Source organism: Enterobacter sp. 3U4 (genome assembly GCF_057224565.1).
Genome location: NZ_CP136665.1, coordinates 3,887,629 through 4,115,631, shown reverse-complemented (window position 1 = coordinate 4,115,631; position 228,003 = coordinate 3,887,629). Strand labels below are relative to the sequence as shown.

The following is a 228,003-nucleotide window of genomic DNA, read 5'->3' as shown; positions in this document are numbered from 1 at the left end:
ATTGAGGTGGACCGGGCGCGGTTTGTTTTCGGGGAAGCGGATAACGTTGTCGCGGAGGTAATGGTGAAACTGCTGGCTCATGCCGTTCAGGCCCTGCGCGGAGTAGCTTGCATACAGGCGCGGCGTCCAGAGCGTGTCGCCCTCCTCAATCGCCATTTCGCCCGGCAGGTAGAGGGCTTCAGCCTGCAGATAGCGGCGGCCGTCGGTTTTGGCTTCCGCACGCAGGCGGTGGTTGCCGCTCCAGCCCAGATGCACGCCCCAGACGTCGCCGTGCATTTCGCTGAACGACGGCGTACCCGAAATCAACGCCGGGAAGTGTTCATGGGAGGTTTTACCCCGGCGGTTTTCAATCACAAAGCTGTCGTGCTCAAGCGTCACGCGGTGCGGCTGAAATTCCCGAATCCAGCGCCCATGGAAGGCCAGGACCTCCCGCGCGCGTTCGGCCACGGGTAGCGTTATGGCAAAACGGTCCACCTGCCACGCCTGCGCTTTCAGGTTGGTTAAGCCGTGACGCACCGCCAGCACGCCGCTGGCATCCAGCGTCAGCTCGCTGGTTAGCCGCAGGCCCGCATGTTCATCTTCTGCCGTAATCGTCAGGGTTTGCCCCTGCTGCTGGACGTCTGTGGTGCTAAAGACAGGCGAACCGTCCAGGCCCAGACGATGGCCTTCAATACCGGGCGACCCAAACAGACCGTGCCCCAGCTCGGCCATTAGCGTGACCGGAGAATCAACATCCAGCCTGCCGTTGGCAACTGGCCGGGAAAGGGTTTCAGTATTTTGCGGCGAAAAGTGCTGAAGATGCGGCCCCCAGTAAATAATTTCGGCGAACGGGTGCGTTTTTATCACCACATCCACCGCCGCGCTTTCGAGTCGTAAAATGGAATCTTGCATCAGACATCTCCTGTCATGGGATGCCTTGAGTTTTGATCCGAAACGTTTCGGATACAAACCAAAACGTTTCGGATTTGTGATCGGGTCTAGAAAATGGAGAGATTCAGGCCGTCTGGCCGGGAGAGAATTCGGGCTGCCAGAGCACCTGGAGCTGCTCGATCGCCTCGCCGTTGATCAGCTGGCGAACCATATCGGCAATCTGTTTCCCGACGCCCTGACGGGTGGACTGGATCACTGCCGCCACGTCAGCATCAACGATGCTGTCCTGCGGAAGCCCGTCATAAACCACCAGCGCAACGGCGTTCTCGCCGGTCAGTCGGCCCAGCTCCGCCAGCGCCATCGCCGCGCCGTCGCCGTGAGTGTTGCAGTCGGTAATGATGGCCGTTGGCGGCTGCGACAGCGAGAGAAGCTCTTTCGTGGTGGCATACCCCACACGGCGCGAAGGGGGCATGGTGCGCAGCCATTCGCTGGAAAGCCCGGCTTCACGCAACGCGTCCAGATAGCCCTGACGACGCTGGGTGATGAATGCCTGATTGTTGCTTTCGCCCAGCAGGGCAATGCGCTGATGGCCTTTTCCGATCAGCCAGCGGGTAGCATTGTACGTACCGGCATAGTTATCGAAGTCGAACCACGCGTACGGCTGCGGTAGCTGGCTGCGACCAAGCGCCAGAAAGGGGAATCCGGCGGCCTGCAGTTGCTCAAGTCGCGGATCGCGATCCAACGTGTGGGCCACAATCAGCGCATCCACGCGGCGGCTCTGCACCATCCGCATGTAGCTGTGTTTATCCGCCAGATCGTCGTCTGCGATGAGCAGCAGGTCGATTTCATGTCGTGCCAGCTCGTGGCTAATTTCACCCACCATGTCCATAAAAACGCTGTTATTGAGCGGAACAGGATGGACCGGGAACACCAGCCCCACGGCGTCGATTTTGCCCATCTTCAGACGACGGGCGAAGGTGTTAGGCCGATAGCCGCGTCGCTGGGCTTCCGCTTCTACGCGAGCGCGCGTCTCGTCAGAAACGTCGTCATATCCGTTAAGGGCGCGGCTGACGGTAGTAACAGAGAGCCCCAGTTCTTTGGCGATGGCTTTGAGCGACATGATTTTCCCTATCTTCGTTAGTTTTGTTCCGCCACCAGCAGCGCGTAAGTGTCTGGCTCCAGGGCTTTGAAGATATGCGGCTGGTCGGCGGGATAACAAATGTAATCCCCTGCGCCGAGCTCTTCCGCCGCGTCAAGCAGGCCAACCAGCGCCCGCCCTTGCGTCACGATAATATGTTCAACCGAGCCCGGCGGATGCGGCTGTGAAATACGGTCTGCACCCGGCTGGGTCATCAGAAGATAGACATCGCGGCGCGCGCCGGGGGGGCATGCAGCCAGTAAAATGGCTTCATAGTTAGCCTGTCCGGCGACCACTTTCGTCCCTTCACCGCGGCGGATCACCTGTGTGGCCGGCAACTGCGGTTCAAGCAGGCGGGCGAAAGGAATATCCAGCGCCACGCAGAGCGACCACAGCGTTTCCAGGCTAGGGTTACCGTTGCCGGACTCCAGCTGAGAAAGGGTGGATTTTGCGATCCCGGCTCGGCGGGCAATTTCCGCCAGTGAAAGCCCGGTTCGCAGGCGTTCCCGCACCAGACTTTTAGCGATCAGGCTGATTGGCTGCGTCATATAACGGCCCTTTGTTCTATAAATCGAACGAATCGTTCATCTTGAAAAACACTTCTGTTGCGTTCATTATAATGGATACACGTTCGATATGGCTAAAAATGTATGAAGCATCATCTCTCTTGCCTGAAAGGCGACACAATAAAAGCAATTATCCTGGTCTGCCTCGCGGTGGGTGTGGTCGGGATGTCCTACGGCTCGCTGGCGATGGCCTACGGTTTCCCGATCTGGGTACCGTTTGTGCTCTCCATTACCGTGCTGGCGGGCGCGTCTGAGTTTATGTTTATCGGCATCGTAGCGAGCGGCGGCAATCCGCTGGCGGCTGCGGCTGCTGGTTTGCTGGTCAACGCGCGGCATGTGCCGTTTGGCGTGACGGTGCGTGAGCTGGTGGGCAAACGTGGCCTGAGCCTTTTAGGCTGCCACATCATGAACGATGAAAGCGTGGTGTTTGGCCTGTCGCAAAAAACCGCCGAACAGCGTAAAGCGGCGTACTGGCTATGTGGTTTAGGCGTGGCGATTGTCTGGCCTCTGGGGACTCTGCTGGGCGCCATGGTCGGCAAACTGCTGCCGGATCCGGAAACAATCGGGCTGGACGCGGTATTTCCGGCCATTCTGCTGGCATTAGTGGTTCCTGCATTTAAAAACCGTACCACGCTGATCCGCGCCTGCAGCGGTGCCGCTCTGTCGCTGGCCGCCGTGCCGTTTGCTCCGGTGGGATTACCGGTGCTGCTCTCTTTACTGGGTCTCGCTACGAGGAAAAAATAATGGGAAATATGACGTTTTTTATTCTCGGCATCGCCATTTTGTCTGCGGGAACGTATCTGATGCGTCTTGGCGGGGCGAAACTGGGCAGCAGGCTGGCGTTGTCAGAACGTTCGCAGGCGCTGCTGTCAGATGCGGCAACGGTATTGTTGTTTTCCGTGGCGCTGGCGACCACGTTTTATGAAGGTGACCACTTTGCCGGTATGGCGCGCGTGCTGGGCGTGGCGTTTGCGGTATTTCTGGCCTGGCGGAAGATGCCGTTAATTGTGGTGATCGTGGCGGCGGCAGTGGTAACCGCGCTGCTGCGCGTGGCGGGCATAAACTAAAAAAGCGCCCCGGGGGCGCTCTTTCGACGGTGTGACAGCTTATTTAGTCAGTTCAGCAGTCATGTGTACGCGGTTACCTGAGAACGCCTGGGTAATTTTGTAAGATGATGCGCCGGCTTCCTGAGCCTGAGCCGCGATTTTCGCTTCTGCGCCGTCAATAGTTGACGCGGTTGCGGTCACGGTCTGAGCAGCGAAAGAACCGAAAGAAGTAGCCAGAGCGATTACAGCGACAAAAGTTTTGATGCTTTTCATGATATAAACCCTTTCATTAAGTTGTTTAGGTAAGGCGCCGTGCCTTGATGAGATAAATACTAGACCTCATCACGAACAACTAAAAGCGGAAGGATTTGCTAATATCATTCAAAATTACTGATCAACTATTAATCGCTGAGGATGGGTATAAATCGTCGCCCTTCCCGGCTTGCAGAAGCCCACCAGCGTCAGGTTGCAGCGCTCCGCCACCTCCACCGCCAGCGTGGTCGCCGCCGACACCGCGAACAAAATTTCCACACCGCACATGGCGGACTTTTGCACCATCTCGTAGCTGGCCCGGCTGGAAACGAGCGCCGCGCCCTGCTGCCAGACCTGACTTTCACGCGCACGACGGCCGAGCAGCTTATCCAGCGCCACGTGGCGGCCCACGTCTTCATGCCCACCGGCAATCTCTCCCGACGGCAATACCCACGCCGCGGCGTGCGTGCAGCCGCTCAGCTGGCCGATGGGCTGTACGTCGTTCAGGTGATTGAGCGCATGGTCGAGGTGCGCCAGATTGAAAGTCTGAGTAAACGGCAGTGGCGCAACGGGTTTACCAATATCGTTGAGCTGCTCAACGCCGCAGACGCCGCAGCCGGTACGCCCGGCCAGCGCGCGGCGGCGTTCCTTGAGCCCCATGAAGCGGCGGCTGGAGAGTTCGATTTGCACTTCAAGGCCGTTGCAGGCCTGCACCACGTCCATACCGTAGATCTCTTGCGGATGCTCAATGATGCCTTCCGAGAGGGAAAAACCGATGGCAAACAGCTCAAGATCTTTCGGAGATGCCATCATCACCACATGCGAGATGCCGTTGTAAACGAGCGCAACGGGCACTTCTTCCGCCAGAAAATCCGGCGTGGCATGGGTGATGTGCGGCGGTCTGTGAACCGACAGTTCCACAATGCCCGCAGGCAGTGGTGACGAGTGGGGAGCATGGTTTTGTTTAGACACAGCGGTATTCCTGAACAACCACGGAAGCGAGCGTGCTATTGCAGCATAAACCACAGGCTGTACGCATAGTATGGATCAACTTTTCGACAACCATTCTCCTACTCATTTAGCAGGGGTGCAACCCGCCACCCGCTACACCCCTTTAACAAGCGGAGCTGTAAGTGTGATCAATATCACACTTTATAATCAACATGGTGATAATACGTTCACTTTGTATTAACGCCATTAGAACAGCTGTACCGACATTGTGGTATTCTGATGATATCCCTCGTGGAATTGAGGGATTAACGCAAATTTTTTCCTTTGCGGTCATTCTTCAGCCGCGAAGTCAAAACTACATATGTAAGCAATGTCGAAACAAGGAGTGACCCATGCAGGTCAGCAGAAGGCAGTTCTTTAAGATCTGCGCTGGCGGTATGGCAGGCACCACGGCAGCGGCACTGGGCTTTGCGCCCGGCGTAGCGCTGGCGGAAACGCGGCAGTATAAACTGCTGCGCACCCGTGAAACCCGTAATACCTGTACGTACTGCTCTGTCGGTTGCGGGCTGTTGATGTATAGCCTCGGCGACGGTGCTAAAAACGCCAAAGCGTCTATTTTCCATATCGAAGGCGACCCGGATCATCCGGTCAACCGCGGCGCATTGTGCCCGAAAGGGGCCGGTCTGGTAGACTTTATCCACTCCGAAAGCCGCCTTAAATTCCCGGAATATCGCGCGCCTGGCTCCGACAAATGGCAGCAAATCAGCTGGGAAGAGGCGTTCGACCGCATCGCAAAACACATTAAAGAAGACCGCGATGCCAACTTTATTGAGAAGAACGCCGACGGCGTCACGGTCAACCGCTGGCTCTCCACCGGGATGCTGTGTGCCTCTGCTTCCAGCAACGAAACCGGTTATTTAACCCAGAAATTTACGCGCGCACTCGGTATGCTCGCGGTCGACAACCAGGCGCGTGTCTGACACGGACCAACGGTAGCAAGTCTTGCTCCAACATTTGGTCGCGGTGCGATGACCAACCACTGGGTCGACATCAAGAACGCCAACCTCATTGTGGTGATGGGCGGTAACGCCGCTGAAGCGCACCCTGTCGGGTTCCGCTGGGCGATGGAAGCCAAAATCCACAACGGTGCGAAACTGATTGTGATCGATCCCCGCTTTACGCGTACCGCGTCAGTGGCGGATTTCTACACCCCTATTCGTTCAGGTACTGACATCACTTTCCTGTCAGGCGTATTGCTGTACCTGATGACCAACGAAAAATATAACCGCGAATACACCGAAGCCTATACCAACGCCAGCCTGATCGTGCGTGAGGATTACCACTTCGAAGATGGCCTGTTCAGCGGGTACGACGCCGAAAAACGCAAATACGATAAAACCAGCTGGAACTACGAGCTGGATGAGAAAGGCTTTGCGAAGCGCGATACCACCCTGCAACACCCGCGCTGCGTGTGGAACCTGCTGAAAGAACACGTCTCCCGCTACACGCCGGAGGTTGTCGAAAACATCTGCGGTACGCCGAAGGCAGACTTCCTGAAAGTGTGCGAGCTTATTGCCGAAACCAGCGCGAAAGACAAAACCGCGTCGTTCCTGTACGCCCTCGGCTGGACGCAGCACTCCATCGGTGCGCAGAACATCCGTACCATGGCGATGGTTCAGCTCCTGCTCGGCAACATGGGGATGGCAGGCGGCGGCGTGAACGCCCTGCGCGGTCACTCCAACATTCAGGGTCTGACCGACCTCGGCCTGCTGTCTCAAAGCCTGCCGGGTTACATGAACCTGCCAAGCGAGAAACAGACGGACCTGCAAACCTACCTGACGGCCAGCACGCCTAAACCGCTGCTTGAAGGCCAGGTGAACTACTGGGGCAACTATCCGAAGTTCTTCGTCTCGATGATGAAAGCGTTCTTCGGTGATAAAGCGACGGCTGAAAACAGCTGGGGCTTTGACTGGCTGCCGAAGTGGGACAAAGGTTACGACGTTCTGCAGTATTTCGAGATGATGCACCAGGGCAAAGTGAACGGCTATCTGTGCCAGGGCTTTAACCCGGTGGCCTCGTTCCCTAACAAGAACAAGGTTGTTGAGTCGCTGTCGAAACTGAAGTTCCTGGTGACGATTGACCCGCTCAATACCGAGACCTCAACCTTCTGGCAGAACCACGGTGAATCGAACGACGTCGATCCGTCGAAGATTCAGACCGAAGTGTTCCGTCTGCCGTCTACCTGCTTCGCGGAAGAGAACGGTTCTATCGTCAACTCCGGACGCTGGCTGCAGTGGCACTGGAAAGGCGCGGACGCCCCGGGCATCGCCATGAACGACGGCGAGATCCTGGCCGGCATCTTCTTACGCCTGCGTAAGATGTATGCGGAAGAAGGCGGCGCGAACCCGGAACCGGTCCTGAACATGACCTGGAACTACTCGACGCCGGAAAATCCTGCGCCAGAAGAAGTGGCGATGGAGAGCAACGGTAAGGCGCTGGCGGACGTTATCGACCCGGCCACCGGCACCGTGCTGGCGAAGAAAGGCGATCAGCTCAGCACCTTCGCGCACCTGCGCGATGACGGTACTACCTCCAGCGGCTGCTGGATCTTTGCCGGTAGCTGGACGCCGAAGGGCAACCAGATGGCAAACCGCGATAACGCCGACCCTTCAGGCCTTGGCAATACGCTGGGCTGGGCATGGGCGTGGCCGCTCAACCGCCGCATCCTCTATAACCGCGCGTCCGCTGACCCGCAGGGCAACCCGTGGGATCCGAAGCGTCAGCTGCTGAAGTGGGACGGCGCGAAATGGGGCGGCGTGGATATTCCGGACTACAGCACTGCCGCACCGGGCAGCGACGTCGGGCCGTTTATCATGCAGCCTGAAGGGATGGGACGCCTGTTTGCTATCGATAAGATGGCGGAAGGTCCGTTCCCGGAACACTACGAGCCGTTTGAGACGCCGCTGGGCACCAACCCGCTGCACCCGAACGTGGTCTCTAACCCGGCAGCCCGTATCTTCAAGGGCGACTTTGAAGCTCTGGGTAAAAAGGACAAGTTCCCGTACGTGGGCACCACCTACCGTCTGACCGAGCACTTCCACTACTGGACCAAGCACGCGCTGCTTAACGCCATCGCGCAGCCGGAACAGTTTGTGGAGATCGGCGAGAAGCTGGCGGGCAAGCTCGGCATCGCCCATGGCGATACCGTGAAGGTCTCCTCTAACCGCGGCTATATTAAAGCCAAGGCGGTGGTGACCAAGCGTATCCGCACGCTGAACGTTCACGGTCAGCAGGTGGACACCATTGGTATTCCGATCCACTGGGGTTATGAAGGCGTGGCGAAGAAAGGGTTCATTGCGAATACCCTGACGCCGTTCGTCGGTGATGCGAACACGCAGACGCCGGAGTTTAAGGCCTTCCTCGTGAACGTGGAAAAGGTGTAACGGAGACGACTTATGGCTTATCAATCTCAAGACATTATCCGTCGTTCCGCGACTAACGGTTTCACGCCCGCGCCTCAGGCGCGGGACCACCAGCAGGAAGTGGCGAAGCTTATCGACGTGACCACCTGTATCGGCTGTAAAGCCTGTCAGGTGGCTTGTTCAGAGTGGAACGATCTGCGTGACGAAGTGGGTCACAACGTCGGGGTGTACGACAACCCGGCGGACCTGACCGCCAAGTCCTGGACGGTGATGCGTTTCTCGGAAGTGGAGCAGAACGACAAACTGGAATGGCTTATCCGCAAAGACGGCTGTATGCACTGTGCGGATCCGGGCTGCCTGAAGGCATGTCCGTCAGAAGGGGCTATCATTCAGTATGCTAACGGCATCGTCGACTTCCAGTCCGAACAGTGCATCGGCTGCGGCTACTGCATCGCGGGCTGTCCGTTCGACGTACCTCGCCTGAACCCGGAAGACAACCGCGTCTACAAATGCACCCTGTGCGTGGACCGCGTCACCGTCGGCCAGGAGCCAGCGTGCGTGAAGACCTGCCCAACCGGCGCTATCCACTTTGGCTCCAAAGAGGATATGAAAACGCTGGCAGCAGAGCGCGTGGGCGAGCTGAAAACCCGTGGTTACGACAACGCGGGCCTGTACGATCCGGCCGGGGTTGGCGGTACGCACGTGATGTATGTGCTGCACCACGCCGACAAGCCGAACCTGTACCACGGCCTGCCGGAGAACCCGGAAATCAGCGCCACCGTGAAGTTCTGGAAAGGCATCTGGAAACCGCTGGCAGCGGTGGGTTTTGCTGCCACCTTCGCAGCGAGCATCTTCCACTACGTCGGCGTTGGTCCGAACCGCGCGGAAGAGGAAGACGACAACCTGCATGAAGAGAAAGACGAGGTGCGCAAATGAGAAAACGTGACACCATCGTGCGCTACACCGCGCCGGAACGCATCAACCACTGGGTCACCGCCTTCTGCTTCATGCTGGCGGCGATAAGCGGGCTGGGGTTCTTCTTCCCGTCCTTCAACTGGCTGATGCAGATCATGGGGACACCACAGCTGGCGCGCATCCTGCACCCGTTTGTGGGCGTCATCATGTTCGCGTCGTTTATCATCATGTTTTTCCGCTACTGGCACCATAACCTAATCAATCGGGATGATATCTTTTGGGCGAAGAATATTCGTAAGATCGTCGTCAACGAGGAAGTAGGTGACACCGGGCGCTATAACTTCGGCCAGAAATGCGTATTCTGGGCGGCGATTATCTTCCTGGTCCTGTTGCTGGTGAGCGGCGTGATCATCTGGCGTCCGTACTTTGCGCCTGCTTTCTCAATCCCGGTGATCCGATTCGCGCTGATGCTGCATTCATTTGCCGCAGTGGCGTTAATTGTGGTTATCATGGTGCATATCTACGCCGCACTTTGGGTGAAAGGCACCATTACCGCGATGGTGGAAGGATGGGTAACCAGTACGTGGGCGAAGAAGCATCACCCGCGCTGGTACCGTGAAGTCCGCCAGAAACAGGAAAAGTCATCTGAATGAGTATTCGCATAATCCCGCAAGATGAGCTGGGTTCGAGCGAGAAACGCACGGCGGATTATATTCCGCCGTTGTTATTCCCCAGACTCAAGAACCTCTACAACCGCCGCGCAGAGCGTCTGCGCGAGCTGGCAGAGAACAACCCGCTGGGCGATTTTCTGCGTTTTGCCGCGCTGGTTGCCCACGCGCAGGAAGTGGTGCTGTATGACCACCCTCTGCAAATGGACCTGACCGCGCGGATCAAAGAAGCCAACGCGCAGGGCAAGCCGCCGCTGGACATTCACGTCCTGCCGCGCGACAAGCACTGGCAAAAGCTGCTGCATTCGCTGATTGCCGAGCTGAAGCCGGAAATGAGCGGCACCGCGCTGGCGGTCATTGAGAATCTGGAAAAAGCGTCCGAACAAGAGCTTGAAGAGATGGCGAGCGCGCTGTTTGCCTCTGACTTCTCTCTGGTCAGCAGCGATAAAGCGCCGTTTATCTGGGCTGCGCTGTCGCTCTACTGGGCGCAAATGGCAAGCCTGATTCCCGGTAAAGCCCGCGCCGAATACGGCGAAGCGCGCCAGTTCTGCCCGGTCTGCGGCTCAATGCCGGTTTCCAGCATGGTGCAAATCGGCACCACGCAGGGGCTGCGCTACCTGCACTGCAACCTGTGTGAAACCGAGTGGCACGTGGTGCGCATCAAGTGCAGCAACTGTGAACAGACCCGCGATCTGAACTACTGGTCGCTGGAAAATGAAGAAGCGGCAGTGAAAGCTGAAAGCTGCGGCGACTGCGGCACTTACCTGAAGATTCTGTATCAGGAAAAAGACCCGAAAGTCGAAGCGGTGGCCGACGATCTCGCCTCGCTGATTCTGGATGCGAAGATGGAGCAGGAGGGCTTTGCCCGCAGCTCGATCAACCCGTTCCTGTTCCCGGGTGAAGGGGAGTAATTCCCTGTAACAGTGCCGGGCGGCGCGTGCTTGCCCGGCCTTCAGTTCGACAGCAATACCCGCCGTCTTTCATGCCAGATACTCTTCATTTTCGTTGAAAGAGGCGTTATCGCCTTTGCGAGCTGCTTTCAAGATTCTTGCCCTCAACATTATTCTTGTTTTCTTTTGAATCAAACCAGGCTATAAAACTGTTCATCCATACAGTAAAAGGGAATTTTCATGGCGCTGGAACAGGGTATTGCACAGCTGGTTCAGGGGTTTATCGCTGCAGGTCGGCCCTCGTCACGTCGCCAGAGCATTGAGGTGCGACGAGCAGGCTATATTGCCAGCACGGGGCTTGCCGGGGAGACCGAAACGCGCGTACAGGTGGAGACGCTTGTTCTTGAGGGTCTAACCATTCGGGTATATTCACCTCTCAATGCGCCTGAACTATTGCCTGCAGCCATCTACTACCACGGCGGATGCTTTATCAGCGGCGGCTTTGATACCCATGACAATCAACTTCGTCAGTTAGCCTGCTACGGCAATTGCCGGGTGATTGCGATTCAGTACAGGCTGGCGCCGGAGCATATTTTCCCCGCCGCACATGACGATGCGGAAAGAGGTGCAGATCTGGTCTGGCAGTATGCGGACAAACTGGGCGTGGATAAAAACCGGATCACCCTTTGCGGAGACAGCGCGGGGGGACATCTTGCGCTGGTAACGGCGCTACGGCTTAAGCTGAAAGGGCTGTGGCAACCTGCGCAGCTTATTCTTATCTACCCCATGCTCGACGCCACCGCCAGTTTTGAAAGCTATGCCCTCAATGGCACGGATTACATTATCACCCGCGATACCCTGCTCAGCGGGTATGAAATGTATCTCGCAGACACCGACCGCCAGCACCCCGAAGCGAGTCCGCTGTGGCGCGATGATTTTTACGGTCTTCCGCCTGTGTACATTATTACCGCAGAGTACGATCCGCTTTGCGATGAGGGCGAAATGTTGTTCCAGCATCTGACGGAGCAGGGTGTGAAGTGTACCGCTCAGCGCTGGCTGGGCGTCATCCATGGCTTCTTTCAGCTTGGCGGCGTTAGCCAGTCAGCGCGAGACGTTATGCGGGATGTCGCCGGGCGGATTCAGCACGCCCGGGGAGCGTGAACAGGAGCTTATTCCTCCTCGTTCCCACCCTCTTCATACGCGCCAAAAGGCTTCGCCGGAAGAACGATATAGGTGCCTTCAAACACCGCGCCCGGTGTTTTATCGCCAAACAGTTCAACCTGCATTTGTACGCGGGCTTTGCGGCCGCGCGCCAGACGGTCCAGATCGCCGCCCAGTGACCCCAGATCGGCTACCGCGCTCGGCTTGCCGCTGATCGGTGCGCTATAGCGAATGTGGGCATCGGCGAGAATGATGGTGCCGCCCAGATGGCGCTCGCGAAGCATCAGCCAGATAAGCCCCCAGCCGGTGAGCGTGGCCAGAGAGAACAGGCTGCCGGCAAACAGCGTGTGGTTCGGGTTCTGATTGCCGGTTTCCGGCATGGTGGTAATAAATTTTTGTCCGGTGTACTGCTGAATGCGCACGCCCATTTTTTCACTGAGCGGAATGTGCTGATACCAGGCCTGCTGCAGCTGTCCACACCAGTCGGCGCGATGAAGAATATCGTCCAGGGTGGCGATGGGTTTGATCATCAAAAAATGACGAATCGGCGTGGTTTGCGGGGTCGTAATTTCCCCCTGATTCACAAAACCTAGCTTGGCGAAAAATTCTACGGCATCTTCGCGGGCGCTACAGGTGACGCGCTTAACGCCTTCCTGACGGGCGACGGACTCAAGGGTCATCGCCATGAGTGTCCCCAGGCCTTTGTCCTGCACGGAGGGATGAACCGCCATAAAGCGAATAGACGCTTCGTTATCGGCGTTGATATACAAACGCCCGACGGCCACGAGGTTGCCCTCTTCGTCCATCACCATCTGATGGTGGGCCATCGCGTCCCAGGCGTCGCGTTCAGATCCTTTTGGCTGATGCAGTGGCTTGCGCAGCATTTCCCAGCGAAACTGGTAATAAGCGTCTAACTCTTCTTCCGTTTGCGGTACTCGAAGGTGATACATAGCTGTACTCTCTCTTGTTACCCGCGGCCACGCCGCCAGTTGGCTCATACCTGGAGCCAGAATGTGACGGGGCCATCGTTCACCAGCGATACCTGCATATCTGCAGCGAATCGTCCGGTTTGCGTATTCATTTCCTGCTGGCGACAACGCTCAACAAAGTACTCGTAAAGTGCTTCTGCACGATCCGGCGCGGCCCCTTTAGAGAAGCTCGGGCGCATGCCGCGCTCGGTATCCGCTGCCAGCGTAAACTGGGAAACCACCAGCACGCTGCCGCCCGCCTGCTGGACGTTCAGGTTCATCTTGCCTTCCGCATCGCTGAAAATACGGTAGCCCAGCACGCGCTCGCACAAGCGGTTGGCCTTTTGTTCGTCATCATCCTTTTCGACACCTAACAACACCAAAAGTCCTGAGCCAATTTCACCCGTCACCTCTCCCTCCACGGTGACGCTGGCACGGGTTACGCGCTGTATCAATGCAATCATGGTTGGTCTGCTTCTTGTTGTTTTTCAGCTTCTGCTGCTTTTTTAAGTTCGCGGTACACACCGAGAGTGACAGTTATTTCGGCACCAAGCAAGACGATACACCAGGTCCAGTAGACCCAGACAAACAAAATGGGGATCACCGCCAGCACGCCGTAAATCAGCTGATAGGACGGAAACATGGTGATGTAGAGGGCAAAGCCTTTCTTACCGAGCTCAAAGAGCAACGCCGCCACCAGCGCCCCCACGACCGCATCGCGGTTAGGCACGCGCGTGGTCGGTACGACGCTATAGAGCAGCCAGAACGAGAGCCACGACAGGATCAACGGAAAGATGCGAAGCGCATTATCAATAGCGCCGTTTAAATCACTCGCCCAGCGCAAGGAAAGAAGATACGAACTGATCGCCAGGCTCGCCCCGGCCAGCAGCGGCCCCAGCGTGAGGATCATCCAGTACACGGCAAAGGAATACACTTTAGGCCGCGTTTTTTTACTCCGCCAGATCGTGTTCAGCGCGTTATCAATGGCGTACATCAACAGCAGCGCGGTGACGATAAGACCGCATGCTCCCACTGCCGTCATCTTGCTGGAATTGGCTACAAACTGCTCAATGTAGTTCTGGATGACATCCCCGGTTGCAGGAATGAAATTCGCGAAGACAAAATGACGAAGCTGCAGGCTGACGTCTGCAAACATCGGAAAGGCGGAAAACAGGGCAAAGATAACCGCCACCAGCGGTACTAAGGAGAGCAACGACACGTAGGCGAGGTTACCCGCCAGCGTGGTCATGTTGTCCTCATCAATACGGTGCCAGAGCAGCTTCAGCCAGGCCCTCAGCGGGCGAGTATGATGCGTGGCTTTCTGATGAACGGTTTTTAGCATAGCTGCTTCGCAAAGTAGTTTGGTATCGTCTCTTTTCCGGTCACCAGAATTGACGTTATACCCAACTGGTTAGCTCCCTCTATATTATCGGCGTTGTCGTCGAAAAAGACCGCATCGGCCGCGGTGAATCCCTCTGCCTGCAGAACAGCCTGATAAATTCGCGCTTCAGGCTTACGCATCCCCATCTCCTGCGAGAGATAGATCTTATCTGCCGCCGCCTTAACTTCAGGGTATTCCTCGGGCCAGAACGTCGTGTGCAGACGGTTAGTATTTGACAGTACAACGACCCGATGCCCCTGCTCGCGAAGCTTATGCATGATGTCGATCACCTCAGGCCGAATGGCCACAAATACCGCCTGCCAGCCGTGGGAAAACTGCTCGTAGCTTAACGGTAGATCCATCTCCTGACAGAAGCGTTCCGCAAATTCTTCATCACTGATCTCGCCGCGCTCATGCTGATGGAAGGTTTCGCCCATCGCGAAATTCTGCTTTAACGTTGCCAGCGGCACGCGGCTAAAGTCGCTCCATGCACCCAACACGCGATTAAAATCGATATCGACGATGACGTTTCCTAAATCAAAGATATAAAGCATGTTTATCTCCTGCTCGCCGTGGAGAGGTAACTGTAGCGGGAATAAAGAGATTTGACTATGCGTGCGGTCTAAGGTGTGCGATCGATTTTTACGGCGCGTTTTTACGACAGTAAAGTGAAGGGACGTTTGACGCGGCGAAAAGCCAGGCCCCGCGATACTCATCGATCATCAGGCTCAGCTCTCTTCCCGGCGTACGATAAAAACCCGGCAGCGTTGCGTTTATATCAGCCTCATCCGCATCATCGGCGAAGGTTTTAACAATCCGATCGTTATTTAATACGCGCGCGTTCTGATGATAGCTGTAGTGAAAATAGATGGTCCGGTTAACTTCAGAAACCCTCTGACCAAATAATTTACCGTTAATGACGGTAGACCCCTCACGATGCTGCATCCGCCAGGACACCGTACCCACAAATCGGTTTTTACCAATCGTCCATTCTACATCTCCCGTACAGCGTATCGGGGTACTCGAAAAATGCGAATACGCTAACCAACCGCTGGTGATAGCGGCCATCAGAAACGCCACCAGCAAAATAATACGGTTCCGGAGTGTCTTCATTGCTCATGTGCCCAAAAATAATGCGTGGTACATAATGCTGCCGCGTCCCGTCGCGCATCGTTATTACAGACAAACGCCGCCATTCGCTCCGTTTTACTATAGCCGATGAGAAAAACGTATCGTTTTTCGGCACACAGACCGGGATAGTTTTTTAACAGGGTCAAGTAATGATCCTGAACAGGTTCATTAGGTGCATAAAAAAGCTGGCAGGCGTTGGTCGTGCTGCCCGTTGAAAGTGGAATAAAGTTACTAAACGGCATGTTCTGGTGATGCTTATATAATATCACTCCATTGATAAACGCGATCAGCAAAAGCGTCGCGGTGATAATTATCAACCAGGCCGGCCTCTGCCTCGCGGTGCCATCGGCTATTGCCATGTCTTTATTGACGATGACCGTCTCAGCAGTTGGGGTAAATACTTCAACCTGAGTGGCTTCGGAAAGCATCAGCCCGCGGCGAGTAATCGTTTTTACCGTATCGCGCGGTAACCCCACCTCAGCCAGAGCATTGCGTAATGTCAAAATGGCCTGGTAAAAGGTATTCGGCGTGGTGACGTCATTGCGTTCCCCCCATCCCACCACCATTAACTGGTTTTGCGAAATAATTTCTCCCGGATGAGTGACGAGATAAAGAAAACAGAGGTTGGCAGGAAGCTGCAATTGTATCGAGCGCCCGGAAATATGATTTACCAGGGTTTTGTTTTCTGGATCATACTCGACCAATTTGTTAATGAGATACAATTTTCCTTTCCTCAACAATAACAATGCTTAATCATATACACCAAAAAGACATACGTATATTTAACAACAGTATAGGTCAGAAGAATCAGGACGCGATAACACCCCAACTAAGATTAAAATTAATGCATTGTTTTTCAATGAGTTAAACAGTCTTTTTCTTAGGTTTTTCTCATCTAAAACGACATAATAAGATTTCATTACACTTTGCCAGCGCAAATAATTATATTGAGCCGCAACCGGAGAAAAGAAGGTCGTTACGGCAGATTTACGAAACGAAATTTTAGCTATTAGTGCTATTTCATGAATCTTCTTCCGGGATTCTTTTTGTCGAATAATCTTAATAGACTGACGAATATTCTGAAAATACGTCGACCGAAGTATATCCTCTGGCCATAGCTACGGCCTGACAGAATAGACATCACCAGGAATTTATATTCTTTACCATTATTTTTCATAAACAAGAGAGGGTCACTGGATATGTTTCAAGATTGACACATTTGCATGGCAGTGAAATATTGACAGTGAAAATAAGACAGGAATGGACTGGATGATAACATCGTCGCATAAGGTTGTCCGCTGTATAAGCTGTGAATTGTCCTGTCAGTTATTTCCAGATAACGCAGTACGTTCACAATATTGCGGAAACGCCTCATTCGCAGTTTGGCCAGGTGGTAACCATTTCCTGCAGACTGCAGTAGAAAATAAAATATTGCGAGAAAACAAGAATCACTTATTACGCGGATTTATTTTTGTAGACTTTTCGATGTGCAACCTGCGCGTACTTGCCGATCCGCAATGGATTGAACGACTGGCGAGAACTAACATGAACATTGTGATTATCTCAGACCGCAAAATGGAAGCATTGGCCAATTACTTCTTCACTCATCGCAGTGAAATAAAGGGAGTTATTTATTCGAATGATAACGACAATATATTAAAGGAAAAAATTAGCCATCTATTCTCCGGAAGACGGGTGAATAGCAGACGTGGCAGCATGTTGAACACTGTCGAATTCACTCTACTTAACAGGTTTTTATCAGGAGCGTGCCTCCAGGAGATTATAAAAACAGACAGCATCGATGTTAAAAAAATTTATGTACATAAAATACGACTAGAGAGGAAGTTAGGTACCAGCATCCATAAAATCCTTGTTTCTATTTTGTAATTTCAACCTTTTTACATACCCACATCTAATGCTGTGGAGGATGTTCTACGCCTGAAAGAAAGGGGCTAGCTATGCCATATTTAATGAAACACTCACCAGTCGCCGCTGCTATTTCGCTGGCGTTATCGTCAGTACTATTTACCGTACATGCAGCGGCAATAGATTTTGCTAATTTACCCGCCTCCGGAGCAGTAACGGATTTGCCTGCAGAAATACAGGCGTTGATTCCTGGAACGGCAAACGCGAACTTTAGCAAAAATACCGGCGATCCTAACTATGTCTACCAGTACAGCGCAGGAAATATTCCGATCTATGGAGATGGGATCACCCTTGAAGGACCGGGGGCGGAAGCCTTTGAGCATTCAGTCACCGTTATTCAGAACTCCACGTCCGGCAGCCCGGGGGTGATATTTGGTGACGATCTCACTATTCGCACCCAGTCAAAAGTGGCCGCCAACAATGGTAAAGACGTCGACGGTATTCGTACCCATGGTATGAACACGCCGGACAACCCGGTATTTATCATTACCGGCGACCGTACCCATATTTACGTCAATGGCCTAAGCGGTGACGGTATTAATGCCGGATACAGCTCCTTCAGCCAGGGCTCTCTCGGCTCCGCCAATATTTATGTGGGTGACGATCTCTATATCGAAACAACTGGCAGTACCGGTCGGGGTATCAGCGCCTATGCGTTGAATGATGCGTCGAAGGCCAAAAATAACGTTATCGTCGGCGATCGTGCGCACATTGTTACGCGTGGGACTTCCGCCGAGGGGATTCGAACCAACCAGAGCGGCTCATACGTCCGTCTGGGGGATGAGGCCGCCATCGAAACCTACGGCACATCGTCCTACGGCCTGTATGCAGGTTCAGCGTCAAAAATTGAGCTGGGGAAAAACGCGACGATAACTACCGACGCGTCCAGCGCTTCCGGGGTTTATTCTACCGGCTCGTCAACCATCACCCTTGATGAAGGCGCGACCATCACCACCAACGGTGCCAGCGCGCATGGCGTCTATGCGTACACAGGCGCGGTGAATACTGGAGATAACGTCACCATTACGGTAAACAGCCGCGAGAAAATCAACAGTTCTGCGCAAGCGCCGCACGGGATGTATGCCTGGTCACGTGGCGTGATAACGCTCGGGGGTGGCGCAACCATTACCACCGCTGGCCAACGCGATAACGGCAGTTATGCCATGAACGTCGGCAATGGCGGGGTTATTGATGCGTCCGCGGGCGGAAAATTCGTCCTCACAGGCGATATCCTCTCCGCAGGCGGCGTCGCGGCCACCAGCACGCTTCCGGCTCAAAACAGTGCCATTACGCTGAATATGGATGATAACTCACTGTGGAACGGGGCGTCTTATATTGAGAGCAACGCCAACGGTACAGGGACTATCGCGCTTACGATGAATGATGCCGTGTGGAATATGCGCGACAGCTCCACGTTGACCAGCCTGACGCTGAATGCGGGCGGCACGATTAATTTCCAGCATTCTGAGGATGCAGCATGGCAAACCCTGACCATCAGTGATGATTTTATCGGCAACGGCGGCAAGCTGGTTTTCAATACCGTACTGTTTGACGATACCTCGGAAACGGACAAACTGATCGTTGAAGGCAACTCTTCCGGTCATACCGGCGTGGAAGTGAATAACATTGGCGGTGCTGGCGCGCAAACCGTAGAAGGGATTGAAATTGTCAGCGTTGGCGGCAACTCTGATGGGACGTTTGAGAAGGCCAGCCGTATCGTGGCGGGGGGCTATGACTATAACGTTGTGCAAAAAGGTAAAAACTGGTTTCTGACCAGCCTGGTTGAGCCCGTTGATCCACCGGTTGACCCGGTAGATCCGCCTGTTGACCCTGTTGACCCACCTGTCGACCCGGTAGATCCACCTGTTGACCCAGTGGACCCACCCGTCGACCCGGTGATTCCGCCGCAAGAGCCCGTCCCACAGCCTGCACCACCGAAAAGCGAGCATCAGTATCGTCCGGAATTTGGGAGCTATCTGGCAAACAGCTATGCGGCAAATACGCTGTTTATGACCCGCCTGCATGACCGTCTGGGTGAAACGCAGTACACCGACATGCTCACCGGCGAGCAGAAAGTAACGAGCTTGTGGATGCGTAACGTCGGCGGCCATACGCGTTTCAGAGACGGCAGCGGCCAGTTAAAAACGACCGCCAATCGATACGTGCTGCAGCTGGGTGGCGATGTTGCCCAGTGGAGCACCGACGGCCTGGACCGTTGGCATCTTGGTCTGATGGCGGGCTACGGCAACAGCCAGAGCCGGAGCGCCTCCAGCCTGACCGGCTATCACTCACGCGGTGAAGTGAATGGCTATAGCGTCGGTCTGTACGGGACCTGGTACGCAAACGACGTGGATAAAAGTGGTACCTACGTGGATAGCTGGATGCTGTATAACTGGTTCGACAATAAGGTGATGGGGCAGGATCAGGCCACTGAAAACTATCGCTCCAGCGGCGTGACCGCCTCTGTAGAAGCAGGCTATAGCGTTAAGGTGGGCGAAAGCGGTCGCAACAGCTACTGGATCCAACCGAAGGCGCAGGCCGTTTGGATGGACGTGCAGGCTGACGACCATCGCGAGCGCAACGGCACGCGGGTGAAAGACGAGACTCACGGGAACCTGATGACACGTCTCGGCGTGAAGGCCTATATCAGCGGACATAACGCGATTGACGACGATAAATCCCGTACCTTCCAGCCGTTTATCGAGGCGAACTGGATCCACAATACCCAGACCACGCGTATCCGCATGGATGACGTTAGCAATGAAATGCGCGGCACTCGCAATATCGGTGAACTCAAGACAGGCGTAGAGGGGCAGATTACGCCGCAGCTTAGCGTATGGGGCAATGTGGCTCAGCAGATAGGCGACAAAGGCTACAGCGATACCCAGGGGATGCTGGGGGTGAAATACAGCTTCAAATAACAACAAAAAAGCCGCTGAGAAATCAGCGGCTTTTTTTACTACGGATTTGACCGTATTAGTCTTCTTTCGCACCGCGCATAGCACGTTTACGATCGTTCTCGGTCAGGTGACGTTTACGGATACGAATTGACTGTGGAGTCACTTCAACCAGTTCGTCATCATCGATGAATTCCAGAGCCTGCTCCAGAGTCATCTTGATCGGTGGAACCAGAACCGTTGCTTCGTCAGTACCGGACGCACGCATGTTGGTCAGTTTCTTACCGGTCAGGCAGTTTACGGTCAGGTCGTTAGAGCGACTGTGAATACCGATGATCTGGCCTTCATAAACCTCAGCACCGTGACCCAGGAACAGCTTACCGCGATCCTGCAGACCGAACAGCGCAAACGCAACCGCTTTACCCTGACCGTTGGAGATCAGCACGCCGTTGTTACGCTGGCCCACTTCGCCCGGACGAACGTCGTCGTAGTGGCTGAAGGTGGAGTACAGCAGACCGGTACCGGAAGTCATGGTCATGAACTCTGAACGGAAGCCGATCAGGCCACGGCTTGGGATCACGTAGTCGAGACGTACGCGGCCTTTGCCATCTGGATTCATGTTTTTCAGGTCGCCTTTACGCTCACCCAGAGCCTGCATCACAGAACCCTGGTGCTGCTCTTCAACGTCCAGCGTCACGTTTTCGAACGGCTCTTGTTTACGGCCGTCGATTTCGCGGAAGATAACTTTCGGACGGGAAACCGCCATTTCGAAACCTTCACGACGCATGTTTTCGATCAGAACAGACAGGTGCAGCTCACCACGACCCGAAACGCGGAATGCATCAGCGTCTTCGGTTTCTTCAACGCGCAGCGCAACGTTGTGCACCAGCTCTTTGTTCAGGCGGTCAAGGATCTGACGAGAGGTAACGAACTTACCTTCTTTACCACAGAACGGAGAGGTGTTGACGTTGAAGAACATGGATACGGTTGGTTCATCAACGGACAGGGCTGGCAGCGCTTCGACGTTCTGCGGATCGCAGATGGTGTCGGAGATGTTCAGTTCACCCAGACCGGTGATAGCGATGATGTCGCCCGCTTCAGCGATGTCGCTCTCGATACGCTCAAGACCCAGGTGAGTCAGTACTTTACCAACTTTACCGTTACGGGTTTTGCCTTCGCTATCGATGATAGTGACCTGCTGGTTCGGCTTCACTTTACCGCGCTTGATGCGACCAATGCCGATTACGCCAACGTAGTTGTTGTAGTCGAGCTGAGAGATCTGCATCTGCAGGGTGCCGTCGAGATCGACGTTTGGCGCAGGAACACGGTCAACAATCGCCTGATACAGCGGGGTCATGTCTTCAGCCATGTCTTCGTGGTCCAGACCTGCGATACCGTTCAGCGCAGAAGCGTAAACGATAGGGAAGTCCAGCTGCTCGTCGGTCGCGTCGAGGTTAACGAACAGGTCGAAGACCTGGTCAACAACCCAGTCAGGACGCGCGCCAGGGCGGTCAACTTTGTTGATAACAACGATTGGCTTCAGACCATGGGCAAAAGCTTTTTTGGTCACGAAGCGCGTCTGTGGCATTGGGCCATCCATTGCGTCAACGACCAGCAGAACGGAGTCTACCATGGACATTACACGTTCAACTTCACCACCGAAGTCGGCGTGCCCTGGGGTATCAACGATGTTGATACGGTAGTCATTCCATTTAATCGCGGTGTTTTTCGCGAGGATGGTAATCCCACGCTCTTTCTCCAAATCGTTGGAGTCCATCACGCGTTCTTGGGTTTCGGCACGCGCATCAAACGTACCGGATTGCTGCAGCAGCTTGTCAACCAGGGTAGTTTTACCATGGTCTACGTGCGCGATGATGGCGATGTTACGCAAATTTTCGATCACAACTTTGCCTCAGGCATTTAGAAATAGCGCGTTATTGTACACGGATTAATCGCACTACAAAACAGGATCACAAACATCCCCCGCAAACAAGTATTGCAGAGATGCTTTGTGATCGCTTTCACGGAGCGGTAAAAGGGCACTTTAACGTAAATTGCACCAATATGGTGCTCAATGTTCACATTGAAGCACTATACTGGTGCAACAAATCCATTGTGGTGCAGCCCTTTTGCACTATGGTGCGCATGATAACGCCTTTTTGGGGTGTTTTAAAAGTTGGCACAGATTTCGCTTTATAAAAAATACATGGCAACAGCCAGTACAAACAGAAATTGAAGACCTCGTTACCACGACGACAATGACCAATCTGGAGAGTTAAGTATGTCCGCTGAACACGTTTTGACGATGCTGAACGAACATGAAGTGAAGTTTGTTGATCTGCGCTTCACCGATACCAAAGGTAAAGAACAGCACGTCACAATCCCTGCTCATCAGGTGAACGCCGAATTCTTCGAAGAAGGCAAAATGTTTGACGGCTCCTCCATTGGCGGCTGGAAAGGCATTAACGAATCCGACATGGTTCTGATGCCAGATGCGACCACTGCGGTCATTGATCCGTTCTTCGAAGAACCAACCCTGATCATCCGTTGCGACATCCTCGAGCCAGGCACGCTGCAGGGCTACGACCGCGACCCACGTTCTATCGCGAAACGCGCTGAAGAGTATCTGCGTTCTACCGGCATCGCAGACACCGTTCTGTTCGGGCCAGAGCCAGAGTTCTTCCTGTTCGATGACATCCGCTTCGGTGCCTCTATTTCTGGCTCCCACGTGGCTATCGACGACATCGAAGGCGCATGGAACTCCTCCACCAAATACGAAGGCGGTAACAAAGGTCACCGTCCTGGCGTGAAAGGCGGTTACTTCCCGGTTCCTCCGGTCGACTCTGCACAGGACATTCGTTCCACCATGTGTCTGGTGATGGAAGAGATGGGCCTGGTTGTTGAAGCGCACCACCACGAAGTGGCGACAGCGGGTCAGAACGAAGTGGCTACCCGCTTCAACACCATGACCAAAAAAGCGGACGAAATTCAGATCTACAAATACGTTGTGCACAACGTTGCGCACCGTTTCGGTAAAACCGCGACCTTCATGCCAAAACCAATGTTTGGCGATAACGGTTCCGGTATGCACTGCCACATGTCTCTGTCCAAGAACGGCACCAACCTGTTCTCTGGCGACAAATATGCCGGTCTGTCCGAGCAGGCGCTGTATTACATTGGCGGCGTAATCAAACACGCTAAAGCGATCAACGCCCTGGCGAACCCAACCACCAACTCCTACAAGCGTCTGGTCCCGGGCTACGAAGCGCCAGTGATGCTGGCCTACTCTGCGCGTAACCGTTCTGCTTCTATCCGTATTCCGGTGGTGGCATCTCCTAAAGCGCGTCGTATCGAAGTGCGCTTCCCGGATCCAGCGGCTAACCCATACCTGTGCTTCGCAGCACTGCTGATGGCCGGTCTGGACGGTATCAAGAACAAGATCCACCCGGGCGAAGCGATGGACAAAAACCTGTACGACCTGCCGCCAGAAGAAGCGAAAGAGATCCCACAGGTTGCAGGCTCTCTGGAAGAAGCCCTGCAGGCGCTGGACGCAGACCGCGAGTTCCTGACCGCAGGTGGCGTATTCACTGACGACGCTATCGATGCATACATCGCGCTGCGCACTGAAGAGAACGACCGCGTGCGTATGACTCCGCATCCGGTTGAGTTCGAACTGTACTACAGCGTTTAATTAAGTTGTTTTACCCGGCGTGACAAACGCCGGGAGTAGTTGCCGTGGAAACTTTTAGCCCATCTCCGGATGGGCTTTTTTCTCCACCAACAATCTGATCTCACGCGCTTTTGACGCCGAAAACGCTATACTGCACTAAATTAGTGCATACGACTCCAGGAGACTGCTGAATGGCAACTGGCACGCTGCCCGATGCTGGGCAGATCCTCAATTCTTTGATTAACAGCATATTGCTGGTCGATGACGAGCTGGCCGTTCATTACGCCAACCCTGCGGCACAGCAGCTGCTCGCCCAAAGCGCACGCAAACTGTTCGGCACCCCGCTTCCGGAACTCCTGAGCTATTTTTCGCTGAATATTGGCCTGATGCAGGAAAGTTTACAGGCAGGCCAGGGCTTCACCGATAACGAAGTGACGCTGGTGATCGACGGGCGTTCGCACATTCTGTCGCTGACCGCGCAACGTCTTCCTGAAGGCCTGATCCTGCTGGAAATGGCGCCGATGGATAATCAGCGGCGACTGAGCCAGGAACAGCTTCAGCATGCACAGCAAATTGCCGCCCGTGACCTGGTGCGCGGTCTGGCGCATGAAATCAAAAACCCGCTGGGTGGATTACGCGGTGCGGCGCAGCTTCTGACCAAGGCGCTGCCCGACCCTGCGCTGGCGGAGTACACCAACGTCATCATCGAGCAGGCGGACCGCCTGCGGAATCTGGTTGACCGTCTTCTCGGGCCACAGCAGCCGGGAATGCACGTCACAGAAAGCATCCATAAAGTGGCTGAACGGGTGGTGAAGCTCGTCTCGATGGAGCTGCCGGAGAACGTCACGCTGGTGCGCGATTACGACCCAAGCCTGCCGGAACTGGCTCATGACCCGGATCAGATTGAGCAGGTCCTGTTGAACATTGTGCGCAATGCCCTGCAGGCGCTGGGGCCTGAAGGGGGCGAGATTATTTTACGCACCCGTACCGCCTTCCAGCTCACGTTACACGGCGTGCGCTATCGGCTTGCGGCACGAATCGACGTCGAGGATAACGGGCCCGGCATTCCATCGCATCTGCAGGACACCCTGTTCTACCCGATGGTAAGCGGTCGCGAAGGCGGAACCGGCCTGGGCTTATCCATTGCCCGCAGTTTGATCGATCAACACTCTGGAAAAATTGAATTTACCAGTTGGCCGGGACATACCGAGTTTTCGGTTTTCCTGCCGATTAAAAAATAAAGGTGACGTTTATGCAACGAGGGATAGTCTGGGTAGTCGATGACGATAGCTCCATCCGTTGGGTGCTTGAACGCGCGCTCACGGGGGCGGGATTAAGCTGCACGACGTTTGAGAGCGGCAGCGAAGTGCTCGACGCACTCACCACCAAAACGCCCGATGTTCTGCTGTCGGATATTCGCATGCCGGGCATGGACGGGCTGGCGCTGTTAAAGCAGATCAAACAACGCCACCCTATGCTTCCGGTCATCATAATGACGGCCCACTCCGATCTGGATGCCGCGGTGAGCGCCTATCAGCAAGGGGCATTCGATTATCTGCCCAAACCGTTTGATATCGACGAAGCGGTGGCGCTGGTTGAGCGCGCGATTAGCCACTATCAGGAGCAGCAACAGCCGCGCCACGCGCCCGATTTTGGGCCAACGACAGACATTATCGGCGAAGCGCCGGCGATGCAGGACGTATTTCGCATTATTGGCCGTCTGTCCCGCTCGTCCATTAGCGTATTGATTAACGGTGAATCGGGAACCGGTAAAGAGCTTGTGGCGCATGCATTGCATCGCCATAGCCCACGGGCAAAAGCGCCGTTTATCGCCCTGAATATGGCGGCGATCCCGAAGGATTTGATTGAATCCGAACTGTTCGGGCACGAAAAAGGGGCGTTTACCGGCGCAAATACCATTCGCCAGGGACGCTTCGAACAGGCAGACGGCGGTACGCTGTTCCTGGATGAGATCGGTGATATGCCGCTGGACGTTCAGACCCGCCTGCTGCGCGTGCTGGCAGATGGGCAGTTTTACCGCGTTGGCGGCTACGCGCCGGTGAAGGTGGACGTGCGCATCATCGCCGCGACCCACCAGAATCTGGAGCAGCGCGTGCAGGAAGGCAAATTCCGTGAGGATTTATTCCATCGACTGAACGTCATTCGCGTTCATCTGCCGCCGCTGCGTGAACGCCGGGAAGATATTCCCCGCCTGGCGCGTCATTTCCTGCAGGTAGCCGCCCGCGAGCTGGGCGTGGAGGCCAAGCAGCTTCACCCGGAAACCGATGCCGCTCTGACGCGCCTGGCATGGCCGGGCAACGTGCGTCAGCTGGAAAACACCTGCCGCTGGTTAACCGTGATGGCTGCCGGGCAGGAAGTGCTGATTCAGGATTTACCGGCCGAGCTGTTTGAAGCGACCGCGCCTGAAAGCACCACCGGTCACGCGCTGCCGGACAGCTGGGCGACGCTGCTGGCGCAGTGGGCCGACCGTGCCCTGCGTTCCGGTCATCAAAACCTGCTGTCTGAAGCGCAGCCTGAGATGGAGCGTACGCTGTTAACTACCGCGCTTCGTCATACGCAGGGCCACAAGCAGGAAGCCGCTCGCCTGTTGGGATGGGGACGTAATACCCTGACGCGCAAGCTGAAAGAGCTGGGAATGGAGTAATATCCGCCCTTGTGTAAAGGTGATTAATTGAGCGCAAATTGCCGTTATTTTGCGCTTTACTGTTCCGATGAGTTTTGTATGATCGTGCCCGGAAATTGGGGGTGAACATCATGCTGGAAACATTCGTGAATATGCTCTCTAGCGGAGCCGCTGAAAGCCACACGCCACAAACCGCCGTTGCGGCGGTGCTGTGTGCGGCGCTGGTTGGGCTGTTTAGCTAACGAGCTGTCAATGAAAAGCCGGGTGGCGGCTTCGCCTTACCCGGCCTACAAACGCGTGAAATGTAGGCCGGGTAAGCGAAGCGCCACCCGACATTGCCGCTTAAATCACCCGCGAGAACTGCTGCATACGCGCTTTCTGACGCAGATACGCGTCAAAGCACATGCAGATATTACGGATCAACAGACGTCCTTTTGGCGTGACCTCAATCGCGCTGTCCGACACATCCACCAGCCCGTCTTTCGCCAGCGGCGCCAGCAGCTTCAGGTCTTCCGCAAAATAATCGATGAAGTTCAGTTCCCACTGCGCTTCCACCTCGCTGAAATCGAGACGGAAGTTGCAGATAAGCGCCTTAATCACATCGCGACGGATACAGTCGTCGCGCGTTAATGCGATGCCGCGCCACAGCGCGTTGCCCGTCTCATCAACCTGCTGGTAATACAGCTTCAGTTCTTTCTGGTTTTGCGCGTAGCAGTCGCCGATCATGCTGATGGCAGAGACGCCCATTCCCAGCAAATCGGTATCGCCCTGGGTCGTGTAGCCCTGGAAGTTACGGTGCAGGACCCCTTCACGCTGAGCAATCGCCAGCTCGTCATCCGGACGGGCGAAGTGATCCATCCCGATAAACTGATAGCCGGTGTCGGTCAGCGAGGTGATGGTTTCCTGCAGGATATCCAGCTTCTGCTGGGCAGAAGGAAGATCGGCATCTTTGATTTTGCGCTGGGCGGCAAACAACGTCGGCAGGTGCGCGTAGTTAAAGACGCTCAGGCGATCCGGGTTGAGTTCGGCCACGCGCTTCAGGGTGAAGGCGAAGCTTTCCGGCGTTTGCTTTGGCAGGCCGTAAATCAGGTCAATATTGGTCGAGGTGAAGCCAATCTCACGCGCGTGATTGAGTAAGGCAAAGATAAATTCTTCGTCCTGCTCGCGATTCACCAGACGCTGAACCTCTTTATTGAAATCCTGCACGCCCATGCTCAGGCGGTTGAAGCCTTCCGCGCGTAAGTGATCCAGTACATCCAGCTCAATTTCACGCGGATCGACTTCGATCGAGATTTCAGCGTCGGCGTTAAAACTGAAACTGCCGCGCAGAAGCTTCATCAGGCGACTTATTTGCGCTTTATTCAGATAGGTTGGCGTACCGCCGCCCCAATGAAGCTGGCTGACGTGACGGCCTTTAAACAGCGGCGCGCGATGCACAATTTCCTGTTCGAGCGCGTCAAGATACTGATCGGCTTTGTGCTGCTGCCGGGTCACGATTTTATTGCAGCCGCAGAAGTAGCAAAGCTTGTGGCAAAACGGAATATGGACGTAGAGCGACAACGGACGCTCAGGATAGCGTGCAACAGCCTGCTGAAAATCCCTCTCGCCGAAGGCATCGGAGAACTCCAGCGCGGTGGGGTATGACGTATAACGCGGCCCGGAATAGTTATATTTCTGGATTAGGGCCAAATCCCAGTCGATAGTTGGTGCTGACATGCTCACTCCTTCCGTTGGTGTCGCGTTCGTATACGGCGGCCCGTTCTGACCCCATTGCGGGCCATCATTCGGGTGCGCAGCCACTTCTGTCGCCGCGACAACCGCCGTAGTTTAACGAATAACCACACCAGATAACATATAACCGGAAGGGTTATAAGCAGGACTATCGCGCCTGCCGGGTGCAAATGTTAGTTTCCACCCTTCAGAAGACGCATCATATCTTCCTGCTTTTCGTCTTCTTCTTCGTCGTCTTCGTCATCATAAGACAGGCCCAGCTTCTGCATCAGCTCGTCGATGCGATCCAGTTTGGCATCCACCCATGACTGCTCTTCCGCGGTCAGGGTTTCACCCTCTTCAAGACGTTCCAGCAGCGCGTCCAGGCGCTCATCGTTCTCCAGCAAATCCAGCTCAGCCTGCGGTGAAAGCATAGGTTTCTCGCTCTTTGGTTTGTGCTGCTTAGTGACCGGGGTGTCTGTCACGCCCAGTGGAATGGGAGTTTTACTGCCGATACGAGGGTCTTTCTGCTGTTTGCCTTTTGCAGAAGCGCCCGCTGCACCACCACCGTTGGCACGGCTACCCGCAGCATGACCGCGATGTTTTTTGTCGCGTTTGCGGTCGCGCGCTTCCTGGTTCAGTTCTTCGCGCGTTTTGCGGCGTGCTTTTGCAGGGCGTTTCGCGCCCGCAGCGGAGGTTGGTTTTTTCATGATGTTTTATCTTTAAGTCGTTTTCTTCAGTATAGAATTGCGGCGAAATCTAGCAGAAAGCAAGCAAAGAAAAAAGGCGACAGAGCAATCTGTCGCCTTTTTTCCTGACTCACAACCCTTAGCGGGTCAGACATTCCATGTTTGCCAACAACAAACCCTGTTTATCCCTTGGCTAATACCGTCCGTGATACGGTTCCCTTTCCTGTTAAAACGCCTCCAGGCGCTGGTCATCCTGACAATCCTGCGTCTTCGCCTCCTGGCGCTCCTGACCCTAATCCTTAAGTCGATTTCCTGATGGCTTCCTCGCCCTGACGCACACTTTACATTGTTCGCATAAACTAACAAGCAACGAAACGGTACAAAAAGAGATTTTCAGACAATTACCCGAAAATAAGCTTATGATTTAAAACAGTTTGTCTTTTTTAAAGCCTGCGAATTCTCTGAAATCTCCCATAGCATCTCTGGCCGATCTCTCACACCGGTTAGGGCATTCGCCTACAGGGCATAGCAATCAGAAAAGCCTTTTGCCTGCATTCGGGTATAATCCCCCTCAGATTACGATTTTGGAGACGACCACGTGACTACCTGGAACTACCAACAGACGCATTTTGTCACCAGTGCGCCCGATATACGCCACCTTCCTTCTGATACCGGTATTGAAGTGGCATTTGCTGGCCGCTCCAATGCGGGGAAATCCAGCGCCCTGAATACGCTGACTAATCAGAAGAGCCTGGCGCGTACCTCAAAAACACCTGGCCGTACCCAGCTGATCAACCTGTTTGAAGTCGCAGAGGGCAAACGCCTGGTCGACTTACCGGGCTACGGTTACGCGCAGGTACCGGAAGAGATGAAAATCAAGTGGCAGCGTGCGCTGGGTGAATACCTGGAAAAACGTCTGTGCCTGAAAGGTCTGGTGGTGCTGATGGATATTCGCCATCCCCTGAAAGATCTGGATCAGCAGATGATCGACTGGGCTGTAGCAAGCGATATCGCCGTGCTGGTGCTGCTGACGAAAGCCGATAAGCTGGCAAGCGGCGCGCGCAAAGCGCAGGTGAATATGGTTCGCGAAGCGGTGCTGGCGTTCAATGGTGATGTGCAGGTTGAACCGTTCTCCTCGCTGAAAAAGCAGGGCGTGGACAAGCTGCGTCAGAAGCTCGACACCTGGTTTAGCGAGCTGGAACCCGCGACGGAAGCGGAAGAAGAGTAATACCGGGCGCGGCGATGGCCGCGCTTTTTTTGCCCGAAGATTTCTTTGCCGCAATAAAAAACGCCCCAGTCATTACTGACTGGGGCGGCTAAAATATTCAGCCAAATCCGATTACGTGAAGTAAAAGGTCTGAAAGATAGAACATCTTACCTCTGTACCCTACGCCGATAACTCTACCCCTTTTTGTGCTGCAGAAAAAGCACTTTTTGTAGTTTTTTTTCATTCTTTACATAGGGAATTCTAATGATCGTCACAAAACGCGCCTTCTTATGTTGCAAACTTACATAAATAGCGCGTTATGCGAAAAACCGTTAGTGAGCCTGATCCCAGTTTTCACCACTTCCTACTTCCACCAGCAACGGCACGTCCAGCGTCATGCTGCTTTCCATCAGTTCGTGGATCTTCTTCGACACGGCGTCCAGGTCGTCCTTGTGCACTTCAAATACCAGTTCATCGTGCACCTGCATGATCATTTTCACGCGGGGCTTCTCTGCTTCAAGCCAGGCATCAACGGCGATCATTGCACGTTTAATAATGTCCGCCGCAGTACCCTGCATCGGGGCGTTGATCGCCGCACGCTCAGCGCCAGCGCGGCGCGCGGCATTGCTGGATTTGATGTCCGGTAAGTAGAGACGGCGGCCATCCAGGGTTTCGACGTAACCTTTTTCCTTCGCCTGCGCGCGGGTGCGTTCCATATATTCCAGCACGCCCGGATAACGCTCGAAGTAGAGATCCATATACTTCTGCGACTCTTTACGCGGAATGTTGAGCTGGCGCGAAAGCCCAAATGCACTCATGCCATAAATCAGCCCGAAGTTGATCGCCTTAGCGCTGCGGCGCTGCTCGTTGGTCACGCTGTCCAGCGGCAAGCCGAAGACTTCCGCCGCGGTTGCCCGGTGGATATCCTTCCCTTCGGCAAACGCGGTAAGCAGGCCTTTGTCACGGGACAGGTGCGCCATAATGCGCAGTTCGATTTGCGAGTAGTCAGCAGAGACAATCAGATAATCCTCTGGGGCAATGAAAGCCTGGCGAATACGGCGGCCCTCTTCGTTACGTACCGGGATGTTCTGCAGGTTGGGATCGGTTGACGAGAGACGACCGGTCGCCGCGACGGCCTGATGATACGACGTATGCACACGACCCGTTTTCGGGTTGATCATCAGCGGGAGCTTATCAGTGTAGGTAGACTTCAGCTTCGCGAGCCCACGGTACTGCAGAATCACTTTTGGCAGCGGGTAATCCAGCGCCAGCTCTTCCAGCACCTCTTCAGAGGTTGAAGGCGCACCGCCAGGGGTTTTCTTCAGCGGCTTGATGCCCTGCTTTTCAAACAGAATGGTTTGCAGCTGCTTCGGTGAAGAGAGGTTAAACGGCTCGCCTGCAAGCTCATGCGCTTTCTGCTCCAGCTCGGTCAGGCGCTGCGCCAGTTCCCCGGAGTGGTTATGCAGCACCGTTGGATCGATTTTCACGCCGTTGCGTTCAATGCGCGACAGCACGGGCACCAGCGGCATCTCGATATGCTGGAACACGTTCAGCGGACCTTCGTGCTTCTGCAGTTTTGGCCACATTTTCAGGTGCAGCTGCAGCGTGACGTCAGCGTCTTCCGCCGCGTAGCGCCCCGCTTCTTCGAGAGCTATCTGGTTAAAGGTGAGCTGATTTTTCCCTTTACCGGCAATCTCTTCGAAGGTGATGGTTTTGTGCTTGAGCCAGCGGTCAGATAAGGAATCCATATCATGACGGCCCGCGACGCTGTCCAGAATGTAGGATTCAAGCATGGTGTCGAAGGCAATCCCACGCAGTTCAATGCCGTAGTTTTGCAGAATACCGCGGTCGTACTTGAGGTTTTGTCCAACCTTGAGCGCCTTTTCGTCTTCCAGGATCGGCTTCAGCAGCTCAAGCACGCGTTCACGGGAGATCTGCTCCGGCGCGTCCAGGTAATCGTGCGCCACGGGAACATAGGCCGCATGACCAGGCTCTGTCGCAAATGACAGGCCTACCATATTGGCAGAAATGTTATCGAGACTGTCAGTTTCGGTATCAAAGGCAAAGACCGGAGCCTTTTTCAGTTTCTCGATCCACGCAATCAGCTGTGACTCTTCAAGAATGGTTTCGTAGTTGTCGAAGGAAAGCGCCACGGCTTCTTCTTCCGCCTGCTCTTCTGCGTCAACGACGATCGTCTCCTTCGGCTTTGCAGCAGGTTTCGCCCCTTTTGCCTGCAGCCATTTACCGGCTTCCACGTCAGTGATCCAGCGCTTGAATTCGTATTTCTTAAACAGGCTCAGCAGATCGTCAGCGGAAGGCTGTTGCACTTCCAGCTGCTCACAGCCCAGCTCCAGTTCGACATCGGTTTTGATGGTTGCCAGCTTATAGGAGAGATAAGCCACCTCTTTGTTCTCTTCCAGTTTTCCGGCCATGGTTTTTGCACCACGGAAGGAGAGCCCGGCGATTTTGTCCGATTCCGCATAGAGCGTATCCAGCCCGCCCAGCCCCTGAAGCAGCGCCTGCGCGGTTTTCTCGCCGACGCCAGGGACACCCGGGATGTTATCTGAGGAGTCGCCCATCAACGCGAGGAAATCGATAATCAACTCTGGCGGCACGCCATACTTCGTGACCACTTCTTCTGGCCCCAGAATGGTGTTAGTCATGGTGTTAATCAGGGTAATACCTGGCGTCACCAGCTGCGCCATATCTTTATCACCGGTGCTGATCAGCACAGGACGGCCCATTTTTTCAGCTTCACGCGCCAGCGTGCCGATGACGTCATCGGCTTCAACGCCAGAGACCGCCAGCAGCGGCAACCCCATCGCTTTTACCATGGCGTGCAGCGGCTCAATCTGCGCACGCAGATCGTCAGGCATTGGCGGACGGTGGGATTTGTAATGCTCAAACAGCTCATCGCGGAAGGTTTTACCTTTCGCATCAAAGACGACAGCCGCATGGGTTGGCTGATACTGAAGGATCAGGCTGCGCAGCATGTTCAGCACGCCGTACATTGCGCCGGTAGGTTCCCCTGCGCTATTGGTCAGAGGAGGAAACGCATGGTACGCCCGATACAGGTAAGAAGAGCCATCGACGAGAATAAGAGGGTTTTCTGGGATCTGAACCATAATGTCCGTGCCTTTAATCAATTTATGGGTAAAGGATGCCACAGAAGGATGAAAACATCAGTTATTAGCGCCTGATACAGGAAAAGATTTTGCGATCGTGAGGATCGCTCGCAAAAATCAAACTGTGGATAAGTTTGTGCATATTTTCACTTCATATGAATAACAGACGCAAAAAATACATATGAGATGATTTTTAGATCTTATTTATCATGCTGTTATGGCATTAGATCTTATCTATATGGCCAACTGATGGCAATTTAGTCTATGTGGATATAAGGCCTGATAAGCGCGTAATGACAGAGAAATCTTCTGCGGCAGGGTAAAAGCGGCCAAATCATCACGTGAAAGCGCCGTTAAATTGTCTGTTTTCTGGTAAAATCAGCGCCCAGCGTCGACTAGCCGGTCGCTCACTCACAGCTAACTACCTGAAAAAGCTCATCATGTCGAGATTGCTCGCTGCAATAACATTACTGTTAAGCATCATTTTAACTATTCTGGTGACGATCGCCTGTTCCGTGCCGATCATTCTCGCCGGGATCATTAAACTGCTGCTGCCTGTCCCCGTGGTGTGGCGAGCCGTATCCGCATTTTGTAATTTCATGATGTACTGCTGGTGCGAAGGACTGGCGATCCTGCTGCGCCTGAACCCGCATCTGAAGTGGGATATAAAAGGGCTGGAGAGTCTTAACAAGAAGAACTGGTACCTGCTGATCTGCAATCACCACAGCTGGGCGGACATCGTGGTGTTATGCGTGCTTTTTCGCAAACACATCCCGATGAACAAATACTTTCTGAAACAGCAGCTCGCCTGGGTGCCTTTTATCGGGCTGGCCTGCTGGGCGCTCGATATGCCGTTTATGAAACGCTATTCGCGCAGCTATTTGATTCGTCATCCGGAACGTCGCGGTAAGGATGTGGAGACAACGCGCCGGTCCTGCGAAAAGTTTCGTGCGCATCCAACGACCATCGTGAACTTTGTGGAAGGCTCCCGGTTTACGGAAGAGAAGCGCCAGCAAACTCGCTCTCCTTACCAGCATCTGCTGCCGCCAAAGGCGGCAGGGATTGCGATGGCGCTTAACGTGCTGGGAGCACAGTTCGATAAACTCCTTAACGTCACGCTCTGCTATCCGGAAAACGACAGGACGCCATTCTTCGATATGCTCAGCGGCAAACTGACGCGCATTGTCGTGCACGTCGATCTGGTTCCGATTGACGCTGAACTGCACGGTGATTACGTAAACGATAAGAACTTCAAACGTCGTTTCCAGCAGTGGCTTAATACGCTCTGGAAAGAGAAAGACGAACAGATAGATAAGATAAAATCTTCATACAAAAACGCCGGTCAGTGACCGGCGTTTTTACATCAACGAAATTACTTCTTCTCAACCAGATATTTCACGGTATCTGCATACTGCTGTACGAAGATATCCATGCTGCTGGTATCCATGCCCTGCATGTTCAGCTGGTATTTGCCGTTAACAAACATCGCCGGAACGCCCTGAAGCTGGAGGTCAGCAGCCGCTTTTTCCTGCTGAGCTACCAGAGATTTCACCACAAAGCTGTTCCATGCTGCGTCATACTCTTCACCTTTCACGCCGGCATCAACGAATACTTTACGAATATCCGCAGTGGTTTGAACGGTCTGGGTTTTCTGTACGGCTTCAAACATTGGCGCAGTGATCTTATCTTCCACGCCCAATGCCATCGCAACCGCCCACGCCTGAGTCAGGTCTTTACCCAATGGGCCCAGGAACTCTACGTGGTACTTGGTCATTTTGGTGCCTTCTGGCAGCTTTTTCTTCACGTTGTCAGACACATGCAGCACCTGCTCGAACTGATAGCAGTGTGGGCAATAGAACGAGAAGAACTCCAGAACCTGTGGCTCGCCAGCGACCGGCTTTTCCAGCGTGGTGTACTGTTTGCCGTCGGTAAACTGCGCAGCAGAAGCGCTAAATGCCAGAATCATACCTGCCAGCGCCAGCCAAATTTTTTTCATGATTAACTCTCTCCTGGGTGTGTCCAATTAATACATCGGCGTTAATTGCAGTGGAGGTTCCTGAAGAACCTTGACCTGCTCAGTAAATGTAGATATCTGGCTACGCCAGTAATCCTCTCCGGTAAGCCACGGGAAATTCCGGGGAAATGCGGGATCGTCCCAACGCCTGATCAACCATGCGAGATAATAAACAAAACGCATCGCACGTAAAGGCTCAATCAGGGCAATTTCGTCTGAATTAAATGGGCTAAATTCTTCATAAGCTTCAATAATGGTTTCAAGCTGCATGCGTTGCTCGGCTTTGTCGCCATTGAGCAGCATCCACAGGTCCTGAACCGCTGGCCCCATACGTGCATCATCGAGATCGACAAACAGCGGGCCATCACGCCAGAGGATATTTCCTGCATGACAATCGCCATGCAGGCGCAGGACGGAAATATCGTCGCGCCAGCAGGTTTTAACAGCAGCAATGAGCTTATCGGTGGCGTTGAGGAAATCATCCTTTAACGCAGTGGGGATCATTGCAGACGTTTCAAATATTTCGCGCGGCTCAAGAAGGTATTCCTGAATCCCGATAATCGGACGGGCAATAAAGGCTTTTTTGCGTCCCGTCTGGTGTATGCGCCCAAGATAGCGGGCAACCCACTCCATCTGATCGATATTATCCGCTTCAAATTGACGTCCCCCCAGGCTTGGGAATACCGCGTAATAAAACCCTTCGTGCGTGAGGAGCGTTTGGTTATTGAATTTTAGCGGCGCGGCCACGGGAACATCGTCATCCAGCAGATCGTGAGCAAACTGATGCTCTTCCTGAATTTGTTCAGCGGACCAGCGTTCAGGACGATAGAATTTTACGACGTAGCGCTGACGATCCTCGTCCTGAAATTGATAGACGCGGTTTTCGTAGCTGTTTAACGGGGTTAGCCCGGAATCCACCCGAATACCCTGTTCAAACAGGGCATCCATAATGGTGTCCGGGTGTAATGTCTGGAAAGTAAAAGCCTGGTCGTTCATCCGATCATCCGGAAATTATACGAATGATTCAGGATATCATCTTGTGGCGATTTCGGTGCCGCCGCTTACAAGCTTTTACTCTTTAATTACGCCTCGGGCGCGCAGCAATGCGGTCTTAAAATCTTCCTCATAATCTTTCTGAATACCAGGAATAACAGCATCTTTTGCGGAGTCGCGCATTTTAAGGTGGTAGATCAGGATGTCGTCAGAAAGGTCTGCCAGATCGCCGTCAAAACCTGACTCTTTCGCCAGTTTCTGTAAAAATTGCATCAGATTTAGCTCTGGCTCTTTTTGCCAGGCCGGCTGGAGGAGTTCAATAACTTCATTCAGACGTTTACATTTCATGGTGGTGCTCCTTTCATTTAGAGTGACACGTTAGCAGGGTCAATCCCACAATAAAAGAGGCGATATTCGTGAATCTTAGCCAGGAAATCATCGGGGTCGTTCTGGCAGGCGGCAGAGCAACGCGAATGGGCGGAAAAGATAAGGGGCTTCAGCTTCTTAATGGCAAACCCTTGTGGCAGCATGTCGCTGATACGCTCGCAGACCAGGTGTCGACAATGGTCATCAGTGCTAACCGGCATATCGACACTTACCGGCGCAGCGGGTACGCCGTTTACCAGGATATCCTTGCAGATTTCCCGGGACCGCTGGCCGGTATGCTTTCTGCCATGCAACAGTCTCAAGGAGAGTGGTTTATCTTCTGTCCCTGCGATACCCCGTTTATTCCGTCCTGTCTTGTCGAGCGTTTGTTACAGCTTCGCGGTACGGCTCCTGTGGTTTGGGTACATGACGGCGAGCGTGACCATCCTGCTATCGCATTGATGCACCGATCGCTAGCGCCTGCTCTGCAGAGCTATCTGGCTGCGGGAGAGCGTAGGGTGATGGTCTTTATGCGTGAGTCTGGCGGCCATTCTGTTGATTTTAGCGATTTAAAATCAGCATTTGTGAACGTGAATACGCGCGAAGATTTGCAGATGATGCAGGAGAAAAAATGATACCTCTTTTAGCCATTTCCGCATGGAGTGGGACCGGAAAAACTACGCTGCTGAAAAAGCTGATACCAGCGCTGTGTGCCAGAGGCCTTCGTCCTGGATTGATTAAGCATAGTCATCACAACATAAATATCGATACGCCAGGAAAAGACAGCTATGAGCTGCGTAAGGCTGGAGCAGCACAAACGATGGTAGCAAGTCCTCAGCGCTGGGCATTAATGACAGAAACGCCGGATGAGGCGCCGCTGGATCTCGCTTATCTGGTCAGCCGGATGGATCATGCCACGCTGGATCTGGTGCTGATTGAGGGATTTAAGCATGAGGAAGTGCCTAAGATCCTGCTGTTCAGAAGCGATGCCGGGCATGATATGAGTGAGTTAACGCTTGATGAGCATGTCATTGCAGTGGCCAGTGATGTGGTATTGCCGCTTGAGGTTCCGGTGCTGGACTTAAATGATGTGGATGGGATTGCGGGATTTATTGTGGCGTGGGGTGCGGTCTGACTTTCCGGGTGGCGGCTTTGCCTTACCCTACCTACAAAATTCGGTAGTTCAGAAACGCAAAAAGGCCATCCTTTCGGATGGCCTCTTCACTTATTTGATGCCTGGCAGTTCCCTACTCTCACATGGGGAGACCCCACACTACCATCGGCGCTACGGCGTTTCACTTCTGAGTTCGGCATGGGGTCAGGTGGGACCACCGCGCTAAAGCCGCCAGGCAAATTCTGTTAAATCTGTATCAGAGCTGAAAATCGCGTCTCTCTTCGCCGAAACAGCTTCGGCGTTGTAAGGTTAAGCCTCACGGTTCATTAGTATCGGTTAGCTCAACGCATCGCTGCGCTTACACACCCGACCTATCAACGTCGTAGTCTTCAACGTTCCTTCAGGACCCTTAAAGGGTCAGGGAGAACTCATCTCGGGGCAAGTTTCGTGCTTAGATGCTTTCAGCACTTATCTTTTCCGCATTTAGCTACCGGGCAGTGCCATTGGCATGACAACCCGAACACCAGTGATGCGTCCACTCCGGTCCTCTCGTACTAGGAGCAGCCCCCCTCAATTCTCCAGCGCCCACGGCAGATAGGGACCGAACTGTCTCACGACGTTCTAAACCCAGCTCGCGTACCACTTTAAATGGCGAACAGCCATACCCTTGGGACCTACTTCAGCCCCAGGATGTGATGAGCCGACATCGAGGTGCCAAACACCGCCGTCGATATGAACTCTTGGGCGGTATCAGCCTGTTATCCCCGGAGTACCTTTTATCCGTTGAGCGATGGCCCTTCCATTCAGAACCACCGGATCACTATGACCTGCTTTCGCACCTGCTCGAGCCGTCACTCTCGCAGTCAAGCTAGCTTATGCCATTGCACTAACCTCCTGATGTCCGACCAGGATTAGCTAACCTTCGTGCTCCTCCGTTACTCTTTGGGAGGAGACCGCCCCAGTCAAACTACCCACCAGACACTGTCCGCAACCCGGATTACGGGTCTACGTTAGAACACCAGCCATTAAAGGGTGGTATTTCAAGGTCGGCTCCACGCAGACTGGCGTCCACGCTTCAAAGCCTCCCACCTATCCTACACATCAAGGACCAGTGTTCAGTGTCAAGCTATAGTAAAGGTTCACGGGGTCTTTCCGTCTTGCCGCGGGTACACTGCATCTTCACAGCGAGTTCAATTTCACTGAGTCTCGGGTGGAGACAGCCTGGCCATCATTACGCCATTCGTGCAGGTCGGAACTTACCCGACAAGGAATTTCGCTACCTTAGGACCGTTATAGTTACGGCCGCCGTTTACCGGGGCTTCGATCAAGAGCTTCGCGTTGCCGCTAACCCCATCAATTAACCTTCCGGCACCGGGCAGGCGTCACACCGTATACGTCCACTTTCGTGTTTGCACAGTGCTGTGTTTTTAATAAACAGTTGCAGCCAGCTGGTATCTTCGACTGATTTCAGCTCCACCCGCAGGGGCTTCACCTACATATCAGCGTGCCTTCTCCCGAAGTTACGGCACCATTTTGCCTAGTTCCTTCACCCGAGTTCTCTCAAGCGCCTTGGTATTCTCTACCTGACCACCTGTGTCGGTTTGGGGTACGATTTGATGTTACCTGATGCTTAGAGGCTTTTCCTGGAAGCAGGGCATTTGTTACTTCAGCACCGTAGTGCCTCGTCATCACACCTCAGCGTTAAAAGGTACCGGATTTACCTGGAACCTCCGCCTACATGCTTAAACCGGGACAACCGTCGCCCGGCTAACATAGCCTTCTCCGTCCCCCCTTCGCAGTAACACCAAGTACAGGAATATTAACCTGTTTCCCATCGACTACGCCTTTCGGCCTCGCCTTAGGGGTCGACTCACCCTGCCCCGATTAACGTTGGACAGGAACCCTTGGTCTTCCGGCGAGCGGGCTTTTCACCCGCTTTATCGTTACTTATGTCAGCATTCGCACTTCTGATACCTCCAGCATGCCTCACAGCACACCTTCAACGGCTTACAGAACGCTCCCCTACCCAACAACACATAGTGTCGCTGCCGCAGCTTCGGTGCATGGTTTAGCCCCGTTACATCTTCCGCGCAGGCCGACTCGACCAGTGAGCTATTACGCTTTCTTTAAATGATGGCTGCTTCTAAGCCAACATCCTGGCTGTCTGTGCCTTCCCACATCGTTTCCCACTTAACCATGACTTTGGGACCTTAGCTGGCGGTCTGGGTTGTTTCCCTCTTCACGACGGACGTTAGCACCCGCCGTGTGTCTCCCGTGATAACATTCTTCGGTATTCGTAGTTTGCATCGGGTTGGTAAGCCGGGATGGCCCCCTAGCCGAAACAGTGCTCTACCCCCGAAGATGAGTTCACGAGGCGCTACCTAAATAGCTTTCGGGGAGAACCAGCTATCTCCCGGTTTGATTGGCCTTTCACCCCCAGCCACAAGTCATCCGCTAATTTTTCAACATTAGTCGGTTCGGTCCTCCAGTTAGTGTTACCCAACCTTCAACCTGCCCATGGCTAGATCACCGGGTTTCGGGTCTATACCCTGCAACTTAACGCCCAGTTAAGACTCGGTTTCCCTTCGGCTCCCCTATACGGTTAACCTTGCTACAGAATATAAGTCGCTGACCCATTATACAAAAGGTACGCAGTCACACCACGAAGGTGCTCCCACTGCTTGTACGTACACGGTTTCAGGTTCTTTTTCACTCCCCTCGCCGGGGTTCTTTTCGCCTTTCCCTCACGGTACTGGTTCACTATCGGTCAGTCAGGAGTATTTAGCCTTGGAGGATGGTCCCCCCATATTCAGACAGGATACCACGTGTCCCGCCCTACTCTTCGAGTTCACAGCCTGTGTGCTTTCGTGTACGGGACTGTCACCCTGTACCGTGCGACTTTCCAGACGCTTCCACTAACACACAAGCTGATTCAGACTCTGGGCTGCTCCCCGTTCGCTCGCCGCTACTGGGGGAATCTCGGTTGATTTCTTTTCCTCGGGGTACTTAGATGTTTCAGTTCCCCCGGTTCGCCTCGTTAACCTATGTATTCAGTTAACGATAGTGCAACGAATTGCACTGGGTTTCCCCATTCGGACATCGCCGGGTCAAAGGTTCATATCACCTCGCCGGCGCTTTTCGCAGATTAGCACGTCCTTCATCGCCTCTGACTGCCAGGGCATCCACCGTGTACGCTTAGTCGCTTAACCTCACAACCCGAAGATGTTTCACTTCTGATTGCGAAAATTTGAGAGACTCGAACACACCTTAAAGATGTGTCGTTTCAATTTTCAGCTTGATCCAGATTTTTAAAGAGCAAATATCTCAAACATGACTCGCAAGTCAGTTTTGAGATATGACGGCAGGTGACTTTCACTCACGAACCAGCAAGTGGCGTCCCCTAGGGGATTCGAACCCCTGTTACCGCCGTGAAAGGGCGGTGTCCTGGGCCTCTAGACGAAGGGGACACTGAAGTCTCAATCGCAAGACGCCTTGCTATTTACTTTTCATCAGACAATCTGTGTGAGCACTACAAAGGCAGGTTCTTTAAGGTAAGGAGGTGATCCAACCGCAGGTTCCCCTACGGTTACCTTGTTACGACTTCACCCCAGTCATGAATCACAAAGTGGTAAGCGCCCTCCCGAAGGTTAAGCTACCTACTTCTTTTGCAACCCACTCCCATGGTGTGACGGGCGGTGTGTACAAGGCCCGGGAACGTATTCACCGTAGCATTCTGATCTACGATTACTAGCGATTCCGACTTCATGGAGTCGAGTTGCAGACTCCAATCCGGACTACGACGCACTTTATGAGGTCCGCTTGCTCTCGCGAGGTCGCTTCTCTTTGTATGCGCCATTGTAGCACGTGTGTAGCCCTACTCGTAAGGGCCATGATGACTTGACGTCATCCCCACCTTCCTCCAGTTTATCACTGGCAGTCTCCTTTGAGTTCCCGGCCGAACCGCTGGCAACAAAGGATAAGGGTTGCGCTCGTTGCGGGACTTAACCCAACATTTCACAACACGAGCTGACGACAGCCATGCAGCACCTGTCTCAGAGTTCCCGAAGGCACCAAAGCATCTCTGCTAAGTTCTCTGGATGTCAAGAGTAGGTAAGGTTCTTCGCGTTGCATCGAATTAAACCACATGCTCCACCGCTTGTGCGGGCCCCCGTCAATTCATTTGAGTTTTAACCTTGCGGCCGTACTCCCCAGGCGGTCGACTTAACGCGTTAGCTCCGGAAGCCACGCCTCAAGGGCACAACCTCCAAGTCGACATCGTTTACGGCGTGGACTACCAGGGTATCTAATCCTGTTTGCTCCCCACGCTTTCGCACCTGAGCGTCAGTCTTTGTCCAGGGGGCCGCCTTCGCCACCGGTATTCCTCCAGATCTCTACGCATTTCACCGCTACACCTGGAATTCTACCCCCCTCTACAAGACTCTAGCCTGCCAGTTTCGAATGCAGTTCCCAGGTTGAGCCCGGGGATTTCACATCCGACTTGACAGACCGCCTGCGTGCGCTTTACGCCCAGTAATTCCGATTAACGCTTGCACCCTCCGTATTACCGCGGCTGCTGGCACGGAGTTAGCCGGTGCTTCTTCTGCGGGTAACGTCAATTGCTGAGGTTATTAACCTCAACACCTTCCTCCCCGCTGAAAGTACTTTACAACCCGAAGGCCTTCTTCATACACGCGGCATGGCTGCATCAGGCTTGCGCCCATTGTGCAATATTCCCCACTGCTGCCTCCCGTAGGAGTCTGGACCGTGTCTCAGTTCCAGTGTGGCTGGTCATCCTCTCAGACCAGCTAGGGATCGTCGCCTAGGTGAGCCGTTACCCCACCTACTAGCTAATCCCATCTGGGCACATCTGATGGCAAGAGGCCCGAAGGTCCCCCTCTTTGGTCTTGCGACGTTATGCGGTATTAGCTACCGTTTCCAGTAGTTATCCCCCTCCATCAGGCAGTTTCCCAGACATTACTCACCCGTCCGCCGCTCGTCACCCGAGAGCAAGCTCTCTGTGCTACCGCTCGACTTGCATGTGTTAGGCCTGCCGCCAGCGTTCAATCTGAGCCATGATCAAACTCTTCAATTTAAGTTTGATGCTCGTGAATTAAACTTCGTAATGAATTACGTATGTTCACTCAGAGACTTGGTATTCATTTATTGTCCGAAGACATTAAGAATCCATGTCACTTTGAGTGCCCACACAGATTGTCTGATAAATTGTTAAAGAGCAGTGCCGCTTCGCTTTTCGCAGCGGCGCGGGGTGTGCATATTACGCTTTCCCGCTTCAGAGTCAAGCGTTTATTTTCGCTTTTCTCTGCTGGTGTTCATCTCTGAACCCCGCTAACCCGGCGGCCTGTAAGCCGTTGTTCCGTGTCAGTGGAGGCGCATTATAGGGAGTTATTCCGATGTGACAAGAGGAAATTTAAAAAAAGTTTTCATCCGCGTTTTTTTTCACCAACAGAGGTGAAATCAAGCTACAAATTGTTCTATTTGATGTATCTGCAACCATAATCACATTCGAGGTGGCATAATTATCAGCATGAATCTTTAAGGAATAAAAGCGATGCCATTAAGCGCACAACAGCTGGCCGCCCAAAAAAACCTGTCGTACGTGCTGGCAGAAAAGCTCGCTCAGCGGATTTTAGCGGGTAAATATGCCCCGGGTAGCATCCTGCCGGGTGAAATGGAGCTGGGTGAGCAGTTTGGGGTAAGCCGTACCGCGGTTCGCGAGGCGGTGAAAACCCTGACGGCAAAAGGTATGGTGCTTCCACGCCCGCGTATTGGCACACGCGTGATGCCACAGAGTAACTGGAATTTTCTCGATCAGGAGCTGCTCTCCTGGTGGATGACGGAAGATAACTTTCACCAGGTCGTCGATCACTTTCTGGTGATGCGCAGCAGCCTTGAACCTCAGGCATGTCTGCTTGCCGCCACGCTAGGAACGGCAGAGCAGAAAGCGCAGCTTAACGCGTTGATGGAAGAGATGGTGTTCCTGAAAAAGCACTTCAACCGCGAACGCTGGGTTGAGGTCGATATGGCCTGGCATGAACACATCTATATGATGAGCGCCAATCCGTTCCTCACCTCTTTTGCCTCTTTATTTCATTCGGTGTATCACACCTACTTTACCTCTATTACACAAAACGAAGTGGTAAAACTGGATTTGCATCAGGCAATAGTGGATGCCATCCAGGAAAGCGACGGGCAGCGAGCCCTGAGTGCGTGCCAGGCATTGCTGGCCGCGCCAACCCACCAGCAGGTAAATAAATGATAAAGAAAAAAGCGCGCAGCATGGCCGGATTGCCGTGGATTGCAGCCATGGCGTTTTTTATGCAGGCACTGGATGCCACCATCCTCAACACTGCGCTTCCCGCTATTGCGCAAAGCCTTAACCGCTCCCCGCTGGCGATGCAGTCCGCCATCATCAGCTACACGCTGACGGTCGCAATGTTAATTCCGGTTAGCGGCTGGCTGGCCGACCGCTTTGGCACCCGCAAAGTTTTCATGCTGGCCGTAACGCTCTTTACGCTCGGTTCGCTGGCCTGCGCGCTCTCCTCGTCCTTAACGGAGCTGGTTATCTTCCGCGTATTACAGGGCATCGGCGGCGCGATGATGATGCCCGTGGCGCGCCTTGCCTTACTACGAGCCTATCCTCGAAGCGAACTGCTTCCCGTGCTCAACTTCGTCACCATGCCGGGACTGGTCGGCCCGATACTTGGCCCGGTACTCGGTGGCGTGTTTGTCACCTGGGCAAGCTGGCACTGGATTTTCCTGATTAATATTCCGATTGGCGTTGCGGGGCTGCTGTATGCCCGCAAATATATGCCGAACTTCACCACGCCACGGCGCAGCTTTGACATGGGCGGCTTTTTCCTGTTTGGCCTGAGCCTGGTACTCTTCTCCAGCGGGATGGAGCTGTTTGGCGAGAAGATCGTCGCGACGTGGATGGCGCTCTCCGTTATCCTCGGCGGTATTCTGTTATTCCTTCTTTATATACGTCACGCGCGCCGTCACCCAACGCCGTTAATCTCCCTGGGGCTCTTTAACACCCGAACGTTTTCCGTAGGGATTGCAGGGAACATTGCCTCGCGTCTGGGGACGGGTTGCGTACCGTTCCTTATGCCATTGATGCTGCAGGTGGGTTTCGGCTACCCGGCCCTGATTGCTGGCTGCATGATGGCGCCCACGGCGATGGGCTCGATTCTGGCAAAATCAACCGTGACACAGGTGCTGCGCTGGTTTGGCTATCGTAAGACGCTGGTTGGTGTGACGGTCTTTATCGGTCTGATGATTGCGCAGTTCTCGCTGCAGTCCGCCGCGTTACCCGTCTGGATGCTGATCCTGCCGCTGTTTGTGTTGGGCATGGCGATGTCGACGCAGTTCACGTCGATGAACACCATCACCCTCGCCGATCTGACTGACGAGAACGCCAGTAGCGGCAACAGCGTGCTGGCGGTAACGCAACAGCTGTCGATCAGTTTAGGGGTTGCCGTGAGTGCAGCGGTGCTGAGGTTTTATGAAGGTTTTGACAGCGCGAATACCGTTGAGCAGTTCCACTATACCTTTATCACCATGGGCGCACTTACCGTGATATCGGCGCTGGTCTTTATGCTGTTAAAACCAAAAGACGGCCGAAACCTGATTAAAGAGCGTCACAAAGAGAAAGCTAAACCGAACCGCGTTCCATCAGAACAGGAGTAAGCTGCAGGCGTTGCTGCTGCAGCGTGGGCTGAGCCATACGGTGAATCAACACATCTATGGCCAGCTCGCCCAGCTCATCTTTTGGCTGATGGATGGTGGTGAGCGGCGGCGTCATATAGCTGGCCAGCTCGATATCATCGTAGCCGATTACCGCCATATCGTGGGGAACACGCAAACCGGCCTGATATAACGCCTGATAGGCACCAAACGCCATGGCGTCGTTGCCGATAAACACCGCCTGCGGACGCTGAGGCTGCGCCAGCAGCGTCTGCATCGCTTCAAAACCACCGTGAAACTCAAAATCACCGGTAATACGGTACCCTTCCGGCACGGAAAGTCCCGCCCGCGCCATTGCGGCGAGATACCCTTCCAGACGCAAACGCGCCGGGGTTTTATCCAGCGGACCGGTAATACAGGCGATGCGGGTATAGCCTTTATCAATCAGATATTGAGTCGCCATATCACCGCCCAGCAGGGAGTTATCCTGAATGAGATCGCTGGTGCCGTCGAACGGCGCCCAGTCCATCATCACAGTGGGAATGGAGGGATAGCGCTGGATGATCTCTTTCGAAGGCTGGTGCGTTTCAGTACAAAGCAGCAGTAGCCCGTCGACGCGTTTTTGCATCAGCGTTTCCAGGTTACGGTTCATGCGCTGCTCATCACCTTCGGTATTGCACAGCACCAGGCTATAGCCACGCTCAAAGCAGCTGCGCTCCACGCCGCGAACCAGCTCAGAATAAAAGGGGTTGGTACTGGCAGTGATCAGCATACCGATAGTACGCGTCTGGTTGAGCTTAAGGCTGCGCGCCAGCGCAGACGGCGCATAGTTGAGTTCTTTTACCGCAGCTTCGACTTTCTCCCGAATCGCCTCGCTGACGAAGCGATCGTTGTTTATAACGTGGGAGACCGTCGAGGTAGAAACGCCCGCCATGCGGGCGACATCTTTCATTGTGGCCAAGCGTTACCCCTGCTGACTTAAGAATTCATCGATCTCTTTTCGCCACGGAACGGAAGGCTGAGCGCCCTTGCGCGTCACCGCAATCGCGGCGGCAGCGTGTGCGAAGCGGATGGCGTCATCCATTCTCTTGCCTTCCAGCAGCGCGGTCACCAGCGCACCATTGAAGGTATCTCCCGCTGCGATGGTATCAATCGCTTTGACCTTAAAGCCCGGCACGCGACGGCCTTCGCCATTGACGCTTGCCCACACTCCACGGCTGCCCAGGGTGATGATCACCGTTCCGATGCCTTTGTCGTGAAGCGCACGCGCCGCTCGGGCGGCATCGTCATCATTTTCTACGCGAATGCCCGTCAGCTTTTCGGCTTCGGTTTCGTTAGGCGTAATGATGTCCACCAGCGCCAGTAGCTCGTCTGATAATAGACGAGCTGGGGCCGGGTTAAGTACGACAGTGGTATGATTTTCATGCGCAATTTTGGCGGCGGCCAGCACGCTTTCAACCGGTGATTCCAGCTGCATCAGCAGGGCTTCGGCTCCGCCGATGATTGTACGTTGCGCCTCTACGCGTTCCGTCGTCAGCGCAGCGTTAGCGCCAGCATGAATACCGATAACATTCTCACCTTCCGCGTTGACGAAAATCAGCGCCACGCCGGTCGATTCCCCTGCAACAACGCTGACCGGTGCAATATCGATATTATCGCTCGCCAGCTGCTTGCGTACGCGCTCACCGGTATCGTCATCACCCGTGCAGGCGATAAACGCAATATTTGCCCCGCTGCGGCCGGCGGCAACGGCCTGGTTTGCACCTTTACCGCCGAAGGCCACTTGATACTGGTTACCCGTGACGGTTTCGCCCGGTGTAGGGAATGATTCAAGGTTAAGAATGTGATCGGCATTGATACTGCCAAGGACGACGAGGTTGCCTGCGGTTTTCATGGTTGGGTTGTCCATCTGAGAGCGCCACCGGTGTTACCCGGTGGCGTATGCCACACTTTTCTTTATTGGTGTCCCTCAGGCAGCCAGCGACTGCCTGATTCGCCTTTTACTGCTTGATGACCAGCTTCAGGTCAACCGGGTATTTGGCCTGAACTTTTTCGCCCTTCAGCACTTTGTCGGCAGTTTCAACGCCAGTGGCGCCAATCTGCTCAGGCAGCTGAGCGATGGTCGCAGCCAGTTTGCCATCGTTTACTGCTTTTTCACCATCCGGCGTGCCGTCAAATCCGACAACCATCACATCAGATTTACCAGCGGTCTGCAGGGCACGCAGCGCGCCGAGCGCCATTTCATCGTTCTGCGCGAATACCGCCTGCACGTCAGGATGTGCAGTCAGCAGGTTCTGCATAACGTTCAGACCTTTAGTACGGTCGAAGTCCGCAGGCTGGCTCGCCAGCACGTTGAATTTGTGCGCAGCCACAGCCTGCTGGAAGCCTTCACCACGCTCGCGGGCTGCAGACGTACCGGCAATCCCCTGCAGTTCGATAACTTTCGCGCCTTCGCCGGCTTTCTTCGCGATGTAATCACCCGCGATTTTGCCGCCCAGCACGTTGTCAGACGCGATATGGCTCACCACGTCGCCTTTGGTTGCCTGACGGTCCAGGGTGATTACCGGTATCTTCGCCTGGTTTGCCATTTTCACGGCGTTACCTACGGCATCGGAATCGGTTGGGTTGATCAGCAGGATTTTAGTGCCGCGAACGGTTAAGTCCTGAACGTTAGCCAGCTCTTTCGCCGGGTTGTTCTGTGAATCCAGTACCACCAGGTTGTAGCCCAGTTTGTCCGCTTCTTTCTGCGCTCCGTCCTTCAGAGAGACGAAGAACGGGTTGTTCAGGGTAGAGACAACCAGCGCGATGGTATCTTTCGCCATGGCGTTAGCACTTACGGTTGCGCTCAGCGCGACAGCAGAAACCAGGGTAGCCAGTTTTTTCATGTTCATATCTAAGATGTCCTGTAGTGTCGTCAGTTACTGTTTTTTGTTGTCTACCAGTACCGCCAGCAAAATCACCACTGCCTTAACGATCATCTGGTAATAGGAGGAAACACCTAACAAATTCAAACCATTATTCAGGAAACCGAGAATTAGTGCGCCGATCAATGTCCCAACAATGCGACCTTTACCGCCCGCAAGACTCGTACCGCCCAGAACCACTGCCGCGATAGCATCCAGCTCATATCCCGTACCCGCCGTCGGCTGCGCGGAGGAGAGGCGCGCCACTTCGATGATACCTGCCAGTGACGCCAGCAAACCGCACAGGGAGTAAACGATAATTTTGACTTTATTAACGCTGATACCGGACAGGCGCGTTGCCGCTTCGTTACCGCCCAGCGCATAGATGTAACGGCCCAGACGGGTATGGTGCAGCATGTACCACGCCGCCAGGAAGACGATAGCCATGATCCAGACCGGGGTCGGAACACCCAGCGGGCGACCAATACCGAACCAGCCAAACAGATCGGCGTTATCGGTGAAGCCGGTATTGACCGGGCTGCCGTTGGTATAAACCATGGTCACCCCGCGCAGCAGCAGCATCATTACCAGCGTCGCGATGAACGCCTGAACGCGGCCTTTTGCTACAATCACGCCGGTTACGGCACCAATCGCCGCACCTGCAGCCAGCGCGGCGGCCACGGCCACCAGCGCGTTAACTTCAATCCCGACAATCGAAGCGGCGATCGCGCCGGTGAGCGCCAGCAGGGAACCGACGGACAGATCGATACCTGAGGTCAAAATCACCAGCGTCATGCCGACCGCCATAATGGCGTTCACCGACGTCTGCTGCAGAATGTTGAACAGGTTATTAACGGTGAAAAAGTTCGGGCTCATGGTGGACACAATCGCGATCAGCACCAGCAGGGCAATCAGCGATTTTTGTTCCATCAGCCAAGCCTTTGTGAAATAGCGGCGACCAGAAACAGCCTGGGTTGTCATCTTCTTACTCCTGATTCACGCGATTAAGCTTGCCCACAGCGGCAGCCATCAGAACTTCCTGGGTGGCCTGCTCGCGAGTGAATTCACCGCCGAGATGCCCTTCATGCATGACGATAATGCGATCGCTCATGCCTAATACTTCTGGCATCTCGGAAGAGACCAGAATGATGCTCAGACCGTCGGCCTTAAACTGGTTAATCAGCTGATAGATCTCTTTCTTCGCGCCCACGTCCACGCCGCGGGTTGGCTCGTCGAGGATCAAGACTTTCGGGCGCGTCATCAGCCCGCGCGCAATCGCCACTTTCTGCTGGTTACCGCCGGATAATAGGCCAATCGCCTGCTCCATCGACGGGGTTTTAACGTTAAAGAGACGGATGAAATCGCTCACCGCCTGCTGCTCATCTTTATGCTTCAGGCTACCGCCGCTATGGCTGAAATAGCGCAGCGCGGTCAGGGACATGTTCTCTTTTACCGACATGCCCAGCACCAGGCCGTCGCGTTTGCGGTCTTCGGAGATATAGACAATGCCGTTCGCCAGACCATCCTGCGGAGAGGGGGTGACCACTTCATGACCGTCAAGGGTGACATAACCGCTGGTGCGCGGCAGTGCGCCGTAGAGCACTTTCATCAGCTCGGTACGTCCCGCCCCCATCAGGCCCGCCACGCCCAGGATCTCGCCCTGGCGCAGGGTAAAGGTGACGTCGTTCACACCCGGACCGCAGAGGTTGTCCACCTTCAGGCGGATCTCACCCGGCGCTTTATCCAGATGCGGATACTGATCTTCCAGCTTACGTCCCACCATCATTTCGATGAGCGTATCTTCAGTCAGCGTCGCCACTTCGCGTTCGGCAATAAACTGCCCGTCGCGGAAAACGGTGACGTCGTCGCAGATCTCGAAGATCTCTTTCATGCGGTGAGAGATATAGACAATCCCGCGCCCCTGCAACTTCAGCTCGCGGATAACGCGGAACAGGGATTCGGTTTCGGTATCGGTCAGGGCGTCGGTCGGTTCATCCATGATGATGACCTTCGACTCAAAGCTCAGCACCTTCGCGATTTCCACCATCTGCTGATCGCCGATGGAGAGATCGCCGACCAGCCGGTCGCTCTTAAAGCGCAGGTTCAGCTTCGCCAGCAGCTTATCGGCTTCGGCATACATGGTTTTCCAGTCGATCTTGCCGAACCGGTTAACAAACTCGCGGCCGAGGAAGATATTCTCCGCAATGGTGAGCTGCGGGATCAGGTTCAGCTCCTGATGAATAATGCCGATACCCGCTTCCTGAGAAGATTTCGGGCCAGTGAAGGTGGTTTCTTTACCCAGCCAGACGAGTGAACCGGCATCGCGTTGATAGATACCGGTCAGCACTTTCATCATGGTGGATTTACCGGCGCCGTTTTCGCCCACCAGCGCCATCACGCGCCCGGGGTAGACGTTCAGCGCCGCGCCGGAGAGGGCTTTTACGCCCGGGAACGACTTATCGATCCCTTTGAGTTGCAGTAATGCGTCCATGATGGCCTCAGAAGGTGACGCCAGCACAGAGAATGATATTCGCATACGGGGAACACTCCCCGCTGCGAATCACCGCCTGACTGTCTGCGGTTTGTTGTTTGAACTGTTCGTGCGTCGTGTAACGAATTTCTATGGTGTTTCCCTGGTGTTGTTGCAGCTGCTCAAGATGGCTGAGCAACGTTTCGTGGAGTTGCGGATTATGTTGTTTGATTTCCGCCGCGAGAATAGCCGCCTCAACCTGCATCTCCGCGGTCACCACGTCCAGTACCTGCATAAACGAGGGTACGCCCTGCGTTAACGCCATATCGATACGGGTTGTGCTGCGCGGAACCGGTAAGCCTGCATCGCAAACCACCAGCGTATCGGTATGCCCAAGACGGGAAATAACCGATGAGATTTCTGAATTGAGTACAGTGCCTTTCTTCATTTTCTTGCTCCACTAGCGAAACGTTTCGCTAAAAGGAGTGTAGCGCCAGAAATGTTCAGAAAACCATCATGAAGTAACAGATTTGTGATCGACGTCGAAACGTTTCGCTAAGTGAAATAGAGTGGAGATAAATGCAAAACGGTAACCCCCAGGTTACCGTTTTTTATGTTTGCGCCCTCTCCCTGTGGGAGAGGGTCGGGGTGAGGGCATCAGGCCGCACAAAGACCTAAATCTCGACCTGCGTACCCAGCTCTATCACGCGGTTAGGCGGGATCTCAAACTGGTCAGGCGCGCGCAGGGCGTTACGCTGCAGGATGAGGTAAAGCTTGCCGCGCAGGCGCAGATACCACGGGCGCTTGCCGATGATCAGCGACTCGTGAGACATAAAGAACGACGTCTCCATCATCCGACAGCTCAGCCCTTCCAGGCCGCAGCGGTGGAACACCTCTTCAACGTTTGGCGTTTCACGCCAGCCGTAGCTCGCCACCACGCGCCAGAAGGTCGGCGACAGCTGCTCGATTTGCACGCGACGCACGTTGTGAACGTAAGGCGCATCTTCGGTGCGCAGCGTCAGCAGGATCACGCGCTCGTGCAGCACTTTGTTGTGCTTGAGGTTATGCATCAGCGCGAACGGGATGACGTTCAGGGCGCGAGACATATATACCGCGGTCCCCGGCACGCGAACCGGCGGGGATTTCTCCAGAGAGGCGATCATCGCCTCCAGAGAATTGCCGTGCTCATGCATGCGCCGCAGCAGGCGGAAACGCTCGCTTTTCCAGGTGGTCATGACGATGAACATCACCAGACCCAGCGTCAGCGGCAGCCAGCCGCCGGAAACAATTTTGTCGAGGTTCGCAGAGAACAGCGGCACGTCAATACACAGGAAGCCCACCAGAATCATCGCCACGAGGAATTTATTCCAGTGCCAGTTTCGGTACGCCACCGTAGTGGAAAGAAGCGATGTCAGCACCATCGTACCGGTTACAGCAATACCGTACGCCGCCGCCAGGTTACTAGAGTGCTCAAAGCTGACGATGACAATCACAACCGCGAAATAGAGCAGCCAGTTAATGAACGGGATATAAATCTGACCAGACTCCATCTCTGAGGTATGGATGATGCGCATCGGCGAGAGATACCCCAGGCGCACGGCCTGGCGCGTCAGAGAAAACACGCCTGAAATCACCGCCTGAGAGGCAATGACGGTCGCCAGCGTCGCCAGGATCAGCATCGGCACCAGCGCCCAGTCAGGCGCCAGCAGGAAGAACGGGTTCTTTATCGCTTCCGGATTTTTGAGCAACAGCGCGCCCTGGCCGAAGTAGTTCAGCACCAGCGACGGCAGTACCACAATAAACCAGGCCACGCGGATAGGCAGTTTCCCGAAGTGCCCCATGTCAGCATACAGCGCTTCAACGCCGGTGATGGAGAGCACGACCGCCCCCAGCGCCACGAAGGAAACCACTTTGTATTCGAGGAAGAAATGCACGGCCCAGTAAGGGTTCAGCGCCTGCAGCACTTCCGGGTTCGCGATAATACTGCGCAAACCAAGCGCCGCCAGGATCAGGAACCAGGCCAGCATAATCGGCGCAAACAGTTTACCCACCAGCCCGGTACCGTGCTTCTGGATCACAAACAGCAGCGTCAATACGATTATCGCCAGTGGGACCACCCACGTATCAAGCTGCGGTGCGATGATTTCCAGCCCCTCTATCGCCGAAAGGACCGAAATCGCGGGCGTGATAACCACCTCTCCATAGAAGAAGCTGCCGCCAATCAGGCCGATAATCACCAGCACGGAGGTCATTCTGGCGGAGGTGTTGCGCCCTGCAAGGGACATCAGGGTCAGGATCCCGCCTTCACCCGCGTTGTCAGCGCGCATAACGAAGGAGAGATATTTCACAGAAACTACCAGGATCAGCAGCCAGAAGATGAGGGACAGGAAGCCAAATACGGCATCGCGCTCAACACCAAAGCCAAACTGGCCGGACAGACATTCACGAAGCGTATAAAGCGGGCTGGTGCCGATATCACCGTAGACAACCCCGATCGCCGCAAGCGTTATTGCGGGTAATGATTGCTTATTATCAGTGCTCATAGACTAGTCTTTTCGTTTGAATAACAAATGTGTTCCTGGTCCCTTGGCCCACAAAAAGCGCACAGTATGCACGATTCAATGCAAAATCGTACCCCTAAATGCAACCGCATTAATGTAGCGCAAAGAAAATTGCGCCGCACTTCAGTCTATTACCAGCCCTGACTGAAACGTCTATACTCGCTTCAATTGGCCGCCACGACGGCGAAAGGATGCAAAACTATTATGGCTCACTCACATTTATTAGCAGAAAGAATTTCCCGCCTCAGCAGCGCGCTGGAGAAAGGCCTTTTCGAGCGTAGCCACGCCATTCGCCTCTGTTTACTGGCGGCGTTGAGCGGTGAAAGCGTGTTTCTGCTTGGGCCACCGGGCATCGCCAAAAGCCTCATTGCCCGCAGGCTTAAGTTCGCTTTTCAGAATGCCCGCGCGTTTGAATATCTGATGACCCGCTTCTCCACTCCCGAAGAGGTTTTCGGCCCCCTTTCCATTCAGGCGCTGAAAGATGAAGGGCGCTACGAGCGTCTGACGGCGGGGTATCTGCCTGAGGCTGAAATTGTCTTTCTCGATGAGATCTGGAAAGCCGGCCCGGCGATTCTTAATACCTTGCTCACGGCGATTAACGAACGTCGTTTCCGCAACGGCGCCAGCGAAGAAAAAATCCCGATGCGCCTGCTGGTGGCCGCCTCTAATGAACTGCCCGAAGCCGACAGCAGCCTGGAAGCGCTTTACGACCGTATGCTCATCCGCCTGTGGCTGGACAAAGTACAGGATAAGTCTAACTTCCGCTCCATGCTGATCAGCCAGCAGGATGAAAATGAAAATCCGGTGGCGGCTTCATTGCAGGTGACCGACGAGGAGTATCATCAGTGGCAGGAAGAGATCGGCAAAATTAAACTGCCCGATGCCGTTTTTGAACTGATTTTCATGCTGCGCCAGCAGCTCGACCTGCTGCCTTCGGCGCCGTACGTCTCTGACCGCCGCTGGAAAAAAGCGATTCGCCTGCTGCAGGCCAGCGCCCTGTTCAGCGGGCGTGATGCCGTTGCGCCCATCGATCTCATCCTGCTGAAAGACTGCCTGTGGCACGACGCAGAAGGCATGAACCTGATGCAGCAGCAGCTTCACGTTTTGATGACCGGACACGCCTGGGGGCAGCAGGCGATGCTCAACCAGCTTGGGGCGATTGCCCAGCGGCGCATCCAGCTTCAGCAGCAGCAAAGTGATAAAACCGCCCTGAAAGTGAATCGCCTGGGGGGGATGTTCGCCCGCAAACCGCACTATGAATTACCCGCCGAACTCACCAGCCCGACGCTGACCCTGCTGCTCCAGCAGCCGCTCAAGCTGCATGATATGCAGGTGGTGCACGTGACGATTGAACGCGAGGCGCTGGCGCAGTGGCTGGATAAGGGCGGAGAGATCCGCGGAAAGCTCAACGGCATCGGTTTCGCGCAGCCGCTGAATATGGAAGTGGACAGCAGCCAGCACCTGGTGATCCGCGACGTCAGCCTGCAGGGCTCGCGTCTCGCGCTGCCGGGAACCGCCTCGGACAGCGTGCCGGAAGAGATTAAGCAGCAGCTGGAAGCGCTGGATACCGAATGGCATCAGCAGCACACCCGCTTTAGCGAGCAGCAAAAATGCCTCTTTATTCATAGCGACTGGTTAGGTCGCATCGAAGCCAGCCTGCAGGACGTCAGCGCACAGATTAAACAGGCGCGTCAATGCTAACCCTGGATACGCTTAACGTCATGCTGGCCGTCAGCGAGGAAGGGTTGATCGAAGAAGTGGTCATAACCCTTCTGGCATCGCCGCAGCTGGCGGCGTTTTTTGAAAAATTTCCGAAGCTTAAAAAAGCGATGACCGACGATCTCCCGCGCTGGCGCGATAACCTTCGCCAGCGGTTTAAGGAGACGGAAGTCCCGCCTGAATTGACGGAAGAGGTGGCCTGTTATCAGCAGTGCCAGCGGCTCTCCACGCCGCAGTTTATCGTCCAGCTTCCGCAAACCCTGACGTTACTCGACAAGGTCCACTCGCCGTTTGCCAGCCAGGCGCGGGGGCTGGTCACGGATAACGCCACCTTTACCCCCGCACTGCACACCCTCTTCTTACAGCGCTGGCGCCTCAGCCTGGTGGTGCAGGCCACGACGTTAAACCAGCAGCTGCTGGACGAAGAGCGCGAACAGCTGCTCAGTGAAGTTCAGGAACGCATGACCTTAAGCGGCCAGCTTGAGCAGGTGCTGGTGGAAAATGAAAACGCCGCCGGGCGTCTCTGGGATATGAGCGCCGGTCAGCTCCGGCGCGGGGACTATCAGCTGATCGTCAAATACGGCGATTTTCTGACGCAGCAGCCCGAGTTGATGAAGCTTGCAGAACAGCTGGGACGCTCGAGGGAGGCAAAGTCGGTCCCAAAGAAAGATGCCCCGATGGAAACCTTCCGCACCCTGGTGCGCGAACCGGCCACCGTGCCGGAGCAGGTCGACGGGCTCCAGCAGAGCGATGACATTTTACGCCTGCTGCCCACGGAGCTGAGCACGCTGGGGATGACCGAGCTGGAGTATGAATTTTACCGTCGGCTGGTGGAAAAACAGCTCCTCACCTACCGGCTGCACGGCGAAGCCTGGCGCGAGAAAATCAGCCAGCGGCCGGTCGTTCATCAGGATTTTGATGAACAGCCGCGCGGGCCCTTCATCGTTTGCGTGGATACGTCCGGATCGATGGGCGGCTTTAACGAGCAGTGTGCAAAAGCGTTTTGTCTGGCGCTGATGCGCGTGGCGCTCGCCGATCGTCGTCGCTGCTTCATCATGCTGTTCTCCAGCGAAGTCGTGGGCTATGAGCTGACGAACCAGCAGGGGATCGAGCAGGCAATCCGCTTCCTGAGCCAGCGTTTTCGCGGCGGCACCGATCTGGCCAGCTGTTTTCGCAGCATCGTTGAGCGGATGCAGGGCGGCGACTGGTACGACGCTGACGCGGTGGTGATTTCCGATTTTATTGCCCAGCGGCTGCCGGATGACGTGATAAATAAAGTGAAGGAATTACAGCGGGTGCATCAGCACCGTTTTCATGCGGTGGCGATGTCCGCCCATGGAAAACCCGGCATCATGCGCATCTTCGATCATATCTGGCGCTTTGATACCGGGTTGCGTAGCCGCCTGCTCAGACGCTGGCAGCGTTAATTACAGAAGAGAGCCGACGCTTTCGCGTACCTGCTGCGGCCAGACGCCACACTGAACCTGACCAATATGGGGCAGCTGAAGCAGCAGCATGGTCAGACGGGACTGGCCGATACCGCCGCCAATCGTCTGCGGCATTTCGCCGCGCAGCAGCGCCTGGTGCCACTCGAGTTTGAGACGATCTTCATCACCGGTCACCGCCAGCTGGCGCTTCAGCGCCTCAGCATCCACGCGGATCCCCATAGAAGAAATCTCGAATGCGTCTTCCAGTACCGGGTTCCAGACCAGAATATCGCCGTTCAGACCGGCAAATTCCCCCTCACCGGCGGTGCTCCAGTCATCATAATCCGGCGCACGAACGTCATGGCGCTTACCGTCAGACAGCTTGCCGCCGATCCCAATCAGGAACACCGCACCCAGCTCTTTGGCGATCGCGCGCTCGCGGCCTTTGGCATCCAGATCCGGGAAACGGGTCAGCAATTCCTGGCTGTGCACAAAGTGGATAGATTCCGGCAGAAACGGCGCCAGACCAAACTCTTTGCTTACGGCCGCTTCGGTTGCTTTGATCCCGGCGTAGATCGCCTCAACGGTGGATTTCAGCGTGCCGACGTGGCGCTCGCCATCACCCATCACGCGCTCCCAGTCCCACTGGTCAACGTAAACGGAATGAATCGGAGAAAGGCGGTCTTCATCGGGGCGAAGGGCTTTCATGTGCGTGTAGAGCCCTTCGCCCGCGCTGAAGTCGTGTTGTCCCAGGGTTTGACGCTTCCACTTCGCCAGGGAATGAACCACTTCGAACTGGGCGTCTGGCAGCGTTTTCACTTTCACCTGTACCGCTTTTTCGCATCCAGACAGGTTATCCTGCGTCCCGTCGCCCACGCGGCTGAGGATCGGAGCCTGGACCTCAATCAGCCCTAGCTTCTCTTCCAGCTGGCGGGAAAAATGGGATTTTACGAAACTGATCTGGCGTTGTTTTGCGATGTAAGCGGTTTTCATTATTAATACTCCTGCGTCCTGTTGATATTGATTAAGCAACAGAAATGGCATCACATTCAATAACTCATCAACAAAAAGCCACCTTCATTTTTGATTCGATAAAATTAAAAGCTAGAATAGAATGATTCATTAATCTTCATAAGAAAAAGCTATGGAAAATTATCAGATCGACAATCTCGACCGCGGCATCCTGGAGGCGTTAATGGCCAATGCCCGTACCGCCTACGCCGAACTGGCGAAACAGTTTGGCGTCAGCCCGGGAACCATTCACGTTCGCGTAGAGAAGATGAAGCAGGCGGGGATCATTACCGGCGCACGCATTGACGTCAGCCCTAAACATCTGGGTTACGACGTCTGCTGCTTCATCGGCATTATTCTTAAAAGCGCCAAAGACTATCCTTCCGCCCTGGCGAAGCTGAACGCGCTGGATGAAGTCACCGAGGCGTATTACACCACCGGGCACTACAGCATCTTTATTAAAGTCATGTGCCGATCCATCGACGCCCTCCAGCAGGTACTTATCAACAAGATCCAAACAATCGATGAAATTCAGTCCACCGAGACCCTGATCTCCCTGCAAAACCCGATCATGCGTACCATCCGCCCGTGATCGGGCAAATCCATTCCCACATTTTCCACAGGTAGATCCCAGCTCGTTCACAGCGTACAATGGCCGTCTCTTTATCTGGGCGAGCGATCAATGGCGGACATTACCCTTATCAGCGGCAGCACCCTTGGTGGTGCGGAATACGTAGCGGAACACCTGGCTGAAAAGCTGGAAGATGCGGGCTTTTCCACACAAACCCTGCACGGCCCGTTGCTGGAAGATCTCCCGACTGACGGGGTCTGGCTGCTGATCACCTCCACGCACGGCGCGGGCGATCTGCCGGATAACCTGCAACCTTTATATGACGAACTGCTGGAACAGCAGCCCGATCTGTCAAACGTCCGTTTTGGCGCAGTAGGGATCGGCAGTCGTGAATATGACACCTTTTGCGGGGCAATAGAGAAAGTTGAAGCCGCTGTGACCTCCTGCGGAGCAAAACAGCTGGGTGAAACGCTCAAGATCAACATCCTCGATCATGACATTCCGGAGGATCCAGCCGAGATCTGGCTCGCGGAATGGAAAAATTTACTCAAAAACGATTAAAGATCGCGCGAACAGATGTGGATAACTCTGGTTAAAAGCTCGTATTAACCCGTAGTTATCCAACGAACAACTATTGTATCGTTTTTGACCTGTGTATAAAGTCGCGTTCTGATCCCAGCTTATACTGTCCAGGATCACCGATCATTCACAGCAAACGATCCTTTCTAACTGCATGATCTTCTTTGTGAGATCGGACTTATCCACACAGGTTCGCGATCCTAATAAGAGATCACAATAGAACAGATCTCTAAATAAAAAGATCTTCTTTTTAATAGCCCAGGATCCCAATGCTTTCTCGAAAGACTAAAGTTGAGTAGAATCCACGGCCCGGGCTTCAATCCATTTTCATACCGCTTTACGCGAGGCAGACCACCATGTTTTATCAGGATCCTTTTGACGTCATCATCATTGGCGGGGGTCACGCAGGCACTGAGGCCGCAATGGCCGCAGCGCGAATGGGTCAGCAGACCCTGCTTTTGACACACAATATCGACACGCTGGGACAAATGTCCTGTAATCCGGCGATTGGCGGCATTGGGAAAGGACACCTGGTAAAAGAAGTGGATGCACTTGGCGGCCTGATGGCGAAAGCGATCGATCAGGCTGGCATCCAGTTTAGGATACTAAACGCGAGTAAAGGTCCCGCTGTGCGTGCGACCCGAGCTCAGGCAGACCGCGTGCTTTACCGTCAGGCAGTGCGTACCGCCCTGGAGAATCAGCCGAACCTGATGATCTTCCAGCAGGCGGTTGAAGATCTTATCGTTGAGAACGATCGCGTCGTAGGTGCCGTGACCCAGATGGGCCTCAAATTCCGCGCGAAAGCCGTAGTGCTGACCGTGGGCACATTCCTGGACGGTAAAATTCATATCGGTCTGGATAACTACAGCGGTGGCCGTGCCGGCGATCCGCCGTCTATTCCACTGTCTCGTCGTCTGCGTGAACTGCCGCTACGCGTAAGCCGCCTGAAAACCGGTACGCCGCCTCGTATTGATGCGCGCACCATTGATTTCAGCGTGCTGGCGCAACAGCACGGTGATAACCCCATGCCGGTCTTCTCGTTCATGGGCAATGCTGCACAGCATCCGCAGCAGGTGCCGTGCTATATCACGCATACCAACGAGAAAACCCACGACGTGATCCGCAATAACCTCGATCGCAGCCCGATGTACGCTGGCGTGATCGAAGGGATCGGTCCGCGCTACTGCCCGTCGATCGAAGACAAAGTGATGCGCTTTGCCGATCGTAACCAGCACCAGATCTTCCTGGAGCCGGAAGGGCTGACCTCAAACGAAATTTACCCGAACGGCATCTCCACCAGCCTGCCGTTCGATGTGCAGATGCAAATTGTTCGCTCAATGCAGGGTATGGAGAACGCAAAAATCGTTCGCCCTGGCTACGCTATTGAGTACGATTTCTTCGATCCGCGTGACCTGAAGCCAACCCTGGAGAGTAAATTCATCCACGGTCTGTTCTTCGCGGGGCAAATTAACGGCACCACCGGCTACGAAGAAGCGGCCGCTCAGGGTCTGCTTGCCGGTCTGAACGCCGCGCGCTTCTCTGCTGAGAAAGAGGGCTGGGCACCAGGCCGTTCTCAGGCGTATCTGGGCGTGCTGGTTGACGATCTCTGCACGCTGGGTACCAAAGAGCCGTACCGTATGTTTACCTCTCGCGCTGAATATCGCCTGATGCTGCGCGAAGATAACGCCGACCTGCGTCTGACCGAAATGGGCCGCGAGCTCGGCCTGGTCGATGACGAACGCTGGGCGCGTTTCAACGAGAAGCTGGAGCGCATTGAACAAGAACGTCAGCGTCTGAAAACCACCTGGGTTAATCCGCAGGCGGAAACCGCTGCTGAAGTAAACGCTCACTTAACAGCGCCGCTGTCGCGCGAGGCCAGCGGTGAAGATTTGCTGCGCCGTCCTGAAGTCACCTACGAGAACCTGGTCAAACTGACCGCGTTCGCGCCGGGCCTGGAAGATGCTGAAGCGGCAGAGCAGGTTGAGATCCAGGTGAAGTACGAAGGTTACATCGCGCGCCAGCAGGATGAGATCGAAAAGCAGCAGCGCAACGAAAACACGCTCCTGCCGGAAATGCTGGACTACCGCCAGGTGACGGGCCTTTCCAACGAAGTGATCGCTAAGCTGAACGATCACAAACCGGTGTCGATCGGCCAGGCATCCCGAATCTCGGGTGTTACCCCTGCAGCGATTTCGATCCTGCTGGTCTGGCTGAAAAAGCAGGGCATGCTGCGCCGCAGCGCGTAATTGACATGCTTTTGGCGGGTGGCGCTTCGCTGACCCGCCCTACTTATTCGTAGGCCCGGTAAGCGAAGCGCCACCGGGCAAAAAAACTCTCAACAGGTATTCACCGTGCTCAACAAACTCTCTCGTCTGCTGGATCAGGCAGGTATTTCGCTCACCGATCACCAGAAAAATCAGCTGGTGGCCTATGTCGATATGCTGAACAAATGGAACAAAGCGTACAACCTGACGTCTGTTCGCGACCCCAACGAGATGCTCGTTCGCCATATACTCGATAGCATCGTGGTTGCCCCCTGGTTGAAAGGTGAGCGTTTCATCGACGTGGGTACGGGTCCAGGTTTACCGGGCGTTCCGCTGTCGATTGTTCGCCCTGAGAGCCAATTCACGCTGCTGGACAGCCTTGGCAAACGCGTGCGCTTTTTACGTCAGGTTCAGCATGAGCTGAAGCTTGAGAACATCACGCCCGTGCAGAGCAGGGTAGAGGAATTCCCGGCAGAGCCGCCGTTTGACGGGGTTATCAGCCGCGCGTTTGCTTCGCTCAATGACATGGTGAGCTGGTGTAAGCACTTGCCTGCAGAGAATGGCCGCTTTTATGCGCTGAAAGGGCAGTTGCCAGGCTATGAGATTGAACAGCTGCCGGACGGCTTTGCCGTCGAGTCTATTGAGAAATTAGACATTCCTCAGCTCGAAGGTGAACGTCACCTGGTGATAATTAAGCCAAACAATTTTTAAAAAATTAATAAAAAATGTGGAATTCGTGCTGTTCTTATCATGTTAAAAAACAGCACAACTAGCGTGGATTTATCGGGGGGCTTTTAACCTCTGCTTCACTAAGGTTTTTCTTCCGGTTAACGAAGTAACTATTATTCACCGAGAAGATAGTCATCTGTGAAAATATAAGTCTGCTAAAAGTGGAAGTCAGTAACCAGAACGCAATGTTAATTATTTATTAAGAATGTCAATAAAAGGTTTTTATTGTGTACTGGGCTGTTTTGAAAATAGTTACGACGTTTTGCTTTTAATTTCATAAAGATAAATTTCCGCGATTTGCGCCTTTGATAAATACAACCTTATCGCAAATGTGTGTTTTGTGATCTCGTGCACGCTTTATCGTCAACGTTTTCGCGCTGTTTGCAGTTTTGGTCGAAGGTTGACGCTTTCAGCGAAAGTTAAAAAATAGCGGTGGGGAAAAATATTTAAACATTTATTCACCTTTTCGCTACTTAATGTTTGAAATCACGGGTGCGCACCGTATAATTTGACCGCTTTTTGATGCTTGACTCTGAGCCTTAAAGGACGTTTTATACGACACGCGACATACCTCGAAGGGAGCAGGAGTAAAAACGTGATGTCTGTGTCGCTCTTGAGTAGAAACGTTGCTCGTAAGCTTCTGTTCATTCAGTTTCTGGCTGTGATAGCAAGTGGACTGCTGTTTAGCCTCAAAGACCCCTTCTGGGGCATCTCCGCCGTGTGCGGGGGTTTGGCGGTTGTGCTGCCAAATGTGTTGTTTATGATTTTTGCCTGGCGTCATCAGGCGCATACACCCGCCAAAGGCCGCGTGGCCTGGTCCTTCGCCCTCGGCGAAGTGTGTAAGGTGTTGCTGACCTTTGCTCTACTGGTGATGGCGCTGGCGGTTTTGAAAGTGGTCTTCATGCCGCTGATAGCAACGTGGGTTTTGGTGCTGGTGGTACAAGTTCTGGCTCCAGCTGTAATCAATAACAAAGGGTAAAAGGCATCATGGCTTCAGAAAATATGACGCCGCAGGATTACATAGGTCACCATCTGAATAACCTTCAGCTGGACCTGCGTACATTCTCGCTGGTGGATCCACATAACCCCCCGGCCACCTTCTGGACGATCAACATCGACTCCATGTTCTTCTCGGTGGTTTTGGGTCTTCTGTTCCTGGCCATGTTCCGCGGTGTTGCTAAACGAGCGACCAGCGGTGTACCAGGGAAATTCCAGACATTCGTCGAAATGATCATCGGCTTCGTCCATGGCAGCGTCAAAGACATGTACCATGGTAAGAGCAAGCTGATTGCTCCGCTGGCGCTGACCGTGTTCGTTTGGGTCTTCCTGATGAACCTGATGGACCTGCTGCCAATCGATCTGCTGCCGTTTATCGGCGAGCACATCTTCGGCCTGCCTGCACTGCGTGTTGTACCGTCTGCGGACGTGAACATCACCCTGTCGATGGCGCTGGGCGTGTTTATCCTGATTCTTTTCTACAGCATCAAAATGAAAGGCGTAAGCGGCTTTGTGAAAGAGCTTACCTTGCAGCCGTTCAACCACTGGGCGTTTATTCCGGTCAACCTGATCCTGGAAGGCGTTAGCCTGCTGTCCAAACCTGTTTCACTGGGTCTGCGACTGTTCGGCAACATGTATGCGGGTGAGCTGATTTTCATTCTGATCGCGGGTCTTCTGCCGTGGTGGTCACAGTGGGTTCTGAATGTGCCGTGGGCCATTTTCCACATCCTGATCATTACGCTGCAAGCCTTTATCTTCATGGTTCTGACGATCGTCTATCTGTCGATGGCGTCTGAAGAGCACTGATTTTTTACCAACACTACTACGTTTTAATTGAAACAAACTGGAGACTGTCATGGAAAACCTGAATATGGATCTGCTGTACATGGCTGCCGCTGTGATGATGGGTCTGGCGGCTATCGGTGCTGCGATCGGTATCGGCATCCTCGGGGGCAAATTCCTGGAAGGCGCAGCGCGTCAACCTGATCTGATTCCTCTGCTGCGTACTCAGTTCTTTATCGTTATGGGTCTGGTGGATGCTATCCCAATGATCGCTGTAGGTCTGGGTCTGTACGTGATGTTTGCTGTCGCGTAGTAGTAGTTTTAAAACCCTAAGCCACAGAAATTAAAGAGGTATTGTGCTGTGAACATGAACGCAACAATCCTCGGCCAGGCCATCGCGTTTATTCTCTTTGTCTGGTTCTGCATGAAGTATGTATGGCCGCCTTTAATGGCTGCCATCGAAAAACGTCAGAAAGAAATTGCTGACGGTCTGGCTTCTGCAGAACGCGCTAAGAAAGATTTGGACCTTGCACAGGCCAACGCGACAGACCAGCTGAAAAAAGCGAAAGCGGAAGCTCAGGTTATCATCGAACAGGCTAACAAACGCCGTTCGCAGATCCTGGACGAAGCCAAAGCTGAAGCAGAACAGGAACGTACTAAGATCGTGACACAGGCTCAGGCAGAAATTGATGCTGAGCGTAAACGTGCTCGTGAAGAACTGCGTAAGCAGGTTGCGATTCTGGCTGTTGCTGGCGCCGAGAAGATCATCGAACGTTCCGTGGATGAAGCTGCTAACAGCGACATCGTGGACAAACTTGTCGCTGAACTGTAAGGAGGGAGGGGCTGATGTCTGAATTTGTTACGGTAGCTCGCCCCTACGCCAAAGCAGCTTTTGACTTTGCTGTCGAACACCAAAATGTCGATCGCTGGCAGGATATGCTGGCGTTTGCCGCTGAGGTGACGAAAAACGAACAAATGGCTGAGTTGCTTTCCGGTGCGTTAGCACCTGAAACTCTCGCCGCGTCGTTTATCGCCGTGTGCGGAGAGCAACTGGATGCCAACGGCCAGAACCTGATTAAGGTGATGGCAGAAAATGGTCGTCTCCGTGTGCTCCCGGATGTTCTCGAGCAGTTTGAGCACTTACGTGCCCTTAGTGAAGCAACCGCTGAAGTTGAAGTAACTTCTGCGACTGAACTGAGTAACGAACAGCTTGCGAAAATCACCGCCGCGATGGAAAAACGTCTGTCACGCAAAGTTAAGCTGAATTGCAAAATCGATAAGTCTGTAATGGCAGGCGTAATCATCCGTTCGGGTGATATGGTCATTGATGGCAGCGTACGCGGCCGTCTTGAACGCCTTGCAGACGTCTTGCAGTCTTAAGGGGACTGGAGCATGCAACTGAATTCCACCGAAATCAGCGAACTGATCAAGCAGCGCATTGCTCAGTTCAGTGTTGTGAGTGAAGCTCACAACGAAGGTACTATTGTTTCTGTAAGTGACGGTGTTATCCGCATCCACGGCCTGGCCGATTGTATGCAGGGTGAGATGATTTCCCTGCCGGGTAACCGTTACGCTATCGCACTGAACCTGGAGCGCGACTCCGTTGGTGCAGTTGTGATGGGTCCATACGCTGACCTCGCCGAAGGCATGAAGGTTAAGTGTACTGGCCGTATTCTGGAAGTGCCGGTTGGCCGTGGCCTGCTGGGTCGCGTTGTTAACACCCTGGGTGCGCCAATCGACGGTAAAGGTCCGGTTGAGCACGATGGCTTCTCCCCAATCGAAGTTATCGCACCGGGCGTTATCGACCGTCAGTCCGTAGATCAGCCTGTTCAGACAGGTTATAAGTCCGTTGATGCCATGATCCCAATCGGTCGTGGTCAGCGTGAACTGATCATCGGTGACCGTCAGACCGGTAAAACCGCGATGGCAATCGACGCCATCATCAACCAGCGTGACTCCGGCATCAAATGTGTGTACGTGGCCATCGGCCAGAAAGCGTCCACCATTTCTAACGTGGTTCGTAAGCTGGAAGAGCACGGCGCACTGTCTAACACCATCGTTGTGGTAGCAACTGCGTCTGAATCTGCTGCACTGCAATACCTGGCGCCATACGCCGGTTGCGCAATGGGCGAATACTTCCGTGACCGCGGTGAAGATGCGCTGATCGTATACGATGACCTGTCTAAACAGGCTGTTGCTTATCGTCAGGTTTCCCTGCTGCTCCGTCGTCCACCTGGACGTGAAGCGTTCCCTGGCGACGTATTCTACCTCCACTCTCGTCTGCTGGAGCGTGCTTCCCGCGTTAACGCGGAATACGTCGAGAACTTCACCAAAGGTGAAGTGAAGGGTAAAACGGGCTCTCTGACCGCTCTGCCGATCATTGAAACCCAGGCGGGTGACGTTTCTGCGTTCGTTCCGACCAACGTAATCTCTATTACCGATGGTCAGATCTTCCTGGAAACTAACCTGTTTAACTCCGGTATTCGTCCGGCGGTTAACCCGGGTATCTCCGTATCCCGTGTTGGTGGTGCTGCTCAGACCAAGATCATCAAGAAACTGTCCGGCGGTATCCGTACCGCGCTGGCACAGTATCGTGAACTGGCTGCGTTCTCTCAGTTCGCATCCGATCTGGACGAAGCAACCCGTAAACAGCTGAGCCACGGTCAGAAAGTGACCGAGCTGCTGAAGCAGAAACAGTATGCACCAATGTCTGTTGCTCAGCAGGGCCTGGTACTGTTCGCGGCTGAACGCGGTTACCTCGAAGATGTGGAACTGGCGAAAATCGGTAGCTTCGAAGCCGCTCTGCTGGCTTACGTCGACCGTGATCACGCTCCGCTGATGCAAGAGATCAACCAGACCGGTGGCTATAACGACGAAATCGAAGGCAAGCTGAAAGCTATCCTCGATTCCTTCAAAGCAACCCAATCCTGGTAATCGTCCGGCGGCTTGTCTCAGGACAAGCCGCCTGGCATTGAGGAGAAGCTCATGGCCGGCGCAAAAGAGATACGTAGTAAGATCGCAAGCGTCCAGAACACGCAAAAGATCACTAAAGCGATGGAGATGGTCGCCGCTTCCAAAATGCGTAAATCGCAGGATCGCATGGCGGCCAGCCGTCCTTATGCAGAAACCATGCGCAAAGTGATTGGTCACCTTGCAAACGGTAATCTGGAATATAAGCACCCTTACCTGGAAGAACGCGACGTTAAGCGCGTGGGCTACCTGGTGGTGTCGACCGACCGTGGTCTGTGTGGCGGCTTGAACATTAACCTGTTCAAAAAATTGCTGGCGGATATGAAAGCATGGTCTGAAAAAGGCGTTCAGTGCGATATCGCAATGATCGGCTCTAAAGGCGTCTCTTTCTTTAACTCCGTTGGTGGCAACATTGTCGCTCAGGTGACCGGTATGGGTGATAACCCGTCCCTGTCCGAACTGATCGGCCCGGTTAAAGTGATGTTGCAGGCTTATGATGAAGGCCGTCTGGACAGACTGTACGTTGTCAGCAACAAATTCATTAACACCATGTCTCAGGTTCCAACGCTCACTCAGATGCTGCCGTTACCGGCATCAGAAGATGGCGAGCTGAAGCAAAAAACCTGGGATTACCTGTATGAACCCGATCCGAAACCGCTGCTGGATACCCTGCTGCGTCGTTACGTTGAATCTCAGGTTTATCAGGGCGTTGTAGAAAACCTGGCCAGCGAGCAGGCCGCACGAATGGTGGCGATGAAAGCCGCGACCGATAATGGCGGCAGCCTGATTAAAGAGCTGCAGTTGGTTTACAACAAAGCTCGTCAGGCCAGCATTACTCAGGAACTCACCGAGATCGTCTCGGGGGCCGCCGCGGTTTAACCAGGTTTACGAATTACGTAGAGGATTCAAGATGGCTACTGGAAAGATTGTCCAGGTAATCGGCGCCGTGGTGGACGTCGAGTTCCCTCAGGACGCCGTACCACGCGTGTACGACGCGCTTGAGGTACAGAATGGTAACGAGAGCCTGGTGCTGGAAGTTCAGCAGCAGCTCGGCGGCGGTATCGTGCGTACCATCGCGATGGGTTCTTCCGACGGTCTGCGTCGTGGTCTGGAAGTAAAAGACCTTGAGCACCCGATCGAAGTCCCGGTAGGTAAAGCAACACTGGGTCGTATCATGAACGTATTGGGTCAGCCAATCGACATGAAAGGCGACATCGGTGAAGAAGAGCGTTGGGCTATCCACCGCGCGGCACCTTCCTACGAAGAGCTGTCAAGCTCTCAGGAACTGCTGGAAACCGGTATCAAAGTTATCGACCTGATGTGTCCGTTCGCGAAGGGCGGTAAAGTCGGTCTGTTCGGTGGTGCGGGTGTTGGTAAAACCGTAAACATGATGGAGCTGATCCGTAACATCGCGATCGAGCACTCCGGTTACTCTGTGTTTGCGGGCGTAGGTGAACGTACTCGTGAGGGTAACGACTTCTACCACGAAATGACCGACTCCAACGTTCTGGACAAAGTATCCCTGGTTTACGGCCAGATGAACGAGCCACCAGGAAACCGTCTGCGCGTTGCGCTGACCGGTCTGACTATGGCTGAGAAATTCCGTGACGAAGGCCGTGACGTTCTGCTGTTCGTTGATAACATCTATCGTTATACCCTGGCCGGTACGGAAGTATCTGCACTGCTGGGTCGTATGCCTTCAGCGGTAGGTTATCAGCCTACGCTGGCGGAAGAGATGGGTGTTCTTCAGGAACGTATCACCTCTACCAAAACCGGTTCTATCACCTCCGTTCAGGCGGTATACGTACCTGCGGATGACTTGACTGACCCATCTCCAGCAACCACCTTTGCTCACTTAGATGCAACCGTGGTACTGAGCCGTCAGATCGCGTCTCTGGGTATCTACCCGGCCGTTGACCCGCTGGACTCCACCAGCCGTCAGCTGGATCCACTGGTTGTTGGTCAGGAACACTACGACACCGCGCGTGGCGTACAGTCCCTGCTGCAGCGTTACCAGGAACTGAAAGACATCATCGCCATCCTCGGTATGGATGAACTGTCTGAAGAAGACAAACTGGTGGTAGCACGTGCGCGTAAGATCCAGCGCTTCCTGTCCCAGCCGTTCTTCGTTGCGGAAGTATTCACCGGTTCTCCGGGTAAATACGTTTCCCTGAAAGACACCATCCGTGGCTTTAAAGGCATCATGGAAGGCGAATACGATCACCTGCCAGAGCAGGCGTTCTACATGGTTGGTTCCATCGACGAAGCCGTGGAAAAAGCCAAAAAACTTTAACGCCTTAATCGGAGGGTGATATGGCAATGACTTACCACCTGGACGTCGTCAGCGCAGAGCAACAAATGTTCTCTGGTCTGGTCGAGAAAATCCAGGTAACGGGTAGTGAAGGTGAACTGGGTATTTTCCCGGGTCACGCACCGCTGCTCACCGCCATTAAGCCTGGTATGATCCGCATCGTTAAACAGTTCGGTCACGAAGAGTTTATCTATCTTTCCGGCGGCATTCTTGAAGTGCAGCCTGGCAGTGTGACCGTTCTGGCCGATACCGCTATCCGTGGACAGGATCTCGACGAAGCGCGAGCCCTGGAATCGAAGCGTAAGGCTGAAGAGCACATTAACAGCTCTCATGGTGACGTGGATTACGCTCAGGCGTCTGCGGAGCTGGCCAAAGCGATCGCGAAACTGCGCGTTATCGAGTTGACCAAAAAAGCGATGTAACACCGGCTTGAAAAGCACAAAAGCCAGTCTGGATACCAGGCTGGCTTTTTTTTTCGGCCTTAATTCATGATGAAAAAGATGTAGAATTTTAAGCATCAAACGTTTTTACTTCACACTCAAACTACCGTCAGGATGCGTATGTCAAACAGTGCGATGAGCGTGGTGATCCTTGCCGCTGGCAAAGGGACCCGCATGTATTCCGATCTGCCTAAGGTGCTCCACACGCTTGCAGGAAAGCCAATGGTGCAGCATGTCATTGATGCAGCGAATGAACTGGGTGCCAGTCAGGTTCACCTGGTCTATGGCCACGGCGGCGATCTGCTTAAAAAGACGCTGAGCGACGACAAGCTCAACTGGGTACTTCAGGCCGAACAGCTGGGCACAGGCCATGCGATGCAGCAGGCAGCCCCGTTCTTTGCGGATGACGAAGACATTTTGATGCTCTACGGCGATGTCCCGCTGATCTCCGTTGAAACTCTCACTCGCCTGCGTGAAGCCAAACCGCAGGGCGGCATCGGTTTATTAACCGTCGTGCTGGACGATCCAACTGGTTATGGCCGTATCACCCGTGAAAACGGCAACGTCACGGGTATTGTTGAGCATAAAGATGCCAGCGACGAACAGCGCCAGATTCAGGAGATCAACACCGGTATCCTGATTGCCAATGGCGGGGATATGAAGCGCTGGCTGTCCAGACTCGACAACAACAACGCGCAGGGTGAATACTACATCACCGACATCATTGCGATGGCGTACCACGAAGGGCGTGAAATTGCCGCCGTTCATCCGGCGCGCATCAGCGAAACGGACGGCGTGAACAACCGCCTGCAGCTTTCCCGTCTTGAGCGTATTTATCAGTCCGAGCAGGCCGAAAAACTGCTGCTGGCGGGCGTGATGCTGCGCGATCCGGCGCGTTTCGATCTGCGTGGCTCATTAACTCACGGGCGTGACGTTGAGATTGATACTAACGTTATCCTCGAAGGTCACGTCACGCTGGGCAATCGCGTCAAAATTGGCGCCGGCTGCGTGATCAAAAACAGCGTCATCGGCGACGACTGCGAAATCAGCCCGTACAGCGTGGTGGAAGATGCCCGTCTGGATGCCGCCTGTACTATCGGCCCGTTTGCGCGTCTGCGCCCGGGCGCTGAACTGCTGGAAGGCGCTCACGTGGGTAACTTCGTGGAAATGAAAAAAGCGCGTCTGGGTAAAGGCTCGAAAGCAGGTCATCTGACCTATCTGGGCGACGCGGAAATTGGCAATAACGTGAATATTGGTGCAGGGACGATTACCTGTAACTATGACGGCGCGAATAAGTTTAAAACGATCATCGGTGATGACGTGTTCGTTGGTTCCGATACGCAGCTGGTGGCGCCTGTTACCGTGGGTAACGGGGTGACTATTGCCGCCGGAACAACCGTAACGCGCGATGTGGCCGAGAACGAGCTGGTATTAAGCCGCGTTCCGCAGGTGCATAAGCAGGGCTGGCAGCGTCCGGTGAAGAAGAAGTAACGGATTTACCCCTCACCCTAACCCTCTCCCCAAAGGGGAGAGGGGATCGTTCGGTGCGGAGTTTTTCTCCCTCGCCCCTTTGGGGAGAGGGCTGGGGTGAGGGGATAACATAATCCTCCCCCCACAGGCAGTACCCATAAAAATAACCCCACTCTCTACAAGGCTCGGGGTGCCCGGAAAGGGCAAATACAGGTCAGCGACAACGCAGGCATAATGCCTAAATTCGGAATCTAAAATTATGTGTGGAATTGTTGGCGCAGTTGCGCAGCGTGATATTGCTGAAATCCTTCTCGAAGGTTTACGTCGTCTGGAATACCGTGGTTACGACTCTGCGGGTCTGGCTGTCGTCGATGCTGAAGGTCATATGACCCGTCTGCGTCGTCTCGGTAAAGTGCAGATGCTGGCCCAGGCTGCGGAAGAACATCCGCTGCACGGTGGTACCGGTATTGCGCACACCCGCTGGGCGACGCACGGTGAACCGTCTGAAGGTAACGCGCACCCGCATGTGTCTGAACACATCGTGGTTGTGCACAACGGCATTATCGAAAACCACGAACCGCTGCGTGAAGCACTGAAAGCGCGCGGCTATACCTTCGTCTCTGAAACTGACACCGAAGTGATTGCTCACCTGGTGCACTGGGAGCTGGAGCAGGGCGGTACACTGCGTGATGCGGTGCTGCGTGCTATTCCTCAGCTGCGCGGTGCGTACGGTACGGTGATCATGGATTCCCGCGATCCGTCCACGCTGCTGGCCGCGCGTTCCGGTAGCCCGATGGTTATCGGTCTGGGCATGGGCGAAAACTTCATCGCCTCTGACCAGCTGGCGCTCCTGCCGGTTACCCGTCGCTTTATCTTCCTGGAAGAGGGGGATATCGCGGAAGTGACTCGCCGCAGCGTGACCGTATTCGATACCAAAGGCGAGCAGGTGAAGCGCCAGGAGATCGAATCTAACCTGCAGTACGACGCTGGCGACAAAGGCGCTTACCGTCACTACATGCAGAAAGAGATTTACGAGCAGCCAAATGCCATCAAAAACACCCTGACCGGGCGCATCAGCCACGGTGAAGTGGATCTGAGCGAGCTGGGTGCAAACGCGAACGAACTGCTCAGCAAGGTTGAGCACATTCAGATCGTGGCCTGCGGCACGTCTTACAACTCCGGTATGGTCTCTCGCTACTGGTTTGAATCCCTGGCGGGCGTGCCGTGCGATGTGGAAATTGCGTCTGAATTCCGCTATCGCAAATCTGCGGTGCGTCGTAACAGCCTGATGATCACCCTTTCCCAGTCTGGCGAAACGGCAGATACCCTGGCCGCGCTGCGTCTCTCTAAAGAGCTGGGCTACCTGGGCTCTCTGGCCATCTGTAACGTCCCGGGCTCTTCTCTGGTGCGTGAATCCGATCTGGCGCTGATGACCAAAGCGGGTACCGAAATCGGCGTCGCCTCCACTAAAGCATTTACCACTCAGCTGACCGTTCTGCTGATGCTGGTGGCTAAGCTGGCGCGTCTGAAAGGCGAAGATGCTTCCGTTGAGCACGACATCGTTCACGGTCTGCAGGCGCTGCCGAGCCGTATTGAGCAGATGCTGTCTCAGGACAAACGCATCGAAGCGCTGGCGGAAGATTTCTCTGACAAGCATCACGCCCTGTTCCTGGGTCGTGGCGATCAGTATCCGATTGCGCTGGAAGGCGCGCTGAAGCTGAAAGAGATCTCCTACATTCACGCTGAAGCCTATGCGGCAGGCGAGCTGAAACACGGCCCGCTGGCGCTGATTGACGCGGATATGCCGGTCATCGTTGTGGCACCAAACAACGAACTGCTGGAAAAACTGAAATCTAACATCGAAGAAGTGCGCGCCCGCGGTGGTGTTCTGTATGTCTTCGCCGATAAAGATGCCGGTTTTGTCAGCAATGACAACATGCACATCATCGAGATGCCGCATGTGGAAGAAGTGATTGCACCTATCTTCTACACCGTTCCGCTGCAGCTGCTGGCCTATCACGTTGCGCTGATCAAAGGCACCGACGTTGACCAGCCGCGTAACCTGGCGAAGTCTGTCACCGTAGAATAATCCCTTCAGGCTCCACCTTCGGGTGGAGCTTTTTTATCCCGCCCGGTTTGTTTTTCATCATTCCTTTCTCGTTTTTAATAATGACAATTTGTCATCTTCAGCTACTTTTTTCAGTGTCACATAAAGAAAATATTTCTGAAAACGTCTTGTCATAAAAGTGGCTAACCAGATGAAAAATAAGCTTTCTTTTGCTGGTTTTTAAGTGAAATTTCCATTGTCATAAAACTGTCATAATTCGTACATTTATCTGTCACCTGTTTGTCCTATTTTGCTCATCGTAGCCACTAAACAACGATTTACGAAAATCTTGCAGGAGACATTATGAAAGTTATGCGTACCACTGTCGCAACTGTTGTCGCCGCGACCTTATCTCTGAGCGCGTTCTCTGTATTTGCAGAAGCAAGCCTGACTGGCGCTGGTGCAACCTTCCCTGCGCCGGTGTATGCCAAATGGGCGGATACCTACCAGAAAGAAACCGGTAACAAGGTTAACTATCAGGGTATCGGCTCCTCCGGTGGCGTGAAACAAATTACCGCGAACACGGTTGATTTCGGCGCATCAGATGCTCCGCTGTCTGATGACAAGCTGGCTCAGGAAGGCCTGTTCCAGTTCCCTACCGTGATCGGTGGCGTGGTTCTGGCCATCAACCTGCCGGGCGTGAAGTCGGGCGAGCTGGTGCTGGACGGCAAAACGCTGGGTGACATCTACCTGGGCAAAATCAAAAAATGGGATGACGAAGCGATCGCTAAACTCAACCCAGGCCTGAAGCTGCCTTCTCAGAACATCGCCGTGGTTCGCCGCGCGGATGGTTCCGGTACCTCTTTCGTGTTCACCAGCTACCTGGCAAAAGTGAACGAAGAGTGGAAATCTAAAGTCGGCTCCGGCTCTACCGTTAACTGGCCAACCGGTCTGGGCGGTAAAGGTAACGACGGTATCGCCGCGTTCGTACAGCGTCTGCCTGGCTCCATCGGCTACGTAGAGTATGCGTACGCGAAGCAGAACAATCTGTCCTACACCAAACTGGTTTCAGCCGACGGCAAACCGGTTAGCCCGACCGAAGAGAACTTTGCTAACGCCGCGAAAGGCGCTGACTGGAGCAAATCCTTCGCGCAGGATCTGACTAACCAGAAAGGCGAAGGTGCATGGCCAATCACCTCTACCACCTTCATCCTGGTGCACAAAGAGCAGAAGAAACCTGAGCAGGGCGCTGAAGTGCTGAAGTTCTTCGACTGGGCATACAAAAACGGCGGCAAGCAGGCTAACGCCCTGGATTACGCCACCCTGCCAGACAACGTGGTTGAACAGATTCGCGCTGCATGGAAAACCAACGTAAAAGACAGCAGCGGTAAAGCGCTGTACTAACAGGATATATTTAACGAAGATGGCGGGTGGCGCTGCGCTTACCCGCCCTACGGTTTAAGCTGTAGGCCCGGTAAGCGTTAGCGCCACCGGGCATATTCGTAAAAACGTCTCAAACAGAAGAGTAATTTATGGCTGCAACCAAGCCTGCATTTAACCCTCCGGGTAAAAAAGGTGACATGATATTCAGCGCGCTGGTAAAACTGGCTGCGCTGATTGTGCTATTGCTGCTGGGCGGCATTATAGTGTCTCTGATTTTCTCCTCATGGCCGAGCATCCAGAAATTCGGTTTCTCCTTCCTGTGGACCAAAGAGTGGGACGCACCGAACGACATCTACGGTGCTCTGGTGCCGATCTACGGCACGCTGGTGACCTCGTTCATCGCCCTGCTGATTGCGGTTCCGGTGAGCTTTGGTATTGCCCTGTTCCTGACGGAGCTGGCGCCGGGCTGGCTGCGACGCCCGCTGGGTATTGCCATCGAACTGCTGGCGGCTATACCGAGTATCGTCTACGGCATGTGGGGCCTGTTCATCTTTGCGCCGCTGTTCGCCACGTACTTCCAGGAACCGGTGGGTAATGTTCTCTCTGCCATTCCGTTTGTGGGGGCCCTGTTCTCTGGCCCGGCTTTCGGTATCGGCATTCTGGCGGCAGGTGTGATCCTCGCCATCATGATTATTCCTTACATTGCGGCGGTTATGCGCGATGTCTTCGAACAAACGCCGGTGATGATGAAAGAGTCGGCCTACGGCATCGGCTGTACCACCTGGGAAGTTATCTGGCGCATTGTCCTTCCGTTCACCAAAAATGGAGTGATCGGGGGCGTGATGCTGGGCCTGGGTCGTGCGCTGGGTGAAACCATGGCGGTCACCTTTATCATCGGTAACACCTACCAGCTCGACAGCGTGTCGCTCTATATGCCGGGCAACAGTATTACCTCTGCGCTGGCGAATGAATTTGCGGAAGCGGAATCTGGGCTGCACGTGGCGGCGCTAATGGAGCTGGGTCTGATTCTGTTCGTTATCACCTTCATTGTTCTGGCGATTTCCAAGCTGATGATTATGCGCCTCGCTAAAAATGAGGGAGCACGCTGATGGCCACTCTCGAAATGCAAGCTACCGCTGAACTGGCGGAATCCCGCCGCAAAATGCAGGCCAGACGCCGCATGAAAAACCGCATTGCCCTGACGCTCTCGATGGCGACGATGGCATTCGGCCTGTTCTGGCTTGTCTGGATCCTCTTCTCGACGGTCGTTCGCGGGATTGACGGAATGTCACTGTCGCTGTTCACCGAAATGACGCCGCCGCCGAATACGGCGGGTGGTGGTCTGGCAAATGCCCTGGCGGGCAGCGGATTGCTGATCCTCTGGGCGACGGTCTTCGGTACGCCGCTGGGCATTATGGCGGGGATCTACCTGGCAGAGTACGGCCGTAAATCCTGGCTGGCGGAAGTTATTCGCTTCATCAACGACATTCTGCTGTCTGCACCTTCTATCGTCGTGGGTCTGTTTGTTTACACCGTTGTGGTGGCGCAGATGGAACACTTCTCCGGCTGGGCGGGCGTCATTGCGCTGGCGCTGCTGCAGGTGCCGATTGTGATTCGTACTACCGAGAACATGCTGAAACTGGTGCCGGACAGCCTGCGTGAAGCGGCTTACGCGCTGGGTACGCCGAAATGGAAGATGATTTCTGCGATTACGCTGAAGGCGTCGGTCTCCGGGATCATGACCGGTATCCTGCTGGCGGTAGCGCGTATCGCTGGCGAAACGGCACCACTGCTGTTTACGTCCCTCTCCAACCAGTTCTGGAGCACGGACATGATGCAGCCGATCGCCAACCTGCCAGTGACGATCTTTAAATTTGCGATGAGCCCATTCGCGGAATGGCAGCAGCTGGCCTGGGCCGGGGTGCTGATCATTACCCTTTGCGTACTGTTGCTGAACATTCTGGCGCGCGTCATTTTCGCGAAGAAGAAACACGGTTAATTTTTTACGGCGCGGCAGCTCGCGGCGCCGAATGAGGAAATGAGTCAATGAGTATGGTTGATACTGCCCCGGGTAAGATTCAGGTTCGTGATTTGAACTTCTACTACGGCAAATTCCATGCCCTGAAGAACATCAACCTGGATATCGCGAAGAACCAGGTCACGGCATTTATCGGTCCGTCCGGCTGTGGAAAATCCACGCTGCTGCGTACCTTTAACAAAATGTATTCGCTCTATCCGGAGCAGCGCGCTGAAGGTGAAATCATCCTCGACGGCGAAAACATTCTGACCCAGGCGCAGGATATCGCCCTGCTGCGCGCCAAAGTGGGGATGGTGTTCCAGAAACCAACGCCGTTCCCGATGTCCATTTACGACAACATCGCCTTTGGCGTTCGCCTGTTTGAAAAGCTCTCCCGTGCCGATATGGACGAGCGCGTGCAGTGGGCTTTGACCAAGGCCGCATTATGGAACGAAACCAAAGATAAGTTGCACCAGAGCGGTTACTCTCTCTCCGGTGGTCAGCAGCAGCGTCTGTGCATTGCGCGCGGTATTGCTATTCGCCCGGAAGTGTTGCTGCTGGATGAGCCGTGTTCAGCGCTGGACCCGATCTCAACCGGCCGTATTGAAGAGCTGATCACCGAGCTGAAGCAGGATTACACCGTGGTTATCGTGACCCATAACATGCAGCAGGCTGCGCGTTGTTCCGATCACACGGCGTTTATGTACCTGGGCGAGTTGATTGAGTTCAGCGATACGGACGCGCTGTTCACCAGGCCCGCGAAGAAACAAACCGAAGATTATATTACTGGCCGCTACGGTTGATTTGCCTTAGTGCATGTGGAGAAACCATGGACAACCTCAATCTTAATAAACACATTTCAGGCCAGTTCAACGCAGAGCTGGAAAGCATTCGCACGCAGGTGATGACCATGGGTGGCATGGTCGAGCAGCAGCTTTCTGATGCGATTACGGCAATGCACAACCAGGACAGCGAGCTGGCGAAGCGCGTCATTGAAGGCGACAAAAACGTCAACATGATGGAAGTCGCTATCGACGAGGCCTGCGTGCGCATCATCGCGAAGCGTCAGCCGACGGCGAGCGACCTGCGTCTGGTGATGGCGATCATCAAAACCATCGCCGAGCTGGAGCGTATTGGTGACGTTGCGGATAAAATCTGCCGCACCGCGCTGGAGAAGTTCTCTCAGCAGCATCAGCCACTGCTGGTCAGCCTGGAGTCCCTGGGCCGCCACACCGTGCAGATGCTGCACGACGTGCTGGATGCCTTTGCGCGTATGGATCTGGACGAAGCGGTGCGTATCTACCGTGAAGACAAGAAGGTCGACCAGGAGTATGAAGGCATCGTGCGTCAGCTGATGACCTACATGATGGAAGATTCACGTACGATCCCAAGCGTACTGACGGCCCTGTTCTGCGCGCGCTCCATCGAGCGTATCGGCGACCGCTGCCAGAACATTTGCGAATACATCTTCTACTTCGTGAAAGGTCAGGACTTCCGTCACGTGGGTGGCGACGAGCTGGATAAGCTGCTGGCGGGTAAAGATCCGAAAGAGTGAAGTTTGTGGCGGGTGGCGCTAGCGCCATCCGGCTTTGTTTTTTCAGCAAGTAATATCCCAACCGCGCGCCTTCCACAATTCAGGCAACTGCGCCAGATCGGTAAAGGTCGTTACTTTTGGATGATCGATCGGCTTGTTGTGCGGATCGGCGCAGAAGTAAAACACCTCCATTCCCGCATCAATCCCCGACTGCGCGCCCGCAGACGAGTCATCCACCAGAATGCAGTTCTCTACGTTAACGTTCATCGCCTTTGCCGCATGGAACATCAGTGCCGGGTCCGGCTTCCAGCGCTGGATATCGTAGCCGCTGAACAGTTTTTTCGGGAAGTGGTGCAGCATCTCAAGCTTGCCCAGCGAGTGCTGCATTTTGCTGACCGGACCGTTGGAGACGACGCAGACTGGCACCGTCATGGCATCCAGCAGCGCGTTTGCGCCCGGAATCACCTCCAGCTCCGAATCGAACAGGCGTGCGACCTCGGCGCGGTACACCGGTTCCAGATCCGCTTTCGCCAGATCCACGCCGTGTTCTTCGTTAATGATGTCGATGATCTCGTAGAGCTTCACGCCCTTAAAGCGTTTAAACACTTCTTCGAGTTCCAGCGTAATGCCAAATTCCTGGAACATAGTGACATACGCGCGGGAACAAATGACCTCACTGTCGACCAGCGTACCGTCGCAGTCGAAAAATACCGCTTCAATTCCGGACATGCCTTTCCCTTTTAACAAGTTTAACGTTTACGTACGGCAGTTCACCGGGACGCAATCGTTGCCGTATAAGCAAATTCAATGAAAAAAGTATCACGTAACCGCCACTATTGTCGCATTTTGGTATAGGATAGCGACGAATTTTCCCTCCTTGTTCGGAAATTGATGATGAGTCAACAACACACTACCCAGACATCTGGTCAGGGTCTGCTTGAGCGCGTGTTTAAACTGCGCGAGCACGGCACAACGGCACGCACCGAAGTGATCGCTGGTTTCACCACCTTCCTGACGATGGTCTATATCGTTTTTGTGAACCCTCAAATTCTGGGCGTCGCTGGCATGGATACCAGCGCCGTCTTCGTGACAACCTGTCTGATCGCGGCCCTTGGCAGCATTCTGATGGGCGTGTTCGCTAACCTGCCGGTTGCGCTGGCACCGGCGATGGGCCTGAATGCGTTCTTCGCGTTCGTGGTGGTTCAGGCTATGGGGCTACCGTGGCAGGTTGGCATGGGCGCCATCTTCTGGGGTGCCGTTGGCCTGCTGCTGCTGACCATTTTCCGCGTGCGTTACTGGATGATTGCGAACATTCCCGTGAGCCTGCGCGTGGGCATCACCAGCGGTATTGGTCTGTTCATCGGTATGATGGGGCTGAAAAACGCCGGCGTTATCGTGGCTAACCCGGATACGCTGGTGAGCATCGGTCACCTGACCTCTCATAACGTGCTGCTGGGCGTGCTGGGCTTCTTTATCATCGCGATCCTGGCTTCTCGCAATATTCACGCGGCGGTGCTGGTATCTATCGTGGTCACCACCCTGCTGGGCTGGATGCTGGGCGACGTTCACTATAACGGTATCGTCTCCGCGCCACCGAGCGTCTCTACCGTGATTGGTCACGTCGATCTGGCGGGTTCCCTGAACCTGGGCCTGGCGGGCGTGATTTTCTCCTTCATGCTGGTCAACCTGTTCGACTCCTCCGGCACGCTGATTGGCGTGACCGACAAAGCGGGTCTGGCGGATGAGAAAGGGAAATTCCCGCGCATGAAGCAGGCGCTGTTTGTGGACAGCGTCTCCTCTGTGACCGGTGCGTTTATCGGAACTTCGTCCGTTACCGCGTACATTGAATCTTCTTCCGGCGTGTCCGTGGGCGGCCGTACAGGCCTGACGGCGGTGGTCGTGGGTATTCTGTTCCTGCTGGTGATCTTCCTCTCTCCGCTGGCGGGTATGGTTCCTCCGTATGCGGCAGCCGGCGCGCTGATCTACGTGGGTGTGCTGATGACCTCCAGCCTGTCACGCGTGAAGTGGGATGATTTAACCGAAGCGGTACCTGCGTTTATTACCGCCGTGATGATGCCGTTCAGCTTCTCGATTACCGAAGGTATCGCGCTGGGCTTTATCTCTTACTGCGTAATGAAGATCGGTACCGGCCGCTTCCGCGACCTCAGCCCATGCGTGATTGTTGTGGCGCTGCTGTTTGTGCTGAAGATTGTGTTTATTGACGCGCACTAAGGTGCGGTTTGTGGTGTCAGGTGGCGCTTCGCTTACCTGACCTACTGACGAGTGTAGGCCCGGTAAGCGCTAGCGCCACCGGGCTTTTTTATCAGGCTTTAACCCGCTTAATATAATCCCCGAACGCCGTCAGCTGGCCAGACAGATGATCGCGCGTGCTCTGATCCACCACTTCACCCGTTTGCGGGTCGACCTTGTTCTGAATCACTCCGCCCATAAATTCCGGCTTATTCATCACCATCGCATCCAGGAAGACCAGGATCTGGCGCAGATGATACTGGCAGCGCGCGCCGCCGATCGCGCCCATGGAGCTGGTCTGGATCAGCACCGGTTTACCTGACAGCGGCTGCTCAGGTAAACGGGACAGCCAGTCGATGGCATTCTTCAGGCCACCGGGTACAGAGTAGTTGTACTCCGGCGTGACGATGACCACGCCGTCGGCCTGGCGGATCTGTTCGGCCAGCGCCTCAACGCTCTGCGGGAACCCTTCTTCCTGCTGTACGTCAGCATCATAAAGTGGAATATCGCCAATAGACGGCAGGGCGCTAATCTCCATACCTGCAGGCGCCAGCTGTGGCAGCGTGCGTGCCACCATCCCGTTAAATGAACCTTTGCGCAGGCTTCCCAGTAACGTAACTACTTTCAACGTATCAGACATGATTACTCCTGTTTCATCATGATGACCCTGATTGGATCAGCTAAGGGTGAATGCTTTTTCTGCCGGTAAACTGGTTAAACGCATCAGGCGTGCGGCGGGCTCGTTGGCGCGCTCGGGCACATCAGGAAGGCTACGCCATCCCTGTTGGCTGTCAAATTCCCAAATTTTCATGCGTTCGATGGCGGGGGTAACTGCAATGGACCAAATGAGCACATCCTCTGCGTCACTGAGCGCCTCTACCAGCGTGGCCTGGGTAGCACGCAGACGTCCGGAGCCTGGAAGCAGCTGCAGCAGGCTGGCGTCGTCTGAGGCGCATCCACAGAGCTTGCGAATGCTCTGGCGCAGGGTAATGAGCTGGGCTCTGGCTTCGACAGGATCGTTCTGGTTGCGTACCCACAGCTTCTCATTGCTGGAGAGCGGATAGTCTTCATGCGCATTAGCGCCATGGAAGCTGCGCGTCGCACGCTGAAGTTCCATATCGAGCCCACAGTCCCCTTCAGTGGTCAGCGCGACGCCAATGATATTGCCCGCGTAGGCAATCGAAAAACGAGGGAGATCCGGGTCGGCAAAGACCGGGCGGCCTTCGGGTTGGGTAATGATGTCCGGCAGCTCGCTGGTGCCGTACAGCATAAACATCAGTTCTGCGAGAAGCGCTCTGGACGCTAAAAACCGCGTTCTGCGGTGTTCCGGAAGAGTGAGTGCTTCACGGTGACAGGCTGATGAAATTCTTGCCGATACGAGACGTCCTTCTGTCAGTATCCCTCTTGCAAAGTGCGTAGCCATTTTTCGCTCCTTGATAATGGTCGTAATCGGTTAAACGGTTACATGATTATCGCTTAACTTGCCTCCTGTTTTAATCAGTAAATGGGAGTAAGAGAAGCCTTAGGACCGAACTTTACATTTTCTTAGGCAAAAATTGGATCGCTCGCACCGTACAGCGCCTTGATGGTCTCCCGCAGCCAGAGGATTTTTGGGTTGTGGCTGTTCCGTTTATGCCAGATCAGCGTGAAGGGCACGGTCAATTTTTCCGCCTGCTCCTCATCAATGGGAATGGGAAGGGCGATCAGCTTCCGCTGGTGGAGTTCATTGTAGTGGTGACAGTAGTGCGGCGCGGTGGCGATATAGTTATGGCCGGGCTGCGCTGCCATAAACATCGCCTGTTCGAAGCCCGGCAGGCTCATGGCGATCGTGCGCTCGCGTCCCATCTCCTTAAGCACCTCATCCAGCGCCCAGGTATCGCTGCGCTCCCAGAAGATGCTGATGTGGGGATAGCGCAGGAAGGTCTCCAGATTCCACTCTTGCTGAAGCGCCGGATGATCTTCGCGCAGATAGACGCAGGGGCGATCGCTGAACAGAATTTCGTAGTCGATAAACCACGGCATCAGCTTAAGCAGCTCGCGGGATCGCGGATGCGTTTCACGCCCGGTGAAGCCCAAATCCACCTCGCCACGCGTAATCGCGTCCAGCGAGTCGTAATCCCACTGGCGCATTTTCACCGTCGCCTGCGGATAGCGCTGGTTCACCTGCTCCAGCAGAGTATTGAAGCGGATCAGCATCAGCGGCGTTTCTGCGGCCAGCACGAACGTCAGCCCGCCCGGAGAATCATGGTGGAATTTATCGAGGATCTGGTTGCCGATTTGCATCCAGTCAGCCAGATCCTGCTCAAGACTTACCGTCAGCGGCGTCGGCAGCAGCCCTAACGGCGTTTTGACAAACAGCGGGTCGTCAAACCAGTCGCGCAGCTTGGCCAGCGATTTACTCACCGCCGACGGCGTCACGTTCATCCGCTTCGCCGCTTTGGTGACGCTGCGCTCCTGCAGCAAAAGCTGCAGGCACAGCAACAGGTTAAGATCGAGATTGCTGATGGGCTTCTTCATAGTGCGCCGCGGGCTGGATGACCATAAGTAAGGTGATGCACAGTATGCTACAGCCAATCAGAACCCCGATCAGCATATTCAGCGCGTTAAGCCCGATGACCGCCGCCAGCCAAATCCACAGAGACGAGCCGCAGACCTGCGCGATCCCCAGCACCGAGCTCGCCACGCCTGCCCGCAGCGAGAAGGGACCAAGCGCCTGGCTCATCGCCACGCCAAATCCAACCGAGAACCCGGCACAAATGAGCGTAATGCCAACCAGCATCACCGCATGTGAGTTTGTGGTCGCCAAAAGCGCGCCTGCGGCGAGGAATAAAACCTGTGAGGTCAGCATCAGCGTGCGCTGGCGGAAGATATTCAGCGCAAACGGGGTGGAGAACGAGACTGCCATACTGACCAGAGCGGTTAGTGCCATCACCGTGGAATACTGACCGCGATCGAAGCCCATGGTCTCCATCAGCAACACCGGGGAAACGTTTACATACGTCAGGATCACCGCCACGCTTAACGTGGTCACGGCCAGACGGCTGAGGAAAAAGCGGTTGAGAAGCTTCTCTGCCGGGTGAATGGTTGCGGTATGGCCGGTATTCTGCGAGCCCGGGTGGGTCTCTTTCAGCACGGCGATCGACAGGATAAACACCAGCGCGCCCATCGCTGCCATGGTCCAGAACAGGCTCTGCCACGGGAATTTCAGCATGATCAGATATCCCACGACCGGGGCCAGCACCGGGATGATGCAGGTAATGCCGTTCAGCATCGACAGCACTTTAGCGCGACGCTGGGCGCTTAAGGTGTCGCGCAAAATCGCAAACGCCACCACGTAGCAGCCGCCCGCTCCAATGCCCTGGATAAAGCGCCCGGTCAGGAACACGGTGCTGTTCTGCGCCTGTGAGCAGAGCAGAGAGGCCAGGGCAAAAATGATGGCTCCGGCGATAGCGACAGGCTGACGGCCTGCCTTATCCGCGATCTTCCCGGCAAAGACCATCGACGACGCCATCCCCGCGAGGTAGGCCGAAAACGCAATATGCAGCTGCGCTTCGCTGGCGCCCAGATCGCGGGCGATATGCGGTAATCCCACCAGATACATATCAATACCGGATGGATAAAGCAGAACTAATGCGAAACTACAAAACAGAAAACGCGCCATAAACCCCCCATAGATGCAGGCATGCAGGATAGGGGGTGAGAAGGGATTAGGCGAGTTGCCATTTGGACAATGGTGATTTCCCTGGAGGAAATCACCATTGATTAGCGGGAATTACTTACCAATACAGAAGCTCGAGAAGATCCGTCCCAGCAGATCGTCCGACGTAAACTCTCCGGTGATTTCGCTCAGATTCTGCTGCGCCAGACGCAGCTCTTCCGCCAGCAGTTCACCCGCCCACGCGCCGATCAGCTGCGCTTTACCCTGAACGAGGTGGTTCGCCGCCTCTTCCAGCGCCTGCAGGTGACGACGACGCGCCAGGAAGCCGCCTTCCATGCTGGTATCAAAGCCCATGCTCTGCTTGAGATGGTTACGCAGGTCGTCCACGCCTTCACCGGTCCGCGCCGACAGGCGAATCAGTGAGTGACCATTCACATCGCTGATACCGAGCGTTTCGCCGGTCACGTCCGCTTTGTTACGCACCACGGTGATCGGCAGTTTAGCCGGCAGACGGGCGATAAAGTCCGGCCAGATCTCCGCCGGGTCAACGGCGTCGGTCGTGGTGCCGTCCACCATAAACAGCACGCGGTCGGCCTGCTCGATCTCCTGCCAGGCGCGTTCGATACCGATGCGCTCAACCTCGTCGCTGGCATCGCGCAGACCGGCGGTATCAATGATGTGCAGCGGCATGCCGTCGATGTGGATGTGCTCGCGAAGCACGTCGCGGGTGGTGCCGGCAATGTCGGTCACGATCGCTGCTTCACGGCCCGCCAGGGCGTTCAGCAGGCTCGATTTTCCGGCGTTAGGACGTCCGGCGATGACCACCTTCATCCCTTCACGCAGCAGGCTGCCCTGACGCGCTTCGGCACGAACGGCGTCGAGATCGCTCATTACCTGGTTAAGCTGGGCTTCGATTTTGCCGTCAGAGAGGAAATCGATCTCCTCGTCCGGGAAGTCGATAGCCGCTTCCACGTAGATGCGCAGGTGAGTAAGTGCTTCCACAAGGTGATTCACACGCGCGGAGAATGCCCCCTGCAGTGAGTTCAGAGCGGAGCGGGCCGCCTGTTCAGAACTGGCGTCGATCAGGTCAGCAATGGCCTCAGCCTGCGCCAGGTCGAGCTTGTCGTTGAGGAAGGCTCGTTCGGAGAACTCGCCCGGCTTCGCAATGCGCAGGCCAGGCAGGGTCAAAATACGTTTTAACAGCAGGTCGAGGATAACCGGCCCGCCGTGGCCCTGAAGCTCCAGCACGTCTTCACCGGTAAAGGAGTTCGGGCCGGGGAACCACAGCGCAATGCCCTGGTCCAGCGGCGTGCCGTCGGTATCTTTAAACGGCAGGTAATCAGCGTAGCGCGGCTTTGGCAGTTTACCCAGTACCGCTTCGGCCACCTCGCGCGCCTTCAGGCCGGAGATACGCAGAATGCCTACACCACCGCGTCCCGGTGGGGTTGCCTGGGCGACGATAGTGTCGTTATGGCTCATGGTTGCTCTCGTTGAATACAAATAAAAAAGGCGGTCAATCGACCGCCCTTATTTTAGCGTTAACTTATCGGATCAGGACTTTTTCTTTTCGCGGCTATGCAGGCCACGCTTTTCCAGACCACGATAAATCAGCTGCTGCTGGATGATGGTCACCAGGTTGCTGACGATATAGTACAGCACCAGACCTGACGGGAACCACAGGAAGAACACTGTGAAGATGACCGGCATAAAGGTCATGATCTTCTGCTGCATCGGGTCGGTCACGGTGGTCGGCGACATCTTCTGGATGAAGAACATCGTCACGCCCATCAGGATCGGCAGGATGTAGTACGGGTCCTGTGCAGACAGGTCATGGATCCACAGTGCGAACGGCGCATGGCGCAGCTCAACGGAACCCATCAGCATATAGTACAGCGCAAGGAAGATTGGCATCTGAATCAGCAGCGGGAAGCAACCACCCAGCGGGTTCACTTTCTCTGCTTTGTACAGGGCCATCATTTCCTGACTCTGACGCTGTTTGTCATCGCCCAGACGCTCACGCATTGCCTGAATCTTCGGCTGCAGCATGCGCATCTTCGCCATGGAGGTGTACTGCGCTTTGGTCAGCGGGTACATGATGCCACGAACGATGAAGGTGATAACGATGATGGAGAAGCCCCAGTTACCCAGGAAGCTGTGGATGAACTTCAGCAGCTTAAACAGCGGCTGAGAGATGAACCACAACCAACCGTAATCCACGGTCAGATCCAGGTGCGGCGCAACAGCAGCCATTTTGTCCTGAATTTCCGGGCCCACCCACAGGGTGCTTGCCAGCTTACCGGTTTGACCCGGCTGAACCAGAACCGGCTGAGATTTGTAGCCGATGGCTGCAAGACCGTTACCCAGGTTCGCGGTATAGAAGTTATTCGTACCGTCGTTGTTTGGGATCCAGGCCGTTGCGAAATACTGTTGCAGCATCGCAACCCAACCACCTTTAGAACTAACGTTCAGGTTTTCGTTATCGGCAATGGTGTCGAATTTGTATTTCTCATACTTCGCGTCTGGCGTGGAGTACGCCGCGCCACGGAAGGTATGCAGCGCAAAGTTGCTGCTTCCGGTGTCACGGTGAGACGGCAGATTGATGGACTGCTTCAGCTGGCCAAAGGTCGACAGCTCCAGCGGTTTCGCACTGGCGTTCTGTACGCTGTAGCCCACGTTCACCGCATATTCACCGCGTTTCAGGGTGAAGGTTTTGGTGAAGGTGTTGCCTGCGGCGTCGGTGTACGTCATCGGGATTGCGAGTTCGTTCTGACCATCAGCCAGCACAAAGGTGTCGCTCTCGACGGTATACAGTGGACGCGCACCGTTAGCCGGGTTATCCGGGCCGTCACGACCGGTCAGGCCGCTCTGCGCCTGGTAGATAAACTCAGGCGTGGTTTCCAGTAACTGGAACGGTTCGTTAGACTTCAGCTCTTTCGGGTAGGTCAACAGCAGCGCCTGCTCAACATCACCACCACGGGTGTTGATTGTCAGCTCAAGCACATCGGTCTTAACCGTAATCTGTTTCCCCTGGCCACTGGCCGGTACGCCCTGGTCGGCGGCGCTACCCGCTGCGGTGGTCGTAGTCTGCGTGGTCTGCTGCTGGGGTTGAGGATTTTTATCCTGCTCCCATGCCTGCCAGATCATGAAAGACACGAACAACAAAGCGATGATAAGAAGATTGCGTTGCGAATCCATCGTTAGTGTTCTCTGGTATCAAAGGGTCCTGGGGGGACGGGGTCGTCTCCACCGGGGTGTAAAGGGTGGCATTTTAATACGCGTTTCACCGTCAACCAACTGCCTTTTATCACTCCAAACCTGCGCAATGCCTCAATTCCGTAGCTTGAGCATGTTGGTGTGAAACGGCAGTGCGGCCCGAGTAGCGGACTAATCAGGCGTTGATAGACCCGAATGAGGGCTATCAGGACCCGTGAGCCAGGCGACAGTGGCGGCGCCATAATTTTTCCAACGCTTCCGAGAGAGCACGGTTATCGAGGTCGGCAACCCCTTTTTTAGCCACCACCACGAAATCCATTGAAGGCAGTTCGTGCTGACGTAAACGGAAGCTTTCACGCGTCAGACGTTTAATCCGATTGCGTTCATGCGCACGCTTAACATTTTTCTTGGCGACTGTGAGACCGATGCGGGGATGCCCCAGCGAATTTTGGCGGCCGAGGATGGTGATTTGCGGCGTGCCAGCCCGTAGTGGCTGCTGGAAGACGAAAGTGAAATGAGCGGGAGTTAACAAACGTAACTCCCTGGGAAATGCTAGCTTAACCACTCAGGGGTTAGCTTTATTACTTGGAAACGGTCAGACGAGCGCGGCCTTTAGCACGACGACGTGCCAGAACCTGACGACCATTTTTAGTAGCCATACGAGCACGGAAGCCGTGAGAACGGTTGCGCTTCAGTACAGACGGTTGAAAAGTGCGTTTCATGGCGATTTCTACCTAAACTTGAATAAATTCACTGACTTTTGCGTATACCCGAACGAGTTTCGAACGACTAACGCCTCAGCGTGGGTGATTAAAGAGGCCGGATTGTAATAATTGTACACTCCGGAGTCAATTCTCTTTCCTTATTTCCCGCGTATTTCCGCACGTTTTCGCGTGGAAAATGAGCAACGGACGACGCAGGAAGATGAGCATCACGCGCCGGGTCGAGGATTATACGGGCTCGACGATAAAGCGCAAGGATCGTCCCGGATCTTCGTTAGATCATTTAAGCAATAAATTGTCTGTGCTCATTAATTTTTCCAATATGCGGACTAAATCGTGGGGTACTGGCGCCAGGATCGTTTACACTTATCCGGTTCCGGATCTTCCTGTGGATAAATCGGGAAGAATCTGTGAGAAACAGAAGATCTCTGGCTCAGTTTAGGCTATGATCCGCGGTCCCGATCGGGATCCGAGGATCCTGGTCAGGATAAATTGCAGATAGCAATTCGCACGTCCCCCTTTACACAGGGTCATGCCGATGTGCGCCAACAATCATGAATATTCAATAGTTTTCTTTTATTGTTCGAGTGGAGTCCGCCGTGTCACTTTCGCTTTGGCAGCAGTGTCTTGCCCGATTGCAGGATGAGTTACCAGCCACAGAATTCAGTATGTGGATCCGCCCGTTGCAGGCGGAACTGAGCGATAACACGCTGGCTTTGTACGCGCCAAACCGTTTTGTGCTCGATTGGGTAAGGGACAAGTACCTTAATAACATCAATGGACTGCTGAACGATTTCTGCGGGTCAGATGTCCCACAGCTGCGCTTTGAAGTGGGCACAAAGCCGGTCACCCAAACCGTTCGTGAAACCGTGAACGTAGCTGCGCCTGCTCAGGCCGCTCCTGCTCCCGCCCCTCGCGTAGCACCCCCTCGTCAGGGCTGGGATAATGTTCCCGCACCGGCTGAGCCAACCTACCGCTCTAACGTTAACGTGAAACACACGTTCGATAACTTCGTTGAAGGTAAGTCGAACCAGCTGGCGCGCGCGGCAGCTCGTCAGGTTGCTGATAACCCTGGTGGGGCCTACAACCCGCTGTTCCTTTATGGCGGCACGGGTCTGGGTAAAACGCACCTGCTGCATGCGGTGGGCAACGGCATCATGGCGCGCAAGCCCAATGCCAAAGTGGTGTATATGCACTCCGAGCGCTTCGTTCAGGACATGGTAAAAGCCCTGCAAAACAATGCGATCGAAGAGTTTAAACGCTACTATCGTTCCGTTGACGCGCTGCTGATCGATGACATCCAGTTCTTTGCGAATAAAGAACGATCGCAGGAAGAATTTTTCCACACCTTCAATGCCCTGCTGGAAGGTAATCAGCAGATCATTTTGACCTCGGATCGTTATCCAAAAGAGATCAACGGCGTTGAAGATCGTCTGAAATCCCGCTTCGGCTGGGGCCTGACCGTGGCGATCGAGCCGCCGGAGCTGGAAACCCGCGTCGCGATCCTGATGAAGAAAGCCGATGAAAACGACATCCGCCTGCCGGGTGAAGTGGCGTTCTTTATTGCCAAGCGTCTGCGCTCCAACGTGCGTGAGCTGGAGGGGGCACTGAACCGCGTTATCGCCAATGCCAACTTCACCGGTCGTGCGATCACCATCGATTTTGTGCGTGAAGCGCTGCGAGATTTGCTGGCATTGCAGGAAAAACTGGTCACTATCGACAATATTCAAAAGACGGTGGCTGAGTACTACAAGATCAAAGTGGCAGATTTACTGTCTAAACGTCGTTCCCGCTCGGTGGCGCGTCCGCGTCAGATGGCGATGGCGCTGGCAAAGGAGTTAACCAACCACAGTCTGCCGGAAATCGGGGATGCGTTTGGTGGCCGTGACCATACGACCGTGCTGCACGCTTGTCGCAAGATTGAGCAGTTACGCGAAGAAAGCCACGACATAAAAGAAGATTTTTCCAATCTAATCAGAACATTATCATCGTGACGCTATGAAATTTACCGTTGAACGTGAACATTTATTAAAACCGCTGCAACAGGTGAGTGGCCCATTAGGTGGCCGCCCAACGCTGCCTATTCTCGGAAACCTGCTGCTTCAGGTCGCGGACGGTACGCTGTCGCTGACCGGTACAGATCTGGAAATGGAAATGATCGCGCGCGTTACGCTGACGCAGCCGCACGACGCGGGCGCGACCACGGTTCCGGCACGTAAATTCTTTGATATCTGCCGCGGGCTGCCGGAAGGCGCTGAAATCGCCGTGCAGCTGGAAGGCGACCGTATGCTGGTACGCTCCGGGCGCAGCCGTTTCTCCCTCTCTACGCTGCCTGCTGCGGACTTCCCGAACCTGGACGACTGGCAGAGCGAAGTTGAATTTACCCTGCCGCAGGCGACGATGAAGCGTCTGATTGAAGCCACGCAGTTCTCCATGGCGCATCAGGACGTTCGTTACTACTTAAACGGCATGTTGTTCGAAACCGAAGGTGAAGAGCTGCGTACCGTGGCGACCGACGGCCACCGTCTGGCGGTCTGTTCCATGCCGATTGGCGACTCACTGCCAAACCATTCGGTGATCGTGCCGCGTAAAGGGGTGATTGAGCTGATGCGTATGCTCGACGGTGGCGACACGCCGCTGCGCGTGCAAATCGGCAGCAATAACATTCGCGCGCATGTGGGCGATTTTGTCTTCACATCGAAGCTGGTTGACGGCCGTTTCCCGGATTATCGCCGCGTATTGCCGAAGAACCCGGACAAAACGCTGGAAGCAGGCTGCGATAGCCTCAAGCAGGCCTTTGCCCGTGCGGCCATTCTCTCTAACGAGAAATTCCGCGGCGTGCGTCTGTACGTGAGTGAAAACCAGATCAAAATCACCGCCAATAACCCGGAGCAGGAAGAGGCAGAAGAAATTCTGGACGTCACCTACGCCGGCGCTGAGATGGAAATCGGCTTTAACGTCAGCTACGTGCTGGATGTGCTGAACGCGCTGAAATGCGAAAACGTGCGCATCCTGCTGACCGACTCCGTTTCGAGCGTACAGATTGAAGATGCCGCATCACAGTCGGCTGCCTATGTTGTCATGCCAATGAGACTGTAATGTCGCTCACCCGTCTGTTGATCCGCGACTTTCGCAATATCGAAAGCGCGGATCTCGCTTTATCCCCTGGCTTTAACTTCCTGGTTGGCGCGAACGGCAGCGGCAAAACCAGCGTGCTGGAAGCCATCTATACGCTCGGCCACGGCCGGGCGTTTCGCAGTTTGCAGATTGGTCGCGTCATCCGCCACGAGCAGGAAGCTTTTGTTCTGCACGGGCGTTTGCAGGGCGAGGAGCGTGAGACCGCCATCGGCCTGACCAAAGACAAACAGGGCGACAGCAAGGTGCGCATCGACGGCACCGACGGCCACAAGGTGGCGGAGCTGGCGCTGCTGATGCCGATGCAACTGATAACGCCGGAGGGGTTTACTTTACTCAACGGCGGCCCCAAATACAGAAGAGCGTTCCTCGACTGGGGATGCTTTCACAACGAAGCAGGATTCTTTAACGCCTGGAGCAACCTGAAGCGTCTGCTCAAGCAGCGTAACGCTGCGCTGCGCCAGGTGACGCGCTACGCCCAGCTGCGTCCGTGGGATATGGAGTTAATCCCTCTTGCGGAACAGATCAGCCGCTGGCGTGCCGAATACAGCGCAGGTATCGCCGAAGACATGGCCGACACCTGCAAACAGTTTTTACCCGAATTCTCTCTCACCTTCTCCTTCCAGCGCGGCTGGGAGAAAGAGACGGACTATGCCGAGGTGTTAGAGAGAAGCTTCGAGCGCGACCGCATGTTGACCTACACCGCGCACGGCCCGCACAAGGCGGATTTCCGCATTCGTGCTGACGGGGCGCCGGTGGAAGACACGCTCTCGCGCGGGCAGCTCAAGCTCCTGATGTGTGCGCTGCGCCTGGCACAGGGAGAGTTTCTCACCCGCGAGAGCGGGCGACGCTGCCTGTACCTGATAGATGATTTTGCCTCGGAACTTGACGACGCGCGGCGCGGGCTGCTTGCCAGCCGCTTAAAAGCCACGCAGTCGCAGGTTTTCGTCAGCGCGATAAGCGCTGAACACGTTATAGACATGTCGGACGAAAATTCGAAGATGTTTACCGTGGAAAAGGGTAAAATAACGGATTAACCCAAGTTGAAATGAGCGAGAAACGTTGATGTCGAATTCTTATGACTCCTCCAGTATCAAAGTCCTGAAAGGGCTGGATGCGGTGCGTAAGCGCCCGGGTATGTATATCGGCGACACGGATGACGGCACCGGTCTGCACCACATGGTATTCGAGGTGGTAGATAACGCTATCGACGAAGCGCTCGCGGGTCACTGTAAAGACATCGTGGTCACCATCCATGCGGACAACTCCGTCTCCGTCACCGATGACGGTCGTGGTATCCCAACCGGTATTCACCCGGAAGAGGGCGTCTCCGCGGCGGAAGTGATCATGACCGTCCTGCACGCAGGCGGTAAGTTCGACGATAACTCCTATAAAGTTTCCGGCGGCCTGCACGGCGTAGGTGTTTCGGTAGTAAACGCCCTGTCGCAAAAGCTGGAGCTGGTTATCCAGCGCGAAGGCAAAATTCACCGTCAGCTTTATACGCACGGCGTGCCGCAGGCACCGCTGGCCGTCACTGGCGACACCGACAAAACCGGTACCATGGTGCGTTTCTGGCCGAGCCTCGAAACCTTCACCAACGTCACCGAGTTCGAGTACGACATCCTGGCGAAACGCCTGCGCGAACTGTCGTTCCTGAACTCCGGCGTCTCGATTCGCCTGCGCGACAAGCGTGACAACAAAGAAGACCACTTCCACTACGAAGGCGGTATCAAGGCGTTCGTTGAGTATCTGAACAAGAACAAAACGCCTATTCACCCGAATATCTTCTACTTCTCCACCGAAAAAGACGGTATCGGCGTGGAAGTGGCGCTGCAGTGGAACGACGGTTTCCAGGAAAACATCTACTGCTTCACCAACAACATTCCACAGCGTGACGGTGGTACTCACCTTGCGGGCTTCCGTGCGGCGATGACCCGTACCCTGAACGCCTACATGGACAAAGAAGGCTACAGCAAGAAAGCGAAAGTCAGCGCCACCGGTGACGATGCCCGTGAAGGCCTGATTGCCGTTGTCTCTGTGAAGGTGCCGGATCCGAAGTTCTCCTCACAGACCAAAGACAAGCTGGTCTCTTCCGAGGTGAAATCGGCGGTTGAGCAGCAGATGAACGAACTGCTGAGCGAATACCTGCTGGAAAACCCGTCCGACGCGAAAATCGTGGTGGGCAAAATTATCGATGCTGCGCGTGCCCGTGAAGCGGCGCGTAAAGCCCGTGAAATGACCCGTCGTAAAGGCGCGCTGGACTTAGCAGGCCTGCCGGGCAAGCTGGCTGACTGCCAGGAACGCGACCCGGCGCTGTCCGAACTGTACCTCGTGGAAGGGGACTCCGCGGGCGGTTCTGCGAAGCAGGGCCGTAACCGTAAGAACCAGGCTATCCTGCCGCTGAAGGGTAAAATCCTCAACGTTGAGAAAGCCCGTTTCGACAAGATGCTCTCTTCCCAGGAAGTGGCGACGCTCATCACCGCGCTGGGCTGCGGCATTGGCCGTGATGAGTACAACCCGGACAAACTGCGCTACCACAGCATCATCATCATGACCGATGCGGACGTCGACGGCTCGCACATTCGTACGCTGCTGTTGACCTTCTTCTATCGTCAGATGCCTGAAATCGTTGAACGTGGCCACGTCTACATTGCCCAGCCGCCGCTGTACAAAGTGAAGAAGGGCAAGCAGGAACAGTACATCAAAGATGACGAAGCGATGGATCAGTACCAAATCGCGATCGCACTTGATGGCGCGACCCTGCACGCGAACTCGCACGCCCCTGCACTGGCCGGTGAGCCGCTGGAGCGTCTGGTGTCCGAGTTCAACGCCACGCAGAAAATGATTACGCGTATGGAACGCCGTTATCCGAAAACGCTGCTTAAGGAGCTGGTTTATCAGCCAACCCTGACCGAAGCCGATCTGAGCGACGAGCAGACCGTGACCCGCTGGGTGAACGCCCTGGTGACCGATCTGAACGAAAAAGAGCAGCACGGCAGCATGTGGAAAAGCGATATCCAGCAGAACGCCGATAAGCAGTTCGAGCCAATTATCCGCGTGCGCACCCACGGCGTTGATACCGACTATCCGCTGGAGCACGAGTTTGTGACCGGTCCGGAATACCGTCGTATCTGCACGCTCGGCGAGAAGCTGCGCGGCCTGATCGAAGACGATGCCTTCATCGAACGTGGCGAACGTCGTCAGCCGGTAGCCAGCTTCGAGCAGGCGCTGGACTGGCTGGTGAAAGAGTCCCGTCGTGGCCTCGCGATCCAGCGCTATAAAGGTCTGGGCGAAATGAACCCGGAGCAGCTGTGGGAAACCACCATGGATCCGGAAAGCCGCCGCATGCTGCGCGTTACCGTTAAAGATGCGATTGCTGCAGACCAGCTGTTCACGACCCTGATGGGCGATGCGGTTGAACCACGTCGTGCCTTCATCGAAGAGAACGCCCTGAAAGCGGCAAATATCGATATTTAATCGTCGTTATACCGCACGATAACTGGCCGCGCTTTTAGCGCGGCTTTTTTATGGGCGCAGGCATATCCAGCGACATCACGGACGGTAAACGGCTCGCCAGCGTATCTATCGCAATTCTTACCCTCAGCGGCAAATGCGGCGTCTGCTGCCAGACCGCGTGGACGTCAAAATGGACATCCGGCGCCTGCTTCAGGAGCGGGACGAGTTTACCCTGGTGAATATCTTTGACGACCATCCAGCAGGGCAGCCATGCAATGCCGTGTCCGGCCAGCGCGGCGTCGCAGATCGCCTGCAAATCATCCATATTGAGTGATGACCGGGGAGTAAAGGTGTGCGACGTTCCTTCGTTATCCATCAGCTGCCAGGACAACACTCTGCCTGCGCGCAGATAGTTAATGGCCGTATGCTGGGGTAAATCATTAACGCTTTGTGGCTGACCTTTCTTCAGCAAATACTCCGGCGCGGCGCACAGCACCATGCGGTGCTCCCCCAGCCTTCTGGCGACCAGCACGCTGCTGTCCTGAAGCGTGCCGTTACGCACCGCCATATCAAACCCTTCCTCCACCAGATCCACCACCCGGTCGCTGAATGACATTTCCAGTTCAAGCCCGGGGTGTTCCTGCGCCAGCGCTATCAGCAGCGGGGCGACACACTGGCGACCAAACAGCACCGGCATGGCAACGCGCAGGCGGCCACTGACCTGCTGTTTCCCCGTTTCAAGCAGCGATTCCGCGCCACGGATCTCCTCCAGCGCGCGCAGGCAGCGTTCATAAAAAAGGGCGCCGTTATCGGTCAGCCTCTGGCTGCGGGTGGTGCGGTGAAAAAGACGTACCCCAAGCCGCTCTTCAAGGCGAGCGATGCTTTTCCCTACCGCCGAGCGTGACAGGTGCAGGCGAATTGCGGCCTGAGCGAAACTTCCCGCCTCAACGGCAGCCACAAAAACAGGAATATCCTTCAGCGTATCGGTCATGGATTGTATCCATTCAGGCATCAATAAAGAGAAAACTTATCGCCACTGGCGACGCTAAGTCAACGGTAGACTGTCAGGACTAAAGCTCATCTGATGGCAGGAGAAATAAAATGACAGAGACAATGCAACGCTGGTCCATGGACGCCCTCGGGCGCGAGAACCTCAAGCTGACTCAGGCACCCGTTCCACAGCCCGGCCCGGGTGAAGTGCGCGTACGGGTAAATGCCGTTGCGCTCAACTATCGCGATAAAATGGTTGTTGAAGGCACCATGCCGATCCCGCTTTCCTTCCCGTTTACCCCGGCGTCTGACATGGCGGGCGTCGTAGACAGCGTGGGTGAAGGCGTCACGCGTTTCCAGCCCGGCGCTCGCGTCATCTCAACCTTCTTCCCGGAGTGGATCGACGGTAAACCGCAGGCGGACGCGCGCAATTTGCCCTATAAAACGTCCGGCGGATACTTCCAGGGGATGCTGGCCGAGTATGTGATTGTGAAGGAAGACGCGCTGGCGGCATCGCCGGAAACACTGGATGACGCAGAGGCCAGCACCTTACCCTGCGCAGGGCTTACCGCCTGGTTCGCGCTGGTGGAGCGCGGCCAGCTGCGCGCCGGGCAATCGGTGCTGGTGCAGGGCACGGGCGGCGTGGCGATATTCGCCCTGCAAATTGCTAAAGCGCACGGCGCAGAAGTCATTGTCACATCCGGGAGCGATGAAAAGCTGGCGCTCGCCAAAAAACTGGGGGCCAGCCAGGGCATCAACCGCCTGAAAGGCGACTGGGCTGAAAATACGCTGGCGCTCACGCAGGATCGCGGCATTGACCATATTATCGAAACCGTGGGCGGGGAGAACCTGAAGCACTCCCTGCGCGCCGTTGCCGTTCACGGGCGTATCTCCGTTATTGGCGTGCTGGCTGGCACGGAGATTACGCTCTCGGCTGGCGAACTGCTGCTGAAATCCCCCGTCATTCAGGGGATTGGCGTGGGGCACCGCCGGGCGCTGGAGGATTTTGTCCGCGCTGTTGACGTCACGGGACTGAAGCCGGTGATTGAGCATCGCTACCGTTTTAACGAGCTTGAACAGGCCTTTGAACATCTCGATCGCGGCGCGTTCGGTAAAATCGTTCTCACCCGCGAGTAAGCCTTTGTTCCCCGGAATAAACGTAAAAGGGGTGTTCCTGTTGCGCAATGTAGCTCTATTTTTGTGTGCTTAATCGCGTTAGCATGAGGCAGCACTCATTTATTCCGGGGAACTCATGGCTATCAAACTCATTGCAATCGACATGGACGGCACGCTGCTGCTGCCAGACCACACCATCTCTCCAGCCGTTAAAAACGCGATCGCCGCGGCGCGCGCAAAGGGCGTGAATGTGGTCCTGACCACGGGGCGTCCGTATGCGGGCGTGCACAGCTACCTGAAAGAGCTGCACATGAATCAGCCTGGCGACTACTGCATCACCTATAACGGCGCGCTGGTGCAGAAAGCCGCAGATGGCAGTACGGTTGCGCAAACCGCGCTGAGCTACGATGACTATCTGTTCCTGGAAAAACTGTCCCGTGAAGTGGGTTCCCACTTCCACGCCCTCGATCGCAATACGCTCTATACCGCCAACCGCGACATCAGCTACTACACGGTGCATGAATCCTACGTGGCGACCATTCCGCTGGTGTTCTGTGAAGCGGAGAAAATGGACCCGGCGACGCAGTTCCTGAAAGTGATGATGATCGACGAGCCGGAGATCCTGGATAAAGCGATTGCGCGCATTCCGGCGGAGGTAAAAGAGAAGTACACCGTGCTGAAAAGTGCGCCGTACTTCCTCGAAATTCTTGATAAACGCGTCAATAAAGGCACCGGCGTGAAATCGCTCGCTGATGCGCTGGGGATTAAACAGGAAGAGATCATGGCGCTGGGCGACCAGGAAAACGACATCGCGATGATTGAGTTTGCGGGCATGGGCGTGGCGATGGATAACGCTATCCCGTCCGTTAAAGAAGTGGCCAACTTCGTGACCAAATCCAACCTGGAAGACGGCGTTGCCTACGCGATTGAGAAGTTTGTGCTGCAGTAACGCTTAGTTTTAATCATCAGCCTCGGTTATCAACCGGGGCTTTTTTTGCACTCAATTTATTGAATTGTTCTTTTTGTGATCTTGATTGTAGTACAACATTAAATGATTGTACTACATTACAGCCACAGCAAGGACGAGAACTCTCACGTTTGTACTGCAAAAGTGATGTGAAATTCAGCGGTCGCGGTAAAGTAGGGATGGACATACAGAGCACAAGGACTCTCCATGACTCTCAATAAAACCGATCGCATTGTCATCACGCTGGGCACCCAGATTGTGGGTGGCAAATATGTTCCCGGTTCGCCGCTGCCGGCGGAGGCCGAACTGTGTGAGGAGTTTGAAACCTCGCGCAACATCATCCGGGAAGTGTTCCGTTCGCTGATGGCGAAGCGGCTGATTGAAATGAAGCGCTATCGCGGCGCGTTTGTTGCCCCGCGTAACCAGTGGAACTACCTCGATACCGACGTGCTGCAGTGGGTGCTGGAAAACGACTATGACCCGCGGCTTATCGGCGCGATGAGTGAAGTACGAAACCTGGTCGAACCGGCCATCGCCCGCTGGGCGGCGGAACGCGCAACTTCCGGCGATTTGGCTCAGATTGAGTCGGCTTTAAACGACATGATCGCTAATAACCAGAACCGGGAGGCGTTTAACGAGGCGGACATTCGCTACCACGAAGCGGTGCTGCAGTCGGTTCATAACCCGGTATTGCAGCAGCTTAGCGTAGCGATCAGCTCGCTACAGCGAGCAGTATTTGAACGTACCTGGATGGGTGATGAGGCCAACATGCCGAAAACGCTCCAGGAACATAAAGCGCTGTTCGATGCGATACGGCATCAGGACGGCGATGCGGCAGAGCAGGCGGCACTTACCATGATTGCCAGCTCGACACGAAGGCTGAAGGAAATCACATGACATCTCGCTACATCGCAATTGACTGGGGATCGACCAATCTGCGCGCCTGGCTGTACCAGGGCGAGCAGTGCCTGGAGAGCAGGCAATCAGAAGCAGGCGTGACGCGCCTGAACGGTAAATCCCCCGAGGCGGTGTTAGCAGAGGTCATACAAAACTGGCGCGATAGCGCCACGCCTGTAGTGATGGCGGGTATGGTCGGCAGTAACGTAGGCTGGAAGGTCGCGCCTTACCTGCCGATTCCCGCCCATTTCTCCGCTATTGGCGAGCAGTTAACGTCCGTTGGCGACAATATCTGGATTATTCCCGGCTTGTGCGTCTCTCGCAACGATAACCACAACGTGATGCGCGGCGAAGAGACGCAGCTGCTTGGCGCGCGTACGCTTTCTCCTTCTTCTGTCTACGTTATGCCCGGAACGCACTGCAAGTGGGTTCTGGCCGACGCTGAGCAAATCCACGATTTTCGCACCGTGATGACCGGCGAGCTGCACCATTTGCTGCTCAACCATTCGCTGGTGGGAGCCGGTTTGCCGGAGCAGGCAGCCTCGTCAGAGGCGTTTGCTGCCGGGCTTGAACGAGGGATCGCTTCTCCTGCCGTTTTGCCGCACCTTTTTGAGGTTCGCGCCTCGCACGTGCTGGGAAACCTCCCGCGCGAGAAGGTCAGCGAATTTCTCTCCGGCCTGCTGATTGGCGCAGAGGTCGCCAGCATGCGTGATTTCGTCGCGCACGAGCAGGCCATCACCCTTGTCGCTGGCACATCGCTGACGTCGCGCTACGAGCAGGCGTTCCGCGCCGTTGGGCGAGATGTTGCAACGGTATCCGGCGACGCGGCATTTCAGGCAGGAATAAGGAGCATCGCTCATGCAGTGGCAAACTGATCTTCCCCTTATCGCGATTTTTCGCGGCATCACGCCCGATGAGGCGTTAGCCCACGTCGGCGCGGTTATTGACGCCGGGTTCGACGCGGTGGAAATCCCGCTTAACTCGCCCGAGTGGGAAAAAAGCATACCGGCCGTGGTGGAGGCCTTCGGCGATAGGGCGCTGATTGGCGCAGGCACCGTGTTACAGCCTGAGCAGGTAGATCGGCTGGCGGAGATGGGCTGCAGGCTTATCGTCACGCCCAATATTCAGCCTGAGGTGATCCGCCGCGCGGTGGGTTACGGCATGACCGTCTGCCCGGGCTGCGCCACCGCCACGGAAGCCTTTACTGCCCTGGATGCGGGCGCACAGTCGCTCAAAATTTTCCCGTCATCGGCTTTTGGTCCGGACTACATCAAAGCGCTGAAAGCGGTATTGCCCGCCAGCGTGCCGGTCTTTGCCGTGGGCGGCGTAACGCCAGAAAACCTGGGCCAGTGGATGGGCGCTGGCTGTGTGGGCGCGGGGCTGGGTAGCGATCTTTACCGTGCCGGACAGTCCGTGGAACGTACCGCACAGCAGGCGGCAGCATTTGTGAAAGCGTATCGAGAGGCAGTGAAATGAAAATAACCAAACTCACCACGTACCGTTTACCCCCGCGCTGGATGTTCCTCAAAATCGAAACCGATGAAGGGATTGTGGGCTGGGGCGAACCGGTGATTGAAGGGCGTGCGCGCACCGTAGAAGCGGCGGTGCACGAGCTGGGTGAATACCTGATTGGTCAGGATCCAGCGCGCATTAACGACCTGTGGCAGGTGATGTACCGCGCGGGCTTCTACCGCGGGGGGCCGATCCTGATGAGCGCTATCGCCGGCATCGACCAGGCGCTGTGGGATATCAAAGGCAAAGTGCTGAACGCGCCGGTCTGGCAGCTGATGGGCGGCCTGGTGCGCGACAAAATCAAAGCCTACAGCTGGGTCGGCGGCGACCGTCCTGCGGAAGTCATCGACGGCATCACGCAGTTGCGCAACATTGGCTTTGATACCTTCAAGCTCAACGGCTGCGAAGAGATGGGCATTATCGACAACTCGCGTGCGGTGGATCGCGCGGTCAATACCGTGGCGCAAATCCGTGAAGCCTTCGGCAACGAGATCGAGTTTGGTCTGGATTTTCACGGCCGCGTCAGCGCGCCGATGGCCAAAGTGCTGATCAAAGAGCTGGAGCCGTATCGTCCGCTGTTTATCGAAGAGCCGGTGCTGGCCGAGCAGGCCGAGTACTATCCGAAACTGGCTGAACAGACCCACATTCCTATCGCGGCGGGTGAACGCATGTTCTCGCGCTTTGAGTTTAAACGCGTGCTGGAAGCGGGCGGCATTGCCATCCTGCAGCCTGACCTCTCTCACGCGGGCGGCATCACCGAATGCTACAAAATTGCCGGGATGGCCGAAGCTTACGATGTGGCGCTGGCGCCGCACTGCCCGCTCGGACCGATCGCGCTGGCTGCCTGTCTGCACGTCGACTTTGTCTCCCGCAACGCGGTGTTCCAGGAACAGAGCATGGGGATTCACTATAACAAGGGCGCGGAACTGCTCGATTTTGTGAAAAATAAAGAAGACTTCAGCATGGAAGGCGGTTTCTTTAAACCGTTAACGAAGCCGGGCCTTGGCGTAGAAATTGACGAAGCCAAAGTCATTGAGCTGAGTAAACAAGCGCCGGACTGGCGTAACCCGCTGTGGCGTCATGAAGATGGCAGTGTAGCGGAATGGTAATCGCCATCCCGTAGACCCGGTAAGCCTCCGGGCAAAAATCATACATACAAAAATATAACCCTCTGTAAATTACAGGGCATGGTGAGCGGCTTCGCTATGCCCAAAATCTGGAGACAGATTGCGATGGATATTCCAGTTACCGCTACAAAAACCGGGCGTCGCCGCTACCTGACGCTGATTATGATCTTTATTACCGTGGTTATTTGTTATGTCGACCGCGCCAACCTTGCCGTGGCATCGGCCCATATTCAGGAAGAGTTTGGCATCACCAAAGCGGAAATGGGTTATGTCTTCTCGGCGTTTGCCTGGCTGTATACGCTATGCCAGATCCCGGGTGGCTGGTTCCTTGACCGCGTGGGTTCACGTCTGACCTATTTTATCGCCATATTCGGCTGGTCCGTGGCGACCCTTTTCCAGGGCTTCGCGACCGGGCTAATGTCGCTGATTGGCCTGCGCGCCATTACCGGGGTTTTCGAAGCGCCCGCGTTTCCTACCAACAACCGCATGGTGACCAGCTGGTTCCCGGAACACGAGCGCGCTTCCGCCGTTGGTTTTTACACCTCCGGGCAGTTTGTCGGCCTGGCGTTCCTGACGCCGCTGCTGATCTGGATCCAGGAGCTGCTGAGCTGGCACTGGGTATTCATCGTCACGGGTGGGATTGGTATTATCTGGTCGCTGATCTGGTTCAAGGTTTACCAGCCGCCGCGTCTGACCAAAAGCATCACCAAAGCCGAGCTGGACTACATCCGCGACGGCGGTGGCCTGGTGGACGGTGATGCACCGGTGAAAAAAGAGGCGCGCCAGCCGCTGACCAAAGCGGACTGGAAGCTGGTTTTCCACCGTAAGCTGGTGGGCGTTTATCTGGGCCAATTCGCGGTGACCTCCACGCTGTGGTTCTTCCTGACCTGGTTCCCGAACTATCTGACCCAGGAAAAGGGGATCACGGCGCTGAAGGCGGGCTTTATGACCACCGTGCCGTTCCTCGCGGCGTTTTTCGGCGTGCTGCTCTCCGGCTGGCTGGCCGATAAGCTGGTGAAAAAAGGCTACTCGCTGGGCGTGGCGCGTAAAACGCCGATTATCTGCGGTCTGCTGATCTCAACCTGCATCATGGGCGCCAACTACACCAACGATCCGGTTTGGATTATGACCCTGATGGCGGTGGCGTTCTTCGGTAACGGTTTCGCCTCTATCACCTGGTCGCTGGTGTCGTCCCTCGCGCCGATGCGGCTGATTGGCCTGACCGGCGGCGTGTTCAACTTTGTCGGCGGGCTCGGCGGGATCACCGTACCGCTGGTCATCGGCTACCTGGCGCAGGACTACGGCTTCGGCCCGGCGCTGGTGTACATCTCCGCCGTGGCGCTGATTGGCGCACTCTCCTACATCCTGCTGGTGGGTGATGTGAAACGAGTAGGCTAATCTCTACGGATGTTTTACCCTGATGCACTCACCGTGCATCAGGGTATCCTCATGAAACAAATCACCTTCGCTTCCCGCAACCACCAGCTGACCAATATCAATACCTGGACGCCGGACAGCCAGTGGCTGGTCTACGACGTGCGCCCGTCCGGTGCGTCATTTACCGGCGAAACCATTGAGCGGGTCAATGTCGCTACGGGTGAGGTGGAGGTGATCTATCGTGCCACCGACGGCGCGCACGTCGGCGTGGTGACCGTTCATCCGGCACAGAACAAATACGTCTTTATCCACGGCCCGAAAAACCCGGACGCAGACTGGCACTACGATTTTCATCATCGCCAGGGAGTCATTGCCTGCAACGGACAGGTGAGCAATCTTGACGCGATGGATATCACTGCACCCTACACCGCAGGCGCGCTGCGCGGCGGCAGCCATGTGCACGTCTTCAGCCCGAACGGGCAGCTTGTCAGCTTCACCTATAACGACCACGTGCTGCACGAGCGCGATCCGAAGCTCGATTTACGCAACGTCGGCGTGGCTGCGCCTTACGGCCCGGTGAACCCGCAGGGGAACCATTCCCGTGAATATTCGGGAACTTTCTGGAGCGTGCTGGTTAGCCGCACCACGCCCAACCCGCAGCCGGGCAGCGATGAAATCAACCGCGCTTACGAAGAGGGTTGGGTGGGCAACGACAGGCTGGCGTTTATTGGAGATACCCTTTCTTCGCAGGGCGAAAAAGTACCCGAACTGTTTATCGTCGACCTGCCGGGAGACGAGCAGGGCTGGAAGCGTGCGGGCGATGCGCCGCTACAGGGCACGACGGATACCCTGCCAGCACCGCCTGCGGGTGTGGAGCAGCGTCGTTTGACCTTTACGCACCAGAGGACGTTCCCGGGCCTGGTGAACGTGCCTCGTCACTGGGTTCGCAGCAACCCGCAGGGGGCGCAGATTGCGTTTCTGATGCGGGATGATAACGGCATCGTGCAGCTGTGGCTGATCTCCCCTGAGGGCGGCGAGCCGCGCCAGTTAACCCATACGGAGAGCGGTATTCAGTCTGCATTCAACTGGCACCCTTCCGGGAACATGCTGGGATGTGTTCTTGAAAACCGGATCGCCTGCTGCGACGCACAGACCGGAGAGGTGACGTTTTTGACGTCCGATCACGGCAATCCGCCGTCTGCTGATGCCGTCGTGTTTTCCCCGGACGGGCGCTTTATTGCGTGGATGGAAGAGACAGGGGGTTTCCGTCAGCTTTGGTTAACGGAAACCACACAGAACTAGCGTGGAGGCATGGCCGCGGGCGGGATAACGGCGTTTGTCGCCAGATTATCCTGCTCGCTTTTTTCTACCCGTGAGCGCACGGAGTTGTCCTTACGAAACATATCCCACGGCAGCAAAAGCGTATCCGCCACGGCCGTAAACGGCATATCCAGGATAACCAGGGATTTGGTGCCCCAGTTTGTATCGTCATCGGAGATCATCGCCGCGCTGGCGCGCGTCCCCGGATATGTTCCTTCTTTACCGCCGGTGTGAGACATCACGCTCGAACACCCGCAAAGTAAAACAACCCCGCTGAACGTCGTCAGCTTTATCAGAACATTTTTCATCATCACTCAGTCATCGTTAATGGCACTGCATAGACCTGCAACTCAGGGTTATAGCGAGCCTTATCCAAAATGGATAGCCCGATAACCCCGCACTGTGGCAGCCATCGCAATTTAACCCTTTGTGCTGTTGTCCCAGTCTAAGCGAGATGCAGGAAAGTGCAAAAAAAAGTGCAGTCGTCGCGCTTGAAAAGCCCGGTAGCAGACCCATTTTAAGAATACGACCCGATAACGAACTCGCCTGATGGGTGTTCGGGGGGCGCAAAGGCCTGTCCATGGTGGAAGGCTTAATTTTCTCGCTGATTTCAGGAGTTTTATTTATGCGTAACTTCGATCTTTCTCCGCTATACCGTTCTGCAATTGGTTTTGACCGCCTGTTTAACCATTTAGAAAATAACCAAAGCCAGAGCAACGGCTACCCTCCATACAATGTTGAGCTGGTTGACGAAAACCACTACCGCATCGCCATTGCCGTCGCCGGTTTTGCAGAAAACGAACTGGAGATCACCGCGCAGGACAACCTGCTGGTGGTGAAAGGTTCCCATACGGCCGAGCAGAAAGAACGTACCTACCTTTACCAGGGCATCGCCGAGCGCAACTTTGAACGCAAGTTCCAGTTAGCCGAGAACATTCACGTGAAAGGCGCGAACCTGGTCAACGGCCTGCTGTTTATCGAACTGGAACGTGTGATTCCGGAAGAGAAAAAACCGCGTCGTATCGAAATTAACTAATTATGCGGGTCGCGCGAGCGGCCCACCCAGACTTGCTTGCCGTAACGGGAGCATATGCGAATCCATCCGGATTTGCAGGAACAACTGCGCACAAAATAAACTGTGCCGAACTCGCTTCTCAGAAGGAGATTTAGTATGCGTAACTACGATTTATCCCCCTTACTTCGTCAGTGGATTGGTTTTGACAAACTGGCTAACGCCCTGCAAAACACCGCTGAGCAACAGACGTTTCCGCCGTACAACATCGAAAAAAGCGACGATAACCACTATCGCATCACCCTGGCGCTGGCCGGCTTCCGTCAGGAGGATCTGGATATTCAGCTCGAAGGCACGCGTCTGACCGTGAAAGGTACGCCGGAGAAACAAGAGACCGAAACCAAATGGCTGCATCAGGGGCTGGTTAATCAGCCGTTTAGCCTGAGCTTTACCCTGGCAGACCATATGGACGTCTCCGGCGCAACGTTTACCAACGGGCTGCTGCATATTGACCTGACCCGCAACGTGCCGGAAGCCATCGCGCCGCAGCGTATCGCCATTAGCGACCGGCCGGCGTTAAACAGTTAATAGTGTGGGGGCTGATGCCCTCACCCCGGCCCTCTCCCACAGGGAGAGGGTGAAAAGCTAAAGCCCTGCCCCGGCAGGGCTTTTTTGTGCGCCATCGCCCATACAACCGCCCACGGCTCTGAGAGAATCCTTGACATAACTAAGGTTATGCCAAGGAAGTGGATCATGAGTGATATCGCGTTAACCGTCAGCGTGTTGGCCCTGGTCGCTGTTGTTGGCCTGTGGATAGGGAATATCAAAATCCGCGGCGTCGGGTTTGGGATAGGCGGGGTGCTGTTTGGCGGCATTTTTGTCGGCCACTTTGCCGACCAGCTCGGGCTGGTGCTGAGCGCCGAAATGCTTCACTTTACCCAGGAGTTCGGCCTGATCCTGTTCGTCTATACCATCGGCATTCAGGTGGGGCCGGGCTTCTTCGCCTCTCTTCGTGTCTCCGGATTGCGGCTCAACCTGTTTGCCCTCGGCATTGTGGTGATGGGCGGGCTGGTCACCGCCATTCTGCATAAAATCTTTGCTATCCCTCTACCCGTGGTGCTGGGCATTTTCTCCGGGGCGGTCACCAACACGCCAGCGCTCGGCGCGGGCCAGCAAATCCTGCGCGATTTGGGCATCGAACCCGGCATCGTCGATCAGATGGGGATGAGCTACGCCATGGCCTATCCGTTTGGTATTTGCGGCATTCTGCTCTCCATGTGGCTGGTCCGCGTCCTGTTTCGCATTAACGTCGATAAAGAGGCGAAGGACCACGAAACCACGCTCACCAACGGCCATATGCCGATCAAAACCATCAACATTCGGGTTGATAACCCCAACCTGAACAATATGGCGATTCAGGACGTGCCGATCCTGAACAGCGCCAATATTATCTGCTCCCGCCTTAAGCGCGACGATATGCTGATGGTCCCCGCGCCCGGCACCATTATTCAGCAGGGCGATCTGCTGCATCTGGTCGGCCAGCCCGGCGATTTAAACAACGCGCGGCTGGTGATTGGTCAGGAAGTGGATACCTCGCTCTCAACGCGCGGCACCGATATGCGGGTGGAACGCGTTGTGGTGACTAACGAGCACGTACTGGGCAAAAAAATACGCGATCTGCAGGTAAAAGAACGCTACGACGTAGTGATCTCACGTCTCAACCGTGCGGGTGTCGAGCTGGTCGCCAGCCCGGAAGCCAGCCTGCAGTTCGGGGATATCCTCAACCTGGTGGGTCGTCCGTCGTCCATCGACGCCGTGGCGGATATGGTGGGTAACGCCCAGCAGAAACTGCAGCAGGTGCAGATGCTGCCGGTGTTTATCGGGATCGGGCTCGGCGTGCTGCTCGGCTCTATTCCGCTGTACGTGCCGGGCTTCCCGGTTGCGCTCAAGCTGGGCCTGGCGGGCGGGCCGCTGATTATGGCGCTGATCCTCGGGCGTATCGGCTGCATCGGTAAGCTCTACTGGTTTATGCCGCCGAGCGCCAACCTGGCGCTGCGCGAGCTGGGCATCGTGCTGTTCCTGGCGGTGGTCGGGCTGAAGTCCGGCGGGGATTTTGTTGATACGCTGGTCAAGGGCGAAGGGATGAGCTGGGTCGGCTACGGCATATTTATCACGGCGATCCCGCTGCTGACGGTGGGCATACTGGCGCGGATGTTCGCCAAAATGAACTACCTGACCCTGTGCGGCATGCTGGCGGGCTCCATGACCGATCCGCCAGCGCTGGCCTTTGCCAACAACCTGCACGCCACCAGCGGCGCGGCCGCGCTCTCCTATGCTACCGTCTATCCGCTGGTGATGTTCCTGCGCATCATCACCCCGCAGCTACTGGCGGTGCTGTTCTGGGGAATGGGCTAGCAGGTCGTCCGGGTGGATGCGCCGCAGATGGTAGTCCACCTGGTAATCACTGGTGTTTCGGAACATCACGGAATAATTGAGAAATTCGCCGCTGTCGCTGTAGGAAAGAGACGTAATGCGCAGCAGCGGCGTTTGTTCCGGAAGATTCATATAACCCGCCAGCGTTTTATCTGCCAGCACCGGCGTCAGGCTCTCGTAGTTGCCGCTGATGGTGATCCCGCACTCCTTCTCGATGTAATCAAACTTAGACCCTTCAAGATGTGCCAGAGAGAGGTTGCGAAACAGCTTCACCGGCATAAAGCTGTCCTCCAGCATCAGCGGTTTTCCGTCCACGTAGCGCACCCGTCGGGAAAAGTAGATCCGCTCATCCACCTGAATCCGAAGCTGGCTGGCGATGGCGGGCGGGGCGGCCATCACTTCAAACTGTAAGACCTTGCTCTGTACCTCTTTACCCTGCTGACGCAGCACCTCCACCAGCCCGGTCAGGTTGGTGGTTTCGTGGTGAACGTCTTTGCGCGACACAAACGTGCCGCCGCTCAACCAGACCCCAGCTCACCAGCAGATCCAGCGCCTTGCGGATGGTCATTCGCGCCACGCCGAACTCCTGCGCCAGCGCTTTTTCGCCCGGCAGCGGGCTGCCGATGTTGTAGTCCGACGAATTCAGCCGCAGCCGCAATCTGTCGGCGATAGATTTGTAGATCACCAGTAGACCTCTCTGCCTCTATCAGGGCGTGGATGGCGTCCTGACATGTCCATATTTACCGCAAAAAGTAGACCTGATTGGTCAAAATAAAACCATGAATGCGATCACGAATCGCAGCGGCACGCCATGTTCGCGCATCAGTAAGTTCTTATGCTCACCTCATGCCAGCAAAAAACCATAAAGGCCTCTACCCCTACAGGTTGTTTCATGAGGATTTAAAAATGCTCAGTCAAATACAACGTTTTGGCGGTGCCATGTTTACCCCGGTGTTGCTGTTTCCGTTCGCCGGGATCGTGGTGGGAATCGCCATCATGCTTCGCAACCCGCTGTTTGTCGGCGAAGCCTTAACCGCCCCCGATCATCTTTTCGCGCAGATCGTTCACATCATTGAAGAGGGCGGCTGGGCGGTGTTTCGCAATATGCCGCTGATTTTTGCCGTCGGCCTGCCGATTGGCCTGGCGAAGCAGGCGCAGGGCCGCGCCTGTCTGGCGGTGCTAATTAGTTTCCTGACCTGGAACTACTTCATCAACGCGATGGGGATGACCTGGGGCCACTTCTTTGGCGTCGACTTCTCCGCCGAACCGACGGCGGGTAGCGGGCTGGCGATGATTGCCGGCATCAAAACGCTCGATACCAGCATCATCGGAGCCATCGTGATTTCAGGCATCGTCACCGCCATCCACAACCGCTATTTTGACAAGCCGCTGCCGGTGTTTCTGGGGATTTTCCAGGGCAGCTCGTTTGTCGTTATCCTCGCGTTCTTCGTCATGATTCCCTGCGCCTGGCTGACGCTGCTGGGTTGGCCGAAAGTGCAGATGGGCATTGAGTCCCTGCAGGCGTTCCTGCGCTCTGCCGGGGCGCTGGGCGTGTGGGTGTATACCTTCCTGGAACGCATTCTGATCCCAACCGGATTGCACCACTTCGTCTACGGTCCGTTCATCTTCGGCCCGGCGGCGGTTGAGGGTGGGATTCAGGTCTACTGGGCGCAGCATCTGCAGGAGTTCAGCCAGAGCACGCTGCCGCTGAAAACCCTCTTCCCGGAAGGCGGCTTCGCCCTGCACGGTAACTCAAAAGTGTTCGGCTCGGTCGGGATTGCGCTGGCGATCTGGTACACCGCGTCGCCGGAAAACCGCGTCAAGGTCGCGGGGCTGCTGGTCCCGGCCACGCTCACCGCCGTGCTGGTGGGCATTACTGAACCGCTCGAATTCACCTTCCTGTTTATCTCGCCGCTGCTGTTTGCCGTTCACGCCGTGCTGGCAGCAACCATGGCGACGGTGATGTACGCCTTCGGCGTGGTCGGGAACATGGGTGGCGGCCTGCTGGACCAGTTCCTGCCGCAAAACTGGATCCCGATGTTCCATAACCACGCCGCGACGGTATTCACCCAGATCGGCATCGGCGTCTGCTTCACCGGAATTTACTTCGTGGTCTTCAAAACGCTGATTGCGCGTCTGAACCTGAAAACACCGGGCCGTGAAGAGAGCGAAATCAAGCTCTACAGCAAGGCCGACTATAAGGCGGCGCGCGGGCAAACCACCGCTCCGGCCGCGGCCAGCCAGCAGGTCGGGCAGGCCGCCGGATTCCTGCAGGCGCTCGGCGGCGCGGCCAACATCGAAAGCATCAACAACTGCGCCACCCGCCTGCGCATCGCCCTGGTCGATATGGCGAAAACGCAAAGCGATGACGTCTTCAAAGCCCTCGGCGCCCACGGCGTGGTGCGACGCGGCAACGGCATTCAGGTGATTGTCGGTCTGCACGTTCCTCAGGTGCGCGACCAGCTGGAATCGCTGATGAAAACCCCCTTAACGAATGAACAAACCACCCTGACAGAGGCTATATCATGAAAAAATTCTCAGTTGTTATTGCAGGCGGCGGCAGCACCTTTACGCCTGGTATCGTCCTGATGCTGTTAGCCAACCGTGACCGTTTCCCGCTGCGCGCCCTGAAGTTCTATGACAACGACGGCGCGCGTCAGGAGACCATCGCCGAAGCGTGCAAAATCATCCTTAAGGAGCAGGCCCCGGAGATTGAATTCAGCTACACCACCGATCCGAAAGCGGCCTTTAGCGATGTCGATTTCGTGATGGCGCATATCCGCGTGGGTAAATACCCGATGCGCGAAAAAGATGAAAAAATCCCGCTGCGCCACGGCGTGCTGGGCCAGGAAACCTGCGGACCGGGTGGCATCTCCTACGGCATGCGTTCTATCGGCGGCGTGCTGGAGCTGGTGGATTATATGGAGCAATACTCTCCGAACGCGTGGATGCTGAACTACTCCAACCCGGCGGCGATTGTCGCGGAGGCCACGCGCCGCCTGCGTCCGAACGCCAAAATCCTCAATATCTGCGATATGCCGATCGGCATTGAAGGGCGAATGGCGCAGATTGTCGGCCTGAAAGACCGCAAAGAGATGCGCGTGCGCTACTACGGCCTGAACCATTTCGGCTGGTGGACGTCGATTGAAGACCTAAACGGCAACGATCTGATGCCGAAGCTGCGCGAATACGTCGCGAAAAACGGCTATGTACCGCCTTCAGAAGATGCGCATACCGAAGCGAGCTGGAACGATACGTTCGCTAAAGCAAAAGACGTGCAGGCGTTGGATCCGGACACCATGCCGAACACCTACCTGAAGTACTACCTGTTCCCGGACTACGTGGTCGCGCATTCCAACCCGGAACGCACCCGTGCCAATGAGGTCATGGATCACCGTGAGAAGCACGTGTTCAGTTCCTGCCGGGCGATTATCGAGGCGGGAAAATCCTCCGCCGGCGATCTGGAAATCGATGAACACGCGTCGTACATCGTCGATCTGGCGACCGCCATTGCCTTTAACACCCAGGAGCGGATGCTGCTGATTGTGCCAAACAACGGGGCCATCCATAACTTCGATGCCGACGCGATGGTGGAGATCCCGTGCCTGGTGGGCCATAACGGGCCGGAGCCGCTTACGGTGGGCGACATTCCACACTTCCAGAAAGGGCTGATGAGCCAGCAGGTGGCGGTGGAAAAACTGGTGGTGGATGCCTGGGAGCAGCGCTCGTACCAGAAACTCTGGCAGGCGATAACCCTGTCAAAAACCGTGCCGAGCGCGTCCATTGCGAAGGCGATTCTGGATGACCTGATCGAGGCCAACAAAGAGTACTGGCCAGAGCTGCATTAATGGTCCTGACCGGCATCGCCCGATGCCGGTCTCCTTGTCCTGGTTGATTTACGCTATGCTGAAGCCTGCCCGTAGCACGACAAGGAACCTTCATGAAAATTTCCCGCCTCGGCGAAGCGCCGGACTACCGCTTCTCGCTGGCTAATGAACGCACGTTTTTAGCGTGGATCCGCACCGCGCTGGGATTCCTTGCCGCCGGGGTCGGTCTCGACCAGCTCGCGCCTGATTTCGCCACGCCGCTGATTCGCGAGGTGCTGGCGCTGCTGCTGTGCCTGTTTGCGGGCGTGCTGGCGATTTACGGCTACCTGCGCTGGCTACGCAATGAGAAGGCGATGCGTCTGAAGCAGGATCTGCCCTATACGCGTGGATTACTTATCATCAGCGTGATTTTGCTGGCGGTGGCGAGCGTGGTGATGGTGCTGGTGTTCTATGGCGGATAGCCGCAAAGCGCGACGCGAAGCGGACCCCGGCCTGCAGCCGGAGCGGACGTCACTCGCCTGGCTGCGCACGCTGCTGGGGTATGGCGCGCTGATTGCCCTGGCGATTAAGCACAACTGGCACCGCACCGGGGTGCCGTTCTGGATCTCGCTTATCGTGCTGGCGCTGGTGGCGATCGTTTTATGGCGCTATACCCGCAGCCGTAACCTGATGGACGTGGCGCAGAACGATTTTGTACAGCCGAAAGCGGTGCGGGATAAGTTCCTGATCGCCCTGGCCGTGCTGTCTCTGTCTTTACTCTTTGCAGTTACTCACATTCAGCAAATTGTGAGCCTGTAAGCCCGGTGGCGGCTACGCCTTACCGGGCCTACGATTAACGGCCTTTTGCTAAATACTTCGCCATCTCGTCTTCCGGCACCATCCCGCCGCCGGTCGCCCACACCAGATGGGTAACGTTGGTATGCGAATGAACGCGCACCGGCCCGGCCATGCCCGCCAGCGCCGAGGGTTCCAGCCGAATGCCTTCCTCCTGCGCCAGCCAGCCGAGCATGTCGTACATGCTCCGATCGGAAAGCGTATAGAACCCGTCGAGCAGGCGCTCCATCGCGCGGCCCACGAAGCCGGAGGCGCGTCCTACCGCCAGCCCGTCCGCTGCCGTGACGTTATCAATGCCCAGAGCCTGCACGGCAATCTCATCGTGCAGCCCGGTGTAAACGCCCAGCAGCATGCACGGGGAGTGCGTGGGCTCCGCGAAGAAGCAGTGGACGTTATCGCCAAAGGCCAGCTTCAGGCCAAACGCTACGCCGCCTGGACCACCGCCGACGCCGCACGGTAGATAGACGTACAGCGGATGATCGGCATCCACCACGCGGCCCTGTGCGGCAAACTGCGCCTTCAGCCGCTCGCCTGCCACCGCGTAGCCCAGGAACAGGGTGCGGGAGTTTTCATCGTCAATGAAGAAACAGTTAGGATCGCTTTCTGCCGCCTTGCGTCCCTGCTCCACCGCCACGCCGTAATCCTGCTCATATTCCACGACGATCACGCCGTGGCTGCGCAGTTTGGCTTTCTTCCACTCGCGGGCGTCGGCAGACATATGCACCGTCACCTTAAAGCCGATGCGGGCGCTCATAATGCCGATGGACATCCCGAGGTTGCCGGTTGAGCCGACCGCGATGCTGTACTGGCTGAAGAAGTCCTTAAAGCGCGGCTCCAGCAGAACGCTGTAGTCGTCTTCAACGCTCAGCAATCCGGCCTCCAGCGCCAGTTTTTCCGCGTGGGTCAGCACCTCATAGATACCGCCGCGCGCTTTAATCGAGCCGGAGATCGGCAGATGGCTGTCTTTTTTCAGCAGCAGGGTGCCGGGAATGGTCTTCCCGGACTCGTTCTCCAGCCGCGCCTGCATTGCCGGAATGGCGACCAGCTCGGATTCAATAATCCCGCCCGTTGCTGCCGTCTCCGGGAAGGCTTTCGCCAGATACGGCGCGAAGCGTTTCAGGCGAGCGTGTGCGTCGTCCACATCGGCTTTGGTCAGCCCGACGTACGGCAACCCCTCCGCAAGCGTTGTGGTGCGTGGGTTAAGCCAGGTGGTTTCTTTCAGGGCAATCAGATCCTCAACCAGAGGAAACTGTGCGGTTAAAGTAGTGATAGTTGCGTTTTCCATAATACGTCTCTTCGCGCTCAGATAATGAAAGAAAGCAGGAATGTGCCGCCAAGTGCAAGCACCGAGGCGATAAACGTCGCCGTCGTATAGTATTTGAAGGTCTCATTCAGGGTCGCGCCGCAATACTGCTTCACCAGCCAGAAGAGGGAATCGGTGACGATTGTGCAGCCAATTGCGCCGGAACCGATGGCAATTGTGATGATCTCCGGGCTGACGTTCGGGTAGAGCGGCAGCATCGGTGCGACTATCGCCGTGGCGCCCATCATCGCCACCGTCGCGGAGCCAACGGCGGCATGCAGCACCAGCGCCACCAGCCAGGCGAGCAGGATAGGGTGCATGTGCAGGTTCGAGAGAATATGCGCCAGTGAGTCCGCCAGCCCGCTGGTTTTCAGGATGGCGTTAAACGCGCCGCCCGCGCCGATAATCAGCAAAATGTTGGCGATAGAGCCGAAGCCGTGCTCGGTGTGCGTCAGCATCGTGCCCATGCCCATATGCTGGCGGATCCCCAGCAGGTAGTAGGCGACAAACACGGCGATAAACATCGCGGTGATCGGGTTGCCAATAAATTCCAGCAGCGTATACAGCGTGCCTTCTTTTGCCATATTCAGCTCGGCGATAGTTTTCACCAGCATCAGGGCAATCGGCAGCAGCACCGTGAACAGCGTGGCGCCCAGCGACGGAAGGGTGTGCTCTTCCCGCACCTTCAGGTCTGAAAATTCCGCCGGAACCGGTTTAAACGGCAGGCGATTGCCGAGCAGTTTCAGGAACAGCGGGCCGCCGACCAGAGAGGCCATCAGGCCCACCATCAAACCGTAGACAATGACCGTTCCAACGTCCGCCCCTAATTTATTGGTCACAAACAGGGCCGCAGGATGCGGAGGCACCACGCAGTGCACCGCCATCAGCGCGGTACAGAGCGGAATGGCCAGCTTGAGCAGCGACGTGTTGGTCTTTTTGGCGATGGAAAACGCCAGCGGAATCAGCAGGACCACGCCCACTTCCACGAACAGCGTGATACCGCAGATCAGGCCCACCAGCACCATAATCACGTCTGCTGACAGCCAGCGGCAGCGTTGAAGGGCGATCCCGATGCGCTCTGCTGCGCCGGAAACCTCCATCATCTTGCCGAGAATGGTGCCAAGACCAATCACTGCCGCCAGGAAGCCCAGCGTGCCGCCAATCCCGCTCTCAATGGCGTTTACCATATCCAGCGGGCTCATTCCCATCATTGCGCCGACGAAAAAGCTCGCCAGCAGCAGCGCGAGGAACGGGTGAAACTTCAGTTTTACGATGGTTAAAACAATCAACACAATGCTGACCAGCAGCGTTGCCACAACCCAGACCTGAGATCCCATATCTCACCTCACCCTTATGTCATCTGGGGGTATTGGACGAAAAAGCGGCGTGGGCTGACAAACGATATAAATTGGCGTTCAGATGAGCCAGATTGGATCAACTGAGTGACTACGCTCTAAAAAGCGCACTTAATCCGCATTAGGTTCACATAAATTCACCCTTAAACGGTATGCTGAGCGCAGAAACCACGCGTGAGAATTGTGATGACCGATGCAAATGAAGCCAGAAACCGGCTGTTAAACGGCTGGCAGCTGTCGAAAATGTACACCTTTGAAGTGGCGGCCCGGCATGAATCCTTCGCGCTGGCGGCGGAGGAGCTGTCGCTTAGCCCCAGCGCGGTAAGCCACCGCATCAACCTGCTGGAAGAGGAGCTGGGCATTCAGCTGTTTGTCCGCTCGCATCGTAAAGTCGAGCTGACGCAGGAGGGAAAGCGCGTTTACTGGACGCTAAAATCGTCCCTCGACACCCTGAATCAGGAGATCCTGGATATCAAAAACCAGGCGCTGTCCGGTACGCTGACGGTCTACTCCCGACCGTCGATCGCCCAGTGCTGGCTGGTACCGATGCTGGGAGACTTTACCCGCCGTTACCCGTCAATTTCGCTCACCATCCTGACCGGAAATGATTACGTTAATATGCAGCGAACGGGTGTCGATCTGGCGCTCTATTTCGACGATACGCCGCCAAACCACCTTTCTCATCACTTCCTGATGGATGAGGAGATTTTGCCCGTCTGCTCACCGCAGTATGCCCGCGAGCATGAACTGCTGAAAAACTTCGATAATCTCAGCCACTGCACGCTGCTGCATGACCGTCAGGCCTGGAGCAATGATTCCGGTACGGATGAGTGGCTGAGCTGGGCGCAGCACTTTGCGGTGAACATGCCGCCATCGTCTGGCATTGGTTTCGATCGTTCTGATTTGGCGATTATTGCGGCCATCAACCACGTAGGCGTCGCGATGGGCAGAAAGCGGCTGGTGCAGAAACGGCTGGAACGAGGCGAGCTGATTGCCCCGTTTGGCGAAAAGACCCTGAAATGTCATCAGCACTACTATATTTCGACGCTTTCTGGCCGTCAGTGGCCGAAAATAGATGCCTTTATCGGCTGGCTGAGAGAACTGGCAGGTTGAAGAATTATTACGCTTTCGCTCTACACCAAATATGAAAAAGCGTGCTAAATACAGGTAATGCTTTCGATTTATCCAGGGTAAACCGTGTTAAAGCCTTTTATTGTCTCTGCATTACTGATCTCTTCGGGCTGGGCGATTGCCGCCGAGCCGCCGCTGACGGCTGCCCATTATGCGCAGCAGCTTGGCGTCGGGATGGATGTGGACTGGGCGCGAACCGAGCGCGGCATACGCGAATTCGACCCGCTGGTGGTCCGCGATTTTCGTGCAAAAGGCATTACTCACGTGCGCATCCGCGTGGCCGATGAGCCGACGGAAGCGCGGCTGATCCACCTGCGCAAGCTGGTGGAAGCCTGTGAGCAGTATGGCGTGATCCCGATAGTCGCTTATCAGGCTGATGAATATAAAAACGACCCGAAAGCCGATAATGAAAAAGAGACGATCAACTGGTGGATTGCCGTTGCGCACTATTTCGGTCAGAGCTACCCGCTGCTGGGTTTTGATCTCATTTATGAGCCAGCCGACAAGCTTAACCACAACCTCGCGTCGCTAAACCGCGTCTATGAAAAAACCATTAAAGCGATCCACGACATTGACCCGCAGCGCATGATCTTCATTGCGCCACGCCTGCGCGCCGCGCCGGAGGATCTATCCAGCCTGAAGTTGCCCGCGCACAGCCAAAACTACCTGCTGGCGGAGTGGCATATTTTCCCGTGGGGGCCGCTGAAGAATGGCGGCAAATACCCGTGGACGTCCGGCACGGCGGCGGAGAAAGCGGCTATCCATAACCGCATCAACGCCGCGCTGCACTGGCAGCAAAAAACCGGGCACGTTAGCTGGGTCGGGGGCTGGGGCGTGGGGGAGTCAAGCCGCTTCACGCCAACCGCTTCGCAAATGGCCTTCGCCACCTTTATGGCCTGCGAGCTGCAAAAGGCGAAAATCCCGTATGCGCTTAACGCAGATTTCCAGTTTTACGACGGGGAAGAGGGCGCCTGGCGGCCTGCGCCGGAGCCGTTATTGCAGGCGATGATTGCGCCCGTATGTGAAAAGCCCGGCGATAAGCCGGGCCATCATGCGGTTAAACCGGCTGCTCGTGATGCGGGACACGCGACGCCAGCGGCAGCCAGCACAGTAAAATCAGCAGCCCCATCAGCGTCATCAGCAGGCCCAAACTAGCCTGCCCGGTCTGCGGCATCATCGCCGAGAGCCAGGCCAGCGCGCCGGAGCCGATATTCTGCAAGCCGCCCACCAGCGCGCCCGCCGTACCTGCGAGGAACGGGAACGGCTCCATCGCACCGCTGGTGGCGAGCGGGAACAGCATCCCCGCGCCGAAGAAGAACAGCGCTGCCGGGATAAGCAACGTCCAGACCGACATCACGTCAAACAGCCCCGGGATCCACATCATCAGACCCGCCAGCAGACAGCTGATCACCGACTGCCACATCAGGGTTGAGAAGCGTTTGTTCGGGCGTCCGGCAAACCACGCGCCGAAGAACGCCGCCGGGATCGGCAGAATAAACAGAATACTCACGACCATGCTGCTCAGGCCAAGCCCCGCGCCCAGCAGCACGCCGGAACAGGCTTCGAACACCGCAATGCCCGCCAGGCCGCCGATCAGCATCAGCAGGTAGCAGGTAAACGATCCGTTGCCGAACAGCGTCTTATAGCTGGTAATGAGCTTCGTGCGCGGCGTGTCCTGCGGGCGCGTTTCGGGCATCCAGCGCGCCATGCTGAAGGTGACAATCACGCAGAGCACCAGCAGGAAGGCGTAGCAGGCGCGCCAGGACCACATCGTGTCCAGCAGGCCGCCAATCAGCGGGGCGAGAAGCGGGCTGACCAGAATACCCATGTTCAACAGGCTGTTGGCATGGCGCAGCTGGGTACCCTGATACATATCGCGCGGTAATGTTCGCGCCATCACCCCGCCGACGCCGGTCCCGACGCCCTGCAGGGCGCTTGCGGCAATTAATACGGTTAGGCTGTGGGTGGTAATGGCAATTACCGTCGCCACCATGAAAATGCTCATGCCCACCAGGATCACCGGGCGACGCCCGACGCGGTCGGAGAGCGGGCCGTAGAAGAGTTGCGAGACGCCATAGGTCAGCAGATAGGCTGCCATTACGCTCTGTACCGCGCCCTCGCGGACGTTTAATTCCTTTGCCATGTCGGCAATCGCCGGAATGTAGATGGTTTGCGCCATCTGACCGACGGCCACCAGTAACACCAGCATCAACAATAAGTTAACGTTCCTTTGTTTTTTCATGTCGCTGAATACTTTTGCCAAAAGAGAAAAATGAAGAATAAGTGACTGCGCATTCCCATAAATGCGCGAGGAATCTACCACAGAGAGATGACAATTTAAGCATTGTTGTGGTGAATGAAAAAATCGATAAAGGCAGGATTTGTAAACAAGAACGGCAACTAATGTTGCCAGTGCTTTACGCCAGGCGCAGCAGAATGGCGCCGCCGGCTATAACCAGCGCCGCCGCGATGCGCAGGCCCACAACCTTCTCTTTTAAAAGCAAAAAAGCGATCAGCGCGCCAAAGAGTATGGAGGTTTCACGCAGCGCCGCGACCACCGCCAGCGGTGCCTGCGTCATTGCCCACAGCGCCAGACCGTAAGAGCCCATCGTGCCAACGCCGCCGAGCAGCCCCTTTTTCCAGTGCAGACGCAGGTAGCCGGACGCCTCGCGTCGACGCGCGACCATCGCCCAGCCCAGCAGGCAGAAGCCGTTCATAAAGAAAGTCCACAGCGTATAGCCCAGCGCGGTGTCTGACAGCCGCACGCCGGTGCCGTCCACCAGGGTATACCCGGCGATAAAACAGGCATTTAGCAGCGCCAGCCAGATCCCTTTTCGCGACTGCATGCGCCCGTTCATCGCCATCGCCAGAATCGACAGGCAAATTACCCCAATGCCGGACCAGGCGAGCCACGAAAGGCTATCGCCGAGCGCCAGCACGCTGATCAGCGCCACCAGCAGCGGGGCGGTGCCGCGCATCAGCGGGTAGGTCTGGCTCATGTCGGAGACCTGATAGGTTTTCGCTACCAGCACGGTGTACACCACCTGCAAGGCGCAGGAAACAATCAAAAACGGCCAGCTTGCGGCAGAGGGCTGTGGAGAGAAGGGGAGCAGCACCAGGGCAATCAGCGTGGCGGAGCCGCTGACGCTAATCGCGGAATAGAGCTTGTCCGTTCCGGCTTTGACGATGGCATTCCAGCTGGCATGCAGCAGTGCGGCAAACAGCAAAATGCAGAATACGGTGATGGTCATGGCGTATCGGGTGATGAATTGTCACTCAACTGTAACATTCACGTCCTGAAGCTGCCAGCCGGTTACACCGCACAAAAAAGGCGGTGCGTCACCCGCGGTTCGTCCGAGACCAGCGTAAAACCGGCCCGGCGATAAAACCCGTAGGCAGCGTCCGGCGCATGGGCATTGAGGAAATCAAACCAGATGCTGGCATCGGCCATCACGACGGTTAAAAGCTGCTTGCCAATCCCCAGCCCGCGGCACTTCTCGCTGACGTAGAGATGGCGAATACGTCCGGCGCGCGACTGCTGGCTGAACGGATCGCGGTTGAGGCCGCACACGCCCACCAGCTTGCCGTTAAGAAATGCACCTAACAGCTTTTCGCCCGGCGCGTTAAAGCGGTTCTCACCCCGCAGCCAGCTCTCTTCGAGCCTGCGCAGCATGTTAAAATTCAGTGCAATACTTTCCGCCTTCAGGGCGATATACCCCGGCTCATCAGGCGTGACAGGCTCGATTAACAGACGCGACATAGCATTCCCTCGTTATTAAAGAGGGGCGGTTGCCCGCCCCTCTCAGGTGCGACTTGAACCTGAATTACCGAAGGAATTTCAGGACAGCATCAAGCAGTTGCAGTACAGCAACAATGAGTTTGAGGATAAGTATCACCATATCCACTACGCTCATACGCGTCTCCTTTTGGTTAAAAGGAGCACGATGCTGGCGTACCTTTCCGCCGCCTGTTGCCAGCACCTGGATTGACGTAACACAGTGTGCTCACTTCAGGGGTTAAGGCACTGACGGCACCACCCGTTTCAGCCAGGACTTCGTTGCGCCGGTAGAACTGCGGCCCCCTCGCTCACTGCGAACACCCTCAGTATAGATAAATACTGTACGTATGAACAGTGTTTTGTGGACAAAATCTGGAAGGCGATCCATACTCAAAAACGTCAAAATCCGTGCCTGAATTGCGCGTTCGTCTTCGATCGCGTATACTTTTCGCGTTGACGTAACACAGTGTGTTCTGCGGCGACCAACCGCAAAACCCTGATAAAAACCTCGCTCCGGCGGGGTTTTTTGTTTTCAACACCCAACAAACGAAACGTGATCCCTGACGCATTTTTGCGCAGATGAAAATATTTCCATTGTCACGCCCGAAAACCTGTGTTTGTATAAATTCAATCAATGAATCCAAACACAGGTCCCCAATGACTTCATCCATCTTCACTTCGACCCTACTAAAAACTGCGCAACCTGCCGCAGTGGTCGTCGTGCGTGTGGTGGTGGTCGTCGGCAATGCGCCGTAGGGACTGGATCAACACACGAATCCAAAACCCCGCCGGCGCAAACCGGGCGGGGTTTTTCGTTTAGGACCCTCCCCGGAAAGTCGGCCCAGAAGAAAAGGACTGGAGCATGGCAAGTTCGGGCACAACATCCACCAAGACGCGTTTTACCGGCGCGCAGCTGATCGTTCATCTGCTGGAGCGACAGGGCATCACCACTGTTGCGGGCATCCCCGGCGGCACGGTGCTGCCGCTGTACGATGCGTTAAGCCAAAGCACGCAGATCCGCCACGTGCTGGCGCGCCACGAGCAGGGGGCAGGCTTTATCGCTCAGGGCATGGCGCGTACCCAGGGTAAGCCGGCGGTCTGTATGGCCTGTAGCGGGCCGGGCGCAACCAACCTGGTCACCGCCATCGCCGACGCGCGCCTCGACTCCATTCCGCTGATCTGCATTACCGGCCAGGTGCCTTCCTCGATGATTGGTACCGATGCGTTCCAGGAAGTGGATACCTACGGCATCTCTATCCCCATCACCAAACATAACTATTTAGTTCGCGATATCAGCGAGCTTCCTCAGGTTATCAGCGATGCGTTCCGCATTGCGCAGTCCGGCCGCCCGGGCCCGGTGTGGATAGACATTCCTAAGGATGTACAGACCGCAGAGATCGAGATCGACGTACTGCCCGAGCCGGGCGAGCGTGCGCCCGCGCCGGAGTTCAGCGCGGAGAGCGTGCGCGACGCCGCTGCCATGATTAACGCGGCGAAACGCCCTGTGCTCTATGTGGGTGGCGGGGCGATCAACGCTGCGGATGAAATCCGCCAGTTTGCGGAAAAAGCTAACCTGCCGACCACCATGACCCTGATGGCGCTGGGCATGCTGCCGAAAGCGCACCCGTTGTCATTAGGCATGCTGGGCATGCACGGCGCGCGCAGCACCAACTACATCCTGCAAGAGGCGGATTTGCTGATTGTTATGGGCGCGCGTTTTGATGACCGGGCGATTGGCAAAACAGAGCAGTTCTGCCCGAATGCCAAAATCATTCACGTGGATATCGATCGCGCCGAGCTGGGTAAAATCAAGCAGCCGCACGTGGCAATTCAGGGCGACGTAGCCGAAGTGCTGGCGCAGCTGATCCCGCAAACCGACGCGACCGACCGCGCCGACTGGCGCCAGCTGGTGGCCGATCTGCAGCGCGAGTTCCCGGGCGCGATCCCAACTGAAGGCGATCCGCTGAGCCACTATGGTCTTATCAACGCCGTGGCCGCCTGCGTCGACGACAGCGCGATTATCACCACCGACGTGGGACAGCACCAGATGTGGACCGCGCAGGCTTACCCGCTGAACCGTCCCCGCCAGTGGCTCACCTCCGGCGGCCTCGGCACCATGGGCTTTGGCCTGCCCGCAGCCGTGGGCGCGGCGCTGGCGAATCCGGACCGCAAGGTCATCTGCTTCTCCGGCGACGGCAGCCTGATGATGAATATTCAGGAGATGGCCACCGCGGCCGAAAACCAGTTAGACGTGAAAATCATCCTGATGAACAACGAGGCGCTGGGGCTGGTGCACCAGCAGCAGAGCCTGTTCTACAAGCAGGGCGTGTTTGCGGCGACCTATCCGGGGATGATTAACTTTATGCAGATTGCCGCCGGCTTTGGCCTGCACACCTGCGATCTGAACGCGGAAGAGGATGCCCACGCGGCGCTGCAGGCGGCGATCTCGCGTCCGGGCCCGGCGCTGATCCACGTCCGTATCGACCCTGAACAAAAAGTGTATCCGATGGTGCCGCCGGGTGCGGCAAATACTGAGATGGTGGGAGAATAAGCCATGCAGAAACAACATGATAACGTCATTCTGGAACTCACCGTCCGCAACCACCCTGGCGTCATGACCCACGTTTGCGGGCTGTTTGCCCGCCGGGCGTTTAACGTGGAAGGCATTCTCTGTCTGCCGATTCAGGGCAGCGAGCACAGCCGCATCTGGCTACTGGTCAACGATGACCAGCGTCTGGAGCAGATGATGGCGCAGATCGACAAGCTGGAAGATGTCACCAAAGTGGCGCGCAACCAGTCCGATCCCACCATGTTTAACAAAATTGCGGTGTTCTTCGAATAGATCGCTTAAGGTAGGCGTCTTTCGCTCTTGTTGGCCGGATAAGCGCAGCGCTATCCGGCATTTCAGACCGCAGGAACACACATGACCACCATCGCCCTTATCGACGACCACCTTATCGTCCGCTCTGGCTTTGCCCAGCTTCTCAACCTCGAACCGGATTTCCAGGTCGTGGCCGAGTTTGGCTCCGGTCGCGAAGCGCTGGCTGGCCTGCCGGGGCGCGGGGTGCAGGTCTGTATCTGCGACATTTCGATGCCGGACCTCTCCGGGCTGGAGTTGTTAAGCCAGCTGCCGAAAGGGATGGCGACGATCATGCTGTCGGTCCACGACAGCCCGGCGCTGGTCGAGCAGGCGCTCAACGCGGGCGCGCGCGGGTTCCTCTCCAAACGCTGTAGTCCGGACGAGCTGATTGCCGCCGTGCGCACCGTGTCCACCGGCGGCTGCTATTTAACGCCGGATATCGCCATTAAGCTGGCGGCTGGACGACAGGATCCGCTCACCAGACGCGAGCGTCAGGTGGCTGAGAAGCTCGCGCAGGGGATGTCGGTAAAAGAGATTGCCGCCGAGCTGGAACTGTCCCCGAAAACCGTACACGTTCACCGTGCCAACCTGATGGAAAAACTCAACGTCAGCAATGACGTCGAGCTGGCGCGCCGCATGTTCGACAGCTGGCAATGAGTCCCGTGTTTTCACGGCTGATCGCCGTCGTTGCCAGCTTTTTTATCTTCTCCGCCGCGTGGTTCTGCCTGTGGAGCATCAGCCTGCATCTGGTGGAACGTCCTGAGCTGGCGGTGCTGCTGTTTCCCTTTGGCCTGCGACTGGGGTTAATGCTCCAGTGCCCGCGAGGCTACTGGCCAGTTTTGCTGGGCGCAGAGTGGCTGCTGCTGGTCTGGCTGGCGCAGGAAGTCGCTCTGGCGCATCTGCCATTATTGATGACCGGAAGCCTGCTTACGCTTCTCCCGGTTGCGCTCATTTCCCGCTACCGTCACCAGCGCGACTGGCGCACGCTGCTGCGACAGGGGGCGGCGCTGATTGCCGCCGCGCTGCTGCAGTCCCTGCCGTGGGTTGGCGACAAGGAGATGCTCAACGCGCTGCTGCTCACCCTCACCGGTGGCCTGACGCTCGCGCCGACCTGCCTCGTTATCTGGCATTATCTCTCCAGCACCGTCTGGCAACCGCTTGGTCCGGGGCTGGTGTCCCAACCGGTGAACTGGCGCGCCCGGCATCTCATCTGGTATCTGCTGCTTTTCGTGGTGAGCCTCTGGCTTCAGCTGGGTTTACCTGCCGAACTTTCACGCTTCACGCCGTTTTGCCTGGCACTGCCGATTATCGCCCTGGCCTGGCACTACGGCTGGCAGGGGGCGCTGATCGCGACCCTGATGAACGCCATCGCGCTGATTGCCAGCCAGACCTGGCACGACCATCCGGTGGATCTGCTGCTTTCGCTGCTGGCCCAGAGCCTGACCGGGCTGCTGCTCGGGGCGGGCATACAGCGCCTGCGCGAGCTGAACCAGTCCCTGCAAACCGAGCTGGCGCGCAACCGGCGTCTGGCTGAACGCCTGCTGGAGACGGAAGAGAGCGTGCGGCAGGAGGTCGCCCGCGAGCTGCACGATGATATCGGCCAGACGATCACCGCCATCCGAACCCAGGCGGGCATTGTCCAGCGTCTGGCGGCGGAAAACGCGGGCGTGAAGCAGGGTGGGGCGCATATTGAACAGCTTTCGCTGGGCGTGTATGACTCGGTACGACGCCTGCTCGGCAGGCTGCGTCCGCGCCAGCTTGACGACCTGTCGCTTGAGCAGGCGGTGCGTTCTCTGATGCGCGAGATGGAGCTGGAAAGCCGCGGCATTGTCAGCCATCTCGACTGGCGAATTAACGAATCTGCGCTGAGCGAAGGCCAGCGCGTGACCCTTTTCCGCGTCTGTCAGGAAGGGCTGAACAATATTGTTAAACACGCCAATGCCAGCGCGGTCACGATCCAGGGCTGGCAGCAGGACGAACGCCTGATGCTGGTGATTGAAGACGACGGCTGCGGCCTGCCGCCGGGCTCCGGCCACCAGGGATTTGGCCTGGCGGGCATGCGCGAGCGCGTAAAGGCGCTGGGCGGTACGCTGAACCTCTCCTGCACCCACGGGACGCGCGTCAGCGTCAGCCTGCCGCTACGGAGTTACCATGTTTAAAACCCCTGCCAGCGCCGCGCCGATTGCCGACAAAGCGGAAATCGACGCCCGCTACCGCTACTGGCGTCGCCATATTCTGATCGCCATCTGGCTCGGCTACGCGCTGTTCTACTTCACCCGCAAAAGCTTCAACGCCGCCGCGCCGGAAATCCTCGCCAGCGGCGTGATGACGCGCACCGATATCGGCCTGCTGGCGACGCTGTTTTACATCACCTACGGCCTGTCGAAGTTCTTCTCCGGTATCGTCAGCGATCGCTCCAACGCGCGTTATTTCATGGGCGCTGGGCTGATCGCCACCGGGGTGGTGAACATTCTGTTTGGCTTCTCCACTTCGCTGTGGGCCTTCGTCCTGCTGTGGGCGCTGAACGCCTTCTTCCAGGGCTGGGGCGCGCCGGTCTGCGCCCGCCTGCTCACGGCCTGGTATTCGCGCAACGAGCGCGGCGGCTGGTGGGCAATCTGGAACACCGCGCATAACGTCGGCGGGGCGCTGATCCCTATGGTGGTGGGCGCGGCGGCACTGCACTACGGCTGGCGCGCGGGGATGATGATTGCCGGTGGCCTCGCAATTGTCGCCGGGCTGTTCCTCTGCTGGCGCCTGCGCGACAGGCCGCAAACCGTCGGCCTGCCTGCGGTGGGCGACTGGCGGCACGACGAGATGGAGATTGCCCAGCAGCAGGAAGGCGCGGGGCTGACCCGCAGGGAGATCCTCACCAAGTACGTGCTGAAAAACCCGTACATCTGGCTCCTCTCACTCTGCTACGTGCTGGTCTACGTGGTGCGCGCGGCGATCAACGACTGGGGCAATCTGTACATGTCCGAGACGCTCGGCGTGGACCTGGTCACCGCCAACTCGGCTGTCACGATGTTTGAGCTGGGCGGGTTTATCGGCGCGCTGGTGGCGGGCTGGGGCTCGGATAAGCTGTTCAACGGCAACCGCGGCCCGATGAACCTGATTTTTGCCGCCGGGATTTTGCTCTCCGTCGGCTCGCTGTGGCTGATGCCGTTCGCCAGCTACGTGATGCAGGCGGCGTGCTTCTTCACCACCGGCTTCTTCGTGTTTGGCCCGCAGATGCTGATCGGCATGGCGGCGGCGGAGTGTTCTCACAAAGAGGCGGCAGGCGCGGCGACGGGCTTTGTCGGGCTGTTTGCCTATCTCGGGGCATCGCTCTCAGGCTGGCCGCTGGCGCGTGTGATCGACATCTGGCACTGGAGCGGTTTCTTCGCGGTGATCGCCATCGCGGCGGGAATTTCCGCCCTGCTGCTGCTGCCGTTTTTGCATGCGCAGGCCCCGCGCGAGGCGAGCGAAGCGTGATGTGTCTCACCTTTTCATCCCGAATGGCGCAAAACTAGGAAATTTTCCCGGTTTTACCTGGACGCTGTCTCAGGCATCTCTCCCGGCTGATTTTTACAATGCTGCAAAAATCAGCTCAGGAGTAAACCAACCATGCTGGCCTTCTTAAACCAGGTGCGCAAGCCGACCCTGGATCTGCCGCTCGACGTGCGGCGTAAAATGTGGTTCAAACCGTTCATGCAGTCCTATCTGGTGGTCTTCATCGGCTACCTGACCATGTACCTGATCCGCAAAAACTTTAACATCGCGCAGAACGACATGATCTCCACCTACGGGCTGAGCATGACGCAGCTGGGAATGATTGGCCTGGGCTTCTCCATCACCTACGGCGTGGGTAAAACCGTCGTTTCCTACTACGCGGACGGCAAAAATACCAAGCAGTTCCTGCCGTTTATGCTGATCCTCTCCGCCATCTGTATGCTCGGCTTTAGCGCCAGCATGGGCGCAGGGTCCGTTAGCCTGTTCCTGATGATCGCCTTCTACGCCCTGAGCGGTTTCTTCCAGAGTACCGGCGGGTCGTGCAGCTACTCCACCATCACCAAATGGACGCCGCGCCGCAAGCGGGGGTCGTACCTTGGCATGTGGAACATCTCCCACAACCTCGGCGGGGCGGGTGCGGCAGGCGTGGCGCTGTTTGGCGCAAACTACCTGTTCGACGGCCACGTGATCGGTATGTTTATCTTCCCGTCGATTATCGCCCTGATTGTCGGTTTTATCGGTCTGCGCTTCGGCAGCGACTCCCCGGAATCCTACGGCCTCGGCAAAGCCGAAGAGCTGTTCGGCGAGGAGATCAGCGAAGAGGACAAAGAGACCGAAGAGAACGAGATGACCAAATGGCAGATCTTTGTTGAGTACGTGCTGAAAAACAAAGTGATCTGGCTGCTCTGCTTCTCAAACATCTTCCTGTACGTGGTGCGCATCGGCATCGACCAGTGGTCTACCGTGTACGCCTTCCAGGAGCTGAAGCTCTCTAAAGAGGTGGCGATTCAGGGCTTCACCCTGTTCGAAGTGGGCGCGCTGGTCGGCACGCTGCTGTGGGGCTGGCTCTCGGATCTCGCCAACGGCCGTCGCGCGCTGGTGGCCTGCGTCGCGCTGGCGCTGATTATCGCCACCCTCGGCGTCTACCAGCACGCCAGTAACCAGTACGTTTACCTGGCGTCCCTGTTCGCGCTCGGCTTCCTGGTATTTGGTCCTCAGCTGCTGATCGGCGTGGCGGCAGTGGGCTTCGTTCCGAAAAAAGCGATCGGCGCCGCCGATGGGATTAAAGGCACCTTCGCCTACCTGATCGGCGACAGCTTCGCCAAGCTGGGTCTGGGGATGATTGCCGACGGCACGCCGATTTTCGGCCTCACCGGCTGGGCGGGCACCTTCGCGGCGCTGGATGCGGCAGCGATCGGCTGTATCGTCCTGATGGCGATGGTCGCGGTGCTGGAAGAACGTAAGATTCGCCGTGAGAATCGCGCGCAGAAATTAAAAACAGCCTGAATGTGCAGGTAACTTCTTTGCCCGGTGTGTGATGCCGGGCTTTTTTATTTCCGCCGACGGCATTAATACCTTATCCCCCGTTCTGCAACGTCTTTTCAGTGCACTATTCTGGTTCTGCCCGCTGTTGACGCCGTGCGTTTCCCGCTATGATGAGCGGCTAGTCAAAGGAGAACGCATGGTCTGGATAATGCTGGCAACGCTTGCCGTGGTGTTTGTGGTGGGATTTCGCGTCCTGACCTCAGATTCCCGCCGCGCCATCAAACGTTTAAGCGAGCGTCTGGGCATCACCCCGATGCCGGTCGAGTCGATGATCGATCAGTTCGGTAAAACGCCGGGCAATTAGTTTATCCGCTACCTTGAGCGCCCCGACGAGGCGCATCTGCAAAACGCGGCACAGGTGCTGCTGATCTGGCAGGTCTGCATTGTCGACGGCAGTGAAGAGAACCTGCACACGTGGCACCGTCTGCTGCGTAAAGCCCGCCTGGCCGCGCCGATCACCGATGCGCAAATTCGTCTGGCGCTCGGCTTCATGCGCGAGATGGAGCCCGATCCGCAGGAGCTTAACGCCTTCCAGCTGCGCTACAACCAGCTCTTCCTGCCGGAAGAGGGCGTGTTTTACCTGCACTGATCCCCTCTAAAAACCACAAAAGTTGTCTAAACGTTAAATTCGTCACACTTTTGATGATAAACTGCGCGACTTTTCCGCACGTTTTCAGCTTCAGGTGACGCCATGACAGAACATATCCAGCCCTCGACCAGACCGCAGACCAGCGAGGTTTCACGCCCCAACTGGTCGGCCGTTTTCTCCGTGGCATTCTGCGTCGCCTGCCTGATTACCGTTGAGTTTCTGCCGGTGAGCCTCCTGACGCCAATGGCGCAGGATCTGGGCATTTCCGAAGGCGTGGCGGGTCAGTCCGTTACCGTCACCGCCTTCGTGGCGATGTTCGCCAGCCTGTTTATCACCCAGGTGATTGGCACGATTGACCGCCGCAAGGTGGTCATTCTGTTCAGCGTGCTGCTGACGCTCTCCTGTCTGCTGGTCTCCTTCGCGGAAAGCTTTACCCTGCTGCTGCTGGGGCGCGCCTGTCTGGGGCTGGGACTCGGCGGCTTCTGGGCGATGTCTGCCTCGCTCACCATGCGACTGGTGCCCGCGCGTACGGTGCCAAAAGCGCTTTCCGTTATCTTTGGCGCGGTCTCTATCGCGCTGGTGATTGCCGCGCCGCTCGGTAGCTTCCTCGGCGGGATTATCGGCTGGCGTAACGTCTTCAACGCCGCGGCGGTGATGGGTGTGCTCTGCATCATTTGGGTGTGGAAAGCGCTGCCGTCGCTGCCGGGCGAAGCGGCGCACCATAAACAGAACATGTTCGCGCTGCTGAAGCGCCCCGGCGTGCTGGCGGGGATGACCGCCATCTTTATGTCCTTTGCCGGGCAGTTTGCCTTCTTTACCTATATCCGCCCGGTGTATATGACCATGGCGGGTTTTGACGTCGACGGCCTGACGCTGGTGCTCCTGAGCTTCGGTATTGCCAGCTTTGTCGGCACGTCGCTGTCGTCGCAGTTCCTGAAGCGCTCCCTGAAGTTGGCGCTGGCGGGGGCGCCGCTGGTGCTGGCAGTGAGCGCCACGGTGCTGGTGCTGTGGGGCAGCGATAAGTGGGTCGCATCTGCCATTGCGATTATCTGGGGCTTAGCCTTTGCGCTGGTGCCGGTGGGCTGGTCGACGTGGATCACCCGCTCGCTTGCCGATCAGGCTGAAAAAGCCGGGTCGATTCAGGTAGCGGTGATCCAGCTGGCGAATACCTGTGGCGCGGCCATTGGCGGCGTGGCGCTCGACCACCTGGGGCTGACGTCACCGCTGGTGATCTCCGGCACGCTGATGCTGTTGACCGCGCTGCTGGTGGCGGTGAAGGTGAAGGCGAAGTAGTCAATTTTCCCCTCACCCTAACCCTCGCCCCTTTGGAGAGATGGCCGGGGTGAGGGGACATCAGGCTATGTTGATGTCCTCACCCGTCTTCTTGAATCCATCGAAATCAGCACCACCGACGACACAATCAACAGCGTTCCCAGCCAGTCCGGCAGGGTGAACGCCACGCCCAGCAACATCACCGACAGCAACGCGCTGCTCAGCGGCTCGGCGCAGCTCAGAATGCTCGCCTTCGGCCCGCCGATCATCTGTGCGCCTTTCAGGTACAGGCTGAACGTCAGCGCCGTGCCGATCACCACCAGATAGAAAAACGCCAGCAGCAGGCTGCCGTCAATAACGAAGGTCGTCCCGCGCCCGGCGTAGAACGGCGTCAGCATTAACCCGGCAATCAACATACTCCAGCCGACAATCGGCAAGGTGCCGTAGCGGGCGATCAGCGTTGACGGATAGGTGGTGTAAAACGCCGCGGCAAACGCCGAGGCGATGCCGAAGAACAGGGCCGCAGGGGAGATGGAGAGCGAGGTTGGGTCGCCGTGGGTCACCAGCAGGAACGTCCCGACAAGCGAGGTCACAATCGCGGACAAAACAAACACGCCGGGGCGCTTTTTCCGCGCCAGCGCGAACCACGCCACGATAATGGTTGGCGACAGAAACTGCAGTACGGTGGCCGTTGCCGCATTAGATTTTTCAATCGTCAGCAGGAAGGTGAGCTGCACGGTGAGCGCGCCGACCAGCGAGAAAAACAGCAGGCTGAGGGCATCTTTGCGATGTTTGATGACCGAGAAAATCTTGTCGCCGTGAACGAAGGAGAGCGTCAGGAGGATCACGCCGGTAAACAGCAGGCGAACCATGGTCAGGTAAGGCGAAGAGATGTGGCTTTTCTCCATGATGTACTGCGCGCAAACGCCGGAACTGCCCCATAAAACGGCGGCGATCAGGACGTTCAGCATCCCTTTACGTGTGGAACCCATGTTCTCCCCTGCTATGTTGTCGTTAATCCGGCCAACAGCATAGCATGATAGCGCAGCGCCACACGGCGAGAAGCCAGTGCCTGGCCCTTAATAATCTTCCAGACAATCAACCTGACCAACCGCCGCCCAGTAGGCGTCCAGGTTATCGCGCTTCACGGCGGTAATGGCATTTTTGATCAGCAGCTGATTGGCCTCGGAGGACAAAATCATCTCCTGCCAGGCCTTATCGCTCTGCTTTTTCTGTGGCGTACAGGCTTTCTTTATATCTTTCAGGACCTGCTGCTTAATCTGCGCTTCTTTCGCCGGATCCTCCTTTTCCTGAGCATGGACAAACGCGGCGAAGAGCAGACAAACCAGCAGGCAGACCAGGTGCGCAGCTTTCATCAACAACCCCCATTAGAAGTCACAGGCTTCCCATGAAATATATCGTTACATTCAGTGTAGCGACTCCAGTCAAAAGTATGAATTTTCTCCACGATGCGTGTGTGAGATAGTGAAACGGCACAGATAACAAGGAGAAAAAATATGCACCTGAGCATTACTGATAATGTCACGACGCAGGAGAAAGAGGAGTTACTGACGGGGCTGAGGGCTTTTAACGGTCAGTTTCTCGATCTGACAAATTTTAGCGGCGACGTTGGCGTTTACGTGCGGGACGAAAACGGCACCATGCTCGGCGGGCTCATTGGGGTGCGTAAAGGCGACTGGCTGAATATCGACTATCTCTGGGTGAGCGACACCGTACGGGGAACTGGCGTCGGTAGCCAGCTCATCAAAACGGCCGAAGAGGAAGCCAGGCGCAAAGGCTGCAGGCACGCGCTGGTGGATACTGCCAGCTTCCAGGCGCGTCCGTTCTATGAAAAGCAGGGGTATCAGCTGCAGATGTCTTTGCAGGATTATCCGTACCCGGGTATGCAGCGACATTACCTGGCGAAAGCCCTTTAAGCTCTGAATCCGCAGGCCGGGTAAGCGTAGCGTCACCCGGCCATACCCGCATATAACCGATCCTTCTTATTGATTCTTTTTCGGTTTTTATTTCCCCGTCTCGTTGTCGATATAGTCACTACAACATTCAGCAAAAGGAACTGTCTTGTGAAACGTCGATTGGGTGCTCTGGTACTGGCTGGCCTGCTGCTGGCAGGGTGCGATCAAAGTGGCAGCGATGCCAAACATATTAAAGTCGGCGTCATCAACGGCGCCGAACAGGACGTAGCGGAAGTCGCCAAAAAGGTAGCAAAAGAGAAATATGGCCTGGACGTGGAGCTGGTGGGCTTCAGCGGCTCGCTGTTGCCTAACGATGCCACCAACCAGGGGGAACTGGATGCCAACGTTTTCCAGCATCGCCCGTTCCTCGCTGAGGATAACAAGGCGCATAACTACAGGCTGGTGGCCGTGGCGAACACCTTTGTTTTCCCGATGGCCGGCTATTCCCGCAAAATCAAATCCGTGTCTGACCTGAAGGACGGCGCAACCATTGCCATTCCAAACGACCCAACCAACCTGGGACGCGCGCTGTTGCTGTTGCAAAAAGAGAAGCTCATCACCCTGAAGCCAGATACCGGGCTGCTGCCGACGGCGCTGGATATTACCGCCAACCCTAAGCAGCTGAAAATTATGGAGCTGGAAGGGGCGCAGCTGCCGCGCGTGCTGGACGACCCGAAAGTGGATGTCGCCATCATCAGCACCACCTATATTCAGCAAACCGGGCTGTCGCCGGTGCATGACAGCGTCTTTATCGAAGACAAAAACTCGCCGTACGTGAACATCGTGGTGACGCGCGAAGACAACAAGGACGCGGAGAACGTGAAGGAATTTATCCAGTCGTATCAGTCCCCTGAAGTAGCGAAAGCGGCGGAGACGATATTTAACGGCGGGGCGGTGCCTGGCTGGTAAACGACCTGACGGAAAACGGGGTTGCTTAAATTGGCCCGATTCCATCGGTAATCGCCCTTTAACCCACAGCGCCAATTGCGACGGCTGGCTATCCTCCTTATCACACCAACCGGAGGATAGCCCATGAACATTACCCACATTCGCAACGCCACCCAGCTGATTACCTACGCCGGAAAACGTCTTTTAATCGACCCGATGCTGGCCCCGAAGGGGGCTTACCCGGGCTTTCCCGGCACGGCGTATGCCGAACGCCGTAACCCGACGGTCGAACTCCCCGTTGACGTCAACACGCTGCTGGACGCCGACGCGGTGATCGTCACCCATACCCATGACGATCACTGGGATCGCGCCGCAGCGGAACTGATCGCTAAAGACAAACCGATCTACGTGCAAAACGATCGTGACGCCGCGCTGCTGCGCAGCCAGGGGTTTAGCAACCTGACGGTCATGACCGACGCGACCACCTTCGGCGATATACAGATTGCGAAAACCCACGGCGGGCAGCACGGGACCGATCGCGCTTACGCCGTGCCGGAGCTGGCGGAGCGGCTGGGCGAGGCCTGTGGCGTGGTGCTGCGTCATCCTGATGAGAAGACGCTCTATCTTGCCGGGGATACCGTCTGGCGTGACGAGGTGGCGGCCGATCTGCAAAAACACCAGCCGGACGTGGTGGTGCTGAACGCCGGGTATGCCCACGTCATTGGTTTTGGGCCCATTATTATGGGGCAGGAGGATGTGCTCAACGTCCATTTCCTGCTGCCGCAGGCTAAAATTGTGGCGAGCCATATGGAGGCCATTAACCACTGCCTTTTAACCCGCAGCGCGCTGCGTGAGTACGTTGAAGCCAACCAGGTGAGTGACGCAGTGAGCATTCCCCAGGATGGCGAAACCGTTATATTCTGAGTGCGTTAAAGGGAAAGGAGAGACAGATGTCGCTAATCAACGTCGCGATTGTCGCGGTAGACGGGTTCAGCCCGTTCCACTACTCCGTTCCCTGCATTCTGTTTGGTGATTCGGTCTCCGGTGAAAAGCGCTTTAACGTGACGATCTGCGCCGAAACGCCGGGTTTTCTCACCTCAAAAGACGGATTTGCTCTCAACGCCACGCAGGACTTTACCGCCATTGGTCAGGCCGATATTGTCGTCGTTCCCTACTGGCAGCACGTCCTTGAACGCCCGCCCCAGACGCTGCTCGACAGCCTGGTGCAGGCGAGAGACTACGGCGCGGAAATCGTCGGACTGTGTCTGGGGTCGTTTGTGCTGGCCTATGCTGGGCTCCTCGACGGCAAACGTGCTGCCACCCACTGGGAGTTCGAACATCAGTTCCAGTCGCTCTTCCCGAACGTTCAGCTGGATATTAATGCCCTTTACGTGGATGACGGCCATATCATCACTTCAGCCGGAACCGCCGCTGCGCTGGACTGCTGCCTGTATATCATTCGCCAGCGCTTTGGCAGCGTGGTCGCCAACCAGATTGCCCGTCGGATGATTGTTCCGCCCCACCGTGAGGGCGGTCAGGCGCAGTTCATCGCCCAGCCGGTACCCAAGGATACCCGCGACGGACGCATTAACTGCCTGATCGACTATCTTCAGCAGCACATCACCGAACCGCATAGTCTGGACTCGCTGGCAGAGGTCGTTTCGATGAGCCGCCGTACCCTGACCCGTCATTTTGTTAACGCTACGGGGATGAGCGTCGCCGACTGGCTTACCGCCGAACGCCTGCGGCGCAGCCAGATCCTGCTGGAAGCCGGAAATATGCCGATTGAGCGCGTGGCCGAGCTGGTGGGATTTAATTCCGCCGTCACCTGGCGACAGCAGTTTAAGGCGCGTTTTGGGGTCAGTCCGGCTGAGTGGCGAAAGACGTTTCGGACTCATTTGTAGGCCGGGTAAGCGCAGCGCCACCCGGCGTTTACCCCAGCCTCTCCACCCGCGTCTCCCCCTCAACCATCGACAGCTGGTACAGCGAAAACGATCGCTGCTTCTCAATCAGCTTCGCCAGCTCCGGCGAGTGGCTGGTGAGCCAGATCTGCGAGTAGCGGCTGGCCTCGGCGATTAAGCTCGCCAGCGCGGGCAGCATCTGCGGGTGCAGGCTGTTTTCCGGTTCGTTCAACGCGATAAACGCCGGTGGGCGCGGGCTTAGCAGCGCCACAGCCAGGCACAGAAAGCGCAGGGTGCCGTCGGAGAACTCCGCGGGTTCCAGCGGTCTGCTCAGCCCCTCGCGCTGCATCATCATGCGAAAACGTCCGCCGGTGTTGTCGCTGTAAAACACGCAGCCTGGGAAGGCCTGGTCGAGGATGCGCATCAGCAGCAGCTCGTCGCCAATCTCCACGATAGTCTGAAACGCGGCCGCCAGGTTGGCGCCGTCGCTGGCGAGCACCGGGGAGCGGAAACCGACCTGCGGAGCCCGCATCGCCGAGCCGATTGATACAGAAAACTCATGATAAAAGCGCCAGTTACGCAGGGACTCGCGCATCTGGGACACTTCCGGGTAAAGATGCGGTTCGCCGAGCTGCCCGAATACCGATTCGTTCTCATACAGCGTACCGCTGTGGGTCACTTTCTCGTGATGCACGTTGTTCAAAAACACCGCCTGGTTCTTACGCTTCATCAGCTGTGACGAAGGACGACGGTGCTGGCCGCTCAGCCAGATGGATTCTTCTTTGATCACCGGATCGAGCTGAAACTGCGAGGGATAGGGCAGCTTCTCCACAAACCCGACCTGCAGCTCGTATTCGTAGGTCTCTGTTTCCACCGCGAGGTTCATCCGCCGCAGCTGGTCGCTGCGGGTTTTACCTGCCCAGAACACCTTCAGAATGCCGCCCTCATTCGCCAGCGCCTGGGAAAACTGCCCCTGGGCGGCGCTGTGCATCAGGTGTATCGCCTTGTAGATATTCGATTTCCCGGTACCGTTCGGCCCGAAGACGATGTTTAGCTGCTCCAGCTCCAGCGACATATCGCGGATGGAGCGGTAGTTTTGAATGTGCAGGGTGTTAATCACAGGCAGGCCCCTTTATGCAGAATGAGCCTGTATATAATCACAGTATTTTAGATAAAAAGCAAAAAAGAGACGACAGTGAGGATGTCGTCTAAACGGGGTACTGCTTTGGGCCTCTATGGGTCAATGGGGCCTTCGCATTTTTATGATCACTTGACTGCCAGACGCAGACCCAAATCATCAGGATAGGGATCAAAGTAGTTTTGCGTCATCAGATACCGGTCGGGGTATTCGGCCAGGTAGTGCTTCAGCAGCGTGATTGGAGCCAGGATAGGCAACTGTCCGTTGCGATAGTGCAGGATCACGTCGCGCAGCTCGCCGCGCTGGCGGGTGTTCAGCTGGTTACGGAAATACCCCTGAATATGCATCAGCACGTTGGTGTGATTTTTCCGCGAGGCGGGTTTCTTCAGAATGGTCATCAGCTTTTCCCGGTATGCCACGAAGAAGGCGTCCAGGTCTTCCCACTCGTGCAGCGAGGCAACGAACGGGCCGATTTCACGGTAACCCGCCTGATGGTGCGCCAGCAGCTGGAGTTTGTAACGGCTGTGGAAGTCCAGCAGCGCGCGGCGCGTGAGGCCGTTTTTACGCAGCGTGTTCAGTTCGTGCAGCGCAAAGACACGTTCGACGAAGTTTTCCCGCAGCACAGGGTCGTGCAGGCGTCCGTCCTCTTCCACCGGCAGCCACGGCCAGGTTTCAAGGAGGGCGGCGGTGAACAGCCCGACCCCCTCCTTGCGGCCCCGGTTGCCGTTTTCATCGTACAGCCGCACGCGCTCCATGCCGCAGCTTGGGGATTTAGCACAGACGATAAAACCAGCGAGATCGCCGATTTTCGGCAAAAAATCTGCCGTAAAGTCTGCCATTTTCTGCGTAACGTCTTCGTGAGGCGCATGGCTGAAGCGCATCTGCTTTTCACCATGTTCCGTCACGATCAGGCGCAGCGCCGGGCGAGGGGTCGGTAGGCCGATGGCCATTTCCGGGCAAACGGGCCTGAAATTCACCCACTGGGCCAGCTCATCCATGACGAAGCCCATACGCTTGTGTCCGCCGTCAAAGCGAACGGCGGATCCGGTCAAACATCCGCTAATACCGAGCACTGGTTTCGTCGTCATGGTGTAGTCCTCCCGTTCATATAATTAAAACTTACACAACATGACTAATTTGTCCAAGTATTCGCGGAACTATTTTTTTTATTCCTTTAGAATCAATGCGTCTTAACTGCCCTTGTAGGTCGAGTAACCGTACTGGCTCAGCAGAAGCGGGATGTGCAGCTTCTCGTTGGTGCGGGTCACGGTAAACAACACCGGGATCTCCGGGAAGAAGGAGTCGAGCTTTTTGCCGTGGAAGTACTCTGCGGTTTTGAAGGTCACTTTATACACGCCGGGCTGCATGTCCTGATCCTGCGGATAGAGCGATTTGATGCGTCCGTCCTGGTCGGTTTTACCGCTGGCGATCGGGGTCCATTTGTCCTGCTGCTGCTTTTCCAGCGTGACGGTGACGCCCGGTGGAGGCGTGCCGGTTTGCTGGTCGAGGATGTGTACGCTCAGGGTGCCAGCCGGAGCGGCGCTAAGGGCGGCAGGGGTAAAGGCCATCGCGGCCAGGATCAGCAGAGGGGTAGTTTTTTTCATGGTGTTTTCCTGTGGAGTTATTCATCACAGGAAAACGTTAGCATCTGCGGCGCGGGAAAATATTCAACTTTTCGTGAAGATTCCCGCAGGAGAAAATGATCAGAGGATAATCACTTCAAGCGATAGCTGCTGCTGCCACTGCTCCACCTGCTTTTTCCGCGCCGCGGTGAGCTTGCCGCTGGTGACCAGAAGCCATTTGCGCTCCGGGAAAATTTCCGGGGCCAGCGCGGCCGGAGGCGAGGGCAGAATATCGATTCGGTGTCCCTGTCCGGTGCGCGTTAAGGCTTCGAGCCAGATCTCGCAGGCGTCGTTCAGGTGCCAGCCGCTGAGCAGAATGTTGTCGCCCGGGGCTTTTTTATCGCCTTCGAGGCAAAACGAGGTATAGGCCATGATGATGCCGTCGAGGATCGCGCGCAGGGTCATGGCGGCGGCGACGTTGGCCGAGACCTGGCTGCGCAGCGGGCGCAGCACGTTCGCGACCAGCTCCGGCCTTGGGTATTCGCGTCCGGCGTCGTAAATCATCTGGCGCAGGGACTCGACTTTGCCGTCCTGCAGGCGTTGCAGCATGTTCTGCTGCAGGGTTTGCCAGTTGTTAGTCCGTCCCGGCGTTGGGCGTTCCAGCAGCGGTTTGACCTGGCCGATCGGGACGCCTTTTTTTACCCAGTCGAGGATTTTGAGCGCCTGCTGGACGTCCTCATCGCTGTACTGGCGGTGGCCGCCTTCCGTGCGCTGTGGCTTGAGTAAACCATAGCGACGCTGCCACGCCCGCAGGGTGGTGGCGGTGATGCCGCTGAGTCGGGCGAATTCGCCGATGGAGTAAGCCATGTCCGTGTCCAGAGTGGAGGAATACTCTCAATATACTACGAATTTTCCCGAACGGGATGAAGCGCCGAAACGGTGCACTACACTTAACATCCAACCGTGCAAATGAAAGGAATTCTCATGAAGCTATGGCCTGTTGTGACCGGCGTTGCCATTGCGCTGACGCTGGTCGCCTGTAAATCCCCTACGCCGCCGAAAGGCGTGCAGCCGATTTCCGGTTTTGACGCCAGCCGCTATCTCGGCAAATGGTACGAAGTCGCCCGTCTGGAAAACCGCTTTGAGCGCGGGCTGGAGCAGGTAACCGCCACCTACGGCAAGCGCAGCGACGGCGGCATCAGCGTCCTCAACCGGGGTTACGATCCGGTGAAGAACAAGTGGAACGAGAGCGAGGGGAAAGCGTACTTTACCGGCGAACCGACCACGGCCGCGCTGAAGGTCTCCTTCTTCGGCCCGTTCTACGGCGGCTATAACGTGATCAGGCTGGACGATAAGTACCAGTACGCGCTGGTCAGCGGGCCGAACCGCGACTACCTGTGGATCCTGTCGCGCACGCCGACGATCCCGGATGCGGTGAAGCAGGATTACCTGAATACCGCGCGCAGCCTGGGCTTCCGGGTTGACCAGCTGGTTTGGGTGAAGCAATAAAAATCGTGCTTTCTTCCTGGGGCATTACTGGCTCGCCTGGATAGACTTCCGTTAAAAGCCTAACGGAGGGAAGACGACATGAACTGGCAGCCTTTTCGCGGCGATGCGCCGGAAAATATGACGATTTTTAGCGCGTCATTTCCCGACGTCAGCGACCAGTGGCCGATGAAAGACGATACTGCCCGTGAGATCGCCTCCCTTGACCGTGCGCTGAAAGCCGAGCCAGCGGTCCGGCCTCCGAGGGTGGAATACGACGAAGGCGGGCAGGCCGTGCTTGTCCCGCAGAACCGCTATTCCGAACAGGCCTTTCGCAACCGCCCGGCCCTCACCGCGTGGCGCACCCGGCTGGTGCCATCCGCGCTGGCGCTGTTTGTGGTGCAAAACCCGCTGGAAGACCGCCTGCCCGACGGAACAAAAATGGACAGCGACAGCCGCCAGTGGTTTATCCACGCGAACGATGCGGTTGGCGTGCGTTCCCGCGCCAGGGTGCTGGCCGCGCTGGTGGATAAATACATTCACAATGAGAGCGAGAACAACTGGATCAGCCTCGCGAGCGGTGCCGCCATCCCGGTGCTGGAGGCGCTGCGCGAAGCAAAGCTTGATGGCCAGCAGGTCTATCTCACGCTGGTGGACAAAGACCCCGTAGCGCTGAGCTGGGCGGAAACCATGGCGGCGCAGGAAGGCATTGTGGTGGGCGAACAGCTAACGCTGCTCAGGCGCAACCTGCTCCATACGCTTGTGCGTAACGAGGACCTGCTGCTGGAGCTGGGCGAGCATCAGGCCGAACTGGTCGACGCGCTGGGGATTTTTGAATACTTCAACGACACCGATGCGGTGACTTTCCTCCAGCGCGCGCTGCGGCTGGTCAAGCCCGGCGGGGCGGTGATTGTGTCGAACATGCTCACCAGCAGCCCGCAAATTGACTTTGTGCTGCGGGGTATCGGCTGGGAGGATATTCACCCGAGGACGCTGCAGCAGCTGCAGGACATCCACCTCGCGGCAGGCGTGCCGGTGGAAAACGTCACCGTGATCGTGGCGAAGGACGGGGTGTATGCGGTGATGGAGATCAGGGTAGGGGATGAAAAACCGCACGGTCAGTTCCCTCTCCCTGAGGGAGAGGGCTAGGGTGAGGGGGAACAGAGCGCAAGGAGTGACTTGAATTAACTTACTTATCAGCACATGATCCCCCCATGAAAATAGAAACCGCACACCCCGCACACTTCGAACGTCTGGTCGCGATCTGGGAATCCTCCGTCCGCGCCACCCATCACTTTTTACAGGAAAGCGATATTGCGGCGCTGCGCCCGCTATTGCTTAACGCCTATCTGCCTAACCTCAAGGTCGTGATCGCTCGCGATGAAGCAGGCGACATTCACGGCTTTTTAGGCGTGGATGAAAATCGCATTGAAATGCTGTTTGTTGATGACGCAAGCCGGGGGAAGGGCGTCGGGAAATTGCTGCTACAACATGCCATCGCAGCGTTCGGCGCGAACGAGGTGGACGTAAATGAGCAGAACCCGCAGGGCGTCGCGTTTTATCGCCATATGGGGTTTGAGCAGGTCGGACGCTCGGAAGTGGACGGGCAGGGGAATCCGTATCCGTTGTTGCATATGCGGTTGAATCGGGATTAGCGCTTAGCCTGCTTATCCCATTTTAATAAGCCGATGATATCTTTCTCACCTTCGGCTTCTTTCAGCAGGCGCTGCTTCTTTTCATACTCAATGTATTCTGAGCACGCCTTGTCATCGGCCGCTTTCTTGCTGATTTTGCCTGACCCTTCTAAAACGTCCCGGTCGTTAAATTGCAGGAACTGATCGAGTTTGGTTTGCCAGTCTCGTAAAAATACCTGCTTGCGGCGTTTGGCCTGATCTTCGGCAAAATCGAGCCACATATTAACGACGCGATTTAGTTCGCTGACTTCATCCTGAGACAGATAATTTTTTGCGGTGATGACATCGCTTTTACGGACTTCTTCGCCTTTATAGCTGGTCAGCCCCATATGCGGTTGAGAGGCATCGGCGCGCTGGTGAATCAACTCAGCAGCGGTGTGGCCCGTGCAGGCAAAATGCACTTTATTCTGGATGGTCTGGAAGAATTGCGTGGTTTCTTTGAGCGACGGCTGATAATCAGCGGCTAATGCAAAAATCTCCCTCACGCGGAGATAGATCCGGCGTTCGCTGGCCCGTATATCGCGAATGCGTTCCAGCATTTCATCGAAATAGTCAGGTACGGCGGATGATCCCACTGGCGGGTTTTTCAGGCGCTCGTCGTCCATAACGAAGCCTTTAACCAGATATTCCTGCAGCGTTTGGGTGGCCCACTGGCGGAACTGTGTGCCTCGCGTGGAGCGGACGCGATAGCCGATGGCGAGAATGACGGGCAGGCTAAAGTATTGAACGTTATATACTTTACCATCGCTGGCAGTTGTTCGGTAAAACCGAACAACTGAATTTTCGACCAGCTCACCCTCATCAAAAATATTTTTGATATGCCCACTGATCGTTGCTTTGGCTTTGCCGTATAACTCACAGATCGTAGCCTGTGAGAGCCACAACGTATCGCTTTCGAAGCGGCATTCAATGCGAACTTTTCCATCCTTGCTGGCAAACATGACAAACTCACCGGCTGGTGAATTAATTAATTCTTCATATGTCATGCTGCCCCCACCCTATAAGGTTGATGTCGGTAAGTTCGTAGTATGCCAGAAACAGCCGCTAAGCCAGGTGGTTTGTATTTGATTTTGCGAGGCGCTTTCCAGGACGTGGAGTTTGAATCGCTGCAAGCGCGTCCTCTATCTCAATAAGCTTTGCTTTCGTCCGTTTATAATCATCCTGCAACCTCTGCTCCTGCTCGTTGTACGCCACCAGAACGATACAACCTTTCATCACCTTTACTGTGACCTGCTGTCCGGTATCAAAACCCGCCGCGCGCAGCCACTTGCCGGAAAGGATGATTTTCGGCGTGGATTTGTCGAAAACATTCGGGTGATATCCCACAATTAACGAACGCTCGGTTCCGGATTGGTCGGTGTCTGGGGTAGAATGCGAATCAGCCATAATCAACTCCTTGATAGTTGGTGAGGTTAGACGCTCCGGCTGTGTTCCTGCACATCGGAGCGTTGCAAATACAGGAGGTTTAGGTGGCCTCATGTCAATCATATCGCGTGAAAAAAAACCAAAAGGCGGCGCGCAGTCTCCGCAGTTTAAGATGCGAATTGATCCGGCATTGAAGGAGCAGTGGGCTGCTGAGGAAGGCGTGAGTCTCGCCAGCTGGTTCAAGGAGCTGGCGAGAGAGGCTTTGATCAAAAAAATATTAAACCTAAGGGATAGCATTATCCTTTAATCTTTTTTTCAAAAATACCAGCATGTTTGGGTCAATATACCTAAATGACTGTGGTGGAGTAAAATCTTTAAATAATGTTTTCATTTCATCGAGAGTAATTGGTTGGATAACATTAACGTTCTTGATTTTTATACCAAAGGCTTTTTCGTTTTCGATATAGTCGATCATTTCTTTTTTGGTTAAACATGATTTCATCAAAAGATTATCATCGATTGAATCTTTATCAAATCTTATTATTGCATCTATTTGAAAGAAGCCAATGATTTTCTTGTCTGGTGAAGATGAGTAAATGAATATATAAGAGTTAGGCGTAAAGGACTTACCTATTTTCTTTCTGATTTCAATTGTTTTGTTTTGTGTTATAATTTCATGAGAATATCTTGGTTTAATGCTCATTAGAATAGGTTTCGACATGGCTAAAAGCTTCGCTGTTTGGGTAGAAGATAAGATAGATAATAATGAAAAATTGTCAGTAAGTATAGATGAATTACATATCAATTTTTGGTGCACAAGAAACCCTTTAATTAATTGCATTGATCTTGGTATTAAATTTTCATGCAAAGGGTATGAATTTAATGATAGTTCTTTGAATATATTTATTCCTTTCTCTATTCCTAAGGATAGAATTAAAGATTTAAGCGTTAATATGGAAGCGGATAAAGATCTAGTGTCAGCTATTTTTAATGATCATATTTCTGTTACTCGCAATGTGAAAACAAAACACGTAGTTTACAACTTAGCTTCCAATCTTGACTCTCCTTTGGCATTAAATACTAGTTTAGATTTTAATGATCTTGATGGCAGATATGATGATCGGGTTAACGTGGTCGTGAACCATGAGTTCACTAAAATATCTTTTAAACTTTCCAAGTGCATTATCGATCGTACGTCTCTTGCACAGATTGGCGACAATGATGGACTAAAATATTATATACGCTTTCGTTTGGATGGCTTAACTGAGGAAGAAATTAAGGTACTCATCCATAAAACTGAAAATTCTGATAAATATCTTAAGCCACTTAAAGATGAATTAGTGGTAATAGATTTTCGAGTTAATGAGCTTCGTGTTCTTCCAAAAGATGTAAGAATTAGTCTGGCTAATGCCTGTGCTTGTCCATTGAAGTATCATCTTTTTGTCATTCGTGATGAAACAGATGAATATCAATTATCTCATTCAGGGCAAAGTTATAAAAAATGCAGAATATTAGAAGGGGAAACTTGGCAAAAATATTTCGAAGGAAATACTTTCAAGAAAGAACAATCTTCTATGATATATCATTGGGAAAAAGATTGTAATAAATCGATTGCAACAGCAAGTACTGGCACAGGAACTTGTTCTAATACTATGGGTAATGATAGAAAAAACAATGGTCATAAAATAACCGACTTTATTGCTGTAGCTAAGTTTAAGCAAACTGAATCCCCATTTTTGACTATATGCATATACATCACATTGATAATTGTTATTAGCATTTTAAGTAACTTAATTTACGATTTTCTGAAGTGGCATTTCGAATGGTTTAAAAGTTGAGTAAAAATAATTTTTATCCTATAATAGTGCTATGTTTATATTGATTTTAAGGAGGAGGGAATGCATGTACTTAAAAGTTATGATAAAAAAGCTTTTGAGGATTTAAAGATAGATGTCCCTTCTTCAATAGGGAAGATAAATCTATTGATACTGGATAGTTATTCTGATTTTCAAAATAGCCACGTAAAAAAACTCTTTGAAAATGCCGATAACTATTATCCAAATTTTAATAATTGGTATAATCATAAGTTAATAAAGGATGTTGTTAAAGATAGTTCGGTGTGCTGTAATTACTTCAACAACCATCTTTATTCGGATGAGGTGGGAGATTTGTCAGATCTTAATTTTCCTACTGGCCGATTTGTTATTGCAGCTTCGGTGGATGAAAATTTGGCGGGTTTGTCTGTTTTAAAAAAACACCCCTCAGAATATAAAATATCTACTTTTTTTGTTGATGATAAGTATAGTGGATTTGGATTAGGGACATTATTATTAAACTACTCTCTTTCGGTACTGCGGGATAAAGGTGTCAATATTACTGTTAGTGAAGGAGCTTTGGATAAAATGGTTCCATTTCTGACAAAAAACGGCTTTAAGGAATATAAGTCAATTGTTGGAGAATATTACAAGAATAAAAAAGAAACCCATTTTGTTAAGAAGTAGAGTTAAGGTTTTTACGATACTTAATCAAGAAGTTGGCGGAGATCACAGGAGTCGCATTTGGTGATTAATCATGTTGAATTTATTGATTATTTTCCTATGTGGTTTACTGACATGCCCCCGATTATGCCCCCACATGTTTTCCTTAATGATCAGTTGGCTGATTTATGAGCGTTTCAAGCCAAGGTTGAACTGTGCCCGATGAACATCCAAAGATGTTATCCAGGGTTCTTGATCCTGCCAGGAGAAACCCTTCTGGTCAATGCGCACCAGCTCGAATCGTTCCACAAGGAAATTAACAGCATCAGTAAGATTCACTCCAGCCTCTATATGTTCCTGAATCGTCGTATCGTTACTGAACGGTGTGTCGTTGATCGTGAGGCCGTAATGATGCTCTAAAATATACGTTAATAGTTTTTGCCAAACTTGGACAGGAGACAGGCGTGACGAAACCGTCACCGTTGCCGGTACAGTTGAAATATGCATGTGTTGAGTCCCTGATAAAAGAAGAGGAAGGTGTTATCTGGTTAGAGCTGACTGGGGATATATGGCAATGTAAACGTAGCCATGAGAGCCGAGAGTGTCAGCTTCACAAGTAAGTCCGTTGTGATGCCGTGTGACGCAGTGCTGGCTGCGAGGATCAAGCTCGCCAGCCGTCAGCATCCGCTCAAGCTGTTTCATCATCAGTGGAAATGCCTGGTCCAGACGCAAAGCTTCATCGTCACTGAATGAGCCATTAAATCCTGCCCGGTCAGCCAGAAAGTATAGGCGGTTGCCTTCCTGTACCAAGCGAGCGCCGAAGCATGGCGTGATATTACGTTTTAAACCCCACTGAAGGCAGGATGCGTTCTCCGCCGATGTGCCGGATAAGGTAGTCGACTGCATTAATATATTCCTTAATGACTGAGTGGGTTGATTAGTTCACTGTCACGCGTGCGCAGAATGGCGTACGGGCCTGCCCGGTCCTGACGACGTTCAACAAAAACAGCGAGAACGCCGCTGATATCCTGAACTTCACGTCCGTAGTAATGGCAGACACTGCTATGCCACTGGTAGTGACCTGTACAGAAGGCAGATAACTTGGATTCGGGATGCTGACGATAAATATGCATCGCCTGGCGCTTACTGATGATTTTCATTCTGCACCTCATAACAAGCCACATTCAGCAAAAGACACCACTTCGTTCCCGACCACAAGATGATCCAGCACACGCACTTCCACCAGAGCCAAGGCTTTAGAAATTCGCTGAGTGACATGTTTATCCTGCTGGCTGATTTCTGTCGTGCCGGACGGGTGGTTATGCGCCAAAATGACCGCAGCAGCGTTATGTTTCAGGGCTGATTTAACCACTTCGCGGGGATGCACTTCGGTATGGTTGAGCGTGCCGGTAAACAGTGTTTCTCGCTCCAGCAGGCAATGCTGATTGTCGAGATACATTACGATGAAGACTTCCCGTTCCAGGTGAGCCATCTGCAGTTGCAGCCAAGTTTTTGTAAGGCTGGTAGAGGTAAATGACTCACTCGGTTGACGCTGGTATTTCTCCAGCAGACGTAATGCTCGCTGGATGACACGCTGCTCGTTTGCAGGAAATACCGGGGATAAATTGATCGTAGACATGGTTGCTCCTTAGAAAGAAAAGCCCTTCCGAATCTTCGGAAAGGCGTTAAGGGAAAATAGTGGAAGAGATCATGAAGCAAGCTGCAGCATATTCTCAGCCATCACCCAGAGGGCCCGGTTGAGCTTCACATCACCGTCAATACCTTTCACTGCTCGGGTATGGGCGCGCTTTCCTTTGGTTGTTCTCCCCGATAGACCGCCTTTAATCAGGTTTTCCTGAATGCGCTGATAAGTGGTCCACAGGTCGTTACTCTCATCCTGCCAGCGGCGTGGGGAAAGTATCTGCGTCTCTGTCACCGGTTGGTGCTCCTCACCGAAGCGATATGTCAGCGCCGCTTTCGCCATAGCCTGCTGAGCGGGCGGTGGCAACAAAAGCGACTGCATGGAATCGCGTTTCTCTTCTACTCGGTCAAATATTCCCAGTACTTCGTAGGCCCCTTCGATGACTTTCTCTACTACGTTGCCTTTATGCGGCACGCGTACTTCGCCAAAACTCTCACCGCAAATCAGCCCATTTTGGCAAACTGCTCTGAATAACCCCGGTAGCATCTGATATGAGCTGGAGCCGTCGTGACTGTTCAGCAGAATAATTTCGGGAACCTGTTTGCCAGTAATCTGGCCTTCACGACGCAGGCGCAGCATGTGCTTCGTATGCTCTCGTTTGCTCTGGTCGCGGACTCTGGTTTGACACGCGAAGAATGGCTGGAAGCCTTCGCGTTGCAAGTTATCGAGAAGGGTAATTGTCGGGATGTAGGTATAGCGATCACTACGGGATTCATGCTTTTCTTCGCTGAAGACACTGGGCACATAATGGGCCAGTTCGTCGCGAGTTAACGGGCGGTCACGACGAACAAGGTTGACTGCACCAAAGCGGCTGGCTAAACAGGTCATAGTTGATTCCTTTTAAAACGGGCATAAAAGCCACTCCAGTAGAGTGGCATTGGATGGAAGATAAAATGTTCAGGGAGAGGCTGGTGGCTGGCTCTGCTGTGGCGAGAGTTCTCTGTCAGGTAATGCCGGTGGTATTAGCTTTTCGGCCTGGTGATGTTGTAATCGCTGCAGAATAAAGGGTTTACTGTACTGGAAGTATCGAAGACACCACTCGTATTTAACGACTCGCCTTATGTTCAGAGGTAAGCGTTCATACGCTTTGCTGCACACCGATAAAACAAAGGCATCATCATTGATTCTGTCCTCTGCTATTGCAGCCAGCCCTTTGATAAAGGAACGATTCAGCTTTTGTCGAGAGTTAGCTTCCAGGCGAGCTTCGGAAGGTGATAGTACGTCTGGTACAGGTGTTAGAACACAAACCGTGTTGCCTGATTGGGACTTTTCAGGCAAGCGTGGCGAGTTTTTTTATGAGTCTTATCAGGCTATAGGTCATCAGGCTGGCTCCCATTGTCTGGCATACGACCGACTTACTTCTCAGCAGAGTGAGGCCTGCGACGCTGAAAACAACGGGCCAGGTCAACCCAAATGATTCTGCATCTGGCGTTGTATCGTCCGGGGATTTTTTAGTTTTCATAGGTTGATCCAAAAGGCGTCCGGTATCGCAGGAAGCTTATACCGGACTAGAAGAGTAATTAGGGGAGATCGACTGAGGCTATTTCCTCAGAAGCGTTTGTGGGGCCACTGTAAACGCCGACGTATTCATTTTGAGGGAAGATAATTACTGCATTTTTCTTCGGGTCAAAAGAGCAACCATTTAATCCTGCAATTTCGGCGGTTTTCCCGGAGCTTGTGTTTTTAACAACCAGTTTGTTGTCAGCACAACTGCTACCTTTTACATAATTCACCACATAACCGTCCTGCTCTGCGACCATTTCTCCAGCTGCTGGTTTTGGCTCAGAGTTACTTTCTTTATTCCTACTTACGCGTTTGCTGTTGTAAGGAATATATTGCGCAGCATCATTCCGCATGGTCGGTGGATCATTGTTCAGACCGAGATATACAGGACAACTGGGGACACCCACCTCGCAACTCTTTTCGACGATAGCACGTGACGGCCAGCCTTTTGTGCCGATGTAAGCAGCACCGGTTTCATCAAGGCAGTAGGTTTCCTCCCATGTGTAATTTTTATTCTGACCCGGCATAGTGCGGGTCGTGACGAGACAAGTCAGAGCCTTAACCGGTTTACTGTCGTAGCGGATAAAGTTCTGTTCAAGGGGTGATGCTGCGTACAGCAAAGGAGATATGTTCGCAGCAGCAGCCTTGCTCTGTGCCTCAGCGCTAAAACCAACTTTGTTGTTGAGTTTTACGCTGACTGCCGCATCGTTCATTTCGCGAAGCATTTCACCGCCTCTATCTGTTAGAAAGAACGTGTATCGCTCTGGGTGAATATTACCGGGAATGGTGATGGCAAAACTTAGGGCCGGAAATGAAAGCACTGAGATAACAAATAAGCGTGAAATAAACTCTGTCATGATGACACCCTGAGGACGTTTGTCGTTGGCTCTGCTGGACGTATCTGAACTCCAGCAACGAGTGGTTAAAACAGCAAACTGTGCTGTTTTGAGAATTAGGCGAAGAAGGTGCTTAACGGCTGATGCAGTCCTGCCAGGTTACCTCTTTCAGCGCTTCCTGAAGACCTACAGTTTTGAACGGTTTGGACAATGGTTTTTTGGCTTCAGTGACTTCCAGCACTCCTTCATCACTGGTGTTTTTGAGCGCCATAAATGCAGCTTCGCCTAATTGATAGTGGGTTGAGTTGATGATCAACCCTGGCTTTTTCAGACCTGCCCCAGAAGAAATGGAATAGTTCTTTGCTGGGACGCTGTAGGTGATGCCCAGGTGGCCTCCGATGCAAGTGAAGGTAATGCGCTCACCAACATCATTGTCGGCATTAATACCAAATTCCATTCCGCTGGTATTACCAAACCAGTTACCCCACTGCTGTTCCTGAATGGTCGCGTGCGCAGCGGTGGTGAACAAAGTTGCACTGAGAAAGAGTGCAGAAGTGACCTTGAACATAGAGATTCCTTACTGTTGTTTTACAAACGAAAAATGGCCCTTTGCTGTACAAAAGGCCACCTGATCCTATGCATTTGAGAGAGAATGGGATAATCGTTACTACAGATCAGTTTCCAGGAATTGATCGTTATATTCTATTGATAAAACGATCGATTCCTCGCTATTAATAGTCAGTAACTATCACTGCTTGAGTATCGATCGGTGCAATAGATCAATGTGAAGAAGTCGCGCCAGTAATACATACTGGCACGGCTTCATGTGGGTAATATAGATGTGAAATGATCTGGAATACTTTCAAGGCACTTTTATGGGGTAATTTATACTAAGTTATAAGCTCACCAGTTGCCCACAGACTAATTCAGCTCCTGTAATTTATTTCTGATTATTTTTATTTTTTTTCTTTTACGGGTAAGGTATGTATCCCTGGCACGCTTAAACTGGTTATAAAGTTCTGGTTCCAAGAAGGTTCCTCCAACATAGAAAATCCAGACTGCATGGATAGCTAAATATGTTTCTCTTGGTGTCGATGGCTGAATGATCTCAAATGCATCATGCCAGCCAATTCTATTAATACTGGATAGAGAACTGCCATTTTCCGGAAAAAGGTCTATGGTTTTATAACTCACCTTTTTTATGCCACTTTCATGCTTTGAACTCTTGTCATTATCAGCGTCATTGTTAGGTGATTTATTGTAATCCTCCTGTGCCGTACTTTCTGACATATTCTTATTGCAGATGCCATATTTGTCGTCAGCAGAACATATTGAGAGTGAATAATCTTCAACAGATAATTTAATTCCCCCCTCTGGCGCTTCTGTGCCTTGACTGTAAACGCGCTTCCTCATGGATGGTTTATTTTTCATATAGTCCCAGGCCCACTGGCATAGACCTGTATTTTCCACGGGGATATTTAACTTACGTTTTGCTTTAAACTTAACATCCCATTGAGACCTTATGTTTTTTATAAATGATAATTTATCAATGAAGTATGATGGAACTAGATCCATGAAATACAGGATAGAGTTATAACGTTCTTTGTGGGATGCGGGATGTACATGCAGCGAGTTTATTTCTGAAAGAAAAGGTTCCGATGCAATTGCATGCTGATTCTTTTGGCTAAAATTATCAAGACCTGATAGGTCAACCAGAGAATGCACATTGCTAAATTTTTGTGGCGCAACCTCCTGTTGAATATTGAGCATTTCAGAAGATAGCTGAGGATAGTATTTTTTAATACTTAACCAAACAAAATAACAAGCATGCTCATTTTTCCTGAACCATTCAAACTCTGATTCTGGAAGAAGTGAGTCAAGAAAAATTTCTATTTTTCTTTCATAATGAAGTATAGCATCAAGGACACCTGAATAATAGTCGCTGATAATTTCAGATAATAGTAAAGAGGCATCCCGTATATTCATTCGGTAAATTGAATTTATTCTTTTCATGTTTTTTAGAGGTGAGGAACGGTAGCGATCGACCATAGGTTTATTTTCCATTACAAACCAATAAAAAACGGATAGTTCTCTTTTTGTTTTTATTTTTAGCCTGTAATCCTCATTCTTTCCTTTGCTTAAACTCATCTTTTACCTCTTTGAATTCCGGACTCAATTTACAGCATATCCATTATTTTTATACTGATAATAGTTGTAGTGTATTGCATAGTCAATAAGTAGATTTTTCGTAGTTTTTTTGTAGTGTTTTTTTTGATGAAACGTGCAGTACTAGTGACAAATTACATAGAAAGTAGCTTTTTTTAGACAGGGATGTAAGGAGAGTTTCCTTATCGCCATAGTGAAAGGCCATAACCTGTCCCTGTATGCTTTCAGTAATGACTCTTCAACCACTATGGAGACTCTCCGTAGAAATGTAAAACCATACATACCTGACCTATCCATTTGAAAGGATGCCGCCCGGCGTCCTCATGTTAAATTCTTTTGGAGAAGTCATGAAAGAGATTGATATTTATAAAGACCGGTTCGTTGATATGGTTTTCATTACCGAGCTGACCAGTCTGTCTGATAAGTGGTTTTATAAAATGGCACAGCAAGGGAAATTTCCAAAACCTATAAAGTTTGGCCGCAGTTCCCGCTGGATTGAACGTGAAGTAAAAGAATGGTTAGAAGCCCGCATTAATGACTCGAGAGCATAAAGACAATTAAAGATAGTGATAAAAAGGTCACTAACTTTACACCATGCTTTTATACTTGCGTGCCTTGTTGCTCATGGGTTTTATGTGATTTATAAAGACGGTTTATTTATTATTGTATTTAATGCATTATCAATCGGTCATTAATGCACTCAATCATCAAACAATATCACCCCATATAAGCACTTTATACCCATCTCATTGAGGTGTTATACACTTATACTTTGTTATCACACAGACACTACCTCTGATATAACTATTCATACTGAATATTAGACAAAGACACTCATCCAATAACCACACTAATACATTGCCGGTCAGCAATGGCTGACCGGTCTCAGAGAAATACATTATGGCCTTACCAGAATCATTCCTGTTATCTCATGCTGAATATCACATTGAGAATAATACTCCCTATGTCACCATATCCGATGACAATGAATTCAGACTCAGATTAGAACAACTGGATAGTTGTCTTAAAACTATCAGCAGAGGACGTAAGTTACCTTTCGCTATTCTGTATAACCGTTCAGGATACAAAGAGAGCGCTGAGTCAGTCACCATTCTTGATGCCATCCGTTATCTTAATATGTTGCCACAAGATGCAATGAAAGTACGAATAGCTAATCCACGTATAGCTACCTTCCAGCGTCTATTTACTGGCGCCAATTTATATTCGCGTGTCCATAACGGGAAAATAGCAGGGGCAGACACTGTTACCACAGCAGAAATGCTGAATAAGCTGATACAGGATTACCGGTTTACTGTGAGCCAGGCAGGATTTAAAAAAGCATGCAGAAAGTATCAGAGGGCTTCGGTTAAAAATCTTAAGGGAGTGATGAATTACATCAGACATCTGCAGGAGCGTCATTCCCGGCTGCTGGTCTTGCGGGTTGATTTATCATGGGCAAATGAACACAAAGCTGATATCACTGCTGATGATGCCCGTAAGCACCGTCAGCAGCTGTTTCGCAATATGCAAAAGAATCCAATGTTTCGCCATGTCCTCGGGACGGTATGGAAACTGGAATATGGCCCACAACGTAAATTTCATTACCACATGCTATTTATCTTAAATGGTAATAAGGCACAACAGGATGGCGTGATTGCTCATGCTTTCGGGAGATACTGGAATGAAACTATTACTAAAGGTAAAGGCATGTTCTACAACTGCAACGCTTACAAAGAGCGTTATGAGGACTGCTGCCTCGGCAAACTGAAACGCGGTGACAGTAGTAAGGACAAGGGGTTACTTAAGGCGCTAAGTTACATCACCAAAATCGATGCCTGTGCACGTCTGGTTCTTCCGGGTAATGCCAGAACCTTTGGTCGCGGAGAAGTACGTTCATTGAAAAAAAGGAAGAGAGCATAAATATGCCGGTAAACCTAACCTGTTGTAACAGTCGGTAATGCTTCCTTCCCCCCTTCTATCTACAAAGCCAGCTAACCATGCTGGCTTTTTTCATTTGTTACGGAGTTCATGATGAATTACTTCGTCTTAGCCACTCACGCCGTCACCGTAGATGGTGAATGGGTTACACCAGAATCTGTTCAACAGGTTGATTTTGATTCATTGCTTTGTATTTACTGCAAACTGCAGATCGGTGTTCAGTTTAATCCTCTGACATCTACAAAAACGTTTGTGCACATACCGAGGCATATCAACAATGTTGCTCGGCTTAAAACATGTCGATTTAACAAGCTCCAAACAGTACCAGAAGAAACCTCGCCAAAAACTATCCCGCCTCCAGAAATGCGCCTTCGACCTACTAACACGACGATACGGCAATGGCGATGCTGCTGGTGCGATACTCACTGGCATGGGGACAAGGTTTGTCCGAAATGTCGCGACTTGATTTATGTGTTAGAAGTTTAAGAGACAGTTTCGGTCGTTAGAGTTCGTAGGTTAAATCTGAGCGTGCCGACATCTACCATTGCCTCTCTTTTACCAGGAAAAGAAATTAGGTATATTTCTACAATTCCGGAAATATAGAAATGAGATGCAAATGGAGCTTTCAAAAGCAGCAGACACTCTGAAAGAGCTGGGACATCCTACACGACTGAGCGTGTACAGAGAGCTGGTTAAAGCCGGACATGAAGGTTTACCGGTTGGCGAACTGCAGAAGCGGCTCGACATCCCTGCCTCTACGCTGAGCCATCATCTCTCATCGCTGATATCAGTTTCTCTGGTACGCCAGGAACGTCAGGGCAGAACGCTCTTTTGCCATGCTCGATATGAAAATCTTGAGGCTCTGATTGCCTTCCTGACAGAAGAATGCTGCTCAGGAACTGACGACTGCCTCACCATGCCCCAGAAGACGGAGAAGTAAAATGACAGGTGATCTTAAGAATGTTGATTCGGGTTTGCTCGACACCTCAATCACAGAGGCAAGATTCGGCGTTCCTGCCGTTCCCCATCCTCCACGTATCCTCATGTTGTACGGCTCTGTACGCGAACGTTCCTACAGCCGACTGGCAACTGAGGAAGCTGCAAGGCTGCTGACTGCCATGGGCGCAGAGGTGCGGATCTTCAATCCTTCTGGCTTGCCTCTTCCTGATGATGCGCCTGATTCGCATCCTAAAGTCATGGAGCTGCGTGAGCTGGTTCGTTGGTCCGAAGGCATGGTGTGGTGCTCACCTGAACGCCATGGTGCGATGACCGGCATCATGAAGGCTCAGATTGACTGGATACCACTTTCGGAAGGCGCTGTTCGCCCCTCTCAGGGTAAGACGCTGGCCGTTATGCAGGTCTGCGGTGGCTCCCAGTCTTTCAATGCCGTAAATCAGATGCGCATTCTTGGCCGCTGGATGCGGATGATCACCATCCCGAATCAGTCCTCCGTGGCAAAAGCCTGGCAGGAGTTTGATGAAGATGGACGAATGAAACCATCGTCTTATTACGACCGCATCGTGGATGTGATGGAAGAACTGGTGAAATTTACTCTGCTCACAAGAGGTAGCTCAGCTTATCTCGTCGATCGCTACAGCGAACGTAAAGAGTCTGCAGAAGAACTTTCCCGGCGGGTTAATCAGAGCAAAATCTGAGGGCTAGGATGAGTGATGTAACGGCATTCAACAACTGCATGAGCGCGTTATGGCGGCAACATGAAGCCGAACTCTCTCGCTTCCTGACATCGAAGACAGGTGATAGCGAAAAAGCAGCAGGCCTTCTGCAAGAGCTATTCCTGCGTGCCCGCGCTCATTCAGACAGTTTCTGCGAGATGGAGAATCCGCGAGCCTGGCTATATCGGGCGGCGAGGAATCTGCTGATTGATGATTACCGCACCACCAGGGAGTTTGTTGAGCTGGAAGAAGATGCCCCATTAACAGACGTATCCCCTGATGCAATCTCAACGCTGGATATTTGCCTGCCTGAAACATTACAGGCTTTACCCGAAGATGAGCGATGGTTGATTGAAGAGTCCGACCTTAACCGGCGTCCCCAGCAGTCTCTGGCCGATGAACTGGGAATCACGCTTACGGCGTTTAAATCCCGTTTGCTTCGAGCCAGAAAGCACCTGAAAGAAACGATGACAGAACTTTGTCAGATTGAGGCGGATGACACGTCTCCCGTCTGCTGCCACAAAAAAATGAATTAATCGCGCATCTTTTTCCCGTCACCTTCGTTTACTTCAGTGTAAAGCCAAATGACTAAACACTGAGGTAAACAGTCCATGTCAAAAATTGAGATCTTTGAAGCAGCAGGCTGCTGCGCAACCAGCAGCGTTGTGGTCAGCGACAATGCCGTCAAATGGAACGCCAACGCCGAATGGGCGAAAAAGAATGGCGTTGATATTCAGCGCTACAGCCTTGCGAAGAACCCACAGCAGTTCCTGAATACCCCCGTCATCAAAGAGTTCCTGAACACATCAGGAATGGAGTCCCTCCCCGTCACCTTGCTCGATGGGAAGCTCGTGATGGCAGGCAAACTCCCGACGCGTGAAGATATCGCCCGTTGGTCAGGTATTCCGCTTACTCAGGACTGGAGTGAAGACAACACGCAACCACGCTGCTGCAGCATTCCACGTATGCCTTAATTCCAGAGGAGCTATTACTGATGAATATTCCATTTTTAAAAGACATTCCCCCGTTCATCTTCTTCACTGGCAAAGGTGGCGTGGGTAAAACATCTCTGGCCTGTGCTACTGCGTTATGGCTGGCCGATCAGGGTAAGAGAACGCTTCTGGTGAGTACCGATCCGGCTTCCAATGTCGGCCAGGTCTTTAGCCAGACTATCGGCCACCGAATCACAGATATCAGCACCGTAGAAAATCTTGCCGCGATGGAAGTTGATCCGATGGCTGCAGCACAGGCTTATCGTGACCGCGTACTCGACCCGGTTCGCGGGCTGATGCCAGCCGATGTGGTCAGCAGTATTGAAGAACAGCTCTCTGGCTCATGCACCACGGAAATCGCTGCGTTTGATGAGTTTACCGGTCTACTGACCAATCATGAGCTGCGGGAAAAATATGACCATATCGTATTTGATACCGCGCCAACCGGTCACACCATCCGCATGCTTGAGCTGCCGGGAGCCTGGAGCGGTTATCTGGAAGCGAACCCCGATGCCGCCGCTAACCTCGGGCCGCTGGTGGGGCTGGAGAAACAACAGCACCAGTACTCAGATGCGGTTAAGGCGCTCTCTGATGCTGCACTCACGCGTCTGGTTCTGGTTGCCCGCGCCCAGGCTTCGACACTGAAAGAGGTTTCCCATACGCATGATGAGCTGTCTGCTATCGGTTTGCGGCATCAACACCTTGCCATTAATGGTGTGTTGCCGCCATTTGTGGGTGAAAATGATCCGCTGGCGCAAAGTATTTTAGCTCGGGAGGAAAAAGCGCTACTTGCTATGCCAGAGAATCTGGCGAACCTTCCCCGCTCGCAGCTGTATCTGAAGCCATTTAATCTGGTCGGTCTCGAAGCCCTGCGTGGGTTATTTACAGAGAGCGAAGCCTCGATATCTCTCCCAGCTACCACGCTGAACACTCTGGATTTACCAAAACTTGCCTCGCTGGTGGATGAACTCAGCCTGACAGGTAAAGGTCTGGTAATGACGATGGGTAAAGGCGGGGTCGGCAAAACGGCTGTTGCAGCATCGGTGGCGGTATCTCTGGCAAAACGCGGTCATAAAGTCCATCTGACGACGTCAGATCCGGCAGCACATCTGTCTTATACGCTGGATGGCTCGATACCAAACCTTCAGGTCAGCCGTATTGACCCGAAAGTAGAGACTGAACGCTATCGTCGCTTTGTTCTGGAAAATCAGGGGAAAGGGTTAGATGCAGAAGGGCTGGCGGTGCTGGAGGAAGATCTCCGCTCACCATGTACTGAAGAGATCGCCGTCTTCCAGGCATTCTCGCGGATCATCAAAGAGGCAGACGATCATTTTGTCATTATAGACACCGCGCCAACGGGTCATACGCTTCTGCTACTGGATGCAACAGGGGCCTATCACCGGGAAATGGTGCGCCAGATGGGGCAAACACATGACCATGTGATGACACCAATGATGCAATTGCAGGACCCGGAGAAGACGAAGGTGATTATCGTGACGCTTGCCGAAACGACACCTGTACTGGAAGCAGCAAACCTGCAGCAGGATTTGCGTCGGGCTGAAATTGAACCATGGGCATGGGTAATCAATAGCAGTCTGGCTGCTGCGAAACCGTCCTCACCGTTCCTGGTAACCCGAGCCAGTCGCGAACTGCCGCTGATAAATGACGTTACAGAGCAGTTTGCAAAGCGTATTGCATTAATACCACTGCAGAACGAAGAACCAGTGGGTGCGGCTCTGCTGGCAAAAATGGCAGGCTAATAGATGGGGCTGCGGCCCCATCTTCTGTAGCCAAACTTTTGCTTATACAGATTATAAGCTTAAGTGCTTAACCTGCTGTCGCGAATTTCGGTAGTTTGTAAAACACCATTACTGGAGCAATTCGATGCACATTATCAAAGCTGAAGAACAGCACATTACCGCGATACGCAATATCTATGCTTACCATGTTCTGCATGGTACAGGTAGCTTCGAAACCGAACCTCCGGATACGCAGGAAATGCTTAACCGACTGAGGAGCATTCAGTCTCGGGGATTCCCATGGTATGTCGCCCTGCAGGGCGATACGATCATTGGCTACTGTTATATTTCCCGTTACCGCGAACGCCATGCTTATCGGTTCACGGTTGAAAATTCGATATATATTGATCCGGCTTATCAGCGCCAGGGCGTCGGAAAAGCACTGCTCGACCATGCATTAAAATGGGCCGAATCTCAGGGATATCGTCAGATGATTGCTGTTGTGGGTGACAGCGCTAACGTTGCTTCTGTTGCGCTGCATATCCGCGCAGGATTTACTGAAATAGGCACATTAAAGGACATTGGTTTCAAACATGGCCGCTGGCTTGACACGGTTTTGCTGCAAATGAAACTTGGTGAAGGGAATAGTACTCTGCCAGAAGGTTCAGATCTTATGCCTTGAGGCAGGAATAAGGGGGCGTCTGCCCCCTTTATGTTTATTTCAATCGCTTACCTGTTTCATCAACAACTTTCTCGCCGTCTTCCTTAGCAAATGCACCTTTTTGCGCATCCGGAAGAATATCCAGTACCACTTCGGAAGGGCGGCAAAGGCGCGTTCCCAATGGTGTCACCACAATCGGGCGGTTAATCAGGATCGGATGCTGAAGCATAAAATCGATTAACTGATCGTCAGTAAACTTATCTTCGGCAAGCCCCAGTTCTTCATAAGGCTCGACATTTTTACGCAGCAGCCCCCGTACTGTAATCCCCATATCTGCGATAAGTTTGACCAGTTCATCGCGTGACGGTGGATTTTCAAGGTAATGAATAACGGTCGGTTCATTACCGCTGTTGCGGATCATCTCCAGCGTATTACGCGACGTGCCGCAGGCCGGGTTGTGATAAATGGTGATGTTGCTCATATCAGTATCTCATTACAAAGTGAAAGAGAGACGTAGCGCCAGCGCGGCCAGCGTTACAAACAGCACAGGCAGAGTCATGACGATCCCGGTGCGGAAATAGTATCCCCAGGTGATGGTCATATTCTTCTGTGAAAGGACATGCAGCCAGAGCAGCGTTGCCAGGCTACCAATAGGTGTAATTTTCGGGCCCAGATCGCAGCCAATCACGTTGGCGTAGATCATCGCCTCTTTAATAACGCCAGTTGCAGTGCTTCCATCGATAGAAAGAGCGCCAACCAGCACGGTAGGCATGTTGTTCATAATGGAAGACAGGAAAGCCGTCAGGAAGCCAGTACCCAGCGTCGCAGCCCAGAGTCCTTTATCCGCCAGTACGTTCAGCACACCTGAAAGGTATTCGGTTAGCCCGGCGTTGCGCAGACCGTAGACCACCAGGTACATCCCCAATGAGAAGATGACGATCTGCCATGGCGCACCGCGCAGCACTTTGCCAGTGTTAATAGCATGGCCTCGTTTAGCTACTGCAAACAGGATCACAGCTCCAACAGCCGCAATCGCGCTAACGGGAATACCGAGCGGCTCAAGGACAAAGAACCCAACCAGCAGAAGAATTAAAACTATCCAGCCGGTTCTGAAGGTTGCCAGATCTTTTATCGCTTTCGCCGGTGCTTTCAGCAGAGCCAGGTCATACGTTGGCGGAATGTCTTTGCGAAAGAACAGATGCAGCATCACCAGCGTGGCGATAATAGCGGCAATATCCACCGGCACCATTACCGACGCATACTCAGTGAAGCCCAGTCCAAAGAAGTCCGCCGAGACTATATTCACCAGGTTCGACACGATAAGCGGCAGGCTGGCCGTATCGGCAATAAAACCCGCAGCCATGACGAATGCCAGCGTGGTGCCTTTGCTGAACCCTAGTGCCAGCAGCATGGCGATGACTATCGGCGTTAGAATAAGTGCCGCACCATCGTTGGCGAACAGTGCCGCCACCGCCGCACCGAGCAGAACAATATACGTAAAGAGCAAACGTCCACGACCGTTACCCCAGCGGGAAACGTGCAGCGCTGCCCATTCGAAAAAACCGGACTCATCAAGCAGCAGGCTGATAATAATTACGGCAATAAAGGTCGTCGTCGCGTTCCAGACGATATTCCACACCACCGGAATATCTCCCACATTCACAACGCCAGATATCAGAGCCAGTCCCGCGCCCAGCATTGCACTCCAGCCGATCCCTAATCCCTTCGGTTGCCAGATAACCAAAACAATGGTCAGGACAAAAATAGCGCCTGCCAGTAACATAAAACCTCCTGACAGGGCGACTTTGTCGCCCTGTATATGCCAAAAAATTAACTCATCAACTCTCTGAGCTTTTCAATACCGGCGGGCTCTGACGCCAGCACCGGAACAAGCGCTATACGGTCAGCGTGCTGATTCTTAACAGCCTCAATCTGAGGCCGTTCCTGATGAGCACGCTGGCAAAGCAACGGAGAACGCGTATCCGCAATGGAAAGGCTGTTATTGATAATCCAGCCCCACGGATGAATCCCCGCTCTCTCGAGGTCAGCCTGCAGGTTTGCCGCTTCCAGCACCGGTGTGGTTTCAGGAAGCGTAACCAGCAGAACTTTGGTGCGTTCCGGGTCCTGAAGCTGCATCATTGGGGTAGTAAAATGACCTTTACTCCCCATTTTTTTGGCAATCTCTCGGTGGTAAGCCCCGGTCGCATCCAGCAGTAAAAGCGTGTGCCCCGTAGGGGCAGTATCCATGACAACAAACCGTTTACCCGCTTCACGAATCACCCTGGAAAAGGCCTGAAACACGGCAATTTCTTCAGTACAGGGAGAGCGTAAATCCTCTTCCAGTAGCCGTTTCCCTGCTTCGTCCAGATCTCTTCCCTTCGTCTCAAGGACATGCTGACGATAGCGTTCGGTTTCATCGTGAGGGTTGATGCGGCTGACCTGCAGGTTTTTGAGGCTGCCGTTCAGCGTTGTACTCAGATGCGCAGCAGGATCAGAGGTCGTGAGATGCACGTCAAATCCCATGTCTGCCAGCCTGACGGCTATAGCCGCAGCCATCGTGGTTTTCCCTACGCCACCTTTGCCCATCAGCATAATCAGGCCGTGTTCACTGCGAGCGATATCCTCGACCAGGCCAGAGAGCGATAAGTTTTCAGGCATGTACAGAACGTTCGTTGCCGGGAGCGGTAACGCCTCAGAATGGATATCCAGCAGTCCCTTCAATGCGGACACACCAACCATATTGACTGGCTGTAGTAATAGGGTATCTGTCGGTAGCTCAGATAAACCGGCAGGAAGATTTGCCAGTGCCTCCTGCTCACGTTGCCATATCGCAGCTGCCAGGGCGTCATGTTCAGCTTCGGCTTTAGGCAGCACACCATTAATCACCAGGTATTGGTTTTTCAGGCCAATTGAAGCCAGTTCTTCATGGGTGCGGGCGACTTCCTGCAGCGTCGATTTTTGCAGTCGTGCAACCAGAACCAGGCGGGTACGTTCAGGATCGGATAACGCCTCTACTGCATGAGCATACTGCTCACGCTGCTTTTCCAGCCCGGCCATTGGGCCAAGACAGGAAGCACCATCTGGATTACTTTCAATGAAGCTACTCCAGGCACCGGGAAGCTGGAGAAGGCGAATCGTGTGGCCCGTCGGCGCTGTATCAAAAATGATGTGATCGAAGCGGGTCAGCAGGGTAGCGTCTGTCAATAAGCCGGTGAACTCGTCAAACGCCGCAATCTCAGTGGTACAGGCTCCTGAAAGCTGCTCGCTGATACTGTTAACAACGTCATCTGGCAGAAGACCTTTGATAGGATCAACAATTCTGGCGCGGTATTGCTGGGCGGCTTCCTGCGGGTCAATCTCCAGAGCAGAAAGCCCAGGAACTACTGTCACAGGGCGAATGTTGTTACCGATAGCTTGGTCGAATACCTGGCCGACATTCGAGGCAGGATCGGTACTGACCAGCAAAACCTGCTTACCCTGTTCGGCAAGGCGGATAGCCGTCGCGCAGGAAATGGAAGTTTTTCCTACGCCTCCCTTGCCAGTAAAAAACAGGTAAGGCGGGATATTCTGTAAGAATTTCATATGTCCTCCTGACATATTCAGCAACAGGAAGTATTACCACCACAGCAGCTGGTGGGAGCTAACCCTACCTTCTCCAGCGGAATACCGAACCAGCGAGCCAGCTCAGCACGTTTTGGGTATCGCCCTGCCATCACAGTTTCACCGTCCAACAGCAGTAGCGGAAGCCCTTCTGCTCCAGATGCTTCGAGGAATGCTTTCGCTTTCTCATTCTGAACAAAGCTCATGGGCTGCTGCGCCAGGTTGTAACGTTCAACCTGTACGCCACGTCCTTTCAGCCACTGCACATCAGCAGAAAAATCAACCAGAACCTGATCGACATCTGAGCCACATACGCCGGTACTGCAGCACATTGCCGGGTCAAACACCGTTAACGTCTTCATTCTCAATACCTCACATTCGTAAAATCATATATGTTCAGGCAAATTTTTTAGATGCAAACAGCCTTACCGCTACCAAAGCAGTTTGCCGATGCCAGCTTACGGGCGATGGCCTGTACGTCGTCCTGTTGGCTTAACCAGGCCTGCTCAATCACCTGAGCGGCCCAGGAAGGAATATGCGGGGACAGGCGGTAATGAACCCACTTGCCCTGTTTGCGATCCAGCAAAAGTCCACTTTCCCGGAGCATTGCCAGATGGCGTGAAATCTTGGGCTGAGACTGTTCCAGCGCAGTACATAGATCGCACACGCATAGCTCTCCCATCTCTCTAAGCAGTAGCACGATGCCCAGGCGGGTTTCATCGGAGAGATTTTTGAAGAGTTGTAAATTGGTAAGTTTCATTGATACCTCCGACAAATATTTTTAATGATAAACAGGTTTGTACAGGAGTCAATGTCATATTCGATTTTTCATATGTGTTTTGGGGGTGGGTTGGTAGAATTTAAGAAAATTTGGTTTTGTAAAGTGGAAGTAGTCCCAATTTTCAAAATAACAGGTTTACATCACTGAAAGAGAGGATATTATCATCAAAAATTGTTCATCAAAGATGCGGGTCGTATGAGTTCTACACACCAAGAATATCTTTACAGGCAGTTATTTCGACTGAAGATTCATGAAAGCATGGGCGATGCTTTTCAGGCTCTTTTTTCGAAGGTTATGCAATATACGACCCCTGGATTCCAGGCTGTATCACCGTGGGGAAACTGGGGAGATGGTGGAAACGATGGATGGATAGAAACCGAAGCTCACTACTTCCAGGTTTATGGCCCCAAGCCTTCTAATCAAATCAAAGAGCTAGAAGCTGTTAATAAATCGATTGGCGATTTTGACAAGTTAGTTGTTAAGTGGGGAAAGGTATCAAAGTATACTTTTGTTATGAATGATTATTTTAAGGGTATTCCTGCACCTGTAGGAAATTCCCTAAAAAAGCTTGCGGACGAAAAATGCCTTGACCATGCAGGAGCTATGGGAGGGATGGAACTCCTCAAAGAGTTTATGTCTTTGTCAGAGTGTGATAAGCAAGATATTGTAGGTTTAATTCCAGACGTAGATCTGGATTTTATAGATAGTCGTGCTGTCGGCGAAGTTTTGAATTATTTGGCATATAAATCCTCTTCAGACTTGGCTTTTTTAAGCGAAACAGCACCTGATTTTGATGAGAAAATAAAAATAAATGGTATTTCTAAGCCTATAAAATTAAGGCTTGAAATGAATAGCTATCAATTATACCTAATAAATGAATTTCTCAATTCTGTAGATAATGGTTTAGAACAACGCATAGCACAGGAAGTCAAAGAGACTTATGCACAAAGTAAATTAGCCATATCTTCCGAAATTCCTGAACGAGCGGACTTGAGATATCTTTGGATGATTGATAGATTACTCCCATCAGGAATTCATGAAAATGCTAAAGCTAGCTATAGATTTGCCGCTGAGCTGATCTTGGCAAAATATTTTGAGACGTGCGATGCGTATGAACATCCAAACAATGCTTCTGCCACATAAACATATTAGATTTAGCAATTCTTTAGTAGCAATTGCTGGGTACATCCGGACAATTATAGATGAACCACTATCTGTCGATGAGCTCTGGTCGAAAATTGAACAAAAAAAATCCACAGAGCTGATAACTCCATCATTTACACAATTTATATTTGCCCTAGATATTCTATTTTGCATCAAGCAGATAATTGTTGATGAAGAAGGCAGATTAACTTTGGAAGTTTGCAATGATAATGAACTATAGTAGAAGAGAAGTTTAATGAAACTAATCCGCTTAACTTGCGATCAACCAACTTTTCACCCTGTATATTTCAATGAATCTGGATTAACTCTAATAATAGGGGATAGTTCAACTGAAAAAGAAGGGAGTAGTAATGGCGTTGGCAAAACGTTAGTACTTGGCCTTATACAGCATTGTTTAGGAGCAAATGCTGATAAAAAATTATCCTCTGCTGTTCCTGATTGGTGGTTTACATTAATTTTTTCACACAACGGGACTGAATACTTAGTTTCGAGAACGGGTAATGGGAAAAAAATAATATTAAATGATCAGCCTATTTCTTTAAAGGCATACAAAGAGTTATTGGATAAATCTGGCATATTTAACTTAAATGATAACATTCCTTATTTAAGCTTTAGGTCACTATTTAAGCGGTTTACACGATATACAAGGGATGACTGCATTAGCCCAGTTCGCACAACTAAAGAGCCTGATTTTGAAGCTTTACTCCGAACGGCATTTTTATTAGGTATTGATCATACCTTAATTTTGTCTAAAAGAAATAATAAGCATGAATTAGACAAGGTTAGTCAATCTTTAAAAAATTGGCAGAACGACGATATATTAAAAGATATGTTTAGAGCTGGTTCTCAGCCCAAAGTTCGTTATGAGTGGCTTGAGCGTGTCATTCCGAAATTGAAAGATGAGCTAGATGAATTCCAGATTCATGAAAAATATCGAGCTATAGAAGAAGAAATAAATATATTAACAAAGAAAGTACGAGAGTTAGAAAAAAATAAAAACATTATTGAATTTAGAATAAGTAATATTGATAAAACTCTTTTAGAACATCCAGATATATCAAGAGAAGATTTACTTGATTTATATTCTGGTTTGCAAAATATTTTCAAACCAGAAACATTAGCTCATTTTGAAGCGGTTGAAAATTTTCATAATTCACTTTCTTTCAATAGAAAAAGACGATTAGAGAAGGATAAAATAAATCTGCTTTCTGAATTGGAAATTCTCAGGTTTAATATTGCTGAAGTTTCAGAGCTTCGAGATCTAAATCTGCAATCTTTGAATGGTAAAAAAGCGCTTGATGAATATTCCGTCGTTGCAAGGCAACTTGCTGAATTAGAGGAAGAAAAATCAAGATTGCATGAATACTTAAACTTTGCAACTAAACTCCAAGAAAAAGCACAAAAATTAAGAGAAAGAAAAGTTGAACAAGATAGACTGGCGGTTGATTATACTTCCACCAATCCTTTATCAGAATATGATAGAATATTTGCCGAGCTTGCTGAAATATTGTATCCGAGAGTACCGGCTGGTATAGTCTTAGATGTTAATACCGGTGATAATCAAATTCGTTATGATTTAAGCATTCAAATAGAAGGAGATGATTCTGATGGTATTAATGATGCAAGGATATTATGTTTTGATTGGTTAGTATTTATGTATGGTCAAAATCATTCGATGAATATGTTGTGGCATGACAACCGCCTGTTTGCTGATATTGACCCTGGGGTGCGTTCAAGATGGTTTGCATTCATAAATGAATCTGTGAAATTTAATGGAAAACAGTATATAGCGTCGTTAAACACAGAAAACTTCCAAGCTATGGCCGAAACACTCTCCAAGTCAGAAATGGATGATTTAAGGTCAAAAGTTGTACTCACATTGCGAGGAGATAAAGCTGAGAATAAGCTTTTTGGCATTCAATTTGGAAGCAAAAAATAAAAATAAAGTGGGCTGTTAAAATGCCCACTTGAAAATTAATTAAAGCTGATATTTTAATTACTTTATCGATATACATTTCACTTTAATAAAGTTTGAATACCACTGCATCATCTCTCTACGCCCCTCCAAATACTGCGCATGGTTGTAAGTCCCACGTATCGCGTTCTTATCCACATGGGCTAGCTGCGTTTCTATCCACGCTGAGTTAAAACCTTCTTCATGGAGTATGGTACTCATCGTGTGGCGGAAACCATGTCCTGTCAGCCTTCCTTTATATCCCAATAACTCAATAACCTGATTAACGCTTTCCTTTGAGATCGGCTTCGTTCGATCGTTACGTCCGACGAATACCAGTGGGTATAGCCCGGTAATAGGTTTAAGTGACTCAAAGAGCTCGACAACCTGATCCGACATCGGAACGATGTGTGGTCGTTTCATCTTCATCACTTCAGCAGGGATCTCCCAAAGCCGCTTTTCAAAATTGATATCCTCCCAGCGGGCAAAACGTAATTCCTGAGTTCGTACCCCTGTAAGCATGATGATTTGAGTCGCAGTCTTGGTAACAACGCTACCGGTGTAACCGGCAAGATCCCTAAGAAAGTGAGGGAGTTCTTCGGCTGTCAGGAATGGAAAATGTGTTTTCTTTGGTGTTGCGAGGGCTGTGGCGAGATCGGGTGCTGGATTGTATTCAGCGCGTCCGGTCACAATCGCATGACGGAATACTTCACCGCAGCGCTGTCTGACTTTGCGCATCTTTTCTAATGCACCACGCTTTTCCATACGACGAAGGGTTTCCAGCAATTCCATGGGCTTAATTTCAGCTATAGGGCGCTTACCGATGTAGGGGAAAATATCCTTTTCAAAGGTATCAATAATTTCATCGCGATAGCGTAATGACCAACGATCCGCTCTCAACTGATGCCATTCACGGGCAATAGCTTCGAAGGTATTTTCATAGTTAAGCTTTTGGGCAATTTTCTCTGCTTTCTTTACTTCACCGGGATCGCTTCCAGCAGACAGCAGCTTTTTCGCAGCATCACGCTTTTCGCGTGCTTGAGCGAGAGAAACCTCGGGATAAACGCCGAAAGCAAGACGCTTTTCTTTACCTGCGTAGCGATACTTTAAACGCCAGTAACGTGAGCCGTTGGTAGTTACTTCAAGGTAGAGGCCGCCACCATCAGATAGCTTATACGGCTTCTCTTTGGGTTTGGCTGTATCAATTTGTCTGACTGTTAGCTTCATTGGGGGCATCTCAAAATGGGGCTATAAATCATGCCCCCCATTATGCCCCCAGAATGCACTTGATTCTGGTAGAGACAGTAGACCTCGGGAGAACATAATCAGCTTTAATTGCGGGTATTATAGGGGATTTACTTGAGACAGTGGAGTTCAGTAGAGGCTAATTGGCGGAAGATCACAGGAGTCGAACCTGCCCGGGAACGCTGGCGTCCCCAACTGGATTTGAAGTCCAGCCACCTCACCGGAGATGACGATCTTCCGCGCCTCGATTGCTACATGGAGGCGGGGCGCATTATAGCTACTTTCAGACATTTACCACATACCCCACACCACTTTTTTCACCTCTCTTTTGACTTGTACACCCCTGTTTCAGTTAATTCCTAACAAAATCCTCATGTTAGCCTTTCTTGCTTCCCAACATTTACCGCGATCACAAAAAACAAGAAACGTAATCTGCTAACCAGAAAACGCAATACACGCTCCTGAAACAATGGTTTAAAACGTTGTAACCGGTCTCAGCGCCCCCTACAGCGTGAAGGATAAAAAGATGAGCGAAGTATTGTCAGTTAAAGAGAAGATTGGCTACGGCATGGGAGACGCCGCCAGCCACATCATTTTTGATAACGTCATGTTGTACATGATGTTTTTCTACACCGATATTTTCGGCATTCCCGCCGGGTTTGTCGGCACCATGTTCCTGCTGGCGCGCGCGCTGGATGCGATCTCCGACCCGTGCATGGGGCTTATTGCCGACCGCACCCGCAGCCGCTGGGGCAAGTTCCGACCGTGGATTTTGTTCGGCGCGATCCCGTTCGGCATCGTCTGCGTGCTGGCCTACACCACGCCGGACCTCAGCCTCAACGGCAAAATGGTTTACGCCGCCGTTACCTACACGCTGCTGACCCTGCTCTATACCGTGGTCAACATCCCCTACTGCGCGCTCGGCGGCGTGATCACCAACGACCCGACGCAGCGTATCTCCCTTCAGTCCTGGCGCTTTGTGCTGGCGACGGCGGGCGGCATGCTCTCCACGGTGCTGATGATGCCGCTGGTGAATCTCATTGGCGGCGACGATAAGGCGCTCGGCTTCCAGGGCGGGATCGCCGTGCTGTCGGTGGTCGCGTTCCTGATGCTGGCGTTCTGCTTCTTTACCACCAAAGAGCGCATCCAGGTGCCGCCGAGCACCACCTCCATGAGGGAAGACCTGCGCGACATCTGGCACAACGACCAGTGGCGCGTCGTCGGCGTGCTGACCATCCTCAACATCCTCGCCGTCTGCGTGCGCGGCGGCGCGATGATGTACTACTGCACCTGGATCATGGGCTCGCCGGAGGTGTTCGTCGCGTTCCTCACCACCTACTGCGTCGGCAACCTGATCGGCTCCGCGCTGGCGAAACCGCTCACCGACTGGAAGTGCAAGGTCAGCATCTTCTGGTGGACCAACGCCGCGCTGGCAGTGGTCAGCGTGGCGATGTTCTTCGTCCCGATGCATGCCACCGTGCTGATGTTCGCCTTTATCTTCGTCATTGGCGTGTTGCACCAGCTGGTGACGCCAATCCAGTGGGTAATGATGTCCGATACCGTCGACTACGGCGAATGGACCAACGGCAAACGCCTTACCGGCATCAGCTTTGCAGGCACGCTGTTCGTGCTGAAGCTGGGTCTGGCGCTGGGCGGGGCGATGATCGGCTGGATGCTGGCAGGCGGCGGCTACGACGCGGCGGCTAAAACCCAGAACAGCGCGACCATCAGCATCATTATCGGCCTGTTTACCCTGGCTCCGGCGGTCTGCTACGTGCTGAGTGCCATCATCGCCAAACGCTACTACACGCTGAAAACCCCATTCCTGACCAAAATCCTGGGCGAACTGGCGCAGGGCGCGCGCCGCAATCAGCAGGAGTTTGAAACCCTGCCGGTCAGCAAAGAATTACAGAACTAAGAGGACGAGAGTATGAAAATCAGTGATGGAAACTGGCTTATTCAACCGGGCCTGAACGTGACCTATCCGGTTCAGGTGTTCGACGTGGAGCAGCAGGGCAATGACCTGGTGGTTTATGTGGCGCCGCGCGACGTGCGCGAACGCACCTGGCAACTCGACACGTTGATGTTCACGGTGCGCCTGTTTGCTCCACAGGAAGGGATTGTCGGGGTGCGCATCGAGCACTTCCAGGGCGCGCTGAATAACGGCCCGCACTATCCGCTGAACGTTCTGAAAGACGTGAAGGTTGAGATTGAAAACAACGCCGAGTTTGCCGAACTGAAAAGCGGCAGCGTCAGCGTGCGCGTCACCAAAGGCGAGTCCTGGGCGCTGGATTTCCTGCGCAATGGCCAGCGCATTACCGGCAGCCAGCTGAAAAACAACGGCTACGTGCAGGACAGCAATACCGATCGCAATTACATTTTCGAACGTCTGGATCTGGGCGTGGGGGAAACCGTCTACGGTCTGGGCGAGCGCTTCACCGCGCTGGTGCGCAACGGCCAGACGGTCGAGACCTGGAACCGCGACGGCGGCACCAGCACCGAGCAGTCCTATAAAAATATCCCGTTCTACCTGACCAACCGCGGCTACGGCGTGCTGGTGAATCATCCGGAAAACGTCTCGTTTGAAGTCGGCTCCGAGAAGGTCTCCAAAGTGCAGTTCAGCGTGGAAGGGGAATATCTTGAGTACTTCGTGATCGACGGCCCGACGCCGAAAGAGGTGCTGAACCGCTATACGCAGTTCACCGGGCGTCCGGCGCTGCCGCCTGCCTGGTCGTTCGGCCTGTGGCTCACTACCTCGTTCACTACCAACTACGACGAAGAGACGGTAAACAGCTTTATCGACGGCATGGCCGAGCGCGACCTGCCGCTGCACGTGTTCCACTTCGACTGCTTCTGGATGAAGGCCTTCCAGTGGTGCGACTTCGAGTGGGACCCGGTGACCTTCCCGGATCCGGAAGGCATGATCCGCCGCCTGAAAGAGAAAGAGCTGAAGGTCTGCGTGTGGATTAACCCGTACATTGGCCAGAAATCCCCGATCTTCCGGGAGCTGAAAGAGAAGGGCTATCTGCTCAAGCGCCCGGACGGCTCCCTGTGGCAGTGGGACAAATGGCAGCCGGGGCTGGCGATTTACGACTTCACCAATCCGGAAGCGTGCCGGTGGTATGCCGACAGGCTGAAGGGCCTGGTGGAGATCGGCGTCGACTGCTTCAAGACCGACTTCGGCGAGCGTATCCCGACCGACGTGCAGTGGTTCGACGGGTCCGATCCGCAGAAGATGCACAACCACTACGCCTACATCTATAACGAGCTGGTGTGGAACGTGCTGAAAGAAACGGTGGGTGAAGAAGAGTCGGTGCTGTTTGCTCGTTCGGCGTCCGTCGGTGCGCAGCAGTTCCCGGTGCACTGGGGCGGCGACTGCTACGCCAACTATGAATCGATGGCGGAAAGCCTGCGCGGCGGGCTGTCGATTGGCCTGTCCGGCTTCGGGTTCTGGAGCCACGATATCGGCGGGTTCGAAAACACCGCCCCGGCGCACGTCTACAAGCGCTGGTGCGCGTTCGGGCTTTTCTCCAGCCACAGCCGCCTGCACGGTAGCAAATCCTACCGCGTGCCGTGGGCGTACGATGATGAGTCCTGCGACGTGGTGCGCCACTTCACGCAGCTGAAGTGCCAGCTGATGCCGTACCTGTACCGTCAGGCGGCGCTGGCCCGCGAGCTCGGCACGCCGATGCTGCGCGCGATGATGCTGGAGTTCCCGGACGATCCGGCGTGCGATTACCTCGACCGCCAGTACATGCTGGGGGATTCGTTGATGGTCGCGCCCGTGTTCTCCGAGGCGGGCGACGTGCAGTTCTTCCTGCCGGAAGGCCACTGGACGCACCTGTGGCACAACGATGAAATTCAGGGCAGCCGCTGGCATAAGCAGCAGCACGATTTCATGAGCCTGCCGGTCTACGTGCGCGACAACACGCTGCTGGCGCTGGGTAACAATAACCAGAAGCCGGACTACGCGTGGAACGAGGGGACGGCCTTCCAGCTGTTTAAGCTGGACGACGGTGCAACGGCGGTGAGCGAAGTGCCTGCGGCGGACGGCTCCGTGGCGTTTACGCTGAAGGCGTCACGTCGGGGCGACATCGTGACCTTTACCGGCGCGGGAGACGCGCAAAACTGGTCGGTATGCTTGCGCAACGTGCAGAAGTTGAGCGGCGTTAAGGGCGGCTCACACGCGGGCAGCGAGTGGGGTGTGGTGGTGAAAGCGGAGGGGGATGAGGTGGTGGTTCACCTTTAATTCCCCTCACCCTAACCCTCTCCCCAAAGGGGCGAGGGAATGGTTTGCACCCTCTCCCTTTCAGGGAGAGGGCTGGGGTGAGGGTGGCGTTGAAACCACACCGCCCATCATCGTCTGCTGCACCTGCTGCTTATCCATATTTACCGCGCTCAGCTTCCCATTTACCGTTGGCTTCAGCGGGGCATTTGCCTGCACGCTGCCGCTGGCGGTGAGCTGAATATTGCCGTCGCCCGCAATCGGCAGCGCAGGCCAGCCCCACTGCTGCAGCACGTTGAGCGGCACGCCGCGCCCGTTCAGGCTCACCGTAGTCTGCCGCTGCGGAAGCTGTGAAACCGTCGCCGTGGCTTCCAGAATGCCTTTCTCGGTAAACGCGCTCAGGTCGGTAATGTTTACCGTGGCGGCGTTGGCATTCAGCGCCAGCGACGGACGGCGCACGTCCACGCGGTTAAAGGTCGCCGCCGCGCCGTTCAGGGTTGCGCTGCCGCCCCAGACGCCCCACTGGCGATCTTTCGCCAGCTGCAGGTTTGCGCCATAGCCGTCCAGAGAGGTGATTTGCCACGGGAAGGCGGGATCGATGTCGATCACCAGGTTGCGGCTCAGGCCAAATTTGTGCAGCGTGACGCTGTTCAGCCATTCCGGTAGAGGCTCCATCCACAGCGTTTTCCAGTTCTGTGGCAGGGTGTACTCCAGCCCGGCGATGGCGACATCGTCCAGGACCAGCGCTTTACCGTCGCGCAGCCAGTTGCCGGAGGTGCGTACCATGCCGCCTTCCCACCGAGAGGTGAACTGACGCAGCGCCATGCCCTGCGGGGAAAACTCCGCGTTCAGGATCGGGTCAAACAGATGCAGGGAGCCGTAGATAAACTCGCTGGCGTTCATCGACAGACGACCCTCCTGGCTCTGCCAGTCGCCTTTGCTGAGAGTCAGATTGCGCAGGCTTAAATCGAGATCGGTCACCGCCCAGTCCGGGCCCTGAAGCCGGGCATCGGTCACGTCCAGACGACCAATCTGCAGAGAGGGGATAGTGGCCAGCGGCGCGAAGAACGCGGTCAGCGTTTTATCGCTCTGCAGGCGGATTTCGTTCAGACGCATGGTGTCGATAATCCAGCTCCCGTCGGCGTTGCGCAGGGCGGAGCCGGTGAGTGAGCCCCGGGCCATATCGGCACCAATCGTGTTCAGCACCACCTCCTTGCCGTTAAGCTGGCCCTCGATCAGCACGTTGGTGGCCGGTACGCCGTTCAGAGTCAGCGAGCCTGCGCTCATCTGGATCTGCGCGTTGTTCCCCAGCACGTTGCCGGCCTCCGGCTGCCATGGGCTGACGCCGCCCGTGACTTTCTGCGCGCTCAAGTCCCATTCGGTATTCGGGCTGTTAAAGGCCATGTTGTTCAGCTGCAGGCGATCCGCCTGGAAAGGCAGCGGCGCCGTCTGCGGCGAGAGATTCAGCGTGCCGTCGAACAGGGTGATGGTGTCCATATGCAGCGGATCGGTTATCTGGCGGCTGCTCAGGCCAATATCGACTTTTTTGGCTACCAGCGTGGCGGGTTTTCCGTCCCGACCGAAGGTGACGTTTTCCAGAATGATGTGGGAAGGCGACGAAAAGCGGTGATTCATCTTGTCGAAACTGAGTTCATAGTCGGTATTCACCGTCACCCAGCTGCTGACCTGAGACGCGCCCCAGCGGGTCTGGAGCAGAATGTAGAACGCCAGTAGCACAATGAGCAGGGCTACCAGAAGATAGATGAGGAGCTTTCCAATAAATTTCATGGTCTTCCATCCCGCAAAACGCACATAAGGGAGTTATGCACGATTTATGCGCAATCCTCAAGGCGGGAATGGTGTAATTAGATGTCACGGCAGGCATTGACTGCCTGCCGTGAGAGAAATCAATTTTTCTCAGGCGGGAAAACGAGGTTCAGCACGATAGCGGTGATACCGCCCGCGGCAATGCCGGAAGAGAGCAGGTTTTTCACCCAGTCCGGGGCAAACTGCAGGATCAGCGGCTGCTGAGAAACGCCCAGACCCACGGCCAGCGATAGCGCTATAATCATGATCGCGCGGCGGTTCAGCGGCTCGCGGGAGACGATACGCACGCCGGAAGCCGCGATAGTGCCGAACATGACCAGCGTTGCGCCGCCCAGCACCGGCTCAGGAATGTGCTGCACAAAGCCGCTTACCGCCGGGAACAGGCCGAGTACGATCAGCATCAGCGCCACCACAAAACCGACGTAGCGGCTGGCAACGCCGGTCAGCTGGATCACGCCGTTGTTCTGACCGAAGCAGGAGTTCGGGAAGGTGTTGAATACCGCAGAGACAAACGAGTTCAGACCGTTCGCCAGCACGCCGCCTTTCAGGCGCTTCATGTACAGCGGGCCGGAAACGGGCTGCTCGGAGACGTCGGAGGTGGCAGTGATGTCGCCGATGGTCTCCAGAGAGGTGATCATAAAGACCAGCATCAGCGGCAGGAGCAGGCCCCAGTCAATGCCCAGACCGTAGTACAGCGGCGTAGGGACAGTGATCAGCGCGCTGTTGGTCGGCGCGGTGTTCTCCGGCAGCATGCCCAGCGCCCAGGCCAGCAGGTAACCCGCCGCCATGGCGATCACCAGCGAGGCGACGCGCAGGTAAGGGTTACGCTGACGGTTAAGCAGAATAATGATGGCCAGCACGACGCCTGCCAGCAGCAGGTTTTTCGGCGCGCCGAAGGTGTGGTCGCTCATGGCGGCATAGCCGCCGCCGATGGAGGTCAGGCCCACCTGGATCAGCGACAGGCCGATAATCATCACGACGACGCCAGAAACCAGCGGGGTGATAACGCGGCGAGCCAGATGCAGAACGCGGGAGATCACCATCTCCGTACAGCTGGCCAGCATCAGCGTGCCAAACAGCGCCGCCATCATGGTCGGGACATCCGCGCCGCCGGTTTTCAGGGCCGTACCGCCCATGATCAGGGGAGCCACAAAGTTAAAGCTGGTGCCCTGAATCGACAATAATCCTGACCCCACCGGACCCCATGCTTTAATTTGAATAATCGAGGCCACGCCGGAGGCGAAGAGAGACATGCTGATAATGTGCTGCGTGTCCTGCGCCGGTAAGCCGAGCGCCTGGCAAATCAACAGCGCCGGAGTGATCACCGCAACAAACATCGCCAGAAGATGCTGGCAGGCGGCGAAAAGCGTCTGCGGCAGCGGCGGGCGGTCTTCAAGGCGGTAAATCAGTTCGCTATTTTGCTTCTGCGCAATCGGTTGCGCATCAGGCGACTCTATGGTGTTAACGGACATCGGCGGCAATCCCACGGTGGAAAAGCGGGCATTTTATCTGACCACCTGGTAAAAGCAAACGATTGCCAGCAAAAAAAGGCAAGAAAATCTGCCGCTGTGAGCAGGTTTTCTACAACGCATCGGGGAAAAAAATTACACTTTTTGCGCCGGGGGCTCATGAAGAGCGCAAACCGGCCCAGGATAACGCCGCGTGTGTATGGAACACGCGCAAAAAAGGAGCCTTCAATGATTCATCTCGACACGCTGTCGACACTCGTTGCCGCAACGCTGGTTTTACTGCTTGGTCGTAAGCTGGTACATAGCGTTTCCATTCTGAAGAAATACACTATTCCTGAGCCTGTCGCCGGTGGTCTGCTGGTGGCGCTGGCCCTGCTGGTGCTGAAAAAAAGCCTGGGCTGGGAAATCGATTTTGATATGTCCCTGAAAGACCCGCTGATGCTGGCTTTCTTTGCCACCATCGGCCTGAATGCCAACCTGGCGAGCCTGCGGGCGGGCGGTAAGGTGCTCGGTGTATTTTTGATTGTGGTGGTGGGGCTGCTGCTGATGCAAAACGCCATTGGTATCGGGATGGCGTCGCTGCTGGGACTGGATCCGCTGATGGGGCTGCTGGCGGGGTCGATTACCCTGTCAGGCGGTCACGGTACCGGAGCCGCGTGGAGCAAGTTGTTTATCGAGCGCTACGGGTTTGAAAACGCGACGGAAGTGGCGATGGCATGCGCGACCTTTGGGCTGGTGCTGGGTGGCCTGATTGGCGGCCCGGTGGCACGCTATCTGGTGAAGCACTCCACCACGCCGGACGGCAGGCCGGACGATGAACTGGTGCCGACGGCATTCGAAAAGCCGGACGTCGGGCGCAGCATTACCTCGCTGGTGCTGATTGAAACCATCGCGACGATCGCCATCTGCCTGACCGTGGGCAAAGTGGTTGCGCAATGGCTGGCGGGCTCAGCGTTTGAGCTACCAACGTTTGTCTGCGTGCTGTTTATCGGGGTGATCCTGAGCAACGGTCTGGCGCTGATGGGCTTCTACCGCGTGTTTGAACGGGCGGTGTCGGTGCTCGGCAATGTCTGCCTGTCGCTGTTCCTCGCGATGGCGCTGATGAGCCTCAAGCTGTGGGAGCTGGCCTCGCTGGCGCTGCCGATGGTGGCGATTCTGGCGGTACAGACCCTGTTTATGGCGCTGTACGCCATGTTTGTCACCTGGCGGATGATGGGCAAAAACTACGATGCGGCGGTGCTGGCGGCGGGTCACTGCGGGTTTGGTCTGGGGGCCACCCCAACGGCTATCGCCAATATGCAGGCGATCGCCGAACGCTTTGGACCATCGCACATGGCGTTTCTGGTGGTCCCGATGGTCGGGGCGTTCTTTATTGATATCGTCAACGCGCTGGTGATTAAGCTGTACCTGATGCTGCCGATGTTTGCCTGAATCAGGCGTTGGAATAGCGTTCGGTTTCCGGCATCCAGCGTTCAATTAACGCTGCCGCTTGTTCGGGGTAGCGCTCGTGAATGTGGCGGGCGAGGCGCTGAACTTCGGGGATCATGGCCTGATCGCGCAGCAAATCCGCCACTTTGAATTCCGCGTTCCCCGTTTGACGCGTGCCCAGCAGCTCACCGGGGCCTCGGATCTCCAGGTCTTTTTGCGCAATCACAAAACCGTCGTTGCTGTCGCGCAGCACCTGCAAACGCATTTGGGCGGTTTTCGAGAGCGGGGCTTTGTAGAGCAGGACGCAGTGGGACGCTACCGCGCCACGGCCAACGCGTCCGCGCAGCTGGTGGAGCTGGGCAAGGCCCAGACGCTCCGGGTTTTCGATAATCATCAGGCTGGAGTTCGGGACGTCCACGCCGACTTCGATTACCGTGGTGGCGATCAGCAGATGCAAATCACCCTGTTTGAACGACTGCATCACCGCCTGCTTTTCGGCAGGCTTCATGCGTCCGTGAACCAGGCCCACGTTCAGCTCCGGCAGCGCCAGCTTAAGCTCTTCCCACGTGGCTTCGGCAGCCTGCGCTTCCAGCAGTTCCGACTCTTCAATCAGCGTACAAACCCAGTAGGCCTGACGCCCTTCGTGGGTGCAGGCGTTGCGCACGCGGTCGATGATATCGCTGCGGCGCGTGTCAGGAATGGCGACCGTTGTGACCGGCGTACGGCCCGGCGGCAGTTCGTCTATGGTAGAAGTATCCAGATCGGCGTAAGCCGTCATCGCCAGGGTGCGCGGGATCGGCGTGGCGGTCATGATCAGCTGATGCGGGTGGAAGCCCTGCTGCAGACCTTTCTCCCACAGCGCCAGACGCTGATGCACGCCGAAGCGGTGCTGTTCATCGATAATCACCAGCGCAAGGCCGTTGAACTGCACCTGCTCCTGGAAGATAGCGTGCGTGCCGACAATCATCTGCACCTGCCCGCTAGCGATGGCCTCCTGTTGCGCAAGGCGCGCTTTTCCTTTTTGCTTCCCGGCAAGCCAGCCCACTTCAATACCGAGTGGCGCAAACCAGGCGCGGAAATTGTTGGCGTGCTGTTCTGCCAGCAGCTCGGTCGGCGCCATGAGCGCCACCTGTTTACCGTTAGCAATCGCGCGCAGGGCCGCCAGCGCGGCAACCAGCGTTTTACCGGAGCCCACGTCGCCCTGCACAAGGCGCATCATCGGCACGTCGAGCGCCATATCGCGTTCGATTTCGGCGGTGACGCGCGCCTGCGCGCCGGTGGGTTTAAACGGCAGCGATGCCAGCAGCTTATCTTTGAGCGCATCATTCTGGCTTAACGGCTGAGCGTGGAAACGCTGCGCGCCCGCGCGAAGCGCCAGCATGCTCAGGTTATGTGCCAGTAATTCCTCAAGGATAAGACGCTGTTGAGCGGGGTGTTTACCGCTTTCTAAATCGCTGAGCTGCAGCGTTGGCGGCGGGCGGTGCAGGGTTCGCAGCGCCTCGGGCAGGCTCATCATGCCCTGCGCCAGCTCGGGCGGCAGCAGCTCGGTAATGGCGCAGGTATCCAGCAGCTCCAGCGCCTGATCGGTGAGCTTGCGCAGCGTTGCCTGCTTGATGCCTTCGGTTGTCGGGTAAACCGGGGTGAGCGTCTCCTGCATTTCCGGCGTGCTGAGATCGCCCTGCACGCGGTACTCCGGATGGATCATCTCTGCGCCGTATTTCCCGCGTTTGGCTTCGCCATAGGCCAGCACCCTGCGGCCCGTTGCCAGGCTGTTTTTCATCGCCGCGCTGAAGTTGAAAAAACGCATGGTGAGAATGCCGGTGCCGTCGCTGATCTGACAGGTCATCATCCGGCGTCCGCCGAAGGTGATGTTGCAGTTCAGGACTTCGCCTTCAACGGTGGCGTAAATGGCGGGAAGGAGATCGCCAATCTTGTATAGCTGGGTGCGGTCTTCGTAACGCAGGGGGAGGTGAAGCAGGAGATCCTGCACCGTGTGCAGGCCAATTTTCGCCAGCTTATTGCTTTGCGCCGCGCCCACGCCCGTCAGGCTGTTAAGCGGGATGGCATCCAGCAGGCGGCCTTTCATCGCTTACCCGGCGTACTGCATAGTGGCCCACCACTCGGCATCGGCTTCAATTTCGCCCTGCGCGTTGACGTGGGGGTAAGGCAATTTTTTCTGCTTCGCAACGCGAGCCAGCACCGGATAGCCACCTTCAAACAGCAGGCGCTGCTGTTCCTCTTCCGGCAGCATGCTGTTGCTGCGCTCGTACATCCCTGCATTCTGACGCTGACGCTGCGCTTCATACAGAATAAGCGCGGACGCCACGGAGACGTTGAGAGACTGGACCATGCCGATCATCGGAATGATGATGTCCCGATCCGCCAGATCCAGCGCTTCCTGGGTGATCCCGGTTTTCTCCTGACCCATCAAAATGCAGGTCGGGCGGGTGTAGTCGATCTCGCGGAAATCTACGGCTTTAGCGGACAGGTTAGTGGCCAGGATCTGCATCCCGCGTCCTTTCAGGTGCGATACGGCTTCGCCAATGGTGTGATGATTTTTGACAGAGACCCAGCTGTTGCTGCCAGCCGCCGCTGAGACCGTATTGCGCATACGGCCGTCCGGCCAGACGGCGTGCACTTCATGCACGCCGACGGCATCTGCGGTACGGACGATAGCAGAGACATTATGCGGTTTATGGACCTGCTCCATGCAGACCGTCAGGTCAGGCTGACGCCTGGCGAGCATTTCGCATATCCGCGCATAACGTTGTGAATTCATAAACCTAGTTTCGGTTTCGGGTGACTTTAATCACGTCCGGCATGACGCGGATCTTGCGCATAATATTCGCCAGATGCACGCGATCGCGGGCGGTCAGACGAATAAAGGCGCTATACACGCGGCCATCTTTTTCTTCTGTATTCAGGCTCTGAATGTTGGAAGAAGCCGTGTTGATCGCTGCCGTCAGGTTCGCCAGGGCACCCTGGTGGTTGAACATATCCACCTTAATTTCGGTGATAAATTCCTGCGCGGTCTCTTTATCCCACTCGACCGCCATAAACTTCTCGGCTTCTTTCTGGTAGCCGCGAATGTTACGACAGGATTCGTGGTGGATAACCAGCCCTTTGCCCGGACTGACGTGCGCAATAATCGGGTCGCCAGGAATTGGACGACAGCATTTTGCGAAGGTGATCAGCACCCCGTCCGCGCCTTTAATCGGCAGGTGTCCATGGCTTTGCGTGGTTGCAGGGACCGCTGTCGTGTCGCCTTGCTGCAGGTTCTTCGCCACCACCACGCTCATGGCGTTGCCGAGGCCAATCTCTGCCAGCAGGTCGTCAAGCGACGCGAGCTTCATGCGCTCCAGCTCACGCTGTACGTTCTCCTGCGGAATTTCAGCCAGCTTACGGCTGCCGCCCAACGCGTGGTTGAGCAGACGACGCCCCAGGCTGACGGAATCATCGCGCTTGAGGTTTTTCAGCAGCTGGCGAATTTTGGCGCGTGCTTTGGAGCTCACGACAAAGTTCAGCCAGGCGGCGTTTGGACGTGCGCCCGGCGCGGTAATAATTTCTACCGTCTGGCCGCTGGAGAGCGGCTGAGACAGCGGATAAGGCTGTCTGTCGACGCGCGCGCCGACGCAGGCATGCCCGATATCGGTATGCACGGCGTAAGCGAAGTCGACCGGCGTTGCGCCCGCAGGCAGTTCGACAATACGACCTTCTGGGGTGAAAACGTAAATCTCATCCGGGAAGAGATCGGATTTAACGCTCTCGATAAATTCAAACGAGCTACCCGCACTCTGCTGAAGCTCCAGCAGGCTCTGCATCCAGCGCTGAGCGCGGATTTGTGCGGTCGTGCTGCTTTCGCCACCGTGCTCTTTATACGCCCAGTGTGCGGCAACACCCATCTCTGCCATCTGGTCCATGTCTTCGGTGCGAATTTGCACCTCAACAGGCACGCCGTGTGGCCCGATCATCGAGGTGTGCAAAGATTGATAGCCGTTCGCTTTTGGAATGGCGATGTAATCTTTCATACGCCCCGGACGCGGTTTGTAGAGGCTGTGCATCTGCCCCAGCACGCGATAACAGGTGTCTGAGTCATGCACAATCACGCGGAAGGCGTAGATATCCATGATCGAGTGAAAACGCTGCTCCTTGAGCACCATTTTGCAGTAGATGGAGTACAAATGTTTTTCGCGACCGCTGACGCGGCACGGGATTCCCGCTTCCTGTAAGCGCCCTTCAATTTCCGAGAGGATTTTTTGAATCATCTCTTTACGGTTACCGCGTGCGGCTTTCACCACCTCTTTAATCACACGATAGCGGTTCGGGTACAACGCTTCAAAACCCAGCTCTTCCAGCTCGGTTTTAATGTGATGAATACCTAAACGGTGCGCCAGCGGACTGTAGATTTCGAGGGTTTCACGGGCAATGCGGCGACGTTTATCCGGGCGAAGTGAGCCCAGCGTGCGCATGTTGTGGGTACGGTCAGCAAGTTTGATGAGAATGACGCGAATATCCTGCACCATCGCCATAATCATCTTGCGGAAGTTTTCGGCTTGCGCCTCTTTCTTGTCGCGGAAATTCAGCTTATCAAGCTTAGAGACCCCTTCCACCAGTTCGGCAACGCTTTTGCCAAACAGCTGTTCCATGTCCTGATAAGTGGCAGGGGTATCTTCGATCACGTCGTGCAGCAGAGCGGCCATGAGCGTTTCGTAGTCGAGTTTCATCTCGGCCAGAATACAGGCCACCGCTACCGGGTGCGTGATATAGGGTTCACCGCTTGAACGTGTCTGGCCCTCGTGAGCGTCACGTGCAACGAGATACGCCTGCTGAAGACGCTTAATCTGGTCTTCAGGCAGGTAGGTTTGAATCAGTTGATTCAGGCTTTCAAACAGATACAAGGGCGACCCGCAGGTTTAATTAACGACGACCTTCAGCAATAGCGGTTACGGCCTGCAGTTCTGCGGCTTCCTGCTCTTGCTGCTCCTGGCGCTCACGCACGTCGAGGATCTGGTTGTTGATCAGACCTTCTTCGATTTCGCGAAGTGCAATAACGGTGGTTTTATCGTTTTCTTCCGGTACCAGCGGATCTTTACCGCCTACCTGCATCTGACGAGCGCGACGCGCGGCGACCAGCACCAGGTCAAAACGGTTACCAATTTTCTCTACAGCGTCCTGAACAGTTACGCGTGCCATACTTAAAATGCTCCACAGGTGAAGAAATGACTGGGCATGATACTGAAAGTGGGTTCAGTCTGCCAACAGTTTGGTGATTAATGCGTCATGTCGCTGCTTCTGGCGGCTCATACGCAGACGTTCTGCACGAAGAATAGTTTTGAGATCGCTCAGCGCGGCATCAAAATCATCATTCACAATAAGGTAATCATATTCCGCGTAATGGCTCATTTCTGCAACAGCCTGTTCCATACGCTTTGCGATCACTTCTTCGCTGTCCTGACCGCGGCCACGAAGGCGGCGATCCAGCTCATCTTTCGATGGCGGTAAAATAAAGATACTGCGCGAGTCAGGCATTTTCTTGCGAATTTGCTGTGCGCCCTGCCAGTCGATATCCAGGAACACATTCACGCCCGTGGCCAGAACCTGCTCAATGGTTTCACGCGAGGTACCGTAGTAATTACCGAATACTTCAGCGTGTTCAAGAAACGCGTCTCTGCCGATCATCGCTCTGAATTCGTCGTGATCCACAAAGAAATAGTGTTCACCGTGCACTTCACCCGGACGCGGCGCTCGCGTGGTGTGAGAAACAGAAACCTGTGTGTCGTACAACGGTTGGGTTTTTAACAGTGCCTGAATAAGGCTGGATTTACCCGCGCCACTAGGGGCAGAAACAATATAAAGCGTGCCTTGAGCCATGAGAGTCTTTTGTATGTGTTAACGAAGAAGTCCTACATACGGGCTTATTATACACGTCACCGCCGTGTGACGTAGCCTTTGTCACACTTTTTCCCCTCGATTATTGAATTTTGCGTGCCGTTTTCAGGTTTTATCTGTGGTTTTCAGTAACCAAAAGAAATACCGGATAGCGTCTCGCATTGCGAAACGTTGCCGTTAGCGTTGTTTCAGGCATCGGGGTATACCTCCTGCAACGCAAAGGAGGGGTAGCGATGTGGCGATGGATAAGCGGGTTAATGCTGTTGTGGTGTGGCTATGGCGCGGCGGTATGTCCGGTCTGGTCGCAGGCAAAAGCAGAGAAAGAGATGGCGTCGTTAAGCGCGCAAATCAAACGCTGGGATGAGGTTTACTGGAAGCAGGGCGTAAGCGAGGTTAACGACGAAGTTTACGATCAGCTTCACGGGCGTTTAACGCAGTGGCAGCGCTGTTTTGGCAGTGAGCCTTCAGAAGAGAAACTCCCCGTGCTGACGGGGAGCGTAAAACATCCCGTTGCCCATACGGGCGTACATAAGGTGGCCAGCAAAGAGGAACTGAGCAAGTGGATGCTAACGCGGCAACAGCTGTGGATGCAGCCCAAAGTTGACGGTGTGGCGGTAACGCTGGTCTATCGTGACGGAAAGTTAACCCAGGCTATCAGTCGCGGTGATGGCCTGAAAGGGGAAGACTGGACCGGGAAGGTACGTTTAATCCCGTCTGTTCCGCAAAAGCTCACCGGCAAGCTGGCGAACAGCGTCTTACAGGGCGAGCTTTTCTGGTTAAGCGAAAATCACATTCAGCGGCAGATGGGTGGGATGAACGCTCGCGCAAAGGTTGCGGGTGCGATGATGCGCCAAAAGGATAACGCGCTATTGAATAAGCTCGGCGTATTCATCTGGGCCTGGCCAGATGGGCCGAAAAATATGCAGACATCTTTAGCTGAACTGTCTCAGGCCGGTTTTACGCTGTCGGCACGGTATACGCTTCCCGCCGAATCTGTTGATGGCGTCGAGAAACAGCGCGCGGGCTGGCACGTGACCGCATTACCCTTTGCCACGGATGGCATTGTGGTGCGTTCGGCGGATGAACCCGCGGGCGAAGATTGGTTACCGGGAGAAGGCAACTGGGTCGTTGCGTGGAAATATCCTCCTGCAGCCCAGGTCGCTGAGGTGAGTGATATTCATTTTTCCGTAGGGAGAACGGGCAAAATGTCCGTTGTAGCCGCGCTGGAACCCGTGCAGCTGGATGATAAACAGGTGCAGCGGGTGAGTCTGGGCTCGGTTGAGCGCTGGCAGCGGCTGGATATTGCCCCGGGGGATCAGATCCAGGTCAGCCTGGCCGGGCAGGGTATTCCCCGGTTTGATAAGGTGGTCTGGCGCGGTACGGACAGACATAAACCTGAGCCTCCCGCCTCGCGTTATCATGCGCTTAGCTGTTTCTATGCTTCGCCGGAGTGTATGGAGCAGTTCTTTGCCCGACTGACGTGGCTCAGTTCAAAGCAGGTGTTTGATATTGAAGGATTAGGCGAGTCAGGCTGGCGAACCCTCTGGCAGGTTCATCATTTTGAACATCTCTTTTCATGGCTGTTATTAACGCAGGCGCAGCTGCAGGCTACACCGGGGTTTTCCTCAGCACGCGGGCTGGCGCTCTGGCACCGATTTAATCTGGTGCGCGAGAAGCCGTTTATCCGTTGGCTCATGGCAATGGGTGTGCCATTGACTCAGGCTTCGCTGAAGGCAATGGGAGACATATCGTGGCAGAAGATGAGCGGGCGCAACGCAAAGGACTGGCAGACCCTGCCGGGAACGGGAGAGGAGAAAGCGCGACAAATCGTTAACTGGATGCACGCGCCTCAGATTGATGTGCTGGCGAAATGGCTCGCTGAACAACACATCAACGGGTTCTGAAGCTAGTGGGCGCTGTGTTTGTAATGAAAAACGGGCAGCCCTAGCTTCAAACGCAGCGCCAGCATGCGGGCCGTAAAGCCAAACAGCAGCGTCGAGATGACCACCACGTCATGGTTCGAAACGTAATGCTGCAGAGCGATATAAAGCACCGCTGCCGCAAAGGAGATGCCGGCATACAGTTCTTTTTGAAAGACCAGAGGAATGCGCTTGCAGAACATATCGCGCAGCACACCGCCGAATACGCCCGTGACCACGGCGGCAATGGTAGCGATAACCGGTCCTTCCCCCATATCGAGCGCGATTTGCGCACCGATGATCGAAAAGACAATCAGCCCCAGCGCATCAAGCACCAGGAACAGGCGGCGAAGATGGGGCATAACGGGCGCCACTATGGTGGTTAATACGGCGGCCGTCGCCACGATAATCACGTACTCAGGGTGTTTAACCCAGCCGAGTGGGTAATGGCCAAGCAGAATGTCGCGCACGGAACCGCCGCCCAGCGCTGTCGCGGTAGCAATAATGATTACGCCGAAGGTGTCCATACGGCGACGTCCGGCTGCAAGCGCGCCGGTCATGGCTTCTGCGGTGATGCCAATGAGATAAAGGATGTGAAGCAGCATATACCCTCCGGTGTGAACGCGGGGGAGATTAGCGATTTGTGCGCAAGATCACGATTGAGATTTTCTAAGGCGAGTCATATTGCCCTATAAAATCTTATTAATCTATCTTGAGCAGGCTTGATGATAGGCGGTAATGCGTAAAAAATGACGTTGATAGGGATTAGAAATAATAATGGGTGGTGCGGTCGACACCACCCGAAAGTCATTACTCGATATTCTGGATCTGCTCGCGCATCTGCTCAATAAGCACTTTCAGCTCAATCGCTGAATTCGTCACTTCTGCATTGATCGACTTAGACGCCAGGGTGTTCGACTCGCGGTTGAACTCCTGCATCATAAAGTCCAGACGGCGGCCCACAGCTTCTTTCTTCTTCAGAATGTTGTAGGTTTCTTTAACGTGCGCTTCCAGACGGTCCAGCTCTTCAGCGACATCGATACGCTGTGCCATCAGCACCAGCTCTTGTTCCAGACGGGTGTTTTCCAGCTGAACTTCCGCTTCTTCCAGTTTGGCGACAAGGCGCTCGCGCTGCCATTGCAGAACTTCTGGCATATGGGCGCGGACTTTCGCTACTTCGATGCTCACGCCTTCAAGGCGCTGCTCAATCATCGCTTTCAGCGCCTGTCCTTCGGTTTCGCGGGCAACGATAAAGTCGTCCAGCGTTCCGTCGAGCGCTGCCAGGATTTCAGCGGCAATGGCATCCAGATCCTGCTCACCGGCCGCCATGACGCCAGGCCAGCGCAGAATATCAACCGGGTTGATTTCGCCTTCATCGCTCTGCATTTTGACCCAGTTCGCCGCATTCACGAGCTGTTTCGCCAGTTTTTCGTTGAGGATGAGTTCGCCCTGTGCGCTGGCATCAGGCTCAAAGCGCAGGTTACATTCCACTTTCCCGCGCGTCAGACGCGTACGGATGCGTTCACGTACGACAGGCTCAAGGCTGCGGAACTGCTCCGGCATACGGAAATACGTTTCCAGGTAACGCTGGTTTACCGAACGCATTTCCCATGTGGCGCTACCCCAGCTACCCTTGATTTCACGCCGGGCGTAGGCGGTCATACTGCGGATCATAGACATTCCCGTTTTTAAAGGAGAGATGGGGGGATTATAGCTTTCGGGGGCTTCTCAGGATAGGAATAAGCGCCCTTTATCCGTATAATGCGCAGCCACATTCGTTTCAAGCCGGAGAATCCATCATGCGTCCATCAGGTCGTAGCGCCAATCAGGTGCGTCCCGTCACCCTGACCCGTAACTATACAAAACACGCTGAAGGCTCCGTGCTGGTTGAGTTTGGTGACACAAAGGTTCTGTGCACCGCGTCCATCGAAGAAGGCGTTCCGCGCTTCCTTAAAGGCCAGGGCCAGGGCTGGATCACCGCAGAGTACGGCATGCTGCCGCGTGCGACCCATACCCGTAATGCCCGTGAAGCGGCAAAGGGTAAGCAGGGCGGTCGTACCATGGAGATTCAGCGTCTGATCGCGCGTGCGCTGCGCGCCGCCGTTGATCTGAAAATCCTCGGCGAATTCACCATCACGCTGGACTGCGATGTGATTCAGGCAGACGGCGGTACGCGTACGGCCTCCATTACTGGCGCATGCGTGGCGCTGGCGGATGCTCTGAATAAGCTGGTTGCGGCCGGTAAGCTGAAAACCAACCCAATGAAAGGCATGGTCGCGGCGGTGTCCGTGGGTATCGTTAACGGTGAAGCGCTTTGCGATCTGGAATACGTTGAAGATTCCGCAGCCGAAACCGACATGAACGTGGTGATGACCGAAGACGGTCGCATCATTGAAGTACAGGGCACGGCGGAAGTCGAGCCGTTCACCCACGAAGAGCTTCTCTCCCTGCTGGCGTTGGCCCGAGGGGGAATCGAATCCATTGTAACGACGCAGAAAGCGGCGTTAGAAAATTGATTTTAAAGGCGACCAATGAGTCGCCTTTTTTTTGCCTGTAAGACAGAAAACCAAAGGAGCAAATCCATGAAATCGTATCAGCGCCAGTTTATTGAGTTTGCGCTTAACAAGCAGGTACTTAAGTTTGGCGAATTTACGCTGAAATCCGGGCGTAAGAGTCCCTATTTCTTCAACGCCGGGCTGTTTAATACCGGGCGCGATCTGGCATTGTTAGGCCGTTTCTATGCCGAAGCGCTGGTAGATTCAGGGATTGATTTTGACCTGCTGTTTGGCCCGGCCTATAAAGGCATTCCAATTGCGACCACCACCGCGGTGGCTCTGGCGGAACACCATGACCGCGACGTGCCGTACTGCTTTAACCGCAAAGAGGCCAAAACCCACGGTGAAGGCGGGAATCTGGTCGGCAGCGCGCTGCAGGGCCGCATCATGCTGGTCGACGATGTGATCACGGCGGGCACGGCGATCCGAGAATCGATGGAGATTATTCAGGCCAACGGTGCGACGCTGGCTGGCGTGCTGATTTCTCTGGATCGACAGGAGCGTGGTCGTGGTGAAATTTCCGCTATTCAGGAAGTCGAGCGCGATTACAGCTGTAAAGTTACGTCGATTATCACCCTGAAAGATCTGATTGCGTATCTGGAAGAGAAGCCTGAGATGGCGGACCATCTTGCAGCGGTACGTGCGTACCGGGAAGAGTTCGGGGTGTAATTAAATTGCCCGGTGGCGATACGCTTACCGGGCCTATCCGTTCGTAGGCCGGATAAGGCGAAGCCGCCATCCGGCGATGGCGTTACTGTAATTGTGCCGCCACTAACGGCCAGCGGGCGTCAAAATCGTCCGTTGGACGGTATTTGAATTCGCTACGAACAAAGCGGGAGAGCATCCCTTCACAAAACGCCAGAATCTGGCTAGCCAGCAGCGTTTCATCAATGCTGTATCCTTCGCCTTCACGCATTTTCTTCTCGCGCAGTACCTGGCGCAGCTGCGCTTCAATGCGTTCGAAAAGCTGGTTAATGCGGCCCTGCAGTCTGTCCTGCTCAAACATCAGCGCGTGGCCGGTGAGGATACGGGTTAAGCCCGGATTCCGTTCACCGAAGCCCAGAATTAACAGCACAATCAGACGCAGACGCGCGGTGGTGTCTTTTTCGTCTTTCAGAATCAGGTTGATGCGCGTGATCAGGCTGTCTTCAATAAACTCGATCAGGCTATCGAACATCCGGGTCTTGCTCGGAAAATGACGGTACAGCGCCGCCTCAGACACGCCTACGGAGGCGGCCAGTTTAGCGGTGGTGATGCGTTGACTGCCATCGCTGGATTCAAGCATCAGAGCCAGAGATTGAAGTATTTCTTCGCGACGATTCCTTTTCGCGGTTTGTTTTTCTGCCATGTTACAAAATACCCCTGAAAATAAGCACTTGCCAGGCTGGCATCCACACAGCGACCGCAAACTGACGTTTGCGGTTTGTTATTGCATTATGACGCTGTGAGATACGTGTCTTTCGAGCCGTTATTTACGCCCGGAATGGCCGAAGCCGCCTTCGCCACGGTCTGTGGCGTCAAAGTCTGCCACCAGGTTAAATTCTGCCTGTACCACCGGTACAAAGACCATCTGTGCGATACGCTCGCCCGGTTCAATGGTGAAGCTGTCCTGACCACGGTTCCAGACGGAGACCATCAGCTGACCCTGATAATCGGAGTCGATCAAGCCCACCAGATTACCCAGCACAACGCCGTGCTTATGGCCCAGACCAGAACGCGGCAGGATCACCGCTGCCAGAGACGGGTCAGCAATGTGAATCGCCAGGCCCGTTGGAACCAGGGTAGTGGCACCCGGAGCCAGTTCTACGGCGTCATCGAGACAGGCGCGCAGGTCAAGACCGGCAGAGCCGGAGGTGGCATAGGTTGGCAGCGGGAATTGCTCGCCAACACGCGGGTCCAGAATCTTAACGTCGATTTTTTTCATCATAACGGGTAACGATCTCGTCCAGTAATTGTTGGCCCAGGAGTTCCTTGCGCTCAAGCGGTAAGACTTTATCTCCATCCTGCCAGAAAAGGTGCAATGCATTGCTGTCGCTGTTAAATCCTTGTGTGGCCAGCGATACGTCGTTCGCGCAAATCAAATCGAGGTTTTTGCGGGTACGTTTTTGCCGGGCATATTCTTCCACATTATTCGTTTCTGCGGCAAACCCAACAACGTATGGACGATGGCTTTTTAGTGCGGCGACTCCGGCAACAATGTCCGGGTTTTTAACCATTTTTAATGTTAATTCATCGCCTTGCTTTTTAATTTTAGCCTCGGCGATCGTCTCGGCACGATAGTCTGCGACGGCCGCACAGCCGATAAAAATCTGCTGGCTTTGCGCATGTGCCTGCACGGCGGCTTCCATCTCCAGAGCGGTGGTCACGTCAATTCGCTTCACAAACGCAGGGGTAGGCAGCGATACCGGGCCGCTCACAAGCGTGACGTTCGCGCCACGCCTTGCTGCGGCGGCGGCAATCGCAAAGCCCATTTTGCCGGAGCTGTGGTTAGTGATGTAGCGCACCGGATCCAGCGGCTCGCGCGTGGGACCCGCGGTAATCATGATGTTGAGATGTTGCAGATCGTTGACAGGCGAAAAATGGGCTGCGGCCATATCAACAATCGTCAGCGGATCAAGCATGCGGCCCGGGCCAACGTCGCCGCAGGCCTGGCTGCCGCTGTCCGGGCCCCAGATAAGCAGACCGCGTGAGGCCAGCGTCTCCAGATTGCGCTGGGTGGCCGCATTACGGTACATCTGCTGGTTCATGGCAGGAACGACGGCAACAGGCGCAGGCGTGGCCAGACAAATGGTAGAGACCAGCTCGTTTGCCATACCGGCCGCCACCCGAGCGATTAAATCAGCCGTGGCGGGGGCGAGGATAACGAGGTCTGCCCATTTACCCAGCTCAATATGGCCCATCGCGGCTTCGGCGGCCGGATCGAGCAGGCTGTCAGATACCGGGTATCCTGAAACGGCCTGCAGGCTCAGGGGAGTGATAAAGGCTTTACCGCCTTCGGTTATCGCGACCCGCACGTCAGCCCCGCGCTCGCGCAGACGACGCACCAGCTCCGGCGCTTTATAAGCAGCAATGCCGCCGCTCACGCCAAGAACGATTTTTTTACCGGCCAGGCTCATCATGATTCTTTCCTGTTGGGTTTCACCAGAGAGCGGGCATTTTATCACAATCCCCAAATCGGGGTGATTTTGTCCTTCGACCAGTTTGCGAGGCGCTACGCAAGAATGCAATCTGGCCGTCGAGCGACGGATTGGCCTGTGGCAGCATGCGGTTAAAAAAGGGAGAAAGAGTATGGAAGAAGAGGATGAGGAGCTGCTGCCGCGCGAAAAACTGCTGCGCTATGGCGTCACTCTGTTAAAAGACGATGAACTATTGGCGCTCTTTTTACGTACCGGAACGCCAGGAAAAACGGTATTTACGCTGGCAAAAGAGCTGATAGCACATTTCGGTTCGCTATACGGTTTACTGACTGCCGATCTGGCGCAGTTTAAGCACGTTGAGGGGATCGGTGTGGCGAAATATGCCCAGCTGAGGGGCATTGCTGAACTTGCCCGCCGTTTTTACAATGTCCGTATGGAGAAGGAAGATCCGATCCTGACGCCAGAAATGACGCGTGAATTCCTGCAAAGTCAGTTAACCGATATTGAACGCGAGATCTTTATGGTGATCTTTGTCGATAACAGAAATCGAGTGCTTAAACATAGCTGTCTCTTTGCGGGCACATTGAGCCACGTTGAGGTGCATCCGCGTGAAATTGTGCGGGAAGCGATAAAAGTGAATGCAGCGGGCGTGATCCTCGCGCATAATCACCCCTCTGGCTGTGCAGAACCGAGCAGAGCTGACAAAGAAATCACCGAACGCATTATCAAATGCTGTCAATTCATGGACATTCGTGTGCTGGACCATCTGATAATTGGCCGCGGTGAGTACATTTCTTTCGCAGAACATGGCTGGATTTAGGCTATTTCTCGCGATCCATCGGGATCTTTGTCTGTTCGGGACTTGAGCACACCGCCGAGTCAGCGTATACTACGCCACCTTTGAGAATCTCGGGTTTGGCATTTGGGCCTGGCAATCGAGAGTTCACTTAGAACTATGCGATGACCGGGCTGTAAAGCCTGACGAGGCGCCGATACCCCATACGAAGCTCGAGCTAATTTGATTTTTGGAGAATAGACATGTCCCGAGTCTGCCAAGTTACTGGCAAGCGTCCGGTGACCGGTAACAACCGTTCCCACGCACTGAACGCGACTAAACGCCGTTTCCTGCCGAACCTGCACTCTCACCGTTTCTGGGTTGAGAGCGAGAAGCGTTTTGTCACCCTGCGCGTATCTGCTAAAGGTATGCGTGTAATCGATAAGAAAGGCATCGATACAGTTCTGTCCGAACTGCGTGCCCGTGGCGAAAAGTACTAAGTACTTAAAGAGGAAATAAATCATGGCTAAAGGTATTCGCGAGAAAATCAAGCTGGTTTCTTCTGCTGGTACAGGTCACTTCTACACCACCACGAAGAACAAACGTACTAAGCCGGAAAAACTGGAACTGAAAAAATTCGATCCAGTTGTACGCCAGCACGTACTGTACAAAGAAGCTAAAATCAAATAATTTTAGCCTCCTTGTATCGAAAAACCCCGCAACTGCGGGGTTTTTTGCATTCAGTATCTCAACGGAGGAACTATGCCTGAATTACCTGAGGTAGAAACCAGCCGTCGCGGCATTGAGCCCCATCTGGTTGGCGCGACGATTCTTCACGCGGTGGTCCGCAATGGACGTCTGCGCTGGCCGGTGTCCGATGAGATCCACGCGTTAAGCGATAAACCTGTCCTTAGCGTACAGCGTCGCGCGAAATACCTGCTGCTGGAGCTACCCGACGGCTGGATCATTATCCACCTGGGGATGTCCGGGAGCCTGCGCATTCTTACCGAAGAGCTGCCTGCGGAAAAGCACGACCACGTCGATCTGGTGATGAGCAACGGCAAAGTGCTCCGTTACACCGACCCACGGCGCTTTGGCGCGTGGCTGTGGACGAAGGAGCTGGAAGGGCATAACGTGCTGGCGCATCTGGGGCCAGAGCCGCTCTCAGACGCGTTTAACGCGGAATACCTCAAGGCTAAGTGTGCGAAGAAGAAAAGCCCAATTAAGCCCTGGCTGATGGATAACAAGCTGGTGGTCGGCGTGGGGAATATCTATGCCAGCGAATCGCTGTTTGCGGCCGGGATCCATCCCGATCGGCTGGCCTCTTCGCTGTCGGCGCAGGAGTGTGAGCTGCTGGTCCGGGTGATTAAAGCCGTATTACTTCGCTCGATTGAGCAGGGCGGAACAACGTTGAAGGACTTCCTGCAAAGTGACGGCAAGCCGGGCTATTTTGCTCAGGAGCTGCAGGTATATGGCCGTAAAGGCGAACCGTGCAGAGTCTGCGGCACGCCAGTGATTGCCACGAAGCACGCCCAGCGCGCCACGTTTTACTGTCGTCAGTGTCAGAAATAGGGCTACTTTAGCTTTTCCATCAATGCCTGGTGGACGTTAACCGGCAGGAAATGGGTCACGTCCCCGTGATGACGCGCCACCTCTTTCACCAGCGTGGACGAGATAAACGACCACTCTTTGGAGGGCATCAGGAACACGCTCTCCAGCTCCGGCATCAGGTGGCGGTTCATGTGCGCCAGCTGCATCTCATACTCGAAGTCTGCCACCGCGCGTAAACCACGGATCAGAATGTTTGCCTGCTGAGCGCGGGCGAAGTTTGCCATCAGGTCGCTAAACCCGACCACCTCAACATTCGGCAGGTGCGAAATGGCATCTGTGGCGAGCTGTACGCGCTCGTTGAGATCAAACATCGGTTTTTTGCTGGGGCTGGCGGCAATGGCCAGGATCACCTTGTCGAACATGCACGCCGCACGGGTGATGATATCAAGATGACCGTTGGTGATCGGATCGAAGGTACCCGGATAAATCGCTTTTGTGCTCATGGCTCACGTTTTCTCTGAGTAGCCGCGGCAGAGCGCCCACAGCTCGGTGTATTTGTTGAAAGTATACTGGGCATTCACTACCGCGAGTAACCAGCCCTGCTTGCCGTCCAGGACGCCACCACGCAGCAGCAGCGTTTTCAGAAACGCGCCCAGCGTGTGGGTGAAGATACCCGTCAGCGAGGCCTTCTTGCCGCGCTGGTGACGCTCCTGCGCCCATGCGGTGGCATAGTTGAGCTGTTTACGCTGAAAGCTTGCGAAATCACGGCAGGTCAGGTGCAGCAAATCGCCCGTCAGGGGAATCACCTGGGCGCTATTGCAGTTTAGGGATTCATGCACCAGGTTGTCGTTGTACTGATACTGCTCGCGCTCGTAGAGGCGCATCACGCGGTCAGGATACCAGCCGCTGTGGCGCATAAAACGGCCAAGGAAGTAGTTGCGGCGGGCAATGCTGTATACGGCGCCAGGCTGGGGCGAAGAAAGCACCGCCTGAATGGCCTGCTGAAGCTCCGGTGTGATGCGCTCGTCGGTGTCGAGCATCAGGACATAATCACCTGTGGCATACCCCTGCGCGCGCTGGCGTTGAATGCCATAGCCTTGCCAGTCAGCATCGATAAAGACTTTTGCGCCCGCTGCCCGGGCAACGTCCACCGTGTTGTCCGTACTTCCGGAGTCAAGAATGACTATCTCGTCAGCCCAGGCAACCGACGCCAGGCAATCCGGAAGCAGATCGGCGGCGTTTTTGGCGATCATTACGACCGACAGACGTGTTGACATCAGTGGCTCCGCTGAGGCAGATAAGGTTGCAGAAGCTGCAGCAGTCGGGTCAGTGCGCCCTGGTTCTGGTGCAGCACTTCGACGGCATGACGTCCGTACCACAGGCGATAATCTTCGTCAGTCAGAAGGGTCGATACCTCTTTAACCACCGAGTCCGCATCGGTCACGGTAATTAAACCATCGGCCTGCTGTAATTTTGCGCAGATATCTTTAAAGTTAAACGTGTGCGGCCCCATCAGCACCGGAATGGCGTGGGCTGCCGGCTCCAGCGGGTTATGACCGCCGCGCTCGACCAGACTGCCGCCGACAAACGCGAGGTCAGCAATGCCGTACAGCAGCATCAGCTCGCCCATCGTATCGCCAATCACCACCTGGGTGCTGCCGGAAGGGATTTCACCGCTGCTGCGCAGCGTGAAGCTGAAGCCGCCTTTCTGGACCATTTCACGGGCATCCTTGAAACGCTCCGGATGGCGAGGCACGAGGATCAGCAGTAAATCAGGGAATTTTTCCAGCAGCTTGCGGTGAGCCTGCAGGATAATCTCTTCTTCGCCATCATGAGTACTGGTTGCAATCCAGACCTGACGACGTGGGGCCCACTGGCGACGCAGTGTGATCGCACGAGCGGCGAGTTCAGGGGTAACGGAAATATCAAATTTCAGGCTGCCCGTTACCGCAAGCTGGTTGCGTTTGAGGCCCAGAGAGATAAAGCGTGCTGCATCTTCTTCATTCTGCGCGGCAATTAGCGTGATCTTGCTGAGCAGGCGGCGCATAAATTTACCCAGCTTGCCGTAACCTTTCGCCGAACGCTCTGACAGGCGGGCATTAGCAATTACCAGCGGGATTTTACGGGCATGCAGAGCGGAAATCATGTTCGGCCACAGTTCGGTTTCCATCACGATCACCAGCTTCGGGCGCACGGTGTTGAGGAAACGATTCATGGCGCAGGGCAGATCGTAAGGCAGATAGACGTGCTGCACGTCTTTACCGAAAGCGGATAACGCGCGCTCTGAGCCGGTCGGCGTCATCGTCGTGACGGTGATTGGCAGCGAAGGGTAGCGGTGACGCAGGGCGCGAACCAGCGGAATCGCCGCCAGCGTTTCACCGACAGAAACGGAATGCAGCAAAATACCGTCCGGTACGACTTTATTGCGGCAGAAGCCATAGCGTTCAGCCCAGCGTTTACGATACGCAGGCGCTTTCCGGCTACGAAGCAACAGTCTCAGCCACACCAGTGGCTGAATGATGTAGAGCAGAGCGGTATACAACAATTCCAAGCGATTATCCGTTTTTTTAGTTTCGGCGGGCAAATTCTAAGCATTTAGGCCAGGTAAAGCTATCTCTTATGCCAGATACCGTTTCAAACGGAAATAACGTCGACCCAGCCGCCAGCGCAGACGCAGACTTTTTGCACTTTTCCAGATGAGTTTCCAGATGCCTGTTTCGAAGAACTCTTTAATAATCATTGATTTCTTCTTCTCATCCTTCATGTTGTCGAAGGTGTGAATAATTCCCAGCCCCTCTTTGGCAATTTGCCAGTGGCAGGCAGGGATCCCTTTTACTTTATCCGGGTAGCGCTGATTGATGGCATCGAGCATCTGCAGGATTTTCATGTAGTGACGCGCGGAACGAATCAGCGTGTCGTCATTGTCCGGCATATGGGACACCGATGCAGAGTGAATGTAGTAGTCGTAATAACGTTCACTGGTGTACTGAACCCGCTCTGCCGCGAGCAGCACTTCGGTGGTCCACGGGATATCCTGATGGCGCAGGCCGGGTTCGAAATGGAAACCGTGTTTACGGATAAAGTCGTGGCGATAGATGTTCAGCCAGGTGACATGAAGGAATTTACGCGAATCCAGCGCCATTTTTAACCACGCAGGGCCAGCCATGACCCCTGTCGAAGCCAGTTTGTCTTCAGGGAAGATCGGGCGCGAAGGTTTCTTGTTATTCTCCCAGACGTAGTTTCCGTTGCAGGTGGCGACGTCCAGATCCTGCGTGACGGCCATATCCAGCAGGCGCTGGTACATGCCCGGTTTAAAGACATCATCAATATCCGGGAAAGAGAGATATTGACCCGTTGCAACGGCCAGACCGGTGTTACGCGCGATGGATACGCCCTGGTTTTGCTGTTCTATAACCTGCATCTGCGGCAGTTTTTCTTGCCAGTTTTCGACGATCTCCATCGAGCGGTCAGTAGAGCCGTCATTGACAATAATGACTTCCATGCTGTCGATGCGTTGATTCACAAGGCAGGTAAAGAACTGATCCAGGAAAACTTCACCGTTGTAAACGGCAACCACCACGCTTAACAATGGGGCTGAATTTTGCATAAGAAACCTGATTATTTTTGATTGTCGACCAGAGCAATATATTGCTGGCAAATGGCATTGATGCCGAACGGCGCGATGGTGGCATCGCCAACGACCGGCGGGGCGGTATAAATATCCGCCAGCGTTTTTGCCAGTGACTCGTCATTTAACTCTGCCAGCCCGCGCGCCAAGGCTCCGGTAAGGATTTCGGCGGGACCACCTGGGCAATTTGTACTGACCGGTGGCGTCTGGCAGATAATGGCTTCAACCAGCACATTACCAAAACCTTCGCAGTCAGAACTTAACACTAAAAGGCGTGCCCCTTTGATCCAGGGATAGGGATTGGAATCGAACGGCCGGAAAACCGTTTTGTTTTCAATACCCAGCTCGGCAGCAAGCTGCTTGAGTTTTTGAATTTGCGCTTCGGATCCATTGCCCATCATGACCAGCGTTGTGTCAATTTTACTCAGAGCGAACGCACGTAAAAGACGATCGTGGCGTTTGTGCTCATGAAAGCGGCCAACATGAATGATGTAATCTTTTCCCTGCATCTCGAAAGGCGCATCCGCCAGACGCTGAATTTCAGGAATATCGAAAGGATTATGGATAACCGCCTTGCGTCGAAGATTGAGCGCCAGCGTCTCGGAAAGATCTTTCAACACGGCGCCTGAGACGGCGACAACGTTGCGGTTTTCGTAGGTATGACGAATTTTAAGATGTTTAAACCAGCGCGAAAGTCCGCTGCGATGGCGAAGATAGGAAAACGAGAACATGCCGTGCACGCAGAACCAGACTTTGTCAGGTTCCAGCGCGCGGCAGTGCGCCACAATGCGGTCTGTTTTGTGCAGATGAGAGAACACCACATCAAATTTGCCGCTGCGCTCAGCTCGCTCAATCGCGTGATCCAGCAGTTGGGCGCGGCGTGGGATTTCCGTCAGCTTACGCCACGGTTTTTTACATGTGTCCTGAACAACCTGATAATCGATGCCTTCCGGGATGGCGTAGTCGCACACTTTCCGCAGAGAGAATAGAGAGACCTGATGCCCCATTTCTATTAATCCGCGGGAGAGTGTGAGAACCGTTTTTTCGGCTCCTCCACCGGGTAAACCATCAATAATCATTAGGATGCGCATTTTTAATCCAGTAATTTTTGATAAAGCGTAATAAGCTGACTTGATAGTTTTTCGGGAGTGGCGTCTTTTACACGTTCACGTGCTGCTCGTCCCATATTGTTATTTTTTTCCAGTGAAGGGATGGCGGCTACCGCTTCCTTCAATGTACTGATATCAAGTGCGTCACAATAAAATCCGCTCTGGCCTTGTTGAATAAACTCTGCACCACCGCAACTCTCTGAAGTAATGACGGGCAAGCCGCAGGCCATCGCTTCAAGAATGACGTTAGGAAAGGGATCATACAGCGTTGGCAACAGTAAACCATCGGATAGCTGATAAAAAGGCAGAGTTTCTTTTTGCATCCCCAGGAAACGGATTTGCCCCTCACAGCCTAACGAACGGGCGAGGTCGCGATAACGACGTTCTGCTTTATCTTGCCCAACCACAATCAGCCAGGCTGATGTTCCAGCAATAGCGCGTATGGCGCTGGCTAATCCTTTTCGTTCAAACCCTGAGCCTACGAAACAGAACACAACGGCATCGGCTGGCAAACCAAATTGTTGGCGCAGCATCGCACGCTGTACATCCTGGGCTGGAACGAAACGGCTGGAATCAATAGAATTATAAATCACATGAATTTTATTTGCGTCAATATCAAAGTCTTCAACGATTTCTCGTTTGATCATCTCCGCATTGCAGATTACGGCTTTTAACTCAGGCGCCTGATACATTTCCCGTTCCGCACGCATCACGTAGCGGTGATAGCGGTCATACATCAGCATTTGCGCACGCCAGGCAGGTAAAATGCGCGCGCGCTGAAGCAGCCAGCGACGATGCACTCCATCACCCGCGCGATAGATATCACAACCCGGGATGCGCTCATGGCTTTGAACAATATCAAACTGCTGTTGCTGCCACAGAGCGCGAGCGGCCTGTGCAAATCCGCGTTCTCGACTGATGCGGCCCCATTTTTGAGGATTGCAAATGTGGATATGCCAGTCGTCTTGCTTCTCTCCCTGCCACTCACGCGTAATGACGTTGAGTTCAAGGTTCTGATTGCTCAGCGCGGTGAGAGCACGCGAAACGAAGCGTTCCGCTCCGCCATCAGGGCGATACTTTTGGCGAACAATGGCCAGACGATGGTGTTTCATGACAGATATCTCCTTGCGGCGGAGACGACAGCATCAACGGGAATGGCGTCGAGATAGCGTTCTTTCGTTTTGGTATCAATGGCATCCGGGTCGGGCAACGGGCCGTAATCGCCGGCCCAGATCACTTCCCCTTTAACCTGCCACGGTGACCAGAAGGTCAGTTTTGATGGACCAAACAATGCCACGCAGGGGGTTTGCAGCGCGGCGGCCATATGCATTGGAACGGAGTCAACGCCAATAAAAAGACGCGTATGATCGATAAGCGATGCCAGTTGACGCAGCGTCAACTGGCCTGCCAGCGAAACGACGCCGGTTTTCGGTGCGGCAGCGAGAATGCGATCGATCATCGCCAGCTCTTTTTTATCCGGCCCCGCGGTGAGCACAACCGTATGACCATCCTGCTGCAGTGCAGTAATGGTTTGCGCCATTTTGTCTTCGCTCCAGCATTTAAAGAACCAGCGGGACGTCGGCTGGATCACGATGTAGCTGTCGCCCACACCTGCCTGAGCCAGTTTATGACGGGCATAATCCCAGTCTTCTGCGGCGTAGGCCATGGTGACGGCAGGCTGCGGCACGACCGGTAATGGTGCCAAAATGGAGAGATTCTGTTCGACCGTATGCAGGGATTTGTGGCCGTCGACAGAGACCAGATCGGTGTGACAAAAACGCCAGAATGCACTGTTGCGTTTGTTAAACGCGAATCCGAGGCGAACGGGGGCACCGGTGAAGCGGGTGACGATCGCGCTACGCCATTGATCGGCAAGATTAATCACCAGATGATAATGCTGATTTCTTAACGCACACAGCAACTGCCACTCTTTTTGAAGATGCTTCAGCGTGCCCAACTGCTTCCATTTACGGTCGATTCCATAAATTGTACCGATCGCCGGATGCGCGGCGAGCATATCGCGCGTTTCTTCATACAGCAGGACATCAATCTGCGCCTGCGGCCATTTTTGACGTAACGAATTAATGACGGGAGTGGTCAGCAACATGTCGCCATGATGGCGGAGTTTGATAAGTAAAATGCGCAAATCAGGTGTGTCAGGTAAGTTATTCATCATCATCTTATCGGCGTTGTACTAATGGCAATTCTAATAGACCTGATAGCGACTTGCACTCTTTCTCCATAATCTTAGTAATTTCCCAGGAAGGGTTTACTCATGCTTTGGAGAGTGCGTAACATAGCGCTAACTTTCCTGTCTTGCGGACTCATTATGAACAAACCAGCGTTTATCATCACAATTGATACTGAGGGCGATAATCTCTGGCAAAATCACCGCGTCATCAAAACGGAAAACGCACGCTATCTGGCGCGTTTTCAGACGCTTTGTGAACGTTTCGGCTTTAAGCCCGTGTGGCTGACCAATTACGAGATGGCGATCGAGCCTGTTTTCATCGAATTCGCCAGGGACGCGATCGCCCGAGGTCAGGGGGAAGTGGGGATGCACCTTCACGCATGGAATAGCCCGCCGGAACACGATCTCACGGGTGATGACTGGCGCTGGCAGCCTTATCTGATTGAATTTTCGGATGAGGTGATGCGCGAAAAAGTGCTGTTCATGACCCGCCTGCTGGAAGAGACCTTCCAGACCAAAATGTTAAGCCACCGTGCCGGACGTTGGGCATTTGACAGTCGCTATGCAAAATTACTCGTTGAACTGGGCTACCAGGTTGATTGCTCCGTAACGCCACGCGTGAACTGGCGCAATGCGAAAGGCGCCCCGCAGGGTAATGGCGGAACGGATTATCAGCATTTCCCTGACCACGCCTATTTCATGGATTTAGACAATATTTACCGGGCGGGCAATAGCCCATTACTCGAAGTGCCGATGAGCATTCAGTATAAACACCCGGCCTGGTTGAACACGATCAAACAGGTTTACGACAGGCTTCGCGGTAAATACCGCTCACCCTCTGTCAACTGGCTAAGACCATCCGGTGAGAATGCGGCGCAAATGATTCAGGTCGCACAGCAATGCCTGTCGCAAGGAAGTGAGTATGTGGAGTTTATGCTTCATTCGTCGGAATTTATGCCTGGCGGAAGCCCTACGTTTAAAGATGAGGCGGCGATAGAAGGGTTGTATCAGGATTTAGAAACGCTCTTTAGCTGGTTATCCGATAAGACGGTGGGGATGACGCTGGCGGAGTTTTATCAATACAAGAAAAAATAATGCCCGCCAGGCGGGCATTATCATTAACGTTGCCGGGTTTGCGAAAAAGGTGTACTTAGCGCAAACACGGTGACAAAGAAGATTAAGGCTTCTGAGCTCAATAGTATGACGTCCGTCATGCCGTAGAGTAATAAAAGAAGCAGGGTCGTCAGCAGCAGACCATTTTTGTTTTTTAGTGCGTAGGCGAACATCGATATATAGGCAAAGAGTAATATCGCTAGCCCTGGGATTCCTTGCAGTGAATATTTTTCAATAAACTCATTGTGCAGATGCACTTTGATAAAGTCGAGTGCTGCCGCAAGATGTGGATGCCCATTTTTCACATATTCCCGTGTCCATACTTCGCGATCTTCGACAGATTGTCCCAAAGGGTGGGCAAGCCCGTTTTGAATACCCACACTCCACATAGAGAAACGAGCGCCGAGTGAGGTTGAATCATATCCTTGTTGATAACTTTCAACCTCAGCTTGAGTTTGTTGTATCTTTGGTAAAATTAATGGCTTGTAGCTAACGATAACAATACCCGCCACAATACATAAGAAAATCAGCGTTGATTTAAAGTGTATCCTTCTGAAGTGATAGAGCGTGAGTACAATCGCCATGAGTAAATATAATCCCATTGCGGCACGCGTACCCGTTAGGAGAATGACGAAATAAGAGATTAAGATGATGAGCCCTGCTGCTACATACAGTTTTATATTTTTCTGTAGATAAAGGCTGTATACAAACGCCAGTGACAGTACAGAGTAAACATAGGCCGACACGGTTGCACGGTTTATGGCCATCTCGATACGCCCCATACCCTGTGATGCCTGCCATAAGCCATAGCCAGTAGCAAAAATAAATCCAGCACCAGAGGCGTATAAGAAATATCTCTGGAAGGATGCTTGATCAATGTAAGACTTAAACCGGTCAAGATAGAATATAAGGATACTCGCCAGAATCAATTTTTTACTTGCACCGAGATAATCGCTATAAACGTTTAGACCCTCGCTATGATATTCATACACCATATACCAGCCAAGATTAAGCAACCCAATTAATAAAATCGGCAATGCGATAGTAAAAGGGCGCACTGTGATTTTTTTATATTCGCACGCTAAGCCGATGATGCTGGCATAAATCGCAATATAGAAAAACTCTCGCTGCTTACCTGAACTCAGCAGCGCCAGCGCAAGCGATATAAGGCTCAACATCAGCGTAAGCTGATAAAGCCGCAGTTTTACTTTTTCCATAATGCCTCAATGACCCTTTTTTTGTAGCTGAAACGTACATCTCTGGTGAAGAAGAAAGAGAGAGAATAAAGTGCATTTACCCGCTGTTTAACCAGTTTGAGTTGTAGGTCAGTCAGATGCTGCCGATGGTTACTGTAGATATCAAACCAGTGACAATTAACAAGATGCTTAAAAGAACGAGGGAACGTTTTTTCCATTTGCAATGTGCAATCAACCAGTGTGGCGATTTTACTGGCGTCGAGACGGCTCGACAAACTGTCGTTACGTTTGATGTAATAATAGTGTCCCTGACGCTGATAGACTATTTTACTCGACTGCATCAATATGCCGGGAAATACGGCGAAATCTTCATAGCAGACCATCGAAGGAATCGGGTTACTTGCATACAATTTGCGATGAATGAATTGCCCGATGAGATGTGCCTGGAATTCTTTGTGCTGCAGAAACCGCTTTATTGCCTCATGTTGTGACAAAGCAACAGGAGAGAACCCCTGCCAGTCGGCTGTAATTTTTTTTGTGTCGCGAATTTCCAGCAGGCGCGTCAGGAGCATATCAGGGTGCTCTGCTTTGAGAAACGCCACGGCGTCCCTAATGCTGCCCGGTTTCATCCGGTCATCGCTATCCAGCATGGTAATGTATTCACCTGAGGCCAGCGAGAGGGCACTGTTTCGAACATGACCTACGTTACGGTATTCAACGTATCGGGATTGCGCATTCGGAAGCGTTGGTAGCCACGCCTCAATAATATCCTGCGTTGAGTCGTTTGAACTGTCGTTAAAGATAATGATCTCCACATCATCGCCCGCACCCTCAATCGCGTTTTGCAGGCTTTCTAACGTGGTGTTAAGCGTATCTTTGGCATTATGCGCGGCAATAATGATGCTTAGAAAAGCCATATTAATTAGTTTCCTGAAGCATCAAAGGAGCTTGCGGTTGCGTTAATTGGTGATAACTCACAAATAAAATGTTTGAGGTCACGTAGCGCTTCGTCTGTTACAGAAAAGAGTTCTTCCCGGCTCTGTGAGAAGTAATATCGTGTTTCAAAAACATATGAGCAAATGTTGTCATCATTACCAATCAGCAATACGTTGCCCAGCGGGCGCTGTTCATAGTGGCAGCAAGGCCCGAACAGTAAGATTACCGGTACTCCGACCGCATCGGCAATGTAGACATTCCCCGAGTCAGAGGCGATATAGCAATCCATTTTTGAGATGGCCCACGGCAGCTCTTCAAGCGAGATTTTGCCAATCAAATTAATAAAGTTGGGCAGTTCACCGTAAGCGCGGGTGATATCATCCATCCACGATTGTTCATTCGGGGCGCCAAAAACATAAAATTCGCAGGGCAGGTCGGCGAGACGATCGGCAATTTGCTTCCAGATGACCGGCGGAACGGTTTTCGCTTTATTCCCGGCGGCTACGCTGATGCCAATGCGGATCACGCCGGGTTTATCGAGGATTGCCGGATAGGTCGCAGGTTTGAAAAGTGGCTTTGTGGCGTGCTTTGGCGAGTCTTGCCAGGTTAAGGTGCGATCGGCCAGTTTGAGATAGTTCGTGACCGACAGCGTCTTTCTACCGTGTTCAACAGTACCGTCTGCCGTTGCATAGAAAATACCGTGATACCATCTGCGCGTGTAAATACTCAAAAATTGTTTGTTTTTAGCGTTACACACGGAGGCGAAAAAGAGGTTCACGCTATTGGGTTGCAGGAGATAGACATTGTCATAGCGGTTCATGATCCGACAGGCAAAGACCAGCTTTCGCCAGAGGTTACGCTTATGCTGCTCGATAAAAAAAATCTCGTCGATCGTCTCATCATGCTTCGCCAGTGCACTCACGCTACGACTGATGAGCACGTCGCTTTTTTGCAGGTATGCCAGAAGGGGCGTTGCATTAACAAAATCGCCGATCTTTGCTGTCTGAATGACCAGGTTTTTACCTGTCTCTTTGCGGAACAGCTTCCGGATAAGCTTTACCGGAAAGAGTAAAATCAGCAGAAATACGTAACTCATGCGTTAGATATCCCTGTTGGAAAGCCAACGGCTGCCCTGTAAAAATGAAAAAATAGCATCTGCGCTGATATCCTTTGTTTGCTGGGTCGGGCTGACCATTTGATGCTGGTTTTTACCGTAACCCCCGATCAATCCAGGATCGGTCGGACCAAAAATCGTAATATTCGGACGATCCAGCGCCGCGGTTAAATGGCTTAACCCTGTGTCAACGGAAACAACAGCATTCGCTCCCGCCAGCTGCGCTGCAACCTGCGCCAGCGTGAGTTTCGGCAATACCTCGACGTGTGAAAAGCCTGCTGCCAGACGCTCTGCACGCTGCCGCTCATGTTCAGCGCCCCAGGGCAGTTTAATATGGATGCCGATAGGTTGCATTAGTTCAATCAGGCTTCGCCAGTGCGTTTCCGGCCAGTGTTTATCGTCGCGCGTTGTGGCATGTAGGAAGACAAGATAAGGCTGAGCACTGGGATCTGTATTGCGCAAAAAGTGCTGTGCAATGGCGTAGTCGCCCTGGGTTTCCGGTTTCGCATAGCCGAGGCTTTTTGCAAACAGCTCGCGGGTACGTTCGACGGCATGCTGTTGCTTTGCGATGTGGTGGCGGCGGTTATAGAACAGGCTCGCCAGCGGTTCGCGGGCGGTGTGCCAGTCCATTCCGTGCTTTACGCCGCGTGCCAGACGCGTCACCAGCGCAGCGCTTTTCACCAGCCCCTGTGCGTCGATGATGGCGTCGTAATGCTGTGCCTGCACCGCCTCGCGGAAGGCTTTGCGTTCGGCTTTAATCGGCGCGGAGAACCACGCTTTGCGCCAGCGGCGAATCGCCACCGGGATCACACGGTCAACCGCTTCATGCCAGGTGGGGATCTGCGCGAAGCCTTCTTCAACAACCCAGTCAAAACGAATGCCGGGAATGGCCCGCATGGCGTCCGTCAGCGACGGCAGCGTATGCAGAACATCGCCCATCGAAGAGGTTTTAACGATCAATACCCGCATTCGTTATCCTTCTTCGCTCAACAGCAGTTCATTAAGCTCTTCGAGAACGCGCTCTGGCGTAATGTCGATCAGGCTCTGATGGTAGCCTTCTGCGGCATCGCCTTTGCGCACTTTGTGGTAGCCAGCGATCAGGCGAATGACGCGCGCATTATGAGAAAGCGGGGGCGTGAAGTCCGGGCTGCTTGGGCCATACAGCGCCACCAGCGGGCGGTTGAGGGCGGCAGCGACGTGCATCAGGCCAGAGTCGTTGCTGACCACAGCCTTACAGGCGGCAATCAGAATAACCGCCTGCTCGAGCTGCGTTTCGCCTGCCAGATTGCGGCACCAGGCCTGCTGTTCATTACTGAGGGTCGCGAGAATTTCGTTGCCTGCCTCGTGGTCCTTTGCCGAACCGAACAGGACAATCTGGTAGCCTTCGTCAATCAGCTGTTTCGCCAGTTCCGCATAGTGATAGTGCGGCCAGCGTTTTGCCGGGCCGAACTCGGCGCCGGGGCAGAAGCCAATCATCGGGCGTTCAGTCGAAAGGCCAAACGCGCTGCAGGTCTGGGATTTTTCACCGTCGTTAACCTGAAGCTGCGGCCAGAGCAGCGGCTGCGGCAGATCTTTCGCACTGCGCATCACGCCTTTGTCGTAGGCCAGCGCCACATAGCGCTCCACCATCAGCGGCCAGGCCTCTTTATCCAGCACTCGCGCGTCGTTCAGCAGGCCGTAGCGCATTTCACCGCGCCAGCCGGTGCGATGTGGGATGCCCGCAAAAAAGGGCACCAGCGCGGATTTAAAGGAGTTTGGCAGGACATACGCGCGATCGTAGCGCTTCTCGCGCAGGCTATGACCGAGCTTGCGACGCTCGCCAATCTCCAGCGCCCCGTGGCCGAGCGGCATCGGGATGGCTTCATTCACTTCCGGCATGCGCGACAATAGCGGACGGCACCATGCGGGTGCCATCACGTCGATTATCGCCTGGGGATAACGCGCCTTGAGCGTGCGATAGAGACTTTGCGACATCATCATGTCGCCCACCCATGACGGGCCGATCACCAGAATCTTCATACTTACGCGTCGCGGTTCAGCCAGGCCATATATTCCGCTACGCCTTCGGCAACGGTCTTGAACGGCTTGTCGTAGCCTGCGGCGCGCAGGTTGGTCAGATCGGCCTGCGTGAACGCCTGATAACGGCCTTTCAGCTTGTCAGGGAACGGAATGTACTCAAGGTTGCCTTTCTTGTGGTACGCCAGCGCAGCGTCTGCCACCGCCTGGAAGGATTCCGCGCGGCCGGTGCCCAGGTTGAAGATGCCGGATACGCCGTTTTCCCAGAACCACAGGTTCACTGCGGCCACGTCGCCCACGTAGACGAAGTCACGCTTAAAGCCGTCGCTGCCTTCGAACAGTTTAGGGCTTTCGCCGTTGTTCAGCTGGGTGTTCAGATGGAACGCCACGCTCGCCATGCTGCCTTTGTGGCCTTCGCGCGGTCCGTAGACGTTGAAGTAGCGGAAACCGACGATCTGCGAGTTCGCTTCCGGCAACACCTGACGCACGTACTCGTCGAACAGGAATTTAGAGTAACCGTAGACGTTCAGCGGCTGCTCATACTCGCGGGACTCGATGAAGTTCGAGGTGCGGCCGCCGTAGGTTGCCGCGGAGGAGGCGTACAGGAACGGAATTTCACGCTCCAGGCAGTAGTGCAGGATCTCTTTAGAGTACTGATAGTTGTTGTCCATCATGTACTTACCGTCCCACTCGGTGGTGGAAGAACACGCACCTTCATGGAAGATAGCTTCGATCTCGCCGAACTCTTCGCCTGCCATAATCTGGATAAGGAAGTCTTCTTTATCCATGTAGTCAGCGATGTTCAGATCCACCAGGTTGACGAACTTGGTGCCGTCTTTCAGGTTGTCAACCACCAGGATGTCGGTGATGCCTTTGTCATTGAGAGCCTTAACAATATTGCTGCCGATAAAGCCCGCGCCGCCGGTAACGATGATCATAACTGTAACCTTTGAAGTGTGGAGCCCGGGGACAATCCCGGACGCTAATGTCTCTATCATATCATTAGTATGGCTGCCCTTCAGCCATTCACCTTCACCGCGCAGGGGTACGCGTGATTTATGCTGCAAAAACGACAAGAGATGACGTGTCATCTCGTCATGAACTATAGGTTTGGGTAATATGTCCCGAAATTTGCCGAGTCTGGAGAATTGCAATGCGTGGTGATTTTTACAAACAGTTAAACAGCGACCTCGACACCGCACGTGCGGAAGGGTTGTTCAAGGAAGAGCGTATTATCACGTCTGCCCAGCAGGCGGACATCACCGTTGCCGACGGCAGCCATGTGATCAACTTTTGTGCGAACAACTACTTAGGTCTTGCAAATCACCCTGAGCTGATTGCCGCTGCAAAAAACGGCATGGACACCCACGGTTTCGGCATGGCCTCCGTACGCTTTATCTGCGGTACGCAGGACAGCCACAAGCAGCTTGAGCAAAAGCTGGCGAGCTTCCTCGGAATGGAAGACGCGATTCTGTACTCCTCCTGCTTTGACGCCAACGGCGGTCTGTTTGAGACCCTGCTCGGTGCAGAAGATGCGATTATCTCCGACGCCCTGAACCACGCCTCCATCATCGACGGCGTACGCCTGTGTAAAGCGAAGCGTTTCCGCTACGCCAACAACGATATGGTTGAGCTGGAAGCGCGCCTGAAAGAGGCTCGTGAAGCGGGTGCTCGCCACGTGCTGATCGCCACCGACGGCGTGTTCTCCATGGACGGCGTGATCGCCAACCTGAAGGGCGTGTGCGACCTGGCGGATAAATACGACGCGCTGGTGATGGTCGATGACTCTCACGCGGTCGGTTTTGTCGGCGAAAATGGCCGCGGTTCGCACGAATACTGTGACGTGATGGGCCGCGTGGATATCATCACCGGTACGCTGGGCAAAGCGCTCGGCGGCGCGTCCGGCGGCTATACCGCCGCGCGTAAAGAGGTGGTCGAGTGGCTGCGTCAGCGCTCCCGTCCGTATCTGTTCTCCAACTCCCTGGCGCCGGCGATTGTTGCCGCTTCTATCAAAGTGCTGGAGATGGTGGAGTCCGGTGCCGCGCTGCGCGACCGTCTGTGGTCTAACGCCCGTCTGTTCCGTGAAAAAATGAGCGCAGCAGGGTTCACCCTCGCCGGTGCCGACCATGCGATCATTCCGGTGATGCTAGGCGATGCGGTCATTGCGCAGCAATTTGCCCGCGAACTACAGAAAGAAGGGATTTACGTCACCGGGTTCTTCTTCCCGGTGGTGCCAAAAGGTCAGGCGCGTATCCGCACCCAGATGTCTGCGGCGCATACGCCTGAACAAATTGAACGTGCGGTGGAAGCCTTTACCCGCATCGGTAAACAGCTGGGCGTCATTGCCTGAGGACGTGTGATGAAAGCGTTATCCAAACTGAAAGCGGAAGAAGGGATTTGGATGACCGACGTGCCGGAGCCGGAAGTCGGTCATAACGATCTGCTGATCAAAATTCGTAAAACCGCCATCTGCGGTACTGACGTTCACATCTACAACTGGGACCAGTGGTCGCAGAAAACCATTCCGGTACCGATGGTTGTCGGTCACGAATATGTCGGTGAAGTGGTGGGTATCGGCCAGGAAGTGAAAGGCTTCAAAATCGGTGACCGCGTTTCCGGTGAAGGCCACATTACCTGCGGCCACTGCCGTAACTGCCGCGGCGGGCGTACTCACCTGTGCCGTAATACCATTGGCGTGGGCGTAAACCGTCCGGGCTGCTTCGCGGAATACCTGGTGATCCCGGCGTTTAACGCGTTCAAAATCCCGGACAATATTTCTGACGATCTGGCCTCCATTTTCGACCCGTTCGGCAACGCGGTGCACACGGCGCTCTCCTTCGACCTGGTCGGTGAAGACGTGCTGGTCTCCGGCGCGGGCCCAATCGGCATTATGGCGGCAGCCGTGGCGAAGCACGTGGGTGCGCGCAACGTTGTGATCACCGACGTGAACGAATACCGTCTGTCGCTGGCGCGCAAAATGGGCGTCACCCGCGCGGTGGATGTCTCGAAAGAGAGCCTGACCGACGTGATGGAAGAGCTGGGCATGACCGAAGGTTTTGACGTGGGTCTTGAGATGTCCGGTGCGCCACCGGCGTTCCGCACCATGCTCGACACCATGAACCACGGTGGCCGTATCGCGATGTTGGGGATCCCGCCGTCGGATATGTCTATCGACTGGAACAAAGTCATCTTCAAGGGGCTGTTCATCAAGGGCATCTATGGCCGCGAGATGTTCGAGACCTGGTACAAGATGGCGGCGCTGATCCAGTCCGGTCTGGATCTGTCCCCGATTATTACCCACGGTTTCTCCATCGATGAGTTCCAGCAGGGCTTCGACGCGATGCGTTCCGGCCAGTCAGGGAAAGTGATCCTGAGCTGGGATAAGTAATCAAAAAGGGGCCTGAGGCCCCTTTTTTTATTGGTTCTTCTTCTCTTCGTCCGTCAGGTAACGCACCTTGCGGGTGTAGTCCTGACCTTTGAACAGCAGTTTGTTATCTGGCGATTCAAGATACTTCTGCCATTCGGAGAGAGGGAAACCACCGTGTGCGCCAATCACCTCTTTCGGTACAACGGCTTCCTGACCGCCGATCTTCTTGGAAACCGGCCAGTTCATCCAGTCGCCCAGGTTAACCGTTTTTAGATCCAGCATGTCCAGCAGCGCGGCGAGCGGCAGCTGATCGGTCGGCGGCTGCGTGTCGTCCATCAGCTCCCAGGTATCCTGGAACAGCGTCAGCCACAGCGGGCAGATACGGCGCCAGGTCTTTTTAGTTGCCGCAAGAAACGCGCCGTTAACGTGATCGACCAGATACGGCCGCACCGTCTCCTTGTAATACGCCGGCACTTTCTCCGCTGGCGCGCCGTTCAGCTTCGCAATCATTTTCCCCTGACGGAAGCTGGAGTAAATGTGCATATCGGCCATGTTGATCTCTGGCATTTTCAGCAGATTGAGATCGGAATCGATCATCAATACGCCTTCACCGCGCGCCTGCAGCGGGGCGTTAAGCTTCACCAGACGGCTGAGGTAGATCTGCTTATAGCGGTAACCTTCCTCACGAACCGGAAGGTTAAGCGTCACTACGCGGGTTTTAGGCGGCAGTACCCCAAAGGCGGATTCAGGCTGATCGCTGACGATGACGATTTCGCTCACCCCGGTGGCATAACGTTCCGCGAAGGTGGCAGAGAGTAATGCTTCTTCGACGAAATCTGCGCCGGTACACGGAATCACAATAGAATCCACCGCAGCAACTGCGCCCGTCACTGGCAGAGAGCTATAAGGGATATTGTGTCGCCCGGTGATATGACGATAGCGAGCATTAAGAAATTTAAACATAGTTATCTCGTTTGGTTAGTGCGCGCCAAGCACGGCTTCGACACCGCTGACATAGTTTTCGATGGCATAGGTATGACAGACGTTCTGGTATGCAGCTGCCGCCAGTCGAGCCCGCAGATCCGCATCTGCCCAGATATTGTCCAGATGCTGTGCAAGCTGTGAAACATCGCTCCAGGGGAAGAGCAGCCCTGTCGAATCATGATCTATCAACTCCGCCGTGCCGGTCACCTGTGATCCAATCACGGGGATATTGAGAAGCATTGCTTCCAGCACCACGCGCGGCAGCCCTTCGCTTTTTGAGGCGAGAATAAAGGCGTCAAACGTAGCGAGGTAATCAAACGGGGTATTCTGAAAGCCGGTGAAGATGACGTGGGATTCAATTCCCAGCACTCGGGCCTGTTCCGCTAAAGCGCTGCGTTCGGCACCTTCGCCGACCAGCACCATTTTCCATTTCGCCTGCGGATGCTTCTGGCTGAACTGTGCCAGCGCCTCCAGCGTGTGGTGATTGGCTTTGCGAGGGATTAACGACCCGATACTGCCGAACACAAACGTGTCGTCATCGATATTCAGGCGCTGGCGCATCGCGCGTCGGTCAGGTAAAGGCTGGTGGATGTCTATGGCATTATTGACCGTCGTACACAGTTCGGGCCGGACGCCATGCTGAAGCAAGACGCGTTCAACGCCGTGCGAGACGGCGATGACTTTTGTAGCATGGGCATTAACCAGCTTCACCAGTGGTGGAGTCAAAACAGGTTCAATGCGGCAGTGCTGAATCAACCGTGCCTGCAGTTTTGCCGCCGCGAGATAGCCTTCCTCATTTGAACCCGGCTGGTTATTCATATAGAGCGTATCGAAACCGCCCTGCGCGAAAAGGGTTTCGATTTCGCTGACGTTAGGCCTGATGCGCCACATGATATCCACATGACGTGTCCATGCCTTGCGGGCGCTGCGTGAGAAAAACAGCAGGCTACGTCCCGCTTCCTTCAACAATTTGGCCCAGACAGGCTGCGGACGTTGAGGGATCACGATGAGCGGGATCCCGATGCCCTTGAGCACCTGGCCAATCGTCTCACCTTCAGCACGACTATAATCACTGTAAAAACAACAGGTAATATCGAATTTATCGCGATTGATTCGCTTCAGGAGCTCAAGCATACTGTTGGTGCCTCCCCCCCATTCTTTACCCGTATCCAGGAGGAGAATTTTACTTTTGTGCGGCATGTCTGAATCCGTGTGCTACCCTTCATCTGACTGCATTATAAAGAATCTGTTGAAATAAAATAGATTTTTCTATTTTATTGCGTCTCAGGATTAGACGAAACTTCAAGCGTGCTTATTTGAAAAGTGTGATTCAGGACTTTAATCATCTCTACTCATTTATATAGTATTAATAATATTAATTTAGGCTGCTATTGAGAGTGGGAAAATGTTTAAAATAACGGTCTGCTTATTAACGTTTAATTCTGAAAGATTATTGCACGATGTTATTCCGCCTCTTTTAAAAATAGCGGATGAAGTTGTCGTCGTCGATTCAGGCAGTACGGACAAAACACGATATATTTGTGAGAGCTTTGGACTGCTACCCGTCTATAAAAAATTTGGCTGGCATGGCGAGCAGATGAACTATGCCATATCCTTAGCCAGCCATGACTGGGTACTGTGCATCGACAGCGACGAAATTCTTGACCTGGAAACGGTTAATGCCGTTTTAACGTTAAAAGCAGGCGATGAGCCAGACCCTGGTATGGCATGGAAAATATGCCGCCACTGGTTTGTTCTGGGTGAAGAAGTCCGGACAATTTATCCTGTTTCATCCCCTGATTATCCTGTGCGTCTTTTTAACCGTAAACAGTCCCGGTTTAATAACAGACCGGTAGACGATCAGGTCGAAGGTTTTCTCCGTTGTGAACGTATTCCGGGTTATGTAAAACATGATACGTTTCCTACGCTGCATGAGCTTTTTAACAAATTAAATTGTTATACAACCCGCCTGGTTCAACATCAAAAAATACGGCCCTCTATTGGGCGCGGCGTAATCAGCGCCATCGGGGCTTTTTTCAAATGGTATCTGTTTAGCGGCGCCTGGCGAAAGGGCAAAGTGGGCGTGGCGACGGGACTGTATGCCACAGCCTATAGCTTTTTAAAGTATTTCAAATCCTGGTATCAGCATCAGGAGAAAAAAGAGCCCGTTGCTAACGAGCAGACGGACTCTCAGATTGCGAAATAAATGTCAGGCGGTCAGGCTTTCTTACCCCATCCCTGCCACTGCTGCTGGACGTATTTCACCAGCGTACTGTTACTGATGCTGTCTCCGATGACGGAGAAGAAGCGGGTCGCATAGACCGGTTCAGGCGGTTGCTTAGGTACACAACGCTTCACGCCGTGGAACGGATTTCGCGGCGCTGTCGGGACGGGCTGTGCAGAATTTGGTGTAGAGGTATCTACCTGCGGCTCGTTCAGCAGATCGCTCGGACGCACCAGCGTGATATCAGCAGGCAAGGTCGGCAGCATTTGCTGCAGGACGCGAACGGTAGACGGGTGCGGGTGACCGATGGCAATGGCTGAGCCATTGCGGCGGGCCAGCTGTACCGCGCGATTAAACTGCACGCGAATATCGGCTTCGTTCTGGGTATCATCCAGGAACACCTTGCGCTTAATCACCTTTACGCCCGTTCCCTGAGCGGCACGCATCGCCTGGCTGTTGCCGATGGTCATGCTGTCGAGGAAGTAGAGGTTATAACGCTCCAGCGCCTGCATCACTTTGAGCATCCCGTACAGGCTTGATGTCATCGCGCTACCCATATGGTTGTTCAACCCTACGGCATACGGCACTTTGTTGTAGGCGTCGCGGATGATGCGCTCGATCTCCTCGCTGCTCATATCCGGGCGCAGGGTATCTTTTTCCAGCGGCTGCTTGCTGAGCGGGGCCATGGGCAGGTGGATCAGTACCTGATGACCGCTGCTGTGGGCTTTGGTCGCCATCTCACGCGCGTGGGGAGCATTCGGAAGGACGGCGACAGAGATGGCTGACGGCATCGCCAGCACCTGATTTTCATAATGTGGACGATAACCGAAGTCATCAATCACGATAGCGAGTTTACCTGCGTATACCGGTGCAGCCAGCGCCAGCGCGCTGACGACGGAGAAAACCATTCGACGAAATTGAAGCAAAACTTATCTTCCCAACCACGGCTGTGGATTGACCGCCTGACCCTGACGACGAATTTCGAAATAGAGTGACGGGCGGCCCTGACCGCCACTGCTGCCCACAAGGGCGATGGGTTGGCCGGCGCGCACCTGCGTGCCGACGCTGACCAGCGCGCTCTGGTTGTAGCCGTAAAGGCTCATGTCACCTTTACCGTGTTCGACCACCACCACCAGTCCGTAACCCTGCAGCCAGTCGGCCAGAATCACGCGGCCATCGGCGATGGCTTTCACTTCGCTACCTTCAGACGCACCGATAACAATCCCTTTCCAACGTAGCTCACCCTGCAGCTGTTCGCCATAGCGATGCAGAATTGAACCGCGAACGGGCCAGAAAGCTTGGCCGCGAGGAGAGCCTAAACCGCCGGTACGCGACATCAGAGAACGTTCGCTCTCGCTTGGCTTGTAGGTAGTCCCTTTGCGGGACGCTTCCTGCTGCTTGTCGCGAACGGCCTGCGCCTCGCGCGCCTCTTTTTCGGCGCGGGCTTTCGCCGCCGCTTCCGCACGGGCGATGCTGTTACGCAGTTTTGATTCGTTGGCGCGCATTTCGCTCAGCTGGCTCTTACCTTCCTGAATGGAGGATTCAAGGCCGGAAAGGGTTTTCTTACGCTCGTTGCGCGCCTGCTCAAGCTTCGCCTGCTGGGCCTGCTGATCGTAGAGCAGCGTCTGCTGCTGGCTCTGCTTCTCTTCCAGCTCGGCTTTTTGCGTGGAGACCTCTTCGCGCGTCTGCTTCAGCTGCGCGATCGTCTCCTGACGCGCCTGGTTCAGATAGCCAAAGTAGGCCTGCAGGCGCTGGCCGCGCTGGCTCTCTTCGCCGCTGAGGATCAGCTGGAGTCCGGTATGTTCACCCTGGCGGAATGCGGCATCAAGCTGTGCGGCAAGATTGCGCTCCTGCGCATCGCGCTGGCGCTCCAGTTTGGCAATCGACGCGTTCATCTCGTCGATCTGCTTATTCAACTGTGCGAGGGTGTTTTGCGTTTCACGGAGTTTACGCGTGGCGGCGGAGATCGCCTCTTCCTGCTGCTTAAGCTGGGCGAGCAGGGCGGAGCGCTGCTGCTGTTGCTGGCGTACCGCACGCTCTTTGGCTGCGATATCAGCCTGAATGGATTTAAGCTGGTCGCGGTCATCCGCGTGGGCGGATGCGGCGCACAGCAATACGCCAGCGCTGAGTGCGCTGGCGCAAAGCAGAGGTCTGACTGATAGCCTAAGCGGCTTCACGACCCATGTGATTGAAAAAATCGCCTTTCCCCTCATGGGGAGCGATTATTCCACGATGAACAGCGGCTTACCAGTCATCTCTTCAGGGATCGGCATCCCCATCAGCGACAGCATGGTTGGCGCGATGTCAGAAAGCTTGCCGCCTTCCACTGCTTTCAGTGATTTATCGCCAACATAAATCAGCGGAACCGGCAGGTTGGTGTGGGCGGTGTGCGCCTGTCCGGTCGCCGGGTCGCGCATCTGTTCAGCGTTACCGTGATCCGCGGTGATCAGCAGCTGGCCGCCAACGGATTCAACCGCTTTCGCCACCTGCTCAACGCAGTGGTCCAGCGCTTCAACCGCTTTCACTGCCGCTTCCATCACCCCGGTATGACCGACCATGTCGCCGTTCGGGTAGTTACAGATGATGGTGTCGTACTTACCGCTCTCGATGGCCGCAACCAGTTTTTCAGTCAATTCTGCAGAGCTCATCTCTGGCTGCAGATCGTAAGTGGCGACTTTCGGGGAGTTGATCAGAATGCGGTCTTCGCCTTTGAACGGCTCTTCAACGCCGCCGTTAAAGAAGAAGGTCACGTGCGCATATTTCTCGGTTTCAGAGATGCGCAGCTGTGTCTTGTCGTTCTTCGCCATCCACTCACCGAAGGTGTTTGCCAGCGAGGCCGGTGGGTAAGCGCATGGTGCTTTGATGTCGGCCGCGTATTCGGTCAACTGGATGAAGTCGAGTTTCACCACTTTCTTACGGGCAAAGCCGTCGAAGTCGCTGTTGACGAACGCACGGGTGATTTCGCGCGCGCGGTCGGCGCGGAAGTTCATGAAGATTAGCGCATCGCCGTCTTCCATCGCGGCATCGGCCTGGCCTTCAGCACGAATCACGGACGCTTTCACGAATTCGTCGTTTTCATCACGAGCATAAGCCGCTTCCAGCGCTTCAACGGCGGTCGCGAACTGGAACTCACCTTTTGCCAGAGTCATCAGGTCATAGGCCTGTTCAACGCGATCCCAGCGGTTGTCGCGGTCCATGGCGTAGTAACGGCCAATGATGGACGCTACGCGGCCTTTGCCCAGCGCGGCGAATTTCTCTTCGAAGGCCTGCAGAGAGCCTTTTGCGCTGCGTGGTGGCGTATCGCGACCGTCCAGGAAGGCGTGCAGATAGATTTTTTCCGCACCGCGTTCTGCGGCAAGTTCAACCATCGCCATGATGTGATCTTCGTGGCTGTGAACGCCGCCGGCAGAGAGCAGGCCCATAATGTGAACGGCCTTGCCAGCTGCAACGGCTTTATCGACCGCGCCAGACAGCGTTGGGTTGGAGAAGAAGGTGCGTTCTTTGATTTCAACGTCCAGACGCGTCAGATCCTGATACACAATACGCCCGGCGCCCAGGTTTACGTGACCGACTTCGGAGTTGCCCATCTGGCGGTCCGGCAGGCCCACTTCCAGGCCAGACGCGTCAATCAGCGTATGCGGACGTTTCGCCCACAGGGCATCCATGACCGGGGTTTTGGCGTTGAAAATAGCGTTATCCTGGCTATCTTCACGGTAGCCATAACCATCCAGAATCACCAGTACCATAGGTTTTTTAGAAACCGACATTGCGACAACCTCATGCTCAAGAGTCAAAATTTGCGTAATTTTACTACAGCTGAATCGATCAAATAGCCGCAGAAGATCAAAGAAAGCGCAGGGGCAAGACGCTCACCAGACCATTTTGAGTCATTTTTTTAGGTGGCATGCCGCAGAAAATGGATTAGGTTAGGGTCGCTGGCTGTATTTGCCAGAACGCACAGGTATACTCCTGTCCTGGTTTTTTTTATCACTTAGTCGGGAGTAGTTACCCTCCATGCAAGAAATTATGCAATTCGTTAGCCGCCATCCGGTTCTGAGCATCGCGTGGATTGGCCTGCTGGCTGCTGTGCTGTTCACCACATTTAAGAGCCTGACGTCTAAGATTAAGGTTATCACCCGTGGTGAAGCGACGCGTCTGATTAACAAAGAAGATGCCGTCGTGGTCGATCTGCGTCAGCGTGACGATTTCCGCAAAGGTCACATTGCGGGCGCAATCAACCTGCTGCCAGCTGAAATCAAAGCGAACAACGTCGGTGAGCTTGAGAAACACAAAGCCCAGCCGATTATCGTTGTCGATGCGACCGGTATGCAGGCACAGGAATCTGCCAGCGCGCTTCATAAAGCAGGCTTCGAAAACGTAACGGTGCTGAAAGAAGGTATTTCCGGCTGGAGCGGGGAAAATCTTCCTTTGGTGCGCGGTAAATAAGGAGTTCAGTCATGGCCCATATTGAGATCTATACCAAAGCGACGTGCCCGTTCTGTCATCGTGCGAAAGCGCTGCTGAACAGCAAAGGCGTCACGTTCCAGGAACTGCCGATCGACGGTGACGCGATTAAACGCGAAGAGATGATCCAACGTAGTGGTCGTACGACGGTTCCACAGATTTTTATTGATGCGCAGCACATTGGCGGCTGTGATGACTTGTATGCGCTCGACGCCCGTGGTGGACTCGATCCGCTGCTGAGTTAAGAGACTTTAGGACAATTAAAAAGGGTATTTCCATGTCAGAACAAAACAACACCGAGATGACTTTCCAGATCCAGCGTATCTACACCAAAGATGTCTCTTTCGAAGCGCCAAATGCACCACACGTTTTCCAGAAAGATTGGCAGCCAGAGGTTAAACTTGATCTGGATACCGCATCTACCCAGCTGGCAGATGACGTGTATGAAGTCGTGCTGCGTGTGACCGTTACCGCCTCTCTGGGCGAAGAAACTGCATTCCTGTGTGAAGTACAGCAGGGCGGCATCTTCTCTATCGGCGGCATCGAAGGCAACCAGATGGCGCATTGCCTGGGTGCATACTGCCCGAACATTCTGTTCCCGTATGCGCGTGAATGCATCACCAGCCTGGTTTCTCGCGGTACATTCCCGCAACTGAACCTTGCGCCAGTTAACTTTGATGCGCTGTTCATGAACTATCTGCAGCAGCAGGCTGGCGAAGGTGCTGAACAACATCAGGATGCCTGATGAGCACTGTTAATGCGTCAATGACTGTGATCGGTGCCGGCTCATACGGCACCGCTCTTGCCATCACCCTGGCAAGAAATGGTCACGACGTGGTCCTGTGGGGCCACGACCCAAAACATATCGCAACGCTGCAACGCGACCGTTGTAACGTGGCGTTTCTTCCGGACGTTCCGTTCCCTGACTCCCTGCACCTTGAAAGCGACCTTGCGACCGCGCTGGCGGCCAGCCGCAACATTCTGATTGTGGTTCCGAGCCATGTCTTTGGCGACGTGCTGCGTCAGATTAAGCCGCTGATGCGCCCGGATGCGCGCATTGTCTGGGCGACAAAAGGACTGGAAGCCGAAACCGGACGCCTGCTGCAGGACGTTGCCCGTGAAGCGCTGGGTGATGAGATCCCGCTGGCGGTCATCTCCGGCCCGACCTTTGCAAAAGAACTGGCCGCTGGCCTGCCGACGGCGATTTCGCTGGCCTCAACCGATCAAGCCTTCTCCGACGATCTCCAGCAATTGCTGCACTGCGGCAAGAGCTTCCGCGTCTACAGCAACCCCGATTTTATCGGCGTGCAGCTGGGCGGGGCGGTGAAGAACGTGATTGCGATTGGTGCCGGGATGTCCGACGGCATTGGTTTTGGTGCCAACGCCCGTACGGCGCTGATCACCCGAGGGCTGACCGAAATGTCCCGCCTGGGCGAAGCGCTGGGCGCCGATCCGGCCACCTTTATGGGGATGGCTGGCCTGGGCGACCTGGTGCTGACCTGTACCGACAACCAGTCTCGTAACCGCCGCTTTGGCATGATGCTCGGACAGGGCAGCGATGTTAAAGGCGCGCAGGAGAAGATTGGTCAGGTGGTTGAAGGCTACCGCAATACCAAAGAGGTCCGCGAGTTGGCGCACCGTTTCGGTGTCGAAATGCCAATAACCGAGGAAATTTATCAGGTATTGTATTGCGGAAAAAATGCGCGCGAGGCAGCATTGACCTTATTAGGTCGTGCGCGCAAGGACGAGCGCAGCAGTAACTAGTCGGAACCGTTGTCACCTGAATGACCCAGCCAGCGCAGAACTGGCTGGTCATTAACTATCGTCTGGAGTAAGCAATGCCGTGTGAAGAACTGGATATCGTCTGGAACAATATTAAAGCCGAAGCCCGGGCGCTGGCCGACTGTGAGCCTATGCTGGCCAGTTTTTACCACGCGACGCTACTCAAGCACGAAAACCTCGGCAGCGCGCTGAGCTATATGCTCGCCAACAAGCTGGCGTCCTCGATCATGCCTGCTATCGCCATTCGTGAAGTGGTGGAGGAGGCTTACGCCGCAGACCCGGAAATGATCGCCTCTGCCGCCTGCGATATCCAGGCCGTGCGCACGCGTGACCCGGCGGTCGATAAATATTCTACGCCGCTGCTGTACCTGAAAGGCTTCCACGCCCTACAGGCTTACCGCATCGGCCACTGGCTGTGGAATGAAGGCCGCCGCGCGCTGGCGATCTTCCTGCAAAACCAGGTTTCCGTGACGTTCCAGGTCGATATTCACCCGGCGGCAAAGATTGGCCGCGGGATCATGCTCGACCACGCTACCGGGATTGTCGTGGGTGAAACGGCGGTGATTGAAGATGACGTCTCGATCCTGCAGTCGGTTACCCTGGGCGGTACCGGTAAAACCAGCGGCGATCGCCATCCGAAAATCCGTGAAGGGGTGATGATAGGCGCGGGTGCCAAGATCCTCGGCAATATCGAAGTCGGGCGCGGCGCGAAGATCGGCGCAGGCTCCGTGGTGCTCCAGCCGGTTCCGCCGCACACCACCGCCGCTGGCGTACCGGCGCGCATCGTCGGTAAACCAGACAGCGATAAGCCGTCCATGGACATGGATCAGCACTTCAACGGCATTCACCATACCTTCGAGTACGGTGACGGCATCTGAGATTTTGCCCGGCGGCGCTGCGCTTACCGGGCCTACCTTAGAATTGCGCCGGGATAACCCAGCTGGCGCCAGGCTTCATACACCACTACCGACACCGCGTTCGACAGGTTCATGCTGCGGCTGTCCGGCATCATCGGAATACGGATTTTCTGCTCAGCGGGCAGGGTATCCAGGATCGTGGCCGGCAGGCCGCGGGTTTCCGGGCCAAACATCAGATAGTCACCTGCCTGATAGCTTACGGCGCTATGTGCTGGCGTGCCTTTGGTAGTCAGGGCGAACATGCGCTGCGGCTGCTCGGCTTCCAGAAACGCGGCGTAATCGTGGTGGCGAACGACGGCGGTAAATTCATGATAATCCAGCCCTGCACGACGCAGGCGTTTGTCGTCCCACGTAAAGCCCATCGGCTCAATGATGTGCAGACGAAAGCCGGTGTTGGCGCACAGGCGGATGATATTGCCGGTGTTCGGCGGAATTTCTGGTTCGAATAAAACGATGTTAAGCATGCTGCCCCCTTAATTGCGGGGGCAGAATAGCAGAAAAGAGAGGAACTACGCGACGCCGGGTTCCTGCGAGCGGCTGTACAGCATTTTGTAGACGGTTGCCGCAGCCGCCACCAGGGCGGGAACGCTGAGGATCATTAAAATACTGTCTGCCTGCCACTGCATCGAAAGAAGCTGGGCGCTGGTCATGGTACCCGCCACGCCGCCAAAGCGGCCGATCCCCTGCATCCAGGCTATGCCCGTCGCGCGGCACTCGGTGGGGTAAAAGGTGGCGGCCAGGGTCTGCATGCCCGACTGCGCGCCGTTCATCGCGATCCCCATCAGGAAAATCAACCCGCCAAACAGGGCGATATGGTTATGCTCAATGCCCAGCAGCAGGATAAGGCCCATCGTCAGCACGAAACCACACGCAACCACCTTGTGCGCTTCCCAGCGGTCCATCATCCAGCCCGCGAGCAGAATGCCTGCGGTGCCGCCGAAGGTGAACAGCGAAGTGAGCCAGGCGGATTCAGCCAGAGCATAACCCATCCCCTGCATCAGCGTCGGCATCCAGCTCAGCAGGACGTAGTAAATGACCAGCCCCATAAAATAGGTCACCCACAGCATCAGGGTGCCGGGCAGCCAGGGCATGGAAAACAGCTGCGACACGCTCCCTTTTTTAGACGCGATTTTCTCCTCCGCCAGGAAAAAGCCCGTGACGCTCTCCAGCGTACCGCGGGCGAACCGGCTGGCGATACGGCGGATCTGCATGACGTCTTTCCCGCGCTGCACCAGAAACTTCACCGACTCCGGCAACAGCAGCGCCAGCAGCAGCGTTAAAATCAGCGGAGCAATTGCACCGGTCAACAGCACGCTTCGCCAGCCGTGGTGGGGGATAAGCCAGGAAGAGATCGCGCCGCCGCCCGCCGCACCCAGAGGGAAGCCGCAGTACATGGTATTAATTGCCATGGCGCGGCAGCGCTGGGGGGCAAACTCGGAGATAAGCGTAATGGCGTTCGGCATGGCGGCACCTAGCCCCAGGCCGGTCAGAAAGCGCCACAGCGTCAGGGTATTCAGGCTTTGCGCCCAGGCAGTCCCCAGGCTCGCGAGGCCGAAGAACAGGCAGGAGAAGACCAGCACGCGCTTGCGTCCCACCCGGTCCGATACCGGACCTGCAATCAGCGCGCCCAGCGACAGCCCCAGCAGCGCAGCGCTCAGCACCGGCCCCAGATCCTGTTTGTGTATCCCCCATTCGGCCGACAGCGTCGGCGCGATGTAACCCATCGCTGCCGTATCAAAACCATCGATCGCCAGAACCAGAAAGCCCAGCACAATGAGCAGCCAGTGAAACCCTGAGAAGGGACTTTCGTCGATCACCTGCTGAATATCCACCTTACCTGAATACGCCATACGCTCCACTCCGATCTGATGTTGTTTTTGTGTTCTTGTATTTGCTTGTCTATACAATTGCGGACGGCAGGTGGATGTCAAATTTTCTTATCTAATATGTTATCTGGATGTTATTTTTCGCATAAAAAAGCGCCCGAGGAGGAAATCGGGCGCATGAGAAAGGGGGGTTAACCGGAGAAGGTCAGGCCGCGTTTCCCTGAGCAAGAGGAGCCAGCGCCGCTGGTAATTTGCTTAACTCCTGCACCAGGGAATCCTTGCTGATTTCGCTAATGGTTTTCGCACCGGTCAGCGTCATCGCCACCTTCATCTCTTTTTCGATCAGGTTAAGCAGATTCGCCACGCCTGCCTGGCCCGCCGTCGCCAGGGCGTACAGATATGCGCGTCCCAGCAGCACGCTGTCGGCACCCAGCGCAATCATGCGCACCACGTCCAGCCCGTTGCGGATGCCGCTGTCGGCCAGAATCGCAATATCGCCTTTCACCGCATCGGCAATGGCCGGCAGGGCGCGGGCGGAGGAGAGCACCCCGTCAAGCTGGCGTCCGCCGTGGTTTGAGACCACAATCCCGTCTGCGCCAAAGCGTACCGCATCGCGTGCATCTTCCGGGTCGAGGATCCCCTTGATCACCATCGGGCCATCCCAGAACTCGCGGATCCACTCCAGGTCTTTCCAGGAGATGGACGGATCGAAGTTGTTCGCCAGCCAGCCGATGTAATCCTCCAGCCCGGTGGGTTTACCGAGGTAGGCCGAGATGTTACCCAGATCGTGTGGACGACCGTTCAGGCCGACGTCCCACGCCCACTGTGGATGCGTTACCGCCTGCCAGTAGCGGCGTAGCGCAGCATTCGGGCCGCTCATGCCGGAGTGAGCATCACGATAGCGCGCGCCTGGCGTCGGCATATCCACGGTAAAGACCAGCGTGGAGCAGCCTGCCGCTTTGGCGCGCTCTAGCGCGTTACGCATAAAGCCGCGATCGCGAAGGACGTACAGCTGGAACCACATTGGCCGCTTGATAGTCGGGGCGACCTCTTCAATCGGACAAACCGAGACGGTAGAGAGGGTAAACGGAATGCCTTTGGCATCCGCCGCCGCGGCCGCCTGCACTTCGCCACGGCGGGCATACATACCGCACAGGCCCACAGGCGCGAGCGCCACCGGCATGGAAAGCGTTTCGTTAAACAGTTTCGTCTCAAGGCTCAGGTCAGACATATTCTTCAGCACGCGCTGGCGCAGAGCCACCTCCGACAGATCCTCCACGTTACGGCGCAGGGTGTATTCGGCATACGCCCCGCCGTCGATGTAGTGGAACAGGAACGGGGGCAAAATGCGCTGCGCCGCGGCGCGATAGTCACTTGCTGCTGAAATAATCATGCTTTGTTCTCCCTGGAAATATCACTGTCGCCAGGCAGACGGGTAATACGCGCCTGTCGGGCCTGGTCTTCATCGAATCGTTTGATGGTGGTATGCACGAAACCGAGATGCGCCATCATCGCTTTGCGCGCGGCCTCGGCATCACCGGCAAGAATGGCGTTGAGCACCGCCTCGTGTTGTTCGGTCAGCTGGGCAAACACCGGCGGAACCAGATACATGCGCTGGCGGCTCTGCTTCACGGAGGATTGCAGCAGGTCGAAGAACCCGCGCATGGTCTGGAGCAGCACCACGTTGTGCGACGCCTCGGCAATCGCCAGGTGAAAACGCACGTCCGCCTGGGAGGCGATGTCCGGGTCGCTGCTTTGCGTGGCCTCAAAACAGGCGATAAGTTTCTCTTTGTCGGCGTCGGTTGCCCGCATGGCCGCGTGCCAGGCGGTACTGGTTTCGATGGCGTGACGCGCTTCAAGGATGTCGAAGCTGTAGTCCGGGTCGTTCTCCATCAGCGTCTTCAGCGGCTGAACGATGTTTTGCTCGGACCAGTCGTCATGCTGCCAGCGTACAAAGGTGCCGCCGCCGCGACGGCTCACCAGCACTCCTTCGCTGACCAGCGTCGCCAGCGCCTCGCGCAGTGAATTGCGCGACACGCCAAGCTGGGCGGCGAGCTGGCGTTCGGCGGGCAACTTCATGCCCGCTTCCAGCTGTTGTTCTTCTATCAGCGCCCGCACGCGAGAGGCTATCTCGTCGGACAGGCGTCTGGGCATCACTATCATGGGATCATCCAGGTTAAGACATAGGCCTGCAGGGTGGTGATCACCCCTACCATGCAGGTGAATATCAGGCTGTGTTTCACGGTAAAGCGGAACAGGTCCGACTCTTTACCGACCAGTCCCACCGCCGCACAGGCAATGGCGATGGATTGTGGGGAGATCATTTTCCCGGTCACGCCGCCGGTAGTATTTGCGGCCACCAGCAGGACATCCGACACGCCAATCTGCTGGGCCGCCGTTGCCTGCAGGGCGGCAAACAGGGCGTTAGACGAGGTATCGGAACCGGTCAGGAACACCCCCAGCCAGCCGAGGAACGGCGAGAAGAAGGTGAAGGCGTGGCTGGTATGGGCCAGCGCCAGTGCCAGCGTTGATGACAGGCCGGAGTAGTTCGAGATAAACGCGAACGCCAGCACCATGCCGATGGAGTAAATCGGCAGCATCAGCTCTTTAACGGTCGCGGCAAAGGTCTGCACCGCGGCCGCAGGCTTCATGCGCAGCCACACCACGGAAAGGAGTGCGGCAAACAGGATGGCGGTCCCGGTGGCGGAGAACCAGTCGAATTTATAAACCGCGGCATACGGCGTGGCGGCGTGCACCACCGGCGGCATACGGGCGACCATCTTGTCGAGGAACGGCACGGAAATATTAATCACCATGTCGTACAGCGCCCCGCCCGGCGCGAACAGGGCTTTAAACGGCGGGATGCTCCACAGCGTGACCGTGGCGGTCAGGAACAGGAACGGCGACCAGGCGCGGATTACCTGTCCTGCGGTGTAGCCGGTGCGGGCCAGCGTTTGATCGACCTGCGAGGCACCCATGTCGGCGAAGCGGAAAATACGGACCGGCTGCCAGCGTTTCAGGAACAGCGTCAGGCAGACCAGAGAAACCAGCGAAGAGATGATATCCGGCAGTTCCGGGCCAAGGAAATTCGAGCTGAGATACTGGGCAATCGCGAACGAACCGCCCGCCACCATCACCGCAGGCCAGGTCTCCTTCACGCCGCGCCAGCCGTCCATAATCGCCATGATCCAGAACAGGACGATAATGGTCAGGAACGGCAGCTGGCGACCGACCATCTGGCCAATCTCAAAGCTGTCCAGCCCGGTAACCTGCCCGGCCACCAGAATCGGAATACCCATCGCGCCAAACGCCACTGGCGCGGTGTTCACAATCAGGCACAGGCCCGCGGCATAGAGCGGGTTAAAGCCCAGACCCACCAGCAGCGCGGCGGTGATCGCCACCGGTGCGCCAAAACCTGCCGCACCTTCCAGAAACGCCCCGAAGGAGAAGCCGACAATCAGCATCTGCAGGCGCTGGTCCGGCGTAATGGAGAGAATCGACGAACGGATAATGTCGAACTGCCCGGTTTTCACCGAGATTTTATAGACAAAGACCGCGGCGATGATGATCCACGCAATCGGCCACAGGCCGTAGAAGAAACCGTAGACAACGGAGGCCAGCGCGCGATCGACCGGCATTTTGTAGAAGAACAGCGCCACCATCAGGGCGATAGCAACGGTATACGTCGCGGCGAGGTAGCCCTTCAGCTTGAGCTTAATCAGCGCAAAGAAGAAGAACAGGATCGGAAGCGATGCGATCAGGCTCGACAGCCAGATATTTCCGGCCGGGTCGTAGTTTTGTTGCCAGAGGCTCATGCAGGTCTCCTGGGGACCAGACAGCCTGCGCTGCGGGTGAGTCTCCGCTCATCTCTGCGTCACAGTCTGTGTAAAAGTGGTCCTGCCAATGTTGTGTTGTAGGGTTAATGACAATGAATGGTTAACCAGATGTTATGAGCTAGCAATGGTTTTGTGAGCGGAAATAATGGAATTGTGAACCGGGGGAGGATTGGTTGTGCTATTGGTTGGACCAATTCACACGAAGGGGAAAAGAGTAGGCCGGGTAAGCGCAGCGCCACCCGGCATGAAATCAGAACGCCGTCTTACAAAAACCCGTCATCTCTTTCAGGCCCATTTCGCGGCCAAGCTCGGTCATCGGGTGAACCACCACCAGACCACGGACGCTTTTCTTCAGCTTGCCCATATCGGCCTGCTCTTTTTTGGTGATCGCACGGCGGTGCGGCATGTTCATCAGCTTCTGCGCTTCTTTACTCAGCTTCTGGCCTTTGACTTCGCGCAGGCGCTCGATTTCTGTTTCCAGCGTGGCGGCTTCTTTTTCCAGCTCGGCGTACTTCTCGGCGGAATCGACCAGTGACAGGCCCGCCATCTGGTGGCGGATGAGATCCAGGCGGTCGCTCAGGCGTTTAATTTCGTTCTTTTCGACTTCTTTCATGACAAATAACTCTGAAAACGGGGAATTTACAGGGAAGGATACACCAATGTGAGCAGGCTTACTTCTGAAACGCTTTTTTTAAGCTGATTCGGGAAATCAGCTCAGTCAGGGAGAGAACCATCGTAGAACGGACAACCTGTTGATAACGCAGCTTTTGCATCGCGTAGAGCTCTGGGTCGCTGTTATCAAACTGCGGTGCCGGAGGGAGCGCGGTGACGCAGTGCAGCTCGCCGAACGGCCCCAGGATCTCATCGTCGGTAAAGGTGTATTCATTACCGTCATGATTGAGTTCCTCGCGCAGCGCCATTAGCAGCTCTGCATCTTCATACTCTTGTCGGTTCAGCACGCCAAGACCATAAATCAGCTTCAGACGCACGGATAAATCGCCCAGCGGTCCGTCTCCGTCCAGTAACGGTTCTACAGCATATTTTACCGCGTAGTCGTCTTTGCGAAACACCTGAAGCACCAGGATATTCACCGCCTCGGTTAACAGCTCGACGGCGGCAATCAGGAAACTTCGTACGGTTTTGCCAGCATTCAGACGCTCAAGCACACGATTTTCAAAGGCCTGGGTTTGTTCCATTATTGCCTGCATATCTGACAATCTATTATCTGGGCGCAGGTTAACCTGCGCCTCACTGTGCATCATTTGGTTGCGTTGTATGCGTTAACCGCCTCCACAACCACGTCGCTGTTGGCGTCCAGACCGGAAATCTGCGCCAGCGCAGCCTGTGCGCCTTTATCATCAATCAGCTGAGCCAGCTCAATCGCCTGCGGGTCCTGCTCGCTGCGGTAGTGCATCGCAGCGGCAATCCCTTTCACCAGGTTGGCGTGCGGCAGGCCGTATTCCAGCGTGCCCAGCAGCGGTTTAATCAGGCGGTCGCCCGCGCTCAGTTTGCGCAAAGGCTGACGGCCCACGCGCTCAACGTCATCTTTCAGATACGGGTTTTCAAAGCGACCGAGGATTTTCTGGATGTATGCTGCATGTTTATCAGCATCAAAACCGTAGCGTTTGATCAGCACCGCGCCGCTCTCTTCCATTGCCCCTTTTACCACCGCGCGGATCTTCTCATCGAGGATCGCGTCACGAATGGTCTGATGACCAGCCAATTTTCCGAGGTACGCGGTTATAGCATGCCCGGTGTTCAGCGTGAAGAGTTTGCGTTCGACAAACGCCATCAGGTTATCGGTTAATTCCATTCCCGGAATGGTCGGCAGGGCGCCTTTAAACTGGGTTTTATCGACGATCCACTCGCTGAAGGTTTCTACGGTCACTTCCAGCGGGTCGTTGGTGGCGGATTCAGACGGCGGAACGATGCGGTCCACGGCGGAGTCCACAAATCCGACGTGCGCTTCGACCCAGGCTTTATCTTCGTCTGCTACAGCGTTGAGCACGTGGCCTTTCAGCTGCGTGGTGCCGCGCACCATGTTTTCACAGGCGATGATGTTCAGCGGGGTGTCGATGCCCTGCGCTTTACGTTTTGCCAGGCCTTTAGCGACCGCAGGGGCGATTCGCTCAAGGACAACCGGGCCTACCGCTGTGGTAACCAGATCGACGCTGGCGATAAGGTCAATAACGTCTTCGCCGATGCTGCTGACCGCGTTGACGCCGGATACCGTCTCAACCTGCTCGTTTTCACCGACCACGTGTACCTGATAGCTATGACGCGCATTCAGGGCATCCAGGACAACCTGATTCACATCGGCGAATGTCAGCGTAATGCCCGCGTCTGCCAGCAGTTTACCGATAAAACCACGACCGATATTACCTGCGCCAAAATGTAATGCTTTCATAGTGTTAACCTTCATCAATGTTTTTACCCGAGAGGGCTGGGGTGAGGAACGTTTCCCCTCACCCTAGCCCTCTCCCCGGAGGGGAGAGGGAAGAGAACTTATTTGTTCAGCAGAGCCAGCACTTCTTCCACGCTGGTGGTATTGGCCAGACGCTCAATAACGGATTCATCATCCAGCGCGTTGGTCAGGCTGGTAATCACCTGAATGTGCTCGTTGTTGCGAGCGGCGATACCAATCACCAGACGGGCGATATCGTCTTCTTCTTCACCGAAGCGCACGCCCTGCGGATACTGACAGAATACGACGCCGGTTTTCAGGACGCGATCTTTCGCTTCAACCGTACCGTGCGGCACCGCGATGGATTCGCCCAGATAGGTTGGCGTCAGTTTTTCGCGTTCCAGCATCGCGTCAACATATTCAGGCTGAACGTAGCCGCCTTTTACAAGCTGCTCACCGGCAAAGCGAATCGCTTCTTCTTTGGTTGCCGCTGTACGACCGAGGAAGATGTTTTCCGCACCCAGCTTAAACAGGTGGGCGTTGCTCTCGTCAAAGCTGTCCTGCAGGCTGGAGCGCACTTTCACTTCGTTGTCTTCATGACGCTGCGCGGCCACCAGACGTTCGGTCAGGCTGGTGTACAGGCCGCTGTCGAGGAAGTTGGTCAGCGAAATGTGCTGTGCCTGCGGTACCTGACGCATGGCGCGTTCGGTCAGATCGCGGTGCGTGATAACCAGGTCAACATCCGGCGGCAGGCTGTTAATGGCGCTGTTTGTCACGGAGATGTTGGTCAGGCCCGCATCCTGCACTTTCTTACGCAGCACGCCTGCACCCATTGCGCTGGAACCCATGCCGGCATCGCAGGCAACGATGATTTTACGCACGTGGCTCAGGTCGTTAGAGACATCACCTGCTGTCAGTGGCGTCGCGCCTTTGGATTCGGCTTTCATGTCGTGCATACGACGGGTTGCGGCTTCGATGTCATCATCTTCTTTCACTTTGCTGGTTTTCAGCAGGATAGAAGAGACCACGAAGGAGACTGCCATTGCCGCAAAGATAGCCGCGATATTCGCGAAGTAAGCGCCTTTTGGCGTCATCGCCAGTACCGCCAGGATAGAACCCGGAGAGGCCGGAGAAACCAGACCGCCGCCCAGCACGCTCAGGGTGAACACACCGGTCATACCGCCGAGGATAACGGCCAGGATCAGACGTGGGTTCATCAGCACGTAAGGGAAGTAAATTTCGTGGATACCGCCCAGGAAGTGGATGATCGCCGCACCGCCAGCAGACTGTTTTGCGCTGCCGCGGCCAAAGAAGATGTACGCCAGCAGAACGCCCATACCTGGGCCCGGGTTGGCCTCAATCAGGAAGAAGATAGACTTGCCGAGGTCGTGAGACTGCTGAATACCCAGCGGCGAGAAGATGCCGTGGTTGATGGCGTTGTTAAGGAACAGGATTTTCGCCGGTTCAACGAAGATAGACGCCAGCGGCAGCATCTCGTGCGCCACCATGAAGTTAACGCCTGCCGCCAGAATTTTAGACAGTACTTCAACCGCAGGGCCAATGCCGAGGAACGCCAGAATGGCGAGGATCATCCCGATGATGCCCGCAGAGAAGTTGTTCACCAGCATTTCGAAGCCGGATTTGATCTTACCATCAACCCAGACGTCGAATTTCTTAATCGCCCAGCCGCCCAGAGGACCGGCAATCATCGCACCGAGGAACATCGGCATATCTGCACCGACGATAACGCCCATGGTCGTGATAGCACCCACTACGCCACCACGGTCACCGCCTACCAGACGACCACCGGTGAAACCGATGAGCAGCGGCAGGAGATAGGTAATCATTGGGCCAACAAGTTTTGCCAGCGTTTCGTTAGGCAACCACCCTGTCGGAATGAACAATGCGGTGATGATACCCCACGCGATAAACGCGCCGATATTTGGCATCACCATGTTGCTGAGGAAACGACCAAAGCTTTGAACTTTGATCTTGAAATCGGATGACATAAAACACCCCTTCTTCTGTTTACGCTTAGGCTTGAGGCCCGAGGTTTATTGTTAATGAGGCGGCAGAGGTAGCCGGACCCTGTTCTGATGCTGTGAAATCTGGCACTGAATCGTTCAACTGTCCAGAAGGGGAAAATTTGTGTGATGTACATCACGTAAAGATAGGGGGTATGGATATCAATGGGGTGATCTATATCACAAAATTTGCGGACAAAAAAAATACAATGGCGACAAAAAAAGCAAAATTCACCCTTTTGTGTGACTGTTGTCACGTTTTGTCCTGGCGTGTTTGTTTCTGGATTGTGACTGATTTCACAAAATATTTTTATGCGGATTTCTCCGGCTGTGATCGACGGCAAACTCTGCTTCGCGATTCAGCGCCAGGATGATATTGCACGACACGATAAGCTAAAAAACCACTTTTAATGTATGGTATGGCGAAAAGCTAAAAGGTAGATTACGCTCATATTGTAAGTTTAAGTCTATTATTATTCAGGATATATTTTGACACGCTTATAAACTTGCATGGAGATATTATAAAAACCGATACTCCCCGGCTCGGAAATAGTAAGCACAACCCCGTGTTTATAAAAAATTAATTAGGTTGCGTACCGTTTTATTAATTTAATGAGTTGACGTTGTTTAAGTGAGGAGAATATGTTTCTCAACTATTTTGCGCTGGGCGTATTGATTTTTGTATTTCTGGTTCTCTTTTACGGAATCATCGCCATCCATGATATTCCTTATAATATGGCTAAAAAGCGTAACCATCCGCATGCCGATGCCATTCATACGGCTGGCTGGATTAGCCTGTTTACGCTCCATGCCATCTGGCCATTCCTGTGGATTTGGGCCACGCTGTACCGCGAAGATCGCGGCTGGGGCATGCAAAACCACATCA

At 54.5% G+C, this 228,003-nt stretch carries 219 protein-coding genes, 2 tRNA genes, 3 rRNA genes, 3 pseudogenes and 1 other annotated feature (2 of these 228 cut by a window edge); of the genes and pseudogenes, 114 read left to right on the top strand and 113 right to left on the bottom strand.

Annotated features, from left to right (window positions below; all coding sequences use genetic code 11):
* The 3 genes from RVY89_RS19635 to RVY89_RS19625 form a co-directional block, all read right to left on the bottom strand.
* A protein-coding gene (locus RVY89_RS19635; RefSeq protein ID WP_484826209.1) for an alpha-galactosidase crosses the window boundary here: on the bottom strand, positions 1-891 show its 5' end (the start). Its footprint begins 1,233 nt before the window's first position; the window shows 891 of its 2,124 coding nt (coding positions 1-891); it begins with the start codon at positions 889-891; the stop codon falls past the left edge of the window.
* A 103-nt stretch (positions 892-994) separates the two neighbouring features.
* Positions 995-1,990, bottom strand: a complete 996-nt coding sequence (locus tag RVY89_RS19630) for a LacI family DNA-binding transcriptional regulator (protein ID WP_484826208.1) — start codon at positions 1,988-1,990, stop codon at positions 995-997.
* Between the two features lie 17 nt (positions 1,991-2,007).
* The gene (locus tag RVY89_RS19625; RefSeq protein ID WP_262790779.1) at positions 2,008-2,556 is read right to left on the bottom strand and encodes a helix-turn-helix domain-containing protein; all 549 of its coding nucleotides are present in this window, start codon (positions 2,554-2,556) and stop codon (positions 2,008-2,010) included.
* A 102-nt stretch (positions 2,557-2,658) separates the two neighbouring features.
* On the opposite strand from RVY89_RS19625, the gene RVY89_RS19620 reads away from it, so the two are divergent.
* Positions 2,659-3,318 (top strand): AzlC family ABC transporter permease, encoded by a 660-nt coding sequence (locus tag RVY89_RS19620; protein WP_484826207.1) that lies wholly within the window; start codon positions 2,659-2,661, stop codon positions 3,316-3,318.
* Positions 3,318-3,641: an AzlD domain-containing protein gene (locus RVY89_RS19615; protein ID WP_033146957.1), complete on the top strand. Its 324-nt coding sequence runs from the start codon at positions 3,318-3,320 to the stop codon at positions 3,639-3,641. Before RVY89_RS19620 ends, RVY89_RS19615 begins: the two co-directional genes overlap by 1 nt.
* A 39-nt stretch (positions 3,642-3,680) precedes the next feature.
* Here RVY89_RS19615 and RVY89_RS19610 read toward each other — a convergent pair whose 3' ends face one another.
* Complete coding sequence (locus tag RVY89_RS19610; protein ID WP_023309747.1) at positions 3,681-3,893, bottom strand: YdgH/BhsA/McbA family protein; 213 nt, start codon at positions 3,891-3,893, stop codon at positions 3,681-3,683.
* A 114-nt stretch (positions 3,894-4,007) separates the two neighbouring features.
* A complete protein-coding gene (gene fdhD / locus RVY89_RS19605; protein WP_484826206.1) occupies positions 4,008-4,844 on the bottom strand; it encodes a formate dehydrogenase accessory sulfurtransferase FdhD in 837 nt (278 codons plus the stop codon).
* A 371-nt stretch (positions 4,845-5,215) separates the two neighbouring features.
* Here fdhD and fdnG point away from each other — a divergent pair, with 371 nt between their 5' ends.
* The 5 genes from fdnG to RVY89_RS19580 all read left to right on the top strand — a co-directional run bounded on the left by fdnG (position 5,216) and on the right by RVY89_RS19580 (position 11,879).
* On the top strand, positions 5,216-8,266 hold the full coding sequence (gene fdnG, locus RVY89_RS19600) for a formate dehydrogenase-N subunit alpha (protein WP_484826205.1): 3,051 nt from the start codon (positions 5,216-5,218) through the stop codon (positions 8,264-8,266).
* 12 nt (positions 8,267-8,278) lie between these two features.
* Entirely contained in the window at positions 8,279-9,181 is a 903-nt protein-coding gene (fdxH, locus tag RVY89_RS19595; RefSeq protein ID WP_008501831.1) for a formate dehydrogenase subunit beta, read from the top strand.
* Entirely contained in the window at positions 9,178-9,813 is a 636-nt protein-coding gene (gene fdoI, locus RVY89_RS19590; RefSeq protein ID WP_008501832.1) for a formate dehydrogenase cytochrome b556 subunit, read from the top strand. Before fdxH ends, fdoI begins: the two co-directional genes overlap by 4 nt.
* Complete coding sequence (gene fdhE / locus RVY89_RS19585; protein ID WP_262752633.1) at positions 9,810-10,739, top strand: formate dehydrogenase accessory protein FdhE; 930 nt, start codon at positions 9,810-9,812, stop codon at positions 10,737-10,739. Before fdoI ends, fdhE begins: the two co-directional genes overlap by 4 nt.
* Before the next feature lie 219 nt (positions 10,740-10,958).
* Positions 10,959-11,879 carry an alpha/beta hydrolase gene (locus RVY89_RS19580; protein ID WP_484826204.1) on the top strand — a complete coding sequence of 307 codons (921 nt, stop codon included), beginning with the start codon at positions 10,959-10,961 and terminating at the stop codon, positions 11,877-11,879.
* An 8-nt stretch (positions 11,880-11,887) separates the two neighbouring features.
* Here the strand turns inward: RVY89_RS19580 and fabY are convergent, their stop codons facing one another.
* From fabY to RVY89_RS19550, 6 genes are all read right to left on the bottom strand, one after another.
* A complete protein-coding gene (gene fabY / locus RVY89_RS19575) occupies positions 11,888-12,829 on the bottom strand; it encodes a fatty acid biosynthesis protein FabY (protein ID WP_484826203.1) in 942 nt (313 codons plus the stop codon).
* Between the two features lie 44 nt (positions 12,830-12,873).
* Positions 12,874-13,311, bottom strand: coding sequence for a D-aminoacyl-tRNA deacylase (gene dtd, locus RVY89_RS19570; RefSeq protein ID WP_025912308.1), 438 nt, complete (start codon positions 13,309-13,311; stop codon positions 12,874-12,876).
* Positions 13,308-14,189 (bottom strand): virulence factor BrkB family protein, encoded by an 882-nt coding sequence (locus RVY89_RS19565; protein ID WP_193941352.1) that lies wholly within the window; start codon positions 14,187-14,189, stop codon positions 13,308-13,310. The genes dtd and RVY89_RS19565 overlap by 4 nt, the downstream gene beginning before the upstream one ends.
* Positions 14,183-14,782: a glucose-1-phosphatase gene (yihX, locus tag RVY89_RS19560; RefSeq protein WP_148769963.1), complete on the bottom strand. Its 600-nt coding sequence runs from the start codon at positions 14,780-14,782 to the stop codon at positions 14,183-14,185. The genes RVY89_RS19565 and yihX overlap by 7 nt, the downstream gene beginning before the upstream one ends.
* A gap of 88 nt (positions 14,783-14,870) precedes the next feature.
* Positions 14,871-15,341: a hypothetical protein gene (locus tag RVY89_RS19555; protein ID WP_484826202.1), complete on the bottom strand. Its 471-nt coding sequence runs from the start codon at positions 15,339-15,341 to the stop codon at positions 14,871-14,873.
* Positions 15,338-16,081 (bottom strand): winged helix-turn-helix domain-containing protein, encoded by a 744-nt coding sequence (locus RVY89_RS19550; RefSeq protein ID WP_484826201.1) that lies wholly within the window; start codon positions 16,079-16,081, stop codon positions 15,338-15,340. The genes RVY89_RS19555 and RVY89_RS19550 overlap by 4 nt, the downstream gene beginning before the upstream one ends.
* 547 nt (positions 16,082-16,628) lie before the next feature.
* On the opposite strand from RVY89_RS19550, the gene RVY89_RS19545 reads away from it, so the two are divergent.
* Positions 16,629-17,246, top strand: coding sequence for a helix-turn-helix transcriptional regulator (locus RVY89_RS19545; protein WP_484827962.1), 618 nt, complete (start codon positions 16,629-16,631; stop codon positions 17,244-17,246).
* A 71-nt stretch (positions 17,247-17,317) separates the two neighbouring features.
* Positions 17,318-20,206, top strand: coding sequence for an autotransporter outer membrane beta-barrel domain-containing protein (locus RVY89_RS19540; protein ID WP_484826200.1), 2,889 nt, complete (start codon positions 17,318-17,320; stop codon positions 20,204-20,206).
* A gap of 55 nt (positions 20,207-20,261) precedes the next feature.
* Here RVY89_RS19540 and typA read toward each other — a convergent pair whose 3' ends face one another.
* A complete protein-coding gene (typA, locus tag RVY89_RS19535; RefSeq protein ID WP_023331638.1) occupies positions 20,262-22,085 on the bottom strand; it encodes a ribosome-dependent GTPase TypA in 1,824 nt (607 codons plus the stop codon).
* Between the two features lie 378 nt (positions 22,086-22,463).
* On the opposite strand from typA, the gene glnA reads away from it, so the two are divergent.
* The 4 genes from glnA to RVY89_RS19515 all read left to right on the top strand — a co-directional run bounded on the left by glnA (position 22,464) and on the right by RVY89_RS19515 (position 26,738).
* The gene (glnA, locus tag RVY89_RS19530) at positions 22,464-23,873 is read left to right on the top strand and encodes a glutamate--ammonia ligase (protein WP_008501856.1); all 1,410 of its coding nucleotides are present in this window, start codon (positions 22,464-22,466) and stop codon (positions 23,871-23,873) included.
* 170 nt (positions 23,874-24,043) lie between these two features.
* Positions 24,044-25,093 carry a nitrogen regulation protein NR(II) gene (glnL, locus tag RVY89_RS19525; protein WP_008501857.1) on the top strand — a complete coding sequence of 350 codons (1,050 nt, stop codon included), beginning with the start codon at positions 24,044-24,046 and terminating at the stop codon, positions 25,091-25,093.
* Positions 25,094-25,104: 11 nt separating this feature from the next.
* Complete coding sequence (gene glnG / locus RVY89_RS19520) at positions 25,105-26,517, top strand: nitrogen regulation protein NR(I) (protein WP_024909218.1); 1,413 nt, start codon at positions 25,105-25,107, stop codon at positions 26,515-26,517.
* Between the two features lie 110 nt (positions 26,518-26,627).
* Positions 26,628-26,738: a YshB family small membrane protein gene (locus RVY89_RS19515; RefSeq protein ID WP_032622955.1), complete on the top strand. Its 111-nt coding sequence runs from the start codon at positions 26,628-26,630 to the stop codon at positions 26,736-26,738.
* A gap of 100 nt (positions 26,739-26,838) precedes the next feature.
* Here RVY89_RS19515 and hemN read toward each other — a convergent pair whose 3' ends face one another.
* Both hemN and yihI read right to left on the bottom strand, forming a co-directional pair.
* Complete coding sequence (gene hemN, locus RVY89_RS19510; protein ID WP_484826199.1) at positions 26,839-28,212, bottom strand: oxygen-independent coproporphyrinogen III oxidase; 1,374 nt, start codon at positions 28,210-28,212, stop codon at positions 26,839-26,841.
* 188 nt (positions 28,213-28,400) lie between these two features.
* Positions 28,401-28,916: a Der GTPase-activating protein YihI gene (gene yihI, locus RVY89_RS19505; RefSeq protein WP_014885763.1), complete on the bottom strand. Its 516-nt coding sequence runs from the start codon at positions 28,914-28,916 to the stop codon at positions 28,401-28,403.
* A 577-nt stretch (positions 28,917-29,493) separates the two neighbouring features.
* Between yihI and yihA the strand changes: the two genes are divergently transcribed.
* Entirely contained in the window at positions 29,494-30,123 is a 630-nt protein-coding gene (yihA, locus tag RVY89_RS19500) for a ribosome biogenesis GTP-binding protein YihA/YsxC (protein ID WP_023309768.1), read from the top strand.
* Between the two features lie 97 nt (positions 30,124-30,220).
* On the opposite strand, the gene spfP is transcribed toward yihA, so the two are convergent.
* On the bottom strand, positions 30,221-30,268 hold the full coding sequence (spfP, locus tag RVY89_RS19495) for a small protein SpfP (protein ID WP_071892919.1): 48 nt from the start codon (positions 30,266-30,268) through the stop codon (positions 30,221-30,223).
* Positions 30,269-30,434: 166 nt separating this feature from the next.
* Entirely contained in the window at positions 30,435-33,227 is a 2,793-nt protein-coding gene (polA, locus tag RVY89_RS19490; RefSeq protein WP_484826198.1) for a DNA polymerase I, read from the bottom strand.
* Positions 33,228-33,667: 440 nt separating this feature from the next.
* Between polA and RVY89_RS19485 the strand changes: the two genes are divergently transcribed.
* Positions 33,668-34,576: an acyltransferase gene (locus RVY89_RS19485; protein ID WP_484826197.1), complete on the top strand. Its 909-nt coding sequence runs from the start codon at positions 33,668-33,670 to the stop codon at positions 34,574-34,576.
* 23 nt (positions 34,577-34,599) lie between these two features.
* Here RVY89_RS19485 and dsbA read toward each other — a convergent pair whose 3' ends face one another.
* The 3 genes from dsbA to RVY89_RS19470 form a co-directional block, all read right to left on the bottom strand.
* Positions 34,600-35,223 (bottom strand): thiol:disulfide interchange protein DsbA, encoded by a 624-nt coding sequence (gene dsbA / locus RVY89_RS19480; protein WP_371899635.1) that lies wholly within the window; start codon positions 35,221-35,223, stop codon positions 34,600-34,602.
* 27 nt (positions 35,224-35,250) lie between these two features.
* Positions 35,251-36,237, bottom strand: a complete 987-nt coding sequence (locus RVY89_RS19475; RefSeq protein ID WP_484826196.1) for a serine/threonine protein kinase — start codon at positions 36,235-36,237, stop codon at positions 35,251-35,253.
* A 75-nt stretch (positions 36,238-36,312) separates the two neighbouring features.
* A complete protein-coding gene (locus tag RVY89_RS19470; RefSeq protein ID WP_008501866.1) occupies positions 36,313-36,582 on the bottom strand; it encodes a YihD family protein in 270 nt (89 codons plus the stop codon).
* Positions 36,583-36,650: 68 nt separating this feature from the next.
* Here RVY89_RS19470 and mobA point away from each other — a divergent pair, with 68 nt between their 5' ends.
* Positions 36,651-37,235, top strand: coding sequence for a molybdenum cofactor guanylyltransferase MobA (gene mobA / locus RVY89_RS19465; RefSeq protein WP_484826195.1), 585 nt, complete (start codon positions 36,651-36,653; stop codon positions 37,233-37,235).
* Positions 37,232-37,735, top strand: a complete 504-nt coding sequence (gene mobB / locus RVY89_RS19460; RefSeq protein WP_484826194.1) for a molybdopterin-guanine dinucleotide biosynthesis protein MobB — start codon at positions 37,232-37,234, stop codon at positions 37,733-37,735. The genes mobA and mobB overlap by 4 nt, the downstream gene beginning before the upstream one ends.
* A gap of 99 nt (positions 37,736-37,834) precedes the next feature.
* Here mobB and rrf read toward each other — a convergent pair.
* The 4 genes from rrf to RVY89_RS19440 all read right to left on the bottom strand — a co-directional run bounded on the left by rrf (position 37,835) and on the right by RVY89_RS19440 (position 42,806).
* Positions 37,835-37,950: ribosomal RNA gene (gene rrf, locus RVY89_RS19455) — 5S ribosomal RNA — on the bottom strand.
* A 69-nt stretch (positions 37,951-38,019) separates the two neighbouring features.
* Positions 38,020-40,923, bottom strand: a 23S ribosomal RNA gene (locus RVY89_RS19450).
* Between the two features lie 182 nt (positions 40,924-41,105).
* Positions 41,106-41,181: transfer RNA gene (locus RVY89_RS19445), tRNA-Glu, on the bottom strand.
* Between the two features lie 85 nt (positions 41,182-41,266).
* Positions 41,267-42,806: ribosomal RNA gene (locus RVY89_RS19440) — 16S ribosomal RNA — on the bottom strand.
* Together the 16S, 23S and 5S rRNA genes with 1 tRNA gene alongside form the textbook arrangement of a ribosomal RNA operon.
* A 477-nt stretch (positions 42,807-43,283) precedes the next feature.
* Here RVY89_RS19440 and RVY89_RS19435 point away from each other — a divergent pair.
* On the top strand, positions 43,284-43,991 hold the full coding sequence (locus RVY89_RS19435) for a FadR/GntR family transcriptional regulator (protein ID WP_023309775.1): 708 nt from the start codon (positions 43,284-43,286) through the stop codon (positions 43,989-43,991).
* Entirely contained in the window at positions 43,988-45,421 is a 1,434-nt protein-coding gene (mdtD, locus tag RVY89_RS19430) for a multidrug transporter subunit MdtD (protein ID WP_484826193.1), read from the top strand. The genes RVY89_RS19435 and mdtD overlap by 4 nt, the downstream gene beginning before the upstream one ends.
* Here the strand turns inward: mdtD and rbsR are convergent.
* The 7 genes from rbsR to kup form a co-directional block, all read right to left on the bottom strand.
* Positions 45,387-46,379 carry a ribose operon transcriptional repressor RbsR gene (gene rbsR / locus RVY89_RS19425; protein WP_484826192.1) on the bottom strand — a complete coding sequence of 331 codons (993 nt, stop codon included), beginning with the start codon at positions 46,377-46,379 and terminating at the stop codon, positions 45,387-45,389. The genes mdtD and rbsR overlap by 35 nt on opposite strands.
* A 3-nt stretch (positions 46,380-46,382) precedes the next feature.
* A complete protein-coding gene (gene rbsK, locus RVY89_RS19420; RefSeq protein WP_484827961.1) occupies positions 46,383-47,312 on the bottom strand; it encodes a ribokinase in 930 nt (309 codons plus the stop codon).
* A gap of 106 nt (positions 47,313-47,418) precedes the next feature.
* Complete coding sequence (rbsB, locus tag RVY89_RS19415) at positions 47,419-48,309, bottom strand: ribose ABC transporter substrate-binding protein RbsB (protein WP_008503498.1); 891 nt, start codon at positions 48,307-48,309, stop codon at positions 47,419-47,421.
* A 27-nt stretch (positions 48,310-48,336) separates the two neighbouring features.
* Positions 48,337-49,302 carry a ribose ABC transporter permease gene (gene rbsC / locus RVY89_RS19410; protein WP_006808742.1) on the bottom strand — a complete coding sequence of 322 codons (966 nt, stop codon included), beginning with the start codon at positions 49,300-49,302 and terminating at the stop codon, positions 48,337-48,339.
* A gap of 4 nt (positions 49,303-49,306) precedes the next feature.
* Positions 49,307-50,812 carry a ribose ABC transporter ATP-binding protein RbsA gene (gene rbsA / locus RVY89_RS19405; protein ID WP_484827960.1) on the bottom strand — a complete coding sequence of 502 codons (1,506 nt, stop codon included), beginning with the start codon at positions 50,810-50,812 and terminating at the stop codon, positions 49,307-49,309.
* 7 nt (positions 50,813-50,819) lie between these two features.
* Positions 50,820-51,239, bottom strand: coding sequence for a D-ribose pyranase (rbsD, locus tag RVY89_RS19400; protein ID WP_008503495.1), 420 nt, complete (start codon positions 51,237-51,239; stop codon positions 50,820-50,822).
* Positions 51,240-51,465: 226 nt separating this feature from the next.
* Positions 51,466-53,334, bottom strand: coding sequence for a low affinity potassium transporter Kup (gene kup / locus RVY89_RS19395; RefSeq protein WP_371899829.1), 1,869 nt, complete (start codon positions 53,332-53,334; stop codon positions 51,466-51,468).
* Between the two features lie 222 nt (positions 53,335-53,556).
* Between kup and ravA the strand changes: the two genes are divergently transcribed.
* A complete protein-coding gene (gene ravA, locus RVY89_RS19390) occupies positions 53,557-55,053 on the top strand; it encodes an ATPase RavA (RefSeq protein WP_484826191.1) in 1,497 nt (498 codons plus the stop codon).
* Complete coding sequence (gene viaA, locus RVY89_RS19385) at positions 55,047-56,498, top strand: ATPase RavA stimulator ViaA (protein WP_484826190.1); 1,452 nt, start codon at positions 55,047-55,049, stop codon at positions 56,496-56,498. Before ravA ends, viaA begins: the two co-directional genes overlap by 7 nt.
* Here the strand turns inward: viaA and asnA are convergent, their stop codons facing one another.
* A complete protein-coding gene (gene asnA, locus RVY89_RS19380; protein ID WP_484826189.1) occupies positions 56,499-57,491 on the bottom strand; it encodes an aspartate--ammonia ligase in 993 nt (330 codons plus the stop codon).
* A 151-nt stretch (positions 57,492-57,642) separates the two neighbouring features.
* On the opposite strand from asnA, the gene asnC reads away from it, so the two are divergent.
* From asnC to phoU, 20 genes are all read left to right on the top strand, one after another.
* Positions 57,643-58,101, top strand: a complete 459-nt coding sequence (gene asnC / locus RVY89_RS19375; protein ID WP_023333916.1) for a transcriptional regulator AsnC — start codon at positions 57,643-57,645, stop codon at positions 58,099-58,101.
* 90 nt (positions 58,102-58,191) lie between these two features.
* Positions 58,192-58,641, top strand: a complete 450-nt coding sequence (gene mioC / locus RVY89_RS19370; protein WP_484826188.1) for an FMN-binding protein MioC — start codon at positions 58,192-58,194, stop codon at positions 58,639-58,641.
* A 374-nt stretch (positions 58,642-59,015) separates the two neighbouring features.
* A complete protein-coding gene (gene mnmG / locus RVY89_RS19365) occupies positions 59,016-60,905 on the top strand; it encodes a tRNA uridine-5-carboxymethylaminomethyl(34) synthesis enzyme MnmG (RefSeq protein WP_023333918.1) in 1,890 nt (629 codons plus the stop codon).
* A 105-nt stretch (positions 60,906-61,010) separates the two neighbouring features.
* On the top strand, positions 61,011-61,634 hold the full coding sequence (rsmG, locus tag RVY89_RS19360; RefSeq protein WP_484826187.1) for a 16S rRNA (guanine(527)-N(7))-methyltransferase RsmG: 624 nt from the start codon (positions 61,011-61,013) through the stop codon (positions 61,632-61,634).
* A 616-nt stretch (positions 61,635-62,250) separates the two neighbouring features.
* Positions 62,251-62,631 (top strand): F0F1 ATP synthase subunit I, encoded by a 381-nt coding sequence (atpI, locus tag RVY89_RS19355; protein WP_008500194.1) that lies wholly within the window; start codon positions 62,251-62,253, stop codon positions 62,629-62,631.
* 8 nt (positions 62,632-62,639) lie between these two features.
* Positions 62,640-63,455, top strand: coding sequence for a F0F1 ATP synthase subunit A (gene atpB, locus RVY89_RS19350; RefSeq protein ID WP_032644273.1), 816 nt, complete (start codon positions 62,640-62,642; stop codon positions 63,453-63,455).
* 49 nt (positions 63,456-63,504) lie between these two features.
* On the top strand, positions 63,505-63,744 hold the full coding sequence (atpE, locus tag RVY89_RS19345; protein WP_000429386.1) for a F0F1 ATP synthase subunit C: 240 nt from the start codon (positions 63,505-63,507) through the stop codon (positions 63,742-63,744).
* 48 nt (positions 63,745-63,792) lie between these two features.
* Complete coding sequence (gene atpF, locus RVY89_RS19340; RefSeq protein WP_014072436.1) at positions 63,793-64,263, top strand: F0F1 ATP synthase subunit B; 471 nt, start codon at positions 63,793-63,795, stop codon at positions 64,261-64,263.
* A 14-nt stretch (positions 64,264-64,277) separates the two neighbouring features.
* The gene (atpH, locus tag RVY89_RS19335; RefSeq protein ID WP_023309790.1) at positions 64,278-64,811 is read left to right on the top strand and encodes a F0F1 ATP synthase subunit delta; all 534 of its coding nucleotides are present in this window, start codon (positions 64,278-64,280) and stop codon (positions 64,809-64,811) included.
* A 12-nt stretch (positions 64,812-64,823) separates the two neighbouring features.
* Positions 64,824-66,365 (top strand): F0F1 ATP synthase subunit alpha, encoded by a 1,542-nt coding sequence (gene atpA / locus RVY89_RS19330; RefSeq protein ID WP_006808751.1) that lies wholly within the window; start codon positions 64,824-64,826, stop codon positions 66,363-66,365.
* Between the two features lie 51 nt (positions 66,366-66,416).
* The gene (gene atpG, locus RVY89_RS19325; RefSeq protein WP_024907886.1) at positions 66,417-67,280 is read left to right on the top strand and encodes a F0F1 ATP synthase subunit gamma; all 864 of its coding nucleotides are present in this window, start codon (positions 66,417-66,419) and stop codon (positions 67,278-67,280) included.
* A gap of 31 nt (positions 67,281-67,311) precedes the next feature.
* Positions 67,312-68,694 (top strand): F0F1 ATP synthase subunit beta, encoded by a 1,383-nt coding sequence (atpD, locus tag RVY89_RS19320; RefSeq protein WP_006177559.1) that lies wholly within the window; start codon positions 67,312-67,314, stop codon positions 68,692-68,694.
* 20 nt (positions 68,695-68,714) lie between these two features.
* A complete protein-coding gene (locus tag RVY89_RS19315) occupies positions 68,715-69,134 on the top strand; it encodes a F0F1 ATP synthase subunit epsilon (protein WP_003862360.1) in 420 nt (139 codons plus the stop codon).
* Positions 69,135-69,272: 138 nt separating this feature from the next.
* A complete protein-coding gene (gene glmU, locus RVY89_RS19310; protein ID WP_484826186.1) occupies positions 69,273-70,643 on the top strand; it encodes a bifunctional UDP-N-acetylglucosamine diphosphorylase/glucosamine-1-phosphate N-acetyltransferase GlmU in 1,371 nt (456 codons plus the stop codon).
* Between the two features lie 238 nt (positions 70,644-70,881).
* The gene (glmS, locus tag RVY89_RS19305; RefSeq protein WP_371899823.1) at positions 70,882-72,711 is read left to right on the top strand and encodes a glutamine--fructose-6-phosphate transaminase (isomerizing); all 1,830 of its coding nucleotides are present in this window, start codon (positions 70,882-70,884) and stop codon (positions 72,709-72,711) included.
* Between the two features lie 321 nt (positions 72,712-73,032).
* Positions 73,033-74,073 (top strand): phosphate ABC transporter substrate-binding protein PstS, encoded by a 1,041-nt coding sequence (gene pstS, locus RVY89_RS19300; protein WP_008500186.1) that lies wholly within the window; start codon positions 73,033-73,035, stop codon positions 74,071-74,073.
* Positions 74,074-74,201: 128 nt separating this feature from the next.
* Positions 74,202-75,161: a phosphate ABC transporter permease PstC gene (gene pstC, locus RVY89_RS19295; RefSeq protein ID WP_023333924.1), complete on the top strand. Its 960-nt coding sequence runs from the start codon at positions 74,202-74,204 to the stop codon at positions 75,159-75,161.
* Complete coding sequence (gene pstA / locus RVY89_RS19290; RefSeq protein WP_024907882.1) at positions 75,161-76,051, top strand: phosphate ABC transporter permease PstA; 891 nt, start codon at positions 75,161-75,163, stop codon at positions 76,049-76,051. Before pstC ends, pstA begins: the two co-directional genes overlap by 1 nt.
* A gap of 47 nt (positions 76,052-76,098) precedes the next feature.
* On the top strand, positions 76,099-76,872 hold the full coding sequence (gene pstB, locus RVY89_RS19285) for a phosphate ABC transporter ATP-binding protein PstB (protein ID WP_010426574.1): 774 nt from the start codon (positions 76,099-76,101) through the stop codon (positions 76,870-76,872).
* Positions 76,873-76,898: 26 nt separating this feature from the next.
* The gene (gene phoU, locus RVY89_RS19280) at positions 76,899-77,624 is read left to right on the top strand and encodes a phosphate signaling complex protein PhoU (protein ID WP_008500182.1); all 726 of its coding nucleotides are present in this window, start codon (positions 76,899-76,901) and stop codon (positions 77,622-77,624) included.
* Between the two features lie 42 nt (positions 77,625-77,666).
* On the opposite strand, the gene yieH is transcribed toward phoU, so the two are convergent.
* Positions 77,667-78,332 carry a 6-phosphogluconate phosphatase gene (gene yieH / locus RVY89_RS19275; protein WP_484826185.1) on the bottom strand — a complete coding sequence of 222 codons (666 nt, stop codon included), beginning with the start codon at positions 78,330-78,332 and terminating at the stop codon, positions 77,667-77,669.
* Between the two features lie 165 nt (positions 78,333-78,497).
* Between yieH and adeP the strand changes: the two genes are divergently transcribed.
* Positions 78,498-79,835: an adenine permease AdeP gene (gene adeP, locus RVY89_RS19270; protein ID WP_147429993.1), complete on the top strand. Its 1,338-nt coding sequence runs from the start codon at positions 78,498-78,500 to the stop codon at positions 79,833-79,835.
* Positions 79,836-79,926: 91 nt separating this feature from the next.
* Here the strand turns inward: adeP and RVY89_RS19265 are convergent, their stop codons facing one another.
* The 9 genes from RVY89_RS19265 to rpmH form a co-directional block, all read right to left on the bottom strand.
* A complete protein-coding gene (locus RVY89_RS19265) occupies positions 79,927-80,493 on the bottom strand; it encodes an NADPH-dependent FMN reductase (RefSeq protein ID WP_014833835.1) in 567 nt (188 codons plus the stop codon).
* 36 nt (positions 80,494-80,529) lie between these two features.
* On the bottom strand, positions 80,530-81,276 hold the full coding sequence (locus tag RVY89_RS19260; RefSeq protein ID WP_484826184.1) for a 4'-phosphopantetheinyl transferase family protein: 747 nt from the start codon (positions 81,274-81,276) through the stop codon (positions 80,530-80,532).
* Positions 81,277-81,398: 122 nt separating this feature from the next.
* Positions 81,399-82,370 carry an HTH-type transcriptional regulator YidZ gene (yidZ, locus tag RVY89_RS19255; RefSeq protein WP_484826183.1) on the bottom strand — a complete coding sequence of 324 codons (972 nt, stop codon included), beginning with the start codon at positions 82,368-82,370 and terminating at the stop codon, positions 81,399-81,401.
* Entirely contained in the window at positions 82,339-83,514 is a 1,176-nt protein-coding gene (locus RVY89_RS19250; protein WP_484826182.1) for an MdtL family multidrug efflux MFS transporter, read from the bottom strand. Before RVY89_RS19250 ends, yidZ begins: the two co-directional genes overlap by 32 nt.
* Before the next feature lie 111 nt (positions 83,515-83,625).
* Positions 83,626-84,990, bottom strand: coding sequence for a tRNA uridine-5-carboxymethylaminomethyl(34) synthesis GTPase MnmE (mnmE, locus tag RVY89_RS19245; protein WP_032644252.1), 1,365 nt, complete (start codon positions 84,988-84,990; stop codon positions 83,626-83,628).
* Positions 84,991-85,062: 72 nt separating this feature from the next.
* Positions 85,063-86,706 (bottom strand): membrane protein insertase YidC, encoded by a 1,644-nt coding sequence (yidC, locus tag RVY89_RS19240; protein ID WP_371899817.1) that lies wholly within the window; start codon positions 86,704-86,706, stop codon positions 85,063-85,065.
* 2 nt (positions 86,707-86,708) lie between these two features.
* Positions 86,709-86,966 (bottom strand): membrane protein insertion efficiency factor YidD, encoded by a 258-nt coding sequence (yidD, locus tag RVY89_RS19235; RefSeq protein WP_001307474.1) that lies wholly within the window; start codon positions 86,964-86,966, stop codon positions 86,709-86,711.
* The gene (rnpA, locus tag RVY89_RS19230) at positions 86,930-87,289 is read right to left on the bottom strand and encodes a ribonuclease P protein component (RefSeq protein WP_032640303.1); all 360 of its coding nucleotides are present in this window, start codon (positions 87,287-87,289) and stop codon (positions 86,930-86,932) included. Before rnpA ends, yidD begins: the two co-directional genes overlap by 37 nt.
* 16 nt (positions 87,290-87,305) lie before the next feature.
* Complete coding sequence (gene rpmH / locus RVY89_RS19225) at positions 87,306-87,446, bottom strand: 50S ribosomal protein L34 (protein WP_000831330.1); 141 nt, start codon at positions 87,444-87,446, stop codon at positions 87,306-87,308.
* Positions 87,447-88,045: 599 nt separating this feature from the next.
* Between rpmH and dnaA the strand changes: the two genes are divergently transcribed.
* The 4 genes from dnaA to gyrB are packed head-to-tail and all read left to right on the top strand — an operon-like array spanning position 88,046 to position 94,058.
* Positions 88,046-89,440 (top strand): chromosomal replication initiator protein DnaA, encoded by a 1,395-nt coding sequence (gene dnaA, locus RVY89_RS19220; protein ID WP_484826181.1) that lies wholly within the window; start codon positions 88,046-88,048, stop codon positions 89,438-89,440.
* A gap of 4 nt (positions 89,441-89,444) precedes the next feature.
* Complete coding sequence (dnaN, locus tag RVY89_RS19215) at positions 89,445-90,545, top strand: DNA polymerase III subunit beta (protein WP_008500170.1); 1,101 nt, start codon at positions 89,445-89,447, stop codon at positions 90,543-90,545.
* The gene (gene recF, locus RVY89_RS19210; RefSeq protein ID WP_484826180.1) at positions 90,545-91,618 is read left to right on the top strand and encodes a DNA replication/repair protein RecF; all 1,074 of its coding nucleotides are present in this window, start codon (positions 90,545-90,547) and stop codon (positions 91,616-91,618) included. The genes dnaN and recF overlap by 1 nt, the downstream gene beginning before the upstream one ends.
* Positions 91,619-91,646: 28 nt before the next feature.
* Positions 91,647-94,058, top strand: a complete 2,412-nt coding sequence (gene gyrB / locus RVY89_RS19205; protein ID WP_484826179.1) for a DNA topoisomerase (ATP-hydrolyzing) subunit B — start codon at positions 91,647-91,649, stop codon at positions 94,056-94,058.
* Between the two features lie 34 nt (positions 94,059-94,092).
* Here gyrB and RVY89_RS19200 read toward each other — a convergent pair whose 3' ends face one another.
* On the bottom strand, positions 94,093-95,028 hold the full coding sequence (locus RVY89_RS19200) for a LysR family transcriptional regulator (protein ID WP_484826178.1): 936 nt from the start codon (positions 95,026-95,028) through the stop codon (positions 94,093-94,095).
* Between the two features lie 110 nt (positions 95,029-95,138).
* Here RVY89_RS19200 and RVY89_RS19195 point away from each other — a divergent pair, with 110 nt between their 5' ends.
* The 8 genes from RVY89_RS19195 (at position 95,139) to RVY89_RS19160 (ending at position 103,325) form a co-directional block, all read left to right on the top strand.
* The gene (locus RVY89_RS19195) at positions 95,139-96,164 is read left to right on the top strand and encodes a zinc-dependent alcohol dehydrogenase family protein (RefSeq protein WP_484826177.1); all 1,026 of its coding nucleotides are present in this window, start codon (positions 95,139-95,141) and stop codon (positions 96,162-96,164) included.
* Between the two features lie 115 nt (positions 96,165-96,279).
* Positions 96,280-97,092 (top strand): sugar-phosphatase, encoded by an 813-nt coding sequence (gene yidA, locus RVY89_RS19190; RefSeq protein WP_023309809.1) that lies wholly within the window; start codon positions 96,280-96,282, stop codon positions 97,090-97,092.
* Between the two features lie 225 nt (positions 97,093-97,317).
* The gene (dgoR, locus tag RVY89_RS19185) at positions 97,318-98,007 is read left to right on the top strand and encodes a D-galactonate utilization transcriptional regulator DgoR (protein ID WP_003861109.1); all 690 of its coding nucleotides are present in this window, start codon (positions 97,318-97,320) and stop codon (positions 98,005-98,007) included.
* Complete coding sequence (locus RVY89_RS19180; RefSeq protein WP_484826176.1) at positions 98,004-98,882, top strand: 2-dehydro-3-deoxygalactonokinase; 879 nt, start codon at positions 98,004-98,006, stop codon at positions 98,880-98,882. The genes dgoR and RVY89_RS19180 overlap by 4 nt, the downstream gene beginning before the upstream one ends.
* A complete protein-coding gene (locus tag RVY89_RS19175) occupies positions 98,866-99,483 on the top strand; it encodes a 2-dehydro-3-deoxy-6-phosphogalactonate aldolase (protein ID WP_484826175.1) in 618 nt (205 codons plus the stop codon). Before RVY89_RS19180 ends, RVY89_RS19175 begins: the two co-directional genes overlap by 17 nt.
* Positions 99,480-100,628, top strand: a complete 1,149-nt coding sequence (gene dgoD, locus RVY89_RS19170) for a galactonate dehydratase (protein ID WP_484826174.1) — start codon at positions 99,480-99,482, stop codon at positions 100,626-100,628. Before RVY89_RS19175 ends, dgoD begins: the two co-directional genes overlap by 4 nt.
* A 78-nt stretch (positions 100,629-100,706) precedes the next feature.
* Positions 100,707-102,044 carry an MFS transporter gene (locus RVY89_RS19165; RefSeq protein ID WP_109845943.1) on the top strand — a complete coding sequence of 446 codons (1,338 nt, stop codon included), beginning with the start codon at positions 100,707-100,709 and terminating at the stop codon, positions 102,042-102,044.
* 51 nt (positions 102,045-102,095) lie between these two features.
* Positions 102,096-103,325: a YidR family protein gene (locus tag RVY89_RS19160; RefSeq protein ID WP_484826173.1), complete on the top strand. Its 1,230-nt coding sequence runs from the start codon at positions 102,096-102,098 to the stop codon at positions 103,323-103,325.
* Here the strand turns inward: RVY89_RS19160 and RVY89_RS19155 are convergent.
* The gene (locus RVY89_RS19155; RefSeq protein WP_484826172.1) at positions 103,322-103,654 is read right to left on the bottom strand and encodes a YceK/YidQ family lipoprotein; all 333 of its coding nucleotides are present in this window, start codon (positions 103,652-103,654) and stop codon (positions 103,322-103,324) included. The genes RVY89_RS19160 and RVY89_RS19155 overlap by 4 nt on opposite strands.
* A 249-nt stretch (positions 103,655-103,903) precedes the next feature.
* Positions 103,904-103,975: a sequence feature (ROSE (Repression Of Heat Shock gene Expression) occurs in the 5'-region of heat shock genes and acts as an RNA thermometer to modulate expression.), on the top strand.
* Here RVY89_RS19155 and ibpA point away from each other — a divergent pair.
* The 3 genes from ibpA to RVY89_RS19140 all read left to right on the top strand — a co-directional run bounded on the left by ibpA (position 103,969) and on the right by RVY89_RS19140 (position 106,770).
* Positions 103,969-104,379: a small heat shock chaperone IbpA gene (gene ibpA / locus RVY89_RS19150; RefSeq protein WP_008500162.1), complete on the top strand. Its 411-nt coding sequence runs from the start codon at positions 103,969-103,971 to the stop codon at positions 104,377-104,379. It overlaps the preceding feature by 7 nt.
* 135 nt (positions 104,380-104,514) lie before the next feature.
* The gene (gene ibpB / locus RVY89_RS19145; protein ID WP_008500161.1) at positions 104,515-104,943 is read left to right on the top strand and encodes a small heat shock chaperone IbpB; all 429 of its coding nucleotides are present in this window, start codon (positions 104,515-104,517) and stop codon (positions 104,941-104,943) included.
* Positions 104,944-105,108: 165 nt separating this feature from the next.
* Positions 105,109-106,770, top strand: a complete 1,662-nt coding sequence (locus RVY89_RS19140; RefSeq protein ID WP_148769890.1) for a putative transporter — start codon at positions 105,109-105,111, stop codon at positions 106,768-106,770.
* Here the strand turns inward: RVY89_RS19140 and RVY89_RS19135 are convergent.
* Positions 106,738-107,473, bottom strand: a pseudogene (locus RVY89_RS19135) (GntR family transcriptional regulator). The gene RVY89_RS19140 and the pseudogene RVY89_RS19135 sit on opposite strands and share 33 nt — an antisense overlap.
* Positions 107,474-107,694: 221 nt before the next feature.
* Here RVY89_RS19135 and RVY89_RS19130 point away from each other — a divergent pair.
* From RVY89_RS19130 to RVY89_RS19115, 4 genes are all read left to right on the top strand, one after another.
* Entirely contained in the window at positions 107,695-109,317 is a 1,623-nt protein-coding gene (locus tag RVY89_RS19130) for an alpha-glucoside-specific PTS transporter subunit IIBC (RefSeq protein ID WP_063622958.1), read from the top strand.
* A complete protein-coding gene (locus RVY89_RS19125) occupies positions 109,314-110,636 on the top strand; it encodes a 6-phospho-alpha-glucosidase (protein ID WP_484826171.1) in 1,323 nt (440 codons plus the stop codon). Before RVY89_RS19130 ends, RVY89_RS19125 begins: the two co-directional genes overlap by 4 nt.
* A gap of 92 nt (positions 110,637-110,728) precedes the next feature.
* On the top strand, positions 110,729-111,076 hold the full coding sequence (locus RVY89_RS19120) for a YidH family protein (protein ID WP_484826170.1): 348 nt from the start codon (positions 110,729-110,731) through the stop codon (positions 111,074-111,076).
* Positions 111,066-111,413, top strand: a complete 348-nt coding sequence (locus RVY89_RS19115; protein ID WP_484826169.1) for a DUF202 domain-containing protein — start codon at positions 111,066-111,068, stop codon at positions 111,411-111,413. The genes RVY89_RS19120 and RVY89_RS19115 overlap by 11 nt, the downstream gene beginning before the upstream one ends.
* 34 nt (positions 111,414-111,447) lie before the next feature.
* Here RVY89_RS19115 and dsdA read toward each other — a convergent pair whose 3' ends face one another.
* Positions 111,448-112,734 carry a D-serine ammonia-lyase gene (gene dsdA, locus RVY89_RS19110; RefSeq protein ID WP_484826168.1) on the bottom strand — a complete coding sequence of 429 codons (1,287 nt, stop codon included), beginning with the start codon at positions 112,732-112,734 and terminating at the stop codon, positions 111,448-111,450.
* A gap of 17 nt (positions 112,735-112,751) precedes the next feature.
* Positions 112,752-114,089 (bottom strand): D-serine transporter DsdX, encoded by a 1,338-nt coding sequence (dsdX, locus tag RVY89_RS19105; protein ID WP_023309824.1) that lies wholly within the window; start codon positions 114,087-114,089, stop codon positions 112,752-112,754.
* 204 nt (positions 114,090-114,293) lie between these two features.
* Between dsdX and dsdC the strand changes: the two genes are divergently transcribed.
* Positions 114,294-115,220, top strand: coding sequence for a DNA-binding transcriptional regulator DsdC (gene dsdC / locus RVY89_RS19100; protein ID WP_484826167.1), 927 nt, complete (start codon positions 114,294-114,296; stop codon positions 115,218-115,220).
* A gap of 84 nt (positions 115,221-115,304) precedes the next feature.
* Positions 115,305-116,393 carry a cellulase family glycosylhydrolase gene (locus RVY89_RS19095; RefSeq protein WP_484826166.1) on the top strand — a complete coding sequence of 363 codons (1,089 nt, stop codon included), beginning with the start codon at positions 115,305-115,307 and terminating at the stop codon, positions 116,391-116,393.
* Here the strand turns inward: RVY89_RS19095 and emrD are convergent.
* From emrD to tisB, 4 genes are all read right to left on the bottom strand, one after another.
* Positions 116,296-117,480, bottom strand: coding sequence for a multidrug efflux MFS transporter EmrD (emrD, locus tag RVY89_RS19090; RefSeq protein ID WP_484826165.1), 1,185 nt, complete (start codon positions 117,478-117,480; stop codon positions 116,296-116,298). The two genes, RVY89_RS19095 and emrD, sit on opposite strands and share 98 nt — an antisense overlap.
* A gap of 175 nt (positions 117,481-117,655) precedes the next feature.
* Positions 117,656-118,489: an EamA family transporter gene (locus tag RVY89_RS19085; protein WP_484826164.1), complete on the bottom strand. Its 834-nt coding sequence runs from the start codon at positions 118,487-118,489 to the stop codon at positions 117,656-117,658.
* A gap of 62 nt (positions 118,490-118,551) precedes the next feature.
* Positions 118,552-118,998, bottom strand: coding sequence for a GNAT family N-acetyltransferase (locus RVY89_RS19080; RefSeq protein ID WP_484826163.1), 447 nt, complete (start codon positions 118,996-118,998; stop codon positions 118,552-118,554).
* 64 nt (positions 118,999-119,062) lie between these two features.
* Entirely contained in the window at positions 119,063-119,152 is a 90-nt protein-coding gene (gene tisB, locus RVY89_RS19075; RefSeq protein ID WP_023309830.1) for a type I toxin-antitoxin system toxin TisB, read from the bottom strand.
* A 521-nt stretch (positions 119,153-119,673) separates the two neighbouring features.
* Here tisB and ivbL point away from each other — a divergent pair.
* The 9 genes and pseudogenes from ivbL (at position 119,674) to nepI (ending at position 128,792) form a co-directional block, all read left to right on the top strand.
* Positions 119,674-119,772, top strand: a complete 99-nt coding sequence (gene ivbL / locus RVY89_RS19070) for an ilvB operon leader peptide IvbL (RefSeq protein WP_057979964.1) — start codon at positions 119,674-119,676, stop codon at positions 119,770-119,772.
* 106 nt (positions 119,773-119,878) lie between these two features.
* Positions 119,879-121,567: an acetolactate synthase large subunit gene (gene ilvB, locus RVY89_RS19065; RefSeq protein WP_484826162.1), complete on the top strand. Its 1,689-nt coding sequence runs from the start codon at positions 119,879-119,881 to the stop codon at positions 121,565-121,567.
* 3 nt (positions 121,568-121,570) lie between these two features.
* A complete protein-coding gene (gene ilvN, locus RVY89_RS19060) occupies positions 121,571-121,858 on the top strand; it encodes an acetolactate synthase small subunit (protein ID WP_010426528.1) in 288 nt (95 codons plus the stop codon).
* A gap of 81 nt (positions 121,859-121,939) precedes the next feature.
* A complete protein-coding gene (uhpA, locus tag RVY89_RS19055; protein WP_032626676.1) occupies positions 121,940-122,533 on the top strand; it encodes a response regulator transcription factor UhpA in 594 nt (197 codons plus the stop codon).
* Positions 122,530-124,035 (top strand): signal transduction histidine-protein kinase/phosphatase UhpB, encoded by a 1,506-nt coding sequence (gene uhpB / locus RVY89_RS19050; RefSeq protein WP_484826161.1) that lies wholly within the window; start codon positions 122,530-122,532, stop codon positions 124,033-124,035. Before uhpA ends, uhpB begins: the two co-directional genes overlap by 4 nt.
* Positions 124,028-125,347 (top strand): MFS transporter family glucose-6-phosphate receptor UhpC, encoded by a 1,320-nt coding sequence (uhpC, locus tag RVY89_RS19045; RefSeq protein ID WP_484826160.1) that lies wholly within the window; start codon positions 124,028-124,030, stop codon positions 125,345-125,347. Before uhpB ends, uhpC begins: the two co-directional genes overlap by 8 nt.
* Positions 125,348-125,479: 132 nt before the next feature.
* Positions 125,480-126,871 carry a hexose-6-phosphate:phosphate antiporter gene (gene uhpT / locus RVY89_RS19040; protein ID WP_096217538.1) on the top strand — a complete coding sequence of 464 codons (1,392 nt, stop codon included), beginning with the start codon at positions 125,480-125,482 and terminating at the stop codon, positions 126,869-126,871.
* A 175-nt stretch (positions 126,872-127,046) separates the two neighbouring features.
* Positions 127,047-127,499, top strand: a pseudogene (locus RVY89_RS19035) (DUF1198 domain-containing protein).
* 102 nt (positions 127,500-127,601) lie between these two features.
* A complete protein-coding gene (gene nepI, locus RVY89_RS19030; RefSeq protein WP_484826159.1) occupies positions 127,602-128,792 on the top strand; it encodes a purine ribonucleoside efflux pump NepI in 1,191 nt (396 codons plus the stop codon).
* Positions 128,793-128,857: 65 nt separating this feature from the next.
* On the opposite strand, the gene RVY89_RS19025 is transcribed toward nepI, so the two are convergent.
* Together RVY89_RS19025 and RVY89_RS19020 are read right to left on the bottom strand one after the other, a co-directional pair.
* Positions 128,858-129,763: a DMT family transporter gene (locus RVY89_RS19025; RefSeq protein WP_484826158.1), complete on the bottom strand. Its 906-nt coding sequence runs from the start codon at positions 129,761-129,763 to the stop codon at positions 128,858-128,860.
* Positions 129,764-129,850: 87 nt separating this feature from the next.
* Positions 129,851-130,147 (bottom strand): YicS family protein, encoded by a 297-nt coding sequence (locus RVY89_RS19020; protein ID WP_484826157.1) that lies wholly within the window; start codon positions 130,145-130,147, stop codon positions 129,851-129,853.
* 141 nt (positions 130,148-130,288) lie between these two features.
* Between RVY89_RS19020 and RVY89_RS19015 the strand changes: the two genes are divergently transcribed.
* The 4 genes from RVY89_RS19015 to RVY89_RS19000 all read left to right on the top strand — a co-directional run bounded on the left by RVY89_RS19015 (position 130,289) and on the right by RVY89_RS19000 (position 133,539).
* Positions 130,289-130,708, top strand: a complete 420-nt coding sequence (locus RVY89_RS19015) for a GNAT family N-acetyltransferase (protein WP_484826156.1) — start codon at positions 130,289-130,291, stop codon at positions 130,706-130,708.
* Between the two features lie 147 nt (positions 130,709-130,855).
* Entirely contained in the window at positions 130,856-131,656 is an 801-nt protein-coding gene (gene nlpA, locus RVY89_RS19010) for a lipoprotein NlpA (RefSeq protein WP_484826155.1), read from the top strand.
* 123 nt (positions 131,657-131,779) lie between these two features.
* Entirely contained in the window at positions 131,780-132,559 is a 780-nt protein-coding gene (locus RVY89_RS19005; RefSeq protein WP_484826154.1) for an MBL fold metallo-hydrolase, read from the top strand.
* 26 nt (positions 132,560-132,585) lie between these two features.
* Positions 132,586-133,539 (top strand): GlxA family transcriptional regulator, encoded by a 954-nt coding sequence (locus tag RVY89_RS19000; protein WP_484826153.1) that lies wholly within the window; start codon positions 132,586-132,588, stop codon positions 133,537-133,539.
* A 28-nt stretch (positions 133,540-133,567) separates the two neighbouring features.
* Here RVY89_RS19000 and RVY89_RS18995 read toward each other — a convergent pair whose 3' ends face one another.
* From RVY89_RS18995 to RVY89_RS18980, 4 genes are all read right to left on the bottom strand, one after another.
* Positions 133,568-134,656, bottom strand: a complete 1,089-nt coding sequence (locus RVY89_RS18995; RefSeq protein WP_047059659.1) for an AAA family ATPase — start codon at positions 134,654-134,656, stop codon at positions 133,568-133,570.
* A gap of 146 nt (positions 134,657-134,802) precedes the next feature.
* Positions 134,803-135,762, bottom strand: a complete 960-nt coding sequence (locus RVY89_RS18990) for a YbgA family protein (RefSeq protein ID WP_484826152.1) — start codon at positions 135,760-135,762, stop codon at positions 134,803-134,805.
* Positions 135,763-135,864: 102 nt separating this feature from the next.
* Positions 135,865-136,278, bottom strand: a complete 414-nt coding sequence (gene uraH / locus RVY89_RS18985; RefSeq protein WP_484826151.1) for a hydroxyisourate hydrolase — start codon at positions 136,276-136,278, stop codon at positions 135,865-135,867.
* A 99-nt stretch (positions 136,279-136,377) separates the two neighbouring features.
* Entirely contained in the window at positions 136,378-137,103 is a 726-nt protein-coding gene (locus RVY89_RS18980; RefSeq protein WP_484826150.1) for a MerR family transcriptional regulator, read from the bottom strand.
* Between the two features lie 117 nt (positions 137,104-137,220).
* Between RVY89_RS18980 and RVY89_RS18975 the strand changes: the two genes are divergently transcribed.
* From RVY89_RS18975 to RVY89_RS18965, 3 genes are all read left to right on the top strand, one after another.
* The gene (locus RVY89_RS18975) at positions 137,221-137,745 is read left to right on the top strand and encodes a lipocalin family protein (protein ID WP_033147067.1); all 525 of its coding nucleotides are present in this window, start codon (positions 137,221-137,223) and stop codon (positions 137,743-137,745) included.
* A gap of 78 nt (positions 137,746-137,823) precedes the next feature.
* Positions 137,824-138,870 carry a class I SAM-dependent methyltransferase gene (locus RVY89_RS18970; protein ID WP_484826149.1) on the top strand — a complete coding sequence of 349 codons (1,047 nt, stop codon included), beginning with the start codon at positions 137,824-137,826 and terminating at the stop codon, positions 138,868-138,870.
* Between the two features lie 65 nt (positions 138,871-138,935).
* On the top strand, positions 138,936-139,376 hold the full coding sequence (locus RVY89_RS18965; protein ID WP_484826148.1) for an acetyltransferase: 441 nt from the start codon (positions 138,936-138,938) through the stop codon (positions 139,374-139,376).
* Here the strand turns inward: RVY89_RS18965 and RVY89_RS18960 are convergent.
* Both RVY89_RS18960 and RVY89_RS18955 read right to left on the bottom strand, forming a co-directional pair.
* The gene (locus RVY89_RS18960; RefSeq protein ID WP_484826147.1) at positions 139,373-140,401 is read right to left on the bottom strand and encodes a virulence RhuM family protein; all 1,029 of its coding nucleotides are present in this window, start codon (positions 140,399-140,401) and stop codon (positions 139,373-139,375) included. The genes RVY89_RS18965 and RVY89_RS18960 overlap by 4 nt on opposite strands.
* A gap of 58 nt (positions 140,402-140,459) precedes the next feature.
* A complete protein-coding gene (locus RVY89_RS18955; RefSeq protein ID WP_484826146.1) occupies positions 140,460-140,801 on the bottom strand; it encodes a SymE family type I addiction module toxin in 342 nt (113 codons plus the stop codon).
* A 91-nt stretch (positions 140,802-140,892) separates the two neighbouring features.
* Between RVY89_RS18955 and RVY89_RS18950 the strand changes: the two are divergent.
* Positions 140,893-141,074 (top strand): annotated as a pseudogene (locus RVY89_RS18950) (hypothetical protein).
* Here the strand turns inward: RVY89_RS18950 and RVY89_RS18945 are convergent.
* The gene (locus RVY89_RS18945; RefSeq protein ID WP_484826145.1) at positions 141,064-141,501 is read right to left on the bottom strand and encodes an ASCH domain-containing protein; all 438 of its coding nucleotides are present in this window, start codon (positions 141,499-141,501) and stop codon (positions 141,064-141,066) included. The pseudogene RVY89_RS18950 and the gene RVY89_RS18945 overlap by 11 nt on opposite strands.
* Here RVY89_RS18945 and RVY89_RS18940 point away from each other — a divergent pair.
* Entirely contained in the window at positions 141,500-142,618 is a 1,119-nt protein-coding gene (locus tag RVY89_RS18940; protein ID WP_484826144.1) for a hypothetical protein, read from the top strand. The two genes, RVY89_RS18945 and RVY89_RS18940, sit on opposite strands and share 2 nt — an antisense overlap.
* Positions 142,619-142,678: 60 nt before the next feature.
* Positions 142,679-143,281, top strand: a complete 603-nt coding sequence (locus RVY89_RS18935) for a GNAT family N-acetyltransferase (RefSeq protein WP_484826143.1) — start codon at positions 142,679-142,681, stop codon at positions 143,279-143,281.
* A gap of 162 nt (positions 143,282-143,443) precedes the next feature.
* On the opposite strand, the gene RVY89_RS18930 is transcribed toward RVY89_RS18935, so the two are convergent.
* The 8 genes from RVY89_RS18930 to RVY89_RS18895 all read right to left on the bottom strand — a co-directional run bounded on the left by RVY89_RS18930 (position 143,444) and on the right by RVY89_RS18895 (position 149,446).
* Entirely contained in the window at positions 143,444-143,764 is a 321-nt protein-coding gene (locus tag RVY89_RS18930) for a TA system toxin CbtA family protein (protein ID WP_023305176.1), read from the bottom strand.
* Between the two features lie 33 nt (positions 143,765-143,797).
* Entirely contained in the window at positions 143,798-144,163 is a 366-nt protein-coding gene (locus RVY89_RS18925; RefSeq protein ID WP_125372192.1) for a type IV toxin-antitoxin system YeeU family antitoxin, read from the bottom strand.
* An 11-nt stretch (positions 144,164-144,174) separates the two neighbouring features.
* Entirely contained in the window at positions 144,175-144,417 is a 243-nt protein-coding gene (locus RVY89_RS18920; protein WP_126498988.1) for a DUF987 domain-containing protein, read from the bottom strand.
* Positions 144,418-144,425: 8 nt separating this feature from the next.
* Positions 144,426-144,896, bottom strand: coding sequence for a RadC family protein (radC, locus tag RVY89_RS18915; RefSeq protein ID WP_484826142.1), 471 nt, complete (start codon positions 144,894-144,896; stop codon positions 144,426-144,428).
* Positions 144,897-144,965: 69 nt separating this feature from the next.
* Positions 144,966-145,787, bottom strand: coding sequence for a DUF932 domain-containing protein (locus tag RVY89_RS18910; RefSeq protein ID WP_126498990.1), 822 nt, complete (start codon positions 145,785-145,787; stop codon positions 144,966-144,968).
* Positions 145,788-146,479: 692 nt separating this feature from the next.
* Positions 146,480-147,319 carry a hypothetical protein gene (locus RVY89_RS18905; protein WP_063448361.1) on the bottom strand — a complete coding sequence of 280 codons (840 nt, stop codon included), beginning with the start codon at positions 147,317-147,319 and terminating at the stop codon, positions 146,480-146,482.
* Between the two features lie 112 nt (positions 147,320-147,431).
* A complete protein-coding gene (locus tag RVY89_RS18900) occupies positions 147,432-147,866 on the bottom strand; it encodes a hypothetical protein (protein WP_126498992.1) in 435 nt (144 codons plus the stop codon).
* Positions 147,867-148,219: 353 nt separating this feature from the next.
* On the bottom strand, positions 148,220-149,446 hold the full coding sequence (locus tag RVY89_RS18895) for a hypothetical protein (RefSeq protein WP_286452203.1): 1,227 nt from the start codon (positions 149,444-149,446) through the stop codon (positions 148,220-148,222).
* 365 nt (positions 149,447-149,811) lie between these two features.
* On the opposite strand from RVY89_RS18895, the gene RVY89_RS18890 reads away from it, so the two are divergent.
* The 9 genes from RVY89_RS18890 (at position 149,812) to RVY89_RS18850 (ending at position 156,488) form a co-directional block, all read left to right on the top strand.
* On the top strand, positions 149,812-150,015 hold the full coding sequence (locus tag RVY89_RS18890) for a helix-turn-helix transcriptional regulator (protein ID WP_063448364.1): 204 nt from the start codon (positions 149,812-149,814) through the stop codon (positions 150,013-150,015).
* A gap of 349 nt (positions 150,016-150,364) precedes the next feature.
* Positions 150,365-151,384: a YagK/YfjJ domain-containing protein gene (locus RVY89_RS18885; RefSeq protein ID WP_126498995.1), complete on the top strand. Its 1,020-nt coding sequence runs from the start codon at positions 150,365-150,367 to the stop codon at positions 151,382-151,384.
* A gap of 108 nt (positions 151,385-151,492) precedes the next feature.
* A complete protein-coding gene (locus RVY89_RS18880) occupies positions 151,493-151,888 on the top strand; it encodes a putative zinc ribbon protein (RefSeq protein WP_129996982.1) in 396 nt (131 codons plus the stop codon).
* Positions 151,889-152,018: 130 nt separating this feature from the next.
* Complete coding sequence (locus RVY89_RS18875) at positions 152,019-152,342, top strand: ArsR/SmtB family transcription factor (RefSeq protein WP_025760241.1); 324 nt, start codon at positions 152,019-152,021, stop codon at positions 152,340-152,342.
* Position 152,343: 1 nt separating this feature from the next.
* Positions 152,344-153,057 carry an arsenical resistance protein ArsH gene (gene arsH / locus RVY89_RS18870; RefSeq protein ID WP_484826141.1) on the top strand — a complete coding sequence of 238 codons (714 nt, stop codon included), beginning with the start codon at positions 152,344-152,346 and terminating at the stop codon, positions 153,055-153,057.
* Between the two features lie 8 nt (positions 153,058-153,065).
* Positions 153,066-153,611, top strand: coding sequence for a sigma-70 family RNA polymerase sigma factor (locus tag RVY89_RS18865; RefSeq protein WP_484826140.1), 546 nt, complete (start codon positions 153,066-153,068; stop codon positions 153,609-153,611).
* Positions 153,612-153,686: 75 nt separating this feature from the next.
* On the top strand, positions 153,687-154,049 hold the full coding sequence (locus RVY89_RS18860) for an arsenic metallochaperone ArsD family protein (RefSeq protein ID WP_063448276.1): 363 nt from the start codon (positions 153,687-153,689) through the stop codon (positions 154,047-154,049).
* Positions 154,050-154,069: 20 nt separating this feature from the next.
* Positions 154,070-155,827 carry an arsenical pump-driving ATPase gene (arsA, locus tag RVY89_RS18855; RefSeq protein WP_484826139.1) on the top strand — a complete coding sequence of 586 codons (1,758 nt, stop codon included), beginning with the start codon at positions 154,070-154,072 and terminating at the stop codon, positions 155,825-155,827.
* 124 nt (positions 155,828-155,951) lie between these two features.
* A complete protein-coding gene (locus tag RVY89_RS18850) occupies positions 155,952-156,488 on the top strand; it encodes a GNAT family N-acetyltransferase (protein ID WP_057057331.1) in 537 nt (178 codons plus the stop codon).
* 34 nt (positions 156,489-156,522) lie between these two features.
* Here RVY89_RS18850 and arsC read toward each other — a convergent pair whose 3' ends face one another.
* The 5 genes from arsC to arsR are packed head-to-tail and all read right to left on the bottom strand — an operon-like array spanning position 156,523 to position 160,827.
* Entirely contained in the window at positions 156,523-156,948 is a 426-nt protein-coding gene (arsC, locus tag RVY89_RS18845) for a glutaredoxin-dependent arsenate reductase (RefSeq protein WP_484826138.1), read from the bottom strand.
* A 12-nt stretch (positions 156,949-156,960) separates the two neighbouring features.
* Positions 156,961-158,250: an arsenite efflux transporter membrane subunit ArsB gene (arsB, locus tag RVY89_RS18840; protein ID WP_057057332.1), complete on the bottom strand. Its 1,290-nt coding sequence runs from the start codon at positions 158,248-158,250 to the stop codon at positions 156,961-156,963.
* Between the two features lie 47 nt (positions 158,251-158,297).
* Complete coding sequence (gene arsA, locus RVY89_RS18835) at positions 158,298-160,049, bottom strand: arsenite efflux transporter ATPase subunit ArsA (protein ID WP_057057333.1); 1,752 nt, start codon at positions 160,047-160,049, stop codon at positions 158,298-158,300.
* A 17-nt stretch (positions 160,050-160,066) separates the two neighbouring features.
* Positions 160,067-160,429, bottom strand: coding sequence for an arsenite efflux transporter metallochaperone ArsD (gene arsD, locus RVY89_RS18830; RefSeq protein WP_000855179.1), 363 nt, complete (start codon positions 160,427-160,429; stop codon positions 160,067-160,069).
* 47 nt (positions 160,430-160,476) lie between these two features.
* Entirely contained in the window at positions 160,477-160,827 is a 351-nt protein-coding gene (gene arsR / locus RVY89_RS18825) for an As(III)-sensing metalloregulatory transcriptional repressor ArsR (protein ID WP_057057334.1), read from the bottom strand.
* 216 nt (positions 160,828-161,043) lie between these two features.
* On the opposite strand from arsR, the gene RVY89_RS18820 reads away from it, so the two are divergent.
* The 3 genes from RVY89_RS18820 to RVY89_RS18810 are packed head-to-tail and all read left to right on the top strand — an operon-like array spanning position 161,044 to position 163,951.
* Complete coding sequence (locus RVY89_RS18820) at positions 161,044-161,991, top strand: ABC-three component system protein (RefSeq protein ID WP_071886831.1); 948 nt, start codon at positions 161,044-161,046, stop codon at positions 161,989-161,991.
* Complete coding sequence (locus RVY89_RS18815; protein WP_071886832.1) at positions 161,954-162,232, top strand: ABC-three component system middle component 6; 279 nt, start codon at positions 161,954-161,956, stop codon at positions 162,230-162,232. Before RVY89_RS18820 ends, RVY89_RS18815 begins: the two co-directional genes overlap by 38 nt.
* A gap of 15 nt (positions 162,233-162,247) precedes the next feature.
* Positions 162,248-163,951 carry a DUF2326 domain-containing protein gene (locus RVY89_RS18810; RefSeq protein ID WP_126498998.1) on the top strand — a complete coding sequence of 568 codons (1,704 nt, stop codon included), beginning with the start codon at positions 162,248-162,250 and terminating at the stop codon, positions 163,949-163,951.
* Between the two features lie 57 nt (positions 163,952-164,008).
* On the opposite strand, the gene RVY89_RS18805 is transcribed toward RVY89_RS18810, so the two are convergent.
* Positions 164,009-165,193 carry a tyrosine-type recombinase/integrase gene (locus tag RVY89_RS18805; protein WP_057057301.1) on the bottom strand — a complete coding sequence of 395 codons (1,185 nt, stop codon included), beginning with the start codon at positions 165,191-165,193 and terminating at the stop codon, positions 164,009-164,011.
* 162 nt (positions 165,194-165,355) lie between these two features.
* Positions 165,356-165,450: transfer RNA gene (locus RVY89_RS18800), tRNA-Sec, on the bottom strand.
* 287 nt (positions 165,451-165,737) lie between these two features.
* On the opposite strand from RVY89_RS18800, the gene RVY89_RS18795 reads away from it, so the two are divergent.
* Positions 165,738-167,129 (top strand): glycoside-pentoside-hexuronide family transporter, encoded by a 1,392-nt coding sequence (locus RVY89_RS18795; RefSeq protein WP_484826137.1) that lies wholly within the window; start codon positions 165,738-165,740, stop codon positions 167,127-167,129.
* A 12-nt stretch (positions 167,130-167,141) separates the two neighbouring features.
* Complete coding sequence (gene yicI, locus RVY89_RS18790; protein WP_484826136.1) at positions 167,142-169,460, top strand: alpha-xylosidase; 2,319 nt, start codon at positions 167,142-167,144, stop codon at positions 169,458-169,460.
* Between the two features lie 60 nt (positions 169,461-169,520).
* Here the strand turns inward: yicI and RVY89_RS18785 are convergent, their stop codons facing one another.
* Both RVY89_RS18785 and xanP read right to left on the bottom strand, forming a co-directional pair.
* Positions 169,521-171,224: an AsmA family protein gene (locus tag RVY89_RS18785; protein ID WP_484826135.1), complete on the bottom strand. Its 1,704-nt coding sequence runs from the start codon at positions 171,222-171,224 to the stop codon at positions 169,521-169,523.
* 119 nt (positions 171,225-171,343) lie between these two features.
* Positions 171,344-172,735: a xanthine/proton symporter XanP gene (gene xanP / locus RVY89_RS18780; RefSeq protein ID WP_014881972.1), complete on the bottom strand. Its 1,392-nt coding sequence runs from the start codon at positions 172,733-172,735 to the stop codon at positions 171,344-171,346.
* 225 nt (positions 172,736-172,960) lie between these two features.
* Here xanP and gltS point away from each other — a divergent pair, with 225 nt between their 5' ends.
* Positions 172,961-174,163 carry a sodium/glutamate symporter gene (gene gltS / locus RVY89_RS18775; protein ID WP_484826134.1) on the top strand — a complete coding sequence of 401 codons (1,203 nt, stop codon included), beginning with the start codon at positions 172,961-172,963 and terminating at the stop codon, positions 174,161-174,163.
* Position 174,164: 1 nt separating this feature from the next.
* Here the strand turns inward: gltS and recG are convergent, their stop codons facing one another.
* From recG to gmk, 5 genes are read right to left on the bottom strand one after another with little or no spacing between them, the layout of a single operon-like run.
* The gene (recG, locus tag RVY89_RS18770) at positions 174,165-176,246 is read right to left on the bottom strand and encodes an ATP-dependent DNA helicase RecG (protein WP_371899089.1); all 2,082 of its coding nucleotides are present in this window, start codon (positions 176,244-176,246) and stop codon (positions 174,165-174,167) included.
* A 3-nt stretch (positions 176,247-176,249) separates the two neighbouring features.
* Entirely contained in the window at positions 176,250-176,939 is a 690-nt protein-coding gene (gene trmH, locus RVY89_RS18765) for a tRNA (guanosine(18)-2'-O)-methyltransferase TrmH (RefSeq protein WP_024906644.1), read from the bottom strand.
* 4 nt (positions 176,940-176,943) lie between these two features.
* Positions 176,944-179,058: a bifunctional GTP diphosphokinase/guanosine-3',5'-bis pyrophosphate 3'-pyrophosphohydrolase gene (gene spoT / locus RVY89_RS18760; RefSeq protein WP_023309883.1), complete on the bottom strand. Its 2,115-nt coding sequence runs from the start codon at positions 179,056-179,058 to the stop codon at positions 176,944-176,946.
* A 19-nt stretch (positions 179,059-179,077) separates the two neighbouring features.
* A complete protein-coding gene (rpoZ, locus tag RVY89_RS18755; protein WP_000135058.1) occupies positions 179,078-179,353 on the bottom strand; it encodes a DNA-directed RNA polymerase subunit omega in 276 nt (91 codons plus the stop codon).
* A 54-nt stretch (positions 179,354-179,407) separates the two neighbouring features.
* Complete coding sequence (gmk, locus tag RVY89_RS18750; RefSeq protein ID WP_010426438.1) at positions 179,408-180,031, bottom strand: guanylate kinase; 624 nt, start codon at positions 180,029-180,031, stop codon at positions 179,408-179,410.
* Positions 180,032-180,282: 251 nt separating this feature from the next.
* Here gmk and ligB point away from each other — a divergent pair, with 251 nt between their 5' ends.
* Positions 180,283-181,953 carry an NAD-dependent DNA ligase LigB gene (gene ligB / locus RVY89_RS18745; protein ID WP_484826133.1) on the top strand — a complete coding sequence of 557 codons (1,671 nt, stop codon included), beginning with the start codon at positions 180,283-180,285 and terminating at the stop codon, positions 181,951-181,953.
* A 2-nt stretch (positions 181,954-181,955) separates the two neighbouring features.
* Here ligB and RVY89_RS18740 read toward each other — a convergent pair whose 3' ends face one another.
* Together RVY89_RS18740 and RVY89_RS18735 are read right to left on the bottom strand one after the other, a co-directional pair.
* Entirely contained in the window at positions 181,956-182,573 is a 618-nt protein-coding gene (locus tag RVY89_RS18740; RefSeq protein WP_023334014.1) for a trimeric intracellular cation channel family protein, read from the bottom strand.
* 205 nt (positions 182,574-182,778) lie between these two features.
* The gene (locus tag RVY89_RS18735; RefSeq protein ID WP_484826132.1) at positions 182,779-183,642 is read right to left on the bottom strand and encodes a YicC/YloC family endoribonuclease; all 864 of its coding nucleotides are present in this window, start codon (positions 183,640-183,642) and stop codon (positions 182,779-182,781) included.
* 125 nt (positions 183,643-183,767) lie between these two features.
* Here RVY89_RS18735 and rph point away from each other — a divergent pair, with 125 nt between their 5' ends.
* Positions 183,768-184,484, top strand: a complete 717-nt coding sequence (rph, locus tag RVY89_RS18730) for a ribonuclease PH (protein WP_484826131.1) — start codon at positions 183,768-183,770, stop codon at positions 184,482-184,484.
* Positions 184,485-184,550: 66 nt separating this feature from the next.
* Positions 184,551-185,192 carry an orotate phosphoribosyltransferase gene (gene pyrE, locus RVY89_RS18725; RefSeq protein ID WP_126786494.1) on the top strand — a complete coding sequence of 214 codons (642 nt, stop codon included), beginning with the start codon at positions 184,551-184,553 and terminating at the stop codon, positions 185,190-185,192.
* A gap of 82 nt (positions 185,193-185,274) precedes the next feature.
* On the opposite strand, the gene slmA is transcribed toward pyrE, so the two are convergent.
* The 3 genes from slmA to coaBC all read right to left on the bottom strand — a co-directional run bounded on the left by slmA (position 185,275) and on the right by coaBC (position 187,639).
* On the bottom strand, positions 185,275-185,871 hold the full coding sequence (gene slmA, locus RVY89_RS18720; RefSeq protein ID WP_008502690.1) for a nucleoid occlusion factor SlmA: 597 nt from the start codon (positions 185,869-185,871) through the stop codon (positions 185,275-185,277).
* Positions 185,872-185,991: 120 nt separating this feature from the next.
* A complete protein-coding gene (gene dut, locus RVY89_RS18715; RefSeq protein WP_008502691.1) occupies positions 185,992-186,450 on the bottom strand; it encodes a dUTP diphosphatase in 459 nt (152 codons plus the stop codon).
* On the bottom strand, positions 186,428-187,639 hold the full coding sequence (coaBC, locus tag RVY89_RS18710; RefSeq protein WP_484827959.1) for a bifunctional phosphopantothenoylcysteine decarboxylase/phosphopantothenate--cysteine ligase CoaBC: 1,212 nt from the start codon (positions 187,637-187,639) through the stop codon (positions 186,428-186,430). Before coaBC ends, dut begins: the two co-directional genes overlap by 23 nt.
* Before the next feature lie 172 nt (positions 187,640-187,811).
* Here coaBC and radC (RVY89_RS18705) point away from each other — a divergent pair, with 172 nt between their 5' ends.
* The 4 genes from radC (RVY89_RS18705) (at position 187,812) to mutM (ending at position 190,007) form a co-directional block, all read left to right on the top strand.
* Positions 187,812-188,480, top strand: coding sequence for a RadC family protein (gene radC / locus RVY89_RS18705; RefSeq protein WP_023309889.1), 669 nt, complete (start codon positions 187,812-187,814; stop codon positions 188,478-188,480).
* Between the two features lie 218 nt (positions 188,481-188,698).
* Positions 188,699-188,935 (top strand): 50S ribosomal protein L28, encoded by a 237-nt coding sequence (rpmB, locus tag RVY89_RS18700; RefSeq protein ID WP_002436699.1) that lies wholly within the window; start codon positions 188,699-188,701, stop codon positions 188,933-188,935.
* A gap of 22 nt (positions 188,936-188,957) precedes the next feature.
* Positions 188,958-189,125 (top strand): 50S ribosomal protein L33, encoded by a 168-nt coding sequence (gene rpmG / locus RVY89_RS18695; RefSeq protein ID WP_003024094.1) that lies wholly within the window; start codon positions 188,958-188,960, stop codon positions 189,123-189,125.
* Positions 189,126-189,197: 72 nt separating this feature from the next.
* Positions 189,198-190,007 (top strand): bifunctional DNA-formamidopyrimidine glycosylase/DNA-(apurinic or apyrimidinic site) lyase, encoded by an 810-nt coding sequence (gene mutM / locus RVY89_RS18690; RefSeq protein ID WP_023309890.1) that lies wholly within the window; start codon positions 189,198-189,200, stop codon positions 190,005-190,007.
* A gap of 2 nt (positions 190,008-190,009) precedes the next feature.
* On the opposite strand, the gene coaD is transcribed toward mutM, so the two are convergent.
* From coaD to rfaQ, 7 genes are all read right to left on the bottom strand, one after another.
* Entirely contained in the window at positions 190,010-190,489 is a 480-nt protein-coding gene (gene coaD / locus RVY89_RS18685; protein WP_024906627.1) for a pantetheine-phosphate adenylyltransferase, read from the bottom strand.
* Positions 190,490-190,492: 3 nt separating this feature from the next.
* On the bottom strand, positions 190,493-191,263 hold the full coding sequence (locus RVY89_RS18680) for a glycosyltransferase family 2 protein (protein ID WP_484826130.1): 771 nt from the start codon (positions 191,261-191,263) through the stop codon (positions 190,493-190,495).
* Positions 191,263-192,537 (bottom strand): lipid IV(A) 3-deoxy-D-manno-octulosonic acid transferase, encoded by a 1,275-nt coding sequence (gene waaA / locus RVY89_RS18675; protein WP_029740803.1) that lies wholly within the window; start codon positions 192,535-192,537, stop codon positions 191,263-191,265. Before waaA ends, RVY89_RS18680 begins: the two co-directional genes overlap by 1 nt.
* 66 nt (positions 192,538-192,603) lie before the next feature.
* Positions 192,604-193,593 (bottom strand): glycosyltransferase, encoded by a 990-nt coding sequence (locus RVY89_RS18670; RefSeq protein ID WP_484826129.1) that lies wholly within the window; start codon positions 193,591-193,593, stop codon positions 192,604-192,606.
* A gap of 11 nt (positions 193,594-193,604) precedes the next feature.
* A complete protein-coding gene (locus RVY89_RS18665; protein WP_484826128.1) occupies positions 193,605-194,705 on the bottom strand; it encodes a glycosyltransferase in 1,101 nt (366 codons plus the stop codon).
* 2 nt (positions 194,706-194,707) lie between these two features.
* Positions 194,708-195,835 carry a glycosyltransferase family 4 protein gene (locus RVY89_RS18660; protein WP_484826127.1) on the bottom strand — a complete coding sequence of 376 codons (1,128 nt, stop codon included), beginning with the start codon at positions 195,833-195,835 and terminating at the stop codon, positions 194,708-194,710.
* Positions 195,832-196,902 carry a putative lipopolysaccharide heptosyltransferase III gene (gene rfaQ / locus RVY89_RS18655; protein WP_484826126.1) on the bottom strand — a complete coding sequence of 357 codons (1,071 nt, stop codon included), beginning with the start codon at positions 196,900-196,902 and terminating at the stop codon, positions 195,832-195,834. Before rfaQ ends, RVY89_RS18660 begins: the two co-directional genes overlap by 4 nt.
* Before the next feature lie 150 nt (positions 196,903-197,052).
* Between rfaQ and RVY89_RS18650 the strand changes: the two genes are divergently transcribed.
* Positions 197,053-198,009: a polysaccharide deacetylase family protein gene (locus tag RVY89_RS18650; RefSeq protein WP_484826125.1), complete on the top strand. Its 957-nt coding sequence runs from the start codon at positions 197,053-197,055 to the stop codon at positions 198,007-198,009.
* 23 nt (positions 198,010-198,032) lie between these two features.
* On the opposite strand, the gene RVY89_RS18645 is transcribed toward RVY89_RS18650, so the two are convergent.
* From RVY89_RS18645 to rfaD, 6 genes are read right to left on the bottom strand one after another with little or no spacing between them, the layout of a single operon-like run.
* On the bottom strand, positions 198,033-199,244 hold the full coding sequence (locus RVY89_RS18645; protein WP_484826124.1) for an O-antigen ligase family protein: 1,212 nt from the start codon (positions 199,242-199,244) through the stop codon (positions 198,033-198,035).
* Positions 199,232-200,140: a glycosyltransferase family 2 protein gene (locus RVY89_RS18640; RefSeq protein ID WP_484826123.1), complete on the bottom strand. Its 909-nt coding sequence runs from the start codon at positions 200,138-200,140 to the stop codon at positions 199,232-199,234. Before RVY89_RS18640 ends, RVY89_RS18645 begins: the two co-directional genes overlap by 13 nt.
* 5 nt (positions 200,141-200,145) lie before the next feature.
* Positions 200,146-201,255 carry a glycosyltransferase family 9 protein gene (locus RVY89_RS18635; protein WP_484826122.1) on the bottom strand — a complete coding sequence of 370 codons (1,110 nt, stop codon included), beginning with the start codon at positions 201,253-201,255 and terminating at the stop codon, positions 200,146-200,148.
* A 3-nt stretch (positions 201,256-201,258) separates the two neighbouring features.
* A complete protein-coding gene (gene rfaC, locus RVY89_RS18630; protein ID WP_484826121.1) occupies positions 201,259-202,242 on the bottom strand; it encodes a lipopolysaccharide heptosyltransferase RfaC in 984 nt (327 codons plus the stop codon).
* Positions 202,243-202,245: 3 nt separating this feature from the next.
* Positions 202,246-203,292: an ADP-heptose--LPS heptosyltransferase RfaF gene (rfaF, locus tag RVY89_RS18625; protein WP_484826120.1), complete on the bottom strand. Its 1,047-nt coding sequence runs from the start codon at positions 203,290-203,292 to the stop codon at positions 202,246-202,248.
* A 2-nt stretch (positions 203,293-203,294) separates the two neighbouring features.
* Positions 203,295-204,227, bottom strand: a complete 933-nt coding sequence (rfaD, locus tag RVY89_RS18620) for an ADP-glyceromanno-heptose 6-epimerase (protein ID WP_484826119.1) — start codon at positions 204,225-204,227, stop codon at positions 203,295-203,297.
* A 215-nt stretch (positions 204,228-204,442) separates the two neighbouring features.
* Between rfaD and kbl the strand changes: the two genes are divergently transcribed.
* Positions 204,443-205,639: a glycine C-acetyltransferase gene (gene kbl / locus RVY89_RS18615; RefSeq protein WP_484826118.1), complete on the top strand. Its 1,197-nt coding sequence runs from the start codon at positions 204,443-204,445 to the stop codon at positions 205,637-205,639.
* A 9-nt stretch (positions 205,640-205,648) separates the two neighbouring features.
* Positions 205,649-206,677, top strand: coding sequence for an L-threonine 3-dehydrogenase (gene tdh / locus RVY89_RS18610; protein ID WP_484826117.1), 1,029 nt, complete (start codon positions 205,649-205,651; stop codon positions 206,675-206,677).
* A gap of 27 nt (positions 206,678-206,704) precedes the next feature.
* Here the strand turns inward: tdh and RVY89_RS18605 are convergent, their stop codons facing one another.
* Together RVY89_RS18605 and RVY89_RS18600 are read right to left on the bottom strand one after the other, a co-directional pair.
* On the bottom strand, positions 206,705-207,619 hold the full coding sequence (locus tag RVY89_RS18605; RefSeq protein WP_484826115.1) for a hypothetical protein: 915 nt from the start codon (positions 207,617-207,619) through the stop codon (positions 206,705-206,707).
* 15 nt (positions 207,620-207,634) lie between these two features.
* Complete coding sequence (locus RVY89_RS18600; RefSeq protein WP_484826114.1) at positions 207,635-208,840, bottom strand: glycosyltransferase; 1,206 nt, start codon at positions 208,838-208,840, stop codon at positions 207,635-207,637.
* A gap of 205 nt (positions 208,841-209,045) precedes the next feature.
* Here RVY89_RS18600 and RVY89_RS18595 point away from each other — a divergent pair, with 205 nt between their 5' ends.
* Positions 209,046-209,846, top strand: a complete 801-nt coding sequence (locus RVY89_RS18595) for a glycosyltransferase family 2 protein (protein WP_484826113.1) — start codon at positions 209,046-209,048, stop codon at positions 209,844-209,846.
* Between the two features lie 11 nt (positions 209,847-209,857).
* Here the strand turns inward: RVY89_RS18595 and RVY89_RS18590 are convergent, their stop codons facing one another.
* Genes RVY89_RS18590 through gpmM form a run of 3 tightly spaced genes read right to left on the bottom strand, consistent with a single transcriptional unit; the run spans position 209,858 to position 213,631 of the window.
* A complete protein-coding gene (locus tag RVY89_RS18590; protein WP_484826112.1) occupies positions 209,858-210,790 on the bottom strand; it encodes a divergent polysaccharide deacetylase family protein in 933 nt (310 codons plus the stop codon).
* A 3-nt stretch (positions 210,791-210,793) separates the two neighbouring features.
* Positions 210,794-212,053, bottom strand: a complete 1,260-nt coding sequence (envC, locus tag RVY89_RS18585; protein ID WP_484827958.1) for a murein hydrolase activator EnvC — start codon at positions 212,051-212,053, stop codon at positions 210,794-210,796.
* Between the two features lie 33 nt (positions 212,054-212,086).
* On the bottom strand, positions 212,087-213,631 hold the full coding sequence (gene gpmM, locus RVY89_RS18580) for a 2,3-bisphosphoglycerate-independent phosphoglycerate mutase (protein WP_047646700.1): 1,545 nt from the start codon (positions 213,629-213,631) through the stop codon (positions 212,087-212,089).
* 247 nt (positions 213,632-213,878) lie between these two features.
* On the opposite strand from gpmM, the gene RVY89_RS18575 reads away from it, so the two are divergent.
* The 5 genes from RVY89_RS18575 (at position 213,879) to cysE (ending at position 216,988) form a co-directional block, all read left to right on the top strand.
* On the top strand, positions 213,879-214,310 hold the full coding sequence (locus RVY89_RS18575; protein WP_023309913.1) for a rhodanese-like domain-containing protein: 432 nt from the start codon (positions 213,879-213,881) through the stop codon (positions 214,308-214,310).
* 11 nt (positions 214,311-214,321) lie between these two features.
* Entirely contained in the window at positions 214,322-214,573 is a 252-nt protein-coding gene (gene grxC / locus RVY89_RS18570; RefSeq protein ID WP_008502715.1) for a glutaredoxin 3, read from the top strand.
* Positions 214,574-214,605: 32 nt separating this feature from the next.
* A complete protein-coding gene (gene secB, locus RVY89_RS18565) occupies positions 214,606-215,073 on the top strand; it encodes a protein-export chaperone SecB (protein ID WP_003860835.1) in 468 nt (155 codons plus the stop codon).
* Positions 215,073-216,092 (top strand): NAD(P)H-dependent glycerol-3-phosphate dehydrogenase, encoded by a 1,020-nt coding sequence (gpsA, locus tag RVY89_RS18560; RefSeq protein WP_032650747.1) that lies wholly within the window; start codon positions 215,073-215,075, stop codon positions 216,090-216,092. Before secB ends, gpsA begins: the two co-directional genes overlap by 1 nt.
* A 74-nt stretch (positions 216,093-216,166) precedes the next feature.
* The gene (gene cysE, locus RVY89_RS18555) at positions 216,167-216,988 is read left to right on the top strand and encodes a serine O-acetyltransferase (protein WP_008502718.1); all 822 of its coding nucleotides are present in this window, start codon (positions 216,167-216,169) and stop codon (positions 216,986-216,988) included.
* A 32-nt stretch (positions 216,989-217,020) separates the two neighbouring features.
* Here the strand turns inward: cysE and trmL are convergent, their stop codons facing one another.
* The 9 genes from trmL to RVY89_RS18510 form a co-directional block, all read right to left on the bottom strand.
* Complete coding sequence (trmL, locus tag RVY89_RS18550) at positions 217,021-217,491, bottom strand: tRNA (uridine(34)/cytosine(34)/5-carboxymethylaminomethyluridine(34)-2'-O)-methyltransferase TrmL (protein WP_484826111.1); 471 nt, start codon at positions 217,489-217,491, stop codon at positions 217,021-217,023.
* 45 nt (positions 217,492-217,536) lie between these two features.
* Entirely contained in the window at positions 217,537-218,877 is a 1,341-nt protein-coding gene (locus tag RVY89_RS18545; RefSeq protein ID WP_484826110.1) for an MFS transporter, read from the bottom strand.
* A 181-nt stretch (positions 218,878-219,058) separates the two neighbouring features.
* Positions 219,059-220,246 (bottom strand): quinone-dependent L-lactate dehydrogenase, encoded by a 1,188-nt coding sequence (lldD, locus tag RVY89_RS18540; RefSeq protein WP_023334042.1) that lies wholly within the window; start codon positions 220,244-220,246, stop codon positions 219,059-219,061.
* Positions 220,243-221,016: a transcriptional regulator LldR gene (lldR, locus tag RVY89_RS18535; protein WP_023294814.1), complete on the bottom strand. Its 774-nt coding sequence runs from the start codon at positions 221,014-221,016 to the stop codon at positions 220,243-220,245. The genes lldD and lldR overlap by 4 nt, the downstream gene beginning before the upstream one ends.
* The gene (gene lldP / locus RVY89_RS18530; RefSeq protein WP_484826109.1) at positions 221,013-222,668 is read right to left on the bottom strand and encodes an L-lactate permease; all 1,656 of its coding nucleotides are present in this window, start codon (positions 222,666-222,668) and stop codon (positions 221,013-221,015) included. The genes lldR and lldP overlap by 4 nt, the downstream gene beginning before the upstream one ends.
* Positions 222,669-222,939: 271 nt before the next feature.
* Positions 222,940-223,302: a YibL family ribosome-associated protein gene (locus tag RVY89_RS18525; protein ID WP_010436679.1), complete on the bottom strand. Its 363-nt coding sequence runs from the start codon at positions 223,300-223,302 to the stop codon at positions 222,940-222,942.
* A 58-nt stretch (positions 223,303-223,360) separates the two neighbouring features.
* A complete protein-coding gene (mtlR, locus tag RVY89_RS18520; protein ID WP_371899117.1) occupies positions 223,361-223,951 on the bottom strand; it encodes a mannitol operon repressor MtlR in 591 nt (196 codons plus the stop codon).
* Positions 223,948-225,096 carry a mannitol-1-phosphate 5-dehydrogenase gene (gene mtlD, locus RVY89_RS18515; RefSeq protein WP_484826108.1) on the bottom strand — a complete coding sequence of 383 codons (1,149 nt, stop codon included), beginning with the start codon at positions 225,094-225,096 and terminating at the stop codon, positions 223,948-223,950. Before mtlD ends, mtlR begins: the two co-directional genes overlap by 4 nt.
* Positions 225,097-225,194: 98 nt before the next feature.
* The gene (locus tag RVY89_RS18510; protein ID WP_484826107.1) at positions 225,195-227,102 is read right to left on the bottom strand and encodes a PTS mannitol transporter subunit IICBA; all 1,908 of its coding nucleotides are present in this window, start codon (positions 227,100-227,102) and stop codon (positions 225,195-225,197) included.
* Positions 227,103-227,759: 657 nt separating this feature from the next.
* Here RVY89_RS18510 and RVY89_RS18505 point away from each other — a divergent pair.
* A protein-coding gene (locus RVY89_RS18505) for a DUF3302 domain-containing protein (protein WP_024906600.1) crosses the window boundary here: on the top strand, positions 227,760-228,003 show its 5' portion. The gene runs 113 nt beyond the window's last position; 244 of the gene's 357 nt are visible here — the first part of the coding sequence; it begins with the start codon at positions 227,760-227,762; its stop codon lies off the right edge, out of view.

What these genes read in the sequence shown, in the direction of transcription:
- atpG (WP_024907886.1), top strand. Translation starts at nt 66,417, where the DNA reads ATGGCCGGCGCAAAAGAGATACGTAGTAAGATCGCAAGCGTCCAGAAC.
- secB (WP_003860835.1), top strand. Translation starts at nt 214,606, where the DNA reads ATGTCAGAACAAAACAACACCGAGATGACTTTCCAGATCCAGCGTATC.
- atpE (WP_000429386.1), top strand. Translation starts at nt 63,505, where the DNA reads ATGGAAAACCTGAATATGGATCTGCTGTACATGGCTGCCGCTGTGATG.
- fabY (WP_484826203.1), bottom strand. Translation starts at nt 12,829, where the DNA reads ATGTATCACCTTCGAGTACCGCAAACGGAAGAAGAGTTAGACGCTTAT.
- RVY89_RS18525 (WP_010436679.1), bottom strand. Translation starts at nt 223,302, where the DNA reads ATGAAAGAAGTCGAAAAGAACGAAATTAAACGCCTGAGCGACCGCCTG.
- rbsC (WP_006808742.1), bottom strand. Translation starts at nt 49,302, where the DNA reads ATGACAACCCAGGCTGTTTCTGGTCGCCGCTATTTCACAAAGGCTTGG.
- pstA (WP_024907882.1), top strand. Translation starts at nt 75,161, where the DNA reads ATGGCCACTCTCGAAATGCAAGCTACCGCTGAACTGGCGGAATCCCGC.
- RVY89_RS19130 (WP_063622958.1), top strand. Translation starts at nt 107,695, where the DNA reads ATGCTCAGTCAAATACAACGTTTTGGCGGTGCCATGTTTACCCCGGTG.
- yidA (WP_023309809.1), top strand. Translation starts at nt 96,280, where the DNA reads ATGGCTATCAAACTCATTGCAATCGACATGGACGGCACGCTGCTGCTG.
- RVY89_RS18510 (WP_484826107.1), bottom strand. Translation starts at nt 227,102, where the DNA reads ATGTCATCCGATTTCAAGATCAAAGTTCAAAGCTTTGGTCGTTTCCTC.
- atpD (WP_006177559.1), top strand. Translation starts at nt 67,312, where the DNA reads ATGGCTACTGGAAAGATTGTCCAGGTAATCGGCGCCGTGGTGGACGTC.
- slmA (WP_008502690.1), bottom strand. Translation starts at nt 185,871, where the DNA reads ATGGCAGAAAAACAAACCGCGAAAAGGAATCGTCGCGAAGAAATACTT.
- adeP (WP_147429993.1), top strand. Translation starts at nt 78,498, where the DNA reads ATGAGTCAACAACACACTACCCAGACATCTGGTCAGGGTCTGCTTGAG.
- gpmM (WP_047646700.1), bottom strand. Translation starts at nt 213,631, where the DNA reads ATGTCGGTTTCTAAAAAACCTATGGTACTGGTGATTCTGGATGGTTAT.
- RVY89_RS18980 (WP_484826150.1), bottom strand. Translation starts at nt 137,103, where the DNA reads ATGGCTTACTCCATCGGCGAATTCGCCCGACTCAGCGGCATCACCGCC.
- RVY89_RS18575 (WP_023309913.1), top strand. Translation starts at nt 213,879, where the DNA reads ATGCAAGAAATTATGCAATTCGTTAGCCGCCATCCGGTTCTGAGCATC.
- gltS (WP_484826134.1), top strand. Translation starts at nt 172,961, where the DNA reads ATGATTCATCTCGACACGCTGTCGACACTCGTTGCCGCAACGCTGGTT.
- RVY89_RS19120 (WP_484826170.1), top strand. Translation starts at nt 110,729, where the DNA reads ATGAAAATTTCCCGCCTCGGCGAAGCGCCGGACTACCGCTTCTCGCTG.
- asnA (WP_484826189.1), bottom strand. Translation starts at nt 57,491, where the DNA reads ATGAAAACCGCTTACATCGCAAAACAACGCCAGATCAGTTTCGTAAAA.
- RVY89_RS18905 (WP_063448361.1), bottom strand. Translation starts at nt 147,319, where the DNA reads ATGACAGAGTTTATTTCACGCTTATTTGTTATCTCAGTGCTTTCATTT.
- dsdC (WP_484826167.1), top strand. Translation starts at nt 114,294, where the DNA reads ATGACCGATGCAAATGAAGCCAGAAACCGGCTGTTAAACGGCTGGCAG.
- atpI (WP_008500194.1), top strand. Translation starts at nt 62,251, where the DNA reads ATGTCTGTGTCGCTCTTGAGTAGAAACGTTGCTCGTAAGCTTCTGTTC.
- RVY89_RS19180 (WP_484826176.1), top strand. Translation starts at nt 98,004, where the DNA reads ATGACATCTCGCTACATCGCAATTGACTGGGGATCGACCAATCTGCGC.
- RVY89_RS19315 (WP_003862360.1), top strand. Translation starts at nt 68,715, where the DNA reads ATGGCAATGACTTACCACCTGGACGTCGTCAGCGCAGAGCAACAAATG.
- dut (WP_008502691.1), bottom strand. Translation starts at nt 186,450, where the DNA reads ATGATGAAAAAAATCGACGTTAAGATTCTGGACCCGCGTGTTGGCGAG.
- rbsK (WP_484827961.1), bottom strand. Translation starts at nt 47,312, where the DNA reads ATGAAAACCGCAGGCAACCTCGTCGTCCTTGGCAGTATCAATGCCGAT.
- radC (WP_484826142.1), bottom strand. Translation starts at nt 144,896, where the DNA reads ATGTCTACGATCAATTTATCCCCGGTATTTCCTGCAAACGAGCAGCGT.
- rpoZ (WP_000135058.1), bottom strand. Translation starts at nt 179,353, where the DNA reads ATGGCACGCGTAACTGTTCAGGACGCTGTAGAGAAAATTGGTAACCGT.
- dsdA (WP_484826168.1), bottom strand. Translation starts at nt 112,734, where the DNA reads ATGGAAAACGCAACTATCACTACTTTAACCGCACAGTTTCCTCTGGTT.
- RVY89_RS19620 (WP_484826207.1), top strand. Translation starts at nt 2,659, where the DNA reads ATGAAGCATCATCTCTCTTGCCTGAAAGGCGACACAATAAAAGCAATT.
- ravA (WP_484826191.1), top strand. Translation starts at nt 53,557, where the DNA reads ATGGCTCACTCACATTTATTAGCAGAAAGAATTTCCCGCCTCAGCAGC.
- atpB (WP_032644273.1), top strand. Translation starts at nt 62,640, where the DNA reads ATGGCTTCAGAAAATATGACGCCGCAGGATTACATAGGTCACCATCTG.
- RVY89_RS18810 (WP_126498998.1), top strand. Translation starts at nt 162,248, where the DNA reads ATGAAACTAATCCGCTTAACTTGCGATCAACCAACTTTTCACCCTGTA.
- kup (WP_371899829.1), bottom strand. Translation starts at nt 53,334, where the DNA reads ATGAGCACTGATAATAAGCAATCATTACCCGCAATAACGCTTGCGGCG.
- rfaC (WP_484826121.1), bottom strand. Translation starts at nt 202,242, where the DNA reads ATGCGGGTATTGATCGTTAAAACCTCTTCGATGGGCGATGTTCTGCAT.
- dtd (WP_025912308.1), bottom strand. Translation starts at nt 13,311, where the DNA reads ATGATTGCATTGATACAGCGCGTAACCCGTGCCAGCGTCACCGTGGAG.
- RVY89_RS18815 (WP_071886832.1), top strand. Translation starts at nt 161,954, where the DNA reads ATGCGTATGAACATCCAAACAATGCTTCTGCCACATAAACATATTAGA.
- glmU (WP_484826186.1), top strand. Translation starts at nt 69,273, where the DNA reads ATGTCAAACAGTGCGATGAGCGTGGTGATCCTTGCCGCTGGCAAAGGG.
- atpA (WP_006808751.1), top strand. Translation starts at nt 64,824, where the DNA reads ATGCAACTGAATTCCACCGAAATCAGCGAACTGATCAAGCAGCGCATT.
- rfaF (WP_484826120.1), bottom strand. Translation starts at nt 203,292, where the DNA reads ATGAAGATTCTGGTGATCGGCCCGTCATGGGTGGGCGACATGATGATG.
- uhpC (WP_484826160.1), top strand. Translation starts at nt 124,028, where the DNA reads ATGTTTAAAACCCCTGCCAGCGCCGCGCCGATTGCCGACAAAGCGGAA.
- RVY89_RS19160 (WP_484826173.1), top strand. Translation starts at nt 102,096, where the DNA reads ATGAAACAAATCACCTTCGCTTCCCGCAACCACCAGCTGACCAATATC.
- dgoR (WP_003861109.1), top strand. Translation starts at nt 97,318, where the DNA reads ATGACTCTCAATAAAACCGATCGCATTGTCATCACGCTGGGCACCCAG.
- rbsB (WP_008503498.1), bottom strand. Translation starts at nt 48,309, where the DNA reads ATGAACATGAAAAAACTGGCTACCCTGGTTTCTGCTGTCGCGCTGAGC.
- yidZ (WP_484826183.1), bottom strand. Translation starts at nt 82,370, where the DNA reads ATGAAGAAGCCCATCAGCAATCTCGATCTTAACCTGTTGCTGTGCCTG.
- lldR (WP_023294814.1), bottom strand. Translation starts at nt 221,016, where the DNA reads ATGATAGTGATGCCCAGACGCCTGTCCGACGAGATAGCCTCTCGCGTG.
- RVY89_RS18805 (WP_057057301.1), bottom strand. Translation starts at nt 165,193, where the DNA reads ATGAAGCTAACAGTCAGACAAATTGATACAGCCAAACCCAAAGAGAAG.
- arsA (WP_484826139.1), top strand. Translation starts at nt 154,070, where the DNA reads ATGAATATTCCATTTTTAAAAGACATTCCCCCGTTCATCTTCTTCACT.
- asnC (WP_023333916.1), top strand. Translation starts at nt 57,643, where the DNA reads ATGGAAAATTATCAGATCGACAATCTCGACCGCGGCATCCTGGAGGCG.
- RVY89_RS18920 (WP_126498988.1), bottom strand. Translation starts at nt 144,417, where the DNA reads ATGAAAATCATCAGTAAGCGCCAGGCGATGCATATTTATCGTCAGCAT.
- fdxH (WP_008501831.1), top strand. Translation starts at nt 8,279, where the DNA reads ATGGCTTATCAATCTCAAGACATTATCCGTCGTTCCGCGACTAACGGT.
- RVY89_RS18910 (WP_126498990.1), bottom strand. Translation starts at nt 145,787, where the DNA reads ATGACCTGTTTAGCCAGCCGCTTTGGTGCAGTCAACCTTGTTCGTCGT.
- yicI (WP_484826136.1), top strand. Translation starts at nt 167,142, where the DNA reads ATGAAAATCAGTGATGGAAACTGGCTTATTCAACCGGGCCTGAACGTG.
- RVY89_RS19125 (WP_484826171.1), top strand. Translation starts at nt 109,314, where the DNA reads ATGAAAAAATTCTCAGTTGTTATTGCAGGCGGCGGCAGCACCTTTACG.
- coaD (WP_024906627.1), bottom strand. Translation starts at nt 190,489, where the DNA reads ATGAGCACAAAAGCGATTTATCCGGGTACCTTCGATCCGATCACCAAC.
- fdoI (WP_008501832.1), top strand. Translation starts at nt 9,178, where the DNA reads ATGAGAAAACGTGACACCATCGTGCGCTACACCGCGCCGGAACGCATC.
- ibpB (WP_008500161.1), top strand. Translation starts at nt 104,515, where the DNA reads ATGCGTAACTACGATTTATCCCCCTTACTTCGTCAGTGGATTGGTTTT.
- pstC (WP_023333924.1), top strand. Translation starts at nt 74,202, where the DNA reads ATGGCTGCAACCAAGCCTGCATTTAACCCTCCGGGTAAAAAAGGTGAC.
- RVY89_RS19485 (WP_484826197.1), top strand. Translation starts at nt 33,668, where the DNA reads ATGTCGAGATTGCTCGCTGCAATAACATTACTGTTAAGCATCATTTTA.
- RVY89_RS18890 (WP_063448364.1), top strand. Translation starts at nt 149,812, where the DNA reads ATGAAAGAGATTGATATTTATAAAGACCGGTTCGTTGATATGGTTTTC.
- phoU (WP_008500182.1), top strand. Translation starts at nt 76,899, where the DNA reads ATGGACAACCTCAATCTTAATAAACACATTTCAGGCCAGTTCAACGCA.
- pstS (WP_008500186.1), top strand. Translation starts at nt 73,033, where the DNA reads ATGAAAGTTATGCGTACCACTGTCGCAACTGTTGTCGCCGCGACCTTA.
- RVY89_RS18895 (WP_286452203.1), bottom strand. Translation starts at nt 149,446, where the DNA reads ATGAGTTTAAGCAAAGGAAAGAATGAGGATTACAGGCTAAAAATAAAA.
- mobB (WP_484826194.1), top strand. Translation starts at nt 37,232, where the DNA reads ATGATACCTCTTTTAGCCATTTCCGCATGGAGTGGGACCGGAAAAACT.
- kbl (WP_484826118.1), top strand. Translation starts at nt 204,443, where the DNA reads ATGCGTGGTGATTTTTACAAACAGTTAAACAGCGACCTCGACACCGCA.
- xanP (WP_014881972.1), bottom strand. Translation starts at nt 172,735, where the DNA reads ATGTCCGTTAACACCATAGAGTCGCCTGATGCGCAACCGATTGCGCAG.
- RVY89_RS18600 (WP_484826114.1), bottom strand. Translation starts at nt 208,840, where the DNA reads ATGCCGCACAAAAGTAAAATTCTCCTCCTGGATACGGGTAAAGAATGG.
- RVY89_RS18660 (WP_484826127.1), bottom strand. Translation starts at nt 195,835, where the DNA reads ATGAAACACCATCGTCTGGCCATTGTTCGCCAAAAGTATCGCCCTGAT.
- RVY89_RS19200 (WP_484826178.1), bottom strand. Translation starts at nt 95,028, where the DNA reads ATGACCGATACGCTGAAGGATATTCCTGTTTTTGTGGCTGCCGTTGAG.
- yihX (WP_148769963.1), bottom strand. Translation starts at nt 14,782, where the DNA reads ATGCTTTATATCTTTGATTTAGGAAACGTCATCGTCGATATCGATTTT.
- uhpB (WP_484826161.1), top strand. Translation starts at nt 122,530, where the DNA reads ATGAGTCCCGTGTTTTCACGGCTGATCGCCGTCGTTGCCAGCTTTTTT.
- RVY89_RS18595 (WP_484826113.1), top strand. Translation starts at nt 209,046, where the DNA reads ATGTTTAAAATAACGGTCTGCTTATTAACGTTTAATTCTGAAAGATTA.
- RVY89_RS18925 (WP_125372192.1), bottom strand. Translation starts at nt 144,163, where the DNA reads ATGCAGTCGACTACCTTATCCGGCACATCGGCGGAGAACGCATCCTGC.
- rfaQ (WP_484826126.1), bottom strand. Translation starts at nt 196,902, where the DNA reads ATGATGATGAATAACTTACCTGACACACCTGATTTGCGCATTTTACTT.
- RVY89_RS18945 (WP_484826145.1), bottom strand. Translation starts at nt 141,501, where the DNA reads ATGTCGAAACCTATTCTAATGAGCATTAAACCAAGATATTCTCATGAA.
- RVY89_RS19610 (WP_023309747.1), bottom strand. Translation starts at nt 3,893, where the DNA reads ATGAAAAGCATCAAAACTTTTGTCGCTGTAATCGCTCTGGCTACTTCT.
- RVY89_RS18930 (WP_023305176.1), bottom strand. Translation starts at nt 143,764, where the DNA reads ATGCATATTTCAACTGTACCGGCAACGGTGACGGTTTCGTCACGCCTG.
- RVY89_RS18785 (WP_484826135.1), bottom strand. Translation starts at nt 171,224, where the DNA reads ATGAAATTTATTGGAAAGCTCCTCATCTATCTTCTGGTAGCCCTGCTC.
- RVY89_RS19475 (WP_484826196.1), bottom strand. Translation starts at nt 36,237, where the DNA reads ATGAACGACCAGGCTTTTACTTTCCAGACATTACACCCGGACACCATT.
- tisB (WP_023309830.1), bottom strand. Translation starts at nt 119,152, where the DNA reads ATGAGCGTAGTGGATATGGTGATACTTATCCTCAAACTCATTGTTGCT.
- nepI (WP_484826159.1), top strand. Translation starts at nt 127,602, where the DNA reads ATGACAGAACATATCCAGCCCTCGACCAGACCGCAGACCAGCGAGGTT.
- RVY89_RS19080 (WP_484826163.1), bottom strand. Translation starts at nt 118,998, where the DNA reads ATGTCGCGTCTGTTAATCGAGCCTGTCACGCCTGATGAGCCGGGGTAT.
- mtlD (WP_484826108.1), bottom strand. Translation starts at nt 225,096, where the DNA reads ATGAAAGCATTACATTTTGGCGCAGGTAATATCGGTCGTGGTTTTATC.
- trmH (WP_024906644.1), bottom strand. Translation starts at nt 176,939, where the DNA reads ATGAATTCACAACGTTATGCGCGGATATGCGAAATGCTCGCCAGGCGT.
- RVY89_RS19175 (WP_484826175.1), top strand. Translation starts at nt 98,866, where the DNA reads ATGCAGTGGCAAACTGATCTTCCCCTTATCGCGATTTTTCGCGGCATC.
- RVY89_RS18795 (WP_484826137.1), top strand. Translation starts at nt 165,738, where the DNA reads ATGAGCGAAGTATTGTCAGTTAAAGAGAAGATTGGCTACGGCATGGGA.
- RVY89_RS18850 (WP_057057331.1), top strand. Translation starts at nt 155,952, where the DNA reads ATGCACATTATCAAAGCTGAAGAACAGCACATTACCGCGATACGCAAT.
- arsA (WP_057057333.1), bottom strand. Translation starts at nt 160,049, where the DNA reads ATGAAATTCTTACAGAATATCCCGCCTTACCTGTTTTTTACTGGCAAG.
- RVY89_RS18960 (WP_484826147.1), bottom strand. Translation starts at nt 140,401, where the DNA reads ATGACATATGAAGAATTAATTAATTCACCAGCCGGTGAGTTTGTCATG.
- mnmG (WP_023333918.1), top strand. Translation starts at nt 59,016, where the DNA reads ATGTTTTATCAGGATCCTTTTGACGTCATCATCATTGGCGGGGGTCAC.
- tdh (WP_484826117.1), top strand. Translation starts at nt 205,649, where the DNA reads ATGAAAGCGTTATCCAAACTGAAAGCGGAAGAAGGGATTTGGATGACC.
- RVY89_RS19115 (WP_484826169.1), top strand. Translation starts at nt 111,066, where the DNA reads ATGGCGGATAGCCGCAAAGCGCGACGCGAAGCGGACCCCGGCCTGCAG.
- dsbA (WP_371899635.1), bottom strand. Translation starts at nt 35,223, where the DNA reads ATGAAAAAAATTTGGCTGGCGCTGGCAGGTATGATTCTGGCATTTAGC.
- viaA (WP_484826190.1), top strand. Translation starts at nt 55,047, where the DNA reads ATGCTAACCCTGGATACGCTTAACGTCATGCTGGCCGTCAGCGAGGAA.
- RVY89_RS19025 (WP_484826158.1), bottom strand. Translation starts at nt 129,763, where the DNA reads ATGGGTTCCACACGTAAAGGGATGCTGAACGTCCTGATCGCCGCCGTT.
- RVY89_RS19540 (WP_484826200.1), top strand. Translation starts at nt 17,318, where the DNA reads ATGCCATATTTAATGAAACACTCACCAGTCGCCGCTGCTATTTCGCTG.
- coaBC (WP_484827959.1), bottom strand. Translation starts at nt 187,639, where the DNA reads ATGAGCCTGGCCGGTAAAAAAATCGTTCTTGGCGTGAGCGGCGGCATT.
- mioC (WP_484826188.1), top strand. Translation starts at nt 58,192, where the DNA reads ATGGCGGACATTACCCTTATCAGCGGCAGCACCCTTGGTGGTGCGGAA.
- grxC (WP_008502715.1), top strand. Translation starts at nt 214,322, where the DNA reads ATGGCCCATATTGAGATCTATACCAAAGCGACGTGCCCGTTCTGTCAT.
- dnaN (WP_008500170.1), top strand. Translation starts at nt 89,445, where the DNA reads ATGAAATTTACCGTTGAACGTGAACATTTATTAAAACCGCTGCAACAG.
- glnA (WP_008501856.1), top strand. Translation starts at nt 22,464, where the DNA reads ATGTCCGCTGAACACGTTTTGACGATGCTGAACGAACATGAAGTGAAG.
- ilvB (WP_484826162.1), top strand. Translation starts at nt 119,879, where the DNA reads ATGGCAAGTTCGGGCACAACATCCACCAAGACGCGTTTTACCGGCGCG.
- RVY89_RS18975 (WP_033147067.1), top strand. Translation starts at nt 137,221, where the DNA reads ATGAAGCTATGGCCTGTTGTGACCGGCGTTGCCATTGCGCTGACGCTG.
- rph (WP_484826131.1), top strand. Translation starts at nt 183,768, where the DNA reads ATGCGTCCATCAGGTCGTAGCGCCAATCAGGTGCGTCCCGTCACCCTG.
- yihI (WP_014885763.1), bottom strand. Translation starts at nt 28,916, where the DNA reads ATGAAAAAACCAACCTCCGCTGCGGGCGCGAAACGCCCTGCAAAAGCA.
- RVY89_RS18680 (WP_484826130.1), bottom strand. Translation starts at nt 191,263, where the DNA reads ATGTCAACACGTCTGTCGGTCGTAATGATCGCCAAAAACGCCGCCGAT.
- RVY89_RS18545 (WP_484826110.1), bottom strand. Translation starts at nt 218,877, where the DNA reads ATGGCGTATTCAGGTAAGGTGGATATTCAGCAGGTGATCGACGAAAGT.
- rbsA (WP_484827960.1), bottom strand. Translation starts at nt 50,812, where the DNA reads ATGGACGCATTACTGCAACTCAAAGGGATCGATAAGTCGTTCCCGGGC.
- RVY89_RS18990 (WP_484826152.1), bottom strand. Translation starts at nt 135,762, where the DNA reads ATGACGACGAAACCAGTGCTCGGTATTAGCGGATGTTTGACCGGATCC.
- radC (WP_023309889.1), top strand. Translation starts at nt 187,812, where the DNA reads ATGGAAGAAGAGGATGAGGAGCTGCTGCCGCGCGAAAAACTGCTGCGC.
- RVY89_RS18650 (WP_484826125.1), top strand. Translation starts at nt 197,053, where the DNA reads ATGAACAAACCAGCGTTTATCATCACAATTGATACTGAGGGCGATAAT.
- yidC (WP_371899817.1), bottom strand. Translation starts at nt 86,706, where the DNA reads ATGGATTCGCAACGCAATCTTCTTATCATCGCTTTGTTGTTCGTGTCT.
- RVY89_RS19545 (WP_484827962.1), top strand. Translation starts at nt 16,629, where the DNA reads ATGATAACATCGTCGCATAAGGTTGTCCGCTGTATAAGCTGTGAATTG.
- RVY89_RS18860 (WP_063448276.1), top strand. Translation starts at nt 153,687, where the DNA reads ATGTCAAAAATTGAGATCTTTGAAGCAGCAGGCTGCTGCGCAACCAGC.
- RVY89_RS19470 (WP_008501866.1), bottom strand. Translation starts at nt 36,582, where the DNA reads ATGAAATGTAAACGTCTGAATGAAGTTATTGAACTCCTCCAGCCGGCC.
- rpmH (WP_000831330.1), bottom strand. Translation starts at nt 87,446, where the DNA reads ATGAAACGCACTTTTCAACCGTCTGTACTGAAGCGCAACCGTTCTCAC.
- ilvN (WP_010426528.1), top strand. Translation starts at nt 121,571, where the DNA reads ATGCAGAAACAACATGATAACGTCATTCTGGAACTCACCGTCCGCAAC.
- yieH (WP_484826185.1), bottom strand. Translation starts at nt 78,332, where the DNA reads ATGTCCGGAATTGAAGCGGTATTTTTCGACTGCGACGGTACGCTGGTC.
- cysE (WP_008502718.1), top strand. Translation starts at nt 216,167, where the DNA reads ATGCCGTGTGAAGAACTGGATATCGTCTGGAACAATATTAAAGCCGAA.
- pyrE (WP_126786494.1), top strand. Translation starts at nt 184,551, where the DNA reads ATGAAATCGTATCAGCGCCAGTTTATTGAGTTTGCGCTTAACAAGCAG.
- emrD (WP_484826165.1), bottom strand. Translation starts at nt 117,480, where the DNA reads ATGAAAAAACAAAGGAACGTTAACTTATTGTTGATGCTGGTGTTACTG.
- RVY89_RS19005 (WP_484826154.1), top strand. Translation starts at nt 131,780, where the DNA reads ATGAACATTACCCACATTCGCAACGCCACCCAGCTGATTACCTACGCC.
- RVY89_RS18885 (WP_126498995.1), top strand. Translation starts at nt 150,365, where the DNA reads ATGGCCTTACCAGAATCATTCCTGTTATCTCATGCTGAATATCACATT.
- arsB (WP_057057332.1), bottom strand. Translation starts at nt 158,250, where the DNA reads ATGTTACTGGCAGGCGCTATTTTTGTCCTGACCATTGTTTTGGTTATC.
- mtlR (WP_371899117.1), bottom strand. Translation starts at nt 223,951, where the DNA reads ATGATGCACAGTGAGGCGCAGGTTAACCTGCGCCCAGATAATAGATTG.
- dgoD (WP_484826174.1), top strand. Translation starts at nt 99,480, where the DNA reads ATGAAAATAACCAAACTCACCACGTACCGTTTACCCCCGCGCTGGATG.
- RVY89_RS18605 (WP_484826115.1), bottom strand. Translation starts at nt 207,619, where the DNA reads ATGTTTAAATTTCTTAATGCTCGCTATCGTCATATCACCGGGCGACAC.
- RVY89_RS18735 (WP_484826132.1), bottom strand. Translation starts at nt 183,642, where the DNA reads ATGATCCGCAGTATGACCGCCTACGCCCGGCGTGAAATCAAGGGTAGC.
- RVY89_RS18940 (WP_484826144.1), top strand. Translation starts at nt 141,500, where the DNA reads ATGGCTAAAAGCTTCGCTGTTTGGGTAGAAGATAAGATAGATAATAAT.
- RVY89_RS19625 (WP_262790779.1), bottom strand. Translation starts at nt 2,556, where the DNA reads ATGACGCAGCCAATCAGCCTGATCGCTAAAAGTCTGGTGCGGGAACGC.
- RVY89_RS18645 (WP_484826124.1), bottom strand. Translation starts at nt 199,244, where the DNA reads ATGGAAAAAGTAAAACTGCGGCTTTATCAGCTTACGCTGATGTTGAGC.
- RVY89_RS18900 (WP_126498992.1), bottom strand. Translation starts at nt 147,866, where the DNA reads ATGTTCAAGGTCACTTCTGCACTCTTTCTCAGTGCAACTTTGTTCACC.
- RVY89_RS18935 (WP_484826143.1), top strand. Translation starts at nt 142,679, where the DNA reads ATGCATGTACTTAAAAGTTATGATAAAAAAGCTTTTGAGGATTTAAAG.
- RVY89_RS19565 (WP_193941352.1), bottom strand. Translation starts at nt 14,189, where the DNA reads ATGCTAAAAACCGTTCATCAGAAAGCCACGCATCATACTCGCCCGCTG.
- RVY89_RS19265 (WP_014833835.1), bottom strand. Translation starts at nt 80,493, where the DNA reads ATGTCTGATACGTTGAAAGTAGTTACGTTACTGGGAAGCCTGCGCAAA.
- ligB (WP_484826133.1), top strand. Translation starts at nt 180,283, where the DNA reads ATGTGGCGATGGATAAGCGGGTTAATGCTGTTGTGGTGTGGCTATGGC.
- RVY89_RS18640 (WP_484826123.1), bottom strand. Translation starts at nt 200,140, where the DNA reads ATGGCTTTTCTAAGCATCATTATTGCCGCGCATAATGCCAAAGATACG.
- glnL (WP_008501857.1), top strand. Translation starts at nt 24,044, where the DNA reads ATGGCAACTGGCACGCTGCCCGATGCTGGGCAGATCCTCAATTCTTTG.
- RVY89_RS18965 (WP_484826148.1), top strand. Translation starts at nt 138,936, where the DNA reads ATGAAAATAGAAACCGCACACCCCGCACACTTCGAACGTCTGGTCGCG.
- RVY89_RS19555 (WP_484826202.1), bottom strand. Translation starts at nt 15,341, where the DNA reads ATGAAGACACTCCGGAACCGTATTATTTTGCTGGTGGCGTTTCTGATG.
- RVY89_RS18820 (WP_071886831.1), top strand. Translation starts at nt 161,044, where the DNA reads ATGAGTTCTACACACCAAGAATATCTTTACAGGCAGTTATTTCGACTG.
- RVY89_RS18880 (WP_129996982.1), top strand. Translation starts at nt 151,493, where the DNA reads ATGATGAATTACTTCGTCTTAGCCACTCACGCCGTCACCGTAGATGGT.
- RVY89_RS19015 (WP_484826156.1), top strand. Translation starts at nt 130,289, where the DNA reads ATGCACCTGAGCATTACTGATAATGTCACGACGCAGGAGAAAGAGGAG.
- gpsA (WP_032650747.1), top strand. Translation starts at nt 215,073, where the DNA reads ATGAGCACTGTTAATGCGTCAATGACTGTGATCGGTGCCGGCTCATAC.
- RVY89_RS19580 (WP_484826204.1), top strand. Translation starts at nt 10,959, where the DNA reads ATGGCGCTGGAACAGGGTATTGCACAGCTGGTTCAGGGGTTTATCGCT.
- rfaD (WP_484826119.1), bottom strand. Translation starts at nt 204,227, where the DNA reads ATGATCATCGTTACCGGCGGCGCGGGCTTTATCGGCAGCAATATTGTT.
- RVY89_RS19615 (WP_033146957.1), top strand. Translation starts at nt 3,318, where the DNA reads ATGGGAAATATGACGTTTTTTATTCTCGGCATCGCCATTTTGTCTGCG.
- mutM (WP_023309890.1), top strand. Translation starts at nt 189,198, where the DNA reads ATGCCTGAATTACCTGAGGTAGAAACCAGCCGTCGCGGCATTGAGCCC.
- RVY89_RS19155 (WP_484826172.1), bottom strand. Translation starts at nt 103,654, where the DNA reads ATGATGAAAAATGTTCTGATAAAGCTGACGACGTTCAGCGGGGTTGTT.
- glnG (WP_024909218.1), top strand. Translation starts at nt 25,105, where the DNA reads ATGCAACGAGGGATAGTCTGGGTAGTCGATGACGATAGCTCCATCCGT.
- RVY89_RS19195 (WP_484826177.1), top strand. Translation starts at nt 95,139, where the DNA reads ATGACAGAGACAATGCAACGCTGGTCCATGGACGCCCTCGGGCGCGAG.
- RVY89_RS19515 (WP_032622955.1), top strand. Translation starts at nt 26,628, where the DNA reads ATGCTGGAAACATTCGTGAATATGCTCTCTAGCGGAGCCGCTGAAAGC.
- uhpA (WP_032626676.1), top strand. Translation starts at nt 121,940, where the DNA reads ATGACCACCATCGCCCTTATCGACGACCACCTTATCGTCCGCTCTGGC.
- mnmE (WP_032644252.1), bottom strand. Translation starts at nt 84,990, where the DNA reads ATGAGCCATAACGACACTATCGTCGCCCAGGCAACCCCACCGGGACGC.
- RVY89_RS18740 (WP_023334014.1), bottom strand. Translation starts at nt 182,573, where the DNA reads ATGCTGCTTCACATCCTTTATCTCATTGGCATCACCGCAGAAGCCATG.
- RVY89_RS18955 (WP_484826146.1), bottom strand. Translation starts at nt 140,801, where the DNA reads ATGGCTGATTCGCATTCTACCCCAGACACCGACCAATCCGGAACCGAG.
- dsdX (WP_023309824.1), bottom strand. Translation starts at nt 114,089, where the DNA reads ATGGGATCTCAGGTCTGGGTTGTGGCAACGCTGCTGGTCAGCATTGTG.
- fdhE (WP_262752633.1), top strand. Translation starts at nt 9,810, where the DNA reads ATGAGTATTCGCATAATCCCGCAAGATGAGCTGGGTTCGAGCGAGAAA.
- atpH (WP_023309790.1), top strand. Translation starts at nt 64,278, where the DNA reads ATGTCTGAATTTGTTACGGTAGCTCGCCCCTACGCCAAAGCAGCTTTT.
- RVY89_RS19165 (WP_109845943.1), top strand. Translation starts at nt 100,707, where the DNA reads ATGGTGAGCGGCTTCGCTATGCCCAAAATCTGGAGACAGATTGCGATG.
- glmS (WP_371899823.1), top strand. Translation starts at nt 70,882, where the DNA reads ATGTGTGGAATTGTTGGCGCAGTTGCGCAGCGTGATATTGCTGAAATC.
- yidD (WP_001307474.1), bottom strand. Translation starts at nt 86,966, where the DNA reads ATGGCGCCGCCACTGTCGCCTGGCTCACGGGTCCTGATAGCCCTCATT.
- lldD (WP_023334042.1), bottom strand. Translation starts at nt 220,246, where the DNA reads ATGATTATTTCAGCAGCAAGTGACTATCGCGCCGCGGCGCAGCGCATT.
- RVY89_RS18665 (WP_484826128.1), bottom strand. Translation starts at nt 194,705, where the DNA reads ATGCGCATCCTAATGATTATTGATGGTTTACCCGGTGGAGGAGCCGAA.
- RVY89_RS19020 (WP_484826157.1), bottom strand. Translation starts at nt 130,147, where the DNA reads ATGAAAGCTGCGCACCTGGTCTGCCTGCTGGTTTGTCTGCTCTTCGCC.
- rbsD (WP_008503495.1), bottom strand. Translation starts at nt 51,239, where the DNA reads ATGAAGAAAGGCACTGTACTCAATTCAGAAATCTCATCGGTTATTTCC.
- RVY89_RS18970 (WP_484826149.1), top strand. Translation starts at nt 137,824, where the DNA reads ATGAACTGGCAGCCTTTTCGCGGCGATGCGCCGGAAAATATGACGATT.
- recF (WP_484826180.1), top strand. Translation starts at nt 90,545, where the DNA reads ATGTCGCTCACCCGTCTGTTGATCCGCGACTTTCGCAATATCGAAAGC.
- rpmG (WP_003024094.1), top strand. Translation starts at nt 188,958, where the DNA reads ATGGCTAAAGGTATTCGCGAGAAAATCAAGCTGGTTTCTTCTGCTGGT.
- RVY89_RS19435 (WP_023309775.1), top strand. Translation starts at nt 43,284, where the DNA reads ATGCCATTAAGCGCACAACAGCTGGCCGCCCAAAAAAACCTGTCGTAC.
- RVY89_RS19000 (WP_484826153.1), top strand. Translation starts at nt 132,586, where the DNA reads ATGTCGCTAATCAACGTCGCGATTGTCGCGGTAGACGGGTTCAGCCCG.
- pstB (WP_010426574.1), top strand. Translation starts at nt 76,099, where the DNA reads ATGAGTATGGTTGATACTGCCCCGGGTAAGATTCAGGTTCGTGATTTG.
- rpmB (WP_002436699.1), top strand. Translation starts at nt 188,699, where the DNA reads ATGTCCCGAGTCTGCCAAGTTACTGGCAAGCGTCCGGTGACCGGTAAC.
- gyrB (WP_484826179.1), top strand. Translation starts at nt 91,647, where the DNA reads ATGTCGAATTCTTATGACTCCTCCAGTATCAAAGTCCTGAAAGGGCTG.
- uhpT (WP_096217538.1), top strand. Translation starts at nt 125,480, where the DNA reads ATGCTGGCCTTCTTAAACCAGGTGCGCAAGCCGACCCTGGATCTGCCG.
- arsC (WP_484826138.1), bottom strand. Translation starts at nt 156,948, where the DNA reads ATGAGCAACATCACCATTTATCACAACCCGGCCTGCGGCACGTCGCGT.
- RVY89_RS19085 (WP_484826164.1), bottom strand. Translation starts at nt 118,489, where the DNA reads ATGACCATCACCGTATTCTGCATTTTGCTGTTTGCCGCACTGCTGCAT.
- RVY89_RS18635 (WP_484826122.1), bottom strand. Translation starts at nt 201,255, where the DNA reads ATGAGTTACGTATTTCTGCTGATTTTACTCTTTCCGGTAAAGCTTATC.
- RVY89_RS19260 (WP_484826184.1), bottom strand. Translation starts at nt 81,276, where the DNA reads ATGGCTACGCACTTTGCAAGAGGGATACTGACAGAAGGACGTCTCGTA.
- RVY89_RS18670 (WP_484826129.1), bottom strand. Translation starts at nt 193,593, where the DNA reads ATGCAAAATTCAGCCCCATTGTTAAGCGTGGTGGTTGCCGTTTACAAC.
- RVY89_RS19630 (WP_484826208.1), bottom strand. Translation starts at nt 1,990, where the DNA reads ATGTCGCTCAAAGCCATCGCCAAAGAACTGGGGCTCTCTGTTACTACC.
- RVY89_RS18865 (WP_484826140.1), top strand. Translation starts at nt 153,066, where the DNA reads ATGAGTGATGTAACGGCATTCAACAACTGCATGAGCGCGTTATGGCGG.
- ivbL (WP_057979964.1), top strand. Translation starts at nt 119,674, where the DNA reads ATGACTTCATCCATCTTCACTTCGACCCTACTAAAAACTGCGCAACCT.
- gmk (WP_010426438.1), bottom strand. Translation starts at nt 180,031, where the DNA reads ATGGCTCAAGGCACGCTTTATATTGTTTCTGCCCCTAGTGGCGCGGGT.
- RVY89_RS18875 (WP_025760241.1), top strand. Translation starts at nt 152,019, where the DNA reads ATGGAGCTTTCAAAAGCAGCAGACACTCTGAAAGAGCTGGGACATCCT.
- arsD (WP_000855179.1), bottom strand. Translation starts at nt 160,429, where the DNA reads ATGAAGACGTTAACGGTGTTTGACCCGGCAATGTGCTGCAGTACCGGC.
- mdtD (WP_484826193.1), top strand. Translation starts at nt 43,988, where the DNA reads ATGATAAAGAAAAAAGCGCGCAGCATGGCCGGATTGCCGTGGATTGCA.
- trmL (WP_484826111.1), bottom strand. Translation starts at nt 217,491, where the DNA reads ATGCTTAACATCGTTTTATTCGAACCAGAAATTCCGCCGAACACCGGC.
- ibpA (WP_008500162.1), top strand. Translation starts at nt 103,969, where the DNA reads ATGCGTAACTTCGATCTTTCTCCGCTATACCGTTCTGCAATTGGTTTT.
- arsR (WP_057057334.1), bottom strand. Translation starts at nt 160,827, where the DNA reads ATGAAACTTACCAATTTACAACTCTTCAAAAATCTCTCCGATGAAACC.
- uraH (WP_484826151.1), bottom strand. Translation starts at nt 136,278, where the DNA reads ATGAAAAAAACTACCCCTCTGCTGATCCTGGCCGCGATGGCCTTTACC.
- RVY89_RS19250 (WP_484826182.1), bottom strand. Translation starts at nt 83,514, where the DNA reads ATGGCGCGTTTTCTGTTTTGTAGTTTCGCATTAGTTCTGCTTTATCCA.
- RVY89_RS19140 (WP_148769890.1), top strand. Translation starts at nt 105,109, where the DNA reads ATGAGTGATATCGCGTTAACCGTCAGCGTGTTGGCCCTGGTCGCTGTT.
- polA (WP_484826198.1), bottom strand. Translation starts at nt 33,227, where the DNA reads ATGGTTCAGATCCCAGAAAACCCTCTTATTCTCGTCGATGGCTCTTCT.
- hemN (WP_484826199.1), bottom strand. Translation starts at nt 28,212, where the DNA reads ATGTCAGCACCAACTATCGACTGGGATTTGGCCCTAATCCAGAAATAT.
- recG (WP_371899089.1), bottom strand. Translation starts at nt 176,246, where the DNA reads ATGAAAGGCCGCCTGCTGGATGCCATCCCGCTTAACAGCCTGACGGGC.
- lldP (WP_484826109.1), bottom strand. Translation starts at nt 222,668, where the DNA reads ATGAGCCTCTGGCAACAAAACTACGACCCGGCCGGAAATATCTGGCTG.
- arsH (WP_484826141.1), top strand. Translation starts at nt 152,344, where the DNA reads ATGACAGGTGATCTTAAGAATGTTGATTCGGGTTTGCTCGACACCTCA.